This window comes from Saccharothrix sp. NRRL B-16348 (assembly GCF_001280085.1).
GTDB lineage: Bacteria > Actinomycetota > Actinomycetes > Mycobacteriales > Pseudonocardiaceae > Actinosynnema.
The window spans coordinates 1-164,577 of the sequence record NZ_LGED01000002.1 but is presented as its reverse complement, the minus strand read 5'-3'; the positions used below and the strand labels follow the sequence as shown (position 1 = coordinate 164,577).

General features: G+C 71.6%; 128 protein-coding genes and 1 pseudogene. 67 read left to right on the top strand and 62 right to left on the bottom strand.

Annotated elements, in window-relative coordinates:
- From ADK67_RS03010 to ADK67_RS02995, 4 genes and pseudogenes are all read left to right on the top strand, one after another.
- A pseudogene (locus ADK67_RS03010) lies at positions 1-1,363 on the top strand (acyltransferase domain-containing protein); the annotation flags it as partial.
- Positions 1,364-1,472: 109 nt separating this feature from the next.
- Positions 1,473-4,850 (top strand): type I polyketide synthase, encoded by a 3,378-nt coding sequence (locus ADK67_RS03005; protein ID WP_157619863.1) that lies wholly within the window; start codon positions 1,473-1,475, stop codon positions 4,848-4,850.
- Entirely contained in the window at positions 4,837-7,080 is a 2,244-nt protein-coding gene (locus ADK67_RS55020) for a cytochrome P450 (RefSeq protein WP_197289246.1), read from the top strand. Before ADK67_RS03005 ends, ADK67_RS55020 begins: the two co-directional genes overlap by 14 nt.
- Before the next feature lies 1 nt (position 7,081).
- Positions 7,082-8,245 (top strand): macrolide family glycosyltransferase, encoded by a 1,164-nt coding sequence (locus ADK67_RS02995; protein ID WP_053714813.1) that lies wholly within the window; start codon positions 7,082-7,084, stop codon positions 8,243-8,245.
- A gap of 42 nt (positions 8,246-8,287) precedes the next feature.
- Here the strand turns inward: ADK67_RS02995 and ADK67_RS02990 are convergent, their stop codons facing one another.
- Positions 8,288-10,297 carry a carbamoyltransferase family protein gene (locus ADK67_RS02990; RefSeq protein ID WP_231647985.1) on the bottom strand — a complete coding sequence of 670 codons (2,010 nt, stop codon included), beginning with the start codon at positions 10,295-10,297 and terminating at the stop codon, positions 8,288-8,290.
- 434 nt (positions 10,298-10,731) lie between these two features.
- Here ADK67_RS02990 and ADK67_RS02985 point away from each other — a divergent pair, with 434 nt between their 5' ends.
- The gene (locus ADK67_RS02985; protein WP_082403168.1) at positions 10,732-12,894 is read left to right on the top strand and encodes a CRTAC1 family protein; all 2,163 of its coding nucleotides are present in this window, start codon (positions 10,732-10,734) and stop codon (positions 12,892-12,894) included.
- A 76-nt stretch (positions 12,895-12,970) separates the two neighbouring features.
- Here ADK67_RS02985 and ADK67_RS02980 read toward each other — a convergent pair whose 3' ends face one another.
- Complete coding sequence (locus tag ADK67_RS02980) at positions 12,971-14,332, bottom strand: MBL fold metallo-hydrolase (RefSeq protein ID WP_053714811.1); 1,362 nt, start codon at positions 14,330-14,332, stop codon at positions 12,971-12,973.
- Positions 14,333-14,506: 174 nt separating this feature from the next.
- Between ADK67_RS02980 and ADK67_RS02975 the strand changes: the two genes are divergently transcribed.
- Complete coding sequence (locus ADK67_RS02975) at positions 14,507-15,874, top strand: aminotransferase class V-fold PLP-dependent enzyme (protein WP_063797481.1); 1,368 nt, start codon at positions 14,507-14,509, stop codon at positions 15,872-15,874.
- Positions 15,875-15,884: 10 nt separating this feature from the next.
- Here the strand turns inward: ADK67_RS02975 and ADK67_RS02970 are convergent, their stop codons facing one another.
- Entirely contained in the window at positions 15,885-16,553 is a 669-nt protein-coding gene (locus tag ADK67_RS02970; protein ID WP_053714809.1) for an ArsR/SmtB family transcription factor, read from the bottom strand.
- A 359-nt stretch (positions 16,554-16,912) separates the two neighbouring features.
- On the opposite strand from ADK67_RS02970, the gene ADK67_RS02965 reads away from it, so the two are divergent.
- From ADK67_RS02965 to ADK67_RS02950, 4 genes are all read left to right on the top strand, one after another.
- Complete coding sequence (locus ADK67_RS02965) at positions 16,913-17,470, top strand: carboxymuconolactone decarboxylase family protein (RefSeq protein WP_053714808.1); 558 nt, start codon at positions 16,913-16,915, stop codon at positions 17,468-17,470.
- Positions 17,471-17,511: 41 nt separating this feature from the next.
- Positions 17,512-18,546, top strand: a complete 1,035-nt coding sequence (locus ADK67_RS02960; protein ID WP_053714807.1) for an esterase/lipase family protein — start codon at positions 17,512-17,514, stop codon at positions 18,544-18,546.
- Between the two features lie 129 nt (positions 18,547-18,675).
- The gene (locus ADK67_RS02955; protein WP_053714806.1) at positions 18,676-19,044 is read left to right on the top strand and encodes a VOC family protein; all 369 of its coding nucleotides are present in this window, start codon (positions 18,676-18,678) and stop codon (positions 19,042-19,044) included.
- Between the two features lie 289 nt (positions 19,045-19,333).
- Positions 19,334-20,785, top strand: coding sequence for a DHA2 family efflux MFS transporter permease subunit (locus ADK67_RS02950; RefSeq protein WP_157619862.1), 1,452 nt, complete (start codon positions 19,334-19,336; stop codon positions 20,783-20,785).
- 24 nt (positions 20,786-20,809) lie between these two features.
- Here ADK67_RS02950 and ADK67_RS02945 read toward each other — a convergent pair whose 3' ends face one another.
- The 5 genes from ADK67_RS02945 to ADK67_RS02925 all read right to left on the bottom strand — a co-directional run bounded on the left by ADK67_RS02945 (position 20,810) and on the right by ADK67_RS02925 (position 26,754).
- Entirely contained in the window at positions 20,810-22,249 is a 1,440-nt protein-coding gene (locus ADK67_RS02945; RefSeq protein ID WP_053714804.1) for a DHA2 family efflux MFS transporter permease subunit, read from the bottom strand.
- Positions 22,250-22,319: 70 nt separating this feature from the next.
- Positions 22,320-22,667, bottom strand: coding sequence for a VOC family protein (locus tag ADK67_RS02940; protein ID WP_053714803.1), 348 nt, complete (start codon positions 22,665-22,667; stop codon positions 22,320-22,322).
- 96 nt (positions 22,668-22,763) lie between these two features.
- Positions 22,764-24,026 carry an RNA polymerase sigma factor gene (locus ADK67_RS02935; RefSeq protein WP_053714802.1) on the bottom strand — a complete coding sequence of 421 codons (1,263 nt, stop codon included), beginning with the start codon at positions 24,024-24,026 and terminating at the stop codon, positions 22,764-22,766.
- Entirely contained in the window at positions 24,023-24,415 is a 393-nt protein-coding gene (locus tag ADK67_RS02930; protein ID WP_053714801.1) for a YciI family protein, read from the bottom strand. The genes ADK67_RS02935 and ADK67_RS02930 overlap by 4 nt, the downstream gene beginning before the upstream one ends.
- Positions 24,416-24,576: 161 nt before the next feature.
- Positions 24,577-26,754: a CRTAC1 family protein gene (locus ADK67_RS02925; RefSeq protein WP_082403167.1), complete on the bottom strand. Its 2,178-nt coding sequence runs from the start codon at positions 26,752-26,754 to the stop codon at positions 24,577-24,579.
- A gap of 358 nt (positions 26,755-27,112) precedes the next feature.
- Here ADK67_RS02925 and ADK67_RS02920 point away from each other — a divergent pair, with 358 nt between their 5' ends.
- The 9 genes from ADK67_RS02920 (at position 27,113) to ADK67_RS02880 (ending at position 40,468) form a co-directional block, all read left to right on the top strand.
- Positions 27,113-28,048: a DUF1702 family protein gene (locus ADK67_RS02920; RefSeq protein ID WP_053714799.1), complete on the top strand. Its 936-nt coding sequence runs from the start codon at positions 27,113-27,115 to the stop codon at positions 28,046-28,048.
- 19 nt (positions 28,049-28,067) lie between these two features.
- Positions 28,068-29,963 carry an FG-GAP repeat domain-containing protein gene (locus tag ADK67_RS02915; protein ID WP_053714798.1) on the top strand — a complete coding sequence of 632 codons (1,896 nt, stop codon included), beginning with the start codon at positions 28,068-28,070 and terminating at the stop codon, positions 29,961-29,963.
- Positions 29,960-30,940, top strand: coding sequence for an enediyne biosynthesis protein UnbU (locus ADK67_RS02910; protein ID WP_197289245.1), 981 nt, complete (start codon positions 29,960-29,962; stop codon positions 30,938-30,940). The genes ADK67_RS02915 and ADK67_RS02910 overlap by 4 nt, the downstream gene beginning before the upstream one ends.
- Positions 30,940-36,444: a type I polyketide synthase gene (locus ADK67_RS02905; RefSeq protein ID WP_053714796.1), complete on the top strand. Its 5,505-nt coding sequence runs from the start codon at positions 30,940-30,942 to the stop codon at positions 36,442-36,444. Before ADK67_RS02910 ends, ADK67_RS02905 begins: the two co-directional genes overlap by 1 nt.
- Positions 36,441-36,893: an acyl-CoA thioesterase gene (locus ADK67_RS02900; RefSeq protein ID WP_053714795.1), complete on the top strand. Its 453-nt coding sequence runs from the start codon at positions 36,441-36,443 to the stop codon at positions 36,891-36,893. The genes ADK67_RS02905 and ADK67_RS02900 overlap by 4 nt, the downstream gene beginning before the upstream one ends.
- 302 nt (positions 36,894-37,195) lie before the next feature.
- Entirely contained in the window at positions 37,196-37,648 is a 453-nt protein-coding gene (locus ADK67_RS02895; protein ID WP_053714794.1) for a hypothetical protein, read from the top strand.
- 58 nt (positions 37,649-37,706) lie between these two features.
- Positions 37,707-38,456, top strand: a complete 750-nt coding sequence (locus tag ADK67_RS02890) for a DUF6073 family protein (RefSeq protein WP_053714793.1) — start codon at positions 37,707-37,709, stop codon at positions 38,454-38,456.
- 10 nt (positions 38,457-38,466) lie between these two features.
- The gene (locus tag ADK67_RS02885; protein WP_053714792.1) at positions 38,467-39,198 is read left to right on the top strand and encodes a hypothetical protein; all 732 of its coding nucleotides are present in this window, start codon (positions 38,467-38,469) and stop codon (positions 39,196-39,198) included.
- Positions 39,199-39,202: 4 nt separating this feature from the next.
- Positions 39,203-40,468 (top strand): ABC1 kinase family protein, encoded by a 1,266-nt coding sequence (locus ADK67_RS02880; RefSeq protein WP_053714791.1) that lies wholly within the window; start codon positions 39,203-39,205, stop codon positions 40,466-40,468.
- An 18-nt stretch (positions 40,469-40,486) separates the two neighbouring features.
- Here the strand turns inward: ADK67_RS02880 and ADK67_RS02875 are convergent, their stop codons facing one another.
- Positions 40,487-41,137 carry a winged helix-turn-helix transcriptional regulator gene (locus ADK67_RS02875; RefSeq protein WP_053714790.1) on the bottom strand — a complete coding sequence of 217 codons (651 nt, stop codon included), beginning with the start codon at positions 41,135-41,137 and terminating at the stop codon, positions 40,487-40,489.
- A gap of 356 nt (positions 41,138-41,493) precedes the next feature.
- Here ADK67_RS02875 and ADK67_RS02870 point away from each other — a divergent pair, with 356 nt between their 5' ends.
- Genes ADK67_RS02870 through ADK67_RS02860 form a run of 3 tightly spaced genes read left to right on the top strand, consistent with a single transcriptional unit; the run spans position 41,494 to position 44,861 of the window.
- Positions 41,494-42,390: a putative selenate ABC transporter substrate-binding protein gene (locus ADK67_RS02870; RefSeq protein WP_053714789.1), complete on the top strand. Its 897-nt coding sequence runs from the start codon at positions 41,494-41,496 to the stop codon at positions 42,388-42,390.
- A gap of 3 nt (positions 42,391-42,393) precedes the next feature.
- Complete coding sequence (locus tag ADK67_RS02865; RefSeq protein WP_053714788.1) at positions 42,394-43,158, top strand: phosphonate ABC transporter ATP-binding protein; 765 nt, start codon at positions 42,394-42,396, stop codon at positions 43,156-43,158.
- A complete protein-coding gene (locus ADK67_RS02860; RefSeq protein WP_053714787.1) occupies positions 43,155-44,861 on the top strand; it encodes a PhnE/PtxC family ABC transporter permease in 1,707 nt (568 codons plus the stop codon). The genes ADK67_RS02865 and ADK67_RS02860 overlap by 4 nt, the downstream gene beginning before the upstream one ends.
- Before the next feature lie 34 nt (positions 44,862-44,895).
- Here ADK67_RS02860 and ADK67_RS02855 read toward each other — a convergent pair whose 3' ends face one another.
- The gene (locus ADK67_RS02855) at positions 44,896-46,356 is read right to left on the bottom strand and encodes a vanadium-dependent haloperoxidase (RefSeq protein ID WP_197289244.1); all 1,461 of its coding nucleotides are present in this window, start codon (positions 46,354-46,356) and stop codon (positions 44,896-44,898) included.
- 714 nt (positions 46,357-47,070) lie between these two features.
- Between ADK67_RS02855 and ADK67_RS02845 the strand changes: the two genes are divergently transcribed.
- Positions 47,071-47,922, top strand: coding sequence for a phosphate/phosphite/phosphonate ABC transporter substrate-binding protein (locus ADK67_RS02845; protein ID WP_053714826.1), 852 nt, complete (start codon positions 47,071-47,073; stop codon positions 47,920-47,922).
- On the opposite strand, the gene ADK67_RS53280 is transcribed toward ADK67_RS02845, so the two are convergent.
- Entirely contained in the window at positions 47,877-48,200 is a 324-nt protein-coding gene (locus tag ADK67_RS53280; RefSeq protein ID WP_231647984.1) for a hypothetical protein, read from the bottom strand. The two genes, ADK67_RS02845 and ADK67_RS53280, sit on opposite strands and share 46 nt — an antisense overlap.
- A 1-nt stretch (position 48,201) precedes the next feature.
- Here ADK67_RS53280 and ADK67_RS02840 point away from each other — a divergent pair, with 1 nt between their 5' ends.
- Both ADK67_RS02840 and ADK67_RS02835 read left to right on the top strand, forming a co-directional pair.
- Positions 48,202-49,113, top strand: a complete 912-nt coding sequence (locus tag ADK67_RS02840; protein ID WP_231647983.1) for a ferritin-like domain-containing protein — start codon at positions 48,202-48,204, stop codon at positions 49,111-49,113.
- Positions 49,114-49,333: 220 nt separating this feature from the next.
- Positions 49,334-50,599 carry an MFS transporter gene (locus ADK67_RS02835; RefSeq protein WP_053714784.1) on the top strand — a complete coding sequence of 422 codons (1,266 nt, stop codon included), beginning with the start codon at positions 49,334-49,336 and terminating at the stop codon, positions 50,597-50,599.
- Positions 50,600-50,656: 57 nt separating this feature from the next.
- On the opposite strand, the gene ADK67_RS02830 is transcribed toward ADK67_RS02835, so the two are convergent.
- On the bottom strand, positions 50,657-51,787 hold the full coding sequence (locus tag ADK67_RS02830; protein WP_053714783.1) for an acyl-CoA dehydrogenase family protein: 1,131 nt from the start codon (positions 51,785-51,787) through the stop codon (positions 50,657-50,659).
- A gap of 564 nt (positions 51,788-52,351) precedes the next feature.
- On the opposite strand from ADK67_RS02830, the gene ADK67_RS02825 reads away from it, so the two are divergent.
- Positions 52,352-53,518, top strand: a complete 1,167-nt coding sequence (locus ADK67_RS02825; RefSeq protein WP_053714782.1) for a cysteine desulfurase family protein — start codon at positions 52,352-52,354, stop codon at positions 53,516-53,518.
- An 82-nt stretch (positions 53,519-53,600) separates the two neighbouring features.
- Here the strand turns inward: ADK67_RS02825 and ADK67_RS02820 are convergent, their stop codons facing one another.
- The 4 genes from ADK67_RS02820 to ADK67_RS02805 form a co-directional block, all read right to left on the bottom strand.
- Entirely contained in the window at positions 53,601-54,776 is a 1,176-nt protein-coding gene (locus ADK67_RS02820) for an NAD(P)/FAD-dependent oxidoreductase (protein WP_197289243.1), read from the bottom strand.
- 1 nt (position 54,777) lies between these two features.
- Positions 54,778-55,131 carry a DsrE/DsrF/TusD sulfur relay family protein gene (locus tag ADK67_RS02815; RefSeq protein ID WP_053714781.1) on the bottom strand — a complete coding sequence of 118 codons (354 nt, stop codon included), beginning with the start codon at positions 55,129-55,131 and terminating at the stop codon, positions 54,778-54,780.
- Positions 55,132-55,663: 532 nt separating this feature from the next.
- On the bottom strand, positions 55,664-56,710 hold the full coding sequence (locus tag ADK67_RS02810; protein WP_231647982.1) for an endo-1,4-beta-xylanase: 1,047 nt from the start codon (positions 56,708-56,710) through the stop codon (positions 55,664-55,666).
- Positions 56,711-56,775: 65 nt separating this feature from the next.
- Complete coding sequence (locus ADK67_RS02805) at positions 56,776-57,939, bottom strand: DUF418 domain-containing protein (RefSeq protein WP_053714780.1); 1,164 nt, start codon at positions 57,937-57,939, stop codon at positions 56,776-56,778.
- A gap of 79 nt (positions 57,940-58,018) precedes the next feature.
- On the opposite strand from ADK67_RS02805, the gene ADK67_RS02800 reads away from it, so the two are divergent.
- On the top strand, positions 58,019-58,621 hold the full coding sequence (locus ADK67_RS02800) for a TetR/AcrR family transcriptional regulator (protein WP_082403164.1): 603 nt from the start codon (positions 58,019-58,021) through the stop codon (positions 58,619-58,621).
- A 6-nt stretch (positions 58,622-58,627) separates the two neighbouring features.
- Here the strand turns inward: ADK67_RS02800 and ADK67_RS02795 are convergent, their stop codons facing one another.
- Positions 58,628-59,791, bottom strand: a complete 1,164-nt coding sequence (locus ADK67_RS02795; RefSeq protein ID WP_053714779.1) for a M20 metallopeptidase family protein — start codon at positions 59,789-59,791, stop codon at positions 58,628-58,630.
- A 104-nt stretch (positions 59,792-59,895) separates the two neighbouring features.
- On the opposite strand from ADK67_RS02795, the gene ADK67_RS02790 reads away from it, so the two are divergent.
- From ADK67_RS02790 to ADK67_RS02770, 5 genes are all read left to right on the top strand, one after another.
- Positions 59,896-60,912 carry an Lrp/AsnC family transcriptional regulator gene (locus ADK67_RS02790; protein ID WP_053714778.1) on the top strand — a complete coding sequence of 339 codons (1,017 nt, stop codon included), beginning with the start codon at positions 59,896-59,898 and terminating at the stop codon, positions 60,910-60,912.
- Positions 60,913-60,937: 25 nt separating this feature from the next.
- On the top strand, positions 60,938-61,939 hold the full coding sequence (locus ADK67_RS02785) for a glycosyltransferase (RefSeq protein WP_053714777.1): 1,002 nt from the start codon (positions 60,938-60,940) through the stop codon (positions 61,937-61,939).
- 135 nt (positions 61,940-62,074) lie between these two features.
- Positions 62,075-64,312, top strand: a complete 2,238-nt coding sequence (locus tag ADK67_RS02780) for a glycoside hydrolase domain-containing protein (RefSeq protein ID WP_053714776.1) — start codon at positions 62,075-62,077, stop codon at positions 64,310-64,312.
- The gene (locus ADK67_RS02775) at positions 64,309-65,577 is read left to right on the top strand and encodes a glycosyltransferase (RefSeq protein ID WP_053714775.1); all 1,269 of its coding nucleotides are present in this window, start codon (positions 64,309-64,311) and stop codon (positions 65,575-65,577) included. The genes ADK67_RS02780 and ADK67_RS02775 overlap by 4 nt, the downstream gene beginning before the upstream one ends.
- Before the next feature lie 68 nt (positions 65,578-65,645).
- Entirely contained in the window at positions 65,646-67,070 is a 1,425-nt protein-coding gene (locus ADK67_RS02770; RefSeq protein ID WP_331459226.1) for an MFS transporter, read from the top strand.
- 4 nt (positions 67,071-67,074) lie between these two features.
- Here ADK67_RS02770 and ADK67_RS02765 read toward each other — a convergent pair whose 3' ends face one another.
- The 5 genes from ADK67_RS02765 to ADK67_RS02745 all read right to left on the bottom strand — a co-directional run bounded on the left by ADK67_RS02765 (position 67,075) and on the right by ADK67_RS02745 (position 71,804).
- Entirely contained in the window at positions 67,075-68,466 is a 1,392-nt protein-coding gene (locus tag ADK67_RS02765; RefSeq protein ID WP_197289242.1) for an FAD-dependent oxidoreductase, read from the bottom strand.
- A gap of 19 nt (positions 68,467-68,485) precedes the next feature.
- The gene (locus ADK67_RS02760; RefSeq protein ID WP_053714774.1) at positions 68,486-69,721 is read right to left on the bottom strand and encodes an MAB_1171c family putative transporter; all 1,236 of its coding nucleotides are present in this window, start codon (positions 69,719-69,721) and stop codon (positions 68,486-68,488) included.
- On the bottom strand, positions 69,714-70,268 hold the full coding sequence (locus ADK67_RS02755) for a hypothetical protein (RefSeq protein WP_053714773.1): 555 nt from the start codon (positions 70,266-70,268) through the stop codon (positions 69,714-69,716). Before ADK67_RS02755 ends, ADK67_RS02760 begins: the two co-directional genes overlap by 8 nt.
- Before the next feature lie 42 nt (positions 70,269-70,310).
- On the bottom strand, positions 70,311-71,045 hold the full coding sequence (locus ADK67_RS02750) for a helix-turn-helix domain-containing protein (protein WP_157619861.1): 735 nt from the start codon (positions 71,043-71,045) through the stop codon (positions 70,311-70,313).
- A gap of 366 nt (positions 71,046-71,411) precedes the next feature.
- Positions 71,412-71,804: a DUF2267 domain-containing protein gene (locus tag ADK67_RS02745; RefSeq protein ID WP_053714771.1), complete on the bottom strand. Its 393-nt coding sequence runs from the start codon at positions 71,802-71,804 to the stop codon at positions 71,412-71,414.
- A gap of 96 nt (positions 71,805-71,900) precedes the next feature.
- On the opposite strand from ADK67_RS02745, the gene ADK67_RS02740 reads away from it, so the two are divergent.
- Together ADK67_RS02740 and ADK67_RS02735 are read left to right on the top strand one after the other, a co-directional pair.
- The gene (locus tag ADK67_RS02740) at positions 71,901-72,857 is read left to right on the top strand and encodes a universal stress protein (protein ID WP_053714770.1); all 957 of its coding nucleotides are present in this window, start codon (positions 71,901-71,903) and stop codon (positions 72,855-72,857) included.
- Between the two features lie 45 nt (positions 72,858-72,902).
- Complete coding sequence (locus ADK67_RS02735) at positions 72,903-74,225, top strand: M20/M25/M40 family metallo-hydrolase (RefSeq protein WP_197289250.1); 1,323 nt, start codon at positions 72,903-72,905, stop codon at positions 74,223-74,225.
- 43 nt (positions 74,226-74,268) lie between these two features.
- On the opposite strand, the gene ADK67_RS02730 is transcribed toward ADK67_RS02735, so the two are convergent.
- Complete coding sequence (locus tag ADK67_RS02730) at positions 74,269-74,523, bottom strand: hypothetical protein (RefSeq protein WP_053714769.1); 255 nt, start codon at positions 74,521-74,523, stop codon at positions 74,269-74,271.
- A 29-nt stretch (positions 74,524-74,552) separates the two neighbouring features.
- Here ADK67_RS02730 and ADK67_RS53275 point away from each other — a divergent pair, with 29 nt between their 5' ends.
- Entirely contained in the window at positions 74,553-75,305 is a 753-nt protein-coding gene (locus ADK67_RS53275; protein ID WP_231647981.1) for a dephospho-CoA kinase, read from the top strand.
- 78 nt (positions 75,306-75,383) lie between these two features.
- Here the strand turns inward: ADK67_RS53275 and ADK67_RS02720 are convergent, their stop codons facing one another.
- Both ADK67_RS02720 and ADK67_RS02715 read right to left on the bottom strand, forming a co-directional pair.
- Entirely contained in the window at positions 75,384-75,839 is a 456-nt protein-coding gene (locus ADK67_RS02720; RefSeq protein ID WP_053714768.1) for a hypothetical protein, read from the bottom strand.
- A 269-nt stretch (positions 75,840-76,108) separates the two neighbouring features.
- Positions 76,109-78,238 carry an MMPL family transporter gene (locus tag ADK67_RS02715; RefSeq protein ID WP_197289241.1) on the bottom strand — a complete coding sequence of 710 codons (2,130 nt, stop codon included), beginning with the start codon at positions 78,236-78,238 and terminating at the stop codon, positions 76,109-76,111.
- A gap of 313 nt (positions 78,239-78,551) precedes the next feature.
- Here ADK67_RS02715 and ADK67_RS52055 point away from each other — a divergent pair, with 313 nt between their 5' ends.
- Complete coding sequence (locus ADK67_RS52055; protein WP_269435972.1) at positions 78,552-79,112, top strand: thioesterase II family protein; 561 nt, start codon at positions 78,552-78,554, stop codon at positions 79,110-79,112.
- A 156-nt stretch (positions 79,113-79,268) separates the two neighbouring features.
- Positions 79,269-80,405: a S1 family peptidase gene (locus ADK67_RS02705; protein ID WP_053714820.1), complete on the top strand. Its 1,137-nt coding sequence runs from the start codon at positions 79,269-79,271 to the stop codon at positions 80,403-80,405.
- Between the two features lie 62 nt (positions 80,406-80,467).
- Here ADK67_RS02705 and ADK67_RS02700 read toward each other — a convergent pair whose 3' ends face one another.
- From ADK67_RS02700 to ADK67_RS02675, 6 genes are all read right to left on the bottom strand, one after another.
- Positions 80,468-80,662, bottom strand: a complete 195-nt coding sequence (locus ADK67_RS02700) for an acyl-CoA carboxylase epsilon subunit (protein WP_053714765.1) — start codon at positions 80,660-80,662, stop codon at positions 80,468-80,470.
- Positions 80,659-82,248 carry an acyl-CoA carboxylase subunit beta gene (locus ADK67_RS02695; protein WP_053714764.1) on the bottom strand — a complete coding sequence of 530 codons (1,590 nt, stop codon included), beginning with the start codon at positions 82,246-82,248 and terminating at the stop codon, positions 80,659-80,661. Before ADK67_RS02695 ends, ADK67_RS02700 begins: the two co-directional genes overlap by 4 nt.
- 60 nt (positions 82,249-82,308) lie before the next feature.
- On the bottom strand, positions 82,309-83,304 hold the full coding sequence (locus tag ADK67_RS02690; RefSeq protein WP_053714763.1) for a TIGR03571 family LLM class oxidoreductase: 996 nt from the start codon (positions 83,302-83,304) through the stop codon (positions 82,309-82,311).
- A 181-nt stretch (positions 83,305-83,485) separates the two neighbouring features.
- Complete coding sequence (locus tag ADK67_RS02685) at positions 83,486-85,078, bottom strand: FAD-dependent monooxygenase (protein ID WP_053714762.1); 1,593 nt, start codon at positions 85,076-85,078, stop codon at positions 83,486-83,488.
- Between the two features lie 9 nt (positions 85,079-85,087).
- Complete coding sequence (locus ADK67_RS02680) at positions 85,088-86,089, bottom strand: beta-ketoacyl-ACP synthase III (RefSeq protein ID WP_053714761.1); 1,002 nt, start codon at positions 86,087-86,089, stop codon at positions 85,088-85,090.
- Between the two features lie 276 nt (positions 86,090-86,365).
- A complete protein-coding gene (locus ADK67_RS02675; protein WP_157619860.1) occupies positions 86,366-87,796 on the bottom strand; it encodes an MFS transporter in 1,431 nt (476 codons plus the stop codon).
- Between the two features lie 334 nt (positions 87,797-88,130).
- On the opposite strand from ADK67_RS02675, the gene ADK67_RS02670 reads away from it, so the two are divergent.
- The 4 genes from ADK67_RS02670 to ADK67_RS02655 all read left to right on the top strand — a co-directional run bounded on the left by ADK67_RS02670 (position 88,131) and on the right by ADK67_RS02655 (position 92,793).
- Positions 88,131-89,174 (top strand): aldo/keto reductase, encoded by a 1,044-nt coding sequence (locus tag ADK67_RS02670; RefSeq protein WP_053714759.1) that lies wholly within the window; start codon positions 88,131-88,133, stop codon positions 89,172-89,174.
- Between the two features lie 42 nt (positions 89,175-89,216).
- Entirely contained in the window at positions 89,217-90,086 is an 870-nt protein-coding gene (locus ADK67_RS02665) for a UbiA family prenyltransferase (RefSeq protein WP_053714758.1), read from the top strand.
- A gap of 861 nt (positions 90,087-90,947) precedes the next feature.
- The gene (locus tag ADK67_RS02660; RefSeq protein WP_082403160.1) at positions 90,948-92,093 is read left to right on the top strand and encodes a sensor histidine kinase; all 1,146 of its coding nucleotides are present in this window, start codon (positions 90,948-90,950) and stop codon (positions 92,091-92,093) included.
- The gene (locus ADK67_RS02655; RefSeq protein ID WP_063797479.1) at positions 92,077-92,793 is read left to right on the top strand and encodes a response regulator; all 717 of its coding nucleotides are present in this window, start codon (positions 92,077-92,079) and stop codon (positions 92,791-92,793) included. Before ADK67_RS02660 ends, ADK67_RS02655 begins: the two co-directional genes overlap by 17 nt.
- On the opposite strand, the gene ADK67_RS02650 is transcribed toward ADK67_RS02655, so the two are convergent.
- From ADK67_RS02650 to ADK67_RS02620, 7 genes are all read right to left on the bottom strand, one after another.
- Entirely contained in the window at positions 92,738-93,430 is a 693-nt protein-coding gene (locus ADK67_RS02650; protein ID WP_053714756.1) for a response regulator, read from the bottom strand. The two genes, ADK67_RS02655 and ADK67_RS02650, sit on opposite strands and share 56 nt — an antisense overlap.
- Positions 93,427-94,446, bottom strand: a complete 1,020-nt coding sequence (locus ADK67_RS02645) for a sensor histidine kinase (protein ID WP_053714755.1) — start codon at positions 94,444-94,446, stop codon at positions 93,427-93,429. The genes ADK67_RS02650 and ADK67_RS02645 overlap by 4 nt, the downstream gene beginning before the upstream one ends.
- Positions 94,447-94,579: 133 nt before the next feature.
- Positions 94,580-95,245: an HAD family hydrolase gene (locus ADK67_RS02640; protein WP_053714754.1), complete on the bottom strand. Its 666-nt coding sequence runs from the start codon at positions 95,243-95,245 to the stop codon at positions 94,580-94,582.
- Positions 95,242-95,481, bottom strand: coding sequence for a phosphopantetheine-binding protein (locus ADK67_RS02635; RefSeq protein ID WP_053714753.1), 240 nt, complete (start codon positions 95,479-95,481; stop codon positions 95,242-95,244). Before ADK67_RS02635 ends, ADK67_RS02640 begins: the two co-directional genes overlap by 4 nt.
- 33 nt (positions 95,482-95,514) lie before the next feature.
- Positions 95,515-96,225, bottom strand: coding sequence for an AAA family ATPase (locus ADK67_RS02630; protein ID WP_053714752.1), 711 nt, complete (start codon positions 96,223-96,225; stop codon positions 95,515-95,517).
- A gap of 89 nt (positions 96,226-96,314) precedes the next feature.
- Positions 96,315-97,313, bottom strand: coding sequence for an AvrD family protein (locus ADK67_RS02625; RefSeq protein ID WP_053714751.1), 999 nt, complete (start codon positions 97,311-97,313; stop codon positions 96,315-96,317).
- 171 nt (positions 97,314-97,484) lie between these two features.
- Entirely contained in the window at positions 97,485-98,111 is a 627-nt protein-coding gene (locus ADK67_RS02620) for an FMN-dependent NADH-azoreductase (protein ID WP_053714750.1), read from the bottom strand.
- Between the two features lie 271 nt (positions 98,112-98,382).
- Here ADK67_RS02620 and ADK67_RS02615 point away from each other — a divergent pair, with 271 nt between their 5' ends.
- The 6 genes from ADK67_RS02615 (at position 98,383) to ADK67_RS02590 (ending at position 109,685) form a co-directional block, all read left to right on the top strand.
- Complete coding sequence (locus ADK67_RS02615) at positions 98,383-101,298, top strand: glycoside hydrolase family 3 protein (RefSeq protein WP_053714749.1); 2,916 nt, start codon at positions 98,383-98,385, stop codon at positions 101,296-101,298.
- Positions 101,298-102,575 carry an ABC transporter substrate-binding protein gene (locus ADK67_RS02610; protein ID WP_053714748.1) on the top strand — a complete coding sequence of 426 codons (1,278 nt, stop codon included), beginning with the start codon at positions 101,298-101,300 and terminating at the stop codon, positions 102,573-102,575. Before ADK67_RS02615 ends, ADK67_RS02610 begins: the two co-directional genes overlap by 1 nt.
- Complete coding sequence (locus ADK67_RS02605; protein ID WP_053714747.1) at positions 102,572-103,474, top strand: carbohydrate ABC transporter permease; 903 nt, start codon at positions 102,572-102,574, stop codon at positions 103,472-103,474. The genes ADK67_RS02610 and ADK67_RS02605 overlap by 4 nt, the downstream gene beginning before the upstream one ends.
- Entirely contained in the window at positions 103,474-104,286 is an 813-nt protein-coding gene (locus ADK67_RS02600; protein ID WP_053714746.1) for a carbohydrate ABC transporter permease, read from the top strand. The genes ADK67_RS02605 and ADK67_RS02600 overlap by 1 nt, the downstream gene beginning before the upstream one ends.
- Positions 104,287-104,586: 300 nt before the next feature.
- Positions 104,587-106,884: an alpha-xylosidase gene (gene yicI / locus ADK67_RS02595; protein WP_053714745.1), complete on the top strand. Its 2,298-nt coding sequence runs from the start codon at positions 104,587-104,589 to the stop codon at positions 106,882-106,884.
- Positions 106,881-109,685, top strand: a complete 2,805-nt coding sequence (locus ADK67_RS02590) for a beta-galactosidase (RefSeq protein ID WP_053714744.1) — start codon at positions 106,881-106,883, stop codon at positions 109,683-109,685. The genes yicI and ADK67_RS02590 overlap by 4 nt, the downstream gene beginning before the upstream one ends.
- On the opposite strand, the gene ADK67_RS02585 is transcribed toward ADK67_RS02590, so the two are convergent.
- Positions 109,647-110,654, bottom strand: coding sequence for a LacI family DNA-binding transcriptional regulator (locus ADK67_RS02585; protein WP_053714743.1), 1,008 nt, complete (start codon positions 110,652-110,654; stop codon positions 109,647-109,649). The genes ADK67_RS02590 and ADK67_RS02585 overlap by 39 nt on opposite strands.
- A gap of 395 nt (positions 110,655-111,049) precedes the next feature.
- Here ADK67_RS02585 and ADK67_RS02580 point away from each other — a divergent pair, with 395 nt between their 5' ends.
- On the top strand, positions 111,050-114,802 hold the full coding sequence (locus ADK67_RS02580; RefSeq protein WP_053714742.1) for a glycoside hydrolase family 2 TIM barrel-domain containing protein: 3,753 nt from the start codon (positions 111,050-111,052) through the stop codon (positions 114,800-114,802).
- A 43-nt stretch (positions 114,803-114,845) separates the two neighbouring features.
- Here the strand turns inward: ADK67_RS02580 and ADK67_RS02575 are convergent, their stop codons facing one another.
- Positions 114,846-115,772 (bottom strand): aldo/keto reductase, encoded by a 927-nt coding sequence (locus ADK67_RS02575; protein ID WP_197289237.1) that lies wholly within the window; start codon positions 115,770-115,772, stop codon positions 114,846-114,848.
- Positions 115,769-116,710, bottom strand: a complete 942-nt coding sequence (locus tag ADK67_RS02570; RefSeq protein ID WP_053714741.1) for an aldo/keto reductase — start codon at positions 116,708-116,710, stop codon at positions 115,769-115,771. Before ADK67_RS02570 ends, ADK67_RS02575 begins: the two co-directional genes overlap by 4 nt.
- A 45-nt stretch (positions 116,711-116,755) precedes the next feature.
- Between ADK67_RS02570 and pdxR the strand changes: the two genes are divergently transcribed.
- Entirely contained in the window at positions 116,756-118,216 is a 1,461-nt protein-coding gene (gene pdxR / locus ADK67_RS02565; protein WP_053714740.1) for a MocR-like pyridoxine biosynthesis transcription factor PdxR, read from the top strand.
- Here pdxR and ADK67_RS52050 read toward each other — a convergent pair.
- Positions 118,180-120,837, bottom strand: coding sequence for an ATP-binding protein (locus tag ADK67_RS52050; protein ID WP_231647979.1), 2,658 nt, complete (start codon positions 120,835-120,837; stop codon positions 118,180-118,182). The genes pdxR and ADK67_RS52050 overlap by 37 nt on opposite strands.
- 228 nt (positions 120,838-121,065) lie before the next feature.
- On the opposite strand from ADK67_RS52050, the gene ADK67_RS53270 reads away from it, so the two are divergent.
- Complete coding sequence (locus ADK67_RS53270; RefSeq protein ID WP_157619859.1) at positions 121,066-121,800, top strand: hypothetical protein; 735 nt, start codon at positions 121,066-121,068, stop codon at positions 121,798-121,800.
- A 73-nt stretch (positions 121,801-121,873) separates the two neighbouring features.
- Complete coding sequence (locus ADK67_RS02550; RefSeq protein WP_053714738.1) at positions 121,874-122,725, top strand: alpha/beta fold hydrolase; 852 nt, start codon at positions 121,874-121,876, stop codon at positions 122,723-122,725.
- A gap of 153 nt (positions 122,726-122,878) precedes the next feature.
- On the opposite strand, the gene ADK67_RS02545 is transcribed toward ADK67_RS02550, so the two are convergent.
- The gene (locus tag ADK67_RS02545; protein ID WP_053714737.1) at positions 122,879-123,325 is read right to left on the bottom strand and encodes a hypothetical protein; all 447 of its coding nucleotides are present in this window, start codon (positions 123,323-123,325) and stop codon (positions 122,879-122,881) included.
- Between the two features lie 302 nt (positions 123,326-123,627).
- Here ADK67_RS02545 and ADK67_RS02540 point away from each other — a divergent pair, with 302 nt between their 5' ends.
- Genes ADK67_RS02540 through ADK67_RS02525 form a run of 4 tightly spaced genes read left to right on the top strand, consistent with a single transcriptional unit; the run spans position 123,628 to position 127,235 of the window.
- Entirely contained in the window at positions 123,628-124,323 is a 696-nt protein-coding gene (locus ADK67_RS02540) for a hypothetical protein (protein WP_053714736.1), read from the top strand.
- Complete coding sequence (gene bufB / locus ADK67_RS02535; protein WP_053714735.1) at positions 124,323-125,159, top strand: MNIO family bufferin maturase; 837 nt, start codon at positions 124,323-124,325, stop codon at positions 125,157-125,159. The genes ADK67_RS02540 and bufB overlap by 1 nt, the downstream gene beginning before the upstream one ends.
- Positions 125,149-125,955, top strand: a complete 807-nt coding sequence (locus ADK67_RS02530) for an HvfC/BufC N-terminal domain-containing protein (RefSeq protein ID WP_053714734.1) — start codon at positions 125,149-125,151, stop codon at positions 125,953-125,955. The genes bufB and ADK67_RS02530 overlap by 11 nt, the downstream gene beginning before the upstream one ends.
- Complete coding sequence (locus ADK67_RS02525; RefSeq protein WP_053714733.1) at positions 125,952-127,235, top strand: ferritin-like domain-containing protein; 1,284 nt, start codon at positions 125,952-125,954, stop codon at positions 127,233-127,235. The genes ADK67_RS02530 and ADK67_RS02525 overlap by 4 nt, the downstream gene beginning before the upstream one ends.
- Positions 127,236-127,313: 78 nt before the next feature.
- On the opposite strand, the gene ADK67_RS02520 is transcribed toward ADK67_RS02525, so the two are convergent.
- The 5 genes from ADK67_RS02520 to ADK67_RS02500 all read right to left on the bottom strand — a co-directional run bounded on the left by ADK67_RS02520 (position 127,314) and on the right by ADK67_RS02500 (position 132,323).
- Positions 127,314-128,282, bottom strand: coding sequence for a heme-binding protein (locus tag ADK67_RS02520; protein ID WP_053714732.1), 969 nt, complete (start codon positions 128,280-128,282; stop codon positions 127,314-127,316).
- Positions 128,283-128,429: 147 nt separating this feature from the next.
- Entirely contained in the window at positions 128,430-129,065 is a 636-nt protein-coding gene (locus ADK67_RS02515) for an NUDIX hydrolase (RefSeq protein WP_053714817.1), read from the bottom strand.
- Between the two features lie 18 nt (positions 129,066-129,083).
- Positions 129,084-130,334 carry an adenylosuccinate synthetase gene (locus ADK67_RS02510; RefSeq protein ID WP_053714731.1) on the bottom strand — a complete coding sequence of 417 codons (1,251 nt, stop codon included), beginning with the start codon at positions 130,332-130,334 and terminating at the stop codon, positions 129,084-129,086.
- On the bottom strand, positions 130,334-131,314 hold the full coding sequence (locus ADK67_RS02505; RefSeq protein WP_053714730.1) for a hypothetical protein: 981 nt from the start codon (positions 131,312-131,314) through the stop codon (positions 130,334-130,336). The genes ADK67_RS02510 and ADK67_RS02505 overlap by 1 nt, the downstream gene beginning before the upstream one ends.
- Before the next feature lies 1 nt (position 131,315).
- Positions 131,316-132,323, bottom strand: a complete 1,008-nt coding sequence (locus tag ADK67_RS02500; RefSeq protein WP_053714729.1) for a protein kinase family protein — start codon at positions 132,321-132,323, stop codon at positions 131,316-131,318.
- A 244-nt stretch (positions 132,324-132,567) separates the two neighbouring features.
- On the opposite strand from ADK67_RS02500, the gene ADK67_RS02495 reads away from it, so the two are divergent.
- On the top strand, positions 132,568-134,169 hold the full coding sequence (locus ADK67_RS02495) for a TlrC/CarA/OleB/SrmB family ABC-F type ribosomal protection protein (RefSeq protein WP_053714728.1): 1,602 nt from the start codon (positions 132,568-132,570) through the stop codon (positions 134,167-134,169).
- On the opposite strand, the gene ADK67_RS02490 is transcribed toward ADK67_RS02495, so the two are convergent.
- Positions 134,170-135,387, bottom strand: a complete 1,218-nt coding sequence (locus tag ADK67_RS02490) for an MFS transporter (RefSeq protein ID WP_053714727.1) — start codon at positions 135,385-135,387, stop codon at positions 134,170-134,172.
- A 153-nt stretch (positions 135,388-135,540) separates the two neighbouring features.
- Here ADK67_RS02490 and ADK67_RS02485 point away from each other — a divergent pair, with 153 nt between their 5' ends.
- From ADK67_RS02485 to ADK67_RS02470, 4 genes are all read left to right on the top strand, one after another.
- Positions 135,541-136,239 (top strand): GNAT family N-acetyltransferase, encoded by a 699-nt coding sequence (locus ADK67_RS02485; RefSeq protein WP_053714726.1) that lies wholly within the window; start codon positions 135,541-135,543, stop codon positions 136,237-136,239.
- A 217-nt stretch (positions 136,240-136,456) separates the two neighbouring features.
- Positions 136,457-138,193, top strand: a complete 1,737-nt coding sequence (locus ADK67_RS02480; RefSeq protein WP_053714725.1) for a glycoside hydrolase family 13 protein — start codon at positions 136,457-136,459, stop codon at positions 138,191-138,193.
- Between the two features lie 886 nt (positions 138,194-139,079).
- Positions 139,080-141,719 (top strand): ricin-type beta-trefoil lectin domain protein, encoded by a 2,640-nt coding sequence (locus ADK67_RS02475; RefSeq protein WP_197289235.1) that lies wholly within the window; start codon positions 139,080-139,082, stop codon positions 141,717-141,719.
- 253 nt (positions 141,720-141,972) lie between these two features.
- Complete coding sequence (locus tag ADK67_RS02470; RefSeq protein ID WP_053714723.1) at positions 141,973-143,838, top strand: hypothetical protein; 1,866 nt, start codon at positions 141,973-141,975, stop codon at positions 143,836-143,838.
- 9 nt (positions 143,839-143,847) lie between these two features.
- Here ADK67_RS02470 and argS read toward each other — a convergent pair whose 3' ends face one another.
- The 8 genes from argS to ADK67_RS02430 all read right to left on the bottom strand — a co-directional run bounded on the left by argS (position 143,848) and on the right by ADK67_RS02430 (position 152,071).
- Entirely contained in the window at positions 143,848-145,620 is a 1,773-nt protein-coding gene (gene argS / locus ADK67_RS02465) for an arginine--tRNA ligase (protein WP_231647978.1), read from the bottom strand.
- 130 nt (positions 145,621-145,750) lie between these two features.
- A complete protein-coding gene (locus ADK67_RS02460; RefSeq protein WP_053714722.1) occupies positions 145,751-146,854 on the bottom strand; it encodes a family 2 encapsulin nanocompartment cargo protein terpene cyclase in 1,104 nt (367 codons plus the stop codon).
- On the bottom strand, positions 146,847-147,710 hold the full coding sequence (locus ADK67_RS02455) for a geranyl diphosphate 2-C-methyltransferase (protein WP_053714721.1): 864 nt from the start codon (positions 147,708-147,710) through the stop codon (positions 146,847-146,849). Before ADK67_RS02455 ends, ADK67_RS02460 begins: the two co-directional genes overlap by 8 nt.
- A gap of 228 nt (positions 147,711-147,938) precedes the next feature.
- Complete coding sequence (locus ADK67_RS02450) at positions 147,939-148,976, bottom strand: medium chain dehydrogenase/reductase family protein (protein WP_053714720.1); 1,038 nt, start codon at positions 148,974-148,976, stop codon at positions 147,939-147,941.
- Between the two features lie 107 nt (positions 148,977-149,083).
- Positions 149,084-150,133 (bottom strand): ABC transporter ATP-binding protein, encoded by a 1,050-nt coding sequence (locus ADK67_RS02445; RefSeq protein WP_053714719.1) that lies wholly within the window; start codon positions 150,131-150,133, stop codon positions 149,084-149,086.
- Positions 150,130-150,936: a molybdate ABC transporter permease subunit gene (gene modB, locus ADK67_RS02440; RefSeq protein WP_053714718.1), complete on the bottom strand. Its 807-nt coding sequence runs from the start codon at positions 150,934-150,936 to the stop codon at positions 150,130-150,132. Before modB ends, ADK67_RS02445 begins: the two co-directional genes overlap by 4 nt.
- Positions 150,933-151,673, bottom strand: coding sequence for a molybdate ABC transporter substrate-binding protein (gene modA, locus ADK67_RS02435; RefSeq protein WP_053714717.1), 741 nt, complete (start codon positions 151,671-151,673; stop codon positions 150,933-150,935). The genes modB and modA overlap by 4 nt, the downstream gene beginning before the upstream one ends.
- A complete protein-coding gene (locus tag ADK67_RS02430; protein ID WP_053714716.1) occupies positions 151,673-152,071 on the bottom strand; it encodes a TOBE domain-containing protein in 399 nt (132 codons plus the stop codon). Before ADK67_RS02430 ends, modA begins: the two co-directional genes overlap by 1 nt.
- A gap of 99 nt (positions 152,072-152,170) precedes the next feature.
- Here ADK67_RS02430 and ADK67_RS02425 point away from each other — a divergent pair, with 99 nt between their 5' ends.
- Together ADK67_RS02425 and ADK67_RS02420 are read left to right on the top strand one after the other, a co-directional pair.
- Entirely contained in the window at positions 152,171-152,662 is a 492-nt protein-coding gene (locus tag ADK67_RS02425) for a DUF4383 domain-containing protein (RefSeq protein WP_053714715.1), read from the top strand.
- A gap of 100 nt (positions 152,663-152,762) precedes the next feature.
- Positions 152,763-152,984 (top strand): hypothetical protein, encoded by a 222-nt coding sequence (locus tag ADK67_RS02420; protein WP_053714714.1) that lies wholly within the window; start codon positions 152,763-152,765, stop codon positions 152,982-152,984.
- Here the strand turns inward: ADK67_RS02420 and ADK67_RS02415 are convergent.
- From ADK67_RS02415 to ADK67_RS02400, 4 genes are all read right to left on the bottom strand, one after another.
- Positions 152,981-153,892, bottom strand: a complete 912-nt coding sequence (locus ADK67_RS02415; protein ID WP_053714713.1) for an NAD-dependent epimerase/dehydratase family protein — start codon at positions 153,890-153,892, stop codon at positions 152,981-152,983. The genes ADK67_RS02420 and ADK67_RS02415 overlap by 4 nt on opposite strands.
- A gap of 21 nt (positions 153,893-153,913) precedes the next feature.
- Positions 153,914-154,735: a tyrosinase family protein gene (locus ADK67_RS02410; protein WP_053714712.1), complete on the bottom strand. Its 822-nt coding sequence runs from the start codon at positions 154,733-154,735 to the stop codon at positions 153,914-153,916.
- A gap of 34 nt (positions 154,736-154,769) precedes the next feature.
- Positions 154,770-155,204, bottom strand: a complete 435-nt coding sequence (locus tag ADK67_RS02405; protein WP_053714711.1) for a tyrosinase family oxidase copper chaperone — start codon at positions 155,202-155,204, stop codon at positions 154,770-154,772.
- A gap of 200 nt (positions 155,205-155,404) precedes the next feature.
- A complete protein-coding gene (locus tag ADK67_RS02400) occupies positions 155,405-156,577 on the bottom strand; it encodes a metallophosphoesterase (protein ID WP_053714710.1) in 1,173 nt (390 codons plus the stop codon).
- Between the two features lie 106 nt (positions 156,578-156,683).
- Here ADK67_RS02400 and ADK67_RS02395 point away from each other — a divergent pair, with 106 nt between their 5' ends.
- Together ADK67_RS02395 and ADK67_RS02390 are read left to right on the top strand one after the other, a co-directional pair.
- The gene (locus ADK67_RS02395; RefSeq protein WP_053714709.1) at positions 156,684-156,878 is read left to right on the top strand and encodes a hypothetical protein; all 195 of its coding nucleotides are present in this window, start codon (positions 156,684-156,686) and stop codon (positions 156,876-156,878) included.
- Positions 156,879-157,027: 149 nt separating this feature from the next.
- Positions 157,028-159,169, top strand: a complete 2,142-nt coding sequence (locus ADK67_RS02390) for a putative bifunctional diguanylate cyclase/phosphodiesterase (RefSeq protein WP_157619858.1) — start codon at positions 157,028-157,030, stop codon at positions 159,167-159,169.
- A gap of 183 nt (positions 159,170-159,352) precedes the next feature.
- On the opposite strand, the gene ADK67_RS02385 is transcribed toward ADK67_RS02390, so the two are convergent.
- The gene (locus ADK67_RS02385; protein ID WP_053714707.1) at positions 159,353-160,009 is read right to left on the bottom strand and encodes a transcriptional regulator; all 657 of its coding nucleotides are present in this window, start codon (positions 160,007-160,009) and stop codon (positions 159,353-159,355) included.
- Positions 160,010-160,288: 279 nt separating this feature from the next.
- Between ADK67_RS02385 and ADK67_RS02380 the strand changes: the two genes are divergently transcribed.
- From ADK67_RS02380 to ADK67_RS02370, 3 genes are all read left to right on the top strand, one after another.
- Positions 160,289-162,349, top strand: coding sequence for a diguanylate cyclase (locus tag ADK67_RS02380; protein ID WP_053714706.1), 2,061 nt, complete (start codon positions 160,289-160,291; stop codon positions 162,347-162,349).
- A gap of 4 nt (positions 162,350-162,353) precedes the next feature.
- Positions 162,354-162,812, top strand: coding sequence for a pyridoxamine 5'-phosphate oxidase family protein (locus ADK67_RS02375; protein ID WP_053714705.1), 459 nt, complete (start codon positions 162,354-162,356; stop codon positions 162,810-162,812).
- Positions 162,813-163,039: 227 nt separating this feature from the next.
- A complete protein-coding gene (locus ADK67_RS02370) occupies positions 163,040-164,524 on the top strand; it encodes a glycosyl hydrolase family 28-related protein (protein WP_053714704.1) in 1,485 nt (494 codons plus the stop codon).
- Positions 164,525-164,577: the final 53 nt, after the last annotated feature.

Sequence of the window (164,577 nt, the reverse complement as noted above, 5' to 3'; positions counted from 1 at the left end):
GCGCGGCAGCGCGGTGAATCAGGATGGTGCGTCGAATGGGTTGACTGCGCCTAATGGTCCGTCGCAGGAGCGGGTGATTCGGCAGGCGTTGGCGAATGCTGGGTTGTCGCCGGCTGATGTGGATGCGGTGGAGGCGCATGGGACTGGCACTACTTTGGGTGATCCGATCGAGGCGCAGGCTGTGTTGGCGACTTATGGTCAGGAGCGTTCGGAGCCGTTGTGGTTGGGGTCGGTGAAGTCGAACATCGGCCATACGCAGGCGGCGGCGGGTGTTGCCGGTGTGATCAAGATGATCGAGGCCCTGCGTCACGGCTCGCTGCCGAAGACGCTGCACGTGGACGAGCCGACACCGCACGTCGAGTGGGAGCAGGGGGAGATCCGGCTCCTCACCGAGACCCGACCGTGGCCGCGGACCGACCGTCCGCGCCGGGCAGGTGTCTCCGCGTTCGGGATCAGCGGCACCAACGCCCACGTGATCCTCGAAGAACCGCCTTCGGGTGAACCGGTCGAGGTGGTCGCGCCCGTGCCGTGGCTGCTGTCGGCGAAGTCGCCGGAGGCGTTGCGGGCGCAGGCACGACGGCTGCGCGACTTCGCCGACGACCCGGCGGTTGGTCCTGCGTTGGCGGCGCGCACGCGGTTCCCGTACCGCGCCGCCCTGACCGATCCGAGCAGGCTCCTGGCCGACCTCGACGCCTTGGCCGACGCCCCGGTCGTCGCGGCGCGTGCCGGCAAGACCGTGTTCGTGTTCTCGGGTCAGGGTTCGCAGTGGCGGGGGATGGGTCGAGGTCTTTACGACACGTATCCGGTGTTCGCTGAGGCGTTGGACGAGGTGTGCGGGCGGCTCGGGTTGTCGTTGTGGGAGGTGGATCTGGATCAGACCCGGTTTACGCAGCCTGCGTTGTTCGCGGTTGAGGTTGCGTTGTACCGGTTGGTGGAGTCGTTGGGTCTGAAGCCGGATTACTTGATCGGTCATTCGGTGGGCGAGATCGCTGCCGCGCATGTGGCCGGTGTGTTGAGCTTGGACGATGCGTGCACGTTGGTGTCGGCGCGTGGTCGGTTGATGCAGGAGTTGCCGTCGGGTGGGGCGATGGTGTCGATCCGGGCGTCCGAGTCGGAAATCGTCCTCATCGACGGCGTTGAGATCGCGGCGGTCAACGGGCCTGACGCGGTGGTGATCTCGGGTGACGAGGACGCGGTGCTGGAGGTCGCCGAACTGTGGCGGGAACGGGGACGCGAGACGCGGCGGCTCTCCGTGAGTCACGCGTTCCACTCGGCGCACATGGACCCGATGCTGGCCGAGTTCGCTCGGGTTGTGGAGGGGCTGTCGTTCGGTTATCCACAAATCCCGATTGTGTCGACGATTTAGCGTTGAAAACAGGGATCCCCTGGGCGGGGACCCTTCCGCAGGCAGGGCTTTCGACGCCGGGTATTGGGTGCGGCAGGCGCGGGAGGCGGTGCGGTTCTCCGATGGCATGGAGTGGTTGCGTGCCAACGGTGTGACCACCTTCCTCGAAGTCGGGCCGCATCCCACGCTCGTGCCGACCGGTGTGATGCGGCGTGGTCACGATGAGCCCGAACGTGTCCTCGCCGCCCTCGGCAGGCTCTGGGAACAGGGCGCGGACTGGCGTCCGCCCGCGCCGCGCGTCCACGTCGACCTGCCCGCCTACCCGTTCCAACGGGAACGGTTCTGGCTGGTGCCGAGCGTGCCGGCGGACGTGGCCGGCGCGGGCCTCGACGCGCTGGACCACCCGTTGCTGCGGGCGTCGGTGACGCTGCCCGACGGCCAGGGCGTGGTGCTGACCGGTGTGCTGGCACGGTCCGCGCACCCGTGGTTGGCCGAGCACACCGTCCTCGGCACGGCTCTCCTGCCCGCGACCGGGTTCGTGGAGCTGGTGTTGCGCGCGGGTGGTCAGGTCGGTTGCCCGGTGCTGGCCGAACTCGTCCTCGAAGCACCGCTGCCGCTGCACGACACCGTGCACGTCCAGGTCACCGTCGGCGCGCCGGACGGCACCGGGCGGCGGCCCGTCACCCTGCACTCGCGCACGGCCGCCGAACCGGACGACTGGACCCGCCACGCCACCGGCGTCCTGAGCCCCGAACCGGCCACCCCGCCGGCCGGGCCCACGACGTGGCCACCCGCCGGCGCGACGCCGCTCGACATCGCCGCCCTGTACGACACCCTCGCCGACGCCGGCTACGACTACGGGCCGACGTTCCAGGGCCTGCGCGCCCTCTGGCGGCATGGCGACGACCTGCACGCCGAGGTCGCGTTCCCCGCCGACCACGCCCAGCTGACCGGCTACGGCGTCCACCCGGCCCTGCTGGACGCGGCGATCCAGCCGCTCACCCTGCTCACCGGCATCACCGCCGAGGTCGACGGCCCGGGTCAAGGCCTGGCCAGGCTGCCGTTCTCGTTCGCGGGCGTGTCGATCACCGGCACGGCCGCCACCCTCCGCGTCGTGCTGTCGCCCACCGCGCCGGACACCTACGCGGTGGGCGTCACCGACACGGCGGGCACCCCGGTCGCCACCGTCGACTCACTGGTGCTGCGACCCGTCGAGCTGGGCGGTCTCGCCGTCGTCCGCCACCCCGACTCCCTGTTCACCCTCGACTGGACGCCGTTGCCGATCACCGACGCGCCGGACGTGCCGGTGGAGTTCCACGACCTCGCGATCACCGGGGGAGACCCGGTCGAGCAGACCCACGCCCTCACCCGGCAGGTGCTCCACGACGTGCAGCGAGCCCTGACCGACGACACCCGCCTGGTGATCGTCACCCGTGGCGACGACCTGGCCCTCGCGGCGGCTCAAGGGCTGGTGCGCAGCGCGCAGGCCGAGCACCCCGGCCGGTTCCTGCTGGTCGACCACGACGACACCGAGGCGTCTCGCCAAGCGCTCCCGGCCGCCGTGCGCACTGCGTTCGCCCAAACGGAACCACAACTGCGGCTCCGGCACGGCGAAGCGCTGGCACCCAGGCTCACGAAGTCCGTCCAGGACGGCGCACCACGCCCGCTGCGCGGCACCGCGTTGATCACCGGCGGGTTCGGCGTCCTCGGTGGCCTGACCGCACGCCACCTCGTCACCGGGCACGGCGTGCGGCACGTGGTCCTGGCCGGACGTCGGGGCGTCGCCACCCCCGGCGCGGCGGAACTCCAGGCCGAACTGGCCGGTCTCGGCGCGATCGTCATGGTGGCCGCGTGCGACGTCGCCGACCGGGCCGCCCTCGCCGGGCTCCTCGCCACGATCGACGACCTGCGCGTGGTCGTGCACACGGCCGGGATCGTGGACGACGCCGTGGTCGGCTCCCTCACCCCCGAGCAGTTGGACGCCGTGCTGCGGCCCAAGGTGGACGCGGCCTGGCACCTGCACGAGCTGACCCGCGACCTGGACGCGTTCGTGCTGTTCTCCTCCGTGGCGGGCGTGCTGGGCAGTCCCGGTCAGGCCAACTACGCGGCGGCGAACGCGTTCCTCGACGGCCTGGCCCGCCACCGGCACGCGCTCGGCCTGCCCGCCGTGTCGCTGGCGTGGGGTTACTGGGCGCAGGAGAGCGGCATCACCGGCCACCTCACCGAGGCCGACCGGCTCCGCCTGGCCCGTGGGGGCCTGCACGCGCTGCCGACGGACCGGGCGCTGGCGTTGTTCGACCTCGGTTTGGCGGCGGGCGTGCCGGTGCTGGTGCCCGCCCACCTCGACGCGGCCACGGCGACGACGGCGTTGCTGCGCGACCAGGCGCGGTCCCGGCGGACGAAGGCGCCCGCGGTCACGCCCGCCGACCTGCTCGGTCGGCTCGCCGCACTGGCCGAACCCGAGCAGCGCGCCCTGCTGCTGGACGTGATCACCACGCACGCGTCGGCCGTCCTCGGCCACACCACGCGGCTCACCGCCGACCCGCAGCAGGCGTTCCGCGACCACGGCGTCGACTCGCTGACCGCGATCGAGCTGCGCAACCGGCTCAACGAGGCCACCGGTCTGCACCTGGCCGCGACCGCCGTCTTCGACTTCCCGACGCCCGCCCAGCTGGCCAACCACCTCTACGGGCAGCTGCGCGGCGCCGCCAACCGGGACGCCGGGCCGATGGAAGTGCTGCTGCGCAAGGCGATCGACGTCGACCGCACCCGTGACGGCGTGGAGCTGCTGGCCACCGCGGCACGGCTCGGCCCGCTGTCCGACCGGCTCGACGTCACGCCGGTCAAGCTCACCACCGGGTTCGTGCCGCCGGCGCTGGTCTGCCTGCCGTCCGCGTTGGCGTTCACCGGCGTGGAGGAGTACGCGCGGTTCGCCGCCGCGTTGGAGGCGATGCGGGACGTGACCGCCGTGCCGCTGCCCGGCTTCACCGGCGGCCCGCTGCCCGCCACCGCCGAGGCGTTGGTGGACGCGCTGACCGACGCGGTCGCCGCGGCGGGCGTCGGCGAGTTCGCGCTGGTCGGCCGGTCGGTCGGGGCGTGGCTCGCCCGTGCCGTCGCCGGCCGCCTCGAAGCCAGGGGCGTGACACCGGCCGCCCTCGTGCTGATCACCCCGACCGAAGAACCGGTGCTCGACGGCGTGCTCGACCCCGAGCACCAGGTCCACCCCGTCGACGACGACCGGCTGGTCGCGATGGGCCGCTACCTCGACCTGGCCGGGCAGTGGCAGTCGGACCCGACGACCGCGCCGGTGCTGCACGTCGGCACCGCGCACGAACGCCCACCGTCCGGGCAGGAGTCGGTGGTGGTCGCCGGCGACCACTTCTCCGTGCTGGAACAGCACTCCGCCTCCACCGCGCTGGCGATCAGCAGCTGGCTCACGGACTTCCGCGGGTACGGCGCCGGGTTGTCCGAACTCAGGGAAAGGGACGTCCATGATCTGGGATGACGTGTTCATCGGCGGCACGGGGCACTACCTGCCGCCGCGCACGCAGGCGACGGACGCCGTGCCCGACACCGACACCATGCGGCGGCTGCTCGCGCTGTCCGACTTCACGTCGTTCACCCGGTCCGACGACCTCACGGAGCACGCGATGGCGGTGCGGGCCGCGATCGGCGCGCTGCGCCAGTCGGGGTTGACCGGCGCCGACATCGCGATGGCCGCCTACGCGCAGATGGACCACCAGGACCACATGGCGTCCTCGTGCCACCTCCAGCGCGTCCTCGGCCTCGGTGACGCCCTGGTGTTCGAGGTGGAGGCGACCAGCAACGGCGGTTCGGCCGCGCTGCAGGCCGCCGCCGCGCACCTGGTGGCCGACCGGTCCGCCACCGCGACCCTGGTCACCGCGACCGCCCGGTTCCTGCCGCCGCGCTGGGAACGCTGGCAGCCCACCGTCGGCATCTTCCTGGCCGACGGCGCCGCGTCCGCCGTGCTCACCCGCGACGGCGGCCGGGCCCGGCTGGTCGCCACCGCCAACAGCTCCGCCACCCAGATGGAAGTCCTCGCCACCCCGTCCATCCCCGACCCGCTCGGGCACCGCAACCGCACGCCCATCGAGGTCACCGGCCTCGCGCCCTACCTGACCCTGATGAGCGAGGCGCTCGTCAAGGCGGTCGAGCAGGCCGCGAAGGAAGCGAACGTCGCGATCGCCGACATCACCCGATTCGTGATCACCGGCCTGGGGCTGGCGCAGCTGCAGGTGGTGGTGCTGGAACCGCTCGGCATCGACCTGGACCGCACCACCTGGCCGTTCCTGCGCGAACTGGGCCACGTCGGGCCGTGCGACCAGCTGCTCGGCGTGGACCACCTGCTCAACGACGGCGACCTGGAACCCGGTGACACGATCATGGTGATCGGCCTGGGCATGGGCTCCCGGTTCACCGCGGCACTGCTGGAGGTCACCGAGCCGCCCACGCGCGGCACGACGTTCGTCGAGCAGTCGGTCGAGATCCCGCCGGTCGAGCGGTACACCATCGACCCGTCCGGCGGCGACATCTTCGGCGAGGCGGCCCGGCTGCGCGACCGCGGCCACACCACGCCCGTCGAACTGCCCGGCGGCATCGGCGCGTGGGCGGTGACCGGCCACGACGCCGTCAAAGCCGTGCTGCTCGACCCGGCCGTCTCCAAGGACGCCAACCGGCACTGGCCCGCGTGGCGCAACGGCGAGATCCCGCCCGACTGGCCGCTGATCATGTGGGTGGCGATGAAGAACATGTTCACCGCCTACGGCGAGGACCACACGCGGCTGCGCAAGCTGGTGGCCAAGGCGTTCACCGCGCGGCGCATCGACGCCATGCGCCCGCGCGTCGAGGAGATCACCGCCGAGCTGATCGACCGGCTGGCCGCCGTGCGGCGCGGCGCCGTAATCGACCTGCGCGCGGAGTTCGCGTTCCAGCTACCGATCCGGGTGATCAGCGGCCTGTTCGGGCTGTCCGAGCGGACGGGCGCCGACCTGCGCCGGCTGGTGGAGGCGGTGTTCAGCCTCGACGCCGACCCCGAAGGCGTGCAGGACGCGTCGGCCGAGCTGTACATGCTGCTGAAGGGCCTCGTCGCGGAGAAGCGCGCGAACCCCGGCGACGACATGACCACCGACCTGATCGCGGCACAGGAGGAGGACGGCAGCCGGCTGGGGGAGCAGGAGCTGCTGGACACGTTGCTGCTGACCATCAGCGCGGGCTTCGAGACCACGGTCAACCTGCTCGACAGCGCCGTGCACGCGCTGGCCACGCACCCGTCCCAGCTCGACCTCGTCACGACCGGCACGAGCACCTGGGACGACGTGGTGGACGAGACGCTGCGCTGGCAGGCTCCCGTGCCGAACCTGCCGCTGCGCTACGCGGTGGACGACGTGGAGGTCGACGGCGTGCCGATCGCCAAGGGTGACGCGATCCTGGTGTCCTTCGGCGCGGCCGGCCGCGACCCGGCGCGGCACGGCGCGGACGCCGAGGCGTTCGACATCACCCGCCCGTCCCGGCGCGACCACTTGGCGTTCGGCCACGGCGTGCACTTCTGCCTGGGTTCGCCGTTGGCGCGGATGGAGGCGACGGTGGCGTTGCGGGCGTTGTTCGGGCGGTTCCCGAACCTTCGGCTGGCCGTGCCGTCGGCGGAGCTGGAACCGTTGGGGTCGTTCTTCACCAACGGGCACAAGTCGCTGCCCGTGGTGCTGGAGGAGGACTGAGATGGCGCACTTCGCGTTTGTCAGCGCGCCCGCCGCCGGGCACGTCAACCCGACCCTGCCGGTGGTGGAGGAGTTGGTCCGGCGCGGCCACCGGGTCAGCTACGCCACCGGGCCCGCCACCGTCGACGGCGCGGTGAAGGCGGGCGCGACGCCGGTCGTGCTGCCGTCGGAGCTGCCGCCGGACCTGGACGCGCGGGGCGAGTTCACCGCCGAGCAGCTGGCGGTGACACTGGGGTACTTCCTGGACGACGCCGAGGTGTCGTTCCCGGTGCTGGCCGCGCACTTCGAAGCCGACCGGCCGGACGTGGTGTGCTACGACTCGGTGACGTTCACCGGGCGGATGCTGGCCAACCTGCTCGGCGTGCCCGAGGTGGCGCTGGTGCCCACGTTCGCGGAGAACGAGCGGTTCTCCGCGACCCAGGTCTACCTGCCGCCGTCGTTCGACCACCAGCACCCGGACCTGGTCGCCGCGGTCGGGCGGATGGCGAAGTTCGCTTCCGGGTTCAGCTTCCTGGACGACCCGAACCTGATGTTCGGCCACGTCGCGCCGATGAACGTCGTGTTCGTGCCGCGCTCGTTCCAGCTGTCCGCCGACACGTTCGACGACCGGTTCCACTTCGTGGGGCCGTCGCTGGGCAGCTGGCAGGACGCCGAGCGGTGGTCGCCGACGTCCGACGCGCCGGTGCTGCTGATCTCGCTGGGCACGGTGTTCAACTCACGCCCCGACTTCTACCGGGCGTGCGTCGAGGCGTTCGCCGACGGGCCGTGGGAGGTCGTGATGTCGATCGGCGACCTCGACCCCGCCCTCCTCGGGCCGCTGCCCGCGAACATCTCGGCGCACGCCCGCGTGCCGCAGGTGGCCGTGCTGCGGCACGCGTCGGTGTTCCTCAGCCACGCGGGCATGAACTCGGTCATGGAATCGCTGTACCACGGCGTGCCGTTCGTGACCGTGCCGCAGATCCCCGAACAGCGCGCCATCGCCGCACGGTCCGCCGAGCTGGGCCTCGGCGTCACGCTGGAGGACCAGACGCCGGAGGGGCTGCGTGCCGCGGTGTCGGCGGCGTCCGCGAACCGGGCGGCCGTCGAGGCGATGAGCGAGGTGGTCCGCTCCAGCGGCGGTGCACCCGCCGCCGCGGACGCGTTGGAGAAGCTGCTGAGCCGGTGACGCAGCCGCCGGTGGTCCCGCCCAGGACCACCGGCGCCGCCGTCAGGGCTTGGGCGTGAGCGCGAAGAACCGCCGCTGCCACAACGACACCAGTTCCGCGCGCACCTCGTCGGTCAGCGTCCCGGCCAACGCGGCCACCGTGCTCTCGCCGTCCGCCGCGGCCAACAGGTTGAACACGGCCGGTGACACCGTCGCCGAAGGGCCGAACGAGTAGTCCAGGTAGACCTCGCCCTTCACCTCGTCGCCGGGTCGCCAGTCCTGCCTCAGCCGGGTCACCGGGCGCAGCGTCAGCACCAGGTCGTCCAGCGCCTGTGCGACCGGCTCCCGTCGTCGGACCAGGAAGTCCTCGACCACGAGCACGTCGATTTCGGTCGTCAGGTACGTGGTGAGCGTGTCGTGCACGGATTGCACGATCGGTTCGGCGTTGTTGTTGAACGAGGTGTTGAGCAGGACGGGTGTGCCGGTGAGTTCGCCGAACCGGGTGATCAGCTCGTGGAAGCGGGCGTTGGCCTCGGGTGTGACGACCTGGACCCGGGCGGTGCCGTCGACGTGCGTCACGGCGCCCAGTTCGGCTCGCCGGTCGTCGTGGACGTGGACCACGAACGACATGAAGCTGTGGTCCGCCGTGGTGTCGGTGAGGTCGAAGTAGGTGGCGGCGGCTTCGCGGGTGACGGCGGGCGCGAACGGCCGGAAGCCTTCGCGCTTCTTCACCATGGCGTTGATCCGGTCCCGGTTCTCCACCGGTCGTGCGTCGGCCAGGATGCTCCGGTTGCCCAACGCGCGCGGCCCGAACTCCGAACGCCCGTGCGCCCACCCGACCACCGCGCCGCCCGCGAGCAGTTCCGCCGTCGCACCCACGACGTCGGCCGCGCGGTCGATCTCGACGATGCCGCTCCACGCCCGCAACGCCCGCTCCACCTCGTCCGGTGTGCCGAGGTCGGGGCCGAGGCTCGCGCTCACCAGCCGTTCGACCTTGGTGTGCGGCGTGCCGAGACGGGCCGCGGCGACGATGGCCGCGCCTTCCGCCGCGCCGGCGTCGTGCGACGACGGGTGCACGAACACCTCGTCGAACAGGCCCGAGCGCAGGATCACGCCGTTGAGGCTGCTGTTGTGCGCGACGCCGCCGGTGAAGCACAGCCTGGTCGCGCCGGTCTGCCGGGCCCAGTGCGCGAGCACGTGCATGGCCAGGATCTCCAGCGTTTCCTGGAGTCCTGCGGCGAAGTCCTTGTGCTCCTGCGTCACCGGCTCGCCGGCGCGCCGCGCGACGAACCCCATGTCGTAGAACGCGGCCACGGTGGGGTTGATGTCCGGCATCGGCGGCGTCATGGCGTAGTCGCCGTCGGGGAGGAGCGTGTAGAGGCTGCGGAACTGCTCGCGGTAGGTCGCCGGGTCGCCGTACGGGGCCAGCCCCATGACCTTATACTCGTCGCCGAACCCGTAGCCGACGTGCCCGATCGCGTCCTGGTAGAGCAGACCGAGTGATTGCGGCACGGAGTACGACCGCAACTCGCGCATCTCACCCGACCCGGCCAGGTAGATCGTGGTCGAGACGTTCTCGCCGCGGCCGTCCATCACGACCACCAACGCGTCCGACATGCCCGACCGGGCGAACGACGACCACGCGTGCGCGAGGTGGTGCCGGGTGAACATGATCCGGTCGGCGGGGATTTCCCAGTCGAAGTGCTCGCGCAGCCTCTCCTGGAGGAGGTCGATGCCCCAGCGGACCGGCTGGACCGGCGTGGCCACGTGGAAGTTGCCCAACCCGAGGTCGACCAGGTCGCGGTCGAAGTAGTAGCCGACGGCGTCGATTTCGCCCGGCTCGACACCGGCCAGTTCCAGGCACGCGCGAATGGCGCCGGCCGGGAACTTGTTCGTCTTCTTGATCCGGTTGAACCGCTCCTCTTCGACCGCCACGACGAGTTCGCCGTCGGCCACCAGACAGGCGGTGGCGTCGTGCATGTAGGTCCGGTACAACCCCGGCAGCAGGTCGAAATGACCGCTGATGCCCAACGTCAGCATGTCGCTCCACTTCCGCAGACAGTGGTTCGTCATTTCACCGAACCACGGTCGTCCGAGACGCCATACCGCTGATCGGTCGGTTCGCCGTTAATGACGGTTCGCGCGTTATCGGAATTGTTGCTGTCAATGGTGGTTGCCGAACTGTGAACGGGGTCACGCGGTTTATTCATGATGTCGTGCGCAATAGCGCAGGGGTGCGAGATCGTAACGCCAGTGCGTTGTCGACTGCGGCGGTGGACTTGCTGAACCGATAGTGGTCTGTGAACGACCTGGTGCCGGCGTCCGGTCGGCCGCGGTCGCGCGTGCTCGGCTGCTTGCCGTGCGCGTCAGCACATGTACGGGCGCGGGACGTCGTCATGCCTGCTAGGTCTGCTGGACGTACTCCCGGCATGCCACTACAGTAAAATGAAGTGGACAGGCCGGAGTCTGTGCTCGGTCGTCAGTGATCTACTCCGAATGGGGGCACCATGACCCGCCTCTCCCGTCCCCTCCGCCTGGGACTCCCGGTGATCCTGCTGGCGGCCCTGCCCGTCGCCGCGGGCCCGCCGGCGGCGTCGGCGCCGGCGGGCGGGCAGGTCGTGTTCACCGAGATCGCGCTGCCCGGCACCGCGCTCGACCGGTACCGGCGCACGCCTTCGGCCGAGCACTGGAGAAGCGTGGCCAACCTCCGGCGCCCGCACGTCACCCAGGAGGACTTCGCCGCGGAAGGGGTGCACACCCACGGTGTCCCAGGTGTGGTGGTGTTCGACTACGACGGCGACGACGACCTGGACTTCTTCGTCAGCAACGGGCCCGGCAGCCCGAACAGCCTCTACCAGAACCAGCTGGAGCAGACGGGTCGACTGTCCTTCGTGGACACGGCCGCCGCCGCGGGCGTCACGTTCACCGACCTCGACGTCAACGGGGCCTGCGCGGGCGACATCGACAACGACGACGACACCGACCTCTACCTGCTCGGCCGCAACACCGCCAACCACCTCCTGCGCAACCAGGGCGACGGCACGTTCGCCGACATCACCAGCGCCGCAGGGGACATCGCGGCGGGTGCCTACAGCCACATCAGCTGCACGATGGCCGACATCGACAACGACGGGCTGGTCGAGATCGCCGTAGCCAACGCCTACGACATGAACACGGCGTTGGCGATCCTCCGCGTCCCGCACGCGTTGAACCAGCCCAACCAGCTGTTCAAGAATCTCGACGGGCGCAGCTTCACCGACATCAGCGCCACGTCCGGCTTCGCGCCCGTCAAGATCGACGGGGTGGTGCCCGACCCGGCGCGTGAAGAGCTCACCTGGTCGGTCACCGCCGTGGACTACGACCAGGACGGCGACACCGACCTCGTCACGTCCAACCACCAGGCACTGGTGCAGCCGAAGAAGTACGGCGGGGTGGACCGGGGGTTCGTCCGGGTCCACCGCAACGACGGCGCCGGTCGCTTCGAGGACATCACGACGAGCGCGGGCCTCGCCGAGTGGGGAGGCTGGGCCGGCACCTCGTTCGGCGACTTCAACTTCGACGGCACGCTCGACCTGTTCGCCTCCAACGCGGGCGACTACATGAAGCTGCCGGTGCCCGGCATGCCGCACCAGAACGGCGACATGACCAGCCGGTGGTTCCTCCAGCGCCCCGACGGCACGTTCGTGGACTCGCGGCGCAGCTCCGTCACGACACCGGTGACCGACAACGGCGACGCCGACCCGACGCTCGGCGGCCTGGGCGCCACACCCTGGGCGTGGGGCACCTCGACGTTCGACTACGACAACGACGGCGCCACCGACATCCTGCTCCACGGGAGCATCGACGGGATGAACCTGGTGACTGCGGACAACCCCGGCACGCTGCTGCGGAACAAGGGGCCGGGCGCGCTGCGCAAGGGCTTCTTCCCGTCATTCGACTACGACGAGGCGGCCCTGTCGACCACCGACCACACCAAGCGCAGCGTCATCGGCGTGGCCGTCGGCGACCTGGACCGGGACGGCTTCACCGACATCGTCAGCGCGGCGCAGTCGATCAAGGTCGGCGACACCACCAGGTACAAGGACGAGGTGCGGTTCGACCGGTACGGCGTGTTCGACGAGGAGGCCGCGTTCCTCAAGGTGTACCGGATCGAGGGCTCGGTGTTCGTCCCGACCGGCAACCACACGGTCGAGGGCGACCTCTCGGTCGAGATCAACGGCGGCAACGGCAACGGCTCGGCCACGGTGCGCACGCTCGGCAGCGTCGGGACGACACCCGACGGTCAGGTCAACCGCAACGGCATCGGCGCGATGGTGAAGTTCACGCCGAAGAACGGCGCGCCCGCGTTGCACCCCGTCACCGCGGGATCGTCCTACGCGTCGCAGGACTCCGGCGAGGGCACGTTCGGCATGGGCGCGGCCGGCACCGGCACGGTCGAGGTCCTGTGGCCGGGCGGCGTGCGCAACAAGCTGTACGACGTCCGGGCGGGCGAGCGCGTCACGTTCCCCGAGATCCCTTGCGGCTACGACGATCCGGCGATGCCCCGCCACCGGTACGCGGCCTGCGTCGTCAGGGCGCTGGAGGACATCGTCGCGGCCGGCCACCTGACCCGTGCGCAGGCATGGCGGTTCTTCACCAGCGCGATCCGGGCCTTCGGCGACGCGCATTAGCGTCGTCACCACGAGCGCCCGCCGTCTGGGCACCCCGGCCGCCACCGGGTTTCCGGACGGCGGGGAAGCCGACCGTTCAGCCGGCGTCCGTGACCAGCGATGCGCCGGTCGCCTCCGCCCACTCCCGCGGACCACCGGTGACCACGGCGACATCTCGGTGACCGGCGCGTCGCAGCACGCTGGCCGCGCTCATCGCGCGCTCGCCGTGGCCGCACATCACGATCGTCCGCCCGGTCGGCAGCTCGTCGGCGTGGTCGGCGACCGCGCCGAGTTCGAGGTGCGTCGCGCCCGGGACGTGGCCGGCGGCGTACTCCGCCCGCTGGCGCACGTCCAGCACGGCGGCGTGGTCGAGGTCCGCGGCCTGCAGCAGGTCGATCGAGGCCGTCGGGCGCCCCTCTGCCGTCCAGGCCGCCATGCCCCCGGCCAGCTCGCCGACCACGTCGCAACCGATCTTCGCCGCCTGCCACGCGATGTCGTCGGCGTCCTGGTCCGGGTCGCGCACGATCACCAGAGGGCGGTCGAGCGCGGTCAGCCAGCCGAGCCACGAGGCGAACGCCGGGCGCAGGGGATCGGACAGCGCTCCGGGGACGTGCCCGGCGGCGAAGTCCGCCACCGGTCGCACGTCGACGACGTCCGCGCCCGCCGACACGAGCGACTCGACCGCCGGCACGTCGAGCGCCGCCAACGCCGGGTCGGCCTTGAGCAGTTCCGGGCCCCGGCGGTTGACCTCCGGCAGTTGTCGGAAGTACGTGGGGTAGCTGCCGAGCGATCCGAGCAGGGCCGTGACGAAGGTGTCCTCGTCCTCGATGCGCAGCAGGGGGTTCGTCGCCTTTTCGTGACCGATGGTGCTGGTGCGCTCGGCGCCGGGCGCCGCAGAGCAGAACGAGCCCGCGCCATGGGTCGGCCACACCACCACGTCGTCGGGCAGCCGCGCGAGCCTGCGCAGCGAGGCGTGCTGGGCGCGGGCCAGGGGAGTGGTCTGCTCCGGGGCCACCAGGTCGGTGCGGGCGGCGGTGCCGACCAGGAGCGAGCCGCCGGTGAACACCCCGACCGGGCGGTCGCCGTCCAAGAGCAGGTACGCGAGGTGCTCGTGGGTGTGGCCGGGAGTGGTCAGGGCACGCAGCCGGAGACCGCCCAGGTCCACCTCCTCGTCGTCGCGCAGTCCGAGGTGGGGGAACTCGCGGCGGCCCGCCGCCGAGGCCAGCACCCGCGCGCCTGCGGTCTCCGCGAGCTGCCGTGCGCCCGAGACGAAGTCCGCGTGCAGGTGGGTCTCGGCCGCGAACGCCAGGGTCAGCCCGCGGCGGTGGGCCGCGGCCCACGCCCGGCGGAGGTCCAGGCTCGCGTCGACGACCAGACCACGTCCGTCACCCAGGTCGACCAGGTAGGCGGAGTTGCCCAACCCCTCGTCCACGAGCGGGAAAACATCAACCGTCGCCATCGTGCTTCGCCTCTCGGTCGCGCAGTCGGCCGGTGCCACGATATCGGCTCACCGCGTTCGGTACACGGGGGCAGCCGGTCGGGCAGATGTCGTAATGCGGGGAAAACGCTTCAGCTAGATATAGTCGAGTGCTAGCGTGTCGGAGGTCTTGGTCGTCTTTGGCGGGAGGCCGCGATGGTGTCAAACGACGGTGTTCCCCGGTTGGCGGCGCAGGCTGATGGTGCGGTCGGCCGACGTGCGGTGCTGCGTGCCGGGGCGTGGGTCGGTGCCGCGGCAACGGCTGCTGGAGCGGTGGCCGCCCAGTCGGTGGTCGAAGCGGAGGCGACGTCTGCGGCGTTCGACCCCGGCGACTGGGGCTCGGTGCGCCGCGAGTTCGCGCTGAGGCCCGACTACGCGCACTTCGCCGCGTTCATGCTCGCCTCTCCACCGCGCTCGGTACGGGAAGCAATAGCCTTCTTCCGTGATCGGCTCGACAGTTCCCCGGCGGATTTCCACATGGGTGTCGCTGATTTGGAGTACAGCGGGCGTGCGCAGGCGGCGCTCGCGAGGTACACCGGCGCGATGCCGGGCGAGATCGCCCTGACCGACAGCGCGACGATGGGCATCGGACTCGTCTACGGCGGCCTGCGGCTGAAGCCCGGGGACGAGGTGCTCACGACGCCGCACGAGTTCTACTCCACGCATGAAAGCCTGAGGCTGCGGGCGAGCGCGCACGGGGTACGCGTGCGCCAAGTGCCCCTGTACGCGGACCCGGCGACCGCGTCCGCGGAGGAGATGACCGACCGGCTGCGCCGCGCGGTGACCGGCCGGACCCGTGTCGTGGCGCTGACGTGGGTGCATTCCAGCACCGGCGTCAAGGTGCCGATCCGGGCCGTCTCCGACGCGATCGCCCGCATCAACGCGCGGCGCGGCGAGCGGGAGCGCATCCTGCTGTGCGTCGACGGTGTGCACGGGTTCGCCGCCGAGGACGTCGACATCCCCGACCTCGGCGCGGACTTCTTCATGGCCTCGACCCACAAGTGGCTGTTCGGCCCGCGCGGGACCGGGTTCGTGTGGGGGCGGCCGTCGGCCTGGCCGCGGGTGGACACCGTCATCCCGAGCTTCTCGGTCCCGGCGTTCACCGGGTGGCTCACCGGTCGACCCCCGGTCGGCGACCCGGGCACCCTCAACACCCCCGGCGGCTACCACAGCTTCGAGAACCGCTGGGCGCTGCCGGAGGCCGTCGCGTTCCAGGAGGCGATCGGCCGGTCAAGGGTCGCCGAGCGGATCAGGAGCCAGGTGGCGCGGCTGAAGGAGGGACTGGCCGGGTTGCCCGCCGTGCGGGTCGTCACGCCGCGGTCGGCGGAGGTGTCCGCGGGCATCGTCTGCTGCGAGGTCGAGGGGGTCGACGGCGAGCAGGTGGTGGGTCGGCTCCACGACGAGCACCGCATCGCGGCCGGGACCACGCCGTACCGGGAGTCCTACGTGCGGTTCGGACCGAGCGTCGTCACCGACGACGACGAGGTGGACCGACTGGTCCGGGCGATGGCGACGTTCCGCTGACGGGCGCGGATCAGCGCGCGAGCGGCAGGTCCGCCAGCTTCCACTCCAGCATGCCGTCGGCCAGGCGGACGGCCGTGCGGCCGTTGGCGAGCAGGGTGCGCACAGCGTCGTGTGCGAGCACGCAGTAGGAGCCGCGGCAGTAGGCCACCACCGTGCTGTCGGCGGGGAGGTCGGCGAGCCGGTCGGCGAGCTCGTGCAACGGGACGGACAGCGCGCCCGGGATGTGCCCGGCGTCGTACTCCTCGCGCGGCCGCACGTCGATCACCGTGACGTCGCCCTGCTCGATCCGCCGGAGCAGCTCGTCGCGGGTCAGCTGCTCGGTGTCGTCGGGGCCGAGGTAGGCGGCGCGGGCGCGGTCGACGCCGGCGAGGTGCCCGGACGCGACTTCGCGCAGCTGCGCCCACAAGGCCATGACGTCGGCGCCGGCGAGCCGGTAGAAGACCTTCGTGCCCTCGCGGCGGGTGGCGACCAGGCCTGCCTGCTTGAGCACCTGGAGGTTGTTGGAGGCGGTCGTCAACCCGATGCCCACGGTGGTGGCCAGCACCTCGACCGACCGCTCGCCCTGGGCGAGCACGTCGATCATCTCCAGCCGCTTCCCGCTGGCGAGCGCCTTGCCCACCTGGGCGAACGCTTCGAACAAAGCCGCCTTGTTGGCCGGGCCATCCGTCACGTCCTCCATGAATCCATAGAGTACATGGTTGTGGGGACAATGGTCGAACACTCAACCACACGGCCGGTCCACCACCGCGATGTCGGCCCGTGGGTTCGAACCCCGCCAATCTCCTCAACCTCGGGAGACCACTTCAGTAGACGGTAGTGATGTGGACCGGCTTCGGCGAGCCTTCGAACGGGTGATGTTGGCTGCTAGAGCCGGTAGGCGACACTGGTCAAGGTCTCCCTGTGGTGCCGCTTGACTACAAAGATAGGTAGTAGTGTACTGATCTCACGTTTGGGGGCACGGCAACCGATCCTCTCGTCGCGGACCGGCGCCTCCGTCGCGATCACGCGATCACGCGATCACTGGAGAGGGAGACACGGATGCCACACGTCACGATGCCCGCCCAGGCGTTCCCCGGTACACCGGGCCTCATGCAGTACCGCCTGGAGACGGGCACGCCGCTCAGCGAGCTCGCCGAAGTCCTGCTCCGCGACGCGAACTCGCTGACCAGGTCCGAGCGCGAGCTGATGGCGGCGTACGCGTCGTCGCTCAACGACTGCTACTTCTGCACCTCCACGCACGGCCAGATGAGCGTGCAGCAGAGCGCGGACCCGGACGCACGAGCGGTGCTGGAGAAGGTCCTGGCCGACCTCGACAGCGCGCCGGTGTCGCCCAGGATCAAGGCGCTGCTGCGCATCGCGGGCGCCGTGCAGGAGAGCGGCCGGGCCGTCACCGCAGACATGGTCGCCGTGGCCCGTGAGCACGGCGCCACCGACACCGAGATCCACGACACCGTCCTCATCGGCGCCGCTTTCGCCATGTACAACCGCTACTGCGACGGGCTGGCCGCGGTCGTCCCGGAGGACCCGGCGTCCTACGTCCCGATGGCGGCGATGATCATCCGCGACGGGTACAGCATGTGCGCCCGGGGCCACTAGTACCGCCGCACCCTCCCGCAACGACGTGAAACGAGGTAGTCGTGGTCGTTCGCTTCGCCCGTGTGGTCGCGCTCGTCGCACTCCTGGTCGCAACGCACGCCACGCCGGCGGGCGGCTCCACGGCCGAGTTCGCGCCGGTCGACCGCAAGGGCCCTCGGCTCAGCGTGCCGGTCGACCGGCTGGAGGCGAGCCTCACGTGCACCGGCAACGTCCGCCGGGCCAGGACGACGCCAGTCCTCCTGCTCGCCGGCACCGCGGTGAACACCGACCAGTACTTCAGCTGGAACTGGAAACCGGCGCTGACCAGGGCCGGCATCCCGTGGTGCGCCTCGGACGTGCCCGTGCCCGACGCGGCGAACCAGAACCTGACCGACATCCAGGTGCGCGCCGAGTACGTCGTCCACGCCATCCGGACGATGCGCGCGATGGCAGACCGCAAGATCAGCGTCATCGGCCACAGCCAGGGCGGGGTCGTGCCGCGGTGGGCACTGCGCTTCTGGCCCGACGTGCGGCCGATGGTGGACGACGTCATCGCCTTGGCGCCCACGAGCCACGGCACCCCGCTCGGCACGCAGATCTGCCCGGCGATGTGCCACCCGGCCATCTGGCAGCAGCGCGTGCCCGCGAACTTCTACCGCGCCGTCGACTCCTACCAGCAGACGTTCCGGGGCGTCTCCTACACGGTGGTCCGATCGGATTTCGACCCGATGGTCCCGCCGGAGGCCGCCGACCTCACCGGGCCCGGTGACATCACCAACGCGCGGGTCCAGGACATCTGCCCGGCCGACACCGCCGACCACGACGGCGTCGGCACGGTGGACGCGGTCGCCGAGGCGTTGGTCCTCGACGCCCTGCGGCACCGGGGACCGGCGGACCCGGCCCGGGTCGACCCGGCGGTCTGCTCCCGCCCGCTGATGTCCGGGGTGAACCCCGCGACGCACGCCGCTGACTACGCTTGGATGAAGGAAGTCCAGAACCAGAACTACCTGCGCGCCCCGGTGGCCGAGAGCGAACCGGCGTTGGCCTGCTACACCTCGGTCGCCGGGTGCCGCAGGCCGCGCGCCGGCGACTCGTGACCGGACTCGACGCGATCGGCGGGGAAGGGCCATCCGGGTGAACCCTGTGCGCGAACCCGTGTCGGCCAGGTGTCACAGGGTTTTCTTCAATAGGATGCGGTGTCCACTGACACCTGGAAGGGGAATTTCGTGGGGAAACCGTTGGCCTACTTCGAGATCACCACCTCGGATGACGCCGCCAAGTTGCAGGACTTCTACCGCGACATGTTCGACTGGCAGGTCAACGTCATGCCGGAGATGGGCGGCTACGGCCTGGTCGACACCGGCTCGGAAGGCGCGGTCGGCGGCGGCATCGGGCCCGCGCAGAGTCACTCCGGAGTGCGGGTCTACTTCCACGTCGAGGACCTCGACGCCGCGCTGAAGAAGGCGGAAGGCTTGGGGGGCAAGACAGTCATGCCCCCGATGAAGATCTCCGACGACTTCGGCAGCTTCGCCGTCTTCACCGACCCGCACGGCAACGAGATCGGCCTCTGGGACCGGCCGGGCCTGCAGGGCTGACATCGGGCAACCCCGCGCTCGGGCAGGTGCACCGCACCGTCCGGACGCGGGGTTCTTCATGTCCGAAGTGGTCTGTCCTAACGCGACTTCGGTCGGGAACGCGCGCGCCGACGAGCCGACGGCCGCACGTCGGCCATCGGTTCGGTGCCCGGTTCCGGTCAGGTCGCCACCGCGGCGGCGACCTCCCGAAGCCTCGGCGCTCCATCACGGCGATCCCAGCGGGTAGCCGGATGCCACTACTGACAGATATAGTGAGCTGCCTGAGTGAGTCGAGTGCTTGGCGGTGGTCATGTCGCACGAGGCTTCATCGGTCGCCACCCGGTCGTCACGCGGAGCCGCAGCCACCGTGTTCGCCCTCGGCATCGCGTCGTTCGTGGTCATGGTCGATTCGACCGTCGCCCAGGTGATGCTGCCGAACCTCATGGAGGACCTGGGCGTCGGCCTGGACGGCGTGCTGTGGGTGGCCAACGCCTTCACGCTGGTGTACGGCGTGCTGCTGCTGCCGGGAGCCCGGCTGGGCGACATGTTCGGCCGCCGCGCGCTGCTCGTGACCGGCCTGGTGCTGTTCCTGGCCGGATCGGTCCTGTGCGGATCGGCGTGGTCGCTGCCGGTCCTGGTCGCGGGACGCGTCGTCCAGGCGATCGGGGGCGCGCTGCTGATCCCGCAGACCCTCGGGATCCTGGCGACCTCGGTCCCCGAGCACCGCCGCGGTCTGGCGTTCGGGTTGGTCAGCGCCTCGATGGCGCTGGCGGCCGTCGTCGGGCCGGTGCTCGGTGGGATCGTCGTGTCCTTCGCCGGCTGGCGCTGGGTGTTCCTCGCGAACGTCCCGGGGTGCGCGCTGGCGATCGCCGCCGTCGCCTGGGCGCCGGCGAGCCGGGAACCGAAGCGGGCGCACGAGCTGGACGTGGTCGGCGTGCTGCTGGTGATCGCCGGCCTGGGCGCCGTGGTGTACGGCTTCATCGCCGGTGCCCGGCAGGACCTCGGGAGCGGCGCGGTCCCGGCGATCTTCGGGGTCGGCGCCGCGCTGCTCGCGGCTTTCCTGCTGTGGGAGCGGCGCGCGGCGGAGCCCTTGGTGCCGCTGGGGCTGTTCGGCACACGCGGGTTCTCGGTCGCCCTCTGGCTCGGCGTGCTGCAGTTCGTGCTGATGTTCGGCGTCATGCTGGTCGTGACGCTCAAGGTGCAGACCGCCTTGGGCGGCAACGCCTTCCAGACCGGGATCGTCCTGCTGCCCATGGCGGTGGCCGCCGGGGTGGTATCACCGTTCGCCGGGCACGCCACCGATCGGTGGCGCGGGCGTCCGGTCATCGTGCTCGGCTTCCTCGTGATGGGCGGCGGACTGGCCTGGCTCGCCCTCGTCTCGTCGGCGGTCGGCACCGCGTCGCTGTTCGCGCCGCTCGCCGCCGTCGGGGTCGGGGTGGGACTGCTGATGGGACCGATCAGCGCCGAGGTCGTCGGCCACCTGCCGAAGGCCTTGGTCAACACCGGGTCGGGTGTGCTGACCACGAGCAGACAGGTCGCGGGAGCGCTCGGCGTCGCCGTCGTGGGAGCGCTGCTCCAGCCGGCGACGTCACTCACCGGGCGCGACCTGGCCGGGTTCGTGACGGCCGAGCGGTCCGCGTTGGCCGTGCTCGGCGTGCTGGCGGCCGTCGCCGTGATCAGCACCGCGTTCCTCCCCGGACGCCGCCGCGACCACGGCGGGTCCGCGCCGGGTGCGCCGGACCAGGCTCGCGAAGGATCCTGATCCGGCGCACCCGGCGCGGGTCGGTCAAGAGGTCGTCCGCGGCACCACGGCGGCCGGCACGTCCGCGGCGGTGGTGGTCGCGGTGCGCCGGACCAGCGCGCCGACACCCACGCCGAGGGCGCACAGCACGGCGAGGACGATGAACGCCGGGCTCAAGCCGGACACGAACTCCGCCGGCGTGCGGTAGCTGCCGTTGCCGGCGAAGACCGCGGTCGCGATCGCCACCCCGAACACCGCGCCGACCTGCCGGAACGTGTTGCTGGTGCCCGAGGCGATGCCCACCTCCGCCGGTCCGACCGACCGCATCACGGCCGTCGTCACGGTCGGGAACGCGATGGCGATCCCGAAGCCGGTGACGAACAGCGGGCCGATGATCGTGCCGTACCCGCTGGTGTCGGTGACGAGCAGGCCGATGAGCAGCAGACCGGCCGCCTGGAGCCCGAGGCCGAGCATGATCAGCGGCCGTTCGCCGATCCGGTCGGCCAAGCGTCCGGTCACGGGTGCGATGAACAGCGCCACACCGGTCGCCGGGAGCAGGCCGAGACCGACGTTGAGAGGCGTCTTGCCCAGCGCGAGCTGGAGGTACTGGGCGGTGAGGAAGCCGAGCGCGAAGATGCCGGCCATCAGGATGAAACCGGCCACGCACCCGGCGGTGAAGCTGCGGTTCGCGAACATCCGCATGGGCATCATCGCGTTCGGTGCGCGGTGCTCGTAGACGACGAAGAGCACCAGGGCCACCACACCACCGATCAGCCCGACCAGGACCCACAGCGAGGTCCAGCCGGCGGAGTTGCCCCTGATCAGGCCCGCGGCGACACCGAAGATGCCGAGCGTCGCCAAGAGCAGGCCGATGGGGTCGGCCGTGGCCTTGAACCGCGCGCTCTCGGCGACCTTGGCCGACGTCAGGGCGATGATGGCGACACCGACCGGCACGTTCAGCCAGAAGATCCACTGCCAGGCCAGACCCTCCACGATGGCGCCGCCGACGAGCGGGCCCGCGGCGACGGCCAGCCCGGTGAAGGCGCCCCAGATGCCCAGCGCCTTGCCCCGCGATTGCGGCGGGGTGACGTCGGTGATCAGCGCCAGCGCCAGGGGGACGGCGATACCGCCGCCGATGCCCTGCACGACCCGGGCGAAGATCAGGAACTCCACGTTGGTGCTGAGCGCGCACGCGGCGGACGCGATGGTGAACACCGCGATGCCCACGACGAACAGCTTGCGCCGCCCGAAGCGGTCACCGAGCGTCGACCCGGTGAGGATGGACGCCGCGAACGCGAGCTCGTAGGCGTTGACCGTCCAGCCGAGCCCTTCGATGCCGGTGCCGAACTGCAGGTGCAATGTGGGGAGCGCGGTGGTCACGACCAAGGCGTCGAGCCCCACCAGGAAGGAGGAGAGGGAACCGAGGATCAGGGTCCAGCGCTGCAACGCCGGACTGGCGCCGGTGGTGGTGCCGGTTGCTGCCATGGTGGATTTCACTTTCTCGTGGTCGCGTCATGCGCCGAGGCGGTCGGTGCCCGCGCCGCGGCGTGGTCGATCAGGCGGGCCGAGCCGGTTGGTAGAAGCTGAACGGGCTGCCCTGGTCGTCGCGGCAGTGGGCGATCTGACCCACTCCGGTGACGAACACGACGTCGTCGGCCGTGCCGCCCAGGTCGCGGACCGCCGCGACGGAGGACGCGATGTCATCGGTGGCGAAGTACACGCGTGGCCCGGTGAGCTCGTCGGTCTTCGGCACGATGGCGCCAGGGGCGCCGTTCTCGATGATGTGGTAGTCGTCCAGGTCGTCGCATTCGCCGGTCTGCCAACCGAAGAGCTTGCCGTAGAACACGCGTGCCCTGGCCGTGTCCTCGGAGGGCAGCTCGAACCAGTTGATCTCTCCCGACATGGGTGGTCCTTCCGCGAGTCGTGTGGACGTCACAAGGACGAACGGCGACGGCGGAACTCGACACCGGGTGCGGAGAAATTTTCCGCGACTTGTGGACTACCGGTCGGTGGCCTCCGCCAGCTCCGCGAGCCGCTTGGTGAGGAAGCGCCGGTCGGCCGGGTTCGTGGCCAGGTCGTGGGCGCGCAGGTAGGCCTGCGCCGCCTGGTCGGTCCGGCCGAGCCTGCGGAGCAGGTCCGCCCTGGCCGCGTGCATCAGGTGGTAGCCGTCCAGGCCCTCGATGCGGTCCACCAGGGCCAGGCCGGCTTCGGCGCCGTCCCTCATCGCCACCGCGACGGCGTGGTTGAGGGCCACGACGGGTGACGGCGTGACGTCGAGCAGCTCCCCGTACAGCTCGGTGATCACCTGCCAGTCGGTCGCCTCGCCTGTGGGCGATCTCGCGTGCTCGCCCGCGATGGCGGCCTGTAGCTGGTAGGGGCCCGGCACGTCCATCCGGGCCGCTCGGCGCAGCAGGCCGATGCCCTCGGCGATCTGCGCCCGGTCCCACCTGGTCCGGTCCTGGTCCTCGAGCAGGACGATGTCGCCGGTCGTGGTGTACCGGGTCTCCCGCCGGGCGTCGGTGAGCAGCATCAACGCCACCAGGCCCAACGCTTCGGGCTCGTCCGGCATGAGGGTGGCGACCAGCTTGCCCAGCCGCAGCGCCTCGGCGCGGAGCTGGTCGTGCCGCGGTGCGCCCAGGGGAGCGGTGTAGCCCTGGGTGAAGATCAGGTAGATCACGGCCAGGACCGCGGCCAGGCGTTCGGGCAGCCGGTGGTCGGGCGGCACCTCGAAGTTGATGCCGGCGTCGCGGATCTTCCGCTTGGCCCGCACGAGCCGTTGCGCCATGGTCGGCTCGGCGACGAGGAACACCTTGGCGATCTCGGCGGCGGTCATGCCGGCGACCGCCTGGAGCGTCAACGCCACGCGCGCGTCCATCGACAGCGCCGGGTGGCAGCAGGTGAAGATCAGGCTCAGCTGGTCGTCACCGACGCTGACCAGTCGGTCCTCGCCGTGCTCGGCCATGGTGGTCACCGCGCCCGGAACGGGGTCGTCCAGGGCGGCCAGCGCCTGCCTGGCCCGCGAGTTGTGCGCGCGCCGGATGCGGTCGACCGCCCGGTTCCGGGCAACCGTCAACAGCCACGCGACCGGGTCGTCCGGCACCGCGGTCGGCACCCACCGGCGCAGGGCCATGGCGAACGCGTCCTGCAGCGCGTCCTCGACCAGCTCGAAGTCGCCCACGGCCCGTACCAGCGCGGCGAGCATCCGACCCCGGTGCTCCCGGTACACCCGCTCGACGACGGTCGCGGGTGAGCGGTCGGTCATTCCGAGACGGCCACCGATCGCGCGGCGAACTGCGGCGCGTTCCAGCCGGGGATGTCGTCCATCGGCCGGACCTCCACCGAACCGTCGTACGCCATGGGGCACAGCGCGGCCAGTTCGAGCGCCTCGTCGAGGCCGGGGCAGTCGAGGATGCAGAAGCCGCCGAGCTGCTCGTAGGTCTCGGCGAAGGGCCCGTCGGTCATCAGCGTGCGGCCGTCGCGGACCCGGACGGTCGTGGCCGTGTGCACCGGCTTGAGCGGTCCGGCGGCCACGAACGCACCACGCTTGCGGCACTCGTCGGTGAACGCGTTCGCCCTGGTCAACGCGCCCTCGAAACGTGGATCACCCGGCTCGGGGCGATCACAACCGTAGAACAAGAGCATGTACCGCATGACGTGACTCCTGAGTCGGTTCCGGTCCCACCGGGCGGGCGGCTGTCCGCACGACGTCGTGCACCTGAGGATTCTGCCCCAAGCCGGTCGGTTGGTCACCGCACGCGCCGATGCCGTCACCGAGCGGGTGAACGCGGGTGACGGCGCCGGCGCGGGTCGGGCTACCTGGACTCGCTGTACGCCCGGCGGGCGCTGTTGATGAACCGGGTCGCGTCCGCCGCCGCGATCCGCCCGGCCGCGACCAGGGCGTTGACCGCGTTGTCGACGCAGGTCCGGTACTGCGCGCCCGTCATCGTCGTGGTCGTGAAGCTGCACGGGATCTCCGGCACCGTGATCCGCTCACCGGCCCGGACGTTGTAGAGCCGGTTGCGGACACCGCCCGGCCACAGCACCTCCACCACGCCGGCGCTCGACCGACCCGTGCCGAACGTGCCCTCGAACGCGTCCTGCGAGGCGAAGCCGGCGCCGCCGAGCACGGGGCGCAGCGCGCTGGGACCATCCGTCGGGGTGAACTTGACGACCGCTCCGATGCCGTCGCGGTTGACCCTCGCGCCGGCCGTGAGCCCGACGCTGCCCACGGCGCGCACGGTGACCGACTTGTTCCCGTTCCCGCCGCTGTTGACCTCGACGGACAGGTCGCCCTCGACGGTCGTGCTGCCGGTCGGCACCAGGGTCGACGGGTCACCGGCGACCGGCCGGAAGATCTGGAGGATGGCGGCGTCGCGGTCGAACGGCGACTGGAAGTCGAACGGCACCACGTCGTCGATGTTGACCAGTCTGCCCTCCTTGACCGACTGGGCGACGCTCACGACGTCGACGAAGCCGTTCTGGTCGAGGTCGCCGGTGGCCATGCCGATCACCGTGCGCCGGCGGTGGTCCTTCGTGCCGCGGGTGAAGACGTCGTCGTACTCGAAGGACGGGTAGAACGCGCCGGCGCCCACCTGCGGCCCCTTGTTGCGCAGCAACGCGCCCGCGTTGTCGGCCGTGACGTTGCCCAGGCCGTCCAGCGCGCCGTGGTAGAGCACGTCGGTCGAACCGTCGTTGTCGTAGTCGAACGCCGAGGTGCTCCAGCCCCACGGCGTGGCGTTGAGGCCGCCGAGGTCGGGGTCGGCGCCGGTGACGGCGGGCAGGTGCAGCGACGAGCGCCGCGGGTCGGCGAACGTGCCGTTCGGTCGCTGGAGGAACCAGCGGCTCGACGGGTCGCCCAGCTGCCTGGGCATCTGCGGCAGGGGCACCATCACGTAGTCGCCGCCGTTGGTGCCGAACACGTCGAGGTTGCCGTCGGCGTTGAAGTCGGCGAACGACAGGCCCATCCACAGGCCGGGCTCGCCGAGGCCGACGTCGAAGGTGACCTCGTCGAAGTACCCGTCGCCGTCGTTCTTCCACAGCCGGATGAAGCCGCGGTCGTGCCCGCCGTGCTTGGTGATCCGGTAGGCGGCCTGGTCGCCCGCCGTCATCAGATCGGCGTCGCCGTCCTGGTCGTAGTCCACGGCGGCGACGGCCCAGGTGATGTCGTTGAACGGCCCGGTCACGCCCGGTGGCACGTCCCGCACCTCGACGTGCCCGAAGCCCGAGGTGTTGCTCACGTCCGTGAACCGCAGGCCGTCGACGTTGCGCAGGAGCTGGTTGGGCTGGTTGTACGCGTAAGGGGCGGCGAAGATCGCCAGCGCGTGCTTCATGTCGAAGGAGTTGGCGATCGCGATGTCCAGCAGGCTGTCGCCGTTGATGTCGCCCATCGTGCAGCTCGCGTGGCTCAGGGCGCCGGCGGCGGCGTCGCCCGCGGCGGCCGTGACGTCGCCGAACGTGCCGTTGCCCCGGTTGAGGAGCAGGCGGTTGCCCTCGTTGCGACCGAGGACGTAGAGGTCGGTGTGTCCGTTGTTGTCGATGTCGCCCGCGCAGGCGCCGTTGGAGTCGTGGCCGGTCAGTGAGGTGCCCGTCCACGGTGCGAAGTCCACGAAGCTTACGGCGCCCGTTTGCCGGAGCTGGTTCTGGTAGAGGCTGTTCGCCCGGCCGGGCCCGTTGGTGACGTAGAAGTCGAGATCGCCGTCGTTGTCGTAGTCGAGCATCACGATGCCGGGGATGCCGTGGCTGAAGACGGGCTCGGTGGCGAAGTCGGCGAACTTGACCGAGGGCCGCTGGCGGTTGGCCACCCGCACCGCGTGCTCGGGTGACGGTATCCGGCGGTAGTTGGACATGGCGGTGCCGGGTAAGGCGAGCTCGGTGAAGGCGACGCCTCCGGGGGATGCCACCGCGCCGGCGGCGGGCGCCGCGAACGTCGACGCGAGCGTCAACACGACGACGGACAGGCTGAGCCGGCGCGAGCGCGACATGCGTGCCATGAAGCCTCCTGACGTAGGTCGCTAACACTAAAGATAGTTTTCCGTGCAGGCAATCTCTTCGCCGCTGGCCATCTGGCGTAGTTCTTGTTGCGCTCAACGGGTGTCTGCCTGTCGGTCTTTAGGGCTCCGGACGGCTGAGCGTCTCTGTGGAGGTGGGAAACGTGCAGGTCAGGAGAGAGATCTTCGCATGTGGGGCGTGGTCCCATCGAGTGAAGGCCGTTTCAGACATCTTGTTATCCATGGATTACGGTGCTAGACACCTAGTTCGCAGGTCAGCTCCAAAAGTCTTGTTTCCAGTAGTGAAATGATGTGCGTGGGGTCGACTGGGGGAGTCGTGGAAGAGCCTGTTGCCTTACCCGTGAGGGCTGCGGTCCGGCGGGCCTTCCGCGCGCCGCGGCTGCCGCTCTCGACGGCCGACTTCGGTCGCCGGGGATTCCGGACCGACCGGCCGGTGGCCCGGGAAGCCCTGGAGGGCCACGCGCGCAGCTTCCTGACCGGTTTCAACACCGCGGTGGGCGAGTGGCGTGCGCCGCACGCCGCGCTCGACCGGCTCGCCGACGAAGAACGCGGCTTCGCCTACGAGGGCGCCGGGATGTTCGCGCGCATCGCGGACCTGGCGACGGCGGGCCGGGCTCGCGCGGTGGAGCGCCTGCTGTCCGGCCCCGGCCACCGGTACGCGCACCTGGTGCACGTCGGCGCCGGCTGGCCGTTCGCCGCCGCGCGCCTGCCCGCACCGATCCCGCTGCCGCGCACCCCGCTGCTGCGGTGGTTGGCGTTGGACGGCGCCGGGTTCGCGGCAGCGTTCTTCGGTGGCGCGCGGGCGCTCGCCCGGCAGTGCCGCGCCGCCACGACTCCGGCCGCGGAGGCCAAGGTCGCCGGTTGCGGGCGCGCCGTGTGGTTCCTGGAGTCGGCCGACGTCGCGGGCGTCGCCCGACGGGTGTCCACCCTGCCACCGGCCGCCCACCCGTCGCTGTGGAGCGGGATCGGCCTGGCCTGCGCCTACGCGGGCGCGACGGACGAAGCCGGGCGGGCGGAGCTGGTCCGCGCGTCCGGGACGCACCGGCCGCACCTGGCGCAGGGAGTCGCCTTCGCGGCCGGCGCCAGGGTGCGCTCCGGGATCGTGCCGGAGCACACCCGTGCGGCCTGCGCCCAGATCCTCGGCGTCCACCCCGAGCAGGCCGCGGCGTGGACCGACGCCGCGGCGGAGGGCTTGACCGACTCCCGGCACGTCCACGCCTACCTCCGGTGGCGAGCCCGCGTCCGCGCGCTCGCCGCCCCGGTCACGCCCAATTAGAGAAGGGGTCGTGCGTTCCATGCCCAAGGCCGTTCGCGGGGCTGTCGCCGCCGCCGTCATGTTGGGTTCCTGTGCCGCGTTCGGGGTGCTGGCGGTGCGCCCGAGCCCGAGCCAGGCCGAGGTGGACGCCCTCGCGGCCACCTTCTCGTTCACCGCCGAGCCGGTGAACACCGCGCCTCCCGGCGCGAACCGGGAACGGCCGGTGGCACCCGGGCTGCGCGGCATCCGCAGCTGGATCTCGGCCGTCGGCGCCGCCGTGGCGGCCACCGACCTGCGAGGTCTCGGGCGGCCCGGCGACCTGTGCCTGGTCGACCCCCGGGACGACTCCGTCACGGTGCGGCCGGTGCCGCGCGACGCGGAACCGTACGAGCCCGTCCGGTTGTCGCCGACGGGCGTCGCCTACGACGCCACCATGGCGCCGATGGGCTGCGTGCCCGCCGACCTGGACGAGGACGGGGACCTCGACCTGCTCGTCTACTACTGGGGCCGGTCGCCGCTGTTGTTCGTGAACACCGCTTCGCCCACCGCCGTGCCGCGCCCCGGCACGTTCCGCGCGCGGGAACTGCTGCACCCGATGGAAGTGTGGAACTCGACCACCGCCAACGTCGGCGACATCGACGGCGACGGCCACTTGGACGTGCTGGTCGGCAACTACTTCCCCGACGGCGCCAAGGTGCTCGACCCGGCCGCGGCCGACGACGAGCGGGTGGCGATGCAGGACTCGATGTCCCGCGCCCGCAACGGCGGGGTCAACCGGATCCTGCTCACCACGCCGCGCGGTCCGGACGTGGTGCCGGACCTGGTGGACGCGGGCAACGCCCTGTCCGAGACCGCGGCGACGTCGTGGACCCTCTCGATCGGGTTGCAGGACCTCACCGGCGACGGTCTGCCGGAGCTCTACCAGGCCAACGACTTCGGGCCCGACCAGCTCATGGTCAACACCTCGGAGATCGGCCGCGTGCGGTTCACCGAGGTGACCGGCGACCGGGACCTCACGACGCCGAAGTCCGAGGTGCTGGGCCACGACTCGTTCAAGGGCATGGGCGTGGCGTTCACCTACGACCGCGGCAGCCGACTCCCGACGATCGTGGTCAGCAACATCACCACCCCGTACGCCCTGCACGAGAGCAACTTCGCGTTCGTCCCGGACGGCGACCCGCGGGACCTGCTGGACGGCGCCTTGCCGTACCGGGAGCAGAGCGAACGGCTCGGGTTGGCCAGGTCGGGGTGGTGCTGGGACGTCAAGACGGGCGACTTCGACAACGACGGCGTCGAGGAGATCCTCCAGGCCAACGGCTTCCTCAAGGGGGAGGTCGACCGGTGGCCGTTGCTCCAGGAGTTGGCGATGGGCAACGACGAACTGGTGCGCCACCCCTGGGCGTGGCCGGCGTTCGGGCCGGGCGACGACGTGTCGGGTCACGAGTCGAACCCGTTCTGGGTCAAGGGGCGCGACGGCGTCTACACCGACCTCGCGCCGGCCATCGGCATCGCCGAGCCCGACAACAGCCGCGGCTTGGCGCTGGCAGACGTCGACGGCAACGGCACCCTCGACGTCGTGGTCGCCAACCAGTGGGAGGACTCGGTGCTGCTGCGCAACCGGAGCACCGCCGGCACCGGGGCGAATCTGCGTTTCGTGCGCGCCGCCACCACACCCGGAGGACCCGAGGTCCAAGCGCTCGGCGTGCAGGTCGAGCTGCACCACCCCGATCACCCCCAGCGGGCGCAGCTCTACCCGGCGAACGGGCACGCGGGGGTCTCGGCCGCCGAGGTCCCGCTGTCCCTGCCAGACCACACCCCGGCCCCGGTCACCGTGACCTGGCGCGACGCCTCCGGGCTGCACGAAGCCCGGGTCGACGTGGCGCCCGGCCGCTGGACCGCGGTCCTCCACGGCGACGGAACGGTGGCACTGAGATGACGACGACAGCTCCGGCCGAGGCCCAACCCGTCGCCGGAACGCGGCGGGCAGGTTCCGGGCCCACCCCGGTGACGCCGGAGGTCCGGCGCGAGAAGGCCCTGCTCAGGTTCGCCCTGTCGATCACCGTGTTCAACGTCGCCGGTCACCTCCTCCTCGGGTTCGAGCAGTCGCCGATCACGCCCATCGCCACCGTCCTGGTGAGCTACGCGGCGGCGATGCTGTTCGAGACCCTCGACGCGTGGGTCCGCGGCCGCGCTCCGCAGTACCTGGGCGGCACGCGTGCGCTCGTCATGTTCCTGCTCCCCGCGCACATCGCCGCGCTGGCGTGCGCGATGCTGCTCTGGGGCAACGCCTCGCTGTGGCCCTACCTGTTCGCGGTCACCGTGGCCAACGCGAGCAAGTACCTCGTGCGCCTCGACGTCCGCGGCCGGCTGCGCCACGTGCTCAACCCCTCGAACACCGGCATCGTCGTCACCCTGCTGCTCTTCCCCTGGGTCGGAATCGCGCCGCCCTACCAGTTCACGGCCAACGTCGGCGGCGCCCTCGACTGGGCGATCCCGTTCGGCATCCTGGTGCTCGGCACGATGCTCAACGCGAAGCTGACCGGGAAGGTGCCGCTGATCCTCGGCTGGGTGCTCGGCTTCGCCGCCCAGGCGGTGGTGCGCTGGTTGGTGCTGGACCACCAGCTCGTCGGCGCGTTGGTGCCGATCACCGGTGTCGCGTTCATCCTGTTCACCAACTACATGATCACCGACCCCGGCACGACACCGGTGGCCACGCGCGCCCAAGTGGTCTTCGGGGTCACCGCCGCGGCCGTGTACGGCTTGCTCGTGGTGTCCGGTGTCGTGTTCGGCCTGTTCTTCGCCCTGGTAATCACGTGCGTGCTGCGTGCCGGGGTGATCCTGGCGGCGCGGCTGGCGCCCGCACGCGAGCAGGTCCCGTCGGGTACCTCCCCGGCGACGGCGGCGGTGGCGTGATGGGCGGACCGCGCATCGCGATCGTGGGCATGGCGTGTCGCTACCCCGACGCGGACGGCCCGGAGCAGCTGTGGGAGACGGTGCTCGGCCGGCGCCGCGCGTTCCGGAGCATCCCGGAGAGCAGGCTGTCGTCGGACTACATCGGGTCGCGGGACGAGCCCGACCGCACGTACGTCGCGCACGCCGGTCTGCTGCGCGACTGGGAGTTCGACCGGCGTCGCTTCGGCGTGCCGGGACCGCTGTACCGCGCCACCGACCAGACGCACTGGCTCGCCCTGCAGGTCGCCGCGGAAGCACTCGCCGACGCGGGCTTCCCCGACGCCGAGGGCCTCGACCGGGAGCAGGCGGGCGTGGTGCTCGGCAACACGCTGACCGGTGAGTTCACCCGCGCCCACCAGCTCCGGTTGCGGTGGCCGTTCCTCCGACGGGCGGCAGCGGCCGCGCTCGAAGCGGCTGGGACGGACCCCGAGGGCGCGGTCGGGGTGCTGACCGCGTTGGAAGGCATGGTCAAGCAGCCCTTCCCGGTGCCGGGTGACGAATCGCTCTCCGGCGCGCTCGCGAACACGATCGCCGGTCGGATCTGCAACCACTTCGACTTCCACGGCACCGGGTACACGGTCGACGGCGCCTGCGCGTCGAGCCTGCTGGCGGTGGCCGCCGCGTGCCGTGCCCTGGTGTCGGGCGAGCTGGACTTCGCCCTCGCCGGCGGGGTCGACCTCAGCCTCGACCCCTTCGAGCTGGTCGGCTTCGCGCGGCTCGGCGCCCTGGCCGTGGACGAGATGCGGGTGTACGACGCTGAGCCGACCGGGTTCCTGCCCGGCGAGGGGTGCGGTGTGGTGGCGTTGATGCGCGCCCAGGACGCGGAACGCGCGGGCCTGCGCGTCTACGCCGAGATCCTGGGCTGGGGCACGTCCTCCGACGGCGCGGGCGGGTTGACCCGCCCGGAGGCGTCCGGGCAGGCACGCGCGCTGACCAGGGCCTACCGCCTGAGCGGGATCGTCCCGAGCGCCGTCGACCTGGTCGAGGGGCACGGCACCGGGACGCGGCTCAACGACGTGACGGAGCTGACCGTGCTGCGCGCGGCGCTGGCCGACCGCGCGACGCCCGCCGTGCTGGGGTCGGTCAAGGCGAACATCGGTCACACCAAAGCAGCCGCGGGGGTCGCCGGTCTGATCAAAGCGGCCCTCGCGGTGCACCACCGGGTGCTCCCGCCGACAACCGGCTGCACCACGCCGCACGAACTGCTGCGCGGGCCCGGCGTGCCGCTGCGGGTGCTCACCGAAGCGGAACCGTGGGAGACCCTCGTCCCGCACGCGGCGGTGTCCGCGATGGGGTTCGGTGGGATCAACACCCACGTCGTGCTGGGCGGGCGCCACGCCGGACCGCACCCCGGTTTGCCCGCCGACGTGAAGGCCTGGTCCCGCCCGCGTCCCTCCGACGACGTGGTGGCGCTCGGCGCGGACTCGGCGGACGAACTCCTCGCCGCCCTCGACCGCCTCGTGGAGAACGCGCCCGCGCTCAGCGCGATCGAGGTGCACGACCTCGCCGCCACGGCGGCGGGTTCGGCGGCCCACCTGGCACCCGTCCGCTGCGCGCTGGTCGCCCGGACTCCCGCGGAACTGGCGGGGGTGGCCGCCCGCGCCCGCGCGCGGCTGGCCCGAGGCGTCACCGCGATGGCGGTGGACGAGGAGGCCGGGTTCGCCATCGGCGCCGGCGCGCCCGCTCGCGTCGGCTTGCTCTTCCCCGGCCAGACGTCACCGGTGCGGGCGGAGCTGCCCGCCTGGGCCGCCGCGCTGTCGGTGCCCGATCTGCCTCCGGACGTGCGGATCGAGGACGGCGACGTCGACACCGCCGCGGCCCAGCCCGCGATCGTCCGGCAGTCGCTCGCGGGCCTCGCCTGGCTCGCCGGCACCGGGTGCGACCCCGTTGCCGCGGTGGGCCACAGCCTCGGTGAGGTCGCCGCGCTGGTGTGGGCGGGCACGCTCACACCGCAAGCAGGTCTGGAGCTCGCCACGACGCGGGGTGCGCTGATGGCGCGTCACGGTGCGCCCGGCACCACCATGGCCGGCCTGGGCGCGGAGCCGACCACGGTGACGGCCCTGATCAAGGAGACCGACGCGACCATCGCGGCGTTGAACTCACCGCGGCAGACGGTGATCGCGGGTCCGGCGGCGGACATCGCGGAGGTCGTCGCCCGCGCGCGGGCGCAGGACATCCTCGCGACCCCGCTACGGGTCTCGCACGCCTTCCACAGCGCCGCGATGGCACCCGTCCAGCCGGCGTTCGGGGCGGCGCTCGCGCGCACGGACTTCGCGCCGCCGCGCAAGCCGGTCTTCTCCACCGTCACCGGCGGCCGGGTCGCGCGGCCCGCCGACCTGCTCCTGCGGCAGCTCGTGGAGCCGGTGCGCTTCCAGGAGGCATTGGAGAACCTCGTGCCGCGCACCGACCTGCTGATCGAGGTCGGGCCGGGGACGACGACGGCCGGTCTGGCGCGTGAGCGGGGGATCACGGTCCCGGTCGTCAGCATGGACTGCGGCGGTGACCCGCGGCGTCATGCGCTCGTGGTCGCCTCCCTGGTCGCGGCGGGCGTGCCCGCCACCGCGACCTGGTACCTCGGAGGCGGGCACCGTCGGCTCGACCTCGACCACCGCGGCGTGTTCCTGGCCAACCCGTGTGAGACGGTGCCCGCCGTGCTGTCCGCCGTGCCGTCCGCGGTGCCGGGACAGGCGCCCCTGCGGCTGCCGGATCCGTCGGGCGGAGAAGCCCTGACCGTGCTGCGGGAGCACCTCAGCCGCACCCTGGAACTGCCCGCCGACCGCATGGAGGCCACCAGCTCGCTGCTCACCGACCTGCACGTCGGCTCCCTGCAGTTGCTCGACCTGGTGACGACCGCCGCCGACCTGGTCGGCAGACAGGCGCCCAGCCCGCACGAGGTCATGGCGCACCCGTCGATCGGCGACATCGCCCGCATGATCGACGCGGCGCCGCTCAAGCGCATCAGGGCGGTCCAGGGGCGGGGCGTGCGCCCTTGGGTCCGCGCCTTCGAGCACCACTGGGTCGGCTACGACGGCGACGGACCGCAGCCGGCCGAGCCGGTGGAGTGGATCCGCTACGCACCGCTCCTGCGGATCCCGGACGGCACGGCGGCGCGCACGCCGACACCCGGCTCCGCGCGGCGCGGCATGGTGGTCGAACTCGGCGCCGCCGTCGAGGTCGTGCACGTGGTCGGCGCGCTGGCCGCCGTGATCGAGCGCATCGAGGTCGAGCGGCCGGACGTCCTGGTCGTGCTGCACGACAACCACCCGGCCGCCGCCGCGCTGGCGCGCAGCGTGGCCGTCGAGAAGGCGGACTGCGCGGTCACCGTCGTGAGCCGCCCGTCGCACCACGAGTTCGACCTCGGCCTGGCCGCCCGGAGCGGCTACCTCGAACTGCGCCTCGGTCACGACGGCCGCTACGAGAGGCCGGTCACCGAGGCGCGCCGTCCCGGCAAGGACGCCACCGCGCCGCTCGCGCCGGGTGACGTGTGCCTGGTGACCGGTGGCACGACGGGCATCACCGCGCGCTGCGCCGCCGTGCTGGCCGAGCGGTTCGGCGCCACCCTGGTCTTCCTCGGCCGCACGCCGGCAGGCTCACCCTCCGTGCGGGCGGGTCTCAACCACCTGCCCCAACAGATCCGGGTCCACTACGTGCAGTGCGACGTGACGGATCCGGCGGACGTCCGGGCCGCCGTGTCGGCCGCCGCGACCTGCGGGCCGATCCGCGGCCTGCTCCACGGCGCCGGCGTCAACGAGCCCCGGCCGCTCGGCGCGGTCTCCGACACCACGCTCCGCGCGACCGTCTGGCCCAAGGTCACGGGACTGCGCCTGCTGCTGGAGAGCATCGGCGGCCACGCGACCCTGGTGCTCGCCTTCGGCTCGGTCATCGGGCGGATGGGGATGCCGGGCCAGGCCGAGTACTGCGTCGCCAACGACTGGATGCGCGCGGAGGTCGAACGCTGGGCCGCGCGCCACCCCGGCTGCCGGACCCACTCGGTCGAGTGGACCTTGTGGTCCGGCGTCGGCATGGGCGAACGGCTGGGCGTGGTCGACCGGCTGCGCGGGCAGGGCATCGACCCGATCAGCCCCGACGACGGCACGGCGGCGTTGGTGGAAGTGCTCGCGGATCCGGGCGCGCCGGTCACGGTCATGCTGTCAGGTCGGCTGCCCGCCACACCGTCGCTCGTCTTCCGCGCCGGTGGCGAGCGCGGGATGCGCTTCAGCGAGGAGGAATCGGCAGGCACCCCCGGCGTCGAGTCCGTCCTGCGCGCCGGGCTCTCCCTGGGGACGGACCCCTACCTGGACGACCACCGCGTCGACGGCACGCCCGTGCTGCCCGCCGTGGTCGGTCTGGAGGCGATGGCCCAGGCGGTGGCCGCGCTCACCGGCGTGCCGCGACGGTGGTCGTTCGAGCGGGTCGCGCTGACCGCGCCGGTCGCGGTCGGCGAGCGGGGGACGCGCACGCTGGAAGTCGCCGCGTTGGCGCGCGATCGCGGCGACGGGGTCGACGTGGAGCTTCGCGACGACGCCGACGGGTACGGGGCCACCCGCTTCTCGGCGAGGTCGCGCACCGCCGCGGCACCACCCGAACGCGTGACCGTGCCGCCGGCACCGGTGCGCACCGAGGGGCGGCACCCGTTCTACGGACCACTGCTGTTCCACTCCGGGCGGTTCGAGCGGCTGGTCCGGTTCGACCACCTGACCGCGTTCGAAGTCAGGGCCTGGGTGAACGCCGACGACCACGCCCGGTGGTTCTCCGACTTCCACAGCGGTCGCCTGCTCCTCGGCGACCCGGGCGCGCACGACGCGAGCGTGCACGTGCTGCTCGCGTGCCTCCCGCACCGCAAGGCGCTGCCTGTGGGCGCGGATCGCGTGACGGTCTGGCGTCGGCCCGAGGGTCTGCTGAGGATCCACGCCGTGGAGACGCGGCACGCGGACGACGAGTACTGGTTCGACGTGGACCTCATCGACCAGGACGGCGAGGCCGTCAGCCGGTGGGAAGGGCTGCGGCTGCGGGTGATCGGGCCTCGGCGGTGGCACGAGCCGATGCCCGCGCCACTGGTCGGTCCGTGGCTGGGCAGGCGCCTGTCCGAACTCGGCGTCGGCGACCGGGTCGAGCTCGGCTCCGTCCGGGAAGGCGGTGACGGCCGGCTGGCCGCGCTCGACCCGGCGGTCGCGGTCGTCACCGAACCGGTGGCCGGTCGGCCGACCACGGCGCTGGCGGCGTCGTTCGCCGCCCGCACCGGCGAGGACGTCGAGGTCTCCGCGGCACGGGCGCGCTCCGTGCTCCGGGCGCTCGGCCTGCCGGAGCATGACGACGGCGATGCGGTCCGCGTGGAGGAGGCCATGGCCGACGGCCTTGTGCTGCTGCGCCACGAGGGTCGGCGCGTGCTCAGCGCGAAGCTCGCCACCGGGTCGCCGTCGCGGCCTGTCGCCGCGGTGGCCGTCGCGGTCGCCGAGAACCGATGACCGCGTACCTGTACCGGCACCGGGTCACGTTCGACGAGACGAACGTCGTCGGCAACGTCTACTTCGCGCACTACCTGCACTGGCAGGGGCACTGCCGCGAGCACTTCCTGGCCGACCACGCGCCCGCCGTGCTGGCGGCGGTCCGCGCGGGTGAGCTGGTGCTGGCGACGGTGTCGTGCGACATGGAGTACTACGCGGAGGCGTTCGCCCTGGACGAGGTCGAGGTCGCGATGACCCTCCGGGACTCCGGCGGCAACCGGGTGCTCATGGACTTCGACTTCCGCCTCGGCGGTCGCCTCTGCGCCCGCGGGTCGCAGGTCGTCGCCTGCCTCCGGCGGACGGCCGCAGGCGCGGAACCGGTGTCGTTGCCCGCCGAGCTGCTCAGCGCGCTCCGCGCTTATCGCCGTCCACCGGACCACCGGGAGCGGGACGGGGACCGACCGACCTGACGGCGGGCCGCGACGCGGGTGCACGGACCCGGTCCGTGCACCCGCGTTCCCGTCGTGCCCGCGGGACGCTCCCGCCACTTCTCACGACCGACTTCATCGCCTAGCTAACGTATAGCGACTCTCACGGCAGTTGACTTGGTCGGCCTCAGGATACGGCTCAACCAGAGCTATTCGTGTCCTCAGTGGAATGCTGAAGGGGTCATTGACTCATAAAAGAGATAGTGATGTACTCATTCGGAGAGTCACCCGGCCCGCAGCGCCGGAGGTTCCCGGTTCCGCGCTCGAACACCCCAGGAGGATCGATGACCGCGACAGCAGAGGCGTCCACCGGAGCGACCAAGCTCGACACCGCCGCGTTGCTCGACGCGTACCGGGCACAGGTCACGCCCGCGGCCAAGGCGTTCGTCGAGGACCGGATGTCGGCGAACGAGCTGCGAAGCCGTTGGCTGCCCTACTTCCAAGGCCCTTTCACGGAGTACGAGCTGGGGGTGCAGGCCGCCTGGCGCGACGCCTACGGCCCGGACCACGGCGTCGAGCCCGGCCCGCCGCACGCGGACCCCGCGTACGCGGAGCAGCTCGAGCACTTCCCCGTGACGATCTCGCACAACAACCTCGAGCGACTGGTTGACGTGCTGGCGGTCGAACTGGGTGACCGGATGGCGAGCGCGACGGTCACGCCGGAACGGGTCATCGATTTCGCGTACGTCATCGACGCCCTCGACAGGTTCATGGCTTCACTCGTCTTGACCTCGTGACGGCGCGGAAGCCGTGCGCCGCTCGGCGTGCGGACGACATTTGCTGAACAGGAGTGGCATGGAGAACAACGGCATCCCCGTCAGCGTCATGGAGATCCTGAAATCGTTCGGAGCGGTGACCGGCGCGGACGGTTCCGCGCTGTCCAACGCCGACGTCGTCAAGGGCCACGACCTCGCGTGGGGCGGTCCGGGCAACCTCTACACCATCCGCCCGTACACCCTGAGCCCGGCGGCGCTGGAGGTGTTCACGGTCCGTGAGCGCATCCACGTCAGCATCGACGGTCTCGGCGAGGACCTGGTCGACCTGCACGGCATCGGCGTCTACCGCCGGCACGAGCCGCGCATCGGCGCCGAGGGCGCGGAAGAGCTCACCTGGACCACGGCGACCATCGGCGCGCAGTTCCTGTCGTTGCAGGTCGTCGGTGACAGCGAGATCTTCGGCCAGGTCCGCGTGACCAACACGCCGTGGAAGCGCGAAGGCGCGACGGTCGCGCCCGCCCAGCCGGGCGGCGGCAAGGTCACGCCGCTGAAGAACTGCGTGACGCTGCTGTTCCCGCGGTTCGAGATCGAGAACCTCGGCGCGATGGTCGACACCGGTGACGTGCCGGTGGCCGTCGAGTCGCGGGTGAACATGGTGCCCCCGATCGGCGACGTGTCCCGCACCTCGCACGGTTACGCGCTGTTCGACGGCAGCCGCCAGGTGGGCACGCTGATCGCGGCCGACCTGGAGATCGGGGCGCTCCTGCACCACATCCCGATCGAGACGGCCAAGGACCCCGTCGAGGCCTACGCGGTGTCCGCGGTCTAGGACCCTGCGGATGGGTGACTCCACTGTCGGGTGGGCCCGGACCAACCTCGGTGCGGGCCCGCTCGGTTCATACGCGTTCCTGGTGGAAGCCTCGCTCGGACACCGGCCGATGACCTACCTGTTCGCCCGCTCCACGACCACCGGCGGCGCCGGGGCGGCACGCGCCGTCACGGTCCTGCTGGTGCTGGGCCCCGCGGCCCTCGCGGGCACGCGGGTGACCACGACGGAGGTCCACGGCGCCGAGTCGGCGGAGGTGACCACGTACCTGCCGACGATGCGCGCGCCCAAGGTGATCACGGCGGCGCACGTCTACGAATGCCTGCCGCTGACCGACGTCGGTTACGTCGACCTGATGGCGTGGCCGCACCCGCCCACGCGCGACCTGACCCCCGACGACGGCGTGACCCCGTGGAGCCGGTGGCACGACCTGCCGGCGTCGACCACACGGGTGTCGAAGGCGGCCCACGGCTACGAGGTCGTGGAAACCGTCAGCGACGTCCACGGCATCCCGGTCGCGCGGAGCACGGTGCACAAGGGCGAGGAGACCCGCCGGTGGGAGGCGCTGGAACTCGGTGCGGCCGAGTGGGACCACCTGCCCGTGCGCATCCGGGTCTCGCGCCCGCGGACCGGGCACTGGACCGCGTTCGAGCGGACGACCGAACCCCGGCCGGTGCCGCCGGAACTGCTGACGGCCGATTCGGACACGCTCCGCGAAGCGGTCATGTGCGTGCTGAAGGGATGACAACGTGACGACGATCGTCATCGTCCGCAGGGCGGTCCAGGTCGTGCTGGCGCTGGTCGCGCTGGGCTCCTCGGTGGCGTTCGCGCGGATCAGGTCGCGCGGGCACTGGCGCGAGGACGCCGCCGAGCGGACCGCCGCGACGGTGGAACGGCTCGGCGGCGCGTTCCTCAAGGGTGGGCAGTTCCTGAGCACGCGCCGGGACCTCGTCGGTCCGGTGCTGGCGCACGCGCTGGGCCGCCTCCAGGACGACGTGCGGCCGATGCCGGTGGCCGACGCGGTCGGCGTCGTGGACCGCGCGGAGGTGGCGAACGCCCAGGCCGTGCGGCGGGCCGTCCTCGACGGTCCCGTGGCGAGCGGTTCCATCGCGTGCGTGTACCGGGTGGTGCTCCCGCACCGCGACGTGGCGCTCAAGGTGCGCAAGCCGGAGGCGGTCCGGCAGATCACCGCGGACACGCGGATCATCCGGGGCATGGCGCGGGCGTTGGCGTTCGTGCCGGTGCTCCGCGGCGTGCCGATGGGCGAGATCGCCGACCAGCTGTGCCGCTGCGTGCTCGACCAGCTGGACTTCGACCGCGAACGGCGCAACCTCCGGCGGTTCGGGGAGCTCACCGCGGACCTCGACGCCGTCACCGTCCCGAAGGTGGTGGACGGCATGTGCGGTGAGGGGGTCCTCGGCATGGACTTCCTCGACGGCCTCGACCGCGACCGCAACGCCGGGCTGCCCGGCCCGCAGCTGACCGGGGCGGTGGAGACGCTCGTGCGCGCGATGTACGAGTCGATGTTCCTGCACGGGTTCGTCCACGTCGACCTGCACCAGGGCAACGCCTACTTCCGCGCGGCAGGGGACGTGGTCGTGGTCGACTTCGGCTTCGTCTACCAGCTCAGCGACTTCGCGCGCACGAAGTTCACCGCGTTCTTCGCGGGCATGATCGACGGCGACGGCGCCGGGTGCGCGGACACCCTGCTGTCCACCGCGCGCGCGGTGTCGGGGCAGGCCGACCTCGCCGGGTTCCGCCGTGACGTCGCCGACCTCGTGCGGCGCAACTGCGGGCGTGCCGTCCAGGACTTCAGCCTGCCCCGGTTCGCCGCCGCGCTCTTCGACCTCCAGCGCAGGTACGGCGTCCACGCCGACCCGGAGTTCACGTTCCCGCTGCTGAGCCTGCTGGCGCTGGACGGCGTGGTCAAGCAGCACCACCCCGGGATGGACTTCCAGCTGGAGGCCGCGCCGTTCGTCATGGCAGGCATGCTCGACGCCGACGAGTCCGCCTGACGCCCGCGTCAGGTCAGGTCAGGTCAGGCCGAGCATCCGGGTGCACCGGTGGATGACCTCCGGGTCGCCGTCCACCTTGATGTCGCCGGCCACGATCGCGTCGAACGGGGTGAGCATCCGGGCGCCGATGCGGACGAACGTGTCCGCCGCGCAGGTGATCGTCAGGTCCGGCATCGGCACCGATCCGGGTGCGAAGGTCACCGCGCCACCGCGGACCTGCACGGCGAAGCTGTGCTCGCCGACCCGGAACTCGTAGGTCTCGTCCACGTCCGGGATCCGGTCGTGGTCGATCATCGCCTGGAGGGCGAGGAAGCCCCACTCGTCGCGCACGGCCTTCTTGGAGTCGCTCTCCCGCAGGAAGCCCATGCCCCACTTGGCCAGGGCGAGGACCGGGGCGCGCAGCTCCTCGCCCAGCTCGGTGAGCTGGTACATCTTGCCGCGCGAGTCGCCCTCGACGGGCAGCTGCCTGATCACCTCGGACTCGGTCAGCATCTTGAGCCGGTCGGCGAGCAGGTTCGGCCCGATGCCCGGCAGGTTCTCCAGGAGGCTGTTGAACCGCGTGGGCGCGATGAGCAGCTCGCGGATGATGAGCAGCGTCCAGCGCTCGCCGATCACGTTCAGGCCGCCGGCCAGTCCGCAGAACTGGTTGTAGTCGCGCCGGACGTTCATGGTGCCGAACCTTCCGCCGAAGGTAGCTGTTGAGACTGATAGTAGCATTGCGCGGTCGCTGCCGGTCGCCCGTCCTGCTCCGTCAAGAGCAGTGATCTGTCAACGTCTCAGTGCCCACGTCAGCGGTCTTGCCCAGGCCTGATGGCGCAGTCCAGAGCGTTCGTCGGAACGTTCGCCGGACCCTGTCGACAGCAGAGTCGATACACTACTATGAAGTGATCTGCTGAGAGCAGCCGGCCCTCGGAGCTTGGCGCACAGCACGTCGCGCAGCGCAACGGAGTCGCCGGACATGCGAGTGCCGACCGGCCCGCGGGGTAGAAGCGGCATCCGGCGGTCCCAACGGGGGAGGAGCGCCCATGTGGCGTGTTGCGCGAGCGATCCTGTTATCGGTGGTCCTGGTCTCCACGGCGGCTTGCGGGGCGGGCGCGGGCGGTGAGCCGGGCGGGTTGCGGATCGGCGCGATCCCGGACCAGGACCCACAGCAGCTGCAGCGGATGTACGGGGTGGTGTCGGACTACCTCCACGACCGGTTGGGCGTCCAGGTCGAGTACGTGCCCGTGCGCGACTACGCCGCGGCGGTCGCCCAGTTCGAACGCGGCGACCTCGACCTGGTGTTCTTCGGCGGCCTGACCGGCGTGCAGGCGAGGAAGAGGGTACCCGGCGCGGCGCCGGTCGCCCAGCGCGACGTCGACGCGCAGTTCCGCAGCGTGTTCGTGGCCAACCCCGCGGCGGGCGTGGAGCCGTTCACCGAGGTCGGGGACCTGGCCCGGCTCAAGGGCCACTCCTTCACCTTCGGCAGCGACACGTCGACCTCCGGCAGGCTGATGCCGCAGTACTTCCTGGACCGGGCCGGGGTCTCGTTGGACGACTTCACCGGCGAGCCGGGCTACTCGGGATCGCACGACGCCACGCTCAAGCTGGTCGAGTCCGGCGCCTACCAGGTGGGTGTGCTCAGCGCGTCGGTCTGGGAGAAGCGGGTCCAAGAGGGCAAGGTCGACCCGACCACCGTGCGCGAGGTCTTCCGCACGCCCACCTACCACGACTACCACTGGCTCGCGCGGCCCGACCTGGACCAGCGCCTGGGCCAGGGGTTCACCGACCTGGCCCGGGACGCGCTGCTCAGCTGCGACGGCAGTGACGACCGGGAGAAGCAGGTGCTCGACCTGTTCGCGGCCGGCGGCTTCGTCGCCGCGGCGGCCGAGGACTACGCGCAGATCGAGGCCGTCGCCGGTCAGCTCGGATTGCTGCGCTGACCCATGGCAGGCGACCGCGTCTTCGAGTTGCGCAGAGCTTCGGTCCGCCTCGGTGGGGTGGACGTCCTGTCCGACATCGACCTGGAGATCGAGGCGGGCGAGCGGGTGGCGCTCATCGGCCCGAGCGGTGCGGGCAAGACCAGCCTCATCAGGCTGCTCAACGGCACGGTGGCCGCGACCGGGGGACGCGTGCGGGCGCTCGGTTGCGACTACCGCGTCGCGTCCACCAGGAAGATCCGCGCCGCGCGGCGCCGGATCGGCACCGTCCACCAGCACTTCGACCTCGTCGCGCAGCTGCGCGCGGTGCACAACGTCAACGCGGGCAGGTTGGGCGCGTGGCCGTTCTGGAAGGCGGCGCTGTCCCTGGCCCGCCCCTTCGAGGTGGCGAGCGCCGAAGCCGCCCTCCGCCGCGTCGGCATCGGCGACAAGCTGCGGGAGCGCACCGGCGACCTCTCGGGCGGCGAGCAGCAGCGCGTGGCGATCGCCAGGGTGCTCGTGCAGGAGCCGAGGGTGATCCTCGCGGACGAGCCGATCGCCAGCCTCGACCCGGCCCGCGGCCGGGAGGTCGTGGACCTGCTGTTCGCGATCAGCGACGAAACGCGCACGACGCTGGTGGCGAGCCTGCACGACCTCGACATCGCGCTCGGCCGGTTCGACCGCGTCGTCGGGTTGCGGTCGGGGCGGGTCGTGGTCGACACGAGCACGGCCGACGTGCGCGCCGCCGACGTGGCCGAGCTGTTCCGCACCGACCGGGACGGCTCGTCGTGACCCTGACCGCCAAGGCGCTGGACGAGCGCGTCGGCTGCCTGCCGCCGTCCGCCGTCCCGAACGAGCCGCCGCGCCGCGCCGGAGGCGGGACCAACCGGCGGCGGTGGTGGCTGCTCGCGTGCGTGGCGGCCGTCGTGGCATCGGCATTGCCGGTGGTGCTGGACGACCACCCCGTGATCCGGGTGGACGGCCTGCGGCAGCTGGTCGAGTTCTTCGCCGCGGCGGTGGCGCCCCGGGTCGACGGCGGGTTCCTGGCGCTCGTGGGCGCCTCGGCCATGACCACGTTGGCGTACGCCGTGCTGGGCACCGCGGTCAGCCTCGTGATCGGCGTGGTCGGCGGCGTGCTGACGTCCCAGGTCTGGTGGCGGGCCGACGCGCCGGCCAGGCGGACCCGCGACGTCGTGGGCTGGAGCCTGGCCAGGGTCGCGCTGGTGGTGCCGCGCGGCATCCACGAGGTGATCTGGGGCCTGGGCCTGCTCATCGTGCTCGGCCGCAGCCCCGTGGTGGCCGTGCTGGCGATCGGCATCCCGTTCGGCGCCGTCACGGCCAAGGTGTTCTCCGAACTGCTGGACGAGGCGGACCGCGCTCCGCACGACGCGCTGCTGGCGGCAGGCGCACGCAGGTCGTCGGCTGTCCTGTACGGCCTGGTGCCGTCGGCGCTCGGCGACCTGCTGTCCTACGCGTTCTACCGGCTGGAGTGCGCGATCCGCAGCGCCACGATCCTGGGCCTCGTCGGGACGGGAGGGCTCGGCACGGAGCTGCTGGACAGCTTCCGCGCGCTGGTCTACCACGAGATGTGGACGCTGCTCTACGCGTTGATCCTGCTCAGCGCGCTGGCCGACGGGTGGAGCTCACTCGTGCGGACGAGGCTGTCGGGTTCGCGCAGTCGCCGTCGTGGGTCGGTCGACGGCCGTGACCCGGTGGTGGCCGGGTCGGTCCTGCTCGCCGCGGCCCTCGTGGTGGCCTCGGTCTGGTGGGTGCGCCTCGACCCCTCGGTGCTGTGGAGCGACCGGTCCGCCCGCCAGGCCTCGATGCTGGCCGGGCAGGTGTGGCCCCTGGTGATGGTCGACGGCGGGCTCGCGGAGCTGCTGCGGCTGGCCGGTGTCACGCTGGCCATGTCCGTCCTGGCGATGGCGATCGCCTTCGCGGTCGCCGCCGTGCTCGCCGTGCCCGCGGCGGCGCTGCCCCAGCTCGACCGCGTCACGGCGTCCCGCGCCCGACGCCTGCCCGTGCTCCTGGCCGCTCGCCTGACGATGATCGTGCTGCGTGCCGTGCCGCCGCCGGTGTGGGCGTTGCTCGCGCTGTTCGCGTTCTACCCCGGCATCCTGCCGGGCGCGGTGGCGCTCGGGATCTACACGGCCGGTGTGCTGGGCCGGCTGATGACCGAGGTGGTCGACAACCTGGAGGGCCGGCCGTTGCGGGCGCTGAGCGCTCTCGGGGCCTCACGCAGGCAACTCGTCTGGTACGGGGTGCTGCCCGCCGCCGCACCCCGCTTCGCCGCCTACAGCCTCTACCGGTGGGAGGTGACCGTCCGCGAGACCGTCGTCGTCGGCGTCGTCGGCGCCGGCGGTCTGGGAGTGCTCCTGCACCACCAGCTCAACAGCTTCCACTTCGCGCAGGCCGCGACCATCGTGCTGACGATCGTCCTCCTCACCCTGGGCGTGGACTTCGTCAGCGCGGCCGTCCGCCGGTCCATCCGGTGACCCGGCGCCGAAGTGCGGCGCCGGGTCGTGGAAGTCAGGGGGACGGGAACCCGTCGAAGTACCGCGCCGCCTTGGCCCACGCGTGCGTGCCGACCTGGCGCCCCAGGACCCGGCCGTTCTGGTTGGCGTCGTGGAAGTGGATTCCCCCGTAGAGGCGGGAGATGCCGTTCTCCGCCTCGGCTTCGGTGAACGTCGACCAGCTCAGGGTGATGGGGCGAGCCGGCGTCAGGCCCGGTTCGACCTTGGAGGACCCCGCCGGGTAGACGAGGGTCTCGCCGTAGGCGTCGCTGCCCGTGAAGTTCTTCAGGACCTCGGCGGCCGCGGCGCCGAACGTGCTGTGCCCGGACACGAAGTCGCCGAACGACGGCGTCATCAGGAAGTCGGGTTGGTAGGGCAGCCACGTGTCGCCGGGGATCAACCGCGGCCCGGTGCCCGCCCGCGACCACGAGGGGATCTGCTTGTTCCGGTTGAGGTACCGGATCGCGGTGATCGGCCGGACCGAGTCGTAGGTGTACTTGATCCCCCAGCACGCGATGCTCGCGTCGAAGATGGCGTTGGCGACGGCGAAGAGCATCTTCGCGTCCTGGTCGACGGTGTGCGCGTCCCGCGTCGAGACGTACTGCCCGACGATCAGCCAGCGCCCCGGTGGCCGCGGCGTGCCCGGGAAGTCGTCCGCCCAGTACTCGGTCACCACCTTGCGCCGGTCGTTGAGGTTCGCCCCGTAGTCGATCAGCTGCTGCGCCTGCTGCTCGAAGCGGACCGTGCCGTGGCGCGCCGGTTGCGCCAGGCCGGCGGTGAACTGGTCCCACGAGCTCATGGCGAACGGCGTCACGTGCCGCCACTGCGGCCCCACGCCGCTCTGCGTGATCACCTGGTCGCCGACCCGGTAGCTGAGGGGCTGCCAGCGGTCGGGGTTCTTCACGGTGTGGACCGCCAGGGGTTCGGCGATGTCCATCGGCAGGTTCACCGGCGCGTAGCCGGTGTAGTCGGAGTAGGCACCCGGCGCGATGTCGCCCAGTTGGTTGGAGCCGTCGCGGTGGCGGTAGTCGAGCACCGCGCCGCACGCCCGCCTGCCGATCCACGCCGGGATCGTGGACGACGTGAGCCGGTAGCCCAGCGCGGCCATCAGCGCGTCGAAGTCGGACTTGTACTCGGGCCACAGGTCGAGCGCGGCGGTGTAGGCGGCGTGGCTGATCGCCTCGTCCTTGTTCGCCGCCGTGCGCTCGCCCTCGGGGCGGCGCAGCCCGTTGCCGAACATCGTCCCGGCGGCGCGGGAGTCGTAGGCGGCCCAGGCGTCGTAGATGCAGGTGTGCAGCACGGCGTACGCGCGGGCGACCATCGGCGGCCCCATGGTGGACTTGGTGATGGCCGACATCCCGGCGTTGCTCCACTGGATGACGACGTTCGGGGGCTGGAGGCCCTGCGCGCTCGGTGGTGTGTCGGCGGCCGCGGGGGCGAGGGGCAGTGCCACGGCGAGCACGGAGGCTAACGCCACCGAGACGACGGGGCGCGATCTGGTTGATCGGGATCTCATCTTCCGCTCCGGAGGTAGGCGGTGTGGGGTGATCGACTGCGTCGCGCTGGAGCCGGTGGAAGCCCGAGGGGGAACGGCAGCGGACCGTCAAGTGAGTATATAAAAGGTAAGCAGTCTGTAAGTTGTAGCAGTGTGCGACGACGGGCCACAAGTTCGAGTGGCGCGCTTCACGCGTACGGCCTAGCTGGTGGCGGTACCGCCTCCGCAAAGGTGGTTACACGGTGTGCGCGTGCGTCCGGTGGTGGGTCCGCAGCTCGATCGGGTGGCGGCGGTTCTCCCAGTCACTACTTGACTCTGAAGTTAGTCTGAGGTGGCTGTCCTGGGTGATCACGGCGCTCGCCCTGGGTGTCGCGAATATCGGCTCTCGAGGTTCCGCGTTCCTGGTCGGGTGTAATTCGCGGCAATTTCCGACCCTGGACACGGTGGGACCCCGTGGATATTCTGCCAATGATCCATTGATTGCTGGAACAGCGGTTCCGGGGGAATCGAGTGGTGCCTTGGCAACGTCCGACGACCCGACCGCAGAAATGCGGTGATCGGTGACTTACCGGCGACTCGTCGGACATCGCGATCTTCTGCCCGCCTCGCGGCCGTGCGGTGGAGCCGCATTCCGTGATGCCTCGGTCTTCGCTGTTCCCGGAGCACCTGCCGTCGATAGTCGAGGAGGCCACCGCGATGACTTTGTTGATGGGCGCTGTCGCGTACGACCCGAAGGTCGTGACGATCTGGGGCGGATTCCGCTCCTGGCTGCGAGCGCGGGGTCTTCCGTTCGACTTCGTCCTCTACTCCCACTACGAACGCCAGGTCGAAGACCTGGTCGCGGGTAGGCTCCACGCCGCCTGGAACTCGCCGTTGGCCTGGTTGCGGGCGGAGCGGCTGGCGAAGGCGGCCGGCCGCGGTATCCGCCCGCTCGTCATGCGGGACACCGACCGCGACCTGCACTCCGTCATCCTGGTGCGCGGCGATTCGACGTTCGAGAAGGTGTCCGACCTCAAGGACCAGACCGTGGGCCTGGGCGCGGTGGACTCGCCGCAGGCCACCCTGGTGCCGCGGTCGTTCCTGCGCGAAGCCGGTCTCACGCCGGGGGAGAACGTGACCGTCAAGCGGTTCGACGTCGGCGTCGGCCTGCACGGCGATCACATCGGCGGCGAGCGCGACGCGGCGCGGGCGCTGCTCGCGGGCGAGGTCGCGGCGGCGGCCATCATCGACGTCAACCACCTCCAGTTCTCCCGCGAGGGCACGCTGCCGTCCGGCCGCACGAGGGTGCTCGCCCAGACCCCCGCATACGACCACTGCAACATGACCGTCGTCGACACCGCGCCGCAGGACCTCGTCGGCAGGTTCGGTGAGCTGCTGCTGTCGATGTCCTACGCCGATCCGGAGGTCCGCCCGCTGCTCGACCTGGAAGGCCTGACCATGTGGCAGGAAGGCCGCTCCACCGGCTACTCGCTGTTGGACGCAGCGGTGGACGAGGAGGGCTTCTACGACGCCGACGGGCGCGTCACGACAGGGGAGTACCGGCCGTGACGACCCCGGCGGGCATGGTCGACCTCGGTGACCTCGGTTTCGAGCGCGGCGCGCACCTGCTGGTGCAGCAAGGCCTCAAGGACCTCCGGCCGGGTCAGGAACTCGGCGTCACGGGCGGCGACCCGGCGCTGGTCGTGCACCTGGAGGCGTGGTGCCGGCAGAACGGCCATCGGGCCCGCCGTGCCCCGGACACCGATCTCGGCGTCCGGGCGTGGGTCGTCCGCGGACAGGCGGACCTCGACCGGTGGGCGGGCGGGCGGCCCCGGCGTGGACGGCATCGTGGACCACCCGCCCTCGGACTGGGGCCTGGCCGCGCGCGGCGCGCTCATCGAGAGCGGCGGACCCCGGACGCCCTTCGACATCACCCATCGCGACCTCGTGTGGGCCGAGATCGCACCGTCCCTCTACAGCCACGCGGCCTCGGCGCAGTGGAACCCGGACACCGAGGTGCAGTGGAACGCGGACTTCACCCTCCCGGACGAGATCGAGACCGCGGTCGTCCAGGTCATGACCTACCTCATCGAGAACGAGCAGGCCGCGCTGGTCATCCCGGCGCAGCTGCTGGCCCGCATCCACCCGCACTTCCGTGAGGTCCTGCAACTGCTCGCCGTGCAGGCGGCCGACGAGGCGCGGCACATGGAGGTGTTCACCCGCCGCGCGTTGCTGCGGCGCGGGGAGATGGGCACCTCGTCGGTCAGCGGTCGCGAGTCGCTGGCCACGCTGCTCGGCGAGGCGGACTTCTCCATGGCCTCGTTCCTGCTGTCGGTGCTGGGCGAGGGCAGCTTCCTGAACCTGTTGGAGTTCCTGGACAAGAACGCGCCGGACCCGGTCACCCGCCAGGTCACCCGACTGGCCCGCCGGGACGAGGCGCGGCACGTGGCGTTCGGGGTCGCGCACCTGCAGCACCAGGCCGAGCTCGACCCCTCGTTGCGCTCGCGGTTGCGGGCGGCCGTCGAGCGCCGCTACAGCGCGCTGGTCGACACGTCCGGGCTGAACCAGGACGTGTTCGACTCGCTGGTGATCCTCGCTGCCGGCGAGTGGACACCGCAGGCCATCGGCAAGGGCTACGACGCGGTGATGAAACTGCAGTCCGAGATGGACGACGGCCGCCGGCGGCGCCTGGTCCACCTGGGCTTCCCCGGTGACGAGGCGGCCGACCTGTCCGCACTGCACACCCGCAACTTCATGTAGCGCAGGCGGGTGGTCGAGCCTCGGCCGCCCGCACACCTCCGCCACCCTGGTTATCCATTCCTCTTTGGAATAGGGTAGAACATCGCCTGGCAGTGGTGATCGTCCACTGCGGGAGGCGAGGAGGTGCCGTGGACGCGGCCGACGTGGTTCCGCTCGTCGACGATCGACCGGGTCCACGAGGCCGGGTGGCGGCCACCGGCCCCGCGTCGGGAACGGGCGCATGAGCTCGGCGGACCTCCGCCTGGGCATCCGCGCGAACCTCGCCCAGTTCACCCTCCTGGTCGCGGTCAACGCGCTGGTCGGCGGTGTGCTCGGGCAGGAGCGCACGGTGCTGTCGCCGCTGGCGGAGCAGGTCTTCCACCTGACCGGCTACACGTTCCTGCTGACGTACGTGCTGGCGTTCGGGCTGACCAAGGCCGTGACGAACTACTTCGCGGGCACGTTCTCCGACCGGTACGGCCGCAAGCCGGTGCTCCTGATCGGGTGGCTGTTCGCGATCCCGGTGCCGCTGGTGCTCATCTGGGCGCCGTCGTGGGGCTGGGTCGTCGCGGCCAACGTGCTGCTCGGCGTCAACCAGGGGCTGACCTGGTCCACCACGGTGATCATGAAGATCGACCTCGCGGGTCCCTCCCGCCGCGGGCTCGCGATGGGCTTGAACGAGGCCGCCGGGTACCTGGCGGTCGCCGTCACCGCCGCCGCCACCGGTTACCTCGCCGTCCGCTACGGGTTGCGGCCCGCGCCGTTCCTGCTCGGTCTGTCCTACGCCGCCCTGGGGCTGGGCCTGTCGCTGTTCCTGGTGCGGGAGACGCGCGACCACGCCCGGTTCGAAGCGTCCCGCCACGCGGCCCGCGCCGACGGGCGCCACGACCACCTGCACGCCGACCTCACCGACCGGCAGGTCTTCGCCCACACCAGCCTGCGTGAACCCGCGCTGTCCGCGACCAGCCAGGCCGGCCTGGTCAACAACCTCAACGACGGCCTGGCCTGGGGCCTGTTCCCGATCCTGTTCGCCACCGCCGGGCTGTCCGTCTCACGGATCGGTGTCCTGGCCGCGCTCTACCCCGGCGTGTGGGCCGTCGGGCAACTCCTCACCGGGCCGCTGTCGGACCGGTGGGGGCGCAAGGGCCTGATCACGACTGGGATGATCACGCAGGCCGCGGCGCTGGCGCTGACGGCCGTGGCCGACACGTTCACCGCCTGGGCGGTCGCCGCCGTGCTGTTGGGCGCGGGCACCGCGATGGTCTACCCGACGCTGCTGGCCGCCATCGGGGACGTCGCGCACCCGTCCTGGCGGGCACGCGCGGTCGGGGTCTACCGGCTCTGGCGTGACGGCGGGTTCGCCGTCGGCGCCCTGCTGTCGGGTGTGGTCGCCGACCTGGCCGGCGTGCGGGCCGCCGTGTGGGTGGTCGCCGCGATCACCGCCGCGTCCGGTGTGGTCGTCGCGGTGCGCATGTACGAGACCCACCTGCCGGACCGCCGCACGTGACCGCGCCGGCGGCCGGACTGCCACCGCGGTGGTCGGCCCGGCCGTCGGCGTCCTGCGCTAGTCGAACAGCGGCATGCCGCACACGGCACGGCCGATGAAGTCGTGGATGGCGTCCGTGGTGGGCGCCATGACGGTCGCGGCACGGGCGTCGCGGAAGTAGCGCTCGAGCCCGCCTTCCTTGCGGAACGCGGCGCCACCGCACACGCGCATGGCGATGTCGGTGACGGCGATGGCGGCCTCCGACGCGGCCGCCTTGACCTCCAGCACCCGCAGCGTCGCGTCCGGTCGCCCGGTCTCGATGGCCTGCACCGTGTCGCCGAGCAGGGCGTGGGCCTGGTCGGCGAGCAACCGCATCTTCGCGATGTTGGCCCGGTTGACCGGCAGGTCGGCCAAGCGGCGGTCGAGGTGCTCGAACCGCGCGGTCGTGACGTGCTCGACCGCCTTCGCGATCGCGGATTCCGCGAGGCCGAGCGAGACGGCCGCGCTCATGACCTGGAAGTGGGCGAGGACGATGCTCAACATGATCTCGTCGCCCTTGCCGTCCACGCCGAGCAGGGCCGTGCGGTCGACGAGGACGTCCGTGGCGGAGACGGGCCTGGACGCGTTGCCGCGCAGGCCGAACCCGTCAAAACGGCCGCTGGCGTCCAGCCCGCCCGCCGCCGCGGGGACCAGCCACAACGTGCTGGGCCCTTCGGCCGCCACCGGCTTGCTCGACCAGACGTAGGAGTCCGCCTCGCCGGCGGAGGTCACCCAGCTCTTGCGGGCGTCGAGCAGCACGCGGCCGTCGGACGCCGCGGTGGCGGTGGACATGGGCGCCCAGAAGTGGCTGCGCGAACCGGCTTCGGAGAAGGCGAGGGTGGTCAGGTGCTGGCCGCGGGCGATGGCCTCCCGCGTGTCCCTCGGGCCGAACGCCTCGATGACCGCCGTGCCCGCGTAGTGCATGCAGACCACCATCGCGGTGGAGCCGCAGGCGCGGGCGATGTGCTCCACCACCTCGGCGGAGGCGCGCAAGCCCTGGCCCCTGCCACCGACCTCGGTGGCGCTGGTCAAACCGAGCAAACCGGCTTCGCCGAGCGCTTTGACGGCCGCGCGCGGAAAAGCGCCGGTCGCGTCGACGTCGGCGGCGTTGGGCGCGACCGTGTCCTCGATGATCGGGATGAGATCGCCGATGTGGGTTCCGGTGGTCATTCTCGGTACCTCCGCGATTCCTGGTCGAAGGCGCGATCGTCACGCCACCAGGATTTGTCCGCAGTGGCTTCGACGTTGAGTTCCGAGGTGATCCACGAATGTGCGCACGAGTCGACGCCGGGTTTCTGTCGGCCCGGCTTTCGGCTACCGCGACAAATGTCCGCAATCGGCGAGGTCGAATGCGCCGATGTGGTCGAGACCCCCTTGTGTCAGGACAACACGCGCCTTTGTCCTTTTGGTCAGGCTATGGATGGCGTCAAGGGCCTGTCAATCGTCCTTGTGGGGCGTTATCCGGCCGCGGTCGTGCGGTCTGAATTCATCCCTCGGTCGCACGACCCGATGTCTCGCGACACAGGGCGACCTTGAAGCCCACTATTCCATTGAACCCTGGAGTAGTATACGAGTGGTCAGGTGTCGCGCAAGCGGCGGAACGGGTGAACGGCGGAACGGGTCGAGGTGCGTTTTGGTAGTCCTCAATAGACTGTTCACGGTGGCCGGTTCGGTGTCGTGCCGGTTCGCCGACCTCCGGGAAACCGGCAGGCGGCCCCGCAACGGCGGCGCGAGGTGAACCGTCCTCCCGGGCTGGACGGCGAGGTCACCTACCTGGACTACAACGCCACCACACCGGTCGACCCGCGCGTGGTGGAGGCATGCCTCCCGTACCTCGCCCGGCATTTCGGCAACCCGTCGAGCGGCCACGTCTTCGGGCACGTGGCGCGTGACGCGGTCGCCTCGGCGCGCGGCCAGGTCGCCGACCTGCTCGACTGCGCGCCCGAGGAGGTCGTCTTCACCGGCGGCGGCTCGGAAGGCGACACGTTGGCGGTGTGCGGTGCCGCGCTCGCGCGCCGTGATCGAGGGGACCACGTGATCACGCAGGCCACCGAGCACCCGGCCGTGCTCGCCGCGTGCGACAGTTTGGTCCGCCTGCACGGTTTCCGGGTGACCCGGCTCCCGGTCGACCGCCACGGGCTGGTCGACCCGAACGACCTGAGGAGGGCGCTGACCGGGCGCACCGTGCTGGTGTCGATCATGCACGCCAACAACGAGACCGGAACCGTGCAGGCCGTCGCGGAACTGGCCGCGATCGCCCACGCCGGCGGTGCGGTCTTCCACACCGACGCCGCCCAGTCGGTCGGGAAGATCCCCGTCTCGGTGCGGGAACTCGGGGTCGACCTGCTCACGGTCGCCGGGCACAAGCTGTACGCGCCCAAGGGGGTCGGAGCGCTGTTCGTCCGCCGTGGGCTGGCTCTGGAGCCGGTCGTCCACGGCGGTGGGCAGGAACGCGGACTGCGCGCCGGCACCGAGAACGTGCCGTACGCGGTGGCAATGGGTGTCGCCGCGCGGCTCGCCGCCGAAGCGCTGCCCGGCGAGCCGGAGCGGTTGCGGAGATTGCGCGACGAGCTGCACGCCGACCTGGACCAGCGCCTGCCGGGGCGGGTGCACCTCAACGGGCACCCTGAGCAGCGGCTGCCCAACACCCTCAACATCTGCGTGGACGGCACGGTCGCGTCGGAACTGCAGGCCGCGCTGTCGGGCGTGGCCGCCTCGGCCGGATCTGCCTGCCACGAAGGCGACGAGTCCCCTTCGCCCGTGCTGACCGCGATGGGGTTGCCGGCCGGGCGCGCCACGTCGGCGCTGCGCCTGTCGCTCGGGCGTTGGACCGGCGAGGAGGACGTCAGGCGGGCGGCCGACCAGGTGGCCGCCGCCGTCGGCCTCACCGACCGGGCGTGAGCCGAGGAGACCGGACGGGGTCGGTCGGGCCGCCACGCGGGGGTGGCCCGACCGACGTCGTTCCTCGGGCGCTCCTGAGCGTTCAGCCGCTCCACCGCTCCATCCACGCGCGTTCCTCGTCCTGCTTCTCCCGGTGGAACTCCGGCGAGGGGTCCATGAGCGTGACGGACGGCGCCGGTGCTTCAAGGAAGTTCCCGACGCCCTTGGCCGCCAGGTGCCCGCCGATCTCGACGTAGCACGAGCCATTGCCGTCGAAGTACGGCTCCGGCGCGTCGTAGCCGAGGTGGCGCGCCACCCCGTTGGCCACGACCTCCGACTCGCCCTCGGCGAAGACCGCTGCCTTGGGCAAGGGCTTGCCGTTGGGCAGCATCAGCGCGGAGCAGTCGCCGAGCGCCCACACACCGGGGACGTCGGACGCCAGCGTGCGGGGATCGACCGGGATCCAGCCCATCGGACCCAAGCGGGTCTCGCGGACCGGAGCCGGCGCCTGGTGCGGCGGCACCACGACGAGGAAGTCGAACGGCTCGCGGGTGCCGTCGGCGAAGGTCAGCTGCTTGGCCCGCGCGTCGACCAGCTCGAGGCTCTTGCCGGGGTGGAAGCCGATCCCGTGCTGTTCGAGCATCCCGACGAGCGCCTTGCCCACCGCGGGGCCGGCGACCGGCATGGGGAACGGGTCCGGGGTGAACGCGTCGACCGTGACGGACCCGCGCACACCGAGCTCGCCCAACAGGTCGGCGGCGAGCAGCGCGCCCTCGAACGGCGCGGCCGGGCACTTGAACGGCACCCCCGCCACGACGAACGTAATCCGCCCGGAGTCTACTTCGGACAACTGGCGGTGCAGCAGGTCCGCGCCGTCGAGGGTGTAGAACTCGCCTGCGATCCCGGCTTCGGTCACGTCGCTCAGACCCGGCACCCGGTCCGGTGCCAGTCCCGCGCCGAGCGCAATGACCAGTGCGTCATAGGCGATCGAGCCGCTGTCGGTGTGGACGTGCCTGTTGTCGGTGTCGATCGAGCGGACCTCCGCGGCCCGCATGTCGATGCCCGGCAACGGTTTCGGCCGCACGTGCACCTGGTCCGCGGTGCGCCAGCCGCGCATCACCCACAGCAGCGACAACCCCAGCACGCCGTCGAACGAGCGGTCCACCAGCACGATCCGGTCTTGCTCGGGCAGCATCCCCCGCAGGCGGGTAGCGGTGGTGAGTCCTCCGACGCCTGCTCCGAGGACGACAACGGTCTTGGCCACGGTCTCGTTCCCCATCTCAGACGTTGATGACCTTGTCGGCCCACACGGTCCACTCGGCCAACTCCGCCATGCCGGAGCGGTGGCTGCCGGACACCAACCGGTCGTCGGCGATGGCGCGGGCGTCCATGCAGGTGCCGCAGTTGCCGACCACGCCGCCCTTCTCGGTGAAGCCCTTGAGCATCTTGGCGAGGTTGTAGAAGCCGTTGGGCGTCTTCTGGCCGTCTGCGGTGGCGGCGACGGCGTCGGCGAACATGAAGATCTTGACCTCGTGGTTGCCGTCGGCGTCGATCAGCTGACGCGCCCACCGGATGCCGTTGTAGGTGCGTTCGGTGCCGTAGGGAGGGTCGTGCAGGACGATCAAGAACTTCATGGGTCTCTCCTGGTGGTCGCCGGGGATCGTGTCCAGGTGCGGTGGAGCCGGGACATGGCGGAGAGGTCGCCCGGTCGAACCGCCGACCACCACGAGTCTTATCCCGTAATCCACTTAACACTGGATTAGTATAGGAGTGATCGACGTGCGCGCAAGCTCTGTCAGGAGCAATGCGGAGCCGCCCGGTCAGGTCCGGGCGGCTCCGCGTCGGGTGGTGAGGGTGGTCGCCGCCGAGTCGACCGCGGCGATGCGGAAGCTCAGCAGCGAGTTCCGGGTGGTCGTGACCGGGTCGATCATCTCGATGGGCGTGGTGATGACCGGAAGTCCGTTGGCGAGACCGCCGTGCGGGGTGGTGAGGGCGTAGGTGCAGGCGCCGGGGTGTCGGCGGTGGCGGCGGTCGGGTCGGCCAGGTTGACCGCGGCGACGAGCGCGTTCTCGCCGCAGGCCACGGGGATGGTGGCGGCCTGTGCGGCGGGGTGAACCCTGTGGCCGAACGGCATCACCGATTGTGAGCCGCCTCCGGCCAGGTGCCTTACGGGCACGGGCCGCCGTCGAGCGCGTTCAGGACGGCGGTGTACGCGGGCTTCTTGGCGCCGGTCGAGTCGAACAGCAGCGGCGTGCCCGAGGCGCGCCACGAGTCGCTGTCGCGGATGCCCCACACCGTGATCCCGGTGCACCGGCTCACCGCCAGGCAGGCCGTCACGGCACGCCGGTAGTTCTCCGCCTGGGTGGCGCCGGAGCCCTCGATGTCCAGCTCGGTCAGCTGCACGTCCACGCCGAGCGCGGCGAAGTTGCGGATCGTGGTGGCGAAGTCGGCGGGCACCGGGTGGTTGGCGGTGAAGTGCGACTGGAGGCCGACGCAGTCGATCGGCACGCCGCGCGCCCGGAAGTCGCGCACCATCCGGTGCACGGCCTGGGTCTTGGCGTGCGCCCAGTTCTCGATGTTGTAGTCGTTGTAGCAGAGCTTCGCGCCGGGATCGGCCGCCCGCGCCGCGCGGAACGCGGCCTCGATCCAGTCGTCGCCGGTGCGCTGGAAGTTGGAGTCGCGCCGGGCGCCGGACGTGCCGTCGGCGAACGCCTCGTTGACCACGTCCCAGGCGAAGACGCGGCCCCGGTAGTACGCCGCCACCTGCGTGACGTGGTTCAGCATCGCCTGCCGCAGCGCCGCGCCCTGCAGGTTCACCAGCCAGGACGGTTGCCCCGGGTGCCAGAGCAACGTGTGGCCGCGCACCCGCTTGCCCTGCCGCACGGCGTGGTCCACGATCCGGTCGGCCGGGCCGAAGGTGAACCGGCCCTGCTGCGGCTCGGTGGCGTCGAGCTTCATCTCGTTCTCGGGCGTGACCACGGCGAACTCGCGGTCCAGGATGCCCGTGTACACCGGGTCGGCCAGCTTGTACCCCTGGACGCCCGCGCCGAAGTACCGGCCGCTGCGCTCGGCCGCCGAGGCGAGGGTGGCCGAGGCGAGGGTGTCGGTGGCGAGGGTGTCGGTGGGAGTGGCGGCGGCCGGGCCGACCGGCAGCAGCACGCCCGCCGCGACCAGCGCTGCGGTGATCAAGGACGTTGATAAGGGCTTGCGCACGTCGACGGTCCCTTCCGAGGCGGTGGCGATCCACGATGGGTGCGCCTCACCGGGCCGGGCAATGGTTATCGAACATTTTCGAAACCCTTGCGGCCGTAGGTGAGTCGGCGCAGCAACCATTCGGCCGGACCGCCCCGGTCCGCGCGGCGCAACGCGTCGGCGAAGGCCACCGTGGCCAGCCACGTGACGACCGCGATCCCGGACGCCGCCGCCGTGCCCAGCTCGGCGCCCAGCCCGCCCGCGTACGGCACGAACACCGCCACGAACACCACGGACTGCGACAGGTAGCAGGTCATCGACCGCCGTCCGCACGCCGCCAGCGCGGTCAGCGCCCACCCCGGCCGCGTGACCCGGGCGGCCACCAGCCCGATCAGCGCCGCGTACCCGAGTCCGCCGGCCAACCCCGTGACGCCGTGCAGCACGTACGCCGGCACCGCGAGCGCACCGAGCGTCCAGACCTGCGCGTCCACCAGTGCCAGCGGGAGTCCGCCCAGCACCGCCGACCCGATGCCGACGACGGCGGTGACGCGCAGCGCGGTGACGTGACGGCCCGGCTCGTCCAGCAGCCGGCGGCGCGCGGCCCACACGCCGAGCAGGACCGGGATCACCAGCTCCACCACCAGGAACGGCGTCAGCACACCCCACAACGCCAGGCGCTCACCCACCGCCGCCACCGGGTCGGTCGCGGCGGCCATGCCCGAGGGCCCGCCGAACTCGGCGATCCGCAGCCCGTTGACCAGGGCCGCGGCGGCGTGCACGAGCAGCCACGCGCCCGCGAACACCACGAGCGTCCGGTCACGCCACCGCAGCACGCCGACCATCAGCAACCCCGCCAGCCCGTAGGCGGCGAGGATGTCGCCGAAGAACAGCAGCAGCGCGTGGCCGAACCCGAACACGAGCAGCCACCGGCTCCGCCTGCGCAGCAGCCGGCGCGTGTCCGCCCAGTCGCCGGCCCGCTTGCCGGCCAGCTGCACGAACCCGTAGCCGAACAGCGCCGCGAACATCGGCATGGCCCGGCCGTCGACCAGGGCCACCTGGATCCCCGTGACGACGCGGTCGAGCGCGCCGCCGTCCAGCGCGTACGCCCGGTACCCGGTCGGGTGGCCGGACAGGTACATGTGCGCGTGGGCCAGCGCGATCAGCAGCAGCATCACGCCGCGGGCCAGGTCCGGCGCCAACGCGCGTCCACCGGTGAGCGGCCGGTCGAGCATGGCGGAAGATGGGGACAACGGAACACCTCAATTGGATACGGTGACGTAGCTTATCTCGCCGATAAGATACGACACCGTGTCTTGAAGCGGAAGTGACATGGAGAAAGCGGCTGCCAAGGCCCCGGAACGACGGCGTGGCGAGGCGCTGGTGCGCGCCATCCACGAAGCCGCGCTCGCCGAACTCGCCGAGGTCGGGCTGGGCCAGCTGAGCATGGAGGGCATCGCGCGCCGGGCGTCCACCGCGAAGACGGTGCTCTACCGGCGCTGGGCGACACCGCACGAGCTGCTGGTCGACGCCGTGGCGCAGGCCCACCCGGTGGAGGTGCCCACCCCAGCGGCGGACGACCTGCGCGCCGACCTGATCGCGGCGCTCACCGTGCTCACCGACTGGATGCGGACGCCCGCGGCCAACGCCGTGCTGGCGATCATGTTCGAACGCCACCGCTACCCGGACCTCGCCGAAGCCCTCTACCGCGACGTCTTCGACCCCAGGGGCGGCACGTTCACCACCACGGTCCTGCGCCACTACGCCGCCAACGGCGGCCTGGACCCCCGCCGGCTGACCCCGATCACGACCCAGATCGGCGAGGCGATGGTCTTCAAGCTGTCCATGGACCTGGGCCGCTTCCCGACCGCGGACGAACTGGCCGCGATCGTCGACGAGGCCATCCTCCCGGCCCTCGGCTTCCCGCCCGCCTGACGGCACTCACCGGGCGCCGCGGCGCAGCGCGAGTTCGGCGAGGACGGTGGCGCCGTCGGGCAGCAGCGCGTCGTCGAACCGGGCGAGAGGGGAGTGGTTGTCGGTGCCGTCGCCCGCGCCGAACGGGATGAACGCGCCGGGGACCTCTTGCAGGACGCGGGAGAAGTCCTCGCCGCCCGGCATGGGGTCGGCCAGCGGCCGGAACCGCCCGCCGAAGAGGTCGGTGATCGTCTCGGCGACGAACGCGGTCTCCCGCGGGTCGTTGACCGTCATCGGGTAGCCGTCGACGTAGTCCACCTCGGCTCGCAGGCCGTGCGCCTGCGCGATCGACCGCGCCAGCGTGACCGCCGCGTCCTTGACCCTGGCCTTGGCCGGCGCGGAGAACGAGCGGACGGTCGCCTCGAACCGCGCGGTGTCGGGGATGACGTTGCGCTTGCTCCCGGCGTGGAACGACCCCACGGTCACCACCACCGGGTCGAAGATGTCCGACTGGCGGGTGACCATGGCCTGCAACGCGGTGACGATCTCGCACGCGACCGGGATCGGGTCCTTCGCGCGGTGCGGCCGGGCGCCGTGCCCGCCGGCGCCGACGACGGTGACCTCCAGCCCGTCGGACGCCGCCATCGTGGTGCCCGGCCTGGCCGAGAACACGCCGTGCGGCACGCCCGCGCCGAACACGTGCAACGCGTAGGCGGCGTCCGCTCGGCGGCCCGCGGCGTCCAGCACGCCCTCGGCGATCATCGCCGCCGACCCGTCCCACCCCTCCTCGCCGGGCTGGAACATGAAGACGACGTCACCGGTCACCTCGTCCCGCCGCGCGGCGAGCAGGTGCGCGGCGCCGACCAGCATCGCGGTGTGCATGTCGTGCCCGCACGCGTGCATCGCGCCGTCCACCCGGGACGCGTACTCCAGCCCGGTGCGCTCCCGCACGGGCAGCGCGTCCATGTCGGCGCGCAGCAGCACCACCGGTCCCGGCCGCGCGCCGCGCAGCACGGCGGTCACCGAGGTCAGCGACCGGCCCGGCGACACCTCCAGCGGCAGCCCGTCCAGCGCGGCGAGCACCTTCTCCTGCGTGCGCGGTAAGTCCAGGCCGATCTCGGGTTCGGCGTGCAACTGCCGGCGCAGTCGCACCAGGTGGTCCATCAGGGCCGCGTTCTCGCTCGCCGACATGGGTGACCTCTCCTCGGGTTGGTGGCGGGGCACTTGCCGAGAATCGCCACGGGTGCCACTCTCAACGCTCGAATTGTCAAGATCGCTCACCGGAGTGGCCGACTGTGCAGGATTCGTTCACGCCCGACGAGACCGACCTCCGGCTCGTCCACGCCCTGCAAGCCGCGCCGCGGGCCACGTGGCACGAGGTCGGCCGCGCGCTGGGCATCGACCCGGTCACCGCGGCACGGCGGTGGCAAGGACTGGTCGACGCGGGTCTCGCGCGCGTCACCGCCTACCCCGAGGTGCGGTTGTGGGCCAAGGACCACTGCAACGCGTTCATCGAGATCGACATCGAGCCGACCTCCCGCGCGCACGCCGTCGAAGTGCTGTCCCGCATCCCGCAGGTCGTCTCGATCTCGATCATCAGCAGCGGGCGGGACCTGTTCCTCACCCTCCTGACACCCGACCTCGCCACCCTGTCGCACGTCGTGCTGCACCGACTGCACGCGCTGCCGGGCCTGCGGCGGACGCGCACGCACACCGTCACCACCGTCTACGGCGAGGGCAACCACTGGCGGCTCGGCGCGCTCGAACCCCAGCGGCGTGCGCGAGCCGTGCCGCCGGGCCGGCCGACCGGGACCGGCGCCGTGTGGAAGCCGCACCACCGGGAAGTGCTGCGGGCGCTCGACGACGGGCGCAGGCCGGCGGCCGAGATCGCGGCCCGCACGGGCAAGAGCGGGTCCACCGTGCGCCGGTGGCTCAACGAGATGGTCGACGGGAGGTTGGTGTCGCTGCGGTGCGAGGTCGCCCAGCCGATCACGGGGTGGCCGATCGCCGCGACGTTCTGGGCCAGGGTGCCGCCGGACGAACTGGACCGGACCGCGACCGCGTTGACCGAGCTGCCGGAGGTCCGGCTGTGCGCGGCCGTCACCGGGGCGGACAACCTGGTGATGACGTTGTGGCTGCGCTCGCTCGGCGACGTGCAACGCCTCGAAGCCGAACTCGCCAGGCGGCTGCCCGCGCTCACCCTCACCGACCGCGCCGTGACGTTGCGCGCCGTGAAGCGGATGGGGTGCCTGCTCGACGACACCGGGCGGATCACCGACGTGGTGCCCGTCGACCCGTGGGCGACGCCGTGATCGCGCGCGGCGTAGGTTCGCCGCCATGCGCGTACTGTTCGCCGGCCTCGCGTCCGTGGGCCACACCTATCCGCTGATCCCGCTCGCGATCGCCGCCCGGGCCGCCGGGCACGAAGTGCACTTCGCCGTCGGCGAGGAGGTGCACGCGCCGTTGACCGCGAACGGGCTGCGGCCGTTCCGCCCCGCCGACGCGTTCTACGAGCTGTACGCCGAGGACCTGGAGCCGGAGCTGGCGCGCCTGCGGCCCGACCTCGTGGTGCACGGGTGGGGCGTGCCGGGAGCGGCGATCGCCGCCCGCCGGGCAGGCATCCCGGGCCTGTGGCACGGTTTCGGCCGGCTGTTCCCCGACGGGATCGGCCTGGAGCTGCCGACGAAGGCCGTGCCCGGCCTGCCGCACGTCGACATCTGCCCGCCGTCCTTGCAGGACAAGGACTTCCTGGCCGGCGAGGACAGGATCGAGCTGCGCCCGGTCGCGTTCTCCGAACCGGGAGCGCTGCCCCTCCGCGACGATCACCGCACGTCGCGGCCGCTGGTCTACCTGACGCTCGGCACCGCGTTCGGCACACCGGAACTGCTGACCGCGGTCAGCAGGAGCCTGGCCGCGCTGGACGCGCGCGTGGTCGTCGCGACCGGCCGGGTGCGGCCGGACCGGCTCGGTGACCTCCCGGACAACGTCACCGCGCACCAGTGGGTGCCGCAAGCCGACCTGCTGCCGCACGTGGACGTCGTCGTGCACCACGGCGGGAGCGGCACCACGCTCGGCGCGCTCACCGTCGGCGCGCCGCAGCTGATCCTGCCCCAGGGCGCCGACCAGTTCGCCAACGCCGACGCCGTCACCGCCGCGGGAGCCGGTGTGCGCCTGCTCCCGGACGAGGTGAGCGAGGAAGCCGTCGCCTCCATCGTCCGGACGCTGTCACGGCCTGGCGGCCACTCCGAAGCGGCCCGTGCGATCGCCGAGGAGATCGCCCGGATGCCCGCACCGGAGGATGTCGCCCGCCGACTCCCGGAGTACGCCGAACGCGGCTGAACCACGTCGTCAGGTGGCGACGGCCCGTCGGTGACCGCGACCCGTGACCCGGACCGGTGAACGGGGACGAGTCGTTCCCACCGAGTTCACGTCGCTGAAACCACGGGCGGCCCGGCGCCGACCTACAGTCTCGCCATCATCGACGAAATCGATCCCTTCATCGGAACGGCCGCGACCTCCCTGCCACCGGCGCAGGGTCTCGCGGCCTCTTGGTGGTGGCCGAAAGCGCAGATCGGCAACACCCACCCGGGCGCGACGTCCCCGCTCGGCATGGTGTCCGCCTGCGCCTACTCCGGCGCCTACCCGACCGGCTACGGCCGGTACACGAAGAACACCGAAGGCCTGCCCGAGGAGATGTTCGACCGGCCGCAGGCCTCCGGGTTCACCCACTTCCAGCAGTCCGGCACCGGCGCGATCCGGAAGTACTACAACTACGTCCGGGTGACCCCGATGGTGCAGCAGCTCGACGCGCTCGGTCAGGCCTGGCCGCTGCACGACGAGGTCGCCGAAGCCGGGTACTACGCGGCCACGCTCGACACCGGTGTCCGGTGCGAGATCACCGTCGGCTCGAAGGTCGCGGTCCACCGCTACACGTTCCCCGAGCACCGGGGCGCGCGCATCGTGGTGGACCTGTCGTGCGGCGGCCTGGCCATCGACCACGGCCACACGGTGCCGCTGCGCGCACACGTGGAGAGCATCGGCCACGGCCGCGCGCAGGGCACCGTCGTGGTGGAGGGCGTGCCGCTGTCGGTGTACATCGAGGTCGACTCGCCGGGCTGGCGGCAGATGCTCTGGCACGACCGCAGGCTCATCGAGGGCGGCACCCGGCTGGACTTCGACCGCATCCGGCAGACCACCCTGCGCCCGTTCGGGCTGCTGTTCCTGGGTCCGGCCACCGCCGGGCAGAGCGTCGAGGTGCGGATCGGCTTCTCCCTGCGCGGCTGCGAGCAGGCCAGGGACAACCTGCACCGGGAGTGCGGTCAGCACCCGCCCGCGTTCGACGTCATCCGGGAGCGCACCGAGGACCGGTGGCGCGACCACGTCGGCCGGATCGAGGTCGAGGGCGGGACGCCCGCCAGGCGGCAGGTGTTCACCACCGCCCTGTACCACTCGCTGATCAAGCCCTGCTTCGCCGACGACGAGAGCCCGTTCTGGCCCACGTCCGGGCCGTTCGCGTTCGACGTCTGCACGATGTGGGACATCTACAAGACCCAGGTGCCGCTGCTCGCCGCGATCGTGCCGGACCGGGCGGTCGACCTGCTGGAGTCGCTCATCCGGGTGTGCGAGGAGGAGGGCAACTTCCCGATCGGGTACCGGATGGCGCGCGGCGCGGACCGGTTCTTCCGGCAGGCCAGCGCCCTGGTGCACACCGCGCTGGCGGACGCGCACGCGTTGGGCCTTGGCGACCTGGACTGGAATTGGGCGCTGGTGCACATGGAAGCCGACCTGCGCCGGCTGTACGGCGAGGACTTCTACGAGCACGGCGTCGTGCACCCGATCTCGCACACCCTCGACCTCGCCTACGCCTACCACTGCACGGCGGGCGTCGCGCGGGCGTTGAACGACAGCCGCCTCGCCGACGACCTCGCCGCGCGCAGCCTGCTGTGGACCAACGCGTTCGACCCGGACACGGGCCTGCTGCACGACTCGTCGTTCTACGAGGGCGGCAAGTGGAACTACTCGTTCCGGCTGATGCACGACATGGCGGGCCGGATCGCGCTGGCCGGCGGCGACGACGCGTTCGTCGGCATGCTGGACTCGTTCTTCGGCTTCGGCGCGCCGCCGGTGGCGCAGCCCGGCAGGCGGCCCGACCCGGCCGAGATGGCGGTCGGCTACGCGCTGAACCGGTTCGAGGGCCTCAACAACGAGCCGGACATGGAAGCGCCCTGGTCCTACCACTACGCGGGACGGCCCGACCGCACGGCCGAGGTCGTGCACGCGGCGTTGACCTGGCAGTTCGGCACCGGTCCCGGCGGGCTGCCGGGCAACGACGACTCCGGCGGGCTCAGCTCCTGGTACGTGTGGGCCTCGCTCGGGCTGTTCCCGATCGCCGGGCAGAACCTGTTCCTGGTCAACGCGCCCGCGTTCGCGCGCGCCACCGTCCACGTCGGCGACCGCGACTTCGTCGTGGAGACGAGGGGCCACCGGGAGACGCCGGTCAGCTCCGACGGGCTGGAACGCGTGCCGCCACCGCAGTACGTGCAGTCCGCCCGGCTCAACGGCAGACCGCTGGACGTGGCGCACCTCAGCGCCGCCGACGTCCACGCGGGCGGGCGGCTGCAACTCGAACTCGGCCCGGAACCCTCGGCCTGGGGCCGTCGGGTCCGACCGCCGTCGCTGTCCGACCCACCCTCGACGGGAGCGCGCACATGAGCAGGCCGAACCGCCGCCTCGTCATCGTGGTCAGGGCCGATCCGGTGATCTGCGGCCACTCCGGCGAGGCGCGCAACCTCGCCGAGGTGGCCCTGACCCGCGGCTTCGACGACGTGCGGCTGCTGACGTGGCCGCTACCCGCCCTCCAGGCGGCCGGGCTGCCGCTCAAGCCGCTCGACCGGATCACGCCGTACAGCGCGGGCATCACGGTGGAGCGGCCGGAGCCGGTCGGCGACTACCGCGTGCCCGACGGCCGGTACCTGGCCGGGCTCACCGGCCGCCTGGTCGAGCTGCTCGCCGAACCGGTGCCGACCACGTGCCTGTCGATGTACCTCATGCCGCACACGGCGGTCGTGGGGGACGCGGTGGCGGTGGCGCGCGCGGCGGGGTTCTCGCCCGACGTCCGCACCATCGCGAAGGCGGTCGGCTCGGACGTCACCAACGTGATCCGCTCGTGCCTGCGCGAGGGCCGGTTCGGCGCGGCGGTGGCGCTGTTCACCACGTTCCTGGCCAACGACCAGGTGATCGCGGTGTCGGAGTACACGCGCCAGGAGATCGTCGCCGCCGCCGAGGCCGTCGACCTGCACTGCGGCACCCGGCTCGCCGACGAGTGCCGCGCGCGGGTCGCGGTCAGCTACCCGCCGATCGACACGTCCGCGTACCTCGACCTCGACCCGGCGCGGGTGGACGCCGCACTTGCCCGCCGCGGCCTCGACCGCGACGGCTACGTGCTGTTCCTGTCCCGGGTGGCGCGGGCCAAGGGCGTCCACGACCTGGTGGCGGCGTTCGCCCGGTCGAGGGCCCGGTCGCGGGTGAAGCTGGTGATCGCGGGCAACGGCCCGGCGCTGGAGGAGGTCCGGGCGCTCACCCGGGACGACGACCGGGTGGTGCTGCTGTCCGACGTGGACGACGAGGAGAAGCCGCTGCTGATGCGCGGCTGCGCCGCCTACGCGTTGCCGACCAAGCCGGAGCCGGACTTCGTGGAGACGTTCGGCATCGCGTTGACCGAGAAGATGCTCGCGGGCGGCGGACCGGTGATCACGACGCTCACCGGCGGCACCGGCGAGGCGGTCGGCGGCACGGCCGTCATCGTGGAAGCCGGGGACGTCACGGGCATCGCCGCCGCGATCGACCGGGCGGTGCTGGACATGTCGCTCGAGGAGCGGCGGTTCATGGAGGACCGGGCCAGGGCGCACGCCCTGTCGTTCGACCGGGCGCGGGTGTTCGACGACCTGTTCGCCACCTCCGTGCCCGTCCAGCGCTGAGGCTCGCCGGCTCGGCCCACGACGGGTCGGGCAGCCGTTGATCGGGAACGAGTGGGACCCGCGGGGTCGTGATCGTTACTCTGATCATCTGCGACTACGGCGGGGGTGGCGGCATTCAAGGCGACGGTGTCGGTGTGGTGGCCGAGGAGGACGGGGCCGAGCCGTCGACGGCGCGCCGGATCCGGGCGGTGCTGGCCATCGGGCCGTTCCGGCGGCTCTGGGGCGCCACGTTCCTGTGCAGCGTGGGTGACTGGCTGTCGCTGCTGGCGTTGACCGGCCTGGTCACGAAGCTGGCCGCGGGCTACGGGTGGGAGGGGTTCGCGCTCAGCGCGGTGGTGCTGACCCAGCTGCTGCCGGGCGTGCTGTTCGCCCCGCTGGGCGGCGTGCTGGCCGACCGGTTCGACCGGCGCAAGGTGATGGTCGCCTGCGACCTGGCCCGCGGCGGGCTGTTCCTGTCGATCGCGTTCGTCGGCACGGCGTGGTGGCTGTTCGCGGCGAACTTCCTGGTCGGCTGCTGCGCGATGCTGTGGATCCCGGCCAAGGACTCGGCGGTGCCGAACCTGCTGAGGCGCCCGGACCAGGTGGAGACGGCCAACCAGCTCGGCCTGGTGATGACCTACGGCATCGCCACCGTCAGCGGGTTCAGCCTCTACTCGCTGATCGCGGGCATCCCCGGCTACCTCGGCGTCCGCGACGGCGACCTGGAGTTCCGGATCGCGACCATCGCGGTCGTCGTCAACGGCCTGCTCTACCTGTCGTCGGCGGTCCTGATCGCGGTGCGGATCCCCGAACTGTCCGGCCGGGTCGCGCCGCGGGGCAGGCGAGGCGGACCGGGCTTCCTGGTGATGATGCGCGACGGCCTGCGGTACGCGTGGCGCACGCCCCTGCTGCGCGGCCTCGTCATCGGCATGACCGGCGCGTTCGCCGCGGCGGGCGGGGTGATCGGCAGCGCCAGGCTCTACGCGTTGAGCCTGGGCGGCGGCGAGAGCGCGTACGGCACGCTGTTCATCGCGGTCTTCGTCGGCCTGGCGGCGGGCATGGCGACCGCGCCGAAGCTGTCCCGCCGGCTGACCTACAACCGGCTGTTCGGCGTCACGATCGTGGGCGCGGGCCTGAGCCTGGCCGTCGTGTCGCTCGCACCGCACCTGTGGTTCGCGCTGGTCGCGGTGGCCGTGGTCGGCGCGTGCGCGGGCGTCGCGTTCCTCACCGGGCTCACCATCATCGGCACGCGGGTCGAGGACGCCATGCGCGGCCGGATGGTGGCGCTGGTCCAGTCGCTGATGAAGGTCGTGCTCGGCCTGTCGACCGTGGTCGGCCCGCTGCTGGTCACCCTCGTCGGCCCCACGGCCGTGACCGTCTTCGACCGGTCGTTCGACATCGACGCCACCCGGCCCGTGCTGCTCGGCGCGGGCGTGCTCGCGGCCGTCGTCGGGCTGGTGTCGTACCGGCAGATGGACGACCGCCTGCTCCGGTCCTCTTCGGACGGTGGCTGACGGGCTACCGCGGCTCGTCCACGCCTCTGAGCACGCGCGACTCGGCCTCGGTGTACGGCGCGTCGGTCGTCGGCGGCCGGCCCGGACCGCGCAGGACGTCGAGGATCACGCGCGGTGACAGCATGAGCTTCCGCAGCGGTGTGGACAACGTGTAGGCGTCAAGCTGCGCCCTGGTGACGGTCGGCCGACCGGTCGCCGCGAGCACGAGCCGGTCGAGGTAGCGTTCCTGCAGCCGGGTGATCCGCCCGCGTGCCGGCCCGATCGTGCCGGGGTAGCGCAGGTCCTGGGAGACGGCCATGGCCCACGCGTCGTCCATCACGCGCGCGAACTCCCGTTGGAGCCGCTTGGCCGCCGCGCCGTCGAACCCGTGGCCGGCGAGGCCGTCGCGCAACGCCACCGCCTGCCGTGCCACGACCGTCATCCCGTGCCCGTACACCGGGTTGAACGTGCACGCGGCGTCACCGATCGCGACGAACCCGCTCGGCCAGGAGGAGAGGCGTTCGTAGCGGCGGCGGCGGTTGACCGTGGCGTGGAACCCGAACGGCCGGGTGAGCGGTTCCGCCGCGCTGATGAAGTCGGCGATGGCCGGGTGGCGCAGCCCGCGGGCGAAGGCGAGGAAGCCCTCCGGGCTGATCTCCGGCTCGCCGCCGCGGGTGCCGGCGAGGCTGACGATCCACCGGCGGCCCTCGATCGGCACCAGCGCGCCGCCCTGGCCGAACCGCGACGACCGCGGGTCGCCCTGGATGCTGAGGCCCGGGAAGTCTTCGCCGGCACCGGGAGGCACGCGGTACAGGCAGGTCGCGTAGACCATGCCGGAGTCGACGCGCTCGTCCTGGACGGGCGGCAGGCCGAGGTCGGCGAGCCAGGAGTCGGCCTTGGAGCCGCGGCCGGTCGCGTCCACCACGAAGTCGGCGCCGATGTCGCGCTTCACCCCGGTGTCGCGGTCGCGCACGCGTGCGCCGGTGACCTTCGTGCGGTCGCCGAGCAGGCCGACCACGTCGGTGGCCTCGACCAGGTCGACCCGGTCGAGCACCCGTTGCCGCACCACGCCGTCGAGCAGGGCCCGGCTGCACCCGATCACGAACTGCATCTCGTCCAGCCGGGGCAGCCATCCCGACTGGGTGAACACGAGCAGCCGGTTCGGCATCCCCAGGTGCTGCGCGCCCGCGTCGAGCAGGCTCGCGGTGAGGCCGGGCAGCAACTCGTCCAGCGCCCGGCTGCCGCCGGCCATCAGCACGTGGGCGTGCCGTCCCTGGGGCACGCCCTTGCGGTCGCCGTCGTCGCCGAAGCGGTCCCGGTCCACGACCGTGACGCGGTCCACGTGCCCGGACAGGGCGGCGGCGGCGAGCATCCCGGCCAGACTGCCGCCCAGGACCAGTGCGTGTGTGCCCGTCACGCGGGCCTCCCTTCCCGGTTCACCGACGAGTCACGGCGTCGGTGCGGTCGGCGTCGGCCAGGGCCGCGGCCACGACCGGGCCGGCGAACGCCCGCGCCACCACCACGAGCCTGGTGCGTTCGCTGGCGAACGCGTGCTTGGCCTGGAGCGGGCCGTCCTGGTCGGCCGGACCGTCGTCGTCCGCCGCGGCGCCGCGCGCTCGGGCCACCAGTGCGGCCTTGATCTGCGCGGCCTCCGTCACGGCCCAGACCTCGTCCTCGGCCAGGCGGAGTTCGGCGGCCCGCCGCCCGACCGCGTCCGCCACCGCCGGGTCGCGGCCCGCCCGAAGTTGGTGCAGCCAGTCGTTGATCTCGATGACCCGCCAGAACAACCGGTGCTCGGGGTCGAACCGCTCGCGCAGCGTCGCAGGCACGTGCCGCATGGCCGGGTCGACCGCCCGCAGCTCCCGCCACAACGGGCGCAGCCGCACGTAGTCCCCGACCGCCTCCCGGGCTCGCGCCACCCGCTCGGTGAACGCGGACAAGCGCGGTCCCCACGCGGCGATGCTGGCGCCGACCACGACCACCGGCACGGCGAGCGTGAGCGTCCGGGGCGCCGCGACGCACCACCCGTCGAGCCGTGCGTCGAACCAGCTGCCGATCACGGCGACGAGCACCATGACGGCGTAGGCGGACCCGATCAGCACGCCGACCGCGTTGAGCCGCAGGCCCCGCCGCAGCCAGGGCTGGTCCGGCGGCGTCTCGTCGGCCCACCGCCAGCACAGGCGGACCACGTTGAGCATGCCGACGAGGTACGTGACGTGGTAGAGCACCAGCAGTTCGGCGAGGTACGGGGTGTCGGCGAACGCCGCCGGGAAGTCGCCGTGGTGCTCCTCGCCGGGCGCGCCGAGCGCGAACAGCACCACCATCGCGGCCAGCACCAGCCCGCAGGCGACGAGCACCCGCCGGGTGGTCCGCCACGCCCGCGCGGGCGGGTGCCGCCAGTACAGCAGCATCGCCTGGTTCGCGGCGACGAACCCGACGCCGAACCCGTACGCCAGCACCACCGACAGGTTGGGCACGCCGGTGAGCCGGTCGACGTTCACCCCGACCACCGGCGCCAGCAGCAGGAACGCTGGCGCGGCCGTCACGCACGCCAAGCAGATCGGCAGCACCGCGGCCCGCCGCTCGGGCGGCGCCTGCCGGAACGCCCGGTACTTGTGCGCCAGCAACGCCAGCACGCCCAGGGCGCTGAGCAGGTACTGGGCGTCAGCCACGGTGGCCCCGCTCGGGCGAGTACCCGAACGTGTACCAGGCCCGCGTCGCCAGGTCGTCGCCCTCGGGCCGGGTCGGCTCGTGCGGCTGCCGTCCCGCCCAGTCGATCAACGCCCGGGTCAGCACGCCCGCGACCCGGTCGGCTTCCCGTTCGTCCTTGCGGGACAGGTTGGTCCGGCCCGCCAGGATGCGCAGCATCGACGGCGACAGGTCCGGGTACAGCAGCCGGCGGCCTTCCTCGGCGTCGAGCCGCGGCGGCTGGTGGCCGCACAGCATGTGCGCGATCTCGTGCAGCAGGATGAGCAGCCGGTGCACCCAGCTGCGGGCCGTGGTGACGATGACGACGTGGACCTCGTCCGCGGTCACGGCCCACAGGCCGCTCGTGCCGCCCGCGCCGAGGTCGTCGAACCGCAGGATGATCTCCCGCCGCAGGCGTCGGGCCATGACCTCGCACAGCCGGACGCACACGGCCTCCGCGGTGGCGGACTCGTCGAGGTCCAGCTCGCGGATCAGCCCGTCGCTCAGCTCCCGCAGCTCCTTCGCCTTCATCTGATCACCACCCCGGGCGTGTTCGGCGTCGTGGCCACGGTGTCAGCGGGTCTCGTCATCGGCGGGCACCGGCGAGCCGTCCGGTTCGAGCGCCCGCCTGATGGCGTCCTCGGCCGCGACGCCGGGGTGCAGTGCGCGCACGAGCGCGAGGAGGATCTTGTTGCGGACACCGGGCGGCGGCGGTTGTTCCGCGGTGCGCAGGATGACGGTGTTGACGCCGAGCTTGTCCATCGCCAGCCGGGTCTCCAGCTGCTCGTCGACCCGGGCGGCCAGCTCGTCGTCGAAGAAGTACGCGGGCGCGGCCCCGAACGCCTCCGCGAGCCCGAGGATGTGCTTGAGCCGCGGGTTGTCGCTGGTGCCGGCCAGCAGCTCGCGGATGTAGTTGGCCGAGATCGAGCCGTACGGGCCGCCGCTGATCCGCCCCGCGACCTCCTCCGGCGAGAACGGGCCGCGGTTGGCCGGGTACACGGTGCCGAACAGGTGTTTCACCGCGCCGCGCCGCCAGCCCGGCCGTTCGCCCTCGTGCAGCCGCGCGCGACCGCCGACGAAGCACGCGGGGTGCACGCCCAGCGCGGCGGCCAGGCCCTCGATCGTGCGGCACGTGGGGTTGTCCTTGTCGCCGCGGCGCAACTGCGAGATGTAGGTGTGGGTGATCTCGCCGCCCTCGAGGCGGATCCGCTCGGCCAGTTCCACGTTCGTGTAGCGCGGCCGATCACCGGGCCGCAGGCACAGCTCGTCGAGGATCTCGGCGAAGAGCCGCTGCCCGCCCGCGGTCATGGTCACCCCTCGTACGCACGACTGCTTCATCCCGCAAGCACTTCCACTGCGAGTGGCAGGGATCAAGCTACTCCGCACCGGCAGTTGATTCCAAGGCCGGCACCCCAGTAGCCTGGCCACGGCGGTTCCACTGATGTTGGGGGCACAGGGCAGTGGCGTCCTGAGAGTGGAATGGATTGAAGGGCCGGCTCCGCGGTGCGGCGAGATCCCGGTGACCACGCCGGTCGTCACCAGGCCCTGCGGTAGTGCCGCCGCTTCCGCCACGGCGGCACCCACTGAGGGGTGCGCAGGGCCGAGGGATCTCGTGGACGGGCGGGTTCGCCGAATCCGGTCGCGACGCGGGGTCGACCGAGCGGATCTCCGTGCTCAGTGGTGCACCGGACCGCTCGACAGCAGGTCGGCGTAGTCGGCGGGCGACTGGGCCGCGAAGTCGTCGATCTCGCCCTGCGGCAGGCTGTTCCGCATCGCGGTGACGACGGCGCGCGCGTGCTGCCGCGCCTGCTGCGGCGTGCACTCGCCACCCTCCTCCGCGGCGACCCGCCGGTAGAACTCCTCGACGTCGAATCGCTCGCCGGCACCCTGCTCGGGCAGCACGCCGGCCAGGTCGGGCGGCAGCTGCGAGGCCAGGTGACGGGTCTCGCCGCCGGTCAGCCGTCGTCCGAGGACCTGCAGCGTGGCGCGCACCGCGCGTTCGGCGTCGTCCGAGTTCGCGATCCCGGTGCTCGCCCGCACGGCTGAAACCAGTTCGTGTTCCTTCATGGGGCGTCCTCCGTTTCCCCTGTCGATCACGTGTGGGTCGGACCTCCTCGGATACCCCGGTGGCACGGGGATCACGCCGAGAGTCGGAGGTGGGCGATGACCAGCCCGGACATCCTGAAGAGCCCGGAGAGCGCGATCGGCCGCGGTGCGGTGGTCGTCGGGTTCGACGGTTCGGAGCGGTCGCGGCAGGCGGCGTACTGGGCGGCGCGCGAGGCGGCGAGCCGCGGCGTGCGCCTGGTCGTCGTGAACGTGATCCGCGGGCCGTTCCCCGAGGTGGTGGTCACGCCCGTGTCGATGCCGCTGCCCCAGTTCGTCGGCGAGAAGGCGGTGCGCGAGTACACGAAGGACCACCTCGCCGAACTGGCCGCGGCGTGCGAGGGCGTCGCGCCCGGGGTCGAGGTGGACACGCGCGCGTTCGACGGGCACCCCGCCGCCGTGCTGGCCGAGGCCGGGCGGGAATCGGCGCTGCTCGTCGTCGGTTCGTCCGGCGCCACCGGGCTGGCCAGGGTGTTCGCCGGCTCGGTCACCGCGGACCTGGCCCACCACTTCGCCGGACCGCTCGTCGTGGTCCGCGACACCGACGGCGGGACGGACGACGGGCGCGTGGTGGTCGGCGTCGACGGGTCGGAGCCGAGCGACCGCGCGGTCGACTTCGCGGTGGACCACGTGTCGCGGCACGGTGGCTCGCTGGTGGCCGTGCACGCCACCACCGGGCTGCCGGTGGACGCGTTGGCGCCGGGCGGCGCGTGGGGGCAGGGCATGGGGCTCGGCCTGGACGTCGAGCAGCTCAGGGCGTCCGCCGACCTGCTGATCGCCAAGTCGCTGGAGGTGCCGCTCGCCCGCCACCCCGGGGTGCGCGCGGAACGGGTGGTGTCGCTGGCGCGGCCCGCCCAGGCCCTGGTCGAGGAGGCAGGCGGCGCGGCGCTGCTCGTCGTGGGCAGCCACGGGCACGGCGCGGTGCGGCGCGCGCTGCTCGGCTCGGTGAGCCACGCGATGCTCCACCACGCGCCGTGCCCGCTGGCCGTCGTGCGAGGTGACGGGTCCGAGCGCTGACGAACCGCGCCGGGCCGCGGATGGTAGGAAGACCTGGTGAGTAACTTGGATGACGGGGCCGGGCTGCGGCTCGCGCAGGACGAGGTCGTGTCGCTGGCCAGCGAGTTGATCAGGATCGACACGACCAACACCGGCGATCCGGCGACGGTCGTCGGCGAGCGCGCGGCGGCCGAGTGGGTCGCGGAGAAGCTGGCCGAGGTCGGCTACGAGACCACCTACGTCGAATCGGGGGCGAAGGGCCGCGGCAACGTGGTCGCCCGCCTGGCCGGCTCCGACCCGTCACGGGGCGCGCTGCTGGTGCACGGTCACCTGGACGTGGTGCCCGCCGACGCCTCCGAGTGGTCGGTGCACCCGTTCTCCGGCGCGGTCCAGGACGGGTACGTGTGGGGCCGCGGCGCGGTCGACATGAAGGACATGGTCGCGATGACGCTCGCCGTCGCGCGTCGGTTTAAGCGGGACGGCGTGGTGCCGCCGCGCGACATCGTGTTCGCGTTCCTGGCCGACGAGGAGGCGGGCGGCCTGTTCGGCGCCAAGTGGCTGGTGGACAACCGGCCGGAGCTGTTCGAGGGCGTCACGGAGGCGATCAGCGAGGTCGGCGGGTTCTCCATCACGCTCAAGGACGACGTCCGGGCCTACTTGGTGGAGACCGCCGAGAAGGGCATCCGGTGGCTCAAGCTGCGCGTCCGCGGCACCGCCGGCCACGGCTCGATGATCCACAACGACAACGCGGTGGCGAAGCTGGCGGCGGCGGTCACGAAGCTGGGGCAGCACCGGTTCCCGGTGATCCTGTCGCCGTCCGTGCGCGAGTTCCTGGCCGGCGTGTCGGAGATCACCGGGCTGGAGTTCCCCGAGGACGACATCGAGGGCTCGATCGGCAAGCTGGGCGCGTTGTCGCGGATGATCGGCGCGACGCTGCGCGACACGGCCAACCCCACCATGCTGTCCGCCGGGTACAAGGCGAACGTGATCCCGTCGTTCGCCGAGGCCACCGTGGACTGCCGCATCCTGCCGGGCCGCGAGGAGGCGTTCGACCGCGAGCTGGCCGAGCTGCTCGGCCCGGACGTGGAGCGCGAGTGGCTGGGGCTGCCGCCGGTGGAGACGACGTTCGACGGCGCGCTGGTCGACGCGATGACGGCGTCGATCACCGCCGAGGACCCCGGCGCGAAGGTGCTGCCGTACATGCTGTCGGGCGGCACGGACGCCAAGTCGTTCCAGGAGCTCGGCATCCGCAACTTCGGCTTCGCCCCGCTGAAGCTGCCCGCCGACCTGGACTTCTCCGGCCTGTTCCACGGCGTGGACGAGCGCGTGCCGGTCGACGCCCTGGAGTTCGGCGTCCGCGTCCTGGACCGCTTCCTGCGCAACTCGTGAGTCGGCGGGGCGCCGTCCGCACCGGACGGCGCCCCCGCGCGGATCAGCCGACGTGCCGGCGAAGGGCGCGGTTCGGGCCCTGCTGACCCGAGAAGCCGACGATCACACCGGACCGGTTGACGGCCCAGGCGCTGCCCGTGTGCGCGGTCGCGGGCACGTTGCTGCTGATCCGGCGTGACTTCCAGGGCGAGCGGCCCGCTCGACGTGACTTCCGGACCGAGGTGGCCGAAGGGCTGCGGTGGATCTGGGGGCAGCGGCTGCTGCGGACGGCGATGGTGCTGATCTCGGTGAGCAACATCGTGTTCGCCGGGGCTGGGGCTGGCGGTGATGTTCATCGTGAAGGAGGACGGCGGTTCGGCCGCGGTGCTCGGCGTGATCACCGCGATCGGCGGTGTCGGCGGCATGGTGGGCGCGTTGACCGCGAGCCGGTGGCTGCGGCGGCTGAGCATGCGCGCGCTGCTCGTCGGCGGGTTCACCGCGTGGGCGCTCACGGTGGTGCCGGTGGCGTTCGTGAGCGATCCGATCGCTCTGGGTGTGGCGTTCGCGTCGCGCGTGTCTTTCCGCTGCCCGCTATACGATGAGCACGTGGCGGTGATCTTGGTGACCGGCATGTCCGGCACGGGGAAGTCGACGGCGCTGGGCCGGTTGGAACAGCGGGGATATCGGGTGGTGGACACCGACTTCGGGGGATGGATCGAAGAAGTCCCGCGTCCCGATGGCACCGGCACGGAGCGGCAGTGGCGCGAGGACCGGATCGACGCGCTGATCGCGGACCACGAGCGTTCGGGTGAGCCACTGTTCATCGCGGGCACGGTGTGGAACCAGGGCGGGTTCCACTCCCGGTTCGACGAGATCGTCCTGCTCAGCGCGCCCTTGGCCGTCATGCTCGACCGCATCGCCGACCGCGACACCAACGCCTTCGGGAAAACCGCCGAGGAACGCGAACGGATCATGGCGGACACCGCCGGGATCGAGCCGCTGCTCCGGTCGTCGGCCACCCTCGAGATCGACACCCGGAAACCACTCGCCGAAGTGGTGGACCGACTCGCGGCGCTCGCCGGTCCACCACCCCACCGCTGACCGTTCAGATCACACTATTCGGCTGTCGTATTGAATTGCGCCGGAAACCGGACGGTCGCCGAGGATCCGGTGTTCCGGTTACGGGAAGCAGACGCTCGAACTGTCGATGCGGATACCGTTCGGGACGCCGTGGGCACGCAGGTTCCACACCGTCGAGGCGGTCCCCGCCGGCAGACATGCCACGGTGCCGTTCGTGTAGCGGATGTAGGCGACGTCGTCGTTGCGCGTATTCACCCCGTAGTAGACGTCAGTTCGACTGAACGACTGCCACCCCGACGTGACCACCCGGTACTGCTCGACCTTCTGCTCGTTCGCGTTGTACAGGCAGACGTAGGGATACGTGCAGCCCAACGCCCCCGCGGTGCCGATCCCACTCCCCGTGTCGCGGGCCGGCAACGCCTGCTCACGAGCGGACGTCGGCGGGACGGAGGCGATCCGACTGAAGTTCCCCTCCGTGCTCGGAGAAGCACCGGCCGGAACCGCGATGACCACGCCCAGTGCGGCGGCGACGATCGCCACACCGAACAACTTCATGCCACGCAACATATTCCCCCCTGGAAATAGTTATTCCACACCACTCGCACTTTCCGAGACATTCGATGCGGTGTGGACTCCGATTGGCGGCACTGCAAAGCCGCCGAGCCTGAAGCTATCACGGAGAACGACGGCAAGTCCCGGACTCTTGAGAGGACAAAAGTGCGAGGGGCCGGGAGGGCTCCGAGGGGAGTGCCCTGCCGACCCCTCGCGGGGGAGTCCACCTTCAGGGGATGGCCTGGGTGTCCTGAAGGAGGACGGAGTGGGGATCAGCGGCCGGTCAGTTCCAGGTCCGGACGCGAGGGCTTCGGGGTCTCGTGCTCGCTCAGCTGGAAGCGGTCGTGGATGGGGCGCAGGAACTTCGGCGCCCACCAGTTCCACTTGCCCAGCAACGTCATCGTGGACGGCACGAGGATGCACCGCACGATCGTGGCGTCGATGAGCAGCGCCACGAACAGCCCGATGCCCAGCTCCTCCACGTCCGCCAGGTCCGCGACCGCGAACCCGGTGAACACGATCAGCATCAACGCCGCCGCGGACGTGATGACGCGACCGCTGCGCTGCAAACCGCGCCGCACCGCCGTGTCCGTGTCCTCACCGGCGTCCACGTGCTCCTTGATGCGACCGAGCAAGAACACCTCGTAGTCCATCGAGAACCCGAACGCGAACGCCGACACCAGCAGCAGGATGTACGGGCTCAGCCCGCCCACCACCAACGTGTCCAGCACACCGGACAGGAACCCGTGCTGGAAGATCGCCACCATCACGCCGATCGTGGCGCCCAGCGACAGCACGTTCATGAAGATCGCCTTGATCGGCACGGCCAGCGACCCGGTCATCAGGAACAGCAGCACGAACATCGACAGCAGCACGATCGCGATCGCCAGTGGCAGGCCTTCGAGGGTCTTGTCCCACAGGTCGACGATCACCGCCGCGTCGCCGAGCACCCACGACTCGCCGCCCGGCGGCCGGTCGGCCCGCACCCGCCCGACGAAGTCCTGCGCCGCCTTGCTCTGGCTGTCGCCCGCGATGTCGAACGCCACCGTGGACAGGTTGTCACCGGTCAGCGCGGCCGGACGGGCCTGGGGCGCGGACGGGTCGCCCTGCCACCGCTGCGCCCACGCGTCCAGCTCCGCCGCACCCGTGCGCGCCACCACGACGACCGGCGGCTGCACGGCCACGCCGAACTTGTCCTCCAGCACGTCGGCCGCCCGCGCGGACTCCATCACGTCCCGCGGCAGCCCGGCCAGTTGCGGCAGCTTGGCCGTGGTGGTCAACGCGGGCAGCGCGAGCAGCAGCAGGATCGCCGACGCGACCAGCGTGACGACGATCGGACGCCCCTGGGTGAACCGCGCGAGCCGGGCGAACCCACCGCGCTCCGAGCTGTCCGCCTTGGCCGCCTTCGCGATCGCCTTCGCCGACGGCCGGACCCGCTTGCCGAAGAACCCGAGCATCGCCGCCGTCAACGTGAGCGCCGCCGCCATCGCGATCAACGTCGCCGAGATGCCCGCCGCGCCCATCGTCTGCAACCGAGGCACGTCGAACGCGAGCAAGCCGCTCAACGCCGCCGACACGATCAGGCCGCTGAACAGGATGGTCCGCCCCGCCGTGGCCCACGTGCGCGCCGCGGCCTCGTCCGGTGTGTGCCCGGCGACCAGCTCGTCCCGGTAACGGGCCACCAGCAGCAGCCCGTAGTCGATGGACAAGCCGAGGCCGAGCAGCGACACCACGGACATGACCGTGCTGTCGAGGTTGAGGAACGTGGAGAACAGCAGCACCATCGCGAACGAGCCGGCGACCGCGGCGACCGCGGCGATCAGCGGCAGCAGCGCGGCCAGGATCCCGCCGAACACGATGATCAGCGCGATCAGGACGAACGGCAGCGTGGCCAGCTCGGCGCGCAGCGTGTCCTGGCCGGAGGTCGTGTTGGTCTCCTGCGCCTGCGGCTCGTCGCCGCCGATCACGACCTCGGCGCCGGCCACGTCGTCGGCCACCAGGTGCAGCCGCGCGGAGACGTCCTTGAGCACCTGCTTCTTGTCCGCCTTCGGCATCTTGCCGAAGCGCACGGTGATCTGCGCGGCGGTGCCGTCGGCCGACACGACCGGCTCGTCCACGGTCTTGATGCCGCCGATGTCGCGCACGTCGTCGACCGCGCGGTCCATCGTCGCGACGGCGGCGGACGACCGCACGTCGCCACCGTCCACCACGGCGACGAGCTTGTCGTAGTAGTCGCCCTCGTTGGTCAGGACCTGACGCGCGAGGTTGGATTCCATGCCCTGCGAGGGCTTGTTGAGCGCCAGACTGCCGAACAGCGGGCTGAACGCCGCGCCGCCGATGACCATGACCAGGAGCCAGGCCCCGAGTACCCACCAGCGCCGCCGGTAACAGAAGCGCCCCATCCGAGATAGCATGGTCACAGCTTGTCGACCGGACGACCACGGGTCGTTAATGCCTGCCCCCGGCTTTACCTGCACTCAACTACAGGTCGTGAACGGGCACTGGCGTCATGGTGGGGTCGATCCGAGGGCCGTGAGGTCGGGAAATGATCGCCAGCGACGGGTCGGCGGCCGGGGTGTGGCCACGCGCGGTCGTGGAACGCCGCGGTCGTGCTCGACGTGACCGTCGGCGAGGCGCGTGACCTGGCCGAGCAGCTGGTGGACGCACGGCTGCTCGACGTGCCGGACGCGCGCCGCACCCGACGAGCGAGACCACCTGCCGACTGAGGCGGACGTCGCGCCCGACCCGACGAGCGACACCAGGACCGACCCTGGCGGACCACCGGATGTCCTGGTTGCGCACCTTCGTGCCGAGACCGCGGGGGCGGCTGAGCGTGTTCTGCTTCCCGCCCGCCGGCGCCTACCGACAGTGGACCGGCTGTTCGTGTCTGCCAGGGCCGCGTCGCGGTCACGACCGGTCGATGTGGACACCGACAGCGACGCGGCGCTGCTGGCCCACATCCGCGACCTCGGCAGCGCCGGCGGCAGGCACCTGGACGTCGAACCCCGGCTGCGGCCCGTGGTGCTGCCCGCCCTGCGCGGCGACCTGGCGGTGCTGAACTCCTACCGCTTCGCCGGGGAGCCGGTGCGCTGCCCGATCACGGCCATCTCCGGTAGCGAGGACGACAACGTCTCGTCCGACGAGATCCGGGCCTGGCAGCGGCACACCACGCAGCCGCTGCACCGGGCCGAGCTGCCCGGCGGCCACTTCTACCTGGAGACCGCGACGGCCGATCTCGTCGACCTGGTCCTGCGCCAGGTGCTCGCCGCGGTGTGAGACCGGTCCGCGGCAGGGGATTGACGGCGGGCGGCGGGTGTTGGCATGGTCTGAACCAGCAGACTGTGAGAGCGCTCTCTCACCGCCTTGCCTCGGGTGCCCGGTCGGCCTGCACCGATCGTGCGCCTCCCTGCGGACAAGGAGGACCGCGTGCTGATGACAACGTTGACGAAGATCGGTGTGGCCGCCGCGCTGGTGGTCGGCGGACTGGTGGTGGCGCCGGCCGCGCAGGCCGCGCCCGCCGCCGAACAGCTGTCGCCTGGCCTGGTGTCCGCGATGCGGACCGCGTTCGGGCTCACCGAGCAGCAGGCCCGGACCAGGCTCGACCTGGAGGCGAAGGCCACCAGGCGGGCGCCCTCGGCGCGCACCGCGGCCGGGTCGTCGTTCGGCGGGAGCTGGTTCGACCAGGACAAGGGCGTGCTCGTGGTCGGCGTGACCGACACCGCGGCGGCCGACCGGGTCCGGGCCGCCGGCGCCGAACCGCGACTGGTCGGTCGGACCGCGGCCGAGCTGGACCGGGTCAAGGACCGCGTGGACGCGCTGTCGGCGTCCGGCGCGGTGCCGGCGGCCGTGACCAGTTGGCACCCGGACCCGCGCAGCGGCGCGGTGGTGGTCGACGTCCAACCCGGCGTGCAGACCGCGGAGGTCGCTCGGTTCCTGGCCGAGGCGCGGAAGCTCGGCCCCATCGAGGTGAACACCGAGGGCGTCACCGCGCCCGTGCCGTTCGCCGCCGGGACCGTCGGCGGCGACCCGTACTACACCGGCAACGTCCGCTGCTCCATCGGCTTCTCGGTGCACGGCGGGTACGTCACGGCCGGCCACTGCGGCGGCACGGGCGCGCAGGTGTACGGCTGGGACCGGTCCTGGCAGGGCCAGTTCGCCGGTTCCTCGTTCCCCGGCAACGACTACGCGTGGGTCCGCACCGGCGGCGGCTGGTGGAACGTGCCCGTCGTGCTCGGCTGGGGCACGGTCAGCGACGCCTTGGTGCGCGGCTCGTGGGAGGCGCCGGTCGGCACCTCGGTCTGCCGTTCGGGCTCGACCACCCGCTGGCACTGCGGCGTGATCCAGTCCCGCAACGAGACCATCCACTACGCACAGGGCGACGTGCACCAGATGGCGGGCACCAGCGTGTGCGCCGAGGGCGGTGACTCCGGCGGCTCGTTCATCACCGGCGACCAGGCCCAGGGCGTCACGTCCGGCGGCTACGGCAACTGCTCGTCCGGCGGCCGGACCTGGTTCCAGCCGATCAACGAGATCCTCTCCGTCTACGGCTTGAGGTTGCTCACCGCCTGACCGCCACCGCGGACCCGCCCGCACCACGGCGGGCGGGTCCGCGGAGGCCGGTGGTCACGGCCTCACCACGGTGACCGGCCCACGCCCCGCCACGACGTCGGTGCGGTGTAGCGGGCGGGACGTGCCCACTGCCGCGCTCGCGCTCGCGCTCTCGTGGTCGTGGACGGCGAGGCCCTCAGCGTGGCCAGCGCGATGAACAGCGCGGCGATCTCCACCTCGTCCGGGTGCCCGCCCCGGATCGCGACGGCGCCCGTCATGACGGCGGGTTGCCGTGCTTGCGGTACGGCTGCCCGGCGTGCTTGGCGCGCAGCACCGCCAACGACTCGGCCAGCACGACCCGCGTGCGCACCGGGTCGATCACGTCGTCGACCAGACCGCGTTCGGCGGCGTAGTAGGGGTGCATCAGCTCGTCGCGGTACTCGGTGATGCGGTCCCGCCTGGCCGCCGCCGGGTCCGGCGCGGCGGCGATCTCCTTGCGGAACACCACGTTCGCGGCGCCCTCGGCGCCCATGACGGCGATCTCGTTGATGGGCCAGGCGAAGGAGAGGTCCGCGCCGATGGAGCGGGAGTCCATCACGATGTAGGCGCCGCCGTACGCCTTGCGGACGATGACCTGCACCCGCGGCACGGTCGCCGCGCAGTAGGCGTAGAGCAGCTTCGCGCCGTGGCGGATGATGCCGCGGTGCTCCTGGTCGCTGCCGGGCAGGAAACCGGGCACGTCGACCAGGGTGACGAGCGGGATGTTGAACGCGTCGCAGGTCTGCACGAACCGCGCGGCCTTCTCGGCGGCGGAGATGTCGAGCACGCCCGCCAGCACCATCGGCTGGTTGGCGATGACGCCGACCACGTGCCCGTCGATCCGGCCGAGCCCGCACAGCACGTTGCCCGCCCAGTGCTCGTTGAACTCCAGGAACTCGCCGTCGTCGAGCACCTCGGCGACGACCCGGCTCATGTCGTGGGGCAGGGACGGATCGGCGGGCACCAGGTCGAGCAGGGCGGTGTTGAGGCGGTCGGCCGGGTCGTCGCTGACGACGACGGGAGGCGCCTCCTGGTTGTTGGAGGGCAGCATCGAGATGAGGTAGCGCACCTCCTCCAGGCAGCTCACCTCGTCGTCGTGCACGAACGTGGCCACCCCGGACTCGCGGGCGTGCACGTCGGCGCCGCCCAGCTGCTCGTGGGTGATCACCTCGCCGGTCACCGCCTGCACCACGTCCGGGCCGGTGACGAACATCTGCGCGGTGCCGCGCACCATGAACACGAAGTCGGTCAACGCCGGCGAGTACGCCGCGCCACCCGCGCACGGGCCGAGCAGCACGCTGATCTGCGGGATCACGCCGGAGGCCCGGACGTTCCGACGGAAGATGCCACCGTAGCCGGCCAGGCCCGTGACGCCCTCCTGGATCCGCGCGCCCGCACCGTCGTTGAGGCTGACCAGCGGTGCGCCCGCCGCCTCGGCCAGGTCCATGATCTTGTGGATCTTCTGCGCGTGAGCCTCGCCCAGCGAGCCGCCGAAGACCCGGAAGTCGTGGGCGTAGACGAAGACCCGCCTGCCGTCCACGGTGCCCCAGCCGGTGACCACGCCGTCACCCGGCGGGTGGCGGCGCTCCATGCCGAACCCGACCGCGCGGTGCTTGCGCAGCCCTTCCAGCTCCACGAACGAGCCGGGGTCCAGCAGGACGTCCAGCCGTTCCCACACGGTCAGCTTGCCCTTGGCGTGTTGCCGGGCCGTGGCGCTCGCGTCCGGTCCGGAGCGGACGCTCGCCCGCAGCGCGTGCAGCGCGGCCACCCGGTCGCGCAGTGTTTCCGGTGCGCTTTCCGCGGGCCAGGCCACCGCAGGTGCCATCTGGTCGAATGTCGTCACTCTTCGAGCGTAGGAATGGCGGGTCGCGCTGAGCCATACCCCTTAGGAGGCAGTGGACGTGCTCACCACGTGTCGCGGGAATTGCGGCAAGACCGTTTCCGCGATTTCGTGGAGCACCTCGTCGACGGGCCTGGTGCTGCTCCGCAGGCTCAACGACAGGTGGCTCACGCCGAGTTCGTCGAGCCGGCCCAGGTGTTCGAGGAACGCCTCGCCGCCCAGCCGCAGACCGTGGAAGATCGGCGACGGTCCGGTGGTGCGGTCCTCGGTCAGGTCCAGCATCATCGGCATCAGGTACGGCTTGCGGGTGCCCGCCTCGTCGGTCGTCGCGCGCCACTGGGCGATCTGCCCGGCCAGGGACGCGACGTCACGCGGGTAGTTGAACCAGCCGTCGGCGTGCCGGGCGATCCACTCCAGCGACTGCCGCGCGCGGCCCGCCACGACCAGCGGCACCGTGCCGCCGACGGGTTTGGGCAGCACGTCCAGCGCCAGGTCGGGGTGCACGCCCAGTTCGGGCACGCTGATCCCGGCGCCGGGCGCGGGGGTGGCCCAGGCGGCGCGCAAGGTGTCCACGGCACTGCGGAAGATCCGGTCGCGCTGGTCGAAGTCGACGCCGAACAGCGGGTACTCCACCGGACGGTCGCCGCTGGCGATGCCGAGCACGAACCGGCCGCCGCTGAGCGCGTCGACCGTGGCGGCGGCCTTGGCCACCAGCAGTGGGTTGCGCAGCGGGAGCGCCACGGCGGCGGTGCCGAGCACGGCGCCGGTGGTGGTCGCGGCGAGGTGGCCCAGGTGGGTGAAGGTCTCGAAGACCGTGCCGGCGTCGCCGAACCGGACCTGGTCGTGGACGGGCACGTCGCGCACCCACAGCGCGGCGAAGCCGAGCCGGTCGGCCAGCGCCGCCAGTTCCGCGTGCCGGGCCAGGTCCGGCACGCCGCGCCGCCGGGCCGAGGCGAAGTCGTTGTCCAGGGGCAGATCGATGCCCACGGTGAGTTGACCTGTCGGCCGGTCGAGTCGCCGCAATGGGTTCGACGGGGTCATGCAAATCCTTTGTGCCGTGATTTTTAACCGATACGACGAACGTTACTGGTGCCGAAGGCGTGAACACGGCCACTACATCGGAAGTATGAGCGCCGGGAACCGAAAGGTGCACCCGATTGCCGGCGCCGCGTCGGTGCGGCGGACCGCTCGTGGCGGACCGCCGCACCGCTGCGGCGCCGGTTCAGCCGGACAGGGTGGTCTGGTCGGCCGCCTTCACCGTCGCGGTGGCGAGGAACGACACGACCGGGTGCGGCCGGGAGACCGGCGCGAGCTCGGCCAGGTGCCCGTCGGGGCGCACCAGGGCGACCACCGGTCGCCGACCGAACACCGCCACCAGCCCGGCGCGCTCCGCCGGCGGCAGCTCGGCCAGGTCGTGCACGGCGGCGGCGTCGTCCACCAGGGCGGTCACCCCGGCCCGGTCGGCGATCCAGGTGTCCGGTGTCGCGGCGCCCGGCCACAACAGCGCGGTGAACCGCTCGGGGTCCAGCAGCCCGCGCCCGGTCTTCGACCCGTTGGTCGAGTGGAACGGCACCCGCTGGCCGGGGCGCACCCGCCTGGGTTGCGGGCGCAGCAGCGACCGCCGCTGCGCCTTGCCGTACGCGAGGCCGACGCCACCGATCAACGGCGCCGCCACCCGTTCCAGCATCCCGGTCACCCGCGCGGTGCTCACCACCGCGTCGCGCACCAGGCTCGGCAGCGGCTTGATCTGCCTGGCCGCCAGGATCTGCTTGTCCACCACCGCGGTCACCTGCTCGGCCGCCCGGCGCCGCTCGGCGTCGTAGGTGTCCAGGATCGGCTCGGGCAGCCGGCCCCGGATCACCCCACCCAGCTTCCAACCGAGGTTGAAGGCGTCCTGGATGCCCAGGTTCAGCCCCTGCCCGCCCAGCGGCACCACGCAGTGCGCGGAGTCGCCGACCAGGAACGTGCGGCCGACCCGGAAGCGCTCGGCGATGCCCGGTCGCGGCTGGAAGGTCCGGATCCACTTGGGCTCGCCGATCCGGTAGGGCAGGCTCGCCCGCTTGTCCACGATGTCCTGGAGCTGGTCGCGGGTGAACGACTCCCAGCCGTCACCCACCGGCGGCACGATCGAGGCCATCCGGCCGACACCTTCGGTCATCGGGATCATCGGCAGCAGCCCGTTGCGGGAGTAGTGGTACTCCACCTCGGTGCCGAGCGGTCCGGTGACCGGGAAGTCGCCGATCGAGATGCCCAGCTCGAACGGCTTGCCGGGGTAGGGGACGTCCAGCAGCCGCCGGGTGGTGCTGCCCACGCCGTCCGAGCCGATCACCCACTTGGGCCGCGCGGTGGTCACCACGCCGTCCGGTCCGCGCAGCTCGACGGCGGGGCCGTCCGGGTCGATGGCCTCCAGGGTGGTGCCCAGTTCGTACACGCCGCCCAGTTCGGCGAAGCGGTTCCGCAGCACGCGCTCGATCTCGCGCTGCGGCAGGGAAAGGGTGAACGGCAAGGCGGTGCCCAGCCGGTCCATCGGCACGGTGCCCAGCCGCCGCCCGCCGGAGAAGTAGCCGACCCCGGTGATCCGGAAACCCAGCGACACCAGGTCGTCCACCACGCCGATGCGGTGCAGCAGCTCCAGCATGCGCGGCCAGATCAGCACCGCGCGCGAGTGCGGGTCGCCGTCGTCCAGCACCTCCTTGCGGTCGACCACGCGCACGGACACGCCCTGCTGCAACAAGTCGCAGGCCAGCATGGTGCCCACCGCGCCGCCGCCGATCACCAGTACGTCGGGCTCGCCCGCCCGCTCAGCCATCTGCATGACTCCCTCCTAGAAAACCGCGATGTCGGGCCACACCAAGGCGCATGCGCCCCAGGTGACACCGCCGCCGAACGCCGAGAGCACCACCCGCTCACCGGTGCGCAGCTCGTCCCGCTGAGCGGCGTCGGCCAGGGCCAGGGGGATCGAGGCGGCCGAGGTGTTGCCGACCTTGTCGAGGTTGACCACGAGCCGGTCGGGTTCGAGACCCAGCTCCTCGGCGACGGCGCGCAGGATGCGCACGTTGGCCTGGTGGCCCACGAACCGGTCGACGTCGTCCACCTGCCACCCGGCGCGCTCCAGCACGACGCGCGCCGAGCCGGCCATGCGCTGGACCGCGGCGCGGAACACGCGCTTGCCGTCCATCCGGAAGTAGGCGTCGGCCGGATCGGCGGGCACGCCGCCGGAGCGCTGGCGCGACCCGCCGCCGGGGATCATGATCACGTCGGCCAGGGTCCCGTCGCTGCCCAGGTCGAACTCCAGCAGCGCGCCGGGCTCGTCGTGCTCGCCCGCGGTGAGCACGACCGCGCCCGCGCCGTCCCCGAAGATCACCGACGTGGTGCGGTCGGTGGGGTCGAGGATCGAGCTGTAGGTCTCCGCGCCGATCACCAGCACCGATCGGGCCAGCCCGGAGGCCACCGCGCCCGCGCCGGAGGCCAGCGCGTAGACGAAGCCCGTGCAGACCGCGGCCAGGTCGTAAGCGGGCACGTGGCCCAGGCCAAGGCGGGCGGCCACCGACGGGGCGGTGGCCGGGCAGGGGTGGTCCGGCGTGGTGGTGGCCACCACGACGAGGTCCACGTGGTCGACGTTGGCGGCCTTGAGAGCACGCGCGCCCGCGTCGACGGCCAGGTCGCTCGTCGCCACACCGGGTGCGACGACGTGGCGCTGGCCGATGCCGGTGCGGGTGCGGATCCACTCGTCGGACGTGTCCATCCGCTCGGCCAGCATGGCGTTGGTGACGGCGTCCGGTGGCACCACGGCGCCCAGGCCGCGCACGACGGCTGCCCGGCTCACCGGTCGCCCCTCGCGGCGTCGGTGACGGGTTCGTCCGTCGTCGGGGTGTTCGCTGACGACAACATCTCCACCTCGCTTCGATCCAACTGATCGGACCAACGCGCGAACCGCGTTGCCAAAAATGACATTAAGCGCTGGTCAGAAGGTTGAACCGGCCGGTGTTTCCTAAGAACACGGGGTGACCGAAAGTGGTATTCGCGCCCACCGCGGGACGTGCGAAAGGGCCCCGCGAGGGGCCCTTCCGGTGTTCTTGCCGGGTAGTTCGGCGGTCGTCCGTCAGGACGCGGCCCGCTCGACCACCGGCGGTGCGGCCGGCGCCGACACGAGGCGCGACTTGCGCAGGAACAGCGCGACGATCAACGCGCCGCCCACCACGATGGCGGCGTCGATCAGCACGGCCGTGGTCACACCGCCCAGCACCGCGTCCTGACGGCTGGAGGTGCCCTCCAGCAGGTGGATGCGGCTGGAGGCGATGGCGCTCAGGATCGGGATGCCGATGGTGATGCCGACCTGCTGGGTCATCGACGTCAAGCCGGTGGCCAGGCCCTGCTCGTTGTCGGGCAGGCCCGAGGTGGCGGTCACCATGTACGCCACGATCGCGACCATGTGCCCGAAACCGGCGACGGAGGTGGCCACGATGACCAGCACCACGCTGCCGGGATCGCGGTCGACCAGGAACAGCGCGCCGGTCATGACACCCTGGATCAGCAGACCCACGACCAGCGTGGTCGGGCTGCCGAGCTTCGCGATGATGCGGGGTGCCAGGATGCCGCCGAGGAACGCCGCCACGCCCAGCACGGCGAACACCAGGCCTGCCGCCAGCGCCGAGTACCCCAGCACTTCCTGGAGGTACAGCGTCATCAGGAAGATCGCCGAGGTCTCCATCGTGAAGCTGATCAAGCCACCGAAGTTGCCCCAGCTCACCGTGGGTCGGGCGAGGATGCGCATCGACGCCAGCGGCGACTGCACCCGCAGTTCGATGAACACGAAGGCCACCAGCAGGACCGCGGCCACCGCCAGCGACAGCAGGCCCACCGGGTCGCCCCAGCCGTCCTCGCCCTGCTTGGAGATGCCGTAGACCAGGGCGACCAGGCCGAGGCTGACGGTGATCGCGCCCGGGATGTCGAGCTTGGCGCGCTCGGTCGGCTTGCTCTCGGTCAGCACGATCGGGGCCAGCGCGATCACGATCAGACCGACCGGCACGTTGATCAGGAACGCCCACCGCCAGCTCGCCACACCCGTGAGCACGCCGCCCAGGACCGCGCCGGCGGTGAAGCCGGCGGACAGCAGCGCACCGTTGAGGCCCAGCGCGCGGTCACGCATCGGCCCTTCCGGGAACGACGTGGTGAGCAGGGACATCGCCGACGGGATCACGATGCCGGTCGCCAGGCCCTGCGCGACCCGGGCCAGGATCAGCAGCGTCGGCGTGTTGGCCAGACCGCCCACCAGCGAGGCCACCACCAGCAGCACCATGCCGACGATCAGCATGCGCCGCCGACCGGCCAGGTCGGCGATCCGGCCGAACACCAGGGTGAACCCGGCGGACGCCAGCGCGAACGACGTGGCGATCCACTGGAAGTTCTCCAACTCGAAACCGAGGCCGTTGCCGATCACCGGAATGGCCACGTTCAGGATGGAGAAGTCGGCGGACACCATGAACTGGGCGCCGAGCAACAACACGAGGATTACTTTTTGGCGGCTGGTCATCACCGGGGGCGATGTGGTCGCCGGCGCTCCGTCAACAGTCGACATCTCACGGCCTTTCATCACGTCGCTCGTCGTGCAGTCGGCTGCGCCGTTCGAATCGGCTTGTCCTGCATTTCCGAGGCATTCCGTGCAAGAGGCTAGCGCCGGCCGGGCCGTGTGAGATGCTGAGTGCACCCGAAGTTCGGGCCCACTACAACCAAAGTAGTAGTGACTGCACCAAAGATGTAGTGATCGTGTATCGACCGCCGCCGCTCGCCCGTGGAACAGTGGTCCAGGCCGGCCACGAATGCGCCTCGAATGCACCTCCACACCTGTGCGGTCAAGGAGAGACGATATGACAGCCACCACCCCGCTGGGCACCACCGGGATGGAGATCAGCAGGATCGGGTTCGGCGCCTGGGCGGCAGGCGGCAGTGACTGGAAGTTCGGGTGGGGCCCGCAGGACGACGCCGATTCGGTCGCGACCATCCTGGCGCTGGTCGAGCGCGGCGTGAACTGGATCGACACCGCGCCGGCCTACGGCGTCGGGCACTCCGAGGTGGTCGTCGGGAAGGCGCTGGCGCAGCTGCCCGAGGCCGACCGGCCGCTGGTGTTCACCAAGGTCGGGCTCGTGTGGACCGACACCGAGGACCTCGCCGGTTCGCCGCGCAAGGTGATGCGCGCCGAGTACGTCCGCCGCGACGTCGAGGCGTCGCTGCGCAGGCTCGGGGTGGACCGGATCGACCTGCTCCAGGTGCACTGGCCGGGTGACGGCGCCCTGGCGGTGCCGGACGGGGACGACCCGCTGGCCGAGCGGTGGGCTACGCCGCTGGCCGAGTACTGGCAGACCATGGCCGACCTGAAGCGGGAAGGGCTGGTGCGCGCCATCGGCCTGTCCAACCACGATCTCGCCCAGCTCGCCGAGGCCGAGGCGATCGCGCACGTGGAGACCCTCCAGCCGCCGTTCTCGCTGCTGCAGCGCGACGCCGTGCCCGAGCTGGCGTGGTGTGCCGACCACGGCACCGGCACGATCGTCTACCAGCCACTGCACTCGGGCCTGCTCACCGGCGCGTTCTCGCGGGAGCGCGCCGAGGCGCTGCCGGCGGGCGACTGGCGGCGCGGCGCGCCGGACTTCACCACGGACTTGGACCGCAACCTGGCCCTGGTCGACGCCCTGCGGCCCATCGCCGACGGTCACGGCACCACGGTGTCCAGCGTCGCCATCGCCTGGGCGCTGTCGGTGCGCGGTGTCACCGGCGCCATCGTCGGCGCGCGTCGCCCGGAGCAGCTGCACGACTGGATCGACGCCACCTCGGTGGAGCTGTCGACCGCGGACCTGGACGCCATCGCGGCGGCGATCGAGGCGACGGGCGCGGGCAGCGGTCCGGCGCGCCCTTGACCCGGCGCCCGCCCGGGTGGTCTGCCGGGAGTCCGTGAGCGCATGGCGTGGGGCGCGGCGAGTCGCGCGGTGAACGTGCTGCGGATGTGCTGGGTCCAGGCCAGACCCGAAGTGCAGGTGGTGTTCGCGCTGCGTTTCGCCGTGGGCGGGCTCATGGGCGCCCAGGGTGGCGTCCTCGACCTGCCGGGCCTGCTGCTGGGCGCGCTCGTGTGGGCGTGCGCGGTGCTGGCGGTCTACCTGGTCAACGGTGTCAGCGACGCGGTCGAGGACTCGATCAACAAACCCACCAGACCCATCCCGGCGGGCGCGCTCGCCGCGTCGGCGGCGATCAGGGTCGCCGTCGCCGCGTCGGTGGTCGCGTCGCTGGGCGCACTCGTGGTCGGCGTGCGGTTCCTGGGGTTGACCGCGGCGTTCCTGCTGCTGGGCTGGGTCTACTCGGTGCCGCCGGTGGCGGTGAAGCGGTCGGCGCTCGGCTCGGTGGCGGTGGTCCTGGTCGGCGGGGTCGTGACCTACCTGGCGGGTTTCTGCGCCGCGGGCGGCGGTGAGCTCGGCCCGATGCTGGTGCCCGCGGTGGCGTTGTCGTGCTGGATGGCCGGCGTCGGCGCCCTGGCCAAGGACCTGTCCGACACCAGCGGTGACCGCGCCGCCGGACGGCGGACGTTGGCGGTGCGCTGGGGGCCGTGCCGGACGCGGCTGGTGGTCAACGGCAACGCCCTCCTGATCGGGATCGGGTTCTTCGTCGCGGTGCTGTGGCACCTGCCGGTGCTCGTCCTGCCGGCGGGAGTGGTGCTGGTGGGCGCGTTGTGCCTGGCTGCGCGGGTGGGCGCGCCCTACCGGGTCTACATGCGAACCCAGCACGCCGCGCACGTCGCCGCGGTGACCGTGCTCGTCGTCGCGTTGATCAGGCGCTGAGACGGCGGTCCGCGGTGTCGGACCCGGCCGGACCGAAGGCGCGCGGGCGGAAAGGAGAGCGGTGTGGGTCGGTCTTTGCGGTAGGAAAGCACTTCGGGTGGTGCGCGTGGCGGTAACGCATTCGGGTGGTGCCAGGGCACGGTCGCCTGCCGGGGCGTGTTGCGGCTGAAGATCGTCCATCGGCGCCGCCGATCCGAATTCGACACCTCGCCGTAACCTCGGAGCCCGAATCCGGACAAAGTCGCCCGACGCCGACCACGCTCCGTTCACATACTGCTTTTGCGCACCGCGTCCAGTACCGGTCGGGTGACGTCCTGCCAATACATTTCGCCCCGCTAATAGCCCGCTCTGCGGGATGGCTTCGGGGTGTGCTGCGCGACGTTGACTCGTGGTTGAGCCGTGCTAATGTCAAGACCAGGCCGGGTCTCCGGCGAGATCTGGGTCGATCTTGCCGGAGACTGCTAAGGGGGGAAGACAGGGGCCACTGATTTGTTCCGCTATACGCGGTTGGCGATTCGGCAGCCATTGCGGCGTGTGCCGGCACGGGGCGACGTGGCCCGTAAGGAATAGCTCGGTTTCCGAAGGGTCGGTCGGATCCTTCGCCGGGTGCCGCCACGTGCGCAGCTGCCGAACGCCCTGGTTGCCCTCGCGACCGCGTCCGGGACGGCAGTGGCCTCGTGCGACGAGCATTGATCGACTGCGACGTGGCATGGTCATCCATTCCGTTGGAGTCGCCGAACCGTCCTGGCGGAATGGCACCCTTTCCGGTCATGTGGAGAAGTGAGCGGTCATTCCGGTCCCGCACCACAAGTGCGGTCGAGTGGTCCTGGGAACTGTCGACCGAGACGTGACGGAGAAAGCATGAGAAGCAAGGTGGCGGGGAGCACCTCGGATCGAGGGTGGTTACCCGAGCGATGTGACGTCGAACACGGTGCGGAGACGACGCCGGTCTGGGCGCGGTTCGTCGGCCGCCGTGACGTGCTGCTCGACGAGTACGGCGCGAGGTTGAGGGCGATGCACTCCGCGCTGGCCGAGGACGAGGCGACGTTGCGCAGCTGCGTCGAGCACGCCGGGTCGATCCTCGACGAGTGCGCGGCCAGCCTGCGCGAGGGCCGGGTCGTGAGCAGCGAGGACGCCTGGGTGATGGCGTGGGAGATCGGCGCCCGACGTGCGGCGGGCAACGTGCACCCGGCCGAGTCGCTCAGGGCCGCTGCCGTGCTGATCGAGCTGACGGTGCGGACCCTCCAAGAGGTCTGCGCCGACGACCGGGCGGCGTTGCACCTGCTGTGCACGGCGATGCTCACGTTGAACCAGTCGATCTCGTTGCGGATGCACGTGGCGTCCATCGCCTACGAGCGGTTCCTGTACGAGCAGTTCAAGCGCGCCCAGGTCGACGGCGTGCACAGCCTCGCCCGGGAGATCCACGACCACGTGGGCAACGGCGTGAGCCTGGCGCACCGGCAGTTGGAGCTGTACGACGTCCTGCACTCCGAGGACTGCGCCATCGCGCGGGACAGGGTCGTGCGGGCCCGCCTGGTGCTGACCGAGACGATGGACACCACCCGCAGGCTGATCGCCGGGTTGAGGCCGCACGTCCCGGTCGCCGGGTTGCGCGAGGCGCTGGAGGCGTTCGTCGCCTCGGTCGACTCCACCTCGACCGTGGTGGAGGTCGTCGTGGAGGGTGACGAGCACCGGCTGTCCCGCGAGGTGCTGGGCGAGCTCTACACGGTGGTCCGGGAAGCGCTGCGCAACGCGCTCCAGCACGCGGCGGCGTCGAGGATCTCCACGTTCGTCGAGATCACGCCGTGGCGGGTGGTCGCCGTGGTGGAGGACGACGGCACCGGCTTCGACCGCCACCTCCCTGGCACCGGGTACGGGCTCGCCTCGATGACCGAGCGCGCCACGCTGCTCGGTGGCGAGCTGACCATCACCAGCACCCGAGGCACCGGCACGCGCCTCGAGGTCACTATCCCGTTGATGGAGGCGGGACATGCGATCGGTGCCTGACCGCGCGCCGATCCGCATCGTCGTCGCCGACGACCACACGCTGCTGCGCGAGGCGGTCTGCGACATGCTCCGGATGGAGACGGGTTTCCTGATCGTCGGCGAGGCCGACGACGGCGCCAGCGCCGTGGTGATGGCCAAGCGGACGCAGCCCGACGTCGTGCTGCTCGACGTGGGCATGCCGGGCAACCACCCGGTGTTCACCGTCCGGCAGATCGCCGAGATGGCGCCGGACACCCAGGTCATCATCGTGAGCATGTACGCCGAACAGCGGCTGGTGCAGGAACTGCTGTCGCTCGGCGTGCGCGGCTACCTGCACAAGAGCGTGAGCAGGCAGGAGTTGGCCGCGGCGATCCGCACCGTGTGCGCCGACAACCGGAGGGTCGTCGTCTCGGTGGCCTGGATGCCCAGCGCCGAGACCGAGGACGACGGCGGGCTGCTGTCCACGCGCGAGCGCGAGGTGCTGGCGCTGGTCGCCCAGGCGATGAGCAACCGGCAGATCGCGACCCGGCTGGACATCACCGAGGGCACGGTGAAGAGGCACCTGCGCAACGTCTTCGGCAAGCTGGCCGCGGTGTCCAGGATCGACGCGGTCAACAAGGCGGTGGCCGTCGGACTGATCCCGGCGCCGGAGGACCGACGGCCGGTCAGTCCCCGAGCGGTGGGCGGGGTGGGGCTGGGCGGGGCGCTTGGGCTGAGCTGATCAGCCCCGCGTCGACGGCCTTGTTGACGGCGTCGATGCGCGACACGGCGCCGATCTTGGCGAAGATGTTGTGCAGGTGGCGCTTGACGGTCGCTTCGGTGATCCCCAGGCGCGCGGCGATCTGGCGGTTGCTCAACGCCTGCGCGACCAGTTCGAGCAGACCCCGCTCACGGCGCGAGAGCGGGGTCTCGCGTTCTTCGTTCCGGTCGATGCTCGCCGCCTCGGGCGACACCGAGATCTGCACCGACCGGCCGTCGCGCACGGTGCTGCGGATGACCGAGACGAGGTGCTGCCTGCTGACCCCCTTGCTCAGGTAGCCGCGCACGCCCTGGGCGAGCATGTCCTGGACGAACGCCGGCGTGTCGTACATGCTCAGGACCACCACGCGGGTGCGTGGTGCGACTTCCCGCAGCCGCTGCACGGTCAGGGCCGCGGGGATGCCGGGCATGTCGATGTCCAGCAGCACCACGTCGGGGCTCAGCTCGGCGGCGGCCGAGACCAGGGCCATGCCGTCGCCCACGTCGGCGACGACGGCGAAGTCGGGTTCGGCGCTCAGCGATTCCCGCAGCATCTCACGCAGGATCACGTGGTCGTCGGCGAGCAGGATGGTGATCCTGTCGGGGTGTGCCGAGGTCACGGCAGCGGCAGCTCGACATCGACGCGCGACCCCGTGGCCGTCGCGGTCACCATGCAACTGCCACCCAGCGAACCGGCGCGTTCGCGCATGGACACCAGGCCGAAACCCTGACGTGCCGCCGCACGTGCCGGGTCGAAGCCGATGCCGTTGTCCTCGACCGACGCGGTGATCGTCTCGCTGGTGATGTCCACCAGCACCACGGCCTTCTCCGCCGCGGCGTGGGCGAACACGTTGAGCAGGGCCTCCCGCAGGATCAGGAACAGCTCCTTGCGGTGCCGGTCGGGCACCAGGCGCTGGTTGCCGGTCACCTTGACGTGCACGACGGTGCGCCACGCGCCCGCCGTGTCGGCGAAGGCGACGATCTCCTGCTCCAGGTCCAGCGCGGCGGGCCCGTCGGAGAACTCGGTGATGAGCTGGCGGACGATGGACAACGCCGAGGCCAGGTGTTCGCGCGCGCCGCTGATCCGCTTCGCGGCGGCGGCGCGGTCGTCGGCCGCCTCGTACAGCTCGCCCAGTTCCAGTTGGTGCATGGCGATGCTCAGCTCGTGGCCGAGCTCGTCGTGGACCTCGCGGGCGAGCTGGCGGCGTTCGCGGCGGCGCGCCTCGTCGGCGGTGCGCAGGATCGACGTGTCGTAGGAGTCGCCGATGGCGTGCACCTGGGAAGCGAGGTTGCGGTGCAGCACGGTCAGCACGGCGGCCAGGTCCGGCACGAGCTGCGGCTGCTCGGCCGCGACCCGCAGCAGCTCGGCCAGGACCACGTCCATCAGCACACCGGTGCCGCCGGCCGGCGGTTCCGGCTGCTGCTGCTGGACCGGCGGCGCCGAGCGCGCCAGGTCGGTGACCGTGGCGGTGAGGATGGCGTCCGCGCGCGCCAGGCACTCGGGCAGCACCGCCGGGTCCTGGCCCAGCAGGCTCCGGCTGTCGCGGAGCCTGGCCTCCAACCGCACCAGGATCTCGGCGCGGCGGTCGGCCAGCAGGCCACCGGCGGTGACGTCGTCGGCACGTGCCTTCGGCATCTCGAATTCCCCCAAAATCCCGCATGTCGCACGTCGAGGGCACGGCACTGTGCGTGATGTGGATGATACCGCGCGCTGCCGACATTCCGGCGGGGTCCACCGCGACGCTGCGGTGAACCCCACCCGGGCGGTCTCAGCCCGTGACACCGGCCAGGGCGGGCCAGCCCCGGTCCGCGGCGTGCGCGGCGAGCACCGGGTCGGCGCCGACGACCACCGGGCGTCCCACGACGTCCAGCAGCGGCAGGTCGCTGACGTGGTCTCCGTAGGCCGCGCACGCCGCCAGGTCCAGGCCGAGGGCTTCGGCGCAGTCGCGCACCGCCGCCGCTTTCGCCGCACCGATCATCGGCGTGGCGACGGACCCGGTGTAGCGGCCGTCGCGCACTTCCGGCCGTGAGCACAGCACCACGTCGGCGCCCACGTGCTCGGCGATCGGGTCCAGGCACGGTGGGAAGGACCCGGACACCAGCACGACCGCCTCACCCGCCGCCGCGTGCGCCACCAGCCGGTCGAGCACCGGCTGGTGGAACAGCCGACCGCCGCCCAGCTCGGCGTCGAACCACGCCCGCCCGTGCCCGGCCAGCTCGGCTTCGCCGAGGCCCGCGAACGTCCGGAAGTACTCGGCCAGCGCGGCGGTGCGGGTCCCGGTCTCGCCGGCACGCCGCACCCGCTCGCGCACGGCCGCGTACTCGGTGTCCGGGCGCCCGCGCAGCCGCAGGTGGAAGGCCAGGAACCGGAAGACGCTCTTGACGGCGATGAGGGTGTCGTCGACGTCGAAGAACGCCGCGGCCGGCCTGCTCACACCGCGACCCGCTTGGCCTCGACCAGCGAGGCGGCCTCACCCAGGCTCAGCTCGGGCGTCAGCTCGCCGTCGGGCAGCTTCACGCCGAAGCGGCGCTCCAGCACCACGGACAGCTCGACCAGCACCAGCGAGTCGACCTCCAGGTCGTCGAACGTGATGTCGGCGCCCATGTCGTCGCCGAACACCCCGTACTTCTCCACGAGCGCGGTGCGGATCACGTCCACCACGGATTCCACGGTTTGTCTCCTTCTCTCGACGGGTGTGGTCGGTCAGACGACGGCAGCGGCGCGTTCGGTCTCGACGCGCACGTCCATCGCCGCGTACTCGGCTTCGGCCAGGGCGATCGCGCTGTCGACGTCGCGGGCCACCGGCAGGTCGAAGATCCCGGCGATGCGGCGCAACCGCTCGGGCAGCGTGCCGCCCACGACGTGGAAGGGGATGTCCAGCTCGGTGAGCGTCAACCGGAGGTGCTCGTCGGACATCGAGCGGAACCGCTCGTTGACCGGGCGGTGCCCGTCGGCGGCCAGGGGCAGCTCGTTGGGCAGGTGCACGAACGCGTCGAAGGTGGCCTTGACGTGCCGCTTGAACGCGTTGCCGATCTGGCCCATGACTTCCTCGAAGAACGCCAGTTCCGGCGTCTTCTCGACCGACTCCAGGTCGGACAGGTGCACCGAGTCGTTGGGGTTGATGCCGACGGTCACCCGCACCGCGCCGTAGATCCACTCCTGGAGCGACGAGCCGTCGGAGATGAAACCGTCCCACAGCCTGCTCTCGTGCACCGCGCGGTCGACGTGCCGCACGACGATCATCTGGAGCAGCTCCGCGGCGGTGCACTCCTCCAGCGCCTTGCCGGGCGCCGCCTCGGGCAGGATCTCGCGCATGGTCTTGGCCTGGGTCCGCGGGATGCCGGTGTAGTGCGAGAGCGCCATCCCGGTGATGGTCTTGCCGGAAGAGTAGGTTCCGGAGATTCCCAACCGCATGTGTTGTCCGCCTTCGTTTCTCGGTGGGCCGAGGTCGAGTGGCCCGGGTTGAGTGGCCGGGTCAGGTGGCCGGGTTCGGTGGAGCGGGGTCAGCTCGGATCGGGGAGCCGGTGCGCGACGGCGCACCGGGTGACCACGCCGAGGCTGTCGCCGACGATGGTGGCCGTGCGCCAGACGCCGTTCGGTGTCTCGAGCAGGGCCGGGTCGACCAGTTCGGCGACCGCGGGGAACCAGTCGCCCGCGCGTCGGGCGGTGGGCGGGCAGGCGGTGATCGTGGTGTGCCGCATCCACAACGTGTTGCTGGACGCGCGGTCCATGTCGTCGGTGGTGTACAGCAGCACCTGCCCCAGTTGGAGGGCCACCACGAAGGAGTCGACCATCGACACGACGGGGCCTGCCGCGGAGTCGACACCGGCGTCGGCGAACGGGTCGTCGGGAGGCTCCACCAGCACGTTGGCGGTGGCGCTCGCGGCGGTCACGTCGACGACCACGTCCTCGACGGTCTGCCGCCACGAGCGGAAGCCGCCGCCGTAGAGGCCGGGGTAGTCCGCGCCGAAGCGGGTGTCCAGGTCGGACGAGGACCCCGCCGGGCCGCCCGCGTCGTGCTCCAGCAGGACGCGGACCCGCATGGCGGCGACCTTGACGGCCACTGTGGACCGGAGGCGACCTCCGTCCGCCGCCTCGGTGGAGACGTGGGCGGCGGCGACCGGCAGCGAGAAGAGGTTGCCCTCGACGGGCTTGGCGGGCGCCTTGATGTCCACTCGGCACAGCCACGTCCGGCCGCGTGCCGCGAGGTCGAGGCCGTTGCGCTGGGCGGTCAGGAGCTCGGCCGCCCGCACCGCGAGGATCAGCACGTCGATGGTGGACAGGTGCGGGCGCAGCTCGGTGTCCTCGGTCTTGCGCGACCAGTCCGAGGGGTAGCGGATCTCGACCGTGGAGGCCAGCCCGTCGGCGGCGCCGTGCAGCCGGGTGTCGCTGACCGCGTAGTCCACCCGGCGGTAACCCGAGCCGAAGAACCGGGTGGCGCCGGGGCCCAGGTGGTCGTCCACGGACCTGAGCAGCAGCGCCCCGCTGTTGTTCGAAGTCATGTCGGTCCCCTTTCGCTCATTCCGGGGACGACGTTAGAGCGCGGCAGGCGTTTCCGGTGGGGTGCGTACCTCCTATTGCTCCGTCGATTCTCCTAAAGTGGTAGTCGGTCCGGCGCCGAAAACGGGAAAGGGCCGACACCCGCAGGTGTCGGCCCTTTTCGTGGCGGTGGATCAGAACTTCGCGGCGTGCTCCTCGGCCTCCGCCATGGCGGCCTTGAGGGCGGTCTCCGGGTCGGCGAGCATCCCATTGCCGTCGTAGTGGAGCTCGGTCACGTCGGTGATGCCGACGAACCGGAGCCAGTCCTTGAAGAACGTGCCGCGGAAGTCCACGCCGAACTCCTGCGGCACGCCGTTGGTGTAGACGCCGCTGGAGTAGACGACGAACGCCTTGCGGCCGGTCATCAGGCCGCTGTACCCGGCGGTGGGGTCGAACCCGAACACCCAGCCGGGCTGCGTCACGACGTCGATCCAGTGCTTGAGGGCGTACGGCACGCCCGCGTTCCACATCGGGATGTTGAACACGTACTCGTCCGCCGCGGCGAACCGGTCGAACACCGCGCGCGCCTGGCTCCAGACGTCGACCTGCTCGGGGGTTTGCTCCTGCCCGGCGAACGCGGCCATCTTCGCCGCGGCGGCCGTGGTGCCGAAATCGGGCAGGCTGTCCTCGAACACCGACAGGACGTCGACCTTGGTCTCCGGCTTGCGGTCCTTGTACGCGGACAGGAACGCCCCGGCGACGGCGAGCGACTGGCTCGCCGCGCCCCGCGGCGAGGCGTTTACGTGCAGCAGTTGGCTCATGTGGGAGTGCCTTCCAGGTTCGGGAGCCGGCCTGTGCAATCAAAGGCACGTCCGGGCGCGGATTCAATGCCACTGTCACTTTGGTCGTGCGTCGATGGGTCGAAAGTTGTACGGCGGACGGCGCCGACGCCGGTCCACCTGGTGGAACGTCGGTCCGAACGGCCCGCGGCAACCTGTTGCGTCCGTCACGGCCGGCCCTCTACGGTTGCCAGTCGAAGCGCTTCGATGATGTGGGAGCTCCACGCTTCCCCGAAGACGAAGGGGTCGATCAGTGTTGAGAGCCCGCCGCTCGCTGTTGCTCGCACTGGCCGCGGTGCTGGTGTCGGCGCCGCTGCCCGCGCACGCCCAAGAGCTCCCGTTCCGCGACCCCGACCTGCCGCGCGCGACCCGCATCGACGACCTGCTCGGCCGGTTGACCGTCGACGAGAAGGTCTCGCTGCTGCACCAGTACCAGCCAGCGATCCCGAGGCTCGGGATCGGCGCGTTCAAGACCGGCACGGAAGCGCTGCACGGCGTGGCGTGGCTGGGCGGGTCCACCGTCTTCCCGCAGGCGCTCGGCCTGGCGAACACCTGGAACCCCGACCTCGTCAAGCAGGTCGGCGCGGTCACCGGGCGCGAGGCCCGCGGCTTCCACGCGCAGAACCCCGCGTTCAACGGCCTCAACCTGTGGGCGCCGGTGGTGAACCTGCTGCGCGACCCGCGCTGGGGCCGCAACGAGGAGGGCTACTCGGAGGACCCGTACCTGACCGGCGCCATCTCCACCGCGTTCGGGCACGGCGTCCAGGGCGACCACCCCGACTACCTCCAGGCCGCGCCGACGCTGAAGCACTACGTGGCCTACAACGTCGAGGACGACCGCGTGACCGTCGACTCGATCGTGCCGCCGCGCATCCTGAAGGACTACGACGAGGCCGCGTTCAAGCCGGCGATCTCGGCGGACGCCGCCACCGGCGTGATGGCCTCGTACAACCTGGTCAACGGCCGCCCCACGCACGTCGGCCACGAGCTGGACGAGACCGTGCGCTCCTGGACCGACGAGGACCTGATGATCGTCGGCGACGCGGCGGGCGCGTCGAACGTCGCCGGGCCGCAGCGGTACTACCCGGACGAGGTGGAGGGCAACGCGGCGGCCATCCGGGCCGGCCTGGACAACTTCACCGAGGACAACCAGAACTCCGCGCCGACCACGTCGTCGGTCAAGACGGCGATCGCCCGCGGCCTGATCACGATGGCCGACGTCGAGGACGCGGCGCGGCACGTGCTGTCGATCCGGTTCCGGCTCGGCGAGTTCGACCCGGCCGGGCGCAACCCGTACGCGAGCATCACGCCGGACGTGATCGACGCGCCGGAGCACCGGCAGCTCGCCCGCGAGGTCGCCGCCGAACAGGTCGTGCTGCTGCGCAACGACAAGAACACCCTGCCGCTGTCCACCTCGGACACCAAGAAGGTCGCGGTCGTCGGCCAACTCGCCGACACGCTGTACGAGGACTGGTACTCCGGCACGATGCCCTACCGGATCACGCCGGTGAAGGGTCTCGCCGAACGCGCCGCGGTCACGTCGAGCGAGGGCGTCGACCGGATCAGGTTGAAGGACCTGGCCACCGGCAGGTACGTCACCGCGTCCACCGCGGACTCGGGTGCCGCTCTCACCGCCACCGAGGCGACACCGAGCGACGCGAGCGGGCTCGACGTGTTCGACTGGGGCGAGGGCACCGTCACGCTGCGGGCCGCCGCCAACGGCAAGACCGTGTCCCTGGGCGACGGCCGCGCCCTGGTCAACAACGCGGTGCAGCCGAACGGCTGGTTCGTCCAGCAGCAGTTCAAGCTCGTGACCCAGCCGGACGGTGCGCACGTGCTGGAGTACGCGGGCAACGACGTCACGCAGTCGTGGTTCGGCGCGAACAAGTACGTGGTCGTCGGCGCGGACGGCAGGCTCACCGTGGGCGCCGCCGAGGTCGGGAACGCCACGAAGTTCGGGCGCGAGGTCGTGCGCAGCGGCGTGGACAGCGCGGTGGAGGCGGCGAAGGACGCGGACGCCGCCGTCGTGGTGGTCGGCAGCATGCCGTTCATCAACGGCCGCGAGGACGACGACCGCAAGACGACCGTGCTGCCCGCCGGCCAGCGCGCCGTGATCGACGCGGTGCGCAAGGCGAACCCGCGCACGATCGTCGTGCTGGAGAGCAGCTACCCGTACGCGGGCGACTGGGACACCGCCGACCTGCCCGCGGTGCTGTGGACCACGCACGCGGGCCAGGAGACCGGCCGCGCGCTCGCCGACGTGCTGTTCGGCGACCACAACCCGAGCGCCAAGCTGACCCAGACGTGGTACCGCTCGGACGCGGACCTGCCGGACAAGCTCACCTACGACATCTCCAAGTCCGGGCACACCTACCAGTACTTCCGCGGCAAGCCGCTCTACCCGTTCGGGTACGGGCTGAGCTACACGTCGTTCGGCTACTCGAAGCTGAGGGTGGACCGGACCGCGGTGGACGCCGCCGGCCAGGTGAAGGTCCGCGTCGACGTGACGAACAGGGGCGACCGCGCGGGCGCCGAGGTGGTGCAGCTGTACTCGCACCAGAAGAAGTCGCGGGTCCAGCAGCCGGTCAAGCAGTTGCGCGCGTTCGACCGGGTGGAGCTGCGGCCCGGTGAGACGAAGACGGTCGAGCTGACCGTCCGCGCGGCCGACCTGGCGTTCTGGGACGTCACCCGCGGGAAGCCGGTGGTGGAGACCGCGCCGCACGACCTGACCGTCGGCCCGCTGACCCGCACGATCAGCGTGCGTGGCGAGACGATCCCGCCGCGCGACCTGCGCAAGACCACGCAGGCGCAGAACTTCGACGACTACTCCGGCGTGACGCTGGTGGACACCACCAAGGAACGCGGCACCGCCGTCGCCTCGACCGCGCCCGGCCAGTGGGTCGCGTTCGAGGACGTCGACCTGGGCCGGTCGGCCCGGTCGCTGACGGCCCGGGTCGCGAACCCGGACGCGCCGACGACGGTCGAGGTGCGCCTCGGCGGTCCCACCGGCCGGCTGGTGGGCACGCTCGCCGTGCCGACCACGACGGACAAGTACTCCTGGACCGCGGTCACGTCGCCGTTGCGCGGCGCGACCGGTCGGCAGGACGTGTACCTGGTCTTCACGGGGAAGGCCCGGATCGACAACCTCACCGTGGAGGGAACATCCTGATGTCCAAGCGTCTCCTGGTGGCCGCGGTCGCGGCCGTGCTGGCCGTGGCCGGCTGCGGGGGCTCCGACGGAGCCTCCGACCCCAACACCCTCAAGCTGTGGCACTACGAGGGACCGGACAGCGCCATGGGCGTGGCGTGGGCCGAGGCGATCAAGCAGTTCGAGGCCTCGCACCCCGGCGTGAAGGTGGAGTTCGAGGAGAAGGGCTTCGAGCAGATCCAGAAGACGGCGTCGATGGTGCTCAACTCCAACGACGCGCCGGACCTCCTCGAGTACAACAAGGGCAACGCGACCACCGGCCTGCTGTCCAAGCAGGGCCTGCTGGCCGACATGAGCGAAGAGGTCACCAAGCGGGGCTGGGACAAGAAGCTCGGGCCCGGCATCGACACCACGGCCAAGTACGACGAGCGCGGCGTGATGGGGTCCGGGAAGTGGTACGGCATCCCCAACTACGCCGAGTACGTGATGGTCTACTACAACAAGACCATGTTCGACCAGCAGGGCCTGTCCGCGCCGAAGACGCTGGACGACCTGACCGCCGCGATGACGAAGTTCGCCGCCGCCGGCATCACGCCGCTCGCGGTCGGCGGGGCCGAGTACCCGGCCCACCAGATCCTGTACCAGCTGGCGCTGACGAAGGCCGACCGCGACTGGGTCGACCGGTTCCAGCGCTACACCGGTGACGTGAACTTCCACGACAACCCGTGGGTGTTCGGCGCGGAGACGTTCGCCAAGTGGCTGCGCGAGGGCTACATCTCGAAGGACTCCGCCGGCGTGAAGGCCGAGGACATGGGCCTGTCGTTCATGCAGGGCAAGCACCCCATCATGATCAGCGGCAGCTGGTGGTACGGCCGGGTGCAGGCGCAGGTCAAGGACTTCGAGTGGGCCACGGCGCCGTGGCCGGGCATGACCGCCGGTTCCAGCGGCAACCTGTGGGTCGTGCCCAAGGGCTCGAAGAACAAGCAGCTCGCCTACGACTTCATCGAGATCACCATGTCGCCGGCGATCCAGGACAAGCTGCGTGACGCGGGCGGCATCGCGGTCGCGCCGGGCGACACCCCCGCGACGGACCCGAAGACCAAGCAGCTCAACGACGACTTCAAGGCGCTCGTCGACGACGACCGGTTGGCGTTCTACCCGGACTGGCCCGCGCCCGGCTTCTACGACGCGCAGGTCTCGTCGGTGCAGAAGCTGATCACCGGGCAGCTCGGGCCGCACGAGGTGCTGACCGAGATGGCCGACTACTACAAGGAGAACACGGCGAGCGTCGGCAAATGAGCCTGGTACCCGCCTCGATCCGCGACCGCGGGTCGTACCTGCTCTTCCTGATCCCCGGCGGCCTGCTGCTGCTCGCGGTGATCCTGGTGCCGTTCGGGATGAACATCGGCATCAGCTTCACCGAGTGGTCCGGCGCGGGCACGCCGGAGTGGATCGGGCTGGACAACTACACCCGGTTGATGGGCGACGGCACGTTCTGGGCGTCGTTCCGGCACAACGTCGGCCTGGTGGTGGCGATGGCGATCCTGCCGACCCTGGCGGGACTCGTCATCGCCGCCGCCCTGTTCGACTTCATCGGCAAGCACTTCGGGTCGAAGCACGCCTCCGTGCTGCGGGCGGCGGTCTACCTGCCGCAGGTGCTGCCCATCGCGGTGGCCGGGATCGTGTGGAGCTGGATCCTGGCACCGCAGGACGGCGCGCTGAACGAGGTGCTGCGCGCGGTCGGCCTGGACTCGCTGGCGCAGAACTGGCTCGGCGACCCGGACTTCGCGCTGTGGTCGGTGATGGGCGTGATGCTGTGGATCCAGGTCGGCTACCCGGTGGTGATCTTCATGGCCGGGATGCAGCGCGTCGACCCGTCGCTGCACGAGGCCGCCGAGCTGGACGGCGCGTCGTGGTGGGGCAGGTTCTTCCACGTCACCGTGCCGCAGATCCGGCCGGAGATCTTCGTGGTGCTGCTGACGTGCACGATCGCCGCGCTGAAGGTGTTCGCGCCGATCTACGTGCTGACCAGGGGCGGGCCGGGCGGTTCGACCAACGTGCCGTCCTACTACTCGTTCCAGAACTTCTTCGAGAAGACCCAGGTCGGCTACGGCGCCGCCATCGCCACCGTCCTCACCGTGCTGATCCTGATCCTCACGACCGTGTTCCTGCGCGTGCAGAACCGGGGTGAGCGCTGATGCGACGGCACGCGGTGCTGTGGTCGATGATCCTGCTGGCCGTGGTGATGCTGGTGCCGTTCGTCCTCGTCGCGCTCAACGCGGTGAAGACGCCGGCGGAGTACTCGACCGGCGGCCCGCTCGACCTGCCGGGCGGGGTGTCGCTGGACGGCATCATCGCGTTCTGGGAACGGGTCGACTTCGGCGAGAAGCTGCTCAACAGCGTGGTGATCAGCGGGTCGGTGGCCGTGCTCGCGGTCATCGTGTCGGTGTTCAACGCCTACGCGCTGGGCATCGGCCGGGTGAAGGGCCGGTTGTGGATCCTGGTGGTGTTCCTCATCGCGAACACCCTGCCGCAGGAGGCGCTGGCCTACCCGCTGTACTTCCTGGCCAACGAGACCGGCCTGTACGACACCAAGCTGGCCGTGATCATCATCTTCACGGTGATCCAGGCCGCGTTCGGCACCTACCTGCTCACCTCGACGCTCGGCGGCTTCCCGCGCGAACTGCTGGAGGCCGCCCGCATCGACGGCGCCAACAAGTGGCAGACGCTGGTGCGGATCGTGGTGCCGATCAGCAGGCCCACCCTGGGCGTGCTGTTCGTGTTCTTCTTCATCTGGACCTGGAACGAGTTCTTCCTCCCGCTGGTGCTGCTGATCTCCAACGAGAACCAGACCGTGCCGGTGGCGCTGGGCGTGCTCCAGGGCCAACGGATGATGGACGCCACTATGACCAGCGCCTCGGCGCTGCTCGGCGTCATACCGGCCATCGTCTTCTTCCTGATCTTCCAACGCGCGTTGACCCGCGGCATCACGGCGGGAGCGGTCAAGTGACGGACCGGTCGCCGGAGGACCGGGCTTCGCGCCCGAGCCTGCTGTTCCGGGCCGTCGACAGGCTTGCCGCTGCCGCCCGCGAAACGATTCCCCGCGCACATCGGCCGTTACCCGTGGGGCCGGCAGGTCCCGTCCCCCCGGTGCCGCGCCGAATCGTGCGGCGGCGCGCCCTTGTCGACCATCAATGAGTACATCGAACAGCAGAAGGGTCCCGACCAGCGGTCCACTACGCGGACCGGGCACGTCGGGATCGGCTTCTCTTGGCCGCGAACGGCCAGGCTTTCGCCGATTGGAGTTCGGGTGAAGTTCAGCGACGGGTACTGGCTGCTTCGGCCAGGGGTCGAGGCGGCCTATCCGGTTGAGGTGCGTGACGTCGCCACGGGGAACGGGGAAGTCGTCGTGCACGCGTCGACCCGCCCGATCCGGCACCGCGGCGACATGCTCAAGGGCCCCGTGGTCACGGTGGGGCTCACCTCGCCGATGGCCGACGTGATCGGCGTGAAGATCACGCACTTCTCGGGCGAGACGCCCAAGGAGCCGGAGTTCTCGCTGGCCTCCGACGGCGCGCACGAGGCCAAGGTGGTGGACGACGACGCCGGCGTGGTGATGACCGCAGGCTCGTTGTCGGTGCGGGTGCACCGCGGCGAGGAGTGGCGGGTCGACTTCACCGCCGACGGCCGTGCGCTGACCAGCAGCGGCGTCAAGGGCATGGGCTTCATGACGCTCGACGGCACGCACCACGTCCGCGAGCAGTTGGTCCTGGGCGTCGGCCACACCGTGTACGGGCTGGGCGAGCGGTTCGGGCCGTTGGTCAAGAACGGCCAGACGGTGGACATCTGGAACGCCGACGGCGGCACGAGCAGCGAGCAGGCGTACAAGAACGTCCCGTTCTACCTGACCAACGCGGGCTACGGGATCTTCGTCAACCACCCCGGGCACGTGTCGTTCGAGGTGGGCTCGGAGGCGGTGTCGAAGGTCCAGTTCAGCGTCGAGGGCCAGTCGCTGGAGTACTTCCTGATCTACGGCCCCAGCCCGCGCGAGATCCTGCGCAAGTACACCGCGCTCACCGGACGGCCCGCGCTGCCGCCCGCGTGGTCGTTCGGCCTGTGGCTGTCCACGTCGTTCACCACGGACTACGACGAGCAGACCGTGTCCGGGTTCATCGACGGGATGATCGAGCGCGACCTGCCGCTGAGCGTGTTCCACTTCGACTGCTTCTGGATGCGCGAGTTCCACTGGTGCGACTTCGAGTGGGACCCGCGCACGTTCCCCGACCCGGTCGGCATGCTCGAACGCCTGCGCGCCCGCGGCCTGCGCATCTCGGTGTGGATCAACCCGTACATCGCGCAACGCTCGCCGCTGTTCGCCGAGGGCAAGGCGAACGGCTACCTGCTGCGCAGGCCGAACGGCGACGTGTGGCAGTGGGACCTGTGGCAGCCGGGCATGGCGCTGGTCGACTTCACCAACCCGGCCGCCCGCGCCTGGTACTCGGCCAAGCTGGACGCCCTGCTCGAACAGGGCGTGGACTGCTTCAAGACCGACTTCGGCGAGCGCGTGCCGACCGACGTCGTCTACCACGACGGCTCCGACCCGGAGCGGATGCACAACCACTACACGCACCTCTACAACCAGACCGTGTTCGAGGTGCTGCGCAAGCGGCGCGGCGACGGTGACGCGGTGGTCTTCGCCCGCTCCGCCACGGCCGGCTCGCAGCAGTTCCCGGTGCACTGGGGCGGCGACTGCGAGGCCACCTACGAGTCGATGGCGGAGAGCCTGCGCGGCGGCCTGTCGCTGGGCCTGTCCGGGTTCGGCTACTGGAGCCACGACATCGGCGGCTTCGAGGGCACACCGTCCGCCGCGCTGTTCAAGCGGTGGATCGCGTTCGGCCTGCTGTCCTCGCACAGCCGGCTGCACGGCAGCGCGTCCTACCGCGTGCCGTGGCTGTTCGACGAGGAGTCCGTCGACGTCCTGCGGCACTTCACCAAGCTCAAGCTGCGGCTGATGCCCTACCTGAACGGCGCGGCGAAGCAGGCCAACGCCGAGGGCGTGCCGATGATGCGGGCCATGGTGGTCGAGTTCCCGGACGACCCCGGCTGCGCCCACCTCGAACGCCAGTACATGCTCGGCGACGACCTGCTGGTCGCACCCGTGTTCTCGGACGAGGGCGACGTGTCGTACTACGTCCCCGAGGGCGCCTGGACCCACCTGCTGACCGGTGAGACCGTGCACGGCCCGCGCTGGGTGCGCGACCGCTGCGACTTCCTCACCGCGCCGGTGCTCGTGCGCCCGAACACGGTCCTGCCCGTCGGCGCCGTGGACGACCGACCGGACTACGACTACGCCGAGGGCGTCACGCTGCAGGCGTACCAGCTGTCCGACGGCGACCACGTGACGGTGGTCGGCGACACCACGTTCCGCACCCACCGCGACGGTGACGAGATCCGGGTCGAGGCCGACAACGCACCGTCGAACTGGCGGCTGCTGCTGGTCGGCACGCGTGCGGTCGACGCCGTTGACGGCGGCACGGTCGGCTCGCACCCCGACGGCGTGCTCGTCAGCGCCGAGGGCGGTGCCCTGACCCTGCGGGGGATCCGGTGAGGCTGTTAGCCGTCGTGCTCGTGTTGTTGGGTTCGTTGGCCGCGACCACCCCGGTGGTCGCGGCCCCGGCCGACGAGCGGCACGTGGTCTCCTACGACCGGTACTCGCTGACCGTGGACGGCGAGCGGGTCATGCTGTGGTCGGGGGAGTTCCACTACTTCCGGCTGCCGAGCCCCGAGCTGTGGCGCGACGTGCTGGAGAAGATCCGGGCGGCCGGCTTCACCGGGGTGTCGCTGTACTTCCACTGGGGCTACCACTCGCCCTCGCCGGGCGTCTACGACTTCACCGGCGTCCGCGACGTGGACCGGTTGCTGCGGATGGCCGACGAGCTGGGCCTGTACGTGGTGGCCCGACCCGGGCCGTACATCAACGCCGAGACCAGCGGCGGCGGCTTCCCGGCGTGGCTCAAGACGGTGGAGGGCCGCGCCCGGTCAAGCGACCCCGGCTACACGGCGGCCTACACGGAGTGGCTCGGGCACCTCAACCCGATCATCGCCCGGCACCAGGTCAGCCGCGGCGGTTCGGTGATCGCCTACAACGTGGAGAACGAGTACGCGGTCAACGTCGACCCGGCCTACATGGAGAACCTCCAGAGGCTGGCCCGCGACGCCGGGATCGACGTGCCGATCGTGCACAACAACTGCTGCGGCGGGAGCCTGGCCAACTGGTCGTCCGGCCGGGGCGCGGTGCAGATCCCCGGTGTCGACGACTACCCGCAGTCGTTCCAGTGCCACAACCCCGACGCCTGGGGACCGTGGGGCGACGGCGTCACGCGCAGGCTGCGCGACGACGCGCCGGTGTACGCCGCCGAGTACCAGGCGGGCGCGATCGACCTGAACGACGCCGGGTACGACAGGTGCCGAGAGCTGACCGGCCCGAGCTACATGAAGGTGTTCTACAAGAACAACGCCATCTCCAGCGGCGCCACCATGTACGGCTACTACATGACGTTCGGCGGCACGTCGTGGGGCTGGCTGCCGCAGCCGAACGACGTCTACACCTCCTACGACTACGGTTCGGCGATCACCGAGTCGCGGCAGCTCACCGCCAAGTACGACGAGTTCAAGCGGCAGGGCTACTTCATGACCTCGGTCGCGCCGCTGACCAAGACCGACGAGGCGACCGCGCCCGTGCCCGCCGACCCGGCCGTGCTGGCGCGGACGCGGGCGAACCCGGACACCGGGACGCAGTTCACGCTGGTCCGCCAGGCCGAGCTGGCGGGCGCCGCGGACGTGTCCACGACCCTGGACTGGTCCACCCCGGACGGCCGCTACCAGGTGCCCGTGCGGGTGAACGGCCGGGACGCCAAGATCCTCGTCGCCGGCTACGACCTCGGGGGCCAGCGGCTGGTGTGGTCGAGCTCGGAGATCCTGACCCACGTGGACGTGTCCGGCCGCGACGTGGCCGTGCTCTACGGCCGTGCGGGGGAGCAGGGCTCGACCGTCCTGCGCTACGACTCGGCGCCGACCGTCAAGGTGCTCGACGGCGAGGTCCGCGCCTCGTTCGCGTCCGGCGACCTGCGGCTGGACTACACCCACACCGGGCTGTCCCGCGTGCTGGTCACCGGCGGTGGCCGTCAGCCGATGCTGCTGATGCTCGGCACCGACGAGACCGCCGCGCGGTTCTGGCGGCAGGACACCGCGGCCGGCCCCGTCCTGGTCCGCGGCACGTCGCTGGTCCGCTCCGCCGAGCTCAAGGGCGACCGGCTGGCGTTGCGCGCCGACACCGACCGCGGAGGCGAGATCGAGGTGTTCGCCCCGGCCCGCCACCTGTCCGTCGGGGGACGCCCGGTGCCCGTGCGCCGGACGTCGAGCGGATCCCTGCTCGGCTCGCTGCCTGCCCCGGAGCAGGTCCGCCTGCCCGAGCTGACCGACTGGCGGTACCGCCCCGAAGCGCCCGGCCAGGGCGAGTCCGGCTGGACCACGGCGGACAAGACCACCACGGCGAGCCCGATCAAGCCCAAGACGCTGCCCGTGCTGTACGCCGACGAGTACGGCCACCACAACGGCCACGTCTGGTACCGCGGCCGGTTCACCGCCACCGGCGCGGAGAAGACCGTCACGGTCAACGCCATCACTGGCAGGCGCGGCACCTACCAGGTGTGGCTCAACGGGCGCTACCTCGGCTCGGCCGCCGGCGGCGTCCAGGCCGACTCCGAACCGGTGAACCCCGATCCCGGCCGCGGCGACTTCGCCGTGCCCGAGGGGTTGCTGGTCGACGGGCAGCCGGCGACGTTGACCGTGCTGGTCGGGAACATGGGCCACAACGACGACTGGACCGCCGACGACGTCCGCCACAAGCAACCGCGAGGTTTGTTCGGGGTGGTCGTCGAGGGGTCGACCGCGCCGATCTCGTGGCAGATCCGGGGTTCCCGCCCCACGGACGGCGAACGCGGCCCGATGAACACCGGTGGCCTGTACGGCGAACGCGCCGGGTGGCACCTGCCAGGCTCCGGCGGGTGGCAGCGGCCTCCGGGCACGTTGACGCCCGGTGTGTCCTGGTACCGCACCACCTTCGCGCTGGACCTGCCGCGCGGGCACGACGTGTCGCTCGGCCTGAGGTTCGAGGACACCACCGCCCGCGGCTACCGGGTGCTGGTCTTCGTCAACGGCTGGAACATGGGCCAGTACCTCAACGGCATCGGACCGCAGCGGGACTTCGTGCTCCCGAACGGCGTGCTGCGCGACCACAACACGCTCACCTTCGCCGTGATCGCGACCGAGGCGGCGCAGGGTGACCCCGGGAAGGTCAGCCTGGTGACCCTAGGCAACCACCGGACCGGTGCTGCCGCGGGCCGTTAGCCGGGGTGGCAGCAGCCGGACCTCGGGTTCGGCGGGGCCGTCGAGCAGGCGCATCGCCAGCTCGACGGCCAGCCGCCCGAGTTCGACGGCCGGGATGTCGACCGAGGACAGCGGCACGGCCTGCGCCTGCGCCACGTCCGGCGGGCAGACCGCCAGCACGGAGACGTCCTCCGGGACGCTCAGCTGCCGCCGGGCCAGCTCCGACAGCAGCGGGCCGAGGATGGCCTCGTTGTGCACGACCAGCCCGGTGGCCGGGCGGTGACCGGCCAGCAGGTCGTCCAGGCACTCGCGGAGGCCGTCGTAGGTCGGCACGCACGCCATCGTGGCCGCTTCGACGCCACGGGTCGCGGCGGTCCGCCGGAACCCGCTCAGGAACCGGCCCGCGTAGCTCGTGCCGCGCCGGTAGACGGCGGGGGAGGGGCCGATGAGCGCGATGTCGCGGTGACCGAGGTCGGCGAGGTGGTGCACGCAGTCCGACCCGGCGGCGGTGAAGTCGAGGTCGACGCACGTGAGCCCGTGCGGGTCGTCCGGCACGCCGATCAGCACCGCGGGCGTGCCCAGTTCGCGCAGCACGGGCACGCGCGGTTCGGCCGCTTCGACGTCCATCACGATGATCGCGTCGGCGAGCGAGGAGGCCACCACCCGGTGCAGGCCCGCCGCGCCCTCGTCCGCGGTCAGCAGCAGCACGTCGTGGTCGTAGGTGCGGGCCGCGGTGGCCGTGGCGGTGACGAACTCCATGACCACGGGGACGTTCAGGTCGCTGCGCAGCGGCACGACCAAGGCGACCACGTTCGTGCGGCTGCTCGCCAGCGCCCGCGCGCCCGCGTTCGGCTGGTAGCCGAGCACGCGGATGCTGTGGTGCACCCGGCGCCTGGTGGTCTCCGAGATCGAGCGCTTGCCGGACAGCACGTACGACACGGTGCTCGGCGAAACCCCGGCGGCTCGGGCGACGTCGGCGATGGTGACCATCGGTGGATCATAGTACGGCGGCGAGCTGTCCGGTCCACTGTGGACCATGTAGTGCGGTGTCGCGGGTCGACCTTAATCGTGCCGAGCGGTGCGTTCGTCTTGATAACGCTAACACGCCGTGTTCCGCGTCACACCGGTTGGGCAATTCCTTTGGTCGGCTAACGAAGTGGCCGGCCTTAGCCGCAGCTGGTACCCGAGCGTCCCTCCGGTTCTGACGTTAGCGCTAACACGATGCCGACGCGGAGCACGGTTCGCGGCCGTGCGTCCACACGGGAGTGCCGAGCGAGAGTGCACCCTTCCTCCGGAAAACGCTTTCCAACCGCACCGGCGCCCCTTGACGTGACGCGCGAACCTGGTGAATCTTGTGTAGTTCTGGTTGAACATGGAGGTTCAGCATGTCGCGCCTGCGCGCTCTGGTAACAGTCATGTTCGTTGTAGGTGCTTCGGTGGTGGGGCTGAGTCCGGGCGCCGCCACCGCCGCACCTCCCGGCGACCTCTACTCCTACCTCGAGAACCCCGGCATGGTCGCGGAGGGGCAGGAGCCGGCGCACGCCTACCTCCGCCCGTACGCCGACGTCGACTCGGCCGTCCGGCGGGACGACGACTCGCCCTTCACGCGGTCGTTGGACGGCAAGTGGCGGATCGCGATGGCCAAGCGGCCGGAGGAGGTGCCCGCCGGCTTCCACGCCGACGGCTACGACACGTCCGGCTGGCGCGAGGTCTCGGTGCCGCACACCTGGCAGACCGACGGCCTCGACCACCCGATCTTCCGCAACATCGCCACCGAGATCCAGCCGGACGACCCGCCCCGCGTGCCGCGCGACGTCAACCCGACCGGCGCCTACACGCGTGACTTCGACGTGCCCGCCGACTGGACGGGCCGCCGCACGTTCCTGCGCTTCGAGGGCGTCACGTCCGGCTACTTCGTCTGGGTCAACGGCGCCTACGTCGGCTACGACCAGGGCGGCTACACCCCGGCGGAGTTCGACGTCACGGCGGCGCTGAAGCCGGGACGCAACCGCGTCGCCGTGCAGGTGCACCGGTGGAGCGCGGGCGCCTACCTGGAGGACGTCGACCAGTGGCGGTACTCGGGCATCTTCCGCTCGGTCCGCCTGCACTCGACGCCCGCGACCTACGTCGGCGACGTGACGCTGCGGACGGACCTGGACGCCACCTACACCGACGCGACCCTCACGGCCGCCGTCGAGGTGGGCCACAAGCCCGGCGGCGCCACCGGCAGGCACCGCGTCACCGCGAGCCTGCGCGACGCCCGCGGCGCCGAGGTCGGCCGGACCACCGGCGACGTCGAGGTGACCGACCGGGGCGGGCAGGTCCGGCTGGACCTGCCGGTGCGCGACCCGGCGAAGTGGACCGACGAGACCCCGAACCTCCACACCGTCGTGCTCACCCTGACCGCGCCCGACGGCACGACGCACATCACCTCCGAGACCACCGGCTTCCGCGAGATCGAGATCCGCGACAAGCAACTGCTGGTCAACGGCAAGCGCGTGCTGTTCAAGGGCGTCAACCGGGCGGAGACCGATCCCGACCACGGCCGCCACGTGCCGCGCGCCGCGCAGGAACGCGACGTGGCGCTGATGGAGCAGCTCAACGTCAACGCCGTCCGCACCTCGCACTACCCGTCGGACCCGTACTTCTACGAGCTGGCCGACGAGCACGGCCTGTGGATCGCCGACGAGGTCGACATCGAGACCCACAACCACGAGGACTGCTCGCGCTGGTGCCAGGCGAACCAGCCGGAGTGGCGGCCCGCGTTCCTGGACCGCTTCACCGCCATGGTCGAGCGGGACAAGAACCACCCGAGCGTGTTCCTGTGGGACACCGGCAACGAGGCCGGGCTCGGCGCGCACCACTACGCGATGGCCGAGTGGCTGGACGCGAACGAGCCGACCCGGCCCAAGTACCACCAGTCCAACAACCCGGACGGCGACGCGCCGTTCGCCGACGTGTGGGGCCCGCGCTACCCGTCGCCGGAGCGGTTCGAGCAGCAGGCGAAGAGCACGACCAAGCCGTTGATCTTCGGCGAGTACGCGCACGCGATGGGCAACAGCCTCGGCAACTTCCGCGAGTTCTGGGACACCGTCCGGGCCAACCCCGCCACCCAGGGCGGCTTCGTCTGGGACTGGGCCGAGGCCAGCATCCGGCAGCGGGTCCGCATCCTGCCCGACTCGTCCGGGAACAACATCTCCGCGCACCTGACCGGCGCTCCGGAGCTGGTCGACGGCCACCGCGGCAAGGCGCTGCACCTGTCCGGCCTGGACGACTTCGTGGAGGTCTACCGCGACCGCAAGCTCGACATCACCGGCAAGGCGCTGACCCTGGACGCGTGGGTCAAGCCGGCGCGGTGGAGCGGTGACTTCCGCATCGTCGGCAAGGGCGACCACCAGTACGCGCTGAAGATGAAGACCGAGAACACCCTGGAGTTCTTCATCCACAGCGGCACCTGGCAGGCGGTGCAGGCCACCGTCCCGAGCGACTTCTACGGCAACTGGCACCGGGTCAGCGGCACCTACGACGGCACGGCGCTGCGCCTCTACATCGACGGCCGCGAGGTGGCGAGCAAGCCGTTCACCGGCGCGATCGACCCGTCGTCGGCCGAGGTGAACATCGGGCGCGACTTCGAGACGTCGTGGAACGACCCGGCCAAGGTCGGTCGGATGGCGCACGGCGCGGTGGACGACGTCCGGATCTACGACCGGCCCCTCACCCCGGCGGAGCTGACCGCGGCCGAGCCCGTCGGCGGCGCGGTGCTGGCACTGGACTTCGACCGCGTCGAGGAACGCGGCACGCACCTGTCCTACGGCTCCAGCCTGTCCGGCCTCGACGGCCTGATCAGCCCCGACCGCGACGCCCAGCCGGAGACGGCGCAGCTGGCGTGGGCGCACCAACCGCTGCGGTTCGGCTACGCCGGCGGCGTGCTGTCGGTGCTCAACGAACGGCAGTTCAGCGGCACCGACGACCTGGACCTGCGGTGGCGGGTGACGGAGGGCTCGCGGGTCGTGACGCAGGGGCGGCAGCCGCTGCGGGTGGCGGCGAACTCGACCGGCGCGGTCCGGGTGCCCGCGCCCGCGAACCCCGCCGACCGCGAACGGTTCCTCACCGTCGAGGCGGTGACCACGTCGGCCGGGCCCATGGTGCCGGCCGGTCACGTCCTGGCGCACGACCAGTTCTCCCTCGGCGGCACCGAGGTGCCGGGCCTGGACGCGACGCCGAAGGGCGGTGGCGCGGCCATCACGGCCGACACCGCCGGCGCGGTCACGGCGGAGGCCCAGGGCGTGAGCTACACGGTCGACAAGAAGACCGGCACGTTGTCGTCGATCAAGGTCCGCGACCGGGAACTGCTTGCCGGCGGGCCGGAGCTGGACGCGTGGCGTGCGCCGATCAGCAACGAGACCTTCGCGTGGGGCCGCGCGGAAGGGGAGGACTGGCGCAAGGCCGGGCTGGACCGGCTCGCCACCACCGTCACCGACGTCCGGGTCGAACCGGCCGAGTCCGGTGTGCGCGTGGTCGTGGACAGCCGGGTGGCCGCGCCGGACGTCACCGGCGCGTGGTTCGACCAGACGATGACCTACACCGTCGAACGCGGCGGCGTGCTGCGGCTCGGGCACAAGGTCACCCCTCAGGGCGCCATGCGCACCCTGCCGTACCTGCCGCGCGTGGGCGTCTCGCTCGCCGTGCCCGACAGCTACGACCGGTTCGCCTGGTACGGGCGCAAGGCCGAGAGCTACGCTGACCGCAAGGACGGCACGCCGATCGGCGTCCACTCGTCCACAGTGGACGAGCAGTACGTCGACTACCACCGCCCGCAGGACCACGGCAACCACACCGACTCGCGCTGGGCGCTGCTCACCGACGGCCGCACGGGCGGCCTGCTGGTGGCGGGTGCGAAGGACGTCAGCGTGACGCCGTACGACGACCTCGACCGGGCCGCGTACCCGTTCCAGCTCCAGCGGAACAAGGGTTGGGTGACCCTGCACGCGAGCCACGCCGTCACGGGTGTCGGCGACACCCCGAACCCGGTGCGGCCACGCAGCCAGGTCCGCCCGGACACCACCTACGAGTACACGCTGACCGTGCGTCCGCTGACCGTCCAGGAGGCACGCGCGGGCATGCCGGCCGGGGCGTGACCGACAGCCGGGTTCGCCGGACCCCCTCCGGCGAACCCGGCCCTCACGCCGCCGCGTCCAGGCGGTGGCGCTGGTCCTCGGTCAGGTCGAGCGACACCCCGGCGATCGCGTCGTCGAGCTGCTCGACGGTGCTGACACCGACGATCGGCGTGACCGGCGGGTTCGCACCCGTCAGCCACGCCAGCACCACCTGGTTGCGGTTCGTGCCGGTCTCGGCGGCGATCTCGTCCAACGCGGCCAAGCGGTTCGTGGTGCCGGGGTGGTCGTACTCGGCCGGCAGCGGCTTGTCGGCGCGGGTGTACCGGCCGCTCAGCAGCGGCGTGTACGCCCACAGCGCCATGTCCGGGTGGTGTTCGACGTAGTGGATCACCTCGTCGCTGAGCGCGCCGAACCGGACCACGGTCGGCCAGATCCCCGGCCGCGGCCGCAGGTACGTGTGGTGCTGCTGCACGGCCGTGAAGCCGACGCGACCGTGGACCTGGGCGAGCTGCCGTGCCCGTTCGACCTGCCAGACCGGGTAGTTGGAGCAGCCGAGCCGGCCGACCGCACCCGCCGTGACCACGTCGTCGAACGCGGCGACCGTCTCCTCCAACGGCGTGGCCGGATCGGGCAGGTGCGCCCAGTACAGCTCGACGTGGTCCGTGCCCAGCCGCCGGAGGCTGCCCTCGATCGCGCTCTTCACCGCACCGGCCGACAGCCCTTCGACGGCGCCGTCGCCGGTCGGCGCGGCGCCCACCTTCGTGCTGATCCGGACGCGGTCGCGGACACCGGGCCGGGCGGCGAGCCACCGCCCGAGCACGGTCTCGCTCTGCCCGCCGGCGCCGGCGGGGTCCACCCAGTACGCGTACGAGTCGGCGGTGTCGATCCAGGCGCCGCCGGCGTCCACGTAGCGGTCCAGGACCTCGAACGACCGCCGCTCGTCGGTGACCGTGCCGAACCACATGGCGCCCAGGACGAGGTCGCCGATCACGCCGCCGCGTCCAGCCGGTGGCGCTGGCCCTCGGTCAGGTCGAGCGACACCCCGGCGAACGCGTCGTCGAGCTGCTCCACCGAGCTGACGCCGACGATCGGCGTGACGTCGATGCCGCCGCCGGTCAGCCACGCGAGCACGACCTGGTTGCGGTTCGCGCCGGTCTCGGCGGCGATCTCGTCCAGGACGGCCAGGCGGCTCGTGGTGCCGGGGTGGTCGTACTCGGCGGGCAGCGGCTTGTCCGTGCGGGTGTACCGGCCGCTGAGCAGCGGCGTGTAGGCCCACAGCGCCATATCCGGGTGGTGTTCCAGGTAGTGGATCACCTCGTCGTCGACCTCACCGAACCGGTGCACCACGGTGGGTTGCGTCCCCGGCCGCGGTCGCAGGTACGTGTGGTGCTGCTGCACCGCGGTGTAGCCGACGCGACCGTGAGCCTGGGCGAGCTGCCGCGCCCGTTCGACCTGCCAGATGGGGTAGTTGGAGCAGCCGAGCCGGCCGACCGCGCCCGCGGACACCAGCTCGTCGAACGCGGCGACCGTCTCCTCCAGCGGCGTCACCGGGTCGGGCTTGTGCGCCCAGTACAGCTCGACGTGGTCCGTGCCGAGCCTGCGGAGGCTGCCCTCGATCCCGTTCTTGACGACACCGGCCGACAGGCCCTCGGCCGTCTCCGGGAACCGCCCGGCCTCGGTCGGCTCGCAGCCCACCTTCGTGCTGATCCGGACGCGGTCGCGGACGCCGGGTCGGCTCGCCAGCCAGCGACCCAGCAACGCCTCGCTCTGCCCGCCGAACCCGCTCGGGTCCTCCCAGAACGCGTAGCAGTTCGCGGTGTCGATCCAGACGCCGCCGGCGTCCACGTAGCGGTCCAGGATCTCGAACGACCGCCGCTCGTCCGTGACCGTGCCGAACAACATGGCCCCCAGAGCCAACTTCTCAACCATGCCGCCACCGTAGGGCGATTCGGCTCGGCAGTACGCTCCAATCCCGTGACGGTTTCCCAGACCAATTTCGCGTGGGCGACGCTGCTGGAGGTCGGTGGGCGCGGCCGCCTGCACGACCGCCTGGCGCACGCGCTGCGTGCCGCGATCCGGGACGGCCGGCTGGCGGAGGGCGCCGCCGTGCCGCCGAGCCGGGCGCTGGCGGAGGACCTGGGCTGCTCGCGCTGGGTCGTGACGGAGGCGTACGGGCAGCTCGTCGCGGAGGGCTACCTCACCGCGCGGGTCGGTTCGGCCACGCGGGTCTCGTGGTCTCCCGTGACGGCCGATCGTCCTCGCGCGCAGCGGGCGCCGGCCCGTCCGGCGATCCGGTACGACCTCGCGCCCGGCCTGCCGGACCTGCGGGCGTTCCCGCGCCGTCGCTGGGCCGACGCCGTCCGGGCGGTCATCGGCTCGGCCGTCCAGTACGACCTCGACATCCCCGACCCGGCCGGGCACGCGGCGCTGCGCACGACGCTCGCGGAGTACCTGCGGCGGTCACGCGGCGCGGACGCCGACGCCACGTCCGTGTCCGTGTGCGCCGGCGTCACCGACGGCCTGGCCCGCACGTGCCGCGCGTTGCACGCCGAGGGGATCACGGACGTGGCGGTGGAACACCCGGGCTGGCCGCGGCTGCGTGCCGCCGTGACCAGCGCCGGCCTGCGCGCGCACCCCGTGCCGGTGGACCAGGACGGCCTCCGGGTGGACGACCTGGTCCGCACGCCGGCCAGGGCGGTCGTGGTCGGCGCGGCGCACCAGTTCCCGACCGGCACGGTGCTGTCACCGGCGCGCCGGGCCCGCCTGGTGCGCTGGGCCCGCGAGGTCGACGGCTTCGTCATCGAGGACGACTACGACGCCGAGTTCCGCTACGACCACCACCCCGTCGCCGTCATGCAGGGCCTGGACCCCGGCCGGGTCTTCCTCCTGGGCACGGTCAGCAAGACCCTGTCCCCGGCCCTCGGCCTCGGCTGGCTGGTCGCGCCGCCCGTGATGATCCCGGCGCTGCGCACCGCGAACCCGGTGGCCGCCGCCCCACCGGTCCTGGACCAACTGGCGCTGTCCACCTTCATCGACCGCGGCTGGTACGACGCCCACCTGCGCGCCGCCCGCCGCCGCTTCCGCGCCCGCCGCGACCTGCTGCTCGACACCCTGGCCGCCGAGGTCCCGGAGGGCCGACCCGCCGGCACCGCCGCCGGCCTGCACGTCCTGCTGCACCTGCCGGACGACACCGACACCCGCCGCACGGTCCAGGCCGCGGCGTCCGCCGGCCTGCGCCTGGCGGACCTCGACGACTACCGCACGGAGCAGTCGCCGGGACGCGCCCTCGTGCTCGGCTACGGCAACATCGGCGACACGGAGATCCCGGCGGCCGTGGCACTCCTGCGCGAGGCACTGCGCTCGACCGCACTCGCGGCTCCCCGCACCCGCCGGCCCGATCAGCCGCGCCGGTCGGCGTCCAGCTCGTCGAGCTGACGCCGCACCCGCGCGGCGTCGTGGTCGCGGCCTTGGGCCTGGTACAGCTCCAGCGCCTTCGACCACACCGCGAGGGCCTGCTCGTGCTGCCCCAGCGCGACGTGGGGGTGCCCCAGCCCGTCAAGGGTGTCGGCCTCGGCGTAGCCGTGGTTCAGCTCGCGGAACCGGGTCAGTGCCTGCTGGTAGTGCCGGACGGCGTCGTCGTGCCGGCCGGTGTGGTGGTCGATGTAGCCGAGGCTGTCCAGGCTCATCGCCTCGCCTTCCGCGGCGTTGTGCTCGCGTTGCAGGGAAAGCGCGGCCCGGCAGTGCTCACGGGCCCGGTCGAAGTCGCCGAGCAACGCCGCGTACCAGCCGACGAGGTTGAGCGACAGGGCCTCGTCCGCACGGTCGTCCAGGACGCGGTGGAGGCGCAGGGCGTGGGTGGCGTGGTCGAAGGCCTTCCGGTTGTCTCCCCGCAGGGCCCACAACCGGGTGAACTCCTGGTGCGCGCGGGCCTGTTGGGCGCGGTTGTCGTGCCGTTCGGCCAACGACAGGGCCCGGCGCAGGTGTTCCTCCGCTTCCTCGTACCGCCGCAGGTCGGCGTGCGCGCGGCCGTTCCGCTGGTGGGCGATGACGCGGGCCTCGGGGTCGGGCAGGTGTTCGGCGGCGGCCAGCCCGGCCCGCCAGGCGGTGAGGCGGTCGTGGAAGTGCACCCGCCGGTGGTGGAAGGTGTCCATGGCCCACGCCAGGTACCACGACGTCAGGTGCAGGTCCCGCGCACCGGCGAGCTGCTGGGCCGCCAGGAGGTTGGCGTGCTCGCTGTCGAACCAGGCCAGTGCCGCGTGCTGGTCGAGCGGCGGGGGTCGGAGGTGCGTGCCGGGCGCCGGCTCGTCGAGCCGGACGGGTTCGTGGTCGGGGAAGAGCTGCCGGTTGGCGGCGATCGCGGTGTGCAGGTAGTGGTCGACGACCCGCCGCAGGGCGGCCTCCCGCGTCGCCTCGGGCAACGTCCGCGCGGTGTCGGCGGCGTAGAGGTGGATCAGGTCGTGCATGTGGTAGCGGCCGCGGGCGTCCTGGGTGATCAGCGACGCCTGTTCCAGCCCGCGCAACAGGGCCCTGGCGCCGCCGGGTGACAGACCGGTGAGCGCGGCGGCGGCGTGCAGGCCGATGTCGTGGCCCGGTGCGATGCCCAGCAGGGCGAACGTGGTGGCCTGGCCGGGACCGAGCGCGCGCCGCGACCACGACAGCACGGCGGGCAGGCTGGCGATCGGGTCGTCGTCGTCCAGCGCGTCCAGACCCAGCTCGCGCAGTTCCGCGGCGAGCGTCGCCAGCGGGGTGCCGGGGCGCGTCTGGGCGTGGGCCGCCACGATGCTCAACGCCAGTGGGAACCCTCCGCACAGGTCGACCAGGTCGTCCACCGCCCGTGGTTCGGCGGCCACCCGCGCCGCGCCGAGCCGGTCGGTGAGCAGGGCGCGGGCCTCGGTGTCGGCCAGCACGTCCAGCGGCACGTGGTGCGCGGAGTGGCTGGTGATCAGGCCGGACAGCCGTTCCCGGCTGGTGACCACGACGGTGCAGGTGTCGCCGCCGGGCAGCAGCGGGGTGACCTGGGCGGTGTCGGCGGCGTTGTCGAGCACGAGCAGCATCCGCCGGTCTGCCACCAGGCCGCGGAAGAGCGCGGCCTGGGCGTGCGGGTCGACCGGGATGCGGCCGGGGTCGACGCCGAGGGCGTCGAGGAAACCGCGCACGGCCACCGCCGGGTCCATCGGCGTGCCGTCGGGGCTGAAACCGCGCAGGTCGACGAACAACTGCCCGTCGGGGAAGCGGTCGAGGCGCCGGTTGGCCCAGTGCAGTGCCAGCCAGGTCTTGCCGATGCCGCCGGCGCCCGCGATCGCCGAGATCACCACGGTGCCCGCGGCGTTCCGCAGGGCCGCGTCCAGGCGGTCCAGCTCCTCCTGCCGGCCGACGAACGGCGATCGCGGCGCGGGCAACTGACGTGGCACGTCGTCCCTGTCCGGTGGCGCGGCGCGGTCGAGCACGGCGAGGTCGGCCGGGTAGGGGTGGTCGGGCAGGGCGATCCAGGCGGTGTCACGGGTCTGCTTCACCACGACCGCCGCGGGTCGGAACGTGGCCGGGTCCAGCACGGCGGAGTGGCGGACGACTTCCTGGAACACCCAGTCCGACACCATCAGCGCCAGCACACCGGGCGACTCGGCGAGCGCCTGCCTGAGCGCGGGGGCGTCGAGCAGGCGGAACGCCGTGGTCAGTGAGGTGGAGGTGACGCCGTGGCCGTCGAACGCGACCTCGCCCGCGTGCACGACCAGCCGCAGCCGCGCCCGTTGCTCGGGCGGGCTGGTGGCGTTGTGGTCGCGCAACGCCTCCGCCAACGCGCCCGGCACGACCTCGACCAGCGGGCCCTTCGGCACCTGGGGCGGGACCAGGACGAAGACGCTGTCGCCGCGGTCCTCGCGGTAGCAGTCCTCCCACCGCACCCCGGCCGCCCGCACGGCCCGTTCGACGACCCGGTACAGGCCCGCGCGCGTGCCCAGTTGGTGGGGCAGCGTCCGCCGCGGGTCGCCGAAGCCCTCCACGTCGACCGCCACGATCGCGCGGTGCAGCGCCGGTCCGGAGACCTCCAAGGCCGTCACGCGGACCGGACGACACGGACCACCGGCGGCTCCCGGTAACACGCAGTCACGTCGATCAGGGTGCCGGTTGCCGGCGCTCCGCCCCAGTTGGACCGGCAAGGTGTACCCGATCGCCGCACCCTGCCCGGCCCTGGTCCGCAATGGTGCGGGCACCGGGTGATCGTCACCGTGCGTGCCGGAAAGCCCGGGTAACGGTGACGTTACGCTGATGTCGGGAGGTGGTGCGGGGTGCGGTTGCCGTTTGGGGTGCACGAGTCGGTGCGTGCGGAGTTCGAGCGGCGGTGGTCGCGGGCACGGGTGTTGCTCGTGCCCGGTTTCCTCGCGCCGCCGGCGGTGAGCCTGGTCGTCGCACTGGTGGCCCCGTGGTCTGGCCCGGTCGGGCCGGGTTGGGTGCTGCTGGTGATCGGCGTCGTCGTGCCGGTGTGGTTCCTGGCCCGCCGCGTCTACGTGCACCGGCCCGGGTGGTGGGCCGGGCTGGTCGTGTACGCGGGCGTGGCGCAGGGGCTCGGGGTCGGGCTCCTCACCCGCAACGCGCTGCTCGCCCTGCCGGTCGTGGCCGCGACGGCGGTCGCGGGTGTGCTGGTGACGAAGGCGAAGGCGGTGCTGCTGGACGTGGTGGGCGGCGCGATCGCCGGCACCACGCTCGGCGTGCGCAGCGAGTCCCGGCAGGTGCGCAACGCCACCGGGCACCCCGTGCTCGCCCACGCCAACTTCGACGGCGAGCTGCTGCGCTGGCACGTGCGCACCGGACCGTCCACCCCGGACGTCTCCGGCGGCGAACTGCCGTTGCGCGAGATCGCCGACGTCCGGGTGGCCGACACCCGGGCCGCGCCGGGCGGCGAGGTGGTCGTGGTCCGCACCGCCGCCGAGCAGGACGTCGAACTGGTCGTCGGGCGCCCGCACGACTTCGCCACCCTCCTCGACCGCCGGTTGGCGCTGCTCCGGCGACCTGACTGGTCGTAGCGGCCGGCGCGTGACGTCCGCGCTTGTTACTCGTTGGTCAGGTCGACGTCCGACGACGGAAGGGGCAGCGGCCATGGCGACCGAACGGTTGCGGCTGGAGGACGGCACGGAGCTGAACGTGGCACTCAGCGGCCCGCCCGACGCCGAGTTGACCGTGGTGCTCGCCCACGGCTACGCGCTCGACCACCGCAGCTGGCACCGGGTGGTGGCGGCGCTGCCGGAGTCCGTGCGGGTGATCGCCTACGACCACCGCGGCCACGGCGGGTCCTCGCCGGCCGACAAGGAGACCGCGACGATCGAGCGGCTCGGCGACGACCTCGGCGAGCTGGTCGAACGGCTGGCGCCCGCCGGGCGGGTCGTCGTCGCGGGCCACTCGATGGGCGGCATGGCCGCGATGGCGATGGCCGAACGCCGTCCCCGCCTGTACCGGCAGCGGGTGGCGGGCGTGGTGTTCGTCTCGACCGCCGCCACGGGGCTGGCCGAGACGTCGTTGGCCTGGCCGAAGGCGCTGGGCAAGCTGGTCCGCGAGCTGGAACGCGCGTTCGGGCCGCTGGTGCGGGCGGTGCGGGAGAAGATCGAGCCCGCGAAGACGGCCGGGCTGCGCTGGTGGCTGTTCGGCGACGAGCCGCGCGAGGAGGACGTCGACCTCACCGCGGCCATGGTGTGGGCGCACTGGCCGGAGACGATCGCGCTGTTCCGCCCGGCGGTCGACCGGTACGACCGCGAGGCCGCGCTGTCCGTCGCGGGCGAACGCCCGGTGATCGCGATCGTCGGCGACGAGGACCGGCTGGTGCCGGAGTCCAACGCCAAGGCGCTGGCCGCGGCGGTCGGCGGCGAGTCGGTGGTGGTGGAGGACGCGGGCCACATGCTTCCGTTGGAAGCGCCCGCGGCGGTGGCCGATCGGATCATGGAGCTGGGTGCCTAGTGCCGTGACCGGCAGTCGCCGCACCCGCTCGCACGGGCTCGGCAGTCGCCGCACCGGTTCGCACGGGCCCGGCGGCCGAGCGCGGCCGCCGGGCGTCCGGTCCGATGTGGACCGCGTTGGTGGGCCGCGGGTCTCACGCCGGCCCGTGGCGGCTCACGTCGCCGGCGGCGCGGTCCGGTAGCTCTCGGTGTAGTAGTCGCCGAGGCGTTGCCGGTAGTCGTCGGCGTCGAACGTGTCCGGGTCGTACTCCGGCGCGTGCCGCACCTGGTCCTTGGTGCGGTCGACGTGCACCTTCTTCGCGTCGTGGTCGACCTTGGCGACGGCGCCGACCGGAAGCACGACCTTCAGGCGCGACAACCACGTGCCGGCGTCGACCAGCAGGCAGTCGGCGGGCACGCGGGCGTTCGACTGGTCGACCTCGCCGATCGGGCCGTCCAGCGCTTCGACCTCGTACCCGAGCAGGCCGATGTCCGGGCGGTCGTGGCGCTCGGTGGACCGGGTGGCTTCGTCGGCTTCGGGGGAGTCGGTGTCGCGCCGGTCGAGCAGTTCCGCGACGTTGCGCCAGACCCACGGCGCGAAGGGGATGGGGAGCGGCTGCATCTCGGCCTCCTTGGTCGGTGGACAACCCGGGAGTACCCGTTCGGGGGACGGTCGAGACCCAGCGTCGCTCTGTGTTCACGATAACTTCAGTGCTGACCAAAACCAGTCCTCGATCGAGGGTCCGCGCCACACCCTCCAGTGCAGAAGAAGCACCGAACGTGACGACCGCCGACCCTCGTAGCGGTGACGTCCCCTCCCCGAACGGGGCCGGCTGGTGATTCATCCGGTCGCGGCCACAACGGCGGTGTAGAAGGGATTGGGCCGGTTCTGCTCGGGAACCGGGTGGTGCTCCGCTGCGGAAGGTGGTCGCGAAGATGGGCGGCACGGACGATCAACGTGACGGTGGCCATGACGGGATGTCGGCGGAGCAGGCGGCGCTGTTCCTGACCGGCGGGCCCGCGGGCCGGGAACTGCGGGAGACCAGCCACGAGGCGGGTGGCCCGCGGGAGGGTCGGACCACGACCGCGACCGCGCCGGTGCTCGAGTTGCACGTGTGCATGGGTTTGAACGCCTGCAAGGCGCACGACGAGTCCGGCAAGGCGAAGCTGCCCGGCGAGGGGACGTGCGCCACGGCGTTGCACGTCTGCCACGGCGACAACCAGTGCCGCGGGCAGGGCGGTTGCGGTTACGCCGGCAGCGAGTTCGAGCAGACCAAGCCGGGCGAGCAGTCGTGCAGCGCCAACGGCAGTTGCGCGAGCCCGATCAACGAGTGCCGGGTGGCGTCGGCGGGTCCGTTCAAGGGCACCAGCGTGTGGAAGTTGGCGCGCACGCGGTTCGAGGCGCGGATGTGGGACGCCGGCGTGGCGTTCGGTCCGGCGCACGGCGAGGGCTACCCGAACGACAAGGTGCCGGCGTACGAGACGGATCGCGCGCAGCTCTTCGCCACGCTGAACGCGAGGCCGATCGTGACCCCGAGGACCGAGAAGGCCGAGAAGGGCCGGCGGGCCGAGGAGCCCGGGATGGCTGTCGAACTGCCGCGTTACGTGGGCCGTGTCTGATGTCGGCGCCCGACCGGCTCGGCCTGCCGGAGCTGGGCTTCGGCGTCGGGCTGCGCTCGCGCCACGCCGACCAGGTGCTGCGGGGGCCGTCCGGGGTGGACTGGTTCGAGGTCATCACGGAGAACGTCCTGGACAACGGCGGTTACGCCCGGTACCTGCTCGACCAGGTCGCCGAGCGGTTCCCCGTGGTGCTGCACGGCGTGTCGCTGTCGATCGGGAGCACGGATCCGCTCGACCTGGACTACCTGCGGCGGGTGGGGCGGCTGGCCACCGGTGTGGGCGCCGCGTGGGTGTCGGACCACTTGTGCTGGACCGGTGTCCTCGGGTTGAACACGCACGACTTGCTGCCGCTGCCGCTGACCGAGGAGTCGTTGCGCCACGTGGTGCGCCGGGTCCGGGTCGCGCAGGACGTGCTGGAGCGTCCGCTGGTCCTGGAGAACCCGAGCACGTACCTGGGTTTCACGGAGTCGACCGTGCCGGAGTGCGAGTTCCTGGCCCGGTTGGCGGAGGAGTCCGGGTGCGGGTTGCTGCTGGACGTGAACAACGTCTACGTGTCGGCGGTGAACCACGAGTTCGACCCGTACGACTACGTCCGGGCGCTGCCGGCCGACCGGGTCGTGTACGTGCACCTGGCGGGGCACACGGACCGCGGCACGCACCTGATCGACACGCACGACCAGCCGGTGGCCGATCCGGTGTGGGACCTGTACGAGTTCACGACCGGTCTGCTGCCGTCGGTGTCGGTGCTGCTGGAGTGGGACGACCGGATCCCGCCGTTCCCGGTCCTGACCGGCGAGTTGGACAAGGCGCGGGAGCGGACGGCCCGTGTCGGCTGAGCGGTTGCGCCGGCTCCAGAGCTGGTTGCAGGGTGCGATCCTGGACCCGGCGGGTGCCGGTGACGTGGCGGACGTGGTGGTGGCGACGGCGCGGCTGCCCGCCGACCGACGGCTGGCGATCTACCAGCACGGTTACCGCTCCCGGTTGATCGACTGCCTGAGCGCGCACTACCCGGTCGCCCGGCACCTGCTCGGCGCGGAGCTGTTCGAGGAGTTCGCCCGGGAGTACCTGCGGGTCCGCCCTTCGCGCAGCTACACGTTGGAGGCGCTCGGCGCGGGGTTCGCGGACCACCTGGCCGCCGGTCGTCCGGACCTGGTTGCCGGGGAGCGGGAGCCGTGGATCGACCTGCTGTACGACGTCGTCCGGTTCGAGCGGGCCTTCACCGAGGCGCACGCCGCGGCCGGTGCGGAGTTCCGCGAACCGCCACCGGCCCCGCCGGGGCCCGGTCACCCGGGTTGGGCCGACACGGTGGTGTCCACCGTGGAGTGCCTGCGGCTGGTGCGGGCCGGTTTCCCGGTGCACACGTTCAGCGTCGCGGTGCGTGCCGGTCAGGATCCGCCGCTGCCGCGGCCGGGTGACGTCCGGTTGGCGTTGGCGCGCGCCGACTTCGTGGTGACGGTGGCCGAGCTGGACGAACCCCGTCACCGGCTGCTGGCGGCCCTGCGGGCCGGCACGCCCCTGGGTCGGGCCGGTGGCGACGCCGGGTTGACCTCGGGGGAGACCGACGCGTGCCTGCGCACCTGGATGGCCGATCGACTGATCGTCGGAATCAACGGAAGGACGTCCCACCGATGACCACCACCCACACCGCTGTGCCCGCAGCGTACAAGCTTCCCAAGGCCGACAAACCGATCGACTCGGTCGATGCGCTGTTCTCGCACCTCTACGACGCGGCGCGGTTGGAGCTGTCGACCATCCCGCTGTACTTGTACGCCGCGTACTCGATCAAGACGGACAACGTGTCGCAGTGGTCGGCGGGGCCGGGCGCGTTCCGGTTGATCAAGAGCATCGTGATCGAGGAGATGCTGCACCTGTCCCTGGTGCGCAACCTGATCGTGGCGATCGGTCGCGGCGACCACATCAAGTTCCAGCACAAGGAGTTCGTCCCGACGTTCCCCTCGCCGATGTTGCACCGGGTGCCGGAGCTCACGCTCAAGCTGGCCCCGTTGACCACGGACCTGGTGCGGGACGTGTTCATGCCGCTGGAGCTCCCGGCGAAGGTGGGCGCGCCGGCGGAGTCGGGTGAGTACCAGACGATCGGCCAGTTCTACAAGGCGATCTTCGACGGTTTCCAGCGGCTGTGCGGTGTCGATCCCATCGTGCCCACCCGGCTGGGCCCGCCCGGCGAGCAGGAGCTGAAGCTGTTCAAGCACAACCGGCTGGACCTGCAGTACACCAACACCTACTGGAACGAGGGCGGCGGTGGCGCGCCGATCATCGTGAACGACCTGCACTCGGCGCTCACCGCGATCAACGTGATCGTGGAGCAGGGCGAGGGCATGGACCCGGACCAGCAGGTGGTGCCGATCGATCCGGCGGATCCGAGGGAGGACCTGGCGACGGGTCTGTTCGAGGCGCCGCACTACGTGAAGTTCAAGCGCATCGCCGACGGCTGGGAACCGATCGGCGACGTCTACCACGTGCCCGAGAACCCGCGTGTGGCCGATTACCCGGAGGGTCCTGTCCGCGACCTCGGAGTGTTGGCGTCCGCCGCCTACACCTACGTGCTCGCGCTGCTGGACGAGCTCTACAACACCTCGGGGAAGGACGTGAAGCCGGGCGCGACGAGCCGGCGTTACGGGTTGGAGCGGGTGTTCGTCGCGGCGATGCAGGGCCTGCTGTTCGGTGTGATCAAGGAGTTGGTGCGCACGCCGATCACCAAGGAGCTGCACCACGACCTGCACGCCGCGCCGACGTTCGAGTACTACGAGTTCCCAGACGACGTGCCGATGACCCGGCACTTGAAGGAGCTGTGCGAGCGGGTGTTGCCGCACTACCCGGCGCTCGGCGGGGACAACAGCGTCCTGTGGCTGATCAGCAAGCAGATGCCGGAGGATCTCGGCACCCGTCTCTAGGAGTGGCGTGACCCGGCCCGGTCACGGCGGAGCGTTCCCGCCGCGGCAGGGCCGGGTCGAGGTCGGTCCACAGCGGCGTCACATCATCTTCACCCTGGTGAGGACGTTGGACGTCGGGTGGGGGAAGGTGTAGTGGTTGTCGCCGATCAGGAGGTCGAGCACGATCCGCTGGGTGTAGGCGAGGATGTCGTAGTTGGTCCCGCCGTCGAGCGACATGAGCCAGTAGTCCGCGCTGTAGCCGGTGAGCGCCGCCCTCCGCTGTTCGAACGGGATGTTCATCACCCCGCCGCCGTTGGCGGTGTCGACCTGGCAGTGGATGTAGTTGGAGATGGGGTGGTCGGCGCCGACGAGGTCCACGATCGCGGCCTGGAGCGGCAGGGTGATCTGTTCGGTCAGGACGGGATGCGGGTTCTGGTAGTTGTCCGGAGCGGTGAGGGTGTCCTGGTACGGAGAGGTGTTCAGGCCGGTCGGGGTGGGCAGAGGCGGGTCCGCGTTGGGGATCAGCGGCGCGAAGATGTGGTCCGAGCAGCTGCCCAGGGCCAGGACCGAGACGCCGTGCGGCACCGAGATCTGCTTGCAGATCGTCTGGGTCGGGGGTTGTGGTTCGGGGTCGCCCGGCTCGTAGGTCGGGGGGCTCGTCGCGTAGGGGCCGATCTGCTGCTTCTCCGTCTGCAGGTGGAGCCACGCCCCGTTCTCCTCGTGGACGATGGTGTCGATGCCGGGGCCTTCGGCGAAGCGGATCTGCTGGTCGTAGAACAGCACGTACGGCGTCTGCTGGTAGGTGCCGCCCCGGTTCGGCGCGGTGACCGGGCTGGCCACGTCGTCCGTGTCCTTGAACACGATCGTCTCGTAGTACCGGAAGTTCTTGAGGATGTACCCGAAGTCGTTCCCGTTCTGGGGTGACTGCTGCGGCAGGGGCATCACGTTGTACGAGTACGGGTCGGTCTGGTCGCCCTTGGTCGTGCCGGGCAGGTTCTGGTTCGTCCACGTGCCGACCAGCAGCTGCTGGAAGCGTGACAGGTCCGCGATTTGTGCCTTGAGTGGCATCAGGCGCTCCAGGTGTTCTCGCCGGCCCCCTGAGGCATGGTCGGTCGTGGTTGTCACGCGGATCAAGGCAACCTTGGTGGCGTCACCCGTCGTGGCATGTCCGTCACACGATCGGAGACGGGATTGTCGCGTGGTGCGACCGGCGGACTACGGGGTCCAGCGCCAGACCGACGGGGGCCGTCCGCCTTTGGGCAGTGCGGCGGCGTGCTGCGCGGTGCGTTCCAGGCCGGGCACGCGTTCCATGGTGCGGCCGAGGTTGGCGGGGTAGGGCCGGTCGCCGGTCAGGGATTCGGTGACGTCGAGGGCGTGCGCGGTGGTGAACTCGCGGCCGAGGAGGCCGGCGGTGAACGCGGTGTCGCGCCAGAGGTGGTCGGCGAGGATCGGGCGGCAGTCGTGGACGATGCGGTCGTGGTCGAACGCCAGCGGCGGCACGTCGGCGAGCGGTGTCCACGTCGGGCCGTCGCCGGTGAGCTTGCCGGGGTCGATGGTGGCCCACAGGGCGATGGACAGCGTGGGTCCGCGCGGGTCGCGGGAGGGCTCGTCGAACGTGGTCAGCTGACCGGAGGCGGAGATCGCCGCTTCGGGCACGCCGAGCTTGCCGGTGACCGCGCGCCGTGCCGCGTCACGCAGCCGTTCGCCCTTGCCCAGCAGGACGCCGGGCAGGGCGAGGACTCCAGCGAACGGCTCGAGGGCGCGGGGCGCGATGCCGAGGAGCACGGCGCGCGCGGTCGGGTCGAAGCGCAGCGCCAGCACGTCCACCGACACGGGGGTCGACTCGATCATGGCCCGATTCTCCCGCATTCAGCGCAGCGCCGGTGCCCGCACGGTGTAGTCCGCGCGGTCGGGGCCGGCGCCGGTGACCAGGACCGGCACGTCGAGGTGGTCCGCCAGCCAGGTCGCCGGGTCGGGCAGGGCGGTCAGGGTCGGCGTGCGGTGGTCCAGGAACGCGGTCAGGTCCGTGGTCGGCAGGGGGGCGTCGTAGGCGGTGGCGACGTGCAGGTCGGGCGCGTCCAGGTGCGTGACGGCCAACCCGTCGACCCCGCCGCACGCGTCCACCGCGTACCGCAGCAGCACGGCGTCGAGGTGTCCGGCGCGCCACGCGCCCTGGTACTCGCCGGTGCCGTTGTGGCGTTCGGGGAACCGCGCGAGCACGCGGTCGTCCTCGGTGGGGAACGGTCCGGCGCCGTGCCGGGTCTGGTAGGTCCGGGTCACGCCGAGGACGGTGGCGCGGCGGTGTCCGAGCAGCTCGCGGGCGTTGTCGGGGGTGACGGTGGACCACGTGGTGTGCGGGTGGAAACCCCGCCACTGGTCGAGCAGCACGCCTTGGGCACCTTCGAACACCAGTCGCCCGTGCTCGGCCAGGCGGCCCACTTCGTCGCCGGTCGTGACGCGGACCGCGCCCGCGAAGTCCCGGTACAGCGCCACGAGGTCGTCCACGGACCGTCCGGCGCCGATCAGCGGCTCGTAGAAGCGGGCCAGGGCGTCGAGCTTGGCGCGCAGCACGGCCGGGTGGGCGCAGTCGCCGACCGTCGGCGGCGGGCCGGGTTCGCCGGTCACCTCCTGGTCCTCGACCACGTCGCCCGCCGCCGCGCCGCGGGCGGCGAGCAGCCCGTACCAGGTGGTCTCGCCGATGCCCTTGCCGCACGACCCGTGCCGGGCGTGCCCGCGAGCGTCCTCGCGGGCACGGTTGGCGGCGACGTGGATCGGGGTGGTGAGCAGGGCGTCGGCGTCGATGGACAGCAGTCGCAGCGGGTCGGCGACGCCCAGTTCCGCCAGCTCGCGCGACTCGGTGGCCAGGGCGATCGGCTCGACCAGGACGTGCCGGGAGAGGTGGGTCGGCACGCCCGCGAGCGTGCCGGACCCGAACTGGCTGAACGTGTGGTGCCGGTCCCCGACGACGACGTTGTGCGCGGCCTGCGCGCCGCCGTTGAACCGGACCACCGACGTCACGGGGGCGTCGTGCAGGAGGGCGTCGTGGCAGAGGGCGTCGACGACGGCTCCCTTGCCCTCGTCGCCGAACCCGAGGCCCACGACGATGACGTGCCCGTCCATCACGTCAGCGTGACGTCGTCGGGGCCGTCGAGGGCCGGGGGAGTGGCGGTGGTGGCGACCGTCTTGCCGCCGACGTGGACCAGCGCCTTGCCGACGGCCCGGCTCTCCGCGACCGAGCCGATCTCCGCCAGGTCCACCATCGCCTGGTCGAGGTCGACGACCCGTTCCTCCATGCCGATGGTGGCGGCGATCAGCTCGCACACCGCGCCGGGGTCGTCCAGCTTGAGGAAGCGCTGGCCGAGCAGGTCGCGCCAGTGGTCGGCGATCTGCTCGTCGTGGAAGTACGACGACTGGTTGGGCAGCACGAAGTACACGTGCCACTTGCGGCTCAGCTCCCGGTACACCGAGGCCGGGTCGATGTCCTCCTTGATGTCGTCGCCGATGATCCGGCGGATGTGCCGCGCCTCCAGGCGGGGCTTGTTCAGCTCGTCGCCGATGAGGAACAGGTAGCCCTTGCGGCCGCGCTTCTGCCACGCGTCGGTGACCACGTGCCGGGCCACGAAGTACGCCGCCAGCTCGTAGGACTCGCTCTTCTGGCCGCCGCCGTTGCCCTCCAGGAAGATGGTGCGCAGCTGCTCGTCCATCCGGTTGTCCGACTCGAACTGGCCGACCTGCAGCGGCACGCGGTCGCTGTCGGCGTCGCCGATGCCGCCGAACATCAGCTGCGGGTCGGTGAGGTAGCCCTTGCGCTGCAGCAGGCCGTGCAGCTTGCCGAGCTTGCGCTGCATGATCTGCGGCACGCGGCCCATCGAGCCGGTGACGTCGAACAGCACCGCGATCGGCGTCGAGTCGGCGTGGTCGGGCGAGTCGCGGCACTCGCGCGCGGCCACGCCCTTCGGGTCGAGCGACGGGTCGGCCTTCCACTCCTTGGCCGGGCGCGACCGCATCGTGGCGGTGTAGCCGAAGTCGTCGATGCCCTTGGCGGCGCGGAAGGTCGTGGCCGCCTTGTAGGCGTTGTCGTCCCACTTGCCGTGTCCCATGTCAGGCTCCTGTCCTGGGTAGTGCGAACGGGCGGAAGGTCCGTTCGCCGTAGAGGTCTTCGAGCAGGTCGTCGTACTCGGTGAGCAGGTCGACGGCGTCCGGTCGTCTGGTCGGGTCGTCCTGGGTGCAGCCGCGGGCGAACCTGCGTTGCGCGGTCTCGCGGTCCGCCAGGAGGTCCAGCATCAGCGTGTGTGCCATGTGGACGTCGGTGGCGGGGGTGACCGGTCGTCCGGCGTGGACTTCCGGCGGGTAGGGGATGGTCTTGTCGGTGGCGAGGGGTCGTTCGCCCGCGCTGACCGCGAACGTCCAGCCGGCCAGCACGACGCCGTGCTGTTCGGGGTGCACCAGGACGTTCTCGGCGACGATCGCGCCGTGCACGAGGCCGATGCGGTGCGCGCCGGCGATCGCCCGCAGCAGCCTGCGGTGCATCCAGGCGTAGTCGCGGCCGTCCAGGCCGTGCGGGAACGCCCGCCGCACCTCGGCGAGGGTCACGAACCCGTCCACGAGCGGTGCGAGCACGGTGAAGGCGCGTGAGCCGCGGGCGACGTCGCCGGAGGTGTCGACGAGGTGGGGGTAGTAGGGGCGCAGCCAGCGGTGCTGGTCGGTGAAGCGGGCGAGTCGGCGCAGCGCGTCCCACTCGGCGTGCAGGAGGGGGTTGAGCGCGGGGTTGCGCACGACCTTGACCACGTTCGGGCCGTCGGTGAGGTAGGCGTTGGCGACGCTGCCGACCGCGTGCCGTTCGGCGAGCCGGTAGGTGGCGCGGTCGGTGCGCAGCTCGACCGACGTGCCGTGCCGCCATTCGTGGTGCAGCCGGGTCAGCTCGGCCGACGCCGCGTGCGCCCTGGTGTCGTCCGCGCCGACCCGGTCGGGGTGCAGCACGGCGGCGAGCGCGTGGTAGAGCCGCTGTGCCTCCTTGCGGCGGGCCGGGTCCGGGTCGAACGGGCCGAACAAGTCGGCCGCCGAGCCCGCCCGTTCGACTCGTTCGAGCGCTTCGTCCCTGGTGAACATAGTTTGAGTCTAGACGACTCAAACCGGGCGGCGAGATGGAATAAGGTGTGTCGCCCGTCACGTATCGCCGCACGGGATGGTTCGGCTAGGGTTTCGGGCGATGTTGTACTTCCTGTGATCATCGGGCAATTCGCTCGCGTCGAGCCACGCTCCGCGAGCGCTTCTCCACACCCTCCGCACCGATGACTCGGCGTTGCCACGCCGGGAACAGGAGTCTGCCTTGCGCACCGCGCATCACGCCCTAGTGGCGCAACTGGCCCTGCACGACGTCACCAAGAGCTACCACGGCCACGTCGTGCTCGACGCGGTCTCGTTGTCCGTCAAGCCCGGCGAGAAGGTCGGCGTGATCGGCGACAACGGATCCGGCAAGTCCACCCTCCTCGCCCTGGTCGCGGGCCGGGTGGCGGCCGACAACGGCGAGGTCACCGTGGTCTCGCCCGGCGGGATCGGGTACCTGGCCCAGACGCTGGACCTGCCGCCGCACGCCACCGTGGCCGACGCCGTCGACCTCGCGCTGGCCGACCTGCGCGAGCTGGAGGCCCGGATGCGCCGGGCCGAAGCCGAGCTGGCCGGACCGCACGCCGACCCGGAGCACTACGCGTCCCTCGTCGAGCGGTTCGAGGCGAGGGGCGGCTACGAGGCCGACACGAGGGTCGACGTGGCCCTGCACGGCTTGGGGCTGCCCGGGTTGGACCGCCGGCGGGCGCTGGGCACGTTGTCCGGCGGCGAGCGGTCGCGGCTCGCGCTGGCCGCGACGCTGGCGTCCTCGCCGGAACTGCTGCTGCTGGACGAGCCGACCAACGACCTGGACGACCAGGCCGTGGCCTGGCTGGAACGGCGCCTGGCCCGGCACACCGGGACCGTCGTCGCGATCACCCACGACCGCGTGTTCCTGGAGCGCGTCACGTCGACCATCGTCGAGATCGAGGCGGGACGCGTGGCCCGGTTCGGCGACGGCTACGACGGCTACCTGGCCGCCAAGGCGGCGGACCGGGCACGGCGGCTGCGCGAGCACGAGGAGTGGCGGGCCGAGCTGGCCCGACAGGAACGGCTGCTCGCCTCGGCCGCGCGACGGTTGGGCGAGATCCCCCGGAAGATGGACAAGGCCGGGTTCGGCGGCGGCCCGTTCCGGGCCAGGGGCCGGGCCCACGGCGCGATGAGCCGCATCCGCAACGCCAAGGAACGCCGGGCGCGCCTGACCGGGAACCCGGTCGCGCCGCCGCCGCAGCCGTTGCGGTTCTCCGCGCGGCTCGGCGGGGGCGGCGGCGCGACGGAGTGGGCGGCCGAGCTGTCGGACGTGCGGGTCGGCGACCGGCTCCTGTTGCCGCGCCTGACCGTGCGACCGGGTGAGCGGCTGCTGGTGACCGGCCCCAACGGCGCGGGCAAGACCACGCTCCTGCGGGTGCTCAGCGGTGAGCTGAGCCCGGACGCCGGCGTGGTCGACGTGCCGGGGCGGGTCGGGCACCTGCGGCAGGAGGAAGCGGGTTGGCGACCGGAGCTGACCGTGCTCCAGGCGTTCGCCGAGGGCCTGCCCGGTCACCCGGACGAGCACGTCGACGCACTGCTGGCCCTGGGCCTGTTCGACCGCCGCGACCTGCGGACGTGGGTCGGCGAGCTGTCCTACGGGCAGCGGCGGCGCGTCGAGCTGGCCCGACTGGTGACCAGGCCGGTCGACCTGCTGCTGCTGGACGAGCCGACCAACCACCTGTCACCGGGCCTGGTCGAGGACCTGGACCGGGCGTTGGCGGACTACCCGGGCGCGCTGGTCGTGGTCACGCACGACCGGCGCACGCGGGCCGGGTTCGACGGCACGCGCCTGCACCTGGAGGACGGCCGGGTGGTGTGATCACGTCGCGGCGGCGGCCGACCGGTGCAGGTCGGTCGCCGCCGCGAACGGCCGCCACGCGACCACGGCCACGCCCGCCACCACCGCGACCGCGAACCAGAACGGCGTGGTGATGCCGAACTGGCGGGCCAGCAGGCCGCCGACGAGCGCGCCCAGCGCGGACCCGCCCACGCTGAGCAGGAAGTAGGCGCTGCCCACCCGGCCGCGCAGCTCGTCGGGCACCTCGCGCTGCCGGATGGACTGCGTGATCACGTTCCACACCACCGCGTGCACGCCGAACACCGCGAGGATCGCGCCCACGACCCACACGTCACGGGCCAACGCCAACCCCAGGTGGGTGCCCGCCTCGATCACCAGGCCGACCCGCAGCAGCGCGGTCGGCCCGAACCGGTCGATCAACCGGCTCGAGACCGCCGTGCCGAGCAGGCCGCCGACCGCGATCGCGCTGAGCAGCAGGCCGAACCACCTCGGGTCGAGGCCGAGCCGTTCACCGGAGTACAGCACCAGGATCGACACCGCGCCCATGAGCGTCAGGTTCATCAGGCACAGGCAGAGCCCGAGCGTCCGCAGCACCTCGTGCCGCCACAGCCACCGCAACCCCTCGCCGATCTCCGCCCGCACCGTCCGCCGCTCGACCGGCGCCTGCGCGGGCACGTTCCGCAGCACCGCGATCAGCACCGCCGCGATCACGAAACTGGCCGCGTCCAGCCCGAACGGCACCGCGGCGGCGACCACGAACAACGCCGCGCCGACCGGCGGCGCCACGAGTTGCCCGCCGAGGACGTGCGTGGCCATCAGCCGCGAGTTGGCCCGCGGCAGCTGGTCCGCGGCGACCACCGCCGGCAGCAACGCCGACGACGCGTTGTCCGCGATCGTCTCACCGACGCCGAGCAGGAACAGGCACGCGTACACGACCGGCACCGACGCGTGCCCCGTCCAGATCGCCACGGCCAGCCCGGCCACGATCGCGCCGCGGGCCAGGTTCGCCGCCACGGCCAGCCTCCGCCGGTCGAACCGGTCCACGATCACACCGCTGACCAGCGAGAACAACAGCCACGGCAGTTGCTGGGCGAACACCGCGCCCGCCACCAGCGCCGGATCGTCGGTGAGCGAGGCCAGCAGCAGGGGACCGGCGGCCATCGTCATGCCGTCGCCGAAGTTGGACACGGCGGAGGCGAACCACAGCCTCGCGAAGTCCGGACCCAGTCGGCGCGCCATGCGGCGGACGTTAGCGACACCGCCCACCCGGGGCACGTCCCGATCCCGCGCGTTCAGCCCAGGACGGATTCCGCCGAGAGCGATAGGGAGGTGGACAGATCGTCCCGGCGGCACGCATGATCGATCCGGTCGCGAACTACTGGGGGTACGCGCATGGCCTCGCCGTTGGACAACCCGGCCTGGACGTCGTTGACCGGGCCGCACGCCCACTTCGCCGAACGGCACGGCCGGGTGCTGCGCTACCCGTCGGACGTGGCGCCGTTCGTGGCGCTGCCCGACGAGCCCGACGACCGGGTGTGGTCCGACGTCGCCGCGCTCGCAGGCCCGGCCGCGATCGTGCCGATCATCTCGTCGTTCGCGCCGCCCGCCGACTGGGAACTGGTCGAGCGGTTCGACGTCGTGCAACTGGTCGAGGACGACGTGCGGGTCGCCGAGGACGCCGAGGCGGTCCGGCTCGGCCCCGCCGACGTGCCGGAGATGCTGGACCTGGTGGAGCGCACCCAACCGGGACCGTTCCGGCCGCGGACCGTGGAGATGGGCACGTACCTGGGCATCCGGCGGGACGGCGCGCTGATCGCGATGGCGGGCGAACGCCTCCACCCGCCGGGGTGGCGGGAGATCAGCGCCGTGTGCACCGATCCCGCCCACCGCGGCCTGGGCCTGGCCACCCGACTCGTGCTCGCCGTCGCCGCCGGGATCCGGGCCCGCGGCGAGCAGGCGCTGATGCACGCCACCGCCGCCAACACCTCCGCGATCCGGCTGTACGAGTCCCTGGGCTTCCGGGTGCGCACCAACACCGTCATCACGCTGCTCCGCGTGCCCGAGCGGACCGCGGCCGGCCTGCCCGCCTGACCGGCCTCGGCCGTCGGACAGCCCGGCCACTTTCCGCGACCACGTGTGGACGCTGCTCACCTCGTCGTCGGCGGTGTGCCCCGCGTTGACCGTCCACATCGGACGCATATTCGGTGGTCCGGGCGTGCGTCCGAAGGGGGAGCGTGGTGTCGGATGCGCCGCCGCGCGGGTAGTGGTGGACTGGGACGACGTTCGACGAACCGGGTGAGGATGGCACATGGCTCTGGACCAGACCTTGGCAAACCCGACCACCGCGCCGTGGTGGACCTCGGCCGTGGTGTACCAGGTGTACCCGCGCAGCTTCGCCGACTCCGACGGCGACGGCGTGGGTGACCTGGCCGGGCTGACGTCCCGGCTGGACCACCTGGAACGCCTGGGTGTGGACGTGATCTGGCTGTCGCCGGTCTACGCGTCCCCGCACGCCGACAACGGCTACGACATCTCCGACTACCAGGCGATCGACCCGGTGTTCGGCACGTTGGAGGACTTCGACGAACTGCTGGCGCAGGTGCACGCCCGGGGCATGAAGCTGGTCATGGACCTGGTGGTCAACCACACGTCCGACGAGCACCCGTGGTTCGTGGAGTCCCGGTCGTCGCGCGACAACCCGAAGCGGGACTGGTACTGGTGGCGCCCGCCGCGGGAGGGCTTCGAGGCCGGGCAGCCGGGCGCCGAGCCGACGAACTGGGGCTCGTTCTTCTCCGGCCCGACCTGGACGTTGGACGAGGCCACGGGGGAGTACTACCTGCACCTGTTCGACAGCAAGCAGCCCGACCTCAACTGGGAGAACCCCGAGGTCCGGCAGGCGGTGTACGCGATGATGCGGTGGTGGCTGGACCGGGGCGTGGACGGCTTCCGGATGGACGTCATCAACCTCATCTCGAAGGATCCCGACCTGCCCGACGGCGCCACGACCGGCGTCGGCGGGCTCGGCGACGTGTTCCCGCACGTCGCCACCCGCCCCGGCGTGCACGACTTCCTGCGCGAGATGAACCGCGAGGTGTTCGAGGGCCGGGTCGGCGAGTTCCTGACCGTGGGGGAGATGCCGGGCGTGACGTGGGAACAGGCCCGGCTGTTCACCGACCCGGCACGGGGCGAGCTGGACATGGTGTTCCAGTTCGAGCACGTCTGGCTCGACCAGGGGCCCGGCGGCAAGTTCGACCCGAAGCCGCTGGACCTGCGTGACCTGAAGGCGTCGTTGGGCCGGTGGCAGACCGCGCTGGCGGACGTCGGCTGGAACAGCCTGTACTGGAACAACCACGACCAACCGCGCGTGGTGTCCCGGTTCGGCGACGACGGCGAGCACTGGCGCGAGTCGGCGACGGCGCTGGCGACCGTGCTGCACCTGCACCGCGGCACACCGTTCGTCTACCAGGGCGAGGAGTTGGGGATGACGAACGCCCCGTTCGCCGGCGTGCACGAGATGCGTGACGTCGAATCGCTCAACCACTACCGCCACTCCGTCGCCGCCGGTGGCGATCCCGAATCGGTGCTGCGCGGTCTGCGCGCGATGGGCCGCGACAACGCCCGCACGCCCGTGCAGTGGGACGCGACCCCGAACGCCGGCTTCACCACCGGCGAACCGTGGCTCGCGGTCAACCCCAACCACACCTGGCTCAACGCCCAGGTCCAGTACGACGACCCGCGCTCCGTCTTCAACCACTACCGCAGCCTCATCCGACTGCGCCACGAGCTCCCCGTCGTCGCCCTCGGCGACTTCCGCATGCTGCTGGCCGACGACCCGCACGTCTACGCCTACGAACGCACCCTGGACGACACCCGCCTGCTCGTCGTGGCCAACCTCAGCGGCACCCCGCAGACCGTCGACCTGGACCGCGAGTGGTCCGCCGCCGACGTCGTCCTGGCGAACACCGAGGAGGCGCTGATCTCACCCGGAGGAGTCGACCTCCGCCCGTGGGAGGCACTGGTGCTCACCCGGTCATCCGGGGCCTGACCTGCGGATTGCGGAAACCTGCAAGCCATCCGCACGGCCGACCGCACACACTGGTGACCGGCGCCGCGGCCCACTCAGGGGGGAGGGTCGCGGCGCCGGGGGGCACTCGCGACACCGGTCGCGGGGACCGACCGGGCGCGGTGAACCGGTACTGGGCCGGTTCACCGCGCCCGGCCATGTCCTGCCTGGCCACCGGCCGGCATTCGGTCCCCTCGGCGCAAGGCCATTCGCGCGCGACCGCGAGTCGACACCGGGCGGCTCATCCGCCGGCAGCCGACGAAACATTTTCGACCCGCTGGCAGGCAGGCCGCCGAGCGCTAAAATAAGCCCGCTTATCCTTGACGTCGAGTGACCCTGCTGCTCTCATAGACTACCGAGCCGGGTGCCCGCATCCTGCCTGCACCACGGCAAATAGCGGTGCCCGCACATCACGTCGTTCGACACGCGTGCGGGTCGAGCGGTCAGATAAGTAGCACACATCCTCAGAGGTTCGCCTGCCCGGTCCGACCGGCAGGTGCCGCGTAGGTGCCACAGCGAAGTGGAGTGCTCATGAGGGGCTGGATCCGCGCGATCGGCAGTAGCGCGCCGCCTGGATCGCGAAGTGCGCGTGGCGCCTGTCGCCGGTGCCTTCGCCCTGGCGAGCGCCGCGGACGGTCGCACCGCGAATCGCCCTGACGCGCCCGCTCGACCGTGACAACCGCGACGGCCGCGCTCCGGGTCTCGCGCGCCGCGGTCATCAAGGCGTTCCCCGCCTTCCCGTTGACGCACAAAGCACGCCACCACAGCGTGCGCGGCGAACATGCCCATGCGGAAACCAAGCGAAAGGTAGAAGAAGGTGAGACCAGCCACCACCGCCGCGAGAGTATTGGTGACCCTTGCGGTGTTCGTGTCCGCTGCGCTGCTGCCGGCCGTCGCAGACCCCACCCGGGCCTCGGCCGCCACCCAGGCGACGTACTACGTGGCGCCCGACGGCAACGACGCCAACGCCGGGACCATCACGGCGCCGTTCAAGACCGTGCAGCGCGCACGGGACGTCGTTCGCACGGTGAACGCGAACATGACCGGCGACATCTACGTATACCTTCGCGGCGGGAACCACCCCGTGAGCAGCACCATCGAATTCACGCCGAGCGACTCGGGCACGAACGGTTTCCGGGTCGTGTACGCCGCGTACCAGAACGAGACACCGGTGCTGGACGGTGGCGTCCAGGTGACCGGCTGGACCCAGCACAGCGGCAACATCTGGAAGGCCCCGCTCAACCGCGACAACAAGCTGCGGGCGCTCTACGTCAACGACAAGCGGGCGTTGATGGCGTCCAAGACGATCAGCTCGCAGGGGTGCTACGGCACGTACAACATCACTGCCGGGCAGGCGCCGTGGGCGTGGGAGTCGGGCTCGCAGTGCGACGGTGCCAGGTACAACATGGGCGACCTGCCCGCGATCGCCCGCAACCACGACGACGTCGAGATCGAGACCGGGACGACCTGGACGACCGCCATCGTGGGAGTCCGGCAGATCACCACGAGCTCTGACGGCGCGAGCCGGGTGGCGCTGTTCCAGCAGCCGGGCGCGGCCATCGCCCAAGGCGCGTTCAACGGCAACGCCCAGATCGGCGGCAGCCACAAGTTCATGAACGCCTACGAGTTCCTGGACGCGCCGGGCGAGTTCTACTTCGACAAGGCCGCCAAGACCGTCTACTACTACAAGGCCAACTCGGAGAACATGACGACCGCCTCGGTCTTCGCGCCGAACAACGTGTCGTCCCTCCTGCGGGTCGCCGGCACGTCCACGACCAGCCACGTGCGGAACATCTCGTTCGTCGGCCTCACGGTCCAGCACTCCGACTGGAACCTGTTCACCGTCGCGGGCTCCGTGCTGAAGCAGGCGCAGCAGGGCAACCTGGGCAACACCGCGTACGCGCGGGGCAACTTCCACGTCTACTACTACCGCAACGTCGACGTCACGCCCGGCGTGATCCACATCCAGAACGCCGACGGGATAGTCCTGCAGCGCAACCGGGTCCAGCACACCGGCGCCGACGGGATCAACATGGTCAACGACGTGCAGAACACGCAGTTGACGGGGAACGTCACCAACGACATCGCCGGCTCGGCCATCACCGTGGGCCATCCCCAGCACGTCTACATCGGGGACCACACGGCGACCAACCGCGAGAAGTACTCGGCCCAGGTCGAAGGGCTGCCCAAGAACATCGAGATCAAGAACAACTACCTCTACGACAGCGCGGTGTTGTTCAACGGGCACAGCCCCATCTCCGCCTACTTCGCCGACACCCTCACGATCCAGCGCAACCGGATCGAGAAGAGCCCGTGGTCGGGCATCACGCTCGGCTGGGGCTGGTGGAACTTCGACGGGTCGTCCGGCTCGATCGTCCCCAACCGGCCGACCACCACGGCGAAGAACAACACCATCAGCCACAACCACATCATCGACACGGTGCAGCGCCTCAGCGACACGGCACCCATCTACACGCTGGGCAGCCAGCCGGGAACCACGATCACCAACAACTACCTGCAAGGCGTCCCGTCCGGCCACAAGTACGGACTCCACCCGGACGAGGGCTCGGCGTTCATCACCTTCCGCGACAACGTCCTGAGCGTGGACCCGAACATCACCTGGCTCATCAACTCCGACGACTTCGGCCGCAAGCACGACCTGAGCATCACGCAGACGTACGGGCCGATCAACAAGGTCTCCAACAAGAACCTGCCGAACAGCACCATCCAGGACATCCTCGCCTACCCCGACTACGTCTGGCCGGCGGCGGCCTACGGTGTCGCGGTGAACTCCGGGCTGGAGGACGCGTACCGGGACATCATCCCGCAGGGCAACCTCTCCGCGCCGGACTACGTCCTGCCGGCGAGCACGTTCCTCGCGGCCGGGGCTACGTCGATCCCCATCCGCAGCATCGGCGACGCGACCAAGTCGGTCTGGTTGGCACCCCCGGGCACGACCAACTTCGTCGCCGGCCCGACGATGACCAGGGCGACCGGCACCGCGACGACCATCGGCGTGCCGACCTCGTCCGGTGAGTACCGGCTGTACGTCGTGGACGCGCAGGGGAACCGGTCGGCCGAGTCGAAGTCGCTCGTCCGGCGGACGGGTGGCGCCCAGCAGAGCGCCATGATCGTGGGCGGCCAGTCCGGCCGGTGCGTCGACATCAGCGGCGCGTCCGCGACGAACGGCGCCCAGGCCCAGCTGTGGGACTGCCACGGCGGCACCAACCAGCGCTTCACCCACACCGCGGGCAAGCAGCTGCAGGTGTTCGGCAACAAGTGCCTGGACGCCTCCAACCGGGGCACCACCAACGGCACCGCGGTCGTGATCTGGGACTGCAACAGCCAGACCAACCAGCAGTGGAACATCAACGCCAACGGCACCATCTCCGGCGTGCAGTCCGGGTTGTGCCTGGACGCCAACGGCGCCGGCACGGCGAACGGCACCAGGCTCATCCTGTGGACCTGCGGCACCGGCGCCAACCAGCAGTGGAGCCAACGCGCCTGAACCGGCCGCGGCACCCTGCGGAAGCAGCCCTCGGTCGAGCATCCCTCTCACAGCAGGGGTGCTCGACCAAGGGCGTCGCCGGCGCGAACCTGGTGACCGACTGCGCGTCCTGAGACCCGGCCTACATGGCGGCGGACGTGACTGGGTGCGAGTCGTTCCGGCAGGTCCGGCGCGATTCCCCGTCCTCCAGCACGACGTAGCCGCTCCCTCGAATTGCGGAGTCCGCACCGCACGGTCGGGCTATCTTGCCCTTGTGTCGTCGCCGTACGCGCATGCGGATCACGGATCGATCATCGGTCAGGCGGGTCGGGACCTCTACCTGCAGATCGGTGAGCGGACCGCGAGCCCGCTCGACCGGGCCGTCGAGGACCTGGCCGGGGCGGTGCGGCGGCAGTGGTTGCGCGAGGCCGAGGCGCGGTCGCTGCTCGTGCCCGGTGCGGTCCGGATCCGGTGGTCGGTACCCGGTGACCTCTCGTTGGCGGACTTCTGGCGCACGGTCGCGTCGAAGCAACTGGTGGTGGTCGGCGACGCGGCGTCCGGCAAGACGTCCGCCGCGCTGCTGCTCACCCTGGACCTGCTGGCCCGGCGCCGACCGGCCGATCCGGTGCCCGTGCTGCTGCCGATCTCGTCGTGGAACCCGGCGGAGGACCTGCACCGGTGGGCCGCCCGGCGGTTGGCCGAGGACTACCCGGCGCTGACCGACCGCCGTGCCTACGGTCCGGACGCCCCGCTCCGCCTCGTCCTCCAACCCCGGATCGTGCTCGTGCTGGACGGCCTCGACGAACTGCCGCTGGACCTGCGGCGGGCGGCGGTCACGGCGCTGAACTTCGCGGCGGCCGGCGACTACCCGCTGATCGTCACGTGCCGCCGCGCCGACTACGAGCAGATGCGGTCGGCCAACCTGCCGCTCCTGGGCCGCGCGGCGGTGGTGGCGGCCCGACCGGTGGACGCCGAGTCGGCCGCCCAGTTCCTCACCGAGCTGCCCGACCGCCGTTGGGACGCGGTGGCGCACCACCTGCGCGCTCACCCGCACGGTCGCCTGGCGGAGGTGCTGTCCAGCCCGTTGATGCTCCAACTCGCGCGCGAGCTCTACCGCGACCCGTGGCGGCACCCCGGCGAACTGCTCGCGATGGCGGACCGCGCCGACCGGGCGCAGGTCGAGTCCCACCTGCTCGGCCTGGTCCTCCCGAACGCCTACCGCACCAGGCCCCGGCCCCCGGAAACGGTGCGCGCGATCCGCCGGGAACCGCGCTACGCCCCGGCGAAGGCATCCCGGTGGCTGGCGTTCCTGGCCCGCTCCACCACGCCGGACCTGGCCTGGTGGACGGTGAAGAGCGCGGTCCCGGGTTACGTGTTCGGCCTGCTGGCCGGCCTCCTCACGGCGGTGGTCGCCGCCGCGAGCTGGTTCGGCGCGACCCTGCTGGATTCACCCGAGCTGGTGCAGCGGCAGCCGTGGATGATCGTCGGCGACTCCGCGTTGTTCGCCTTGATCAGCGGTGCGGCGGCGGCCAAGCTCCTCGCGTCCGCGCCTCGCCAGCCGCTCTACCCGAGCCGACTGGCCCTGGGCAAGGCGTGGGCGGCTCCGCTTCGCTGGGCCGCCGCGATCGCGCGACTGGTCGTCGGCGTCGGCGCTTTCACCGTGGTGGTCGGCGCCCTCGGTCTGGTCGCCGTCCACCAGCCCTGGCTCCTGCTGTTCGTCCTCCTGTTCGGCTCGGCGGTGCCCACAGTCCTCCGCGCGCACGTCCGCTGGTTCGACCGCTTCACCCGCGCCCCGCTCGGCGGCTGGGACGCGTCGAGCCCACGCATGACGTTGCGCCGCAGCCGGAACGCCGCCTACCTCGTCTTCGCGTCCTTCGTGCTCTGCTACACCGCGCTGGCGTTCACGTCCCCGCTGATCCTGCCGTGGGGCGTCGTCTTCGGCACGCTGTTCGCCCTCAACAACGCCTGGGGCGCCTACCAGTTGGCACGCTTCTGGCTGGCACTGCGAGGCAGGCTGCCGTGGCGCGTGATGCGCTTCCTGGACGACGCCCACCGCCGCGAACTGCTGGCCAGAGCGGGCGCCGTGCACCAGTTCCGCCACGACCGGCTGCGCACCACGTTCAGCGCGAACGCGTCGTGATCACGCGGGCTACATCCGTTGCGGGGCCGTGATTCCCAGCAGGTCGAGGCCGTGGCCGAGGGTTCGGGCGGTCAGGCGGCACAGGGCCAGTCGGTTGCCGCGCACGGGCTCGTCGGCCTTCAGGACGGGGCACGCTTCGTAGAAGCTGGTGAAGGCGCGGGCCAGGTCGTAGAGGTAGCCGCAGAGCCGGTGGGGCTCCAGGGTGGCGGCCACCTCGGTGACGACGGCGCCGTAGGCGTCGAGCGCCAAGCCCAGTTCCCGTTCGGCGGACTGCGGCGGCACGGTGGTGTCGACCGTCGCGTCCGGATCGCCGGCGTTGCGCAGGATCGAGCTGATCCGGGCGTGGGCGTACTGGAGGTAGACCCCGGTGTTGCCGGTGAACGACACCATGCGGTCCACGTCGAAGGAGTAGTCCTTCACCCGTGAGGTCGACAGGTCGGCGTACTTGACCGCGGCGATGCCCGCCGACTCGGCGATCCGGTCGAGTTCGGCCGCGTCGAGGCCGGGATTCTTCTCCGCGACGATCGCCCGCGCCCGCGACACCGCGTCGTCGAGCAGGTCCATCAGCCGGACCGTGCCACCCGCCCGCGTCTTGAACGGCGTGCCGTCCGGGCCGAGGATCGTGCCGTAGGCGGCGTGCTCGGCGGTGACGCTGTCGGTGAGCCAGCCGGCACGTCGGGCCGCCTCGAAGACCAGCTGGAAGTGCAGCGCCTGCCGCGAGTCGGTGACGTAGATCAGCCGACCGGCCTTCAGCTCGCGCAGCCGGTAGCGGATGGTGGCCAGGTCGGTGGTGTCGTAGCCGTACCCGCCGTCGCGCTTGCGGACCATCAGGGTGACCGGCTTGCCCTCCGGCCCGGACACCTCGCGCGAGTAGAAGACCAGCGCCCCCTCGCTCTCCACCGCCAGCCCCGCGTCGACCAACTCCTCGACGGTCTCGCCCAGCATCGGGTTGTAGAACGACTCCCCGACCGAGTCCTCGGGCGTGAGCAGCACGTTCAACCGGTCGTAGATCGCGCGGAACGACCGCTCGGACTCGGCGACGATGTCCTGCCAGACCGCGACCGTCTCCGGGTCACCGGCCTGCAGTGCGACGACCCGCGAGCGGGACCGGTCGGCGAACTCCGGGTCGGCGTCGAACTTCGCCCGCGCCGACCGGTACAAGCCATCCAACGCCGACACCGCCGAGGTGCCCTCGCCCAGCTCGTCCTGGTGCCACGCGGCGTCCGGGTGCTCGTCGAGGTACTGGATCAGCATCCCGAACTGCGTCCCGAAGTCGCCCAGGTGGTTCTGCCGCAGCACCTCCGCGCCGAGGAAACCCACCACGCGCGCGAGGCTGTCGCCGATGATCGTCGTGCGCAGGTGCCCGACGTGCATCTCCTTGGCGATGTTGGGCGCGGAGTAGTCGACCACCACCCGGTGACCCGACTCGGACGCGCCCACGCCGAGGCGCGCGTCCGCCAAGCGTGCCGCGACCTGCTCCCAGACCGCGCTGTCGGCCACGGTGACGTTGAGGAAACCCGGCCCGGACCGCTCCACCGAGGCGATCACCGCGTCGCCGTCGACGTCGAGCCCGGCCACGATGTCCGCGGCCAAATCGCCCGGCCGGACACCGACGCGCTTGGCCAGCGCCAGGGGAGCGTTGCACTGGAAGTCGGCGCGGTCGGATCGTCGCACCACCGGGTCCGCACCCGCCAGGTCCTCGCGGACCCGGCCGATCGCCTCCGACATCGTCGCGGCGATCCGCTCCAGCAGCGACGGCACCTCCTGGTGGTGGACACTCACCTGACACAGCCTCCTTCGTCGGAAGGCGATTGTTCCAGGCCCCACCCGCACCGGCCGCCCAGGGCCGCTCCCCGGGCGATCTCCCCGTCACACCAAGCGGATCGCCGCCGCGGTCGGTGAAGCCCCGGCGTCAGGTCCGGTAGCGCGGGTTGGTGGCGTGCCACTCGAACCCGCCGCCCATCCACGCCCGCACGCCGCGCAGGAACCGCTGCAGCTCCGGTGACGGCAGGAGCTGGAGCTCCCGGTGGCCCGCCTCGAAGTCGCGGACGAGCTTGTTGTGCAGCTCGACGGTGATCCCGGTGGCCTCCTCGATCGAGCAGTTCCGGTCGGCCACGATCTGCAGGACCATGTTGCAGACCGGCGACTCGTCGGCCGCGTCCTTGGCCACCGAGTGCAGGTCGTTGACCATCACCGAGGCGGTGCCCGCCTGCATGAGCAGGCGGCGGACGCGCGGGTCGTAGTACACGTTCGCGGGCAGCTCGTAGCCGCCGACCGCGTCGACCAGGGTCATCGACGTGTAGAAGCTGTCGTGCTGCCGGGCCGCGAGGTACTCCCACGCGGGCGGGTACTTGCCCGTGTGCCGCCACGCCGCGTACGCGTTCCAGCTGACGAACATCGCGAACGTGGCGTAGCAGGCGCGTTGGACCTGCGACGGCGTGCCCTGCCTGGCGAGGTGGTCGACACCCGACTTCAACGCGACCAGCACGGGGTCGCCGCGCAGCGCTTCGTCCAGCTCGGCGGAGAACTCGCCGGCCGGCGCCACCGGGTCCATGGCCGCCATCACGAGCGCGAGCCGTGGCGGCAGCTCCACCGGCACGGCGCCCATCCCGCTGTCGTCGGCGTAGAGGTCGTCGGCCGCCCACCAGGCGGCGTTGAGCCGTGCCGCGATCAGCAGACGCTCGGGGTCGTCGGTGTCGGGGTGGGTGAGCATGGCCAGCCGCCCGAAGCCCGCCTTGCGCAGCGGCTCGAGGTCGGCCTCCGCGAACCCGCAGTCCTCGGCCCAGGCGACGAGCCGGTCGTCGACCACCGCGCCGAGCGGCTCGTTGACCCGTTCCACCACGGGGACGTAGAGGGGCGGCGCCGTCCCGTCGCCCCACGGCCTCTCCGCGTACGCCGGGTCCTGACCGAAGAGCGTGGCGAGGCGGGCCGCGGAGGTGCCCAGCCCGGACGGTCCGGTGAGCACGGCCGCCGCCGCCACCGCGCCGTCGGCCACCGCGTTCGCCTGCTCAGACACGGTCGGCCGCGATGAGGAGGTAGTGGAAGCTGCCTTCGCGGTACGCGGTGAGGAAGGCCTCCTCGATACCGGTCGCCACCGAGGACTTCTCGCGCAACTCCCAATAGGGGATCGTCGCCGCGGTCAGGTCGATCACGTTGATGGGCACGAAATCGTTGGCCGCCAGGGCCTTGAAGTACTCGCTGCGCGGGTGGATGTTGCAGATGTAGTGCTGGTCGATCTGGCTCACCGCCCGCGACCGGCCGCCGGTGACGTCGTTGTAGCACCCGGTGATGGTGACGTAGCGACCGCCCGGCGCGAGTTGGCGCGCGTGTTCGGCGAACAGTTCGAACAGGTCCACGTACATGGTGCTCTCGTTGTTCCAGATGCCTTTCATCGAACCCGTTTCGAAGCGGGTGTCGAGCATGTTGCGCAGGTGGTACCGCACCTTGTCGGCGACACCCCGTTTGCGCGCCTGCGCATTGGCGAACTCGACCTGCTTCTCCGAGATGGAGATGCCGTCGACGCGGCAGCCGAAGCGATCGTGGGCCATGATGCTGGTGCCGCCACGGCCGCAGCCCGCGTCGAGCAGCCGGTCGTCGGGGCCGATGTCGCCCAGGTTGTCGAGCAGCACGTCGGCCTGCGCGGTCTCGAGCCGGTGCATCTCGGCGATCACGGCCTCGTCGCGCCGCTCGGCGGGCACCTCCAGCACGGCGGGGTCGTAGTCGCCGATGCCGTAGTGGTGGTGGTAGAGGCCGTCGACCTCGCCCAGGCGCAGGTTCACCGGGTTCTGCTCATTGTTCCAGTACGTGGCGATCGAGCGCTGGTAATCGGTGCGCAGCACCGGCCGGCCCTCGGTGTCCTGGAATGTCGCCATTGAATTAGCTCCCCACGTCGTTTTCGCGACCCGCGCCCATTTTGGCCTTCGACGAAACTAACACCACGTTCCGCGTGGGCGCAGTCACCCAGTTGAGTGGCATGGCGACGAGCGGTAAGCGATTCGACCCCTGGGCGAAATTATCTCTTTGCGGCAACCTTTCACCCGCACCGGTGAGGTAATGGACACTCCTGGTAGGTGTTGCGGCGCCCGAATACCCCTTCCGGGTCACGGGACGAGGACCACCTTGCCGGTGACCGTGCCGGACTCGGCCAGGCGCACGGCGTCGGCGACCCGCTCCAGCGGCACGCGCGCGGCCACCTGGGGGCGCAGCGAACCGTCGGCGAGCAACGCCAGCACGGAGCCCAGGTCGCGGGTCAGCCGGGCGCGGAACCTCGCGGCGTTCCGCTTGCCCGCCCAGATGTTGAAGAACGTCGCGGTGCGCCCGTTGGGCAGCGCGTTCCACCACAGCAGGCGGACGAAGAGCTTGAGCACCGGCAGGCGTGACGAGCCTTGCCGGTCGCGGGTGGACGCGGTGCCGTAGGCGACGAGGGCCCCGCGCGGCGCGAGCAACCGGTACGAGTCGACGATGCGGGGGCCGCCGACGTGGTCGAACACCGCGTCCACGCCGTCCGGCGCGAGCGCGCGGACCTTGGCGGGCAGGTCGGTGTCGCGGTAGTCGAGCGGCGTGGCGCCCAGTGCGCGGACGGCGTCGTGGTGGCGCGGCGACGCGGTGCCGATGACCCGCGCGCCGGCCAGGCGGGCCAGTTGCACCAGGGTCGAGCCGACGCCGCCGTTCGCACCGTGCACCAGCACGGTCTGGCCCGCGGCCACCTTCGCGATGCCGTGCAGCATCTGCCACGCGGTGAGGCCGTTGACCACGAACGTCTCCGCCTCGACCGGGTCGACGCCGTCCGGCACCGGCACCAGGTCGGCCGCGTCCACCAGCGCGTGGCTGGTCCAGCCGCCGATCTTGGTCAGCGCCGCGAACCGCCTGCCGACCAGCGTCGCGTCCACCCCGGGTCCCACCTCGGCGACCGTGCCGACCAGGTCGTAACCGGGCACGAACGGGAACGCGGGCTGGTCGTAGTACTTGGCCCGGCGCATCTGCTGCTCGGCGAAGGACACCCCGGACGCCTCGACCCGGACGAGCGCCTGGCCCCGCGTCGGCACGGGCCGCTCACGGCGGCGCAGCTCCAGGCCGTCGGGCTCGACCGCGCCCGGCAGCACGACTTCCAGGACCTGCTCGGCGTACTGCTCGCTCATCGCTTCCTCCAGTGTGTGAGTGGTCAGTCACTCATGGATGAGTCAACGCCGTACGCGTGGTTGTGTCAAGCAGGATCGAGATAAGAGTGGTTGGTCACTCACACTTGCTACGACGGGTACGCGTGCGCCTCGGTGGCCTTGACGGCGGCCCACAGCTCGTCACCGGGCTGGAGCCGGAGGTCGGCGACGGTCGCGGTGGTGACGTCGGCCAGCACGGGCGGCACGCCGTCCAGTCGCACGCGCGTGGTGTGCGCGTGCTGCTCGATCCCCGCCACGGTGACGCGCCACGCGTTGCGCGGGCTGCCGGCCGGGCGGTCGGGGTGCAGGCTGACCGCATTCGGCGGGAACACCACGTGCACCGGCCCCGTCGCCGGCGTCGCCACGGTGAGCGTGCCGCCGGCGTCCAACGACACGGTCGTGCCGTGCGCCGTGCCGCGGTACAGGTTGAGGCCGACGAGGTCGGCGACGTAGTCCGTGCGCGGTCGGCGGGCGACCTCGGTCGGCGTGCCCTGCTGCACGACCTCGCCGTGCTCCAGCACCACGAGCCGGTCGGCCAGCACCACCGCGTCCAACGGGTCGTGCGTGACGAGCAGCGTGTGGCCGGGGTAGTCGCGCAGGTGCCTGCCGAGCTCGGCGCGCACGTGCAGTCGGGTCGCGGCGTCCAGCGCGGCCAGCGGCTCGTCCAGCAGCAGCAGGTCCGGGCCGGTCGCGAGGGCACGGGCCAGCGCGACGCGTTGCGCCTGCCCGCCGGACAACGTGCGCGGCTTCGCCTTCGCGTGGTCGGCCAACCCGACGCGGTCCAGCCACCGCGCCGCCTCCGCCCGTGCCGCCGCACGTCCCGCGCCACGCGCGCGCAACCCGAACGCGACGTTCTCCACCGCGGACAGGTGCGCGAACAGCAGGTAGTCCTGGAACACGACGCCGATCGGACGCCGTTCGGCGGGGCGGAACACGTCCGGCGGCACGTCCCACGCCTGCCCGCCGAGCCGGATGTGCCCGCCGGTCAGCGGCAGCAGCCCCGCCAGGGCGCGCAGCGCGGTGCTCTTGCCCGCGCCGTTCGGCCCGAGCAGGGCGACCACCTCACCCGGCTCCACCACCAGTTCCGCGTCGAGCCGGAACGCGCCGCGGGTGACCTTCAGGTCGGCGTGCAACGTCATGACGGCCCGCTGATCCACCGGTCGCGCAGGGCGGCCAGCACGCCGACGGACACCAGCAGCAGCACCACGCTCAGCACGATCGCCGCGTCCGGCTCGGTCTCCAGGGCCAGGTACACGGCCAGCGGCATGGTGGTCGTCTCGCCCGGGAAGTTGCCCGCGAACGTGATGGTGGCCCCGAACTCGCCCAACGCCCGCGCCCAGCACAGCACCGTGCCCGCGACCACACCCGGCAGGATCGACGGCAGCGTGACCCGCCGGAACGCCAGCCAGCGCGACGCGCCCAGCGTCGCGGCGGCCTCCTCGTAACGAGGGTCGGCCGCGCGCAACGCGCCCTCCACCGAGATCACCAGGAACGGCATCGCCACGAACGCCTCCGCCAGCACCACACCCGCGGTGGTGAACGGCAGCGAGACGCCGAACCACGCGTCGAGGTACTGGCCGACGAGCCCGCGCCTGCCGAGCACGAACAGCAACGCCACGCCGCCCACCACCGGCGGCAGCACCAGCGGCACCGTCACCAACGCCCGCAGCACGCCCCGCCCCGGCACGTCGCCGCGCGCCAGCAGCCACGCCAGCGGCACGCCCAGCACCAGGCACACCACCGTCGCCAGGCTCGCGCACACCAACGACAGCCGCAGCGCCTCGCCGACCGACGGGCTGAGCAGCCGTGCCGGCAACGTGCCCCACGGCGCGCGGACCAGCAGGCCAACCAACGGCACGAGCAGGAACGCGAGCCCGACCACGGCGGGCAGCACCAACGCCACCGGGAGCCTGCCCCCGGTCCGGCGGCGGGTCGTCCTCACGGCGCGTCGAACCCGGCCTCGGCGAGCACCGCCCGACCCCGGTCGGACCGCACGTGGTCCACGAACGCCCGCGCACGGGCCGCGTCACGCGCCTTCGCCAACGGCGCGATCGGGTAGTGGTTGACCGTCCGGTCGGCCTCCGGGAAGCCGATGCCCACGACCTCGCCGCCCGCCGCCCGCACGTCCGTCCGGTACACCAGGGCGGCGTCCACCTCGCCGAGCCGCACCTTGGTCAGCACCGCTTTCACGTCCTGCTCCACGGTGTCCGGCCGCGCCGTCACCCCGGCGGCCTCGAACGCCCGCTTCGCCGCCGCGCCGCACGGCACCTGCTCCGCGCACAACGCGATCTTGGCGTCGGCGTCCGCGAAGTCCGCGAGCCCGGTGATCCCCGCCGGGTTGCCCGCGGGCACCGCGATCTCCAGCCGGTTGGCCGCGAACGTGACGGGCTCGGCGGCCGTGCCGCCCGCGTCGACCACCTGGGCCATGTTGGCCGGCGCGGCCGAGGCGAACACGTCCGCCGGCGCGCCCTGCCCGATCTGCTGGGCCAGCGCCGAGCTGCCGCCGAAGTTGAACACGACGTCCACGCCGGGGTTGGCCGCCTCGAAGTCCGCGCCCAGCCTGGTGAACGTCTCGGTCAACGACGCCGCCGCGAACACCGTGAGCCGGCCGTCCCCGCCGGTTCCCGACGTGCCGCAACCGGTCACCACCAGCAGCGCCGCCAGCGCGAGCGCACGCATCACGCCTCCGGGATCTCGACCACGACGTGCGTGGACTTGATCGACGCGATCGCCACGGCGCCCACCTCCAAGCCCAGCTCGTCGGCCGAGTCGCGGCTCATCAGCGACACCACCCGGAACGGCCCGGCCTGCAGCTCGACCTGCGCCATGACCCCGTCCTTGACCACGCGCGTGACGATCCCGCGCATCCGGTTGCGCGCCGACGCGGCCACCGTCACCCCCGGCTCCGGCGCCTCGGCCAGGCGTTGGGCGAACTCGGCCAGCTCACGGCCGTCGACACCCTTGCGGCCGCTGTCCAGCTGCACCTCGGCCAAGCGGCCCTGGTCGATCCACCGGCGCACGGTGTCGTCGCTCACCCCGAGCAGGGCGGCGGCGTCGCTGATCCGCAGATTCGGCACATCCGGCAGTGTAACTCCGCACCTGCGGAGAGTTGTGATCCTCGTTTCACCGCCCACCCGCCGGGTACGCCAGGCCAAGCCGTTGATCGGAGGACCGCCATGACGAGCCCGACCGACCGCGTCGGCGTCCGCCGCCGTCCCGTCCAGGCACTCGCGCTGCTCGTCGGAGCGGTGTTCCTGCTGGTGGGAGTGCTGGGGTTCGTGCCGGGCGCGACGGCCGCCCTCGACGGCCTCCGCTTCGCCGGGCCGCACTCCGAGGCGATGCTGTTCGGCCTGTTCCAGGTCTCGGTGCTGCACAACGCGCTGCACCTGCTGTTCGGCGTCGCCGGGATCCTGGCGGGGGCCTCGTGGGGCGCGGCACGCCTGTTCCTGGTCGTGGGCGGGTTCCTCTACCTGCTGCTGTGGGTCTACGGGTCGGTGGTGCACTCGATCGGCCACGACAGCGGCGCGGCGAACTTCGCCCCGTTCAGCCCGGCCGACAACCTGCTGCACCTCGGGCTCGGAGCCGGCATGATCATCTTGGCCGTGTCCGCCACGGTCATCGAACGCGCCCAAGGCCGGTACCCCGGCCGCGAACAACGCGGTGCGTGACCGCCCGGCTGAACGCCGCGCGGAACGCGTCGCGTAAGTTCACCCAGGGAGGCGCTTGACTGGGAGGGCGTAGATGGCGAGTTCCGGAGGACGACGGCGTTTGGGGCGAGTCGACCCGTTCTGCCTGTTCATGGTCCTGCCGCTGGTGCTGATCGCGGGCATCCTGATCTGGGGTGGCCTGCCCTGGGTCGGCATCGTCGTCATCGTCTGCGGTGCCATCGTGGTGCTCATCGACTCGTGGACCAACCGCCCGCTCCCGTTCGACGTGCCCGAGGACGACTACGACTACGACCCGCCGGAACCGCGCCGCCGCGCGTACTAGTCCCGGGGGAACGTCTCGGCCACGGCGTCGACCACCGACCGCGGTCCGCTCGGCGTGACGAACAGCTCACGCAGCAGCAGGGCGCCGGCGTGCGCCGGGTCGATCCCGGACTGCCTGCCCGTCAGCCGGTGCACCAGCCCGGTCACCCGCAGCGCCACCCGCACCACCGCGCCCGGCAGGCGGCGCACCTCGCGCGGATGACCCGCGGCGGTCGCGATCCGGCCGATCATGTCCGGCCACGTCAGGTTCTCGGCCGCCACGGGGATGTCCTCACCGGACGCCCGCTCCAGCGCGTCGACCGCGACCTCGGCCACGTGCGCGGCCGTGGTGGCGGCGCTGCCACCGGGCGGCGCGAGCAGCGGAGACCGCGACCGGACCCACTTGTCCAGCGGGCCGGACCAGTTCGGCAGCCGGTCACCGGCCCGGCCGAACACGAACGGCAGCTCCAGCACCGCCACCGGCAGATCCGGCCCGGCCGCCGCACGGCCCTGCCGCGCCTGCTCGACCCGGCTGCGGATGTACGGGTGGCGTTCGGTCAGCCGCCACTCGGGGTGCAGCCGGTGGAAGTGCGTGTAGTACGACCCGAGCACCACGGCCCGGCTCAGCCCCTCCTCGCGCGCGGCGGTGAGCAGGCGCACGACCGGCGCGACGTTGCCCCGGTGGAACACCGGGTACGCGGGCCCGCGCGGCACCTCCCGGTCGTCCGCGCCCGCCGCGAACACCACGCCGTCGTGGCCCGCGAGCAACGCCCGGAACTCCGGCTCGGCGGCCGTGGTCGCGTCGAGGGTGTGGTCGACGCCGTCCCGCGCGGTCCGCGCCACGGACGTCACCCCGTGCCCCCGTGCCCGCAACCGCCCGACGACGTGCTGCCCGACCAACCCGCTCGCACCCACCACCAGAACCTTCACGGGCCGATCATGCCCGCCCGGTCACGCGTAGGTGTAACCGGCGCGGTGGTCCAGCGTCGAGGCCACCGTGGCGCCGAACGGCTCCAGCACCTCTTCGACGTCCACGACGTTCGCGACGCCGCCACCCGGCAGGTACTGGGCCGTGCCGAAGCCCCAGCGGGTCTGCCAGCGGGACCAGAGCCGGTCGATGTTGCAGTGGTGCAGGAAGAACACCGGGTCGTTCGGCGAGTCGACCTGCGCCATGTGCCCGCCGACCCACACGTGGACGCGGTTGTGCAGGTTCGGCGTCAAGCCGCCCTCCAGGCGGTTGCGCATGCCGCTGCCCGAGGAGGAGCCCCACGGCGACACGTCGTAGGTCGACACGCCCATCACGGTGTCGACGTCGGAGGTCGTGGGCAGCGAGCCGCGCAGCGTCATCGCCCGCCGCAGCGACGTCGAGGTCGTGGCGCTCACGTTGATCCGCCACCTCGTCGACCCGGCGAACGGGCCGCTGAGGACGGCGCCGTTGCCGCCGGAGCCGTTGCCGCCCATGAAGTCGGAGGTGAACGGCGCGCCGGTCGTGGAGCGGTTGGCCGTCCAGTTCCAGTAGGGCAGGTTGACCGCCGGGTTGACCGCCTTGAGGCCGTTCTCCAGCTCCAGCAGGAACTTCCGGTGCCACGGCAGGAACGACGACGACATGTGCGCGTAGTTGTGGCTGTTGACGGCGTTGAAGTAGGTCATGTGGGTGCGCACGAACCAGTCGTAGTTGCGGCCGCTGGTCTGCGCCTTCAGCGCCTTCACGGCGGCGACGAAGTCGGACTTCTCGGTGGCCGTCAGCGCGGCCACGCTCTTGCGGGTGCCCATGGGCTCGTTCCTCTCGCGGGCGGTCGATCGCCGATCACGGGTGCGGGTGGTCGGCGTCGTGGGTCAGCTCCTGGTCGCCGAGCTGGTCCACGGCGAGCTTCGCCAGCTTCTTGAGGCCGTCCCGGTTGTTCCCCTCGTCCAGCGGGACGGGGTCGAAGTGGTTGAGCGTGCTGAGCACCGCGGTGTAGGTCGCGGTCGAGTCGGGCGCCACGGGCAGCTCGACCTGCATGACCCCGAGCTTCTTGCCGTTGATGTGGACCTTGTGCTTGCCCTTGTCCTTGTCGTGCTCGCCCTTGATCTTCTTGCCCTTGTAGGTCTCCTCGAAGTCACGGGGATCGGCGGCGGCGACCCGGCCCGGTCCGGCCGTGGCGCCGGAGGAGGCGAGGCTGGCGAAGCCCGCCGCGGTGGCGACGAGCACGGCGGCTGTCGCGCCGTGCCGGAACACGTCTCGACGGGAGATGTCGTTCATGGGAGTCCTCCGGCGGCGTCGGGTGGTTCGAGGTCCCCCGACGGCGTCGTGACTGCGACCACGACGACCATCCCTCATTGCTGAGCGTGCGACTGCGTCCCGGCCGCGGACAACGGCACTAACCCATTCGTGTGAGACGTACACCTGTGTGGGTAGGGTCGAAATGCCCAAGGTGCACGTCTCCGCGCACGGACGGTGGATCAGGCGGCGCGCAGCGTGAGCAAGGAGATCTCGCTCGGCGCGAAGACGCGCAGCGGCGGCCCCCAGAACCCCGCGCCCCGGCTGGTGTAGAGCCGGGTGCGCTCACCGTGGCGGCTCAACCCCGCCAGCACCGGCTGCTGCAGCCGCACCAGCAGGTGGAACGGCCAGATCTGGCCGCCGTGGGTGTGCCCGGACAGCTGCAGGTCGACGCCCGCCGCGACCGCCTTGGGGATCTCGCTGGGCTGGTGGGCCAGCAGCACCACCGCGTCGTCGGCGCGCGTGCCCGCGAGGGCGGCGTCGAGGTCCGCGCCGTGCCCGGCCTCGCCCGAGTACGCGCCGGTGACGTCGTCCACGCCCGCGAACACCAAGCGCGCGTCACCGCGTTCCAGCACCCGGTGCTGGTTGTGCAGGCTCGTCCAGCCCAGCTCGGTCATGTGGTCCAGCCACGCCTGGGCGTTGCTGCCGTATTCGTGGTTGCCCGACACGTAGAACAGGTGCCGCGCGCGGACGTCGCCCAGCGCGGCGGCCTGGCCGCGGCGTTGCGCCACCGTGCCGTCCGCGATGTCGCCGACGTGCACGACGACGTCCGGGTCGAGCGCGTTGACCGCCGCGACCGTGCCGACGGACCACTTCGTGCGGTCGATCGCGCCGTAGTGGGTGTCCGCGAGCACGGCGATGGTGAGCCCGTCGAACGCCTTGTCCAGCCGGGGGAGCACCACGTCGGTCCGCTTCACCCGCGGCACCCGGCGTGCCTCGCGGATGCCGTACCCGACCAGCGCGAGGCCGACGACGAGCAGGGTGATCGCGACGAACCGCGCCCGGAACGGGTTCTCCACGCCCACCACGGCCAGCACGAGCCGCAGCACGTGCGTGATCACGGTCCACGCGAAGAAGACCCACGCGACGCCCAGCATCAGGTGCGCGACCCGGGACGCCCGGTCGGAGTGCCGGCGGCCGTGCGCGCGGACCAGCAGCAGCGGGAACGCGACCGACGTGACGACGAAGAACGCCGTGCCGACGACCTGCACCGGCCACGGCCATCGCGCACCGGGTGCGAGCAATCCCGTCCAGGGCAGCCAGAACAGCAGCGCGGTCAGCGTCAGCAGCACCGCCGTGAAGGTGACGCGCCGCCGCGCGGACGGGCGGGGCGGCGCGGTCGTCGTGCTCGACATCGGATCTCCTCGGCGGCTTTACGAACCAGCGGGCTCTTATCGACGTTAGCCCGCCGTGCGGCCGGTGTCCAAGTTTGGCGTAGGGGTGCGCGGAAACCCTCGTCGCATGGCTGACGAGCACGAACGCGAGAGCCACTCGCCCGAGGACTTCCGGGTCGAGACGCCGGAGGAGGACGAGCGGCTGGCCGCCTCCCAGCGCAGGATCGACGAGGCCAAGGTCGTCGCCGCCGACCTCGCCGAGACCACGCCCGACCCGCTGCCCGAGAGCGAGCCGCCGCGGGAGTCCACCCCCGGATCGTGACCCGCACTCGGTTTCCGCCCGCGTTTCGGCCGGTCCACAGTGGACTCACCCGAATGGCGGTTGCGTACCCGGAACATCGGTATGGATAGTGCGTTCTCCCCGCGAGGGGGCGTTCAATCGATCACCGCTTGACTTGGGGGTAACGGGGCGTGGCACGTCCAACGCGCGCCGTGGTGGACCAACTGCCCGCGTCACCCGACCAGACCGGGTTGCGACGGATCCGGCGACTGACCGAGGTGTACGCCTACCTCAGCGTCACGGTGTTCACCCTGCAATTGCTCTTCGTCGGCACGGGGCACGAGCGGTTGGTGCCCATCCTGCTCGTGCCGGTCATGCTCGCGGCCTGGCGACTGTGGCCGGACCGGGCCGGCTGGGCTGTCGCCTTGATGGAAGGCGTGATCGTCCACGGCGCGGTCTTCGTACTCCCGAACCCGGCACCCGTGATCAACTTCCTGTTCGCGGTGACGATGCGACGCGCGCTGTTCGGCAGCCGGGAGCGGTTCCCGGTCAAGGTGGTGCCCGCGATGCTGGGATACGTGTCCGGCTTCGTGGCGTGGATCTCGTTCAAGCCGGTCGAGGTGACGGGTCCGCTCATCGCGTCCGTTGTGATGCCATTGATGGGCTTGGCGGTCGCTGCCCTGGCGCTGCACGAGACGGTGCGCTCGGTGCGGCTGATGGAGGACGCGCACCGCACTGTCGAGGCCGTGGTGCGGTCCAGTCCGATCGGGCTCGTGCTGCTCGACGTCTTTGGCGCGCCACGACTGCACAACGACCGCGCGCGTGAGCTGCTGGACTGGCGCGGAGGCGAGTCGGGGCGGGTGCCGTGCCCGCACGGTCCGGACATCACCCACTGCGAGCGCGGCTGCCGTGCGGGCGACGACCCGGTGGAGGTCCACGTGACCCGCGCGGACGGCACGACCGGTGTCCTCGCCGTGCAGGCGGTGCCGGTCGAGCACGTCTCCGAACGGCACACCCTGGTCACCGCGCTGGACGTGAGCAAGCGCCGTGAGCTGGAGGACGCGTTGCGCACCCGTGCCGAGCGCGACGAGCTGACCGGGCTCGCCGGGCGCACGCACTTCCTGCACCTGGTGGACGAGGCGCTGCGGTCCGGCGAGGCGGTGGGCCTGCTGGTGATCGACCTCGACGGGTTCAAGGAGGTCAACGACGCCGAGGGGCACGAGGCGGGTGACTGGTACCTGGTGTCGGCGGCCGAGCGGATCGGCCGGGCCGTCGGGCCCGTGGCCACCGCCGCGCGGCTCGGTGGCGACGAGTTCGCCGTGCTCGCGCCCGGCCACGACGTGCGCGACGCGGCCCGGCTGGCGACCCGCGTCCTGTCGGAGCTGGCGCGGCCGTTGACCGGCTTGGGGCACGACACGGTGATCCGGGCCAGCGTCGGCATCGCGGTGTCGTCACCGGGCGTCGGGACGGCGGACCTGCTGCGCGACGCGGACACCGCGATGTACGTGGCCAAGCGGGAGGGCGGCGGGCGGATCCGGCTGTTCCGACCGGAGATGGGCGAGCGGGTGCTGGCCCGGCAGCGCGACAAGGTCGACCTGCGCACGGCCGTGTCCGACGGGCAGCTGGTGCTGCACTACCAGCCGATCGTGGACCTGGCGACGTCGGAGGCGGCGGGCGCGGAGGCGTTGGTGCGGTGGCAGCGGCCGGGGCACGGGCTGCTCGCGCCCGGCGAGTTCATCGGGCTGGCGGAGGAGACCGGGCTGATCGTGCCGCTGGGCAACAAGGTGCTGGCCGGCGCGTGCGAGCAGGCGATGCGGTGGCGTGAGCAGGGACGGGCGCTCGGCGTGACGGTGAACGTGTCGACGCGGCAGCTGTCCGCGCCCGCGTTCCTGCCGTCGTTGGACCGGGTGCTGAAGACCACCGGCCTGCCGCCGGAGCGGTTGACGATCGAGGTGACCGAGTCGGTGTGGGCCGACGGCGCCGCGATGCGCGGGCTGATGGAGGTGCGTGAGACCGGCGTGCGGGTCGCGTTGGACGACTTCGGCACCGGCTACTCGTCGCTCAGCTACCTGCAGCGCTACCCGTTCGACGTGGTGAAGATCGACCGGTCGTTCACCAACGCCCTCGCCGAGACCGGCCGCACCGCCGGTGTCGTGCGCTGCATCATCGACCTGGCCGACGTGCTCGGCGCGCACACCGTGGCGGAGGGGATCGAGACGCAGGCCCAGGCCGACTGGTTGCGCGACGCCGGCTGCGCCTACGCCCAGGGCTATCTCTTCGGCCGCCCGGACCTGGCCGAGAACTGGGACGCCCAACCCTCCGTCCCCCACTGACCCGCGCGCGTGTCGAACCTCCAGGTCCCGCGTGTCGAACGCTCAAGCTCCGCGTGTCGAACGCTCAGGACCCCCGAGTTCGACGCTCAGGTCGCCCGGTTGAACCGCCAGGGGTACCTGAACGTAGAACTCGGTGGTCCTGACGGTTCGACACGCGGGTCCTGAGCGTTCGACACGCGCGCGTCAGGGGAGGTCGGCCAGGGTGTTCCAGAACATCAGTTCGTAGGCGTGGAGGAGGCGGGCGGCGGGCATCGCGTCCGCGACGGACCAGCCGGTGGCCAGGACGTCGTCCAAGGCGCGGAGGGACAGGGCGTCCAGGTCGGGGGAGGGTTGGGCGAAGAAGTCGAAGAAGGCGCAGCCCGCGTCGTCGAAACCGTAGTGCTCGCGCAGCGCGGCGGCGATCGTCGCGCAATAGCCGCCCCATTCCGCGAAGTTCGCCAGAATCGCGAGGAGCGCGTCGTGCGGATTGCCGTCCAACGCCAGCCTGGCCACGTACGACGGATATGCCTGACACCCCGGCAACGCCCGGTAGGCGGCCACGTCATCCGGGGTCAGGCCGCACGCGGCGGCGAAATCGGCCAGTTTGGCCAACGCCAGCCCTTCACCTCCGGCGACCGTCGCGAAGAACTCGCGCTGCGCCGGCAACGGGGACTGAGCGGCCAACGTGAGGAACGCTCGCCAATCGCTCTGCACGATCCGGTGCTCTTCGGCCGCCAACGCTTTCAACACGTCGAGCGACGCCTCGCCGGACGCGATCAACGGCACCAGCCGGTTCGTCCCGCCCTCGCCCTTCAGTTCCTCCCGCACCCGCTTCAGCAGGTCTTTCGCGTCCTTCGCCATCGTTCCCCCTCGTTCCGGCGCCGCCCGTCACCGCGACGGCGGCATGACCAATGGGCACTCTATAGAGCCTCGTGCCGGCACGGGGGCGGGCATGCACGTCGGTTCTGTGTATGAAGACTCGGCAACAGGGATTGACGTAGGCTGCCCTTTGCCGGTCTCATGGCCCCGCCTTGTCGAACGTCAGCGTTGCCTCAGTAGGGAGTGCCGGGATTGCGCGTCGCCGGAGAAACGTCGGTCGAAAGCCGCGAAATCCCGATCGGAAAACACCATCAGCTGTGGATGGTCTACCTGGCTTTCGGCCTGTTATCGGTCGGGGTCTACTACGCGCTGCCGATCTTCGTCGGCACGATTCCGCTCCGCGTGGTCGTCTACTGCGCGGTGAGCACGTCCGCCGCTCTCGCCGTGTGGTGGGGCGTGCGGCGGAATCGGCCGGAGCCCCGCGCGCCGTGGATCGTGCTCGGCCTGAGCCAGCTCGTCTACGCCCTGGCCGACACCACGTTCTACATCGCGCACTACGTGCTCAACGACCCCAGCTACCCGGCCGTCGCCGACGCCTTCTACCTGGGCCACTACCCGCTCGTCGTGGTCGGCCTGCTCATGCTGATCCGGCAGCGCCGCTCCCACCGCGACCTGCCCAGCCTCCTCGACGCGGTCTCGCTCACGGTCGTCGCGGGCCTGCTGTCGTGGGTCTTCGTGATCGGCCCGCAGACCCGCCTCGGCACGCCGCTGCTGGTCGAGATGGTGTCGCTGGCCTACCCGCTGATGGACCTGGTGCTGCTGCTGGTCTCGCTGCGGCTGCTGTTCGGCGGCGGACGGCGTGACGCGTCGTTCGTGCTGCTGGCCCTGTGGCTGGTCGCGATCCTCACCGCCGACACCGCGTACGTGTTGCAGCGCCTGGACCTCAGCTACACGGCGGGCAACTTCCTGGACGCGATCTGGCTGACCGGCAACCTGGCCCTCGGCGCGTGCGCGCTGCACCCGTCGATGGGCCGGATGGCGCAGGCCGTCGACGTGCCCGCGCTGCGGTTGAGCTGGCCGCGGCTGGCGATCCTGTCCGGCGGCGCGTTGATCGGACCGGCGTTGCTGCTCGTGCAGCACGCCCAGGGCGTGCGCCGGGACGTGCCGGTGATCGCGGCGGGCTGCGCGGTGCTGTTCGCGTTGACCGCGACCCGCCTCGCGGGCCTCGCCGTGGACCAGCGCAGGCTCGCCATCACCGACAGCCTCACCCGGCTGCGCAGCCGCCGCTACTTCGAGGCGCGCCTCGCCGACGACCTGGCCCGCGCGAAGCGCACCGGGTCGCCGCTCGGCGTGGTGATCCTCGACGTCGACCGGTTCAAGGCGATCAACGACCGGTTCGGGCACCCGGCGGGCGACCGGGTGCTGGTCGAGGTGGCGAACCGGCTGCGCGCGATCGCCGGGTCGGGCCGCGTGCTCGCCCGGTACGGCGGCGAGGAGTTCGCGCTGATCGCGACCGGTTCGGACGCCGAAAACCTGAGTCGCCTCGCGGAACGGTTGCGGCACGGCGTCTCCCACCATCCGATCGCCGTGAGCGGTCGTAGATCGGTGACGGTTACGCTCTCCGCCGGCACCGCCGCGTTCGCGCCGCACTACGGCACGGCGTCCGCGTTGGTGTCGGCGGCTGACCGCGCGCTGTACCTGGCCAAGGACCTCGGCCGGGACCGGGCGGTCGCCGGTGGCACATCGCTCACCGAACACCGGGAGGACGTCGCGGTGGACTACCTGAACCAGGTCGCGGACCTGGTCGACCTGCGCGTGGCGAGTCCCGGGCGCAGCCTGGCCATCGCCGAGTGGGCGCGCACCGTCGCCGACCACCTGAAGCGGGACCCGGCGGAGGTCCACAACGCACACCGCGCGGGACGGCTGCTGGACGTCGGCATGATCGTGCTGCCCGACGACCTGCTCACCGAGTCCGGCCCGCTCACCGACCAGCAGTGGCACCTGCTGCACGAACACCCCGACAGCGGCGCGCGCATGGTCGGCGTGCTGCCCGACCACGGCGAGGTGGCGGAGGTCATCCGCCAGCACCACGAGCGGTGGGACGGCGCCGGCTACCCGAACGGCCTGTCCCGCGACGGCATCCGGATCGAGGCGCGGATCCTGTCCGTGTGCGACGCGTGGGCGGCGATGCGCGCCGACCGGCCGCACCGGCGCGCGTTGACCCACGAGCAGGCCGTGCGCGAGCTGCGGTCCGGCCGCGGCGCCCGGTTCGACCCGGACCTGGTCGACGTGTTCCTGGCGTTGCTGGAGCAGGGCACGGTCGGCGACCTCACCGCCGGGCCGGGCTCGGCCGTGTCGCGTGAGGACAGCCGCCTATCCTGACGCCATGTCGCGCCGGGACCTGATCACGATGACGACGGACGAGGTGCGCGCGTTCCTGGAGGAGCAGCGCGTGGTCACGGTGGCCACGATCGGCCCGAACGGCAGGCCGCACCTCGTGCCGTTGTGGTTCGTGGTGGAGGACGGCGAACTGGTCGGCTGGACGTACCGGGCGTCGCAGAAGGTCGCGAACCTGCGCCGCCTGCCCGAGGCCACGCTGCAGTTGGAGGCGGGGGAGACCTACGACCAGCTGCGCGGTGTGACCATGGAGTGCGACGCGCGGCTGGTCGAGGAGCAGGCCGAGGTCGCGCGCGTCGGCGCGGCGGTGGCGGCGCGGTACTCCGGGCACAGTGGCCCGGAACTGGACGCGTTCGTGGCCGCGCAAGCGGTGAAACGGGTCGGGCTGCGGTTCGCGCCCACCTCCGTGGTCTCGTGGGACCACCGCAAGCTGAGCGGGTCCTACTGAAGGCCCTTCCAGGCCGCTGACAGACCCGCGCAAGCCAACGCAAGTTTCCGCAAAAGGCCCGCAAGCCGTCGATTCGGCGTGCCGTGATCGCGCTTAGTCGAGTTTTTGCGTGTTTCAGTAGACATCTTGCGGTCAGCTGATCGTCCTGCTTATGGTGTGCGCCACGCCACACCCTGTGACATCCCTGCCCGCAGCTCCGAGGTCCCGTCCAACGAAGGGCTGAACCCATGCGAGTCAACCCCACCCTCCGGCGTCCCCTGGCGCTCGGCGCGGCGGCGGTGGCCACGTCCCTGCTGACCGCGTTGACGATCGCCGCGGCGCCGGGAGAGGTCGCCGCCGAAGCCGCCGCGGCCGCCACGTCGCCGTTCGAGATCCCCGGCCGGGGCGCCGACGTGCCGTTCGTCGAGCACGAGGCCGAGACCGCCGCCACGAACGGCACGAAGATCGGCCCCGGCCGACGCCAGGGCACGCTGGAGGGCGAGGCGTCCGGCCGCCGCGCCGTGACGCTGATCGGTCAGGGCAAGTACGTCGAGTTCACCCTCACCGAGCCCGCCAACTCGATCGACCTCCGGTACAGCGTCCCGGACGGCAACGGCGGCGCGGGCATCACCGCGCCCCTGTCGCTCTACCTCGACGGCACGAAGACCGGCAGCCTCACGCTGACCTCGAAGTACGCCTGGCGCTACGGCGGCTACCCCTACGCCAACGACCCGAACCAGGGCAAGCCGCACCACCTCTACGACTCCACCCGCGCCCTGTTCGGCCGCACGCTCGCCGCGGGCTCGAAGGTCAAGCTCCAGGTCGACGCGGGCGACACCGCGCCGTCCTACACGATCGACCTGGCCGACTTCGAACTCGTCGCCCCCGCGGCCACCCGGCCCGCGAACTCGGTGTCCGTCACCGACCACGGCGCCACGCCGAACGATGGCACGAACGACAACGCCGCCTTCGACGCCGCGATCGCCGCCGCGAAGTCCTCCGGCCGCGAGGTGTGGATCCCCGCCGGGCGGTTCACCGTCACCAAGCACGTCACCGTCGACCAGGTCACCGTCCGCGGCGCGGGCCACTGGCACAGCGTGGTCACCGGCGACCGGGTCGGCTTCTACGGCCTCGGCGAGCCGTCCAGCTGCGGCCAGGGCGGCAACTCCGGCGTGAGCACCCGCGTCGGCCTGCACGACTTCGCGATCATCGGCGAGGTCACCAACCGGGTCGACTGCGACCAGACCAACGCCATCGGCGGCGCGTTGGGCGGGGGCTCGGTGATCTCGGGCATGTTCCTGCAGCACACCAAGGTCGGCCTGTGGCTCGACGGCCCGTTCTCCGGGCTCACCATCCGGCACAACAAGGTCGTGGACCAGCTCGCCGACGGCATGAACCTGCACCGCGGCATCAGCGACGTGCTGATCGAGCACAACCTGTTCCGCAACATCAGCGACGACGGCATCGCGTTCTGGTCGGAGCACCAGGCCGACCACGGCAACACGATCCGCCGCAACACGGTGGTCGTGCCGATGAAGGCCAACGGCATCGCGATCTACGGCGGGCGCGACAACGTCGCCACCGAGAACGTCGTGGCCGACACCCAGGACCAGGGCGGCGGCATCCACGTCGGCAACCGCTTCTCCTCGGTGCCCCTGTCCGGCACGACCACCCTGTCGAAGAACACGGGACTTGACCCTGGATGTTGGACACCAGACACACTTGGATGCTGACGATTCGGGTGGACAGGAGTCCCGTTCAGATGGTGATGAAGCATTACCCGCCG

What these genes read in the sequence shown, in the direction of transcription:
- ADK67_RS03005 (WP_157619863.1), top strand. Translation starts at nt 1,473, where the DNA reads ATGGAGTGGTTGCGTGCCAACGGTGTGACCACCTTCCTCGAAGTCGGG.
- ADK67_RS55020 (WP_197289246.1), top strand. Translation starts at nt 4,837, where the DNA reads ATGATCTGGGATGACGTGTTCATCGGCGGCACGGGGCACTACCTGCCG.
- ADK67_RS02995 (WP_053714813.1), top strand. Translation starts at nt 7,082, where the DNA reads ATGGCGCACTTCGCGTTTGTCAGCGCGCCCGCCGCCGGGCACGTCAAC.
- ADK67_RS02990 (WP_231647985.1), bottom strand. Translation starts at nt 10,297, where the DNA reads ATGACGAACCACTGTCTGCGGAAGTGGAGCGACATGCTGACGTTGGGC.
- ADK67_RS02985 (WP_082403168.1), top strand. Translation starts at nt 10,732, where the DNA reads ATGACCCGCCTCTCCCGTCCCCTCCGCCTGGGACTCCCGGTGATCCTG.
- ADK67_RS02980 (WP_053714811.1), bottom strand. Translation starts at nt 14,332, where the DNA reads ATGGCGACGGTTGATGTTTTCCCGCTCGTGGACGAGGGGTTGGGCAAC.
- ADK67_RS02975 (WP_063797481.1), top strand. Translation starts at nt 14,507, where the DNA reads ATGGTGTCAAACGACGGTGTTCCCCGGTTGGCGGCGCAGGCTGATGGT.
- ADK67_RS02970 (WP_053714809.1), bottom strand. Translation starts at nt 16,553, where the DNA reads ATGGAGGACGTGACGGATGGCCCGGCCAACAAGGCGGCTTTGTTCGAA.
- ADK67_RS02965 (WP_053714808.1), top strand. Translation starts at nt 16,913, where the DNA reads ATGCCACACGTCACGATGCCCGCCCAGGCGTTCCCCGGTACACCGGGC.
- ADK67_RS02950 (WP_157619862.1), top strand. Translation starts at nt 19,334, where the DNA reads ATGTCGCACGAGGCTTCATCGGTCGCCACCCGGTCGTCACGCGGAGCC.
- ADK67_RS02945 (WP_053714804.1), bottom strand. Translation starts at nt 22,249, where the DNA reads ATGGCAGCAACCGGCACCACCACCGGCGCCAGTCCGGCGTTGCAGCGC.
- ADK67_RS02940 (WP_053714803.1), bottom strand. Translation starts at nt 22,667, where the DNA reads ATGTCGGGAGAGATCAACTGGTTCGAGCTGCCCTCCGAGGACACGGCC.
- ADK67_RS02935 (WP_053714802.1), bottom strand. Translation starts at nt 24,026, where the DNA reads ATGACCGACCGCTCACCCGCGACCGTCGTCGAGCGGGTGTACCGGGAG.
- ADK67_RS02930 (WP_053714801.1), bottom strand. Translation starts at nt 24,415, where the DNA reads ATGCGGTACATGCTCTTGTTCTACGGTTGTGATCGCCCCGAGCCGGGT.
- ADK67_RS02925 (WP_082403167.1), bottom strand. Translation starts at nt 26,754, where the DNA reads ATGGCACGCATGTCGCGCTCGCGCCGGCTCAGCCTGTCCGTCGTCGTG.
- ADK67_RS02915 (WP_053714798.1), top strand. Translation starts at nt 28,068, where the DNA reads ATGCCCAAGGCCGTTCGCGGGGCTGTCGCCGCCGCCGTCATGTTGGGT.
- ADK67_RS02910 (WP_197289245.1), top strand. Translation starts at nt 29,960, where the DNA reads ATGACGACGACAGCTCCGGCCGAGGCCCAACCCGTCGCCGGAACGCGG.
- ADK67_RS02905 (WP_053714796.1), top strand. Translation starts at nt 30,940, where the DNA reads ATGGGCGGACCGCGCATCGCGATCGTGGGCATGGCGTGTCGCTACCCC.
- ADK67_RS02900 (WP_053714795.1), top strand. Translation starts at nt 36,441, where the DNA reads ATGACCGCGTACCTGTACCGGCACCGGGTCACGTTCGACGAGACGAAC.
- ADK67_RS02895 (WP_053714794.1), top strand. Translation starts at nt 37,196, where the DNA reads ATGACCGCGACAGCAGAGGCGTCCACCGGAGCGACCAAGCTCGACACC.
- ADK67_RS02890 (WP_053714793.1), top strand. Translation starts at nt 37,707, where the DNA reads ATGGAGAACAACGGCATCCCCGTCAGCGTCATGGAGATCCTGAAATCG.
- ADK67_RS02885 (WP_053714792.1), top strand. Translation starts at nt 38,467, where the DNA reads ATGGGTGACTCCACTGTCGGGTGGGCCCGGACCAACCTCGGTGCGGGC.
- ADK67_RS02875 (WP_053714790.1), bottom strand. Translation starts at nt 41,137, where the DNA reads ATGAACGTCCGGCGCGACTACAACCAGTTCTGCGGACTGGCCGGCGGC.
- ADK67_RS02870 (WP_053714789.1), top strand. Translation starts at nt 41,494, where the DNA reads ATGTGGCGTGTTGCGCGAGCGATCCTGTTATCGGTGGTCCTGGTCTCC.
- ADK67_RS02865 (WP_053714788.1), top strand. Translation starts at nt 42,394, where the DNA reads ATGGCAGGCGACCGCGTCTTCGAGTTGCGCAGAGCTTCGGTCCGCCTC.
- ADK67_RS02845 (WP_053714826.1), top strand. Translation starts at nt 47,071, where the DNA reads ATGACTTTGTTGATGGGCGCTGTCGCGTACGACCCGAAGGTCGTGACG.
- ADK67_RS53280 (WP_231647984.1), bottom strand. Translation starts at nt 48,200, where the DNA reads ATGCCGTCCACGCCGGGGCCGCCCGCCCGCCCACCGGTCGAGGTCCGC.
- ADK67_RS02835 (WP_053714784.1), top strand. Translation starts at nt 49,334, where the DNA reads ATGAGCTCGGCGGACCTCCGCCTGGGCATCCGCGCGAACCTCGCCCAG.
- ADK67_RS02830 (WP_053714783.1), bottom strand. Translation starts at nt 51,787, where the DNA reads ATGACCACCGGAACCCACATCGGCGATCTCATCCCGATCATCGAGGAC.
- ADK67_RS02820 (WP_197289243.1), bottom strand. Translation starts at nt 54,776, where the DNA reads ATGGGGAACGAGACCGTGGCCAAGACCGTTGTCGTCCTCGGAGCAGGC.
- ADK67_RS02815 (WP_053714781.1), bottom strand. Translation starts at nt 55,131, where the DNA reads ATGAAGTTCTTGATCGTCCTGCACGACCCTCCCTACGGCACCGAACGC.
- ADK67_RS02800 (WP_082403164.1), top strand. Translation starts at nt 58,019, where the DNA reads ATGGAGAAAGCGGCTGCCAAGGCCCCGGAACGACGGCGTGGCGAGGCG.
- ADK67_RS02795 (WP_053714779.1), bottom strand. Translation starts at nt 59,791, where the DNA reads ATGTCGGCGAGCGAGAACGCGGCCCTGATGGACCACCTGGTGCGACTG.
- ADK67_RS02785 (WP_053714777.1), top strand. Translation starts at nt 60,938, where the DNA reads ATGCGCGTACTGTTCGCCGGCCTCGCGTCCGTGGGCCACACCTATCCG.
- ADK67_RS02775 (WP_053714775.1), top strand. Translation starts at nt 64,309, where the DNA reads ATGAGCAGGCCGAACCGCCGCCTCGTCATCGTGGTCAGGGCCGATCCG.
- ADK67_RS02755 (WP_053714773.1), bottom strand. Translation starts at nt 70,268, where the DNA reads ATGAAGGCGAAGGAGCTGCGGGAGCTGAGCGACGGGCTGATCCGCGAG.
- ADK67_RS02750 (WP_157619861.1), bottom strand. Translation starts at nt 71,045, where the DNA reads ATGACCGCGGGCGGGCAGCGGCTCTTCGCCGAGATCCTCGACGAGCTG.
- ADK67_RS02745 (WP_053714771.1), bottom strand. Translation starts at nt 71,804, where the DNA reads ATGAAGGAACACGAACTGGTTTCAGCCGTGCGGGCGAGCACCGGGATC.
- ADK67_RS02740 (WP_053714770.1), top strand. Translation starts at nt 71,901, where the DNA reads ATGACCAGCCCGGACATCCTGAAGAGCCCGGAGAGCGCGATCGGCCGC.
- ADK67_RS02730 (WP_053714769.1), bottom strand. Translation starts at nt 74,523, where the DNA reads ATGTTGCTCACCGAGATCAGCACCATCGCCGTCCGCAGCAGCCGCTGC.
- ADK67_RS53275 (WP_231647981.1), top strand. Translation starts at nt 74,553, where the DNA reads ATGTTCATCGTGAAGGAGGACGGCGGTTCGGCCGCGGTGCTCGGCGTG.
- ADK67_RS02720 (WP_053714768.1), bottom strand. Translation starts at nt 75,839, where the DNA reads ATGAAGTTGTTCGGTGTGGCGATCGTCGCCGCCGCACTGGGCGTGGTC.
- ADK67_RS02715 (WP_197289241.1), bottom strand. Translation starts at nt 78,238, where the DNA reads ATGGGGCGCTTCTGTTACCGGCGGCGCTGGTGGGTACTCGGGGCCTGG.
- ADK67_RS02705 (WP_053714820.1), top strand. Translation starts at nt 79,269, where the DNA reads ATGACAACGTTGACGAAGATCGGTGTGGCCGCCGCGCTGGTGGTCGGC.
- ADK67_RS02700 (WP_053714765.1), bottom strand. Translation starts at nt 80,662, where the DNA reads ATGACGGGCGCCGTCGCGATCCGGGGCGGGCACCCGGACGAGGTGGAG.
- ADK67_RS02695 (WP_053714764.1), bottom strand. Translation starts at nt 82,248, where the DNA reads ATGGCACCTGCGGTGGCCTGGCCCGCGGAAAGCGCACCGGAAACACTG.
- ADK67_RS02690 (WP_053714763.1), bottom strand. Translation starts at nt 83,304, where the DNA reads ATGACCCCGTCGAACCCATTGCGGCGACTCGACCGGCCGACAGGTCAA.
- ADK67_RS02685 (WP_053714762.1), bottom strand. Translation starts at nt 85,078, where the DNA reads ATGCAGATGGCTGAGCGGGCGGGCGAGCCCGACGTACTGGTGATCGGC.
- ADK67_RS02675 (WP_157619860.1), bottom strand. Translation starts at nt 87,796, where the DNA reads ATGACCAGCCGCCAAAAAGTAATCCTCGTGTTGTTGCTCGGCGCCCAG.
- ADK67_RS02670 (WP_053714759.1), top strand. Translation starts at nt 88,131, where the DNA reads ATGACAGCCACCACCCCGCTGGGCACCACCGGGATGGAGATCAGCAGG.
- ADK67_RS02665 (WP_053714758.1), top strand. Translation starts at nt 89,217, where the DNA reads ATGGCGTGGGGCGCGGCGAGTCGCGCGGTGAACGTGCTGCGGATGTGC.
- ADK67_RS02660 (WP_082403160.1), top strand. Translation starts at nt 90,948, where the DNA reads ATGAGAAGCAAGGTGGCGGGGAGCACCTCGGATCGAGGGTGGTTACCC.
- ADK67_RS02655 (WP_063797479.1), top strand. Translation starts at nt 92,077, where the DNA reads ATGCGATCGGTGCCTGACCGCGCGCCGATCCGCATCGTCGTCGCCGAC.
- ADK67_RS02645 (WP_053714755.1), bottom strand. Translation starts at nt 94,446, where the DNA reads ATGCCGAAGGCACGTGCCGACGACGTCACCGCCGGTGGCCTGCTGGCC.
- ADK67_RS02630 (WP_053714752.1), bottom strand. Translation starts at nt 96,225, where the DNA reads ATGCGGTTGGGAATCTCCGGAACCTACTCTTCCGGCAAGACCATCACC.
- ADK67_RS02625 (WP_053714751.1), bottom strand. Translation starts at nt 97,313, where the DNA reads ATGACTTCGAACAACAGCGGGGCGCTGCTGCTCAGGTCCGTGGACGAC.
- ADK67_RS02620 (WP_053714750.1), bottom strand. Translation starts at nt 98,111, where the DNA reads ATGAGCCAACTGCTGCACGTAAACGCCTCGCCGCGGGGCGCGGCGAGC.
- ADK67_RS02610 (WP_053714748.1), top strand. Translation starts at nt 101,298, where the DNA reads ATGTCCAAGCGTCTCCTGGTGGCCGCGGTCGCGGCCGTGCTGGCCGTG.
- ADK67_RS02605 (WP_053714747.1), top strand. Translation starts at nt 102,572, where the DNA reads ATGAGCCTGGTACCCGCCTCGATCCGCGACCGCGGGTCGTACCTGCTC.
- ADK67_RS02600 (WP_053714746.1), top strand. Translation starts at nt 103,474, where the DNA reads ATGCGACGGCACGCGGTGCTGTGGTCGATGATCCTGCTGGCCGTGGTG.
- ADK67_RS02585 (WP_053714743.1), bottom strand. Translation starts at nt 110,654, where the DNA reads ATGGTCACCATCGCCGACGTCGCCCGAGCCGCCGGGGTTTCGCCGAGC.
- ADK67_RS02580 (WP_053714742.1), top strand. Translation starts at nt 111,050, where the DNA reads ATGTCGCGCCTGCGCGCTCTGGTAACAGTCATGTTCGTTGTAGGTGCT.
- ADK67_RS02570 (WP_053714741.1), bottom strand. Translation starts at nt 116,710, where the DNA reads ATGGTTGAGAAGTTGGCTCTGGGGGCCATGTTGTTCGGCACGGTCACG.
- ADK67_RS02550 (WP_053714738.1), top strand. Translation starts at nt 121,874, where the DNA reads ATGGCGACCGAACGGTTGCGGCTGGAGGACGGCACGGAGCTGAACGTG.
- ADK67_RS02545 (WP_053714737.1), bottom strand. Translation starts at nt 123,325, where the DNA reads ATGCAGCCGCTCCCCATCCCCTTCGCGCCGTGGGTCTGGCGCAACGTC.
- bufB (WP_053714735.1), top strand. Translation starts at nt 124,323, where the DNA reads ATGTCGGCGCCCGACCGGCTCGGCCTGCCGGAGCTGGGCTTCGGCGTC.
- ADK67_RS02525 (WP_053714733.1), top strand. Translation starts at nt 125,952, where the DNA reads ATGACCACCACCCACACCGCTGTGCCCGCAGCGTACAAGCTTCCCAAG.
- ADK67_RS02520 (WP_053714732.1), bottom strand. Translation starts at nt 128,282, where the DNA reads ATGCCACTCAAGGCACAAATCGCGGACCTGTCACGCTTCCAGCAGCTG.
- ADK67_RS02515 (WP_053714817.1), bottom strand. Translation starts at nt 129,065, where the DNA reads ATGATCGAGTCGACCCCCGTGTCGGTGGACGTGCTGGCGCTGCGCTTC.
- ADK67_RS02510 (WP_053714731.1), bottom strand. Translation starts at nt 130,334, where the DNA reads ATGGACGGGCACGTCATCGTCGTGGGCCTCGGGTTCGGCGACGAGGGC.
- ADK67_RS02505 (WP_053714730.1), bottom strand. Translation starts at nt 131,314, where the DNA reads ATGGGACACGGCAAGTGGGACGACAACGCCTACAAGGCGGCCACGACC.
- ADK67_RS02500 (WP_053714729.1), bottom strand. Translation starts at nt 132,323, where the DNA reads ATGTTCACCAGGGACGAAGCGCTCGAACGAGTCGAACGGGCGGGCTCG.
- ADK67_RS02490 (WP_053714727.1), bottom strand. Translation starts at nt 135,387, where the DNA reads ATGGCGCGCCGACTGGGTCCGGACTTCGCGAGGCTGTGGTTCGCCTCC.
- ADK67_RS02485 (WP_053714726.1), top strand. Translation starts at nt 135,541, where the DNA reads ATGGCCTCGCCGTTGGACAACCCGGCCTGGACGTCGTTGACCGGGCCG.
- ADK67_RS02480 (WP_053714725.1), top strand. Translation starts at nt 136,457, where the DNA reads ATGGCTCTGGACCAGACCTTGGCAAACCCGACCACCGCGCCGTGGTGG.
- ADK67_RS02455 (WP_053714721.1), bottom strand. Translation starts at nt 147,710, where the DNA reads ATGGCGACATTCCAGGACACCGAGGGCCGGCCGGTGCTGCGCACCGAT.
- ADK67_RS02450 (WP_053714720.1), bottom strand. Translation starts at nt 148,976, where the DNA reads ATGAGCGAGCAGTACGCCGAGCAGGTCCTGGAAGTCGTGCTGCCGGGC.
- ADK67_RS02445 (WP_053714719.1), bottom strand. Translation starts at nt 150,133, where the DNA reads ATGACGTTGCACGCCGACCTGAAGGTCACCCGCGGCGCGTTCCGGCTC.
- modA (WP_053714717.1), bottom strand. Translation starts at nt 151,673, where the DNA reads ATGCGTGCGCTCGCGCTGGCGGCGCTGCTGGTGGTGACCGGTTGCGGC.
- ADK67_RS02425 (WP_053714715.1), top strand. Translation starts at nt 152,171, where the DNA reads ATGACGAGCCCGACCGACCGCGTCGGCGTCCGCCGCCGTCCCGTCCAG.
- ADK67_RS02410 (WP_053714712.1), bottom strand. Translation starts at nt 154,735, where the DNA reads ATGGGCACCCGCAAGAGCGTGGCCGCGCTGACGGCCACCGAGAAGTCC.
- ADK67_RS02405 (WP_053714711.1), bottom strand. Translation starts at nt 155,204, where the DNA reads ATGAACGACATCTCCCGTCGAGACGTGTTCCGGCACGGCGCGACAGCC.
- ADK67_RS02400 (WP_053714710.1), bottom strand. Translation starts at nt 156,577, where the DNA reads ATGTCGAGCACGACGACCGCGCCGCCCCGCCCGTCCGCGCGGCGGCGC.
- ADK67_RS02395 (WP_053714709.1), top strand. Translation starts at nt 156,684, where the DNA reads ATGGCTGACGAGCACGAACGCGAGAGCCACTCGCCCGAGGACTTCCGG.
- ADK67_RS02385 (WP_053714707.1), bottom strand. Translation starts at nt 160,009, where the DNA reads ATGGCGAAGGACGCGAAAGACCTGCTGAAGCGGGTGCGGGAGGAACTG.
- ADK67_RS02380 (WP_053714706.1), top strand. Translation starts at nt 160,289, where the DNA reads ATGGTCTACCTGGCTTTCGGCCTGTTATCGGTCGGGGTCTACTACGCG.
- ADK67_RS02375 (WP_053714705.1), top strand. Translation starts at nt 162,354, where the DNA reads ATGTCGCGCCGGGACCTGATCACGATGACGACGGACGAGGTGCGCGCG.
- ADK67_RS02370 (WP_053714704.1), top strand. Translation starts at nt 163,040, where the DNA reads ATGCGAGTCAACCCCACCCTCCGGCGTCCCCTGGCGCTCGGCGCGGCG.